This is a genomic window from Roseovarius aquimarinus, assembly GCF_043661195.1.
In the GTDB taxonomy this organism is placed as follows: domain Bacteria; phylum Pseudomonadota; class Alphaproteobacteria; order Rhodobacterales; family Rhodobacteraceae; genus Roseovarius; species Roseovarius aquimarinus.
The window spans coordinates 1-222,040 of sequence record NZ_JBIHMM010000003.1; the positions used below are offsets into that span (position 1 = coordinate 1).

At 65.9% G+C, this 222,040-nt stretch carries 214 protein-coding genes, 5 tRNA genes, 1 pseudogene and 2 riboswitches (1 of these 222 cut by a window edge); of the genes and pseudogenes, 86 read left to right on the forward strand and 134 right to left on the reverse strand.

Going from position 1 to position 222,040, the window contains the following annotated elements; all coding sequences use genetic code 11:
* Positions 1-435 precede the first annotated feature (435 nt).
* The 3 genes from ACGRVM_RS10590 to ACGRVM_RS10600 all read right to left on the reverse strand — a co-directional run bounded on the left by ACGRVM_RS10590 (position 436) and on the right by ACGRVM_RS10600 (position 4,400).
* The gene (locus ACGRVM_RS10590) at positions 436-1,293 is read right to left on the reverse strand and encodes a hypothetical protein (protein ID WP_377171410.1); all 858 of its coding nucleotides are present in this window, start codon (positions 1,291-1,293) and stop codon (positions 436-438) included.
* 76 nt (positions 1,294-1,369) lie between these two features.
* Positions 1,370-2,302 (reverse strand): hypothetical protein, encoded by a 933-nt coding sequence (locus ACGRVM_RS10595; RefSeq protein ID WP_377171412.1) that lies wholly within the window; start codon positions 2,300-2,302, stop codon positions 1,370-1,372.
* 4 nt (positions 2,303-2,306) lie between these two features.
* Positions 2,307-4,400: a glycosyltransferase family 2 protein gene (locus ACGRVM_RS10600; protein ID WP_377171414.1), complete on the reverse strand. Its 2,094-nt coding sequence runs from the start codon at positions 4,398-4,400 to the stop codon at positions 2,307-2,309.
* 263 nt (positions 4,401-4,663) lie between these two features.
* Between ACGRVM_RS10600 and ACGRVM_RS10605 the strand changes: the two genes are divergently transcribed.
* On the forward strand, positions 4,664-6,313 hold the full coding sequence (locus tag ACGRVM_RS10605) for an FMN-binding glutamate synthase family protein (protein ID WP_377171417.1): 1,650 nt from the start codon (positions 4,664-4,666) through the stop codon (positions 6,311-6,313).
* Positions 6,314-6,376: 63 nt separating this feature from the next.
* On the opposite strand, the gene clpB is transcribed toward ACGRVM_RS10605, so the two are convergent.
* Positions 6,377-8,995 carry an ATP-dependent chaperone ClpB gene (gene clpB / locus ACGRVM_RS10610; RefSeq protein WP_377171419.1) on the reverse strand — a complete coding sequence of 873 codons (2,619 nt, stop codon included), beginning with the start codon at positions 8,993-8,995 and terminating at the stop codon, positions 6,377-6,379.
* Positions 8,996-9,251: 256 nt separating this feature from the next.
* Here clpB and ACGRVM_RS10615 point away from each other — a divergent pair, with 256 nt between their 5' ends.
* The 3 genes from ACGRVM_RS10615 to ACGRVM_RS10625 all read left to right on the forward strand — a co-directional run bounded on the left by ACGRVM_RS10615 (position 9,252) and on the right by ACGRVM_RS10625 (position 11,681).
* Positions 9,252-9,551, forward strand: coding sequence for a hypothetical protein (locus ACGRVM_RS10615; RefSeq protein ID WP_377171421.1), 300 nt, complete (start codon positions 9,252-9,254; stop codon positions 9,549-9,551).
* 39 nt (positions 9,552-9,590) lie between these two features.
* Positions 9,591-10,328: an orotidine-5'-phosphate decarboxylase gene (gene pyrF, locus ACGRVM_RS10620; protein WP_394624055.1), complete on the forward strand. Its 738-nt coding sequence runs from the start codon at positions 9,591-9,593 to the stop codon at positions 10,326-10,328.
* Between the two features lie 96 nt (positions 10,329-10,424).
* Complete coding sequence (locus ACGRVM_RS10625; RefSeq protein WP_377171425.1) at positions 10,425-11,681, forward strand: DNA polymerase IV; 1,257 nt, start codon at positions 10,425-10,427, stop codon at positions 11,679-11,681.
* 3 nt (positions 11,682-11,684) lie between these two features.
* On the opposite strand, the gene ACGRVM_RS10630 is transcribed toward ACGRVM_RS10625, so the two are convergent.
* Entirely contained in the window at positions 11,685-12,551 is an 867-nt protein-coding gene (locus tag ACGRVM_RS10630) for an N-formylglutamate amidohydrolase (protein WP_377171427.1), read from the reverse strand.
* 156 nt (positions 12,552-12,707) lie between these two features.
* Between ACGRVM_RS10630 and ACGRVM_RS10635 the strand changes: the two genes are divergently transcribed.
* The 3 genes from ACGRVM_RS10635 to ACGRVM_RS10645 all read left to right on the forward strand — a co-directional run bounded on the left by ACGRVM_RS10635 (position 12,708) and on the right by ACGRVM_RS10645 (position 14,359).
* A tRNA-Val gene (locus ACGRVM_RS10635) sits at positions 12,708-12,782 on the forward strand.
* Positions 12,783-12,858: 76 nt separating this feature from the next.
* A complete protein-coding gene (gene ykgO, locus ACGRVM_RS10640) occupies positions 12,859-12,984 on the forward strand; it encodes a type B 50S ribosomal protein L36 (protein WP_005850168.1) in 126 nt (41 codons plus the stop codon).
* Between the two features lie 136 nt (positions 12,985-13,120).
* On the forward strand, positions 13,121-14,359 hold the full coding sequence (locus ACGRVM_RS10645) for an NAD(P)/FAD-dependent oxidoreductase (protein ID WP_377171429.1): 1,239 nt from the start codon (positions 13,121-13,123) through the stop codon (positions 14,357-14,359).
* 4 nt (positions 14,360-14,363) lie between these two features.
* Here ACGRVM_RS10645 and ACGRVM_RS10650 read toward each other — a convergent pair whose 3' ends face one another.
* The 4 genes from ACGRVM_RS10650 to ACGRVM_RS10665 all read right to left on the reverse strand — a co-directional run bounded on the left by ACGRVM_RS10650 (position 14,364) and on the right by ACGRVM_RS10665 (position 18,307).
* Positions 14,364-14,900: an NADPH-dependent FMN reductase gene (locus tag ACGRVM_RS10650; RefSeq protein ID WP_377171431.1), complete on the reverse strand. Its 537-nt coding sequence runs from the start codon at positions 14,898-14,900 to the stop codon at positions 14,364-14,366.
* Positions 14,901-15,081: 181 nt separating this feature from the next.
* Positions 15,082-15,987: a LysR family transcriptional regulator gene (locus tag ACGRVM_RS10655; protein ID WP_377171433.1), complete on the reverse strand. Its 906-nt coding sequence runs from the start codon at positions 15,985-15,987 to the stop codon at positions 15,082-15,084.
* Between the two features lie 139 nt (positions 15,988-16,126).
* Entirely contained in the window at positions 16,127-17,680 is a 1,554-nt protein-coding gene (xseA, locus tag ACGRVM_RS10660) for an exodeoxyribonuclease VII large subunit (protein ID WP_377171435.1), read from the reverse strand.
* A gap of 66 nt (positions 17,681-17,746) precedes the next feature.
* On the reverse strand, positions 17,747-18,307 hold the full coding sequence (locus ACGRVM_RS10665) for a type 1 glutamine amidotransferase domain-containing protein (protein ID WP_377171437.1): 561 nt from the start codon (positions 18,305-18,307) through the stop codon (positions 17,747-17,749).
* A 145-nt stretch (positions 18,308-18,452) separates the two neighbouring features.
* Here ACGRVM_RS10665 and purD point away from each other — a divergent pair, with 145 nt between their 5' ends.
* Positions 18,453-19,715 (forward strand): phosphoribosylamine--glycine ligase, encoded by a 1,263-nt coding sequence (purD, locus tag ACGRVM_RS10670; protein WP_377171439.1) that lies wholly within the window; start codon positions 18,453-18,455, stop codon positions 19,713-19,715.
* A 7-nt stretch (positions 19,716-19,722) separates the two neighbouring features.
* Here purD and ACGRVM_RS10675 read toward each other — a convergent pair whose 3' ends face one another.
* On the reverse strand, positions 19,723-20,478 hold the full coding sequence (locus ACGRVM_RS10675) for an FG-GAP repeat domain-containing protein (RefSeq protein ID WP_377171441.1): 756 nt from the start codon (positions 20,476-20,478) through the stop codon (positions 19,723-19,725).
* Between the two features lie 35 nt (positions 20,479-20,513).
* Complete coding sequence (locus ACGRVM_RS10680; protein ID WP_377171443.1) at positions 20,514-20,837, reverse strand: 2Fe-2S iron-sulfur cluster-binding protein; 324 nt, start codon at positions 20,835-20,837, stop codon at positions 20,514-20,516.
* A 124-nt stretch (positions 20,838-20,961) separates the two neighbouring features.
* On the opposite strand from ACGRVM_RS10680, the gene ACGRVM_RS10685 reads away from it, so the two are divergent.
* Both ACGRVM_RS10685 and ACGRVM_RS10690 read left to right on the forward strand, forming a co-directional pair.
* Positions 20,962-21,348, forward strand: coding sequence for an OB-fold nucleic acid binding domain-containing protein (locus tag ACGRVM_RS10685; RefSeq protein ID WP_377171445.1), 387 nt, complete (start codon positions 20,962-20,964; stop codon positions 21,346-21,348).
* 121 nt (positions 21,349-21,469) lie between these two features.
* Positions 21,470-21,964, forward strand: a complete 495-nt coding sequence (locus tag ACGRVM_RS10690) for a peptidoglycan-binding domain-containing protein (RefSeq protein ID WP_377171447.1) — start codon at positions 21,470-21,472, stop codon at positions 21,962-21,964.
* Here ACGRVM_RS10690 and ACGRVM_RS10695 read toward each other — a convergent pair.
* A complete protein-coding gene (locus ACGRVM_RS10695) occupies positions 21,961-22,362 on the reverse strand; it encodes a DUF2177 family protein (protein WP_377171449.1) in 402 nt (133 codons plus the stop codon). The two genes, ACGRVM_RS10690 and ACGRVM_RS10695, sit on opposite strands and share 4 nt — an antisense overlap.
* 57 nt (positions 22,363-22,419) lie before the next feature.
* Positions 22,420-23,523, reverse strand: coding sequence for an Mrp/NBP35 family ATP-binding protein (locus ACGRVM_RS10700; protein WP_377171451.1), 1,104 nt, complete (start codon positions 23,521-23,523; stop codon positions 22,420-22,422).
* Positions 23,524-23,794: 271 nt separating this feature from the next.
* Here ACGRVM_RS10700 and ACGRVM_RS10705 point away from each other — a divergent pair, with 271 nt between their 5' ends.
* On the forward strand, positions 23,795-24,022 hold the full coding sequence (locus ACGRVM_RS10705) for a DUF1127 domain-containing protein (protein WP_377171453.1): 228 nt from the start codon (positions 23,795-23,797) through the stop codon (positions 24,020-24,022).
* Between the two features lie 262 nt (positions 24,023-24,284).
* Here ACGRVM_RS10705 and trhO read toward each other — a convergent pair whose 3' ends face one another.
* Positions 24,285-25,199 carry an oxygen-dependent tRNA uridine(34) hydroxylase TrhO gene (gene trhO, locus ACGRVM_RS10710; protein WP_377171455.1) on the reverse strand — a complete coding sequence of 305 codons (915 nt, stop codon included), beginning with the start codon at positions 25,197-25,199 and terminating at the stop codon, positions 24,285-24,287.
* Between the two features lie 95 nt (positions 25,200-25,294).
* Between trhO and pncA the strand changes: the two genes are divergently transcribed.
* Positions 25,295-25,897, forward strand: coding sequence for a bifunctional nicotinamidase/pyrazinamidase (pncA, locus tag ACGRVM_RS10715; RefSeq protein ID WP_377171457.1), 603 nt, complete (start codon positions 25,295-25,297; stop codon positions 25,895-25,897).
* On the opposite strand, the gene ACGRVM_RS10720 is transcribed toward pncA, so the two are convergent.
* The gene (locus ACGRVM_RS10720; protein ID WP_394624056.1) at positions 25,894-26,313 is read right to left on the reverse strand and encodes a VanZ family protein; all 420 of its coding nucleotides are present in this window, start codon (positions 26,311-26,313) and stop codon (positions 25,894-25,896) included. The genes pncA and ACGRVM_RS10720 overlap by 4 nt on opposite strands.
* An 89-nt stretch (positions 26,314-26,402) precedes the next feature.
* Between ACGRVM_RS10720 and glmM the strand changes: the two genes are divergently transcribed.
* Complete coding sequence (gene glmM / locus ACGRVM_RS10725; RefSeq protein WP_377171461.1) at positions 26,403-27,746, forward strand: phosphoglucosamine mutase; 1,344 nt, start codon at positions 26,403-26,405, stop codon at positions 27,744-27,746.
* A gap of 6 nt (positions 27,747-27,752) precedes the next feature.
* Here glmM and ACGRVM_RS10730 read toward each other — a convergent pair whose 3' ends face one another.
* The gene (locus tag ACGRVM_RS10730) at positions 27,753-28,574 is read right to left on the reverse strand and encodes an ABC transporter permease (RefSeq protein ID WP_377171463.1); all 822 of its coding nucleotides are present in this window, start codon (positions 28,572-28,574) and stop codon (positions 27,753-27,755) included.
* Positions 28,575-28,709: 135 nt separating this feature from the next.
* Here ACGRVM_RS10730 and cysQ point away from each other — a divergent pair, with 135 nt between their 5' ends.
* The 6 genes from cysQ to ACGRVM_RS10760 all read left to right on the forward strand — a co-directional run bounded on the left by cysQ (position 28,710) and on the right by ACGRVM_RS10760 (position 35,987).
* Positions 28,710-29,507 (forward strand): 3'(2'),5'-bisphosphate nucleotidase CysQ, encoded by a 798-nt coding sequence (gene cysQ, locus ACGRVM_RS10735; RefSeq protein ID WP_377171465.1) that lies wholly within the window; start codon positions 28,710-28,712, stop codon positions 29,505-29,507.
* Between the two features lie 147 nt (positions 29,508-29,654).
* Positions 29,655-30,545, forward strand: a complete 891-nt coding sequence (locus ACGRVM_RS10740; RefSeq protein WP_377171468.1) for a UTP--glucose-1-phosphate uridylyltransferase — start codon at positions 29,655-29,657, stop codon at positions 30,543-30,545.
* 67 nt (positions 30,546-30,612) lie between these two features.
* Entirely contained in the window at positions 30,613-31,656 is a 1,044-nt protein-coding gene (locus tag ACGRVM_RS10745) for a glycosyltransferase family 2 protein (RefSeq protein WP_377171470.1), read from the forward strand.
* Positions 31,657-31,831: 175 nt separating this feature from the next.
* Positions 31,832-32,818 carry a glycosyltransferase family 2 protein gene (locus ACGRVM_RS10750; RefSeq protein WP_377172451.1) on the forward strand — a complete coding sequence of 329 codons (987 nt, stop codon included), beginning with the start codon at positions 31,832-31,834 and terminating at the stop codon, positions 32,816-32,818.
* Between the two features lie 34 nt (positions 32,819-32,852).
* On the forward strand, positions 32,853-34,553 hold the full coding sequence (locus ACGRVM_RS10755; RefSeq protein WP_377171472.1) for a DUF5927 domain-containing protein: 1,701 nt from the start codon (positions 32,853-32,855) through the stop codon (positions 34,551-34,553).
* 3 nt (positions 34,554-34,556) lie between these two features.
* Entirely contained in the window at positions 34,557-35,987 is a 1,431-nt protein-coding gene (locus tag ACGRVM_RS10760; protein WP_377171474.1) for a sulfotransferase family 2 domain-containing protein, read from the forward strand.
* 15 nt (positions 35,988-36,002) lie between these two features.
* Here the strand turns inward: ACGRVM_RS10760 and ACGRVM_RS10765 are convergent, their stop codons facing one another.
* The 9 genes from ACGRVM_RS10765 to ACGRVM_RS10805 all read right to left on the reverse strand — a co-directional run bounded on the left by ACGRVM_RS10765 (position 36,003) and on the right by ACGRVM_RS10805 (position 42,883).
* Positions 36,003-36,467, reverse strand: coding sequence for a PTS sugar transporter subunit IIA (locus ACGRVM_RS10765; protein WP_377171476.1), 465 nt, complete (start codon positions 36,465-36,467; stop codon positions 36,003-36,005).
* Positions 36,468-36,512: 45 nt separating this feature from the next.
* On the reverse strand, positions 36,513-37,076 hold the full coding sequence (hpf, locus tag ACGRVM_RS10770; RefSeq protein ID WP_377171478.1) for a ribosome hibernation-promoting factor, HPF/YfiA family: 564 nt from the start codon (positions 37,074-37,076) through the stop codon (positions 36,513-36,515).
* A gap of 225 nt (positions 37,077-37,301) precedes the next feature.
* The gene (gene lptB, locus ACGRVM_RS10775) at positions 37,302-38,075 is read right to left on the reverse strand and encodes an LPS export ABC transporter ATP-binding protein (protein ID WP_377171480.1); all 774 of its coding nucleotides are present in this window, start codon (positions 38,073-38,075) and stop codon (positions 37,302-37,304) included.
* Positions 38,072-38,575 carry an LptA/OstA family protein gene (locus tag ACGRVM_RS10780; protein ID WP_377171482.1) on the reverse strand — a complete coding sequence of 168 codons (504 nt, stop codon included), beginning with the start codon at positions 38,573-38,575 and terminating at the stop codon, positions 38,072-38,074. Before ACGRVM_RS10780 ends, lptB begins: the two co-directional genes overlap by 4 nt.
* A complete protein-coding gene (gene lptC, locus ACGRVM_RS10785; RefSeq protein WP_377171484.1) occupies positions 38,572-39,216 on the reverse strand; it encodes an LPS export ABC transporter periplasmic protein LptC in 645 nt (214 codons plus the stop codon). The genes ACGRVM_RS10780 and lptC overlap by 4 nt, the downstream gene beginning before the upstream one ends.
* Entirely contained in the window at positions 39,186-39,797 is a 612-nt protein-coding gene (locus tag ACGRVM_RS10790; protein ID WP_377171486.1) for a ribonuclease D, read from the reverse strand. Before ACGRVM_RS10790 ends, lptC begins: the two co-directional genes overlap by 31 nt.
* Positions 39,798-39,911: 114 nt before the next feature.
* Positions 39,912-40,334: an alternative ribosome rescue aminoacyl-tRNA hydrolase ArfB gene (gene arfB / locus ACGRVM_RS10795; protein WP_377171488.1), complete on the reverse strand. Its 423-nt coding sequence runs from the start codon at positions 40,332-40,334 to the stop codon at positions 39,912-39,914.
* A gap of 318 nt (positions 40,335-40,652) precedes the next feature.
* Entirely contained in the window at positions 40,653-41,549 is an 897-nt protein-coding gene (gene mepA, locus ACGRVM_RS10800) for a penicillin-insensitive murein endopeptidase (protein WP_377171490.1), read from the reverse strand.
* The gene (locus ACGRVM_RS10805; protein ID WP_377171492.1) at positions 41,546-42,883 is read right to left on the reverse strand and encodes an MFS transporter; all 1,338 of its coding nucleotides are present in this window, start codon (positions 42,881-42,883) and stop codon (positions 41,546-41,548) included. The genes mepA and ACGRVM_RS10805 overlap by 4 nt, the downstream gene beginning before the upstream one ends.
* A gap of 138 nt (positions 42,884-43,021) precedes the next feature.
* Between ACGRVM_RS10805 and ACGRVM_RS10810 the strand changes: the two genes are divergently transcribed.
* The 3 genes from ACGRVM_RS10810 to yaaA all read left to right on the forward strand — a co-directional run bounded on the left by ACGRVM_RS10810 (position 43,022) and on the right by yaaA (position 46,211).
* Entirely contained in the window at positions 43,022-43,309 is a 288-nt protein-coding gene (locus tag ACGRVM_RS10810) for a YggT family protein (protein WP_377171494.1), read from the forward strand.
* A gap of 78 nt (positions 43,310-43,387) precedes the next feature.
* Positions 43,388-45,427: a DNA helicase RecQ gene (gene recQ / locus ACGRVM_RS10815; protein WP_377171496.1), complete on the forward strand. Its 2,040-nt coding sequence runs from the start codon at positions 43,388-43,390 to the stop codon at positions 45,425-45,427.
* Between the two features lie 28 nt (positions 45,428-45,455).
* A complete protein-coding gene (gene yaaA / locus ACGRVM_RS10820) occupies positions 45,456-46,211 on the forward strand; it encodes a peroxide stress protein YaaA (RefSeq protein ID WP_377171498.1) in 756 nt (251 codons plus the stop codon).
* Positions 46,212-46,214: 3 nt separating this feature from the next.
* On the opposite strand, the gene ACGRVM_RS10825 is transcribed toward yaaA, so the two are convergent.
* Positions 46,215-48,383 carry a response regulator gene (locus ACGRVM_RS10825; RefSeq protein WP_377171500.1) on the reverse strand — a complete coding sequence of 723 codons (2,169 nt, stop codon included), beginning with the start codon at positions 48,381-48,383 and terminating at the stop codon, positions 46,215-46,217.
* Positions 48,384-48,530: 147 nt separating this feature from the next.
* Here ACGRVM_RS10825 and ACGRVM_RS10830 point away from each other — a divergent pair, with 147 nt between their 5' ends.
* Both ACGRVM_RS10830 and pbpC read left to right on the forward strand, forming a co-directional pair.
* Entirely contained in the window at positions 48,531-53,942 is a 5,412-nt protein-coding gene (locus ACGRVM_RS10830) for an alpha-2-macroglobulin family protein (RefSeq protein WP_377171502.1), read from the forward strand.
* A 3-nt stretch (positions 53,943-53,945) separates the two neighbouring features.
* Positions 53,946-55,979, forward strand: coding sequence for a penicillin-binding protein 1C (gene pbpC / locus ACGRVM_RS10835; RefSeq protein WP_377171504.1), 2,034 nt, complete (start codon positions 53,946-53,948; stop codon positions 55,977-55,979).
* 3 nt (positions 55,980-55,982) lie between these two features.
* Here the strand turns inward: pbpC and rpe are convergent, their stop codons facing one another.
* Entirely contained in the window at positions 55,983-56,675 is a 693-nt protein-coding gene (rpe, locus tag ACGRVM_RS10840; protein ID WP_377171506.1) for a ribulose-phosphate 3-epimerase, read from the reverse strand.
* 136 nt (positions 56,676-56,811) lie between these two features.
* Here rpe and ACGRVM_RS10845 point away from each other — a divergent pair, with 136 nt between their 5' ends.
* From ACGRVM_RS10845 to ACGRVM_RS10855, 3 genes are all read left to right on the forward strand, one after another.
* Positions 56,812-57,237, forward strand: coding sequence for a PaaI family thioesterase (locus ACGRVM_RS10845; RefSeq protein WP_377171508.1), 426 nt, complete (start codon positions 56,812-56,814; stop codon positions 57,235-57,237).
* 67 nt (positions 57,238-57,304) lie between these two features.
* Positions 57,305-58,753, forward strand: a complete 1,449-nt coding sequence (locus ACGRVM_RS10850; protein ID WP_377171510.1) for a TrkH family potassium uptake protein — start codon at positions 57,305-57,307, stop codon at positions 58,751-58,753.
* Positions 58,753-60,345, forward strand: a complete 1,593-nt coding sequence (locus ACGRVM_RS10855) for a thiamine pyrophosphate-binding protein (protein WP_377171512.1) — start codon at positions 58,753-58,755, stop codon at positions 60,343-60,345. The genes ACGRVM_RS10850 and ACGRVM_RS10855 overlap by 1 nt, the downstream gene beginning before the upstream one ends.
* Before the next feature lie 11 nt (positions 60,346-60,356).
* Here the strand turns inward: ACGRVM_RS10855 and aroC are convergent, their stop codons facing one another.
* Positions 60,357-61,463: a chorismate synthase gene (gene aroC / locus ACGRVM_RS10860; protein WP_377171514.1), complete on the reverse strand. Its 1,107-nt coding sequence runs from the start codon at positions 61,461-61,463 to the stop codon at positions 60,357-60,359.
* A gap of 95 nt (positions 61,464-61,558) precedes the next feature.
* Entirely contained in the window at positions 61,559-62,671 is a 1,113-nt protein-coding gene (gene ald, locus ACGRVM_RS10865) for an alanine dehydrogenase (protein ID WP_377171516.1), read from the reverse strand.
* 137 nt (positions 62,672-62,808) lie between these two features.
* Here ald and ACGRVM_RS10870 point away from each other — a divergent pair, with 137 nt between their 5' ends.
* Both ACGRVM_RS10870 and ACGRVM_RS10875 read left to right on the forward strand, forming a co-directional pair.
* Positions 62,809-63,267, forward strand: a complete 459-nt coding sequence (locus ACGRVM_RS10870; protein WP_377171518.1) for an Lrp/AsnC family transcriptional regulator — start codon at positions 62,809-62,811, stop codon at positions 63,265-63,267.
* Between the two features lie 127 nt (positions 63,268-63,394).
* On the forward strand, positions 63,395-64,402 hold the full coding sequence (locus tag ACGRVM_RS10875) for a GIY-YIG nuclease family protein (protein WP_377171520.1): 1,008 nt from the start codon (positions 63,395-63,397) through the stop codon (positions 64,400-64,402).
* 55 nt (positions 64,403-64,457) lie between these two features.
* On the opposite strand, the gene pnp is transcribed toward ACGRVM_RS10875, so the two are convergent.
* From pnp to rbfA, 9 genes are all read right to left on the reverse strand, one after another.
* On the reverse strand, positions 64,458-66,590 hold the full coding sequence (gene pnp, locus ACGRVM_RS10880) for a polyribonucleotide nucleotidyltransferase (protein WP_377171522.1): 2,133 nt from the start codon (positions 66,588-66,590) through the stop codon (positions 64,458-64,460).
* 191 nt (positions 66,591-66,781) lie between these two features.
* Positions 66,782-68,008, reverse strand: coding sequence for a Hint domain-containing protein (locus tag ACGRVM_RS10885; protein WP_377171524.1), 1,227 nt, complete (start codon positions 68,006-68,008; stop codon positions 66,782-66,784).
* 206 nt (positions 68,009-68,214) lie between these two features.
* On the reverse strand, positions 68,215-68,484 hold the full coding sequence (gene rpsO, locus ACGRVM_RS10890) for a 30S ribosomal protein S15 (protein WP_377171526.1): 270 nt from the start codon (positions 68,482-68,484) through the stop codon (positions 68,215-68,217).
* Positions 68,485-68,623: 139 nt separating this feature from the next.
* Complete coding sequence (locus tag ACGRVM_RS10895; RefSeq protein ID WP_377171528.1) at positions 68,624-69,619, reverse strand: calcium-binding protein; 996 nt, start codon at positions 69,617-69,619, stop codon at positions 68,624-68,626.
* Between the two features lie 48 nt (positions 69,620-69,667).
* Positions 69,668-70,189 carry a DUF1643 domain-containing protein gene (locus ACGRVM_RS10900; RefSeq protein ID WP_377171530.1) on the reverse strand — a complete coding sequence of 174 codons (522 nt, stop codon included), beginning with the start codon at positions 70,187-70,189 and terminating at the stop codon, positions 69,668-69,670.
* Positions 70,186-71,097 (reverse strand): tRNA pseudouridine(55) synthase TruB, encoded by a 912-nt coding sequence (gene truB / locus ACGRVM_RS10905; protein ID WP_377171532.1) that lies wholly within the window; start codon positions 71,095-71,097, stop codon positions 70,186-70,188. The genes ACGRVM_RS10900 and truB overlap by 4 nt, the downstream gene beginning before the upstream one ends.
* Positions 71,098-71,149: 52 nt before the next feature.
* On the reverse strand, positions 71,150-72,562 hold the full coding sequence (locus tag ACGRVM_RS10910) for an MATE family efflux transporter (protein WP_377171534.1): 1,413 nt from the start codon (positions 72,560-72,562) through the stop codon (positions 71,150-71,152).
* An 88-nt stretch (positions 72,563-72,650) separates the two neighbouring features.
* The gene (locus ACGRVM_RS10915) at positions 72,651-73,403 is read right to left on the reverse strand and encodes a phosphodiester glycosidase family protein (RefSeq protein WP_377171536.1); all 753 of its coding nucleotides are present in this window, start codon (positions 73,401-73,403) and stop codon (positions 72,651-72,653) included.
* Positions 73,396-73,791 (reverse strand): 30S ribosome-binding factor RbfA, encoded by a 396-nt coding sequence (gene rbfA, locus ACGRVM_RS10920; RefSeq protein WP_377171538.1) that lies wholly within the window; start codon positions 73,789-73,791, stop codon positions 73,396-73,398. Before rbfA ends, ACGRVM_RS10915 begins: the two co-directional genes overlap by 8 nt.
* Positions 73,792-73,877: 86 nt before the next feature.
* Here rbfA and dapB point away from each other — a divergent pair, with 86 nt between their 5' ends.
* Entirely contained in the window at positions 73,878-74,696 is an 819-nt protein-coding gene (gene dapB, locus ACGRVM_RS10925; protein ID WP_377171540.1) for a 4-hydroxy-tetrahydrodipicolinate reductase, read from the forward strand.
* 14 nt (positions 74,697-74,710) lie between these two features.
* Here dapB and ACGRVM_RS10930 read toward each other — a convergent pair whose 3' ends face one another.
* A complete protein-coding gene (locus ACGRVM_RS10930) occupies positions 74,711-75,178 on the reverse strand; it encodes a GNAT family N-acetyltransferase (protein WP_377171542.1) in 468 nt (155 codons plus the stop codon).
* A gap of 214 nt (positions 75,179-75,392) precedes the next feature.
* Between ACGRVM_RS10930 and ACGRVM_RS10935 the strand changes: the two genes are divergently transcribed.
* Positions 75,393-75,755: a dihydrodipicolinate reductase gene (locus ACGRVM_RS10935; protein WP_377171544.1), complete on the forward strand. Its 363-nt coding sequence runs from the start codon at positions 75,393-75,395 to the stop codon at positions 75,753-75,755.
* A gap of 3 nt (positions 75,756-75,758) precedes the next feature.
* Here ACGRVM_RS10935 and thiD read toward each other — a convergent pair whose 3' ends face one another.
* The 4 genes from thiD to ACGRVM_RS10955 all read right to left on the reverse strand — a co-directional run bounded on the left by thiD (position 75,759) and on the right by ACGRVM_RS10955 (position 78,342).
* Entirely contained in the window at positions 75,759-76,553 is a 795-nt protein-coding gene (gene thiD / locus ACGRVM_RS10940) for a bifunctional hydroxymethylpyrimidine kinase/phosphomethylpyrimidine kinase (protein WP_377171546.1), read from the reverse strand.
* Positions 76,550-77,182: a thiamine phosphate synthase gene (thiE, locus tag ACGRVM_RS10945; protein WP_377171548.1), complete on the reverse strand. Its 633-nt coding sequence runs from the start codon at positions 77,180-77,182 to the stop codon at positions 76,550-76,552. Before thiE ends, thiD begins: the two co-directional genes overlap by 4 nt.
* The gene (gene thiM, locus ACGRVM_RS10950) at positions 77,179-77,967 is read right to left on the reverse strand and encodes a hydroxyethylthiazole kinase (RefSeq protein WP_377171550.1); all 789 of its coding nucleotides are present in this window, start codon (positions 77,965-77,967) and stop codon (positions 77,179-77,181) included. Before thiM ends, thiE begins: the two co-directional genes overlap by 4 nt.
* A 55-nt stretch (positions 77,968-78,022) precedes the next feature.
* Positions 78,023-78,118, reverse strand: a riboswitch (TPP riboswitch).
* Positions 78,119-78,153: 35 nt separating this feature from the next.
* Positions 78,154-78,342, reverse strand: coding sequence for a DUF1674 domain-containing protein (locus ACGRVM_RS10955; RefSeq protein WP_377171552.1), 189 nt, complete (start codon positions 78,340-78,342; stop codon positions 78,154-78,156).
* 66 nt (positions 78,343-78,408) lie between these two features.
* Between ACGRVM_RS10955 and ACGRVM_RS10960 the strand changes: the two genes are divergently transcribed.
* The 7 genes from ACGRVM_RS10960 (at position 78,409) to ACGRVM_RS10990 (ending at position 87,097) form a co-directional block, all read left to right on the forward strand.
* Positions 78,409-79,668 (forward strand): RsmB/NOP family class I SAM-dependent RNA methyltransferase, encoded by a 1,260-nt coding sequence (locus ACGRVM_RS10960; protein WP_377171554.1) that lies wholly within the window; start codon positions 78,409-78,411, stop codon positions 79,666-79,668.
* 107 nt (positions 79,669-79,775) lie between these two features.
* Positions 79,776-81,527: a heparinase II/III family protein gene (locus tag ACGRVM_RS10965; protein ID WP_377171556.1), complete on the forward strand. Its 1,752-nt coding sequence runs from the start codon at positions 79,776-79,778 to the stop codon at positions 81,525-81,527.
* Positions 81,528-81,552: 25 nt separating this feature from the next.
* Positions 81,553-83,142, forward strand: a complete 1,590-nt coding sequence (gene purH, locus ACGRVM_RS10970; protein WP_377171558.1) for a bifunctional phosphoribosylaminoimidazolecarboxamide formyltransferase/IMP cyclohydrolase — start codon at positions 81,553-81,555, stop codon at positions 83,140-83,142.
* Between the two features lie 26 nt (positions 83,143-83,168).
* Complete coding sequence (lspA, locus tag ACGRVM_RS10975) at positions 83,169-83,639, forward strand: signal peptidase II (RefSeq protein WP_377171560.1); 471 nt, start codon at positions 83,169-83,171, stop codon at positions 83,637-83,639.
* 91 nt (positions 83,640-83,730) lie between these two features.
* Entirely contained in the window at positions 83,731-84,222 is a 492-nt protein-coding gene (locus ACGRVM_RS10980; RefSeq protein WP_377171562.1) for a DUF3035 domain-containing protein, read from the forward strand.
* Between the two features lie 218 nt (positions 84,223-84,440).
* Positions 84,441-85,775: a M16 family metallopeptidase gene (locus tag ACGRVM_RS10985; RefSeq protein ID WP_377172452.1), complete on the forward strand. Its 1,335-nt coding sequence runs from the start codon at positions 84,441-84,443 to the stop codon at positions 85,773-85,775.
* Positions 85,772-87,097 carry a M16 family metallopeptidase gene (locus tag ACGRVM_RS10990; RefSeq protein WP_377171564.1) on the forward strand — a complete coding sequence of 442 codons (1,326 nt, stop codon included), beginning with the start codon at positions 85,772-85,774 and terminating at the stop codon, positions 87,095-87,097. Before ACGRVM_RS10985 ends, ACGRVM_RS10990 begins: the two co-directional genes overlap by 4 nt.
* A 56-nt stretch (positions 87,098-87,153) precedes the next feature.
* On the opposite strand, the gene ACGRVM_RS10995 is transcribed toward ACGRVM_RS10990, so the two are convergent.
* From ACGRVM_RS10995 to ACGRVM_RS11045, 11 genes are all read right to left on the reverse strand, one after another.
* Positions 87,154-87,849: an ABC transporter ATP-binding protein gene (locus ACGRVM_RS10995; RefSeq protein ID WP_377171566.1), complete on the reverse strand. Its 696-nt coding sequence runs from the start codon at positions 87,847-87,849 to the stop codon at positions 87,154-87,156.
* Positions 87,849-88,556: an ABC transporter ATP-binding protein gene (locus ACGRVM_RS11000; protein ID WP_377171568.1), complete on the reverse strand. Its 708-nt coding sequence runs from the start codon at positions 88,554-88,556 to the stop codon at positions 87,849-87,851. Before ACGRVM_RS11000 ends, ACGRVM_RS10995 begins: the two co-directional genes overlap by 1 nt.
* Positions 88,553-89,497, reverse strand: coding sequence for a branched-chain amino acid ABC transporter permease (locus ACGRVM_RS11005; protein ID WP_377171570.1), 945 nt, complete (start codon positions 89,495-89,497; stop codon positions 88,553-88,555). The genes ACGRVM_RS11000 and ACGRVM_RS11005 overlap by 4 nt, the downstream gene beginning before the upstream one ends.
* The gene (locus ACGRVM_RS11010; protein WP_377171572.1) at positions 89,494-90,420 is read right to left on the reverse strand and encodes a branched-chain amino acid ABC transporter permease; all 927 of its coding nucleotides are present in this window, start codon (positions 90,418-90,420) and stop codon (positions 89,494-89,496) included. The genes ACGRVM_RS11005 and ACGRVM_RS11010 overlap by 4 nt, the downstream gene beginning before the upstream one ends.
* A 6-nt stretch (positions 90,421-90,426) precedes the next feature.
* Positions 90,427-91,143, reverse strand: coding sequence for a haloacid dehalogenase type II (locus ACGRVM_RS11015; protein ID WP_377171574.1), 717 nt, complete (start codon positions 91,141-91,143; stop codon positions 90,427-90,429).
* A gap of 106 nt (positions 91,144-91,249) precedes the next feature.
* Positions 91,250-92,527, reverse strand: coding sequence for an ABC transporter substrate-binding protein (locus tag ACGRVM_RS11020; RefSeq protein WP_377171576.1), 1,278 nt, complete (start codon positions 92,525-92,527; stop codon positions 91,250-91,252).
* A gap of 168 nt (positions 92,528-92,695) precedes the next feature.
* Positions 92,696-93,433 (reverse strand): SDR family NAD(P)-dependent oxidoreductase, encoded by a 738-nt coding sequence (locus ACGRVM_RS11025; RefSeq protein WP_377171578.1) that lies wholly within the window; start codon positions 93,431-93,433, stop codon positions 92,696-92,698.
* Positions 93,430-93,993 (reverse strand): DUF3833 domain-containing protein, encoded by a 564-nt coding sequence (locus tag ACGRVM_RS11030; protein WP_377171580.1) that lies wholly within the window; start codon positions 93,991-93,993, stop codon positions 93,430-93,432. The genes ACGRVM_RS11025 and ACGRVM_RS11030 overlap by 4 nt, the downstream gene beginning before the upstream one ends.
* On the reverse strand, positions 93,990-95,204 hold the full coding sequence (locus tag ACGRVM_RS11035) for an MFS transporter (RefSeq protein ID WP_377171582.1): 1,215 nt from the start codon (positions 95,202-95,204) through the stop codon (positions 93,990-93,992). Before ACGRVM_RS11035 ends, ACGRVM_RS11030 begins: the two co-directional genes overlap by 4 nt.
* On the reverse strand, positions 95,201-95,956 hold the full coding sequence (locus tag ACGRVM_RS11040; RefSeq protein WP_377171584.1) for a DUF1365 domain-containing protein: 756 nt from the start codon (positions 95,954-95,956) through the stop codon (positions 95,201-95,203). The genes ACGRVM_RS11035 and ACGRVM_RS11040 overlap by 4 nt, the downstream gene beginning before the upstream one ends.
* Entirely contained in the window at positions 95,953-97,242 is a 1,290-nt protein-coding gene (locus tag ACGRVM_RS11045) for an NAD(P)/FAD-dependent oxidoreductase (RefSeq protein WP_377171586.1), read from the reverse strand. Before ACGRVM_RS11045 ends, ACGRVM_RS11040 begins: the two co-directional genes overlap by 4 nt.
* Before the next feature lie 263 nt (positions 97,243-97,505).
* Between ACGRVM_RS11045 and ACGRVM_RS11050 the strand changes: the two genes are divergently transcribed.
* On the forward strand, positions 97,506-98,072 hold the full coding sequence (locus ACGRVM_RS11050; protein WP_377171588.1) for a sigma-70 family RNA polymerase sigma factor: 567 nt from the start codon (positions 97,506-97,508) through the stop codon (positions 98,070-98,072).
* Between the two features lie 8 nt (positions 98,073-98,080).
* Entirely contained in the window at positions 98,081-98,737 is a 657-nt protein-coding gene (locus tag ACGRVM_RS11055; RefSeq protein ID WP_377171590.1) for a ChrR family anti-sigma-E factor, read from the forward strand.
* A gap of 6 nt (positions 98,738-98,743) precedes the next feature.
* Here ACGRVM_RS11055 and ACGRVM_RS11060 read toward each other — a convergent pair whose 3' ends face one another.
* Both ACGRVM_RS11060 and ACGRVM_RS11065 read right to left on the reverse strand, forming a co-directional pair.
* Positions 98,744-99,136, reverse strand: coding sequence for a hypothetical protein (locus ACGRVM_RS11060; protein ID WP_377171592.1), 393 nt, complete (start codon positions 99,134-99,136; stop codon positions 98,744-98,746).
* Between the two features lie 50 nt (positions 99,137-99,186).
* The gene (locus ACGRVM_RS11065) at positions 99,187-100,224 is read right to left on the reverse strand and encodes an alkane 1-monooxygenase (protein WP_377171594.1); all 1,038 of its coding nucleotides are present in this window, start codon (positions 100,222-100,224) and stop codon (positions 99,187-99,189) included.
* Between the two features lie 158 nt (positions 100,225-100,382).
* On the opposite strand from ACGRVM_RS11065, the gene ftsY reads away from it, so the two are divergent.
* Positions 100,383-101,573: a signal recognition particle-docking protein FtsY gene (gene ftsY / locus ACGRVM_RS11070; RefSeq protein WP_377171596.1), complete on the forward strand. Its 1,191-nt coding sequence runs from the start codon at positions 100,383-100,385 to the stop codon at positions 101,571-101,573.
* On the opposite strand, the gene ACGRVM_RS11075 is transcribed toward ftsY, so the two are convergent.
* Positions 101,574-102,062: an MgtC/SapB family protein gene (locus tag ACGRVM_RS11075; RefSeq protein WP_377171598.1), complete on the reverse strand. Its 489-nt coding sequence runs from the start codon at positions 102,060-102,062 to the stop codon at positions 101,574-101,576.
* A gap of 66 nt (positions 102,063-102,128) precedes the next feature.
* Between ACGRVM_RS11075 and ACGRVM_RS11080 the strand changes: the two genes are divergently transcribed.
* The 4 genes from ACGRVM_RS11080 to ACGRVM_RS11095 all read left to right on the forward strand — a co-directional run bounded on the left by ACGRVM_RS11080 (position 102,129) and on the right by ACGRVM_RS11095 (position 105,954).
* On the forward strand, positions 102,129-103,031 hold the full coding sequence (locus tag ACGRVM_RS11080) for an EamA family transporter (protein ID WP_377171600.1): 903 nt from the start codon (positions 102,129-102,131) through the stop codon (positions 103,029-103,031).
* 16 nt (positions 103,032-103,047) lie between these two features.
* Complete coding sequence (locus ACGRVM_RS11085) at positions 103,048-103,647, forward strand: inner membrane-spanning protein YciB (RefSeq protein ID WP_377171602.1); 600 nt, start codon at positions 103,048-103,050, stop codon at positions 103,645-103,647.
* A gap of 73 nt (positions 103,648-103,720) precedes the next feature.
* Positions 103,721-103,797, forward strand: a riboswitch (SAM riboswitch).
* Between the two features lie 57 nt (positions 103,798-103,854).
* Positions 103,855-105,033: an O-succinylhomoserine sulfhydrylase gene (gene metZ / locus ACGRVM_RS11090; RefSeq protein WP_377171604.1), complete on the forward strand. Its 1,179-nt coding sequence runs from the start codon at positions 103,855-103,857 to the stop codon at positions 105,031-105,033.
* A gap of 21 nt (positions 105,034-105,054) precedes the next feature.
* Positions 105,055-105,954, forward strand: a complete 900-nt coding sequence (locus ACGRVM_RS11095; protein ID WP_377171607.1) for a dihydrodipicolinate synthase family protein — start codon at positions 105,055-105,057, stop codon at positions 105,952-105,954.
* A gap of 15 nt (positions 105,955-105,969) precedes the next feature.
* Here the strand turns inward: ACGRVM_RS11095 and ACGRVM_RS11100 are convergent, their stop codons facing one another.
* From ACGRVM_RS11100 to ahcY, 5 genes are all read right to left on the reverse strand, one after another.
* Positions 105,970-106,197: a hypothetical protein gene (locus ACGRVM_RS11100; protein WP_377171609.1), complete on the reverse strand. Its 228-nt coding sequence runs from the start codon at positions 106,195-106,197 to the stop codon at positions 105,970-105,972.
* A gap of 128 nt (positions 106,198-106,325) precedes the next feature.
* On the reverse strand, positions 106,326-107,426 hold the full coding sequence (gene folE2 / locus ACGRVM_RS11105; protein WP_377171611.1) for a GTP cyclohydrolase FolE2: 1,101 nt from the start codon (positions 107,424-107,426) through the stop codon (positions 106,326-106,328).
* A 126-nt stretch (positions 107,427-107,552) separates the two neighbouring features.
* The gene (locus ACGRVM_RS11110; RefSeq protein WP_377171613.1) at positions 107,553-107,894 is read right to left on the reverse strand and encodes a DUF2853 family protein; all 342 of its coding nucleotides are present in this window, start codon (positions 107,892-107,894) and stop codon (positions 107,553-107,555) included.
* Between the two features lie 207 nt (positions 107,895-108,101).
* Complete coding sequence (locus ACGRVM_RS11115) at positions 108,102-108,914, reverse strand: PRC-barrel domain-containing protein (RefSeq protein WP_377171615.1); 813 nt, start codon at positions 108,912-108,914, stop codon at positions 108,102-108,104.
* A gap of 157 nt (positions 108,915-109,071) precedes the next feature.
* Positions 109,072-110,463 carry an adenosylhomocysteinase gene (gene ahcY, locus ACGRVM_RS11120; protein ID WP_377171617.1) on the reverse strand — a complete coding sequence of 464 codons (1,392 nt, stop codon included), beginning with the start codon at positions 110,461-110,463 and terminating at the stop codon, positions 109,072-109,074.
* 124 nt (positions 110,464-110,587) lie between these two features.
* On the opposite strand from ahcY, the gene ACGRVM_RS11125 reads away from it, so the two are divergent.
* From ACGRVM_RS11125 to msrA (ACGRVM_RS11135), 3 genes are all read left to right on the forward strand, one after another.
* Positions 110,588-111,181: an HD domain-containing protein gene (locus tag ACGRVM_RS11125; RefSeq protein ID WP_377171619.1), complete on the forward strand. Its 594-nt coding sequence runs from the start codon at positions 110,588-110,590 to the stop codon at positions 111,179-111,181.
* Positions 111,178-111,663: a GNAT family N-acetyltransferase gene (locus tag ACGRVM_RS11130; RefSeq protein WP_377171621.1), complete on the forward strand. Its 486-nt coding sequence runs from the start codon at positions 111,178-111,180 to the stop codon at positions 111,661-111,663. The genes ACGRVM_RS11125 and ACGRVM_RS11130 overlap by 4 nt, the downstream gene beginning before the upstream one ends.
* A gap of 117 nt (positions 111,664-111,780) precedes the next feature.
* Positions 111,781-112,431: a peptide-methionine (S)-S-oxide reductase MsrA gene (msrA, locus tag ACGRVM_RS11135; protein ID WP_377171623.1), complete on the forward strand. Its 651-nt coding sequence runs from the start codon at positions 111,781-111,783 to the stop codon at positions 112,429-112,431.
* An 87-nt stretch (positions 112,432-112,518) separates the two neighbouring features.
* Here msrA (ACGRVM_RS11135) and ACGRVM_RS11140 read toward each other — a convergent pair whose 3' ends face one another.
* Complete coding sequence (locus ACGRVM_RS11140) at positions 112,519-113,253, reverse strand: 2-dehydro-3-deoxygalactonokinase (protein WP_377171625.1); 735 nt, start codon at positions 113,251-113,253, stop codon at positions 112,519-112,521.
* The gene (locus ACGRVM_RS11145) at positions 113,253-113,672 is read right to left on the reverse strand and encodes a TIGR01244 family sulfur transferase (RefSeq protein WP_377171627.1); all 420 of its coding nucleotides are present in this window, start codon (positions 113,670-113,672) and stop codon (positions 113,253-113,255) included. The genes ACGRVM_RS11140 and ACGRVM_RS11145 overlap by 1 nt, the downstream gene beginning before the upstream one ends.
* A gap of 127 nt (positions 113,673-113,799) precedes the next feature.
* Here ACGRVM_RS11145 and ACGRVM_RS11150 point away from each other — a divergent pair, with 127 nt between their 5' ends.
* A complete protein-coding gene (locus ACGRVM_RS11150) occupies positions 113,800-117,369 on the forward strand; it encodes a hydantoinase B/oxoprolinase family protein (protein ID WP_377171629.1) in 3,570 nt (1,189 codons plus the stop codon).
* A 45-nt stretch (positions 117,370-117,414) separates the two neighbouring features.
* Positions 117,415-118,176 (forward strand): RadC family protein, encoded by a 762-nt coding sequence (gene radC / locus ACGRVM_RS11155; RefSeq protein WP_377171631.1) that lies wholly within the window; start codon positions 117,415-117,417, stop codon positions 118,174-118,176.
* Positions 118,177-118,193: 17 nt separating this feature from the next.
* Here radC and ACGRVM_RS11160 read toward each other — a convergent pair.
* Positions 118,194-118,270 (reverse strand) — tRNA-Arg (locus ACGRVM_RS11160).
* A gap of 133 nt (positions 118,271-118,403) precedes the next feature.
* Between ACGRVM_RS11160 and ACGRVM_RS11165 the strand changes: the two genes are divergently transcribed.
* A complete protein-coding gene (locus ACGRVM_RS11165) occupies positions 118,404-119,429 on the forward strand; it encodes a LacI family DNA-binding transcriptional regulator (RefSeq protein ID WP_377171633.1) in 1,026 nt (341 codons plus the stop codon).
* 82 nt (positions 119,430-119,511) lie between these two features.
* On the opposite strand, the gene ACGRVM_RS11170 is transcribed toward ACGRVM_RS11165, so the two are convergent.
* The 3 genes from ACGRVM_RS11170 to petA are packed head-to-tail and all read right to left on the reverse strand — an operon-like array spanning position 119,512 to position 122,322.
* A complete protein-coding gene (locus tag ACGRVM_RS11170) occupies positions 119,512-120,363 on the reverse strand; it encodes a cytochrome c1 (protein ID WP_377171634.1) in 852 nt (283 codons plus the stop codon).
* Positions 120,364-120,382: 19 nt separating this feature from the next.
* Positions 120,383-121,726, reverse strand: coding sequence for a cytochrome b (gene petB, locus ACGRVM_RS11175; RefSeq protein ID WP_377171636.1), 1,344 nt, complete (start codon positions 121,724-121,726; stop codon positions 120,383-120,385).
* A gap of 11 nt (positions 121,727-121,737) precedes the next feature.
* Positions 121,738-122,322, reverse strand: a complete 585-nt coding sequence (petA, locus tag ACGRVM_RS11180; protein WP_377171638.1) for a ubiquinol-cytochrome c reductase iron-sulfur subunit — start codon at positions 122,320-122,322, stop codon at positions 121,738-121,740.
* 282 nt (positions 122,323-122,604) lie between these two features.
* On the opposite strand from petA, the gene ACGRVM_RS11185 reads away from it, so the two are divergent.
* Positions 122,605-123,300, forward strand: coding sequence for an outer membrane protein (locus tag ACGRVM_RS11185; protein WP_377171640.1), 696 nt, complete (start codon positions 122,605-122,607; stop codon positions 123,298-123,300).
* Positions 123,301-123,360: 60 nt separating this feature from the next.
* Here the strand turns inward: ACGRVM_RS11185 and ACGRVM_RS11190 are convergent, their stop codons facing one another.
* Genes ACGRVM_RS11190 through dapF form a run of 4 tightly spaced genes read right to left on the reverse strand, consistent with a single transcriptional unit; the run spans position 123,361 to position 126,713 of the window.
* Complete coding sequence (locus ACGRVM_RS11190; protein WP_377171642.1) at positions 123,361-123,963, reverse strand: glutathione S-transferase; 603 nt, start codon at positions 123,961-123,963, stop codon at positions 123,361-123,363.
* Positions 123,964-124,018: 55 nt separating this feature from the next.
* A complete protein-coding gene (locus ACGRVM_RS11195) occupies positions 124,019-124,633 on the reverse strand; it encodes an FMN-binding negative transcriptional regulator (protein WP_377171644.1) in 615 nt (204 codons plus the stop codon).
* Positions 124,633-125,883 (reverse strand): tRNA (N(6)-L-threonylcarbamoyladenosine(37)-C(2))-methylthiotransferase MtaB, encoded by a 1,251-nt coding sequence (gene mtaB, locus ACGRVM_RS11200; protein WP_377171646.1) that lies wholly within the window; start codon positions 125,881-125,883, stop codon positions 124,633-124,635. Before mtaB ends, ACGRVM_RS11195 begins: the two co-directional genes overlap by 1 nt.
* A complete protein-coding gene (dapF, locus tag ACGRVM_RS11205) occupies positions 125,880-126,713 on the reverse strand; it encodes a diaminopimelate epimerase (protein ID WP_377171648.1) in 834 nt (277 codons plus the stop codon). Before dapF ends, mtaB begins: the two co-directional genes overlap by 4 nt.
* Positions 126,714-126,820: 107 nt before the next feature.
* On the opposite strand from dapF, the gene ACGRVM_RS11210 reads away from it, so the two are divergent.
* Positions 126,821-126,896: transfer RNA gene (locus ACGRVM_RS11210), tRNA-Lys, on the forward strand.
* 47 nt (positions 126,897-126,943) lie between these two features.
* Here ACGRVM_RS11210 and ACGRVM_RS11215 read toward each other — a convergent pair.
* From ACGRVM_RS11215 to ACGRVM_RS11225, 3 genes are all read right to left on the reverse strand, one after another.
* The gene (locus ACGRVM_RS11215; protein WP_377171650.1) at positions 126,944-128,161 is read right to left on the reverse strand and encodes an NAD(P)/FAD-dependent oxidoreductase; all 1,218 of its coding nucleotides are present in this window, start codon (positions 128,159-128,161) and stop codon (positions 126,944-126,946) included.
* Between the two features lie 96 nt (positions 128,162-128,257).
* Positions 128,258-128,857: a metallophosphoesterase family protein gene (locus ACGRVM_RS11220; RefSeq protein WP_377171652.1), complete on the reverse strand. Its 600-nt coding sequence runs from the start codon at positions 128,855-128,857 to the stop codon at positions 128,258-128,260.
* A gap of 116 nt (positions 128,858-128,973) precedes the next feature.
* Positions 128,974-130,512 (reverse strand): trimethylamine methyltransferase family protein, encoded by a 1,539-nt coding sequence (locus tag ACGRVM_RS11225; protein WP_377171654.1) that lies wholly within the window; start codon positions 130,510-130,512, stop codon positions 128,974-128,976.
* Between the two features lie 352 nt (positions 130,513-130,864).
* Here ACGRVM_RS11225 and cysS point away from each other — a divergent pair, with 352 nt between their 5' ends.
* From cysS to ACGRVM_RS11250, 5 genes are all read left to right on the forward strand, one after another.
* Complete coding sequence (gene cysS, locus ACGRVM_RS11230) at positions 130,865-132,286, forward strand: cysteine--tRNA ligase (protein WP_377171656.1); 1,422 nt, start codon at positions 130,865-130,867, stop codon at positions 132,284-132,286.
* Positions 132,287-132,365: 79 nt separating this feature from the next.
* Positions 132,366-133,973 (forward strand): citramalate synthase, encoded by a 1,608-nt coding sequence (cimA, locus tag ACGRVM_RS11235; protein ID WP_377171658.1) that lies wholly within the window; start codon positions 132,366-132,368, stop codon positions 133,971-133,973.
* Positions 133,966-134,745: a squalene/phytoene synthase family protein gene (locus ACGRVM_RS11240; RefSeq protein WP_377171660.1), complete on the forward strand. Its 780-nt coding sequence runs from the start codon at positions 133,966-133,968 to the stop codon at positions 134,743-134,745. The genes cimA and ACGRVM_RS11240 overlap by 8 nt, the downstream gene beginning before the upstream one ends.
* Positions 134,746-134,960: 215 nt before the next feature.
* The gene (cobA, locus tag ACGRVM_RS11245; RefSeq protein WP_377171662.1) at positions 134,961-135,812 is read left to right on the forward strand and encodes a uroporphyrinogen-III C-methyltransferase; all 852 of its coding nucleotides are present in this window, start codon (positions 134,961-134,963) and stop codon (positions 135,810-135,812) included.
* Between the two features lie 43 nt (positions 135,813-135,855).
* A complete protein-coding gene (locus ACGRVM_RS11250; RefSeq protein WP_377171664.1) occupies positions 135,856-137,076 on the forward strand; it encodes an MFS transporter in 1,221 nt (406 codons plus the stop codon).
* A 153-nt stretch (positions 137,077-137,229) separates the two neighbouring features.
* Here the strand turns inward: ACGRVM_RS11250 and ACGRVM_RS11255 are convergent, their stop codons facing one another.
* From ACGRVM_RS11255 to ACGRVM_RS11275, 5 genes are all read right to left on the reverse strand, one after another.
* Complete coding sequence (locus ACGRVM_RS11255; RefSeq protein WP_377171666.1) at positions 137,230-137,556, reverse strand: hypothetical protein; 327 nt, start codon at positions 137,554-137,556, stop codon at positions 137,230-137,232.
* Positions 137,557-137,569: 13 nt separating this feature from the next.
* Positions 137,570-138,415 (reverse strand): GAF domain-containing protein, encoded by an 846-nt coding sequence (locus ACGRVM_RS11260; RefSeq protein ID WP_377171667.1) that lies wholly within the window; start codon positions 138,413-138,415, stop codon positions 137,570-137,572.
* 404 nt (positions 138,416-138,819) lie between these two features.
* The gene (locus ACGRVM_RS11265; RefSeq protein ID WP_377171669.1) at positions 138,820-139,488 is read right to left on the reverse strand and encodes an alpha/beta hydrolase; all 669 of its coding nucleotides are present in this window, start codon (positions 139,486-139,488) and stop codon (positions 138,820-138,822) included.
* Positions 139,485-140,114 carry a DNA-3-methyladenine glycosylase family protein gene (locus tag ACGRVM_RS11270; protein ID WP_377171671.1) on the reverse strand — a complete coding sequence of 210 codons (630 nt, stop codon included), beginning with the start codon at positions 140,112-140,114 and terminating at the stop codon, positions 139,485-139,487. The genes ACGRVM_RS11265 and ACGRVM_RS11270 overlap by 4 nt, the downstream gene beginning before the upstream one ends.
* A complete protein-coding gene (locus ACGRVM_RS11275; RefSeq protein WP_377171673.1) occupies positions 140,111-140,821 on the reverse strand; it encodes a precorrin-6A/cobalt-precorrin-6A reductase in 711 nt (236 codons plus the stop codon). Before ACGRVM_RS11275 ends, ACGRVM_RS11270 begins: the two co-directional genes overlap by 4 nt.
* 175 nt (positions 140,822-140,996) lie before the next feature.
* On the opposite strand from ACGRVM_RS11275, the gene ACGRVM_RS11280 reads away from it, so the two are divergent.
* Positions 140,997-141,281, forward strand: a complete 285-nt coding sequence (locus tag ACGRVM_RS11280) for a TFIIB-type zinc ribbon-containing protein (protein ID WP_377171675.1) — start codon at positions 140,997-140,999, stop codon at positions 141,279-141,281.
* Between the two features lie 62 nt (positions 141,282-141,343).
* Here the strand turns inward: ACGRVM_RS11280 and ACGRVM_RS11285 are convergent, their stop codons facing one another.
* Together ACGRVM_RS11285 and uvrB are read right to left on the reverse strand one after the other, a co-directional pair.
* A complete protein-coding gene (locus ACGRVM_RS11285; RefSeq protein ID WP_377171677.1) occupies positions 141,344-141,529 on the reverse strand; it encodes a PLDc N-terminal domain-containing protein in 186 nt (61 codons plus the stop codon).
* Between the two features lie 64 nt (positions 141,530-141,593).
* A complete protein-coding gene (gene uvrB, locus ACGRVM_RS11290) occupies positions 141,594-143,792 on the reverse strand; it encodes an excinuclease ABC subunit UvrB (RefSeq protein ID WP_377171679.1) in 2,199 nt (732 codons plus the stop codon).
* A gap of 160 nt (positions 143,793-143,952) precedes the next feature.
* On the opposite strand from uvrB, the gene ACGRVM_RS11295 reads away from it, so the two are divergent.
* Both ACGRVM_RS11295 and ACGRVM_RS11300 read left to right on the forward strand, forming a co-directional pair.
* Complete coding sequence (locus tag ACGRVM_RS11295; protein ID WP_377171681.1) at positions 143,953-144,825, forward strand: hypothetical protein; 873 nt, start codon at positions 143,953-143,955, stop codon at positions 144,823-144,825.
* A 45-nt stretch (positions 144,826-144,870) separates the two neighbouring features.
* Positions 144,871-144,946, forward strand: a tRNA-Thr gene (locus ACGRVM_RS11300).
* 3 nt (positions 144,947-144,949) lie between these two features.
* On the opposite strand, the gene ACGRVM_RS11305 is transcribed toward ACGRVM_RS11300, so the two are convergent.
* The 9 genes from ACGRVM_RS11305 to ACGRVM_RS11345 form a co-directional block, all read right to left on the reverse strand.
* Positions 144,950-145,600, reverse strand: coding sequence for a CDP-alcohol phosphatidyltransferase family protein (locus tag ACGRVM_RS11305; protein ID WP_377171683.1), 651 nt, complete (start codon positions 145,598-145,600; stop codon positions 144,950-144,952).
* On the reverse strand, positions 145,593-145,988 hold the full coding sequence (locus ACGRVM_RS11310) for a hypothetical protein (protein WP_377171685.1): 396 nt from the start codon (positions 145,986-145,988) through the stop codon (positions 145,593-145,595). The genes ACGRVM_RS11305 and ACGRVM_RS11310 overlap by 8 nt, the downstream gene beginning before the upstream one ends.
* Positions 145,985-146,920: a phosphatidate cytidylyltransferase gene (locus tag ACGRVM_RS11315; RefSeq protein WP_377171687.1), complete on the reverse strand. Its 936-nt coding sequence runs from the start codon at positions 146,918-146,920 to the stop codon at positions 145,985-145,987. The genes ACGRVM_RS11310 and ACGRVM_RS11315 overlap by 4 nt, the downstream gene beginning before the upstream one ends.
* The gene (locus ACGRVM_RS11320) at positions 146,920-147,567 is read right to left on the reverse strand and encodes a lysophospholipid acyltransferase family protein (protein WP_377172453.1); all 648 of its coding nucleotides are present in this window, start codon (positions 147,565-147,567) and stop codon (positions 146,920-146,922) included. Before ACGRVM_RS11320 ends, ACGRVM_RS11315 begins: the two co-directional genes overlap by 1 nt.
* Before the next feature lie 22 nt (positions 147,568-147,589).
* Positions 147,590-149,212: an ABC transporter ATP-binding protein gene (locus ACGRVM_RS11325; RefSeq protein ID WP_377171689.1), complete on the reverse strand. Its 1,623-nt coding sequence runs from the start codon at positions 149,210-149,212 to the stop codon at positions 147,590-147,592.
* Positions 149,209-150,048 carry an ABC transporter permease gene (locus tag ACGRVM_RS11330; RefSeq protein ID WP_377171691.1) on the reverse strand — a complete coding sequence of 280 codons (840 nt, stop codon included), beginning with the start codon at positions 150,046-150,048 and terminating at the stop codon, positions 149,209-149,211. Before ACGRVM_RS11330 ends, ACGRVM_RS11325 begins: the two co-directional genes overlap by 4 nt.
* A complete protein-coding gene (locus tag ACGRVM_RS11335; protein WP_377171693.1) occupies positions 150,045-151,016 on the reverse strand; it encodes an ABC transporter permease in 972 nt (323 codons plus the stop codon). The genes ACGRVM_RS11330 and ACGRVM_RS11335 overlap by 4 nt, the downstream gene beginning before the upstream one ends.
* Before the next feature lie 82 nt (positions 151,017-151,098).
* Entirely contained in the window at positions 151,099-152,664 is a 1,566-nt protein-coding gene (locus ACGRVM_RS11340; RefSeq protein WP_377171695.1) for an ABC transporter substrate-binding protein, read from the reverse strand.
* A gap of 94 nt (positions 152,665-152,758) precedes the next feature.
* Complete coding sequence (locus tag ACGRVM_RS11345; protein WP_377171697.1) at positions 152,759-153,415, reverse strand: GntR family transcriptional regulator; 657 nt, start codon at positions 153,413-153,415, stop codon at positions 152,759-152,761.
* 155 nt (positions 153,416-153,570) lie between these two features.
* On the opposite strand from ACGRVM_RS11345, the gene ACGRVM_RS11350 reads away from it, so the two are divergent.
* The 5 genes from ACGRVM_RS11350 to ACGRVM_RS11370 are packed head-to-tail and all read left to right on the forward strand — an operon-like array spanning position 153,571 to position 159,870.
* Positions 153,571-154,599 carry a histone deacetylase family protein gene (locus ACGRVM_RS11350; RefSeq protein WP_377171699.1) on the forward strand — a complete coding sequence of 343 codons (1,029 nt, stop codon included), beginning with the start codon at positions 153,571-153,573 and terminating at the stop codon, positions 154,597-154,599.
* A complete protein-coding gene (locus ACGRVM_RS11355; RefSeq protein WP_377171701.1) occupies positions 154,596-156,158 on the forward strand; it encodes an acetolactate synthase large subunit in 1,563 nt (520 codons plus the stop codon). Before ACGRVM_RS11350 ends, ACGRVM_RS11355 begins: the two co-directional genes overlap by 4 nt.
* 18 nt (positions 156,159-156,176) lie before the next feature.
* Positions 156,177-157,466, forward strand: coding sequence for an ArgE/DapE family deacylase (locus ACGRVM_RS11360; RefSeq protein ID WP_377171703.1), 1,290 nt, complete (start codon positions 156,177-156,179; stop codon positions 157,464-157,466).
* The gene (locus ACGRVM_RS11365; protein WP_377171705.1) at positions 157,466-158,563 is read left to right on the forward strand and encodes a phosphotransferase; all 1,098 of its coding nucleotides are present in this window, start codon (positions 157,466-157,468) and stop codon (positions 158,561-158,563) included. Before ACGRVM_RS11360 ends, ACGRVM_RS11365 begins: the two co-directional genes overlap by 1 nt.
* The gene (locus ACGRVM_RS11370; RefSeq protein ID WP_377171707.1) at positions 158,560-159,870 is read left to right on the forward strand and encodes an aspartate aminotransferase family protein; all 1,311 of its coding nucleotides are present in this window, start codon (positions 158,560-158,562) and stop codon (positions 159,868-159,870) included. Before ACGRVM_RS11365 ends, ACGRVM_RS11370 begins: the two co-directional genes overlap by 4 nt.
* Here ACGRVM_RS11370 and ACGRVM_RS11375 read toward each other — a convergent pair.
* The 8 genes from ACGRVM_RS11375 to ACGRVM_RS11410 form a co-directional block, all read right to left on the reverse strand.
* Positions 159,850-161,187, reverse strand: a complete 1,338-nt coding sequence (locus tag ACGRVM_RS11375) for a sigma-54-dependent transcriptional regulator (protein ID WP_377171709.1) — start codon at positions 161,185-161,187, stop codon at positions 159,850-159,852. The two genes, ACGRVM_RS11370 and ACGRVM_RS11375, sit on opposite strands and share 21 nt — an antisense overlap.
* A complete protein-coding gene (locus ACGRVM_RS11380; protein ID WP_377171711.1) occupies positions 161,184-162,863 on the reverse strand; it encodes a sensor histidine kinase in 1,680 nt (559 codons plus the stop codon). Before ACGRVM_RS11380 ends, ACGRVM_RS11375 begins: the two co-directional genes overlap by 4 nt.
* Positions 162,860-163,258, reverse strand: coding sequence for a DUF1850 domain-containing protein (locus tag ACGRVM_RS11385; RefSeq protein WP_377171713.1), 399 nt, complete (start codon positions 163,256-163,258; stop codon positions 162,860-162,862). The genes ACGRVM_RS11380 and ACGRVM_RS11385 overlap by 4 nt, the downstream gene beginning before the upstream one ends.
* On the reverse strand, positions 163,255-165,327 hold the full coding sequence (locus ACGRVM_RS11390; RefSeq protein ID WP_377171715.1) for a TRAP transporter permease: 2,073 nt from the start codon (positions 165,325-165,327) through the stop codon (positions 163,255-163,257). Before ACGRVM_RS11390 ends, ACGRVM_RS11385 begins: the two co-directional genes overlap by 4 nt.
* 73 nt (positions 165,328-165,400) lie before the next feature.
* The gene (locus tag ACGRVM_RS11395) at positions 165,401-166,351 is read right to left on the reverse strand and encodes a TAXI family TRAP transporter solute-binding subunit (RefSeq protein ID WP_377171717.1); all 951 of its coding nucleotides are present in this window, start codon (positions 166,349-166,351) and stop codon (positions 165,401-165,403) included.
* 158 nt (positions 166,352-166,509) lie between these two features.
* Positions 166,510-167,787: an MFS transporter gene (locus ACGRVM_RS11400; RefSeq protein ID WP_377171719.1), complete on the reverse strand. Its 1,278-nt coding sequence runs from the start codon at positions 167,785-167,787 to the stop codon at positions 166,510-166,512.
* A 151-nt stretch (positions 167,788-167,938) separates the two neighbouring features.
* Positions 167,939-168,014 (reverse strand) — tRNA-Ala (locus tag ACGRVM_RS11405).
* An 84-nt stretch (positions 168,015-168,098) separates the two neighbouring features.
* Positions 168,099-168,422, reverse strand: coding sequence for a TIGR02300 family protein (locus ACGRVM_RS11410; RefSeq protein ID WP_377171721.1), 324 nt, complete (start codon positions 168,420-168,422; stop codon positions 168,099-168,101).
* 109 nt (positions 168,423-168,531) lie between these two features.
* Here ACGRVM_RS11410 and ACGRVM_RS11415 point away from each other — a divergent pair, with 109 nt between their 5' ends.
* Together ACGRVM_RS11415 and ACGRVM_RS11420 are read left to right on the forward strand one after the other, a co-directional pair.
* Positions 168,532-169,212: a M48 family metallopeptidase gene (locus tag ACGRVM_RS11415; RefSeq protein ID WP_377172454.1), complete on the forward strand. Its 681-nt coding sequence runs from the start codon at positions 168,532-168,534 to the stop codon at positions 169,210-169,212.
* 31 nt (positions 169,213-169,243) lie between these two features.
* Positions 169,244-169,891 (forward strand): GntR family transcriptional regulator, encoded by a 648-nt coding sequence (locus tag ACGRVM_RS11420; protein WP_377171723.1) that lies wholly within the window; start codon positions 169,244-169,246, stop codon positions 169,889-169,891.
* Here ACGRVM_RS11420 and ACGRVM_RS11425 read toward each other — a convergent pair.
* Positions 169,888-170,850 carry an acetyl-CoA carboxylase carboxyltransferase subunit alpha gene (locus tag ACGRVM_RS11425; protein WP_377171725.1) on the reverse strand — a complete coding sequence of 321 codons (963 nt, stop codon included), beginning with the start codon at positions 170,848-170,850 and terminating at the stop codon, positions 169,888-169,890. The genes ACGRVM_RS11420 and ACGRVM_RS11425 overlap by 4 nt on opposite strands.
* An 80-nt stretch (positions 170,851-170,930) precedes the next feature.
* Entirely contained in the window at positions 170,931-171,533 is a 603-nt protein-coding gene (locus ACGRVM_RS11430) for a LysE family translocator (RefSeq protein ID WP_377171727.1), read from the reverse strand.
* 82 nt (positions 171,534-171,615) lie between these two features.
* On the opposite strand from ACGRVM_RS11430, the gene ACGRVM_RS11435 reads away from it, so the two are divergent.
* The 6 genes from ACGRVM_RS11435 (at position 171,616) to hemF (ending at position 176,348) form a co-directional block, all read left to right on the forward strand.
* Positions 171,616-172,059 carry an Lrp/AsnC family transcriptional regulator gene (locus ACGRVM_RS11435; protein WP_377171729.1) on the forward strand — a complete coding sequence of 148 codons (444 nt, stop codon included), beginning with the start codon at positions 171,616-171,618 and terminating at the stop codon, positions 172,057-172,059.
* 40 nt (positions 172,060-172,099) lie between these two features.
* Entirely contained in the window at positions 172,100-173,158 is a 1,059-nt protein-coding gene (gene zapE, locus ACGRVM_RS11440; RefSeq protein WP_377171731.1) for a cell division protein ZapE, read from the forward strand.
* Positions 173,159-173,268: 110 nt separating this feature from the next.
* Positions 173,269-173,604: an ATP-dependent Clp protease adapter ClpS gene (gene clpS / locus ACGRVM_RS11445; protein ID WP_377172455.1), complete on the forward strand. Its 336-nt coding sequence runs from the start codon at positions 173,269-173,271 to the stop codon at positions 173,602-173,604.
* Between the two features lie 5 nt (positions 173,605-173,609).
* Positions 173,610-174,611, forward strand: coding sequence for a class I SAM-dependent methyltransferase (locus ACGRVM_RS11450; protein WP_377171733.1), 1,002 nt, complete (start codon positions 173,610-173,612; stop codon positions 174,609-174,611).
* Positions 174,612-174,635: 24 nt separating this feature from the next.
* Entirely contained in the window at positions 174,636-175,436 is an 801-nt protein-coding gene (locus ACGRVM_RS11455) for an SDR family NAD(P)-dependent oxidoreductase (RefSeq protein WP_377171735.1), read from the forward strand.
* 21 nt (positions 175,437-175,457) lie between these two features.
* Positions 175,458-176,348 (forward strand): oxygen-dependent coproporphyrinogen oxidase, encoded by an 891-nt coding sequence (hemF, locus tag ACGRVM_RS11460; RefSeq protein WP_377171737.1) that lies wholly within the window; start codon positions 175,458-175,460, stop codon positions 176,346-176,348.
* 6 nt (positions 176,349-176,354) lie between these two features.
* On the opposite strand, the gene ACGRVM_RS11465 is transcribed toward hemF, so the two are convergent.
* The 3 genes from ACGRVM_RS11465 to leuD form a co-directional block, all read right to left on the reverse strand.
* Positions 176,355-177,371, reverse strand: coding sequence for an endonuclease/exonuclease/phosphatase family protein (locus tag ACGRVM_RS11465; RefSeq protein WP_377171739.1), 1,017 nt, complete (start codon positions 177,369-177,371; stop codon positions 176,355-176,357).
* Between the two features lie 20 nt (positions 177,372-177,391).
* On the reverse strand, positions 177,392-178,186 hold the full coding sequence (locus tag ACGRVM_RS11470) for a hypothetical protein (protein WP_377171741.1): 795 nt from the start codon (positions 178,184-178,186) through the stop codon (positions 177,392-177,394).
* A gap of 316 nt (positions 178,187-178,502) precedes the next feature.
* Entirely contained in the window at positions 178,503-179,108 is a 606-nt protein-coding gene (leuD, locus tag ACGRVM_RS11475; protein ID WP_377171743.1) for a 3-isopropylmalate dehydratase small subunit, read from the reverse strand.
* 87 nt (positions 179,109-179,195) lie between these two features.
* Between leuD and ACGRVM_RS11480 the strand changes: the two genes are divergently transcribed.
* The gene (locus ACGRVM_RS11480; protein ID WP_377171745.1) at positions 179,196-179,408 is read left to right on the forward strand and encodes a hypervirulence associated TUDOR domain-containing protein; all 213 of its coding nucleotides are present in this window, start codon (positions 179,196-179,198) and stop codon (positions 179,406-179,408) included.
* 17 nt (positions 179,409-179,425) lie between these two features.
* Here ACGRVM_RS11480 and leuC read toward each other — a convergent pair whose 3' ends face one another.
* The 3 genes from leuC to ACGRVM_RS11495 all read right to left on the reverse strand — a co-directional run bounded on the left by leuC (position 179,426) and on the right by ACGRVM_RS11495 (position 182,339).
* Positions 179,426-180,829, reverse strand: a complete 1,404-nt coding sequence (leuC, locus tag ACGRVM_RS11485) for a 3-isopropylmalate dehydratase large subunit (protein WP_377171747.1) — start codon at positions 180,827-180,829, stop codon at positions 179,426-179,428.
* A gap of 314 nt (positions 180,830-181,143) precedes the next feature.
* Positions 181,144-181,845: a response regulator gene (locus ACGRVM_RS11490; protein ID WP_377171749.1), complete on the reverse strand. Its 702-nt coding sequence runs from the start codon at positions 181,843-181,845 to the stop codon at positions 181,144-181,146.
* Complete coding sequence (locus ACGRVM_RS11495) at positions 181,842-182,339, reverse strand: MarR family winged helix-turn-helix transcriptional regulator (RefSeq protein WP_377171751.1); 498 nt, start codon at positions 182,337-182,339, stop codon at positions 181,842-181,844. Before ACGRVM_RS11495 ends, ACGRVM_RS11490 begins: the two co-directional genes overlap by 4 nt.
* A gap of 156 nt (positions 182,340-182,495) precedes the next feature.
* Here ACGRVM_RS11495 and ACGRVM_RS11500 point away from each other — a divergent pair, with 156 nt between their 5' ends.
* Positions 182,496-183,362, forward strand: a complete 867-nt coding sequence (locus tag ACGRVM_RS11500; RefSeq protein WP_377171753.1) for a branched-chain amino acid aminotransferase — start codon at positions 182,496-182,498, stop codon at positions 183,360-183,362.
* A 54-nt stretch (positions 183,363-183,416) separates the two neighbouring features.
* Here the strand turns inward: ACGRVM_RS11500 and ACGRVM_RS11505 are convergent.
* The 7 genes and pseudogenes from ACGRVM_RS11505 to ACGRVM_RS11535 all read right to left on the reverse strand — a co-directional run.
* A pseudogene (locus ACGRVM_RS11505) lies at positions 183,417-184,292 on the reverse strand (ABC transporter permease); the annotation flags it as partial.
* A gap of 14 nt (positions 184,293-184,306) precedes the next feature.
* Positions 184,307-186,031, reverse strand: coding sequence for an ABC transporter permease (locus ACGRVM_RS11510; RefSeq protein ID WP_377171755.1), 1,725 nt, complete (start codon positions 186,029-186,031; stop codon positions 184,307-184,309).
* 223 nt (positions 186,032-186,254) lie between these two features.
* Complete coding sequence (locus tag ACGRVM_RS11515; protein ID WP_377171757.1) at positions 186,255-187,352, reverse strand: extracellular solute-binding protein; 1,098 nt, start codon at positions 187,350-187,352, stop codon at positions 186,255-186,257.
* A 100-nt stretch (positions 187,353-187,452) separates the two neighbouring features.
* Positions 187,453-188,601: an ABC transporter ATP-binding protein gene (locus tag ACGRVM_RS11520; RefSeq protein ID WP_377171759.1), complete on the reverse strand. Its 1,149-nt coding sequence runs from the start codon at positions 188,599-188,601 to the stop codon at positions 187,453-187,455.
* Positions 188,602-188,776: 175 nt separating this feature from the next.
* Complete coding sequence (locus tag ACGRVM_RS11525) at positions 188,777-189,208, reverse strand: DUF6196 family protein (RefSeq protein WP_377171761.1); 432 nt, start codon at positions 189,206-189,208, stop codon at positions 188,777-188,779.
* Positions 189,209-189,290: 82 nt separating this feature from the next.
* Positions 189,291-190,661, reverse strand: coding sequence for an aspartate aminotransferase family protein (locus tag ACGRVM_RS11530; RefSeq protein ID WP_377171763.1), 1,371 nt, complete (start codon positions 190,659-190,661; stop codon positions 189,291-189,293).
* Between the two features lie 116 nt (positions 190,662-190,777).
* Complete coding sequence (locus tag ACGRVM_RS11535; RefSeq protein WP_377172456.1) at positions 190,778-191,254, reverse strand: Lrp/AsnC family transcriptional regulator; 477 nt, start codon at positions 191,252-191,254, stop codon at positions 190,778-190,780.
* 148 nt (positions 191,255-191,402) lie between these two features.
* Between ACGRVM_RS11535 and ACGRVM_RS11540 the strand changes: the two genes are divergently transcribed.
* Positions 191,403-192,587 carry a M24 family metallopeptidase gene (locus ACGRVM_RS11540; RefSeq protein WP_377171765.1) on the forward strand — a complete coding sequence of 395 codons (1,185 nt, stop codon included), beginning with the start codon at positions 191,403-191,405 and terminating at the stop codon, positions 192,585-192,587.
* Here ACGRVM_RS11540 and ACGRVM_RS11545 read toward each other — a convergent pair.
* Positions 192,584-193,930 carry a TrkH family potassium uptake protein gene (locus ACGRVM_RS11545; RefSeq protein WP_377171767.1) on the reverse strand — a complete coding sequence of 449 codons (1,347 nt, stop codon included), beginning with the start codon at positions 193,928-193,930 and terminating at the stop codon, positions 192,584-192,586. The genes ACGRVM_RS11540 and ACGRVM_RS11545 overlap by 4 nt on opposite strands.
* Positions 193,930-194,607: a potassium channel family protein gene (locus ACGRVM_RS11550; protein ID WP_377171769.1), complete on the reverse strand. Its 678-nt coding sequence runs from the start codon at positions 194,605-194,607 to the stop codon at positions 193,930-193,932. Before ACGRVM_RS11550 ends, ACGRVM_RS11545 begins: the two co-directional genes overlap by 1 nt.
* Positions 194,608-194,789: 182 nt before the next feature.
* On the opposite strand from ACGRVM_RS11550, the gene ACGRVM_RS11555 reads away from it, so the two are divergent.
* On the forward strand, positions 194,790-195,257 hold the full coding sequence (locus tag ACGRVM_RS11555) for a DUF1203 domain-containing protein (RefSeq protein ID WP_377171771.1): 468 nt from the start codon (positions 194,790-194,792) through the stop codon (positions 195,255-195,257).
* Between the two features lie 55 nt (positions 195,258-195,312).
* On the opposite strand, the gene ACGRVM_RS11560 is transcribed toward ACGRVM_RS11555, so the two are convergent.
* Both ACGRVM_RS11560 and ACGRVM_RS11565 read right to left on the reverse strand, forming a co-directional pair.
* Complete coding sequence (locus tag ACGRVM_RS11560) at positions 195,313-196,707, reverse strand: aspartate aminotransferase family protein (protein ID WP_377171773.1); 1,395 nt, start codon at positions 196,705-196,707, stop codon at positions 195,313-195,315.
* A gap of 91 nt (positions 196,708-196,798) precedes the next feature.
* Positions 196,799-197,521: a GntR family transcriptional regulator gene (locus ACGRVM_RS11565; protein ID WP_377171775.1), complete on the reverse strand. Its 723-nt coding sequence runs from the start codon at positions 197,519-197,521 to the stop codon at positions 196,799-196,801.
* A gap of 146 nt (positions 197,522-197,667) precedes the next feature.
* On the opposite strand from ACGRVM_RS11565, the gene ACGRVM_RS11570 reads away from it, so the two are divergent.
* The 5 genes from ACGRVM_RS11570 (at position 197,668) to ACGRVM_RS11590 (ending at position 202,964) form a co-directional block, all read left to right on the forward strand.
* On the forward strand, positions 197,668-198,753 hold the full coding sequence (locus ACGRVM_RS11570; RefSeq protein WP_377171777.1) for a polyamine ABC transporter substrate-binding protein: 1,086 nt from the start codon (positions 197,668-197,670) through the stop codon (positions 198,751-198,753).
* A 64-nt stretch (positions 198,754-198,817) separates the two neighbouring features.
* The gene (locus ACGRVM_RS11575; RefSeq protein ID WP_377171779.1) at positions 198,818-199,939 is read left to right on the forward strand and encodes an ABC transporter ATP-binding protein; all 1,122 of its coding nucleotides are present in this window, start codon (positions 198,818-198,820) and stop codon (positions 199,937-199,939) included.
* Positions 199,940-199,942: 3 nt separating this feature from the next.
* Positions 199,943-200,833, forward strand: a complete 891-nt coding sequence (locus ACGRVM_RS11580; protein WP_377171781.1) for an ABC transporter permease subunit — start codon at positions 199,943-199,945, stop codon at positions 200,831-200,833.
* Positions 200,830-201,642, forward strand: a complete 813-nt coding sequence (locus tag ACGRVM_RS11585; protein WP_377171783.1) for an ABC transporter permease — start codon at positions 200,830-200,832, stop codon at positions 201,640-201,642. The genes ACGRVM_RS11580 and ACGRVM_RS11585 overlap by 4 nt, the downstream gene beginning before the upstream one ends.
* Complete coding sequence (locus tag ACGRVM_RS11590; RefSeq protein ID WP_377171785.1) at positions 201,639-202,964, forward strand: NAD(P)/FAD-dependent oxidoreductase; 1,326 nt, start codon at positions 201,639-201,641, stop codon at positions 202,962-202,964. Before ACGRVM_RS11585 ends, ACGRVM_RS11590 begins: the two co-directional genes overlap by 4 nt.
* A gap of 3 nt (positions 202,965-202,967) precedes the next feature.
* Here ACGRVM_RS11590 and ACGRVM_RS11595 read toward each other — a convergent pair whose 3' ends face one another.
* The 16 genes from ACGRVM_RS11595 to ACGRVM_RS11670 form a co-directional block, all read right to left on the reverse strand.
* Positions 202,968-204,347 carry an NAD-dependent succinate-semialdehyde dehydrogenase gene (locus tag ACGRVM_RS11595; RefSeq protein ID WP_377171787.1) on the reverse strand — a complete coding sequence of 460 codons (1,380 nt, stop codon included), beginning with the start codon at positions 204,345-204,347 and terminating at the stop codon, positions 202,968-202,970.
* Between the two features lie 60 nt (positions 204,348-204,407).
* Entirely contained in the window at positions 204,408-205,331 is a 924-nt protein-coding gene (locus ACGRVM_RS11600) for a DMT family transporter (protein ID WP_377171789.1), read from the reverse strand.
* A gap of 83 nt (positions 205,332-205,414) precedes the next feature.
* Entirely contained in the window at positions 205,415-205,912 is a 498-nt protein-coding gene (msrA, locus tag ACGRVM_RS11605) for a peptide-methionine (S)-S-oxide reductase MsrA (RefSeq protein ID WP_377171791.1), read from the reverse strand.
* Complete coding sequence (msrB, locus tag ACGRVM_RS11610; RefSeq protein WP_377171793.1) at positions 205,909-206,358, reverse strand: peptide-methionine (R)-S-oxide reductase MsrB; 450 nt, start codon at positions 206,356-206,358, stop codon at positions 205,909-205,911. Before msrB ends, msrA (ACGRVM_RS11605) begins: the two co-directional genes overlap by 4 nt.
* Before the next feature lie 145 nt (positions 206,359-206,503).
* Positions 206,504-207,526: an L-threonine 3-dehydrogenase gene (tdh, locus tag ACGRVM_RS11615; protein ID WP_377172457.1), complete on the reverse strand. Its 1,023-nt coding sequence runs from the start codon at positions 207,524-207,526 to the stop codon at positions 206,504-206,506.
* An 8-nt stretch (positions 207,527-207,534) separates the two neighbouring features.
* Positions 207,535-208,743 carry a glycine C-acetyltransferase gene (locus tag ACGRVM_RS11620; RefSeq protein ID WP_377171795.1) on the reverse strand — a complete coding sequence of 403 codons (1,209 nt, stop codon included), beginning with the start codon at positions 208,741-208,743 and terminating at the stop codon, positions 207,535-207,537.
* A 70-nt stretch (positions 208,744-208,813) separates the two neighbouring features.
* Complete coding sequence (locus ACGRVM_RS11625; protein ID WP_377171797.1) at positions 208,814-210,817, reverse strand: hydantoinase/oxoprolinase N-terminal domain-containing protein; 2,004 nt, start codon at positions 210,815-210,817, stop codon at positions 208,814-208,816.
* A gap of 42 nt (positions 210,818-210,859) precedes the next feature.
* Positions 210,860-211,921, reverse strand: a complete 1,062-nt coding sequence (gene queG, locus ACGRVM_RS11630) for a tRNA epoxyqueuosine(34) reductase QueG (protein ID WP_377171799.1) — start codon at positions 211,919-211,921, stop codon at positions 210,860-210,862.
* Positions 211,922-211,959: 38 nt separating this feature from the next.
* Positions 211,960-212,625, reverse strand: coding sequence for an FtsZ-binding protein FzlA (gene fzlA / locus ACGRVM_RS11635; RefSeq protein WP_377171801.1), 666 nt, complete (start codon positions 212,623-212,625; stop codon positions 211,960-211,962).
* A gap of 58 nt (positions 212,626-212,683) precedes the next feature.
* Positions 212,684-213,394, reverse strand: a complete 711-nt coding sequence (gene mtgA, locus ACGRVM_RS11640) for a monofunctional biosynthetic peptidoglycan transglycosylase (protein WP_377171803.1) — start codon at positions 213,392-213,394, stop codon at positions 212,684-212,686.
* Positions 213,395-213,473: 79 nt separating this feature from the next.
* A complete protein-coding gene (locus ACGRVM_RS11645) occupies positions 213,474-214,619 on the reverse strand; it encodes a saccharopine dehydrogenase family protein (protein WP_377171805.1) in 1,146 nt (381 codons plus the stop codon).
* Position 214,620: 1 nt separating this feature from the next.
* The gene (locus ACGRVM_RS11650; RefSeq protein WP_377171807.1) at positions 214,621-215,670 is read right to left on the reverse strand and encodes a saccharopine dehydrogenase; all 1,050 of its coding nucleotides are present in this window, start codon (positions 215,668-215,670) and stop codon (positions 214,621-214,623) included.
* Positions 215,671-215,679: 9 nt separating this feature from the next.
* Positions 215,680-216,294, reverse strand: a complete 615-nt coding sequence (locus ACGRVM_RS11655; protein ID WP_377171809.1) for a glutathione S-transferase family protein — start codon at positions 216,292-216,294, stop codon at positions 215,680-215,682.
* An 18-nt stretch (positions 216,295-216,312) separates the two neighbouring features.
* Positions 216,313-216,963 carry a histidine phosphatase family protein gene (locus ACGRVM_RS11660; RefSeq protein ID WP_377171811.1) on the reverse strand — a complete coding sequence of 217 codons (651 nt, stop codon included), beginning with the start codon at positions 216,961-216,963 and terminating at the stop codon, positions 216,313-216,315.
* Positions 216,964-216,970: 7 nt separating this feature from the next.
* A complete protein-coding gene (gene pncB / locus ACGRVM_RS11665) occupies positions 216,971-218,263 on the reverse strand; it encodes a nicotinate phosphoribosyltransferase (protein ID WP_377171813.1) in 1,293 nt (430 codons plus the stop codon).
* Between the two features lie 66 nt (positions 218,264-218,329).
* On the reverse strand, positions 218,330-219,187 hold the full coding sequence (locus ACGRVM_RS11670; protein ID WP_377171815.1) for an SDR family oxidoreductase: 858 nt from the start codon (positions 219,185-219,187) through the stop codon (positions 218,330-218,332).
* Between the two features lie 119 nt (positions 219,188-219,306).
* Between ACGRVM_RS11670 and ACGRVM_RS11675 the strand changes: the two genes are divergently transcribed.
* The 3 genes from ACGRVM_RS11675 to ACGRVM_RS11685 all read left to right on the forward strand — a co-directional run.
* Positions 219,307-220,785 carry an AMP nucleosidase gene (locus ACGRVM_RS11675; RefSeq protein ID WP_377171817.1) on the forward strand — a complete coding sequence of 493 codons (1,479 nt, stop codon included), beginning with the start codon at positions 219,307-219,309 and terminating at the stop codon, positions 220,783-220,785.
* 120 nt (positions 220,786-220,905) lie between these two features.
* The gene (locus ACGRVM_RS11680) at positions 220,906-221,193 is read left to right on the forward strand and encodes an HU family DNA-binding protein (RefSeq protein ID WP_377171819.1); all 288 of its coding nucleotides are present in this window, start codon (positions 220,906-220,908) and stop codon (positions 221,191-221,193) included.
* An 87-nt stretch (positions 221,194-221,280) separates the two neighbouring features.
* Positions 221,281-222,040 carry the 5' portion of a DMT family transporter gene (locus ACGRVM_RS11685; RefSeq protein WP_377171821.1) on the forward strand. The gene runs 113 nt beyond the window's last position, so only the first 760 of its 873 coding nucleotides appear in the window; the start codon lies at positions 221,281-221,283; the stop codon falls past the right edge of the window.

The window sequence follows — 222,040 nt, forward strand, 5'->3', positions numbered from 1 at the left end:
CGAACGATCCATCGAAGCTCAGCCCCGACTTCCCGTCCAACTCCCCAGAAGCGCCTCAGCGCCGCCGGTGAAGGGGGTTCTACGGATAGTTCCGCAGACCCGCAACCCCTTTTTTCGGCAAAGATTACGTTTTTATGACTTTGCCGGGTTTTTCCATGATTTTAGGAGCTTGCGTGGCTTTTGTTGCTCGGATCGTACCGTTTCGCGCAAGTTTCATCGCGCACTGACGCAAGGGGAGCCGTTACAGAGACCGCGTACCAGGGTTAGCGCCACCGGAATCGCATCCGTTTCGGGGGGTCTCGGCGCGACTCGGCGCAGCTCGATGCTGCTTCCGGCACGAATCTCGCGAGTCGCCCGCGCTATCTCAGAAGGTCTTCAAGGATGATGAGCGCGGCCATGCCTATGCATCGGCCACGCGCTTCGCTTTCGACGCGGTCAGTCCGCGACTTCGGGCTCGAGGTTCTTGGCGACGATGGGCGCCGCCGTGGGATCGATCCCGTGCTTTTCGAGCAGATGCTCGAAAAGTCCGCCCTTGTCCGGCAGCCCGCCAGGCCGCGACAGAAGGAAAGCGCGCATGCGCCGGCCGTAAAGATGGATGGACGTCGTCTTGTCGGTGACGAATTCCATGGCCGCGTCGCGCTTGCCGCCGCGCACGATCATGCGGCGCCGCTTGAACGGCACCGGATAGAGCACCTCGACCGGGAAGGCATGCGCATCTTCACCGGTCTTTTTTAGATAATGTGTTACCGCGGCCGGCCCCCAGATCCCCCAGGGCAGCTCGCTGACATGCACGGGCGTGCCGGCATCGATCTGCGCCTGCAACTTGGCGCGGGCGCCGTCGCTGTACCATTCGGGAATGCCGAACTCGTCATGGCTCATTTCGAGCAAACCGGCGAGCGCCGGGCTGTCCTTGGGAAGACCAAGGACGCCGCCATTGATGTGACTGTCGCTCTCCCACCCGAAATAATGTCCGGTCTGCGTCTCGAAGGGCTTGACGCAATAGGCATCCGTATCGGCCCAGATCGTATCGTCGCATTTCGTCAGGAGATGATAGCGGAACACGTCCGAGAAGAGCGCGAGGCTCCCTGTGCGGCCATGCGAGATGAAATCGTCGCGTTTCAGGATGACGTCGCCATGCACCATCTCGGCGCCCTTGGGCACGTTGGTGACCTCGCCATAGTGATAGAGCGTCACCTCGTGCCCCGCATCGAGGAACGATTTGACGCATAATTGCTCGAGATAGCTGAGCGGGCCTTCGACCCACAGCATAGCGATGCGATGAAGTTTGCTCATTTCAAAGACTGCCCTTCTGACTGGGAATTTCCGGCTCGGCTCATGCCCCGGAGTTTCAAGCAAGGTTCGGCTGCGCTCATGGCTGCAACATTCTCACGCGCTCCTTCGCGGCGATCTCGGCCACGTCCTTCTCGTAAAGGCCGGTCAGGTGCGCGCGCTCCTGTTCGGTCCAGGGATCATAGCCCGGATATTCGGGGCCGCGCGGATAGGCTTCCTGGATTTCGACCCGGCGCGCCAGGGCGGCATCGCCGCCATTGCGCTCGATCTCCATCAATATCTCCTGCACCGCGCGATGACTGGCCGAGGGCCGCCCCCGCGAGCGCTTGGGCTCGGCCAGTTTCGACGCATCGACGCCGGGCCCGCAAAGATTGGCGATGATGCGGTCCGACAGGGCGGAAAAATCCTCGTGCCGCCAGATGACCAACTCCGCCTCCGGGAAGGTCTCGAGCGTCTGGTCGATGAAGCCGGTCCAGCTCGGAAGGTTCGACAGGACCGAGCGTTTCATGCGGGCCTCCGGGATCACCTTCTCCCCCGAGGCTGAGCGCAGGAATTCCACGAAGGTTGAGGCGAAGAAATCGGGGTAGTTGCGGATGGCGAGGTGAACTTCGGTCACCGGATAGGGGATATGCTGCGCGAAGATCGTCATCAGCATCCGGCGCCAGCGATAGATGAAGCCGCGCCGCACGCAATGCCCGCTATGGCCGGCCATGTTCTCGTCCGACAGCACGATGCGCTCGCCGGGGCCGGCGTCGATCTTGGCGAAGAAGAGCCGCGCCTTTTCCTCGAGCTCCTCGTCGGTGACCTTCGGATCGAAATCCATCCCGATCTTCTCGTAACCGTTCAGCTGAACCGGCACGGTGTATTCCTTGCGCGTGTCGCGGTGATGGACGTAATGCACGCCGCTCTTGCGCAATCGGCCCGCGTTGCGCTGGAGAATCGACTGGATATGGCTCGTCGCTGTCTTGTGGACGCCGCCATGAATGACGACTTCGGGCGTCTCGGCGGACATTATGTCAGCTGTCCTGCATCTGCGGCGCGGCGTTGATCTCGATGATGGCGTTGCGGAAGGCGTCCCAGCCTTCGCGCTGACGCAGCTCGGCGATCTTGGCGCGGTGCCATGTGACGGCCTCGCGGTGGAGGCGCGCAAGCTCGGGATCGCGCATCATCGCGGCCAGTTGCTTGCGCAGGGCCGGCACGCGCGCACGCAGCGACGTGTCCGTCTGCGTGTTGAAGTTCATGTTGGACCAGTAGGAAATGCCCTGATCGTCATCGACATGGTTGGTCCGGCCGCGGTCCCGCTTGACAAGGAAGCTGTCGACCGAGCGCACGGCGTAATGATGCAGGCGCACATAATCATGTCCGAACCCGCCCGAGGCCTTCCAGCCGTGATCGAGATAGAGGTCCGGCATCGGCTTGCCCGCGCCGTCGACCCACGCGATATCACCCCGATCGAGATGATAGAGCGGTCGATGCACCCGCAGCTTGGCGAACCGATCGTTGTTGCGCACGAGCGTCTTCATCCCGAGCGAGCGGAAATTGGGATATTCCGTCTCGCCCAGTCCTCGGTCGAACTGGTCGATCACGAGATCTTCGGAATACTCGATGCGCCCGCTATTGCCGAAAAGCTTCCAGCAGACCGAGATGCCGTCGGCATCGCCCACGGCGGCATAAAGATCGTCGAGCCGGCCGCTGCCGACACGGATGTTCAAAAACTCGTCGCAATCCGCGCAAAGCAGCCAATCGGCCTCCTTGACGACTGGCTGGCGCGAGGAGTCGCGGAGCGCGGTGCGCTGCGGGCTGACACCCTCGCGCAGCGGGTTCTGGCGATGCTGTGCCAGTCCCAGCTCCTCCAGCCGCTTCGCGATGAGATCGGTCCCATCGGCGCAATCATTCGTGTAGATCAGAATGTCGGTGAACCCGATCATGCGATTATAGGCCACCCATTCGAGCATGAAGGGGCCTTCGTTCTTCATCGTGGTCACGATCACGTTCTTAAGCCCGAAGCCCTTGGCGGGCACCTTCTTCCCGGCATTCTCGGGCGCGCGGATGCGGGCCATCGTCCCGTCGGTCGGAACCTTCGCGCGCTTGATCTTGGCGTGAGAGCCCTTGCGCGGGCGGCGCGCCTCCTCCTCGGCGACCGGCGGCTCGGGCGCCTTGCCTGCCGCCTTGGCGGCCACGACCTCGGCGGCCTGAACCTCCGCCGCCTGCACCTCCGCGGCCTTGCGCTTGGCGCGGCGCAGGCGCTTGCGGAATGCCTTGTCGAACTCGTCGGCCAGGCCCTCCCGGCCCTTGTCGCGGAAATAGCTCGACACGGCGCCGCGATACCACGGCAGGCTCCGCCGTTCACGATAGAGGCTGTAGAAGTCGGGCGCGGTCAGCTCGTCCATGATGCAATGCGTCATCACCGGCTTCAGCGCGCCGATCTTGCGCAGGAAAACGGCCGTCTTGTGGTTCGAGAACCAGCAGTTGAAAACGCGGATATTGTCCCCCTCGAAGCGCTCCACATGCTTGCGATCGAGCTCGAAATAGGGATCGTAGAAGATGTTGACCCGCCCCGCGCCCTTCGTCAGCGCGGCGGCATCGCCGAGCGGCAATGTCCAATCCTGCCGCTGGCCGTTCTCGTAGCGCGTCTCCCAGGGAACAAGCTCGGGATCGAGCGTGCTTTGCGGGTTGATCGCCACGACATGCGCGCCCGGCACGAGCGACGAAAAGACGAGCGATGCGTAGCCGCCCATCGACACGCCCGCGAAGACCACACGCTCATACCCTTCGAACAGCCCCTGCGCGACGAGGGCCTCGAAGCGCTGGATCAGATCGGCGTCGCGATACCAGTCGCTGACATGAGCCATGACACCGAGATGCGAGAAACCGTTATCGGCGGCGAACTTGTAGGCCCAAGGCTCGCGCAGCACGCTTTCGTCATTGACGTTGGACAGGTTGTCGAAGGTCACCAGAAGACGATCGCTTGGCCGTTTGACGAACATCAGCGAATGTCGAAGGTTCTTCTCGAAAAAGCCCTCGCCCTCCGCACCGGGGCGCAGATCGTCCAGCCACCTGGGCGTTTCGGAGACCTCGTCCAGGCCGTCATTGTCGTCTTGATCTGCCATCTGTCCAACTTTGCGTTGCATGTGTTTATGCGCGCTGTGAGCTTTCGGCCTGCCTCGGACCACCCCAACGCTTTGCGCATGACTGTAACCCGCCAAGCTCAAAACTGGCAACATATCTTAGTTTTTGTGGTTATTGTTTCCCTGCCCGCAACCTATCGGCCACATGTCGGCGCGCAGGCATTTTGCCGCGCCTTCACCGTTTGCCGGGCCGGCCACCCCCGAGTAACACTTGCCTTCATGACCGAAACCGCTCGGAGGGCGCAATGCTGGATACCCTGAAACGCGCGATCGTGCCGGTGACGGCGCTCGTGCTGTCGATCCTCGCCATCGCGCTCAGTGCCTTCAGCGCGGCGTGGCTCATTCTTCTCGTCTTCACCCTGCCGGTGGTCGCGCTCGGCATCTACGATTGGCAGCAGCGCACATGGACCATCACCCGCAACTTTCCCGTGGCGGGCCGCATCCGCTGGCTCTTCTACAAGCTGCGCCCCTATCTTCGCGCCTATATCGTCGAGGATGATCTGAGCGGCACGCCCTATTCCTTCGATGCGCGCAACCTCGTGCACGCCCGCGCGCGCGGTGAAACGGACACGCATCCCTTCGGCACCGAGCGCGACACCGGCGCCGGCGATCATCACTGGCTCATGCACTCGATCGCGCCCGAGGATGACCCCGAGACCAACCCCCGCGTTCATGTCGGCAACGATCAAACGACCAAGCCCTATTCCGCGTCCGTCCTGAACGTCTCCGCGATGAGCTTCGGCTCGCTTTCGGCCAATGCGATCCGCGCGCTCAATATCGGCGCGGCGAAAGGCGGCTATTACCACGACACGGGCGAAGGCGGCGTGAGCGATCACCACACCAGGCATGGCGGCGATCTCGTCTGGGAAATCGGCTCGGGCTATTTCGGCGCGCGCACCAAGGACGGCAATTTCGACCCCGAGATGTTCCGCGACACCGCCCAGACCGATCAGGTCAAGATGACCGAGATCAAGCTGAGCCAGGGCGCGAAGCCGGGGCATGGCGGCATGCTTCCGGGCAGCAAGGTCACCGCCGAGATCGCCCGCGTGCGCGGTATCGAGCAGGGCAAGGATTGCATCTCGCCGCGCGGACACAAGGCGTTCTCGACCCCTATCGAGATGCTCGAATTCGCGGCGAAGTTGCGCGATCTCTCCGGCGGCAAGCCCGTGGGCATCAAGATGTGCATCGGCCAGCCCTACGAGGTCTTCGCCATCATGAAGGCGATCCTCGAGACGGGCATCAAACCCGAGTTCATCGTGATCGACGGCGCCGAGGGCGGCACCGGCGCCGCCCCGCTCGAATTGTCGGACTGGATGGGCACGCCCCTGACCGAAGGGCTGATCCTCATGCGCAACGCTCTTGTGGGCTGCGGTCTGAAGAACGACATCAAGCTGGTCGGCAGCGGCAAGATCTATTCGGGCATGGGCCTTGCGCGGAACATGGCGATCGGCGCCGATTGGTGCAACGCCGCGCGCGCCTTCATGCTCTCGGTGGGCTGCATCCAGTCACAGCGCTGCCACATGGACACCTGCCCCACCGGCGTCGCGACGCAGAACGCCGCCCGCCAGCGCGGCCTCATCCCCGAAGTGCAGGGCCCGCGCTCGGCGCGTTTCCATCACAAGACCGTCGAGGCGCTTGTGGACATGGTGGCCGCCGCCGGCCTCAAACATCCGAGCGAGCTTCAGCCGCATCACATGATGCACCGCGTCGGCCCCGAATCGGCGTTTCCCATGGACGTGATCCACTCTTTCCTGCCCGAAGGCATCCTGCTCGATGCGCCGGAGGACACGCTCTATGCCGATTGGTGGGCCGCCGCGCAGAAGGACAGCTTCAAGCCCGGCACCGATCTCGTGAGGCGCCGCGCAAAGTCCAAGCTGATGAGCGCCATCGTCTGATACCGGCAGCACATGGCAAAAGGGCCGCGCTGCGAGGCGCGGCCCTTTCTCGTGTCATATGGCTCAATGAACCACGGCGTCCTCGGGACGGGGGCGCCCGGTGCTGCCGACGCGGTCCCCGATGATGAGCCCGCCATCGCCCGCCGTGACCCTCACGGTCGAGCCGTCGAGAACGTCACCGGCCAGAAGCATCTCGGCCAGCGGATCCTGAACCGCGCGCTGGAGAACCCGCTTGAGCGGCCGTGCGCCGAAGACCGGATCATACCCCTCGTCGGCCAGCCACTTCTTGGCCGCCTCGTCCAGATCGAGCGTGATCTTGCGGCCCAGGAGACGCTTTTTCAAACGCTCGAGCTGCACCTCGACGATGCCGGTCATGTTCTCGCGGCTGAGCCGGTCGAAAATCACCGTCTCATCGAGGCGGTTGAGGAATTCAGGCCGGAAATGGGCCCGCACCGCCTCCATCACGCCGCGCTTGGCATCGGCCGCATCCGCCCCCTCGGGTAGTTGGCTAAGCGCCTGGGAGCCGAGGTTCGACGTGAGGATGATCAGCGTCTGCTTGAAGTCCACGCGGTGGCCCTGACCATCGGTCAGAACGCCATCATCGAGCACCTGCAAGAGCACGTTGAACACATCCGGATGCGCTTTCTCGACCTCGTCGAAGAGCACCACCTGATAGGGGCGCCGGCGCACGGCCTCGGTCAGAACGCCGCCCTCGTCATAGCCGACATAGCCCGGAGGCGCGCCGATCAGACGGGCGACCGAATGCTTCTCCATGAACTCCGACATGTCGATGCGCACCATCGCGTTGTCGTCGTCGAAGAGGAATTCGGCCACGGCCTTCGTCAGCTCGGTCTTGCCCACACCGGTCGGCCCGAGAAAGAGGAAGCTGCCAAGCGGGCGGTTCTCGTCGTTGAGGCCCGCACGCGCACGGCGCACGGCGTTCGCCACGGCCTTCACGGCCGCATCCTGACCGATGACACGCTTGTGCAGCCCGGCCTCCATGCCCAGGAGCTTTTCGCGCTCGCCCTCCAGCATCTTGGCGACGGGAATGCCCGTCCAGCGCTCGACCACCTGCGCGATCTGCTCGGGGCGCACGGCCTCCTCGACCATGACGCCGTCCTCTTCGGACTGCTCGGCCTCCGCCAGATCCTTCTCGAGCTGCGGGATCACGCCATAGCTGAGCTCACCGGCCTTCGCGAGATCGCCCGCCCGCTTGGCATGATCGAGATCGATCCGGGCGCGGTCCAGCTTCTCCTTGATGTCGCGCGCGCCGGCCAGCTTGTCCCGCTCGGCCTGCCATTTCGCGGTCATCTCGGCGGAGCGTTCCTGCAATTCGGCCAGATCCTTCTCGAGCTTCGACAGACGGTCCTTCGAGGCGGTGTCGTCCTCCTTGCGCAGCGCCTCGGCCTCGATCTGCTTTTGCAGGATATCGCGGTCGAGCGCGTCGAGCTCCTCGGGCTTCGAATCCACCTCCATCCGCAGACGGCTGGCGGCCTCGTCCATGAGGTCGATCGCCTTATCGGGCAGGAAGCGGTCCGTAATGTAGCGATTGCTGAGCGTCGCGGCGGTCACGAGGGCCGAATCCGAAATACGCACACCGTGATGCAGCTCGTATTTCTCCTTGATGCCGCGCAGGATGCTGATCGTGTCCTCGACCGTCGGTTCGCTGATGACAAGCGGCTGGAAACGCCGCGCCAATGCGGCGTCCTTCTCCACATGCTTGCGATACTCGTCGAGCGTGGTGGCACCGATGCAGTGCAATTCGCCGCGCGCCAGAGCGGGCTTGATGAGGTTCGCCGCATCCATCGCACCGTCGCCTTTCCCGGCGCCGATCAGCGTGTGCATCTCGTCGATGAAAAGGATGATCTCGCCCGCCGCATCCGTCACCTCGTTCAGCACGGATTTCAGACGTTCCTCGAACTCGCCGCGATATTTCGCACCGGCGATGAGCGCGCCCATGTCGAGGCTCAAAAGCCGCTTGTTGGCGAGGCTTTCGGGCACGTCCCCATTGACGATGCGCAGCGCCAGACCCTCGGCGATAGCGGTCTTGCCCACGCCCGGCTCACCGATGAGAACGGGGTTGTTCTTGGTCCTGCGGCTCAAGACCTGCATCGCGCGGCGGATCTCGTCGTCGCGGCCGATGATGGGATCGATCTTGCCCTCGGCGGCGGCGGCGGTCAGATCGCGCGCGTATTTCTCAAGCGCCTCATAGGTGTCCTCGGCGCTTGCCGTGTCGGCGGTGCGCCCCTTGCGGATGTCGTTGATCGCCTCGTTCAGCGTCTGCGCCGATACGCCCCCGGCCTCGAGGGCCTCCTTCGCAGGCGACTTCGTCAGCGCCAGCGCTTGCAAGAGCCGCTCGACGGGCACGAAGCTGTCCTTGGCCTTCGTCGCCAGCTTCTCGGCCTCGGCCAGAACCTTGCCGGTCTGCTGATCCATGTAGGTCTGGCCCGCGTCACCCGTCACGCGCGGGATCTTGGCCACGGCGATGTCGTTGGCCTGCGCGACGCGCGCGGGATCGCCGCCGGTACGGCGGATCAGGTTGGCGGCGAGACCTTCGCCGTCATCCATCAGGGCCTTCAGAAGGTGTTCGGGGGCGAGGCGCTGGTGACTTTCGCGCATCGCGATGGTTTGCGCCGCTTGGATGAATCCGCGCGAGCGTTCGGTGAACTTGTTCAAGTCCATGTCTTTCTCTCCTTTTCAAGCGATCCCAATGCGGCACACCCTGCGATAGGCATGTCCCTGCGGAACCCTCGAGTTGTATTTGGGCAACAGCCCAGGCGGCTTCAAGGTCTGGCAACCCCTGAAATGCCGCTTTGGTAAACTTTTCGTCAACCGTGATGAAACCGTAACAACGCCCCCTTAGTTGATTGGGAGAAGGGTCAGTTATCCACAAGCCCTTCACCGGCCGGAGAGGCCGGTTCATCGAAGGAGCAGTCCAATGAAGATCGAGAAAATTCAGTTCGACAGCGTGCGCTACAATCCCGAGATTGGCGCGTTCGAGACACTCGTGAAAATTCATGATCGCGGACAGACGTTTTCCTACCCGGCCCAGGTGGCGGCGCCGCTTCACGCCGAATACGGCCTGATCGTGCGGGGCCTCGCCCAAGCGGCGAGCAAGGCGCACAAGAACGCCGCCGGCAAGACCCGTCTGCATCACGCGGCACCGACCCGTGCGGCCATCGCGGAGGCGAGCCAGAAATCGATGCTCTCGCGCATTCTGGGCACCGCTGCGGCCTGAGACAGCATCCGCGCGGTTGACGCGGGGCCGGTGCGCCGTATGAAGGGCGCACCCGCCACCGACACGAAAGCCGCGCCGATGACCGACAGTTTCGATCCCCGCCTCATCGTCGCGCTCGACGTGCCCGATGCCCTATCGGGCCTTGATCTGGCGGGACGCATCGGCCCGCAGGTCGGCTTCTACAAGATCGGCCTCGGCATGCTGACGGGCGGCGGCCTCGCCCTCGCCAACGAGCTTAAATCCGAGCACGGCAAGCGCATCTTTCTGGACATGAAGCTTTTCGACATCGGCGCCACCGTCGAGGCGGCGGTGCGCGGTCTCGTCCAATTCGATCTTGATCTTCTGACCGTTCACGGCGATCCGCATGTCGTTCGCGCCGCCGCCGAAGGTGCCTCGGGCAAACCCACGAAGATTCTCGCGGTGACCATCCTGACGTCGCTCGACCGCGCCGATCTCGACGCGGGGCTGATCGAAGCGGGCGACATTCCCGACTTGGTCGCCACCCGCGCGGCGCGCGCCTTCGAGGCCGGTGCCGACGGGGTCATCGCCTCGCCGCAGGAGGCCGCGCTCATCCGCGCCCTGCCCGAAGCGGCCGGCAAGCTCATCGTGACGCCCGGCGTGCGCCCGGCGGGCAGCGCGCTCGGCGATCAGAAGCGCGTGGCGACCCCCGCACAGGCCATCGCCGACGGCGCCGATCACATCGTCGTCGGGCGCCCGATCTGGGCGGCAGACGATCCCGCCGCCGCCGCCGCGGAAATTCTCGCCAGCCTGACCTGAGCGGCGGGCCGCCGGAATTTCGCCTTCGGCGAGGATATTTTCGGCAAGAAGAATAGGCGGGATTAACGCCGCCCCTTCCGCTTGGTATGATGGCCCATGCCCGCATTCTGCCGTGATTGCCTGACCGAGAACGAGCCCACGCAGCGCCGATGCGTCGCGTGCGGTCGCCCGCGCGTCATATCCCATCCTGAGCTTTATGATCTGGGCATCGCGCATATGGATTGCGACGCCTTCTACGCCAGCGTCGAGAAGCGCGACGATCCGTCGCTCGAAGGCAAGCCGGTCATCATCGGGGGCGGGCGGCGCGGCGTCGTCTCGACCGCGTGCTATGTCGCGCGTATTCGCGGCGTGCGCTCCGCGATGCCGATGTTCCAGGCGCTCAAGCTCTGTCCCGATGCCGTCATCATCAAACCGCGCATGGAGGTCTATGCCGAGGTCTCGCGCCGAATCCGCGCGATGATGGAGGACCTCACACCCGCCATCGAGCCCTTGTCGCTCGACGAGGCCTTCATGGACCTGCGCGGCACCGCCCGGCTGCACGGCGCGCCACCCGCCGTGATGCTGGCGCGGCTCGTGCGGCGCATGCGCGATGAGCTTGGCGTGACAGGCTCGATCGGGCTGAGCCATAACAAGTTTCTGGCGAAGATCGCCTCGGACCTCGACAAGCCGCGCGGCTTTTCGGTAATCGGCGCGGCGGAGACGGCGGAGTTTCTCAAGGACAAGCACGTGCGCCTCATCTGGGGCGTCGGGCAGGCCGCGCAGGCGTCCCTGGAGGCGGCGGGCATTCGCAGCTTTTCGGATCTGCTGCGCTGGGAGCGGACGGATCTGCATGCCCGTTTCGGCGCGATGGGCGACAGGCTCTGGCATCTCGCGCGGGGGCAGGATCACCGCCGGGTCGATGCGCGCGCGCCGGTCAAGTCGATCTCGAACGAGACGACATTCAACGAGGATACCGGCAATCTCGACATTCTGGACGGACATATCTGGCGTCTGGCCGAGAAGGTTTCGGACCGTGCCAAGGCGCGGCGCCTCGCCGGCAGGGTCGTCACGCTCAAGCTCAAGCGCGCGAACCATACCAGCCTGACGCGGCGCCAGTCGCTGCGCGAGCCGAGCCAGATGGCCGACACGCTCTACCGCACGGCACGCAGCCTGATGGACGGCGCGGCGGGCGAGGCGCCCTTCCGCCTCATCGGTGTCGGGCTGTCCGATCTGGTCGAGGAAAGCGCCGGCGATCTTTCGGGCGATCTGCTCGATCCCGGCGCGCTGCGCCGCAGCGGCGCCGAGCGCGCGCGCGACAAGATCCGCGCGAAATTCGGCGAGCAAGCCATCGTCAAGGGGCGCGCGCTGCGCTGACGCTCATTCGGCGGCGAGGGGCATGCGCGACACCGGGCGTCCGATCTCGGCCAATTCGGCGATCACGCCCTTCATGAGCGTATGGAACGCGTCGAAATCGGCGCTCGGCGTCACCGTCCGCTCGTCCATGTAGAGCGCGCGGTCGATCTCGACCTGAACGGCGTGGCGGCCCCGCGGCGGGCGCCCGTAGGCCTGCGCGATATAGGCGCCCGCGAACGGCGTGTTGCGCGCAACGCTCAGCCCCGCGCGCAGGAACGCGGCCTCGATCTTTTCGGTGACCTCGCGGCTCGCCGAGGCGCCGAACCGGTCGCCTAGCACCACATCGGGGCGCCGCGCGCCGCTGCGCACACTGCAGTCGAGCGCCTCATGCGGCATCGAATGGCAATCTATCAGGATCGCGTTGCCGAAGGCGCGATGGGCCGCGTTCATCTCGGCGGCGAGGGCCGCATGATAGGGCCGCCAGAAAAGGTCGATCCGCTTGCGCGCCTCGGCAACGCCGATCTTGCCGTCGTAGATCGCCCTGCCCCCGGCGACGACGCGGGGAATCACTCCCAGCCCCGACGCGATGCGCGGATTGTGCCCGTGATGCCGCGCGCCCTCGATCAGCGCGGGATCGAGCTCGTCCGCGCTGCGGTTGAGATCGACATAGGCACGCGGCGCGCCGGCGAGGAGCAGGGGCGCGCCATGCAGGGGCGCGGTCTCGAACAAGCGATCGACGAATGCGTCCTCGGAACTGCGGATGGCCAGCGCATCGGGCAACGCGCGCTCGAGAAAGGTCGCCGGATACGCACATGACGAATGCGGCGAGGCGAAAACCACGCTGGTCTCGCGCCGCAACGGGGCATGAAGGTGATAGGCGGCTTGCGACATCGTGGCCTCGGTTGTTATCCCTTTATGATAGACCGAAGTTTCGCGCGATCAAAAGCCCCTTGATCCCCGGTCCGACTCCTTTTATAGACCGGCGGACCGACGCGGACAGCCATGGCGCGAGGGTTTTCGGATCATGGCTCAAGTGCCGGTATTCATGGGCGATTAGCTCAGTGGTAGAGCACTTCGTTGACATCGAAGGGGTCACAAGTTCGAACCTTGTATCGCCCACCATGAATTCACTGGCTCTTTCGGGGGCCGTCCGCAACCCCAGGCGCTGGCCCGCGCCGCGACAGACAGGAGATGAACGATGAAAGTTCGCAACTCGCTCCGCTCGCTCAAGAACCGGCACCGGGACTGCCGCGTCGTGCGCCGCAAAGGCCGCGTCTACGTGATCAACAAGACCCAGCGCCGCTTCAAGGCCCGCCAGGGCTGAGCCGGCACGCGCCGCCTCGGCGGCACGCTTATCAACCCCGTCCTGCCCCGGCAGGGCGGGGTTTTTCGTTGTGCGCGCGGCCTTGCCGACGCGCCGAAATCCGGCTTAGCTGGCCGCGAGCAACGGAGTGCCGGCCATGCGCGCGCAACAGATCATCGTCATCGGCGCAGGCATCTGCGGACTGTCCTCCGCCATCTGGCTGAGGCGCGCGGGGCATGACGTCACCCTGATCGACAAGGACGGCCCCGGCGCGGGCGCGTCCTATGGCAATGCTGGGCTTCTGGCGGAATGGGCGGTCGTGCCGGTCAGCGGGCCGGGCATCGGCTGGACCGGTCTCAAGTACCTTTTGTCCCGCGATGCGCCCCTGTCGATCCAGTGGTCCCAGCTGCCGCGCCTCGTACCCTGGCTTGCGGAGTTCCTGCGCAATTCCTCGGACACGCGCACGCGCGGCATCTCTGCCGCGCTCTCGCAGCTGCTGCACGGTTCCGTCGATCAGCACCGGGCCCTGGCGCGCGGCACGCGGGCCGAGCGCTGGATCGCGTCGAGCGACTTCGGCTGGGCCTATGCCGACCGCGCGGCCTATGACAAGGATGCCTATGGCTGGGCCTTGCGCCGCGCCGCCGGGTATACGCCCGAGGTGATCGAAGGCGCGGCCGTCCGCGAGGTCGAGCCGATGCTGGGCACCGCGACGGGCTGCCTCGTGCGGCTCCGCGGGCATGGGCATGTCACCAATCCGGGCGCCTACATGGCCGATCTGGCGAAGGTGCTGGAGGAAGAAGGCGGAACGTATCGCCGCGCCGAGATGCGTGACGTCACGCTCGAGGACGGGCGCATCACCGAAATCGTGACGGATCAGGGCCCGCTGCCTTGCGATGCCGCCGTGCTGGCGGCGGGGATCTGGTCAGAGGGGCTGGCGCGCAAGCTGGGGCTGAAGGTTCCGCTGGTGGCCGAGCGGGGCTTTCACCTCGAATTCAAGAACCCCTCGCAGATGCCGCGCATGCCGCTCATGATGACGAGCGGCAAATTCGCGGTGAACCCGATGGCGCAGGGGCTGCGCTGCGCGGGCATGGTGGAGCTCGGCGGCACCGCACCCGCCATCTCGCGTGGGCCGATCGAGCTTTTGCGGCGCAACGTGGCCAAGATGTTTCCGGCCCTTGAATATGAGAGCGTCGAGGAGTGGATGGGGTTTCGCCCCTCCACCCCCGACAGCCTGCCGATGATCGGCCAGATCGGCGCGAGCGGCGTCTATGCCGCGTTCGGCCACCAGCATGTCGGGCTGACCGGCGGCCCCAAGACGGGCCGCTGGATCGCCGGGCTTATCGGTGGCGGCGGCAATGCCGAACTCGAGGCCTTCGGCGCGAACCGCTTCGGCTGAGCTTTCAGCCCAGCTCTTCGCGCAGCCGCGCCATGCGGTCGGCGATCTGGCCGCTCAGAAACTCGTTCTTGAGCCGTCCATCCTCGCCGAACTCGTTATGCGCCGCGGCCACGAGGATGAGCGGGCCGTGAATCACGTTGACCTGAAGCTGCGTCAGGATCGAATGCGTCATGAAATGCCCGGTCTCGCCACCCGTGCGGCCAGCAGCGGCGGAAAGGATCACCGCCTTCTTGTCGGCCAGCACGTTGGGCTTGGCACGGCTCAGCCAATCGATCGCGTTCTTCAGCACGCCGGAGATGCCCTTGTTGTATTCGGGCGAGCCTATGACGAGCGCATCGGCGCGGCGGACCTGATCGATCAGCGTCTGGACCGGGGCCGGAACGCCCTCGTCCTCGACATCGCCGTCATAGAGCGGCAGGTTCAGATCGCCCTCGATCACCTCCGCATCGCCATAGGCGCGCGCCGCCTCGGCGACGAGCATGCGGTTGAAGGACGCCTTGCGCAGCGAGCCGGAGAGGGTCAGCAGAACGGGTTTGGTCATGGGGTCATTCCTCGGGGTAAGTTGCGTTGCCCCTTACTTGCGCCGCTCGAGGCGCGAGGCAAGGCACGCCAATGCACAGAAATTGTGCGAAACGGCGCAACAAAAAGTCCCGGACGCGGGAGGGGCGTCCGGGACAGGTGGCCGTTTCCGGCATGCAGGAAGTCGAAAGCCGAGGGCCGCGTCACCAGGCGGTAGGGCCCTTGTCCGCGAAGGAATGGACAAGAAAGTCGATGAAGGCGCGCACCTTGGGCTGCGTGAAGCGGCCCGGCGGATAGACCGCATAGATGCCCTGTGTCTCGACCGGCAGATCGGGAATCACGTCCTCTACAAGGCCCTTCTCCATCGCGCCTGCGTAAAGATAGCTGGGCAGATAGGCGATCCCGAGGCCGGAAATGGCGGCATTGAGGAGCGACTGACCGTCATTGACCGAAAGCCCGCCGGCGGTGCGCACCTGGCGCTTCTCGCCCGAGGGCGCCGTCAGCTTCCACACCGACCCGCCCGCCTGGCTGGAATAATGCAGCAGCTTGTGCTCGTTCAGATCGTCGATCTTGGCGGGCCGCCCGTATTTGGCCAGATAGCCCGGCGAGGCGATCATGCGCTTCGTCGTCTCGGTCAGCTTGCGCGCGCGCAGGGTGCTGTCCTCCAGCTCGCCGATGCGGATGGCCATGTCGAAGCCTTCGGAAATGAGCTCCACATAGCGGTTGTTGAGTACCATGTTCACGGTGATCTCGGGGAATTCGTCGAGGAACGTGCCGAGCACCGGGCTGAGATGGTTCACACCGAAATCGGTGGCGACGCTGATCCGCAGAAGGCCCGAGGGATCGCTCTGCATCGAGCTCACCAGCGCGTCGGCCTCGCCCGCGTCGTTGAGAACGCGGAGGGCGCGGTCGTAATAGGCAAGCCCGATCTCGGTCGGGCTGACCCGGCGCGTCGTGCGGTTGAGCAAGCGCGCGCCCAGCCGCGCCTCGAGGGACGAGACGTGCTTGGACACGGCCGATTTCGAGATTCCCATCTTGCGGGCCGCATCGGTAAAGCCGCCCTGATCCACCACGGTGGCGAAGGCTTCCATTTCGGTGAGGCGATCCATTCGCGCATCCTTCCGTCGATTTCTTGAAGGCAGGTATGCGGGGCAATCTGGGCGCAAACTTGGCGCGCGCTGGACAATATCGGGGTTTTGTCGCGCATCGTTCGCGGCTGCGAAACACGCGGGCGCCAGTTCGTGGATGCTAGAAGAGGCTCCCTTGCCCCGGCGGAGCGGGCTTGTCGGCCTTTTTTCTTGGGGCGGGCGCGGCGTCGCCGAGGCTGATCCGCCCGTCCGCGAACTCGATCTCGAGCGCACTGGCCGCCTTGGCGGCCTTGCGGCTCGTCACGAGCGCGCCATCGCCGCGCACCACCGCATAGCCGCGCGCGAGCGTCGCCTTGTAGCCCAGCGTCTCGCGTAGACGGTCGAGCGACGCGATGCGATCGGCCCAGCCGCTCACTTGCCGCTGCCCGGCCGCCGAGAGGCGCTGACCGAGCCGGTCCATCTGATCGCGCCGCGCCGCCACGCCTTCGTCCGGCGCGCGTGCGGCCAGTCTCTGCGCCAGCGCATCGAAACGCCGCCGGTCGTCACGGGTGCGGCGCTGCAACGCGCCGCCCATCCGCTCACTTGCCGCCGCCAGTCGCCGTGTATCGCTTTCGATCATGCGGCGCAGCACGCCGGGGCGCAGCGCGCCCCCGGCCTCCGACAGCGCAACGCGGCGCAGCTGCACGCCGCGGATCAGCGCCGCAGGCAGTCGGTCGCCCCAGACATCGAGCTTCTGGCGCGGGCTGTCGAGAAGCGTCTCGGGCCGGGGCAGGGCGCGGACCAGATCCCGCAGGCGCTGGCCGCGCTGGGCGACCCCGCTGCCGAGCGAGCGGATGAGCCGCCCTTCCAGCCCGTCGAGCCATGCCAGCAGATCGAGCCGCACCGGCACCGCGAGTTCCGCCGCCGCCGTAGGCGTCGGCGCGCGCTTGTCCGAAGCGAAGTCGATCAGTGTCGTATCGGTCTCGTGCCCCACGGCTGAAATGAGGGGGATCTCGCTCGCCGCCGCCGCACGAACCACCGATTCCTCGTTGAAGCCCCACAGATCCTCGATCGAGCCCCCCCCGCGCGCGACGATGATGAGATCGGGCCGGGGCATCGCGCCACCGGGCGTCATCGCGTTGAACCCCTCGATGGCCCGCACGACCTCGGGCGCGCATCGCTCGCCTTGGACGGCAACGGGCCAGATGAGCACCTTGCGCGGAAAACGGTCGCGCAGACGGTGCAGGATATCGCGGATCACCGCGCCCGAGGGCGAGGTGACGACGCCGATGATGTCGGGAAGATAGGGCAAGGCGCGCTTGCGCCCGGCATCGAAGAGGCCCTCGGCGGCGAGCGCCGCCTTGCGCCGCTCCAGCATCGCCATGAGCGCGCCCGCACCCGCCGGTTTGATGTCCTCTATGATGATCTGATAGCGCGATTGCCCGGGGAAGGTCGTCAAGCGCCCGGTGGCGACCACCTCCATCCCTTCCTCGGGCTGGACCGGCAGACGCCCCGCAACGCCCTTCCAGATGATCCCGTTGATGACCGCGCGGTCATCCTTCAGATCGAGATAGATATGCCCCGATTTCGGCCGCGAGACACGGCCGATCTCGCCCTTGACCCGGACGAAGGAGAACTCGCCTTCAATGAGACGTTTGATCGCGCCCGAAAGGTCCGAGACCGAGAATTCGGGCGCGTTGTCGCCGGGATCGGGATCGTCGATGAGGTCTGACATGCCTCATCAATGCCCGATCCCGGCGCGCTTGAAAAGATGCGCGGCATGTGCGCCGCGCATCATTGGTCAGGCCGCCCGCGAACGGTGCTTGCCCTCGGCGATTTCCTCGATCAGCTTGGCGTTGAACGCGGGCAGATCGTCGGGGCTGCGGCTGGTGACGAGCGCCTGATCGCAGACGACGTCGCTGTCCTCCCACTTGCCGCCGGCATTCTCGACGTCCTTGCGGATCGAATGATACGAGGTCACGCGGCGGCCATCGACGATCCCGGCCTCGATCAGGAGCCAAGGCGCATGGCAGATAGCGCCGATGGGCTTTTTCGCGCACCAGAAGGCATGCACGAATTCGACGGCATCCTTGTTCGCGCGCAGGATATCGGGATTGATCTGCCCGCCCGGCAGCACGAGCGCGTCGTAATCTGCGGATTTGACGGCGTCGAGCGTGTGATCGACAGCCACGTTGGTGCCCCAGTCATCGCCGGACCAGCCACGGATTTCGCCGCCCTCGGGCGCAATGACGTGGACGGTCGCCCCGGCATCCTTCAGGGCCTTGAGCGGCTCTTCCAGCTCCGATTGCTCGAACCCGTTGGTTGCGAGAATTGCGATCTTGCGGTCGGAAATATCGGCCATTTCGTGTTCCTTTCCATGTTCCATGGTGACTGAAGGCACAACGCGCCGCACCCCCCGCTGTTCCATCACATGATGCGCGCCGATCCGCTTGTCTGCGCGCCGCCATGCCCCTATTGAACGGATGGCGCATAAACGGGAGAGCGGCATGAATATCTTGATCCTCGGCAGCGGCGGACGCGAGCACAGCCTGGCCTGGGCCGTTCTGCAAAACCCGAAATGCGACCGCCTGATCGTGGCGCCCGGCAATGCGGGCATCGCCGCCATCGCGGAATGCGCAAGCCTCGACATCATGGATGCGGGCGCGGTGGCGACCTTCGCCGAGGAAGAGGCCATCGACTTCGTCATCATCGGCCCCGAGGCGCCGCTCGCCGCCGGCGTGGCCGACCGGCTGCGCGAGGCGGGCATCCTGACCTTCGGCCCCTCCGCCGCCGCGGCGCAGCTCGAGGCGTCGAAAAGTTTCACCAAGCAGATCTGCGACGCCGCCGAGGCCCCGACCGCCGCCTACGCGCATTTCACCGATGCCGCCGCCGCGCGCGACCATGTCGCGACCCAAGGCGCGCCCATCGTCATCAAGGCCGACGGTCTCGCCGCCGGCAAGGGCGTCATCATCGCCGAGACGGTGGCCGAGGCGCAGGCCGCCATCGACGACATGTTCGGCGGTGCCTTCGGCGGCGCGGGCGCCGAGGTGGTCATCGAGGAGTTCATGACGGGCGAGGAGGCATCGCTCTTCGTGCTCTGCGACGGGACCGAGATCCTCTCCATCGGATCCGCGCAGGATCACAAGCGCGTCGGCGAGGGCGACACCGGACCCAATACCGGCGGCATGGGCGCCTATTCGCCCGCGCCGGTTCTGACGCCCGAGATCGAGGCCCTTGCGATGGACCGCATCGTGCGCCCCTGCGTCGAGGAAATGGCGCGGCGCGGGATGCCGTTTCAGGGCGTTCTCTACGCGGGCCTCATGATCGAAAACGGCCAGCCGCGCCTCGTGGAATACAACGTGCGGTTCGGCGATCCCGAATGCCAGGTTCTGATGATGCGCCTCGGCGCGCAGGCCTTCGATCTGATGCACGCCGCCGCCGAGGGGCGGCTGGCGGGCGCGCAGGTCAACTGGGCCGACGATCACGCGCTGACGGTGGTGATGGCCGCCGAGGGCTATCCAAGCGATTACGCGAAGGGCAGCGTGATCGGCGGGCTGGAGGCCTGCCCCGCCGACAGCTTCAACATGGTCTTTCATGCGGGCACGGCCGCGAAGGACGGCAAGATCACCGCGTCCGGCGGGCGCGTGCTCAACGTCACCGCGCGCGGCGCGTCCCTGCGCGAAGCTGCGGACCGCGCCTATGGGATGGTTGATCGCATTGATTGGCCCGAGGGCTTCTGCCGCCGCGACATCGGCTGGCGCGCGCTCTGACGCGGCCTCAGCCGGGGCAGCGAAGCGCGGGGGCAAGGCCCTCCGGCCCGAGCGGCCCGAGATCCGCGGCCTCGAGCCTGCCGCCGCGCAAGGAAATGGCCCTGATGTGCGTCCAATCGGCGCTCGCGAGGATCATCTCGCCCGAGCAGGCGCGCCAGCCTCCGGCGATGTAATTCCATCCGATGCGGTGGTTCGTGAGCCCGTCCATATCGGCAACATGGCTCAGCCCGCCCTCTTGCCAGCGCCACACGCGCAGCCGCTTGGCGAGATGCGGGCGGTCGATATAGGCCAGCTCCACCGCGCCGTCGCCGTCCATGTCCGCAATCCCGACCACGGCGAGCCAGCGATGACGCTGCCCGATATGGGGCGTTGCCGCCAGAAGACGCAGGGTGCCTCCCTCGGCGGAGAAAACGGCGAGCCGCGCGCCACGCTCGAAGTCGGCTTGCACGGCGATCACCTCGGGAAACCCGTCCCCCGTCACATCCGCAAAGCGCGGCGCGATATCCTCGAAGATATGGCCGGGCTGGCGCAGGCGCACCGGAGGACGGAGAGGATCAGGGGATGTAAGGCTCAGGAAATGCCACTCGGGCACGTCGCCCAGAACATCATGGCCATAGACCGGCCCCGATGGATCACGGACGAGGCAAACCTCGCCGACGGTCTGCCAGTCCGTCACGCAGGCGCGGGGCCCCGACAGGGCGGGCGCCGCTCCGGCCAGCCAGAGGCACAGCAGCGCCCACGCGCGGCGGGCGGCGCGTCGCAAGGGGCGCGAGGCAGGACGCCGCGCCCCCGCCATCTTCAGATCTGCTTTTCGGGCATCTGAACGACGAGGCCGTCAAGCTCGTCCGTCACCTTGATCTGGCAAGTCAGACGCGAGCGGACGGGATCGGGCTCATACGCGAAGTCGAGCATGTCCTCTTCCATGTCGTCCTTGGCCGGCACTTTCTCGACCCACGCGGGATCCACGTAAACATGGCAGGTCGAGCAGGCGCAGGCGCCACCGCAATCGGCCTCGATGCCCGGAATGTTGTTGTCGCGCGCGCCTTCCATCACGGTCAGGCCGTTGGGCACGTCGACCTCGTGCTTGGTCCCGTTATGCTCGATATAGGTGATCTTGGCCATGCTCGCGAACTCCCTTTTCTGGCGCTGCCGATTACCTAGCGGCCTCATGTCGCCCAGACCAGAAGATTCGCGCATTCCTTCGGTAAAGAGTTGCGCCAACTCCCGTTTGTTCTATTTTCGTTCCATGCAGAATCACGCACATTCCCCTGCCCCGGGCAGCGCCCCCGTTGCGGACTGGCCGCGCCCGCCCTCGGCGCTGGTCGCCGCCCGGCTGGGTCAGCCGCCCAGCGGCGCGCGAGTGACGGTGGCAGGCATCGTGATCCTGCGCCAGCGGCCCGGCACGGCGAAAGGCGTGATCTTTCTCACGCTCGAGGACGAGACGGGCGTGGTGAACGTGATCGTCTGGCGCAAGATGTACGAGACCTACAGGCGCGCCGTGATCTCGGGGCGGCTCTTGCGCGTCACGGGACGGGTGCAGCGCGATCATGGCGTCACCCACGTCATCGCCGAAGAGATCGAGGACATATCAGCGATGCTCGACAGCCTTCTGGACCCTGCATCGGCAGTTTGAGACCGCCGCACGCGGCCCGCCTTTCCCGCCCGGGAAAAAGCGTCTATCTTGCGCGAAACCCGGCACAAGACCGTCATTCGAGGCCCGCGCAGTGATCCCCCGCATCCTACCCTTGCTGGCAATGACGGCGCTGGCCGCCTGCACCGCGCCTCTTTCCGGCGCGCGCGAGCCGAACCTCGTGCAGACCCTGGCCGAGGCGCCCCCCGGCGCCTCCCCCGGCACCTGCTGGGGAAAGGTGGTCACGCCCGCCGTGATCGAGACGGTGACCGATCAGGTCCTGATCCAGCCCCCTGAGGTCTTGGCCGACGGCACCGTCACGCAGCCCGCGATCTACCGCACGGAGACGCGCCAGCAAATCGTGACAGAGCGGCAGGTGACTTGGTTCGAAACCCCCTGCCCGGCCGATCTCACGCCCGATTTCGTCTCGTCGCTGCAACGCGCGCTGAAGGCCCGCACGCTCTATCGCGGCGCGATCACGGGCGAGATGGATGCCCGCACCCGCGCCGCCGTGCGCAGCTACCAGGTGCCCGATGGGCTCGACAGCGGCATCCTGTCGATCGCCGCCGCGCGCAAGCTGGGCCTCGTCGCCGTGGAGTTGCCCGAGAGCGAGAGCTAGGTCAGCGCGCGCGTGATCGCGACGCCCGCCGTGGCCGATGTGCCTGTGAGGAACGTGCCCCAGGTAAAATCGGTCGCCACCATGCGCCATGTCCAGTCCTTGAGCGTGGCGAGGTTGGTGAACTCGTAGGTCCCGTAGGCCATGGCGCCGATGAGCGCGCCGGACGCGAACACCCAGAGCAGCGATTTGCCGTCCTGCAAGGCGGGCCAGCTCACGAACCACAAGAGCACACCGACATAGAAGGCATAGAACACCACCGCCGGCCCGATCCGGGGGCTGTCGAGCAAAAGCGGCGCGATATCCTTCTCGAAGGTCGGTTTGATGAGGTAGGTGAGCGCGATGTAGTCGAGGCCGAGAAAGACCACGAAGGACGCGACGTAGAGGATGAGGACGGTCATGAAATGCTCCGTTTGAAAGTCATGCCTCAACGCCGCGACAGGGCCTTTGGTTCGGCCTCAGACGATCCCGCCCTGAATCAGCCGCTCGGCGAGGGCCGCATAGGCCTTGGCCGCCGCGCTGTCCCCGGCGGCGATGGGCGTGCCAGAATCCCCCGCCATCCGGGTGTCGAGATCGATGGGCAGCGAGCCGAGGAAGGGAAGGTCCATCGCCTCGGCCTCCGCCTTGACGCCCCCATGCCCGAAGATCTGTTCTTCATGCCCGCATTTCGGACAGACATAGGTGCTCATGTTCTCGATCATGCCGAGGATCGGCGTCTTGAGCGTCGCGAACATGTCCATCGCCTTGCGCGCGTCGAGAAGCGCCACGTCCTGCGGGGTGGACACGATGATGGCGCCCGAAGGCTCGGCCTTCTGGCAGAGCGTCAACTGCACATCGCCGGTTCCCGGCGGCAGATCGACGATCAGAACATCCAGCTCGCCCCAGTTCACCTGAGAGATCATCTGCTGTAGCGCGCCCATGAGCATCGGCCCGCGCCAAACGACCGCCTTGGCCGGATCGAGCATGAGCCCGATCGACATGAGCGTGACGCCATGCGCGTGCAAAGGCTCGATCGTCTTGCCGTCCGGGCTGGCGGGACGTTTCGACACACCCATCATGCGCGGCTGGCTGGGACCGTAGATATCGGCGTCGAGCAGGCCCACCTTCTTGCCCGCCCGCGCCAGCGCCACGGCGAGGTTCGACGAAACGGTCGACTTGCCCACGCCCCCCTTGCCCGAGCCGACGGCGAGGATGGACTTGACGCTCGCCGGCTTCATCGAGCCTTGCTGCGGCTTGGGATGCCCCCCGATCTTGAGGCTGGGCGGCTCCTGGCCTCCGGCCGGACCCGCGGGTTGCGGCGGCGCCTTGGCGGCGGGCCCATGCGCGGTGAGCGCGGCCGAGACGGTGGTGACGCCCGGCAAGGTCGCAACGGCGCGCTCGGCGGCGGCGCGGACGTTCTCGATCTGGCGGGCGATTTCGGGGCTCGGCGCCTCGATCACGAAACGCACGGCGCCGCCCTCGACGCTCAGCGCGCGCACCCAGTCGCGCGACATCAGATCGCCGCCATCCGGAAGCTGAATGCGGGCCAGCTCTGCTTCGATATCGCTGCGCGTGACGGTCATGAACCCCTCCTGAATTTCCCTTGTCCATAGGTGGCGATTTTCCGGGCCGCGACAAGGGCGATCGGTCAAGCAGCACAAAAACCTGAAAATATCATGACGTTAGGTCACGTTTACTTATGCATTTTCTGCATAGCAGCATTGTGCAAGCTCGGGATTGTGCAGACGCAGCAACGCCGTATGTAAGGCCCAGAAACGAACACCAGAACGAGCGCCGAGGCCGATCCGCAGATCGGACGGCCCGAGCCGCTCGAAACACACGAAGGAACATAACATGAGCTATGCATCGCACGCCCATGCCGGTCGCGCCACCGCAGGTCACAGCCTCGCGGCCGCATTCAACGACATGAAGAACAAGATGGCCCGCCGCCGCGCCTATCGCCAGACCGTCAGCGCACTGTCGGATCTGAACGATCACGAGCTGGCCGATCTGGGCCTGAGCCGCAGCACCATCCCCAGCCACGCTTGGCAGGCAGTCTACGGCACGCGCCACCAGCGCTGAGTTTTCCGCCGCGCGCCAAGCGGCGCCGGCGACACCGGATCCGGATGCCTCACTCCTCCTCCCAAAGGCATCCGGGCATGGCGGCGGCCCCTCTCCTCCTCCCTGGGGGCCGCCGCTAACCTACCGCCCCAACGCGGGGCGGCCTGTCATGATGAGACGACCGAGAACCGGCGCGCCCCGATCAGGGCGGCGCCGGTTCCTTGCATTCGAGGGATGAGTATTTGAGCCAAGATGAAGACAGGGGCGCACGCGCCGCCGTCGGTCAGCCTTCGGGGATGTTGAGCATGTGGCGCTCGCCGCGCGCCTCGGCCAGAGCGATCTGTTTCTGACGCTCGCGAAAGCGCGTCTTGTCCGCCTCGCTCGTCTCGTTCTTGCAATGGTGACAGGAGACGCCCTGCTCGTATTCGAGGCGCTGCATGTCCTCGGGCAGGATCGGGCGGCGGCAGGCATGGCAGAGCAGATGCGGCCCCTCGGCGAGGCCGTGGCCGACCGAGACGCGCCCGTCGAAGACGAAGCATTCGCCCTGCCAGGCACTCTCGGCCTCGGGGATCTCCTCGAGATATTTCAGGATGCCGCCCTTGAGGTGATAGACCTCCTCGACCCCCTGCCCCAGCAGATAGTTCGTCGATTTCTCGCAGCGGATGCCGCCGGTGCAGAACATCGCGATCCGCTTGTTGTGAAAGCGGTGCCTGTTCTCCTCCCACCACGCGGGAAAGTCGCGGAAGCTGGCGGTCTGCGGGTCGATAGCGCCTTGAAACGTGCCGATGGCCACTTCGTAATCGTTGCGGGTGTCGATCACCGCGACATCGGGCGCAGCGATGAGCGCGTTCCAATCGGCGGGCGCGACGTAATGCCCGGCGCGGGCGCGCGGATCGACATCGGGCTGGCCCATCGTCACGATCTCGCGCTTGAGGCGCACCTTAAGCCTGCCGAAGGGCTGAAGCGCGCGCGTGCTTTCCTTGTGCTCGAGCGCCTCGCAGCCCGGCCAGCCGCGCAGATGCGCCAGAACTGCGTCGATGCCCTCACGCGGGCCGGCGATGGTGCCGTTGACACCCTCCTCGGCAAGGATGAGCGATCCGGTGATCCCCTTCGCACGGCAAAGCTCGAGGAGCGGGCCCTGCAAGGCGGCGGGATCGGGCAGGCGGCAGAAGTGATAGAGCGCGGCGATGGTGTACATGCGCCGCGATTTACGCCCTCGTGCGCCGCGCGGCAAGGGCCGCATCGTTGACGCCGCCAGCCCCCGCGCCTACCCATGGGACGGAGGAGACGCCCATGACCCATGCCCTCATCGTGATCGACATGCAGATGGATTTCTGCCCCGGCGGCGCGCTCGCCGTGACGGGCGGCGACGAGATCGTCGAGGGAATCAACGCGCGCACGGCCGATTTCGGCACAGTCGTGCTGACGCAGGACTGGCACCCGGCGGGCCATTCCTCCTTCGCCTCGAGCCATCCCGGCGCGGCGCCGCTCGACGTGATCGACATGCCTTACGGGCGGCAGGTGCTCTGGCCCGATCACTGCGTGCAAGGCAGCGAGGGCGCGCGCTTTCACGCGGGGCTGAGCATCGATCGGGCGGACTTGGTCCTGCGCAAGGGCGCCAATCCCGCGATCGACAGCTATTCGGCCTTCTTCGAGAACGACCGCGAAACACCCACCGGCCTGCACGGCTATCTGACGGAGCGCGGCATCACGCATCTCACGATGGTCGGCCTTGCGCTCGATTTTTGCGTGAACTTTTCGGCCGTGGACGCCGCGCGGCTGGGCTATGACGTGAGCGTCGAGACCGCGCTCTGCCGCGGCATCGATGTCGGCGGCTCGATGGACGCGGCCCTGACCGGAATGCGCGAGGCTGGCGCCCACCTCGTCGGCGCCTAGCCGCGCACGAGCCGCATCGTGATCGCGGCGGCCGCTGCGCCCGCGACATCCGCCACGAGATCGGCCCATTCGGCGCTGCGCCCCACATGCGGCTGCACGAGCTCGATCACCCCGCCGAACGCCCCTGCCCCCGCGATGATCCACAGCCACCAGCCCGGCCGCGCATAGCCGAGCGGGAGCGCCAGCAGGGCGAAGCCCGCGACATGCTGCCATTTGTCGCTGCCGGGTGGGCCGATCTGCGGCACGCCGGGGCTGAGCGTCACGGCCAGAAGCGCCGCCGCGATCAGAAACGTCACCGACCAGGCGATCGGGAGGGACGCGGCAGGCGTACCCGGGCGGGCGTCGTCGGGGGTATGGGGCGTCTTGGTCATGATCGGGCGGTTCTGACGCCAGCGCGCGCGAGTGACAAGAGCCACTCGCCATGTCGGCGCAAGATCGCTATACCGCCACGCAACCCGGCCCGCAGAGGCAGGCGAGGCCGCAAGGCAGGAAACAAGGGACAGCCATGACGCGCAAGATTTTCGGAACGGACGGTATTCGCGGCACCGCCAACACCTTTCCGATGACCGCCGACATGGCGCTGCGAATCGGCGCGTCGGCAGGTCGGCATTTCCGGCGTGACGGATCGAACGGGCACCGCGTCGTGATCGGCAAGGATACGCGCCGATCGGGCTACATGCTCGAGAACGCGCTCACCGCGGGCCTGACCTCGACCGGCATGAATGTGCTGCTGCTCGGCCCCGTGCCCACGCCCGCCGTCGGATTTCTCACCCGCTCGATGCGCGCCGATCTCGGCATCATGATCTCGGCCAGCCATAATCCGCATCACGACAACGGGATCAAGTTCTTCGGGCCAGACGGCTTCAAGCTGAGCGACGAGGCCGAGGGTGAGATCGAGCGGATCCTCGCCGGGGAGATACAGCCCGCCAAGCCGATGAATATCGGCCGCGCCAAGCGCATCGAGGACGGCAAGGGGCGCTATGTCGAATATGCCAAGACAACGATTCCCCGCGCGACCCGGCTGACCGGGCTGAAGGTCGTTCTCGATTGCGCCAACGGCGCCGCCTACAAGGCCGCGCCCGAGGCGCTCTGGGAGCTGGGCGCCGAGGTGATCGAAATCGGCGTCTCGCCCGATGGCTACAACATCAATCTCGGCTGCGGATCGACGGCACCTGACGCGGCCTCGGAAGCCGTGCTGCGCCATGGCGCGGATCTGGGAATCTGCCTCGATGGCGATGCGGACCGGATCGTGCTCATCGACGAGATGGGCCGTGTCGCGGACGGCGATCAGATCATGGCCCTCTTCGCGCGCATCTGGGCCGAGGCGGGAACGCTGGCCGGTGGCGCGCTGGTGGCGACGGTCATGTCCAATCTCGGGCTCGAGCGGTATCTCGAAGGGATCGGCCTCAGGCTCGAGCGCACCAAGGTGGGCGATCGCCATGTCGTCGAGCGGATGCGCAGCGGCGGCTTCAACCTCGGCGGCGAGCAATCGGGCCATATCGTCATGAGCGATCACGCGACGACCGGCGACGGCCTTGTCGCCGCGCTCCAGTTCCTCGCGGCGATGACCAATTGTGGTGCACCCGCAAGCCAGCTTCTCAAGAGTTTCGATCCGGTGCCGCAACTTCTGGAGAATGTGAAGCTGGAGGCCGGCACCGCGCCTCTGGACGATGCCGAGGTCAAATCCGTGATCGCCGAGCAGGAGAAGCGCCTCACCGGCAAGGGCCGCCTTCTGATCCGTGCGTCGGGTACCGAGCCGCTGATCCGCGTGATGGCCGAATGCGAGGACGAGGCGATGCTGCGCGATGTCGTCGCCACAATCGCCGAGGCGGTGCGCCGCTCGGGCTAGGCGGCCTCAGCGCCGGGCATACCAGCTGCTCGAGGCGTGCCTGCGCGTGTAGAATTCGCCCATCAGTCCGATCATGGTCAGCGTGATCGCCACGATGATCGGATATTCGATGTTCGAATTGTTCGGTGAATAATTGACGAAGACGAAGCCGCGCGCCTGATCGATCGTATGAAAGAGCGGGTTCCAATCGAACATGCGCAGCATGTATCCCGGCAGCATGTTCGCGACGAACATCTTGCCCGAGGCGATCATGTTCGCGCGCTGATAGACGGTGGTGAAGGTCGAAACGAAGGTCGGGAACCACGGCTTGAGCGCCAGAAGCACCAGCCCGATCGCCGCACCCGTGAACCATGACAGAAGGAGCATGCCCATCGCGGGGAAGGGATACTCGACCTCGAACGGCGTGACCGCGACGTGATAGGCGAAAAGGATGAGCGCCATCGAGAGCACCTGGATGTAGAGCGATCCGAGCGCCGCCGAGGTGATCGAGATGGCCGTCGTCATCGGCGCGTGCTTCATCATCGGAGAGGACGGCCCTTCCGAGCCGACCACGGCGCCCAGCGCCTTGATATGCGTCAGGAAGAGAAAGATCCCGGACATGATGTAGAGCAGAAAATCCCCGCGCAGCGCGGCGCCCCGAAGGCCGAGGATCGAGAACATCACGTAGAAGGCCGCGAGGAAGACCAGCGCCTGAAGGATGTTCAGCCCGATCGCCATGAGCGCGTTGCCATGCGTCTTACGCACTTCGCGCACCGTCGAATGGTAGATCAGCTCGAGGATGGACACCGCCGAGTGCAGTTTCGATCGGTGATGCATTTGCTGGAACATCGCGCGCCGCCTGTGAGGTCCTGCCGGTGTGTCACGGATTTCTTGTCGTTCCGTTAGCGACGGACCATAAGGGGCGCAGCCCCGTCCCGCAACACCGCGTTACGGCGAGCCGACCCGAGCGAAGGAGACCCCACCTTGGATTACGCGAAACTCACCGATGTCATGCGGCGCCTCGCGCTCGAGGCGGGCGATGCGATCATGGAGATCTACGGTCAGGACGATTTCGACGTGAAGTCCAAATCCGACGACAGCCCCGTGACCGCCGCCGACGAGGCCGCGGATGCCCTCATCTCCGCCGGGCTGCGCGCCGCGTTTCCGGACGTGGCTCTGGTGACCGAAGAGCAGGCGGCCTCGCACACCGTCGAAGCCGAGACCTTCCTGATCGTCGATCCTCTGGACGGAACGAAGGAATTCGTGCATCGGCGCGGCGACTTCACCGTCAATATCGCCCTGGTGGAAAAGGGTGTGCCGACGCGCGGCGTCGTCTATGCCCCCGCCAAGAAGCGCATGTTCTACACCTTGCCCGACGGCAGCAGCGTCGAGGAGACGGGCGCGCTCGCCAAGATTGCGCCGGGGCCGCAGTCGCCGATACGCGTGTCGGATCCCGATAACGGCGCGCTGATGGTCGTCGCGTCGAAATCGCACCGCGACCAGGCGACGGACGACTACATCGCGAAATATGCCGTCAAGGACATGAAAAGCGCGGGAAGCTCTCTCAAGTTCTGCCTCGTCGCCACGGGCGAAGCCGATCTCTATCCGCGCGTCGGGCGCACAATGGAGTGGGATACCGCCGCCGGTCACGCCGTCCTGAACGGCGCTGGTGGACGCGTGGTGCGCTTCGACGATCACGCGCCGCTGACTTATGGCAAGCCCGGCTATGCCAATCCGTTTTTCATCGCGCACGCCCCCGCGGTCCAGCTCGAATTGCCCTGAGGGCGGCCCTGCGGCGTTGTCGCAATGCCGCACTGGGTAAAAATCTTAACCTTTCGGCCCGATATTCGGCATGATCTTGCAGCAAACCGTGCGCGGTGCCGTTTGATGTGAGATAAGGAAGAAAAAAATATAGTTGAGAGGGCATCGATGCGGGCGAAAGTGACGAAGGCGATTTTTCCGGTGGCCGGGCTTGGGACAAGGTTCCTGCCCGCGACGAAATCGGTTCCCAAGGAAATCATGACGCTCGTGGACCGGCCGCTGGTGCAATACGCCATCGACGAGGCGCGCGCCGCCGGCATCAAGGAATTCATCTTCGTGACCTCGCGCGGCAAGGGCGCGCTCGAGGATTATTTCGACAACGCTCCGCAGCTCGAGCGGGAGCTGCGCAAGAAGGGCAAGACCGAGCTTCTCGATATCCTGAAATCGACCAACATGGACTCGGGCGAGATCGCCTACATGCGCCAGCACAAGCCCCTCGGCCTCGGCCACGCGGTCTGGTGCGCGCGCCGTCTCATCGGGAACGAGCCCTTCGCCGTGATCCTTCCCGATGACGTGATCGCCGCGGAAAAGCCTTGCCTGCAACAGATGGTCGAGGCGTTCGACGAAACCCAGAGCAATATCGTAGCCGCGATGGATGTGCCCGATGACCGCGCTTCGGCCTACGGCATCCTCGATATCAAGGAAGACATGGGCGCGCTGGTCTCGACCAAGGGAATGGTCGAGAAGCCCGCCTTCGGCACGCAGCCATCGAACCTCGCGGTGATCGGCCGCTATATCCTCACGCCCACCGTCCTCCAGATGCTGAACAAGAAGACGGTCGGCGCGGGCGGCGAGATTCAACTGACCGATGCGATCGCGGAGGCGCGCAACAGCGGCGAGGAGGTCTATGGCTTCCGCTTCAAGGGGCACCGCTACGATTGCGGCTCGAAGGCGGGGTTCCTCCAGGCGACCGTCGCCTTCGCCCTCGCACGCGACGATCTGCGCGACGATCTGCAAGCGTTTCTGAACGATCTCGCCTTGCAGGCCGTGCCGGCCTAGCCCGGCGATCTGGACTTCGCGCCGCGCAGGCGCGATCCTTCCACCGATGGGGCAAGGCGGAGCGTGGATGAGCCAAGGCGCGCGGATCAGGGATGCGGCGGCGACGCTCGGCATGGCGTACCGCCTGCGCTGGAAACGGCGCCGCCTGCTCTTGCGCAGCTTCCGCAAGCGCCGGCAGCTCTCTGCGGTGGCCGACCGCACCGGACAGATCCGCCCGGGGGCGATCCTCGGCCTTTCGACCGTCAGGAACGAAGCGATCCGGCTGCCCTATTGGCTCGAGCATCACCGCGCGCTCGGGGTCGATCATTTCCTGATCGTGGACAATGCTTCGGATGACGGCACCCGCGACTATCTCGCCGATCAGCCCGATGTCTCGCTCTGGCACACCGCTCATAGCTATCGGCTCTCGCGTTTCGGGGTGGATTGGCTGACCTGGCTGCAAATGCGCCACGCGCATGGCCATTGGTGCCTCACCGCCGACGCTGACGAGCTGCTGATCTACCCGCATCACGACACGCGCCCGCTGCCCGCGCTCACCGAATGGCTCGACCGGCGCAGCGTGCCGTCCTTCGGCGCGCTCATGCTCGACATGTATCCCAAGGGCCCGCTGAGCGCCGCGCCCTATGCGGCCGGTCAGGATCCGTGTGAGGTGCTGACATGGTTCGATGCCGGCAACTACATGATTCAGAAGCAGGAAAGACTTCAGAACCTCTGGATTCAGGGCGGGCCGCGCGCGCGCATGTTCTTCGCCGCCGAGCCGCGCCGCGCCCCCACGATGGGCAAGGTGCCGCTCGTGAAATGGGACCGAAGATACGCCTATGTCAGCTCCGCCCATTCCGCGCTGCCGCGGCGCCTCAACCACGTTTATGACGAGACGGGCGGCGAATTGGCGAGCGGCGTGCTGCTCCACACCAAGTTCCTGCACATGGTCACGGAGCGATCCGCCGAGGAAAAGGCACGCGGCGAGCATTTCGCCAATTCCGCGCTCTACCACAGCTACTACGACCGGCTGACCGAGGATCCGGACCTCTGGTGCCCCGGCTCCACCCGCTATCGCGGCTGGCGGCACCTCGAGGCGCTGGGTCTCATGTCGCGCGGGGCGTGGCTATGAGAGGACCGCACGGCGCAATAAGCGTTTACCCAAGCGCGCCAACAGCTTATCTTGCGCCCAGCATGCGCCGGAAAGGTCGGACAAGAGGCAACAGAACCTTAATCCTCGGCGCCTATGCTGAACCCGAGGCAGGGACAAGGGGAGGGCCGTCGTGAAGTTTCTGCAATCGTACCGCATGCGCCTTCGCCGCAAGCACGCCAAGGCGCGCTCGCTCCGCAAGGGGCTGTCCCTGCGGCCCGTGGTCGATCGGACGGCGAAGATCGCGCCGGGCGATGTGCTTCTGTTCTCGACCCTCCGGGACGAGAATGTGCGCCTGCCCTATTTCCTTGATTACTACCGCAACATGGGTGTCGATCATTTCCTGATCGTGGACAATGACAGCACCGATGGCGGCGGCGACTACCTTGCCGATCAGCCGGACGTGTCGCTTTGGCACACCACCGCGAGCTATCGCAATGCGCGGTTCGGCGTCGATTGGCTGAACCGCCTGCAATCGAAATACGGGCACGGGCACTGGACGCTCGTCGTCGATCCGGACGAGCTTTTCGTCTATCCCTTCTGCGACACCCGCCCCATTCACGCGCTAACCGATTGGCTCGATGGCTCGAACGTGCGCAGCTTCGGCGCGATGCTGCTCGACATGTATCCCAAGGGGCGCCTCGATGCCGTGCCCTATCGGCGCGGGCAGGACCCGCTCGAGATCGCCGCGTGGTTCGATCCGGGCAATTACATGATCGAGAAGAACCACAAATTCGGAAATCTTTGGATCCAGGGCGGCCCGCGCGCCCGCGTCTTCTTCAAGGACAACCCCAAGAAGGCACCGGCGCTCAACAAGATCCCGCTGGTCAAGTGGAACCGCCGCTACGCCTATGTCAGCTCGACCCATATGCTTCTGCCGCGCGGCCTCAATCTCGTTTATGACGAATGGGGCGGCGAGACAGCGAGCGGCGTCCTGCTTCATGCCAAGTTTCTCGACACCTTCACGCAGAAGGCGGAAGAGGAGATGCAGCGCCGGCAGCATTACCGTGCGTCTCTCGAATACAAGGCTTACTTGGAAAACATGGCCGAGCAGCCAGAGCTTTGGTGCAAATGGTCGGAAAAATATATAAACTGGCGCCAATTGGAAATTCTGGGCCTCATGTCCAAGGGCAACTGGGCATGATCCGCGCGGGCCAGTCATCGGGAGCAGTCCGGGGATGAGCGTCGGTATCGTCATGCTGGTCCACACCGCCCTCGGCCGCGCCGAGCAGGTGGCCCGTCACTGGTCGGCCGCGGGTTGCCCGCTCGTGATCCATGCCGATCTCTCGGTCCCTGCCAAGACCTATCGCGCCTTCCGCGAGGCGCTGGCCGATCTGCCCGACATCCACTTTTCCAAGCGTCATCGCTGCGAATGGGGCACATGGGGCCTCGTCGCTGCGTCGCAAAGCGCGTCCGAAATGATGCTCTCCGAATTCCCGCAGGTGCGGCACGTCTATCTCGCCTCCGGCTCCTGCCTTCCGCTCCGTCCGGTGCAGGAGCTGATCGACTACCTCGCCGCCCGCCCCAATACGGATTTCATCGAGAGCGCAACCACCGCCGATGTGCCCTGGACAATCGGCGGCCTCGATGCCGAGCGGTTCACGTTGCGCTTTCCCTTCTCGTGGCGGCGCCATCGCTTTCTCTTCGACCGCTATGTCGCGCTGCAACGCAAGCTCGGGATGAAGCGGCGGATCCCCGGCGGGATCGTCCCGCATATGGGCAGCCAGTGGTGGTGCCTGACGCGCCAGACGCTCTCGGCCATCCTGTCCGATCCCGAGCGCCCCGCGTATGACCGCTATTTCTCGAAGGTCTGGATCCCGGATGAGAGCTATTTTCAGACCCTCGCGCGTCAGTATTCGCGCCAGATCGAGAGCCGGTCGCTCACGCTGTCGAAATTCGACTATCAGGGCAAGCCGCACATCTTCTATGACGATCATCTGCAACTCCTGCGCCGCTCCGACTGCTTTGTCGCGCGCAAGATCTGGCCGCGCGCGAACCGGCTCTACGACGCGTTCCTGACAGACGAGGCCGGCGCGATGAAACGGACCGAGCCGAACCCGGGCAAGATCGACCGCATCTTCTCGAAGGCGGTCGAGCGGCGCACGCGCGGACGGCCCGGCCTCTACATGCAGAGCCGCTTCCCGGTCGAGACGCGCGAGAACGGGCTGACCTCGGCGCAGTATTCCGTCTTTCAGGGCTTCGCCGAGCTTTTCGAGAATTTCGAGCCGTGGCTCGCCCGCGCGACGGGGGCGCGGGTCCACGGACACATCTTCGCGCCCGAACGGGCCGAGTTCAGCGAGGGCGCGAGCGTCGTGAACGGCGCGCTCAGCGACAGCGCGGCGCTGCGCGACTACAACCCTCAGGCCTTCCTCGCCAGCCTGATCTGGAATACGCGCGGCGAGCGGCAATGCTTCCAGTTCAGCCCGCGCGACAATCAGGCGATCGAGTGGTACATCGCCAAGGATCCGAACGCACAGATCTCGATCATCTCGGGCGCCTGGGCGATCCCGCTGTTTCAGGCCAACGGCAATTTCATCGACATCCGGCGCGAGGCGGCCCGCCTCCAGCAGATCGAATCGAAATATCTCGAGATCCTGCGGTCGAGCTGGACGAAAGCGCGCGTGCGCATCTGGAGCATGGCCGAATTCATCGAAGCGCCGATGGAGCCCCTGCAGACCATCATCGACGAGATCGGCCCGCAGCATCAGCAGCGCGGCCTTGCCGAAGTGCCCAGAATGGTCGATCTAGCCGGTTTCGGCCAGTTCCTGCAAAACCTCAAGAACCAGGGGATGCACCCCTATCTCATGGGCAATTTCCCGGTCGCCCACGACATTCACGAGGCGCCGGCAAGCAAGCGCAAACCCTATCTGGTGCGCTGACGCATGGCCGTTTTCGACTATTTCGTGGTGCTGGCGGAAATGCGCACCGGCTCGAACCTGCTGGAATCGCATCTCAACGCGTTCCAGTCCTTCGAATGCCATGGCGAGGCGTTCAACCCGGCCTTCATCGGCTATCCCAACAAGACCGAAATCCTCGGCATCACGCAGGCCATGCGCGAGGGCGATCCCGCGCGCCTGATCGGGACGATTCGGGACAAATCGAACGGAATGGGCGGCTTTCGTCTCTTCCACGATCACGACGCACGCGCGATCGAGATCTGTCTCGCCGATCCGCGCTGCGCCAAGATTGTGCTCACGCGCAATCCGGCCGAGAGCTATGTCAGCTGGAAGATCGCGCAGGAAACCGGCCAGTGGAAGCTGACCAACGTCAAGCGCCGCAAGGGCGCCAAGGCGACGTTCGATGCGGCCGAGTTCGAGCGGCACGTGACCAGCCTACAGGCCTTTCAGCTCGAGGTGCAGCGCGCCTTGCAGATCAGCGGGCAGACGGCCTTCTACATCTCCTACGAGGATCTGAACGAGATCGAGATCATCAACGGCCTCGCGCGGTTTCTCGGCGCGGACGAGGCGCTCGGCGCCCTGGGCGACACGCTCAAGATCCAGAACCCCGAGCCGCTTTCGGACAAGGTGGCGAATTTCGACGAGATGGCCGAGGCGCTCTCGGGGCTCGACCGCTTCAACCTGACCCGCACGCCCGAGTTCGAGCCGCGGCGCGGCCCTGCCGTGCCTGCGCATGTCGTCGCGTATCGCGCGCCGCTCCTCTACATGCCGGTCAAGTCGGGGCCGGAGGACGAGGTGATGGCCTGGATGGCCGCGCTGGACGAGGTTGCGCCCGAGGCGCTGCACACCGGAATGAACCAGAAGGGGCTGCGCCAGTGGATGCGGCAGGCGGCGGGCCACCGCTCCTTCACAGTGATCCGGCACCCGGCGGCGCGCGCCCATGCCGCCTTCTGCCGGCGGATCCTGCATCCCGGCCCGGAGGCACTGGGCGAGATCCGGCGCGTGCTGCGCAATTTCCACAAGCTGCCCATTCCCGGCGGCGGCCCGGACCAGAGCTATGACAGGCGCGCGCATTACCTCGCCTTCATCGCCTTCCTCGAATTTCTGCGCGCCAATCTGCGCGGACAGACCAGCGTGCGCGTCGATGCCAACTGGGCGACGCAAACGGCGGTCCTGCAAGGCATGGCGCAGTTCAGCCTGCCCGACATCATCATCCGCGAGGACGAGATGGCCCATCAGCTCGGCGCGCTGGCCAAGCAGGTCGGGCGCCCGGGCGCCGCCCCCGCACCGAAGCCCGCGCCGGACACGCCCTATGCGCTGGCCGATATCTACGACGACGAGATCGAGACACTCGTCGCCGATATCTATCAGCGCGATTACGTCATGTTCGGTTGGGACCGCTGGGCGCCCGCCTGAGCGGGCGGGGCCGCCTCAGGCGGCGAGGTTCGCCTGCGCCTCGGTGACGATCGTATAGAGCGTCGCTGGATCGGGATTGGCCCGAAGCTTGGCGCAGAGCTGCGGGTCGCGCAGCGTGCGCGAGATCAGCGCCAGCGCCTTGAGATGCTCGACGCCCGCCTCTTTCGGCGCGAAAAGCGCGAAGGCCAAATCGACGGGCTGCCGGTCGATCGCATCGAAATTGATCGGCGTCTCCAGAAGGACAAGCGCCCCGACGACCTGATCCACATCGTCGAGCCGCGCATGCGGCAGCGCGACGCCATGCCCAACGCCGGTGGGCCCGAGCGCTTCGCGCTCGAGCAGGGCTTCGACGGCCGCATGAGCATTCACGCCGTAAACGGCGTGGGCGATATCGCCCAGCTCATGCATCAGCCTTTTCTTGCTGGATGCTGCACCAAGAACGCGCACGGCCCCGGGTTTCAGGATCATGGGTATGTCCATTCACTGCTCCGCCAGCCAAGACCGCGTGTGCCGTCAGGCCTCATTTTACGGATCGATCCACCCTATATTGCCGTCATCGCGGCGGTAGACCACGTTCAACCCGCTTTTCGCCTCATTTCGAAACACCAGAACGGGGGCCCCTGCCAGTTCCATCTGCATCACCGCTTCCCCGACGGAGAGCGACGGAATGCGCGCCTCCATTTCGGCGACGATGATGGGCTGAAGGCTGTCAGGCTCCGATTCCCCTTCCTCGGCTTCCGAGGCGAGGATATACGAGGCCCCGCCCGAGAGTTCAACCGGCTGCGCGCGCTCCTTGTGGTGGTCCTTCAGACGGCGCTTGTAACGGCGCAGCTGCTTTTCCATCTTTTCGCAGGCCGCATCGAAGGCGGCGTAGATCTCGTGCGCCTTGCCGGTGGCCTGGGCCGTCAGGCCGGTGGACAGATGAACGACGGTTTCACAAGCGTATTCGCTGGCACTTTTGGAAAAGACGACATTGGCGCTGGTCGGGCGCTCGGCGTATTTCGCGACCGCCTCGCCCAACTCGGTCCGAACATGGGTCTGCAAGGCTTCGCCGATGTCGATCTGTTTGCCAGAGATTTGATAGCGCATGGTCTCTCCTTCAATAAGGCGTGCCACGTCCGGCCGAATGCGTGAGAACGCCCCTCGGACGGCCGGGAAGGGCAGCTGAAAGCTGATATTTCGTTAACGATTTCAACGCCTACCGGAGGGGCGGCCAGTTCGGAAATCTCGAAACATCATCCCTCAATTGACGCCCTTTCAAGCGCGCTTGTCAATGATGATCGCAGAAGAGGCGGCGGAATCTGCCCGCCGGATTCATGAAATGCGAAAGTTCTCGCCGAGGTAGACGCGGCGCACGTTTTCGTTTGCCACGACCTCGCCGGGCGTGCCCGACATCAGAACCTTCCCGTCATGCAGGATATAGGCGCGGTCCACGATCTCGAGCGTCTCGCGCACGTTGTGATCGGTGATGAGCACGCCGATGCCGCGCTTCTTGAGATCCGCCACAAGATGGCGGATATCGCCCACGCTGATCGGATCGACCCCGGCGAAGGGCTCGTCGAGGAGCAGATATTTCGGGTCCGCCGCAAGACAGCGCGCGATTTCGACGCGCCGCCGCTCACCGCCCGACAGCGCGAGCGCAGGCGCACGGCGCAGATGCTCGACCGAGAATTCGGCCAGAAGCTCTTCGAGACGCTCGCGCCGCGTATGCGCATCGCTCACTGCGATATCGAGGATCGCCATGATGTTGTCCTCGACCGAGAGGCCCCGAAAGATCGACATTTCCTGCGGCAGATAGCCCACGCCCATCTTGGCGCGGCGATACATCGGCAGGTTCGTCACGTCCCGCCCGTCGATGAGCACATGCCCGCCCTCGGGATAGACCAGCCCGGCGATGGCATAGAAGGTCGTCGTCTTGCCCGACCCGTTGGGGCCGAGAAGCGCGGCCACCTCGCCTTGGCGCAGATGCAGCGACACATCGCGGATGACCGTGCGCTTCTTGTAGCTCTTGCGCAGGTTTCGGACCGACAGCCCGCCTTCCGGGCGGTCCGAAGACGGCTCGGCGATGCGCAGGTCCGGCTTCGTCATTGGCGCGCCTCGGATTGCAGCACCGTGTTGACGCGCCCGGTCATTCGGGCCGTCCCCGCGACGGTATCGACGATCATGCGGTCCGAGGTCAGCGCGGCGGGCCCCTGCACCAGAAGAACGTCGCCCGTCATCTCGATCATGCCGGTCTCGACATTGTAATCGGCCTCGGCGGCTTCGGCGGCATCCTCTCCGCTGACCAGCGTGACACCACCCGTCGCCTCGAGCCGCGCGATCCCGCTGCCATCCGCGAGATAGACGACAAGAACGCGCGGCGCGGCGAGCCGCATCTGTCCCTGTCCCACGCGCACGTCACCCGTGAAGACCGCTGTCCCGTCATTCTGGTCCACGTCGAGATTCTGCGCCGTGACCTCGACCGGCAGATCGGATTCCTCGGCGGCGCTCCCAAAGGCGACCTGCATGCCCTGCGCGGTCGCCATTCCGCCTGCGGCGACGAACAGCAGGAATATCGCGGCGAGGGCAAGGCGTGACACGGTCTTCATTCCTTCGGCTTTGCAGGCTTGTATATCAGCTTGACCCCATCCGTGAACTGCAAATTCGCCATCCCGGTTTCAGGGTCGGATGTCAGGATCATGCGCCCGGCGTTCAGCGATCCGGGCGGGCCGGTGCCGCTGACCGGGCCGGGCGTTTCGGCGAAGAGCGTATCGAACCGCGCATTTATGGCGTCGGTGCGAAGCTCGTAGCCGGTGGTCGTCGTCACCTGCACGTCGCCCTCGAGCAGGGCCGTCCTGCGCGATTGGTCCGCCGCGCCCCGCGCCGCGACGATATCGACAACGCCGCCCCCGTTGAGGCGCATGCTCGCGGTGGCGATGTCGGCCAGAATGCGGCTCGCATCCTGCGGATCGGGCCGCACGGACCGGGCGCGGAACGACACTTCCTCGCCGCCGGTGGTCACGCCGGCGAAGCTCGGGTTCGTCGCACCCTGATCATGCGCGCGCTGCACCAGATCGACGTCGGCGAAGGGGATCGTGTCGGTGATCTCGGCCTTTTGCGACAAAAGGAACACGGTCGACAGAAGACCCAGCGCGATGAGCGGCAGGATGATCTTGGCCCAGTTGACCAGACGCGTGTGGAAATTGTCGCCCCGGCGGATCAATGCGAAAAGATATCCTGTTCTGGCCACCCGGCGAGATCGAGCGCGGCGCGGGTCGGCAGGAAATCGAAGCAGGCCTGCGCCATCTCCATACGCCCCTCGCGCACCAGACGCGTGTTCAGCGCCTCGCGCAGCCGGTGAAGGTAAAGAACATCCGAGGCGGCGTATTCGAGCTGCGCGTCGCTCAGCTCGGGGGCGCCCCAATCGCTGCTCTGCTGCTGCTTGGAGATATCCACGTTCAATAGTTCCTGAAGCAGGTATTTCAGGCCATGCCGGTCCGTATAGGTGCGGATCAGCTTGCTCGCGATCTTGGTGCAGTAAACCGGCGCCGTGACGACCCCGAAGGCGTTCTGCATGGCCGCGATATCGAACCTGCCGAAATGGAAGAGCTTGAGCACATCGGGATCGGCCAGCATCCGGCAAAGATTCGGCGCCTCGGTCTGGCCCTTGGCCACCTGCACCAGATGCGCGTTGCCGTCACCGCCCGACATCTGGATCACGCAAAGGCGGTCCCGATGGGGGTTGAGGCCCATCGTCTCGCAATCGATGGCCACCACGGGCCCGAGGTCGAGACCGTCCGGCAGATCGCCCTGATAGAGGGTGTTCGTCATGTCCGCTCCTTCGTTCATTCGCGGAAAGGCATATATAGGAATTGCGGGTGCAGCCACCAGTATCTGGTCGTCGCTCCGCCGCCGAGGCCGCCGCGTCGGCGCCTTGCCGCGCGTCTAGAGGTCTTTTTCCACGCGCCCGCGCAGCGCCTTCTTCTCGCCCTGCACCTTCTTGGCCTTGAGCCGGCGTTTCTTGGAGCCGAGCGTGGGGCGCGTCGGAATGCGGCGCTTGGGCTTCTCGGCGGCCTTCGCGATCAGCTCGGCCAGCCGCTCGCGCGCGATCTCGCGGTTTCGGGCCTGATGGCGCGTCTCGTCGCACTGGATGATGAGCGTGCCCTCGTTCGTCCAGCGCCGACCGGCGAGACGCCGCAGCCGTCGCTTGACCGGATCGGGCAGGTTGGGCGACCGCTCGGCCTCGAAGCGCAGTTCGACCGCGCTCGACACCTTGTTGACGTTCTGCCCGCCCGGCCCGCTCGATCGCACGAACTGCTCGGTCAGCTCCCAATCCTCGATGGCGATAGTGTCGTTGATGCGCAGCATGGCAATCAATCTAGGGCGGGGCGCGGATAATCGAAAGGGCCGCCCCGAATGACGGGACGGCCCTCTAGAGTTGTTAGGAGGCGGGCCGGTTAGGTGGCTCACCAATTCAGGTTCTCAGCTACCCGAGGGCTGCCTCAGGTACGGGTCCCCCGAACTGTTCCGACACCTCTCTCCAATACCTCTGTAGACACTGGATCACCTCCTTTCAGCTGTTGAAAACTAGGCTCAGGTTGCCACAGATTTCGCACTTGTCAAAACAAAATGCAGGGGTGCCCGAAGTTTTCTCAACGTCATGTTGTCGGTGTGTCCACCTGTTGCCTATTGCGCCTGCAAAACGCCTACACATTGCTGCGGCAGATCGGCCATCGTCAGCTCGCGCCGCGGCGCGGGTGCCGGCGCATTCGGATCGCGCGGCTTGGGCGGCGGCGGGTTCAGGATGTTCTGAACCCATTGCTGCGCGTCGGCACACCCGTCGCCCGCCGGGGGCGCGTCCTGATCGACACAGCCCGCCGCACCCGAAGGACAGGCGAGGCGCACGTGGAAATGATAGTGATGCCCCCACCACGGCCTCACCTTCCGAAGCCAGTCGCGATTGCCGGTCTCGTCGTTGCACATCTGCACCTTGGCGCCCGGAAAGATGAAGATGCGCGCAACGCGCGGATCGCTGGCCGCCGCCTTGACCAGCTCGTGCTGGGCGCGGGTCCAGGAGGAATTGACGTAGGCGCCGTTCGCCCGGCGCATGGAAATGGCCGAGATGTTCTCGCGGTCGCGGATGCTGAGATCGAGGCGCGGCGGCTGCATCAGCCAGATATCCGCGTCGAGCCCGAGCTGGTGCGAACGATGCCCGCTCAGCATCGGGCCGCCGCGCGGCTGGCTGAGATCGCCCACATAGATGCCCGGCCACCCCGGCAGCCGCGCCGCCTTGGCCGAAAGGTCGGCGACGAAGTCGATCAGCTGCGGGTGCCCCCAGTTGCGGTTGCGCGACAGGCGCATCGCCTGCCATGTCGGCCCGGTCTGCGGCAGTTGCACGCCGCCCGCCATGCAGCCCTTGGCATAGCTTCCGAAGGGCGCCGCTCCCTGCTGCGAGCCGACCTTGGCCGCCCCGAAGAACTGCTTGGCGTCCTTGCCCTGCATGCTGGCCGGCACGCCCTGGGAGTAGGCCGGCACGCCCGCGAGGCAGAGAAGGGCGGCAAGCGCCTTGATGCATGTCCTCATGTCGGTCGATCTCCTTCCGGTTTCACGAAGGATAGCAGCACCAGCCCCAATGCGAAAAGCCCGATGAGTGGCGTCACGCCGATTTGCTGACTGCCCGAGGCCGCCGTCGCCATCCCGATGAGCATCGGCGCGATGAAGGCGGTCGCCTTGCCGGCAAGGCCGTAGAGACCAAAGGATTCTGCCATGTGCCCCGCCCGCGCCTGCCGAACCATCATCGACCGGCTCGCCGATTGAAGTACCCCGCCCGCCGCGCCGATCAGGATGCCGCAGACGTAGAATAGGATATCCGGCAGGGCCGACCCCTCGGGCAGCGCGATCCCCATGACCGAGCCGCGCGAGATCGTGGCGATCACGATCGCGACGATCAGCAGCACGAGGATCGCCCCCGTGATGACCGCCTTCGGTCCGAAGCGATCGTCCGCATGCCCACCCAGCGCGGCGAAGACCGCCCCCGAAATCAGCGCGAGGATGCCGAAGATGCCGACATCGACCACGCTCCAGCCCAGCACGCCCGAGGCATAGATGCCGCCGAAGAAATAGATCCCGTTCAGCGCATCGCGGTAGAACATCGACGCGCCGAGATAGGAGAACATCGAAGGCGTCTGCGGCAAGGCCCGCACCGTCCCGATCACTTCGGCCAGCGCGCGGCGCACCGCCCCCGCGCCCTGCCGGATCGGGCGCGGATCGCGCACCCAGAGAAAGAAGGGGATCATGAAGACGGCATACCAAAGCCCCGTGAGCGGCCCGACGAACCGTGTGCCCTCGCGCATCTCCGGATCGAGCCCGAACGCGGGAGGCAAGCCGATCAGCGTGCGGCCCGTCTGCGCGCCCTCGGCGAAGAACAGGAGCATGATGAGCAGCGCCACCAGCCCGCCGAGATAGCCGAAAGCCCAGCCATTGCCCGAGATGCGCCCGATTTCGTCCGGGCGGCCCAGATCGGGCAGCATCGAATTGGTGAAGATCGTCGCGAACTCCATCCCGATCATGCCGAGCACGAAAAAGCAGAGGATCAGCAGGACGTTCACATCGCCCGGCACCGCCCACCAGATGCCGAAGGCGCCGAGGACGTACATCGCCGAAAAGCCCCATATCCACCTGAGCCGCGCGCCCGAATGATCCGCCATCGCGCCCAGCACCGGCGCGCCCAGCGCGATGATGACGCCGCCCGCCGCGATACCGAAGGCCCAGACCGTCTGCGCCTGCGCGCCGTCGCCGATCAACTCGTTCATGTAGGGCGCGAAGATGAAGGTGATGAGCAACGTATTGTAGGGCTGGCTCGCCCAGTCGAAGAAGAACCACCCCCAGATGCGCCGACGCTTGCTGATGGCTGTCATGTCGTCCCCGCATCCAGATCCCTGCCGCGATGGTATGGCAGGGCGGCACTGCATCGGGCAAGCCATTCATGGCCGCGCCCTTGCGCTTTGCGGCGCCGCGTCCTAATTCGAAGCAGGATTTATCGAGGAACGCACGACATGCTGGCAATCTACGGACCGCTGCAACTCATTCTCAGCGTCGTCTATTTCGTGATGATCGTGCATATCATCATGAGCTGGCTGATCAATTTCCAGGTGCTCAACCTGCGCCAGCCCATCGTCGCGCAAATCTGGGAAGGCCTCAACCGCCTGCTCGAGCCGATCTATCAGCCGATCCGCAACATCCTGCCCGACACGCGCCCGCTCGACCTCGCGCCGCTCGTCGCGCTGATCATCGTGATCTCGCTGCGCGCCTATGTGCTGCCGGTCATCTTCGGTCTGGCCTGAGACGGCCTCGGGACTTGTTCACCGAATCTTAGTGTGAAAATACTCCTGTAAGAGCAGACGCCACTTGCAGGACAGCCCATGCCCCCCGCTGCCACCCTCCTGAGGGACATCTTCGGATTCGACGCCTTCCGCCCCGGTCAGGAGGACATCGTGACCGCCGTGGCGGGCGGGCGCAACGTGCTGGCCATCATGCCCACGGGCGGCGGCAAATCGCTCTGTTTCCAGCTGCCCGCGCTGATGCGAGAGGGCGTGACGGTGGTCATCTCGCCGCTGATCGCGCTGATGCGCGACCAGGTCCGCGCCCTCCGGGCCGCGGGCGTCGAGGCCGGGACGCTCACCTCAGGCAATACCGAGGAGGAAACGGCCGAGGTCTGGGCCGCGCTGGAGGAGGGCCGGCTCAAGCTTCTCTACATCGCGCCCGAGCGGCTTGCCGCCGGCTCGGCCATGGGCATGCTGCGGCGCATCAATGTGGGTCTCATCGCCGTGGACGAGGCGCATTGCGTCAGCCAGTGGGGCCATGATTTCCGGCCCGACTACCTGCGCATCGGCGAATTGCGCCGCGCCCTCGGTGTGCCGCTGGCCGCCTTCACCGCGACGGCGGATGCCGAGACGCAGGACGAAATCATCGAGAAGCTGTTCGATGGCGCGGCACCCGAGCGGTTCCTGCACGGCTTCGACCGGCCCAATATCCACCTCGCCTTTCAGGCCAAGGACAGCCCGCGCCGCCAGATCATGGATTTCGCCCGCGCGCGCAAAGGGCAATCCGGCATCGTCTATTGCGGCACCCGCGCGCGCACCGAAACGCTCGCGCAGGCGCTGCGCGAGGGCGGGCACAATGCCGTCGCCTATAATGGCGGGATGGAGGCCGATACCCGCCGCGAGGTCGAGGCGCGGTTCAACGCCGAGGACGGGCTGATCGTGGTGGCGACGGTGGCTTTCGGCATGGGCGTCGACAAGCCCGATATCCGCTGGGTCGCGCATGCCGATCTGCCCAAGTCCATCGAGAGCTACTATCAGGAAATCGGCCGCGCGGGCCGCGACGGCGCCCCCGCCGAGACGCTGACCCTCTATGGTCCCGACGATATCCGCCTCCGCCGCTCCCAGATCGACGAGGGGCTCGCGCCGCCCGAGCGGCGTATGGCCGATCATGCGCGGCTGAACGCGCTTCTGGGCCTTGCCGAGGCGCTGGAATGCCGGCGCGTGAAACTGCTCGGCTATTTCGGCGAGACCGCCGAGCCTTGCGGGAATTGCGATCTCTGCGACACGCCTCCCGCCACGTTCGATGGCACCGAGGCGGTGCGCAAGGCGCTCTCGGCCATCCTGCGGACGGGCGAGTATTTCGGCGCGGGGCATCTCATAGACATCCTCACCGGCAAGGCGACCGAGAAGGTGCGCCAGCGCGGCCATGATGATCTGCCGACTTTCGGCGTCGGCAAGGATCTGTCGAAGGGCAGCTGGCAGGCCATCTTTCGGCAGATGATGGGCCATGACCTCGTCCGTCCTGATCCCGAGCGGCACGGCGCGCTGCGCATGACGGATCCGGCCGTTCCCATCCTCAAGGGCGAAGCGGAAATCACCCTGCGCAAGGACATGGTCCACGCGGGGGACCGCCGCCCGGCGGTCAAGGCGCTCGTCTCGGACGAGGACGCGCCGCTCCTCTCGGCGCTCAAGGCCAAGCGCCGCGCCTTCGCCGAGGCGCAAGGCGTGCCCGCCTACATCGTCTTCAACGACCGCACTCTCATCGAGATGGCCGAAGCGCGGCCCGCGAGCCTCGACGAGATGGCCCGCATCGGCGGTGTCGGCGCCAAGAAGCTCGAGCAATATGGCGACGCCTTTCTCGAGGTGATCAACGGCGAGGCAGCGCAGATGCACCCGGCGCGGCGCAAGCTGGCCGGGCGCGCGGCGGGCAGCCTCTTCGACCGGCTGATCGAGGTGCAGCGCAATCTCGAACGCGGCGAAGGCGGGCTGGACAAGCCCTTGAGCTGCGGCACCAGCCTCATCACCCGCGTGGCCGAGCAACGCCCGCGCGATGCGGCGCAAATGGCCCGCATCCTCGGCGACAAGCGGGCCGAGCGTTTCGGCCCTGCCTTTCTGGACGTTCTGCAAGAGGCGGACTAGATCAGGAGCAAGCCGAAAAGGATTGCCCATGCTCGTCACCATCTCGCCCGCCAAGAAGCTCGACATGTCGCCGACCGACACCGCCGCGACGGTGCCCGGCTTCGCCAAGGACGCCAAGGCGCTCGCCCAAGTGGCGAACGGGCTGAGCCAGGACGAGCTGGCCAAGCTCATGCATATCAGCGCCGACCTCGCCAAGCTGAATGCCGAGCGCTTCGCCAGTTTCGGCGAGATGGAGAGCAAGCCCGCCGCGCTCGCCTTCGCAGGCGATACCTATCAGGGCCTCGAGGCCGGCAGCCTCGATGCGGATGAGATGGCCTGGGCGCAGAACCACCTGCGTATCCTGTCGGGCCTCTACGGTGTTCTGCGCCCGCTCGACGCGATCCAGCCCTACCGGCTCGAGATGGGTAGCAAGCTGAAGACAGAGCGGGGCAAGTCGCTCTACGACTATTGGGGCGACAGGATCGCCGAGGCGCTGAACCGGCACGCCGCGGACGTGGGCGCCGAGGTTCTGGTGAATTGCGCCAGTCAGGAGTATTTCGGCGCGGTCGACCTGAACGCGCTCAAGCTGCGGGTCATCACGCCGGTCTTCCTCGAGGACAAGGGCGGCCAGCCCAAGATCGTCAGCTTCTACGCGAAGAAGGCGCGCGGCGCGATGGCGCGGTTCATCATCCAGAACCGCCTGCGCGATCCGGACGCGCTTCTGGAGTTCGACACGGGCGGCTACAAGCACAGCCCCGAGCATTCCGAAGACGGCAAGCCCGCGTTCTTGCGCAGGGCCGCCTGAGCCTCAGCCCGCCTCGGCCTCGCGCGGGACGGGCGGAACGGGCGGGCGCGCCCCCTCCGGACACGCCGCGAGGATATGCTCCACAAGAGCCGCCTTGCGCAGCGGCTTGGTCAGGTAATGATCGAGCCCGGCGGCGAGAATGCCCGCATCGTCGCCGTCCATCGCATGCGCCGTCATCGCCACGATGGGCACATGCCCGCCCCTCTCGCGCTCCAACGCCCGGATATGCCCCGTCGCCTCCTTGCCGTCCATGAGCGGCATCGAGATGTCCATGAACACGATATCGGGCATGAGGCTGCGGAACGCCTCGACCGCCTCGACGCCGTTCTCGGCGAAGGTCAGCTCGATATCGAGACCGGCGAGCATCTTGGAGAAGACGAGCCGGTTCGTCTTGTTGTCCTCCGCCGCCAGAACGCGCAGCGGCCGCGCCGGGACGGGCTGCGCCTCGGGCATCCTCGCCTCCAGTCCCATCAGCGCATCTGACAGATCCTGACGCGATACCGGCTTTTGCAGCACCGCATGCAGGAGCGGGCGCGCCGGATCCTGCGCCGCATAGCCGGTATTGTCGCTCATCAGAATCATGGGCACATCATGCCCCGCCGCGCGCAGCGCCTCGGCCAGTTCCAGCCCGTCGATCCCCGCGAGGGTGTGATCGCTCAGCACCAGCGCGATATCGGGCGCCATGCGCGCCAACGCCTCCTCGCCCGTCTCGCAGCGGATCGTCTCGATCCCCAAGGCGCCGAGACGCTTCTCCAGTATCCGGCGATTGGCCTCCACCCCCTCCACGATCATCGCGCGCCCCAGCCGCCCGAACGTGGCAGGCGCGGGCGGCGCGCGCCCCTCGACCAGAGGCAGCATCAGTTGCACACCGAAGGTCGAGCCGACGCCGAGCGCGCTTTCCACCCAGATCCGCCCGCCCATGAGCCGCACCAGTTGCTGCGAGATCGCAAGACCCAGACCCGTGCCCTCGAAGCGGCGATTATGCTCGTCATCCACCTGATTGAACTCGCCGAAGACGTGATCGACCTTGTCGGCGGGAATGCCGATCCCCGTATCCTCGACCGCGATATGCACCTGCGCCTCGCCGGCCTCGGTCGTGCCGGTGACGCGGATGAGCACGTGGCCCTTCTCGGTGAACTTGACCGCATTGCCCATGAGATTGGTCAGAACCTGACGCATCCGGCCCGGATCGCCGACGAATTCCGTCGGCATGAAGAGATCGTAATCGAGCAGGATCTCGAGGCCCTGATCGCGCGCCTTGGGCTGCATCAGCATGATGAGCTCGTGAATGCAGCGCTCCAGATCGAAGGGTTCGGGCTTGAGCACCAGCTTCTCCGCCTCGATCTTGGAGTAGTCGAGCACATCGTTGATGATGACCAGAAGCGCCTCGCCCGAATTCTTGATCGTGTCCGCATAGAGGCGCTGCTCCTCGGTGAGGTCCGTTTCCTTGAGCAGGTCCGCCATGCCGACGACGCCGTTCATCGGTGTGCGGATTTCATGGCTCATATTGGCGAGGAACGAGGATTTGGCACGGCTCGCCGCCTCAGCGCGGGCGCGGGCCTCCTTCAATCGCTCCTCGTAGCGGATGGTTTCGGTGATGTTGAGCGCGAGGCTCACCACGTCGCCGCCATGGCCGCGCTGGTCGATCAGCTTGATGTATTCGCCGCTCCACAGGCGGATCACGGTCGGCTCGGGGTCGTTGCTCTGCCAGCGATCCAGCATCGTCTCGCGCCATTCGGCGGGCGTCTGCTCGCCGATATCCACGACGCCTTCCTCGGTGGCCAGTTGCAGGATCTCGACATAGCTGATGCCCGGCCCGATCGCCTCGAGCCCGTCGAAGACCGAGATATAGGCCGGATTGGCCGCGATCATCCGCCCGCTGTCATCGAAGAAGGCGAACCCGTCCTGGATCGTCTCGATGGAATGCCAAAGGCGCCGCTCGGCCACCTGCACCTTCTCGTTCGCGACATGAAGGTCCGACTTGACGCGCTGGTTCTCGTCGAGGGCGGTCTGGACCTTGGCGCGCGTCACCACGATCTCGTCCGAGAGGGCGCGGGCATGCTTGCCCAGCTTGCGATTGGCCGCGTGAAGCTCGGCCTGCTTTTGCTCCAGCAGGCGCTCGGCGGCGAGGCGTGCGCGCCTTTCCTGTGCCAGCCTTGCCGCAAGCTCCATGCCGATTCCCTGCCGTCCCCGAGTGCCGCGATTGCCCGTCAGACTGCGCCGAGGGTGGTGAAGATTGCCTTAACGCCGATCGCCAAGCGCATTGCCCAAATCCGGGCCGCGTGCCACCATGCCGCGCGATCGTCACAGGAGGCCGCCATGCTGCGCCACGCTCTTCTCCCGCTTTTTTTCATCGCCGCGAGCATCGGCGCAGAGGCGCAGGACGCGGGCCCCATCCCCGAGAGGCGCGCGATCATCTCGCAGGATATGGATTTCTACGGCGCGGACCTCACCTCGATCTTCGACACGAGCTTCGAGGCCTGCCAGAGGGCATGCCTCTCGACGCCCGAGTGCCGCGCCTTCACCTTCAACAGCAAATCGAATTCCTGTTTCCCCAAAAGCGCGATCAGCGATCAGGTGCCGTTCGAGGGCGCGCAATCGGGCCGCGTGGTCGAGACCGCGCCCGCCATCGTCGCGCAAGGCCCGGACCGCGCGAGCGATCTGAGCTTTCTGGGACAGGTCAGCCTCGATGAGGCGCGCAATCTCGCGGACGGGATCGGGCGCCGCCACCCTGCGGGCGACTGGGCGCGCGAGGCGCTGATGCAGGCCGCGCAGGAAATGGTCTCGAGCGGCAATATCGACAACGCGCTGCGCTGGACCGGCGCCGCCGTCTCGGCCGGGGATGCCGCCGAGACATGGACCGAATACGCGCGTCTCGTTCTGATGCGCGAGGGGGCGGATCAGCGGCAGGTCGAGCCTGCCATCAGCGCCGCCGCCAACGGCTATCTGCGCGCCACATCCGACGGCGCGCGCGTCAATGCGCTGCTCATCATGGCCGAAGCGCTCGAGCGGGTGGACCGCGGCCGCGACATGGTGCAGGCGCTGCGCCTTGCCCAGGGCATCCAGCCGCGCGCGGACGTGACCGCCGCGCTCGATGCCGCGGCGGCGAAATACGGCTTTCGCATCATCGACAATACCGTTGAGGCCGATACCGCGACGCCGCGCATTTGCGCCGAATTTTCGGAAGAGCTGATCGAAGCGGGTACGGATTATGCGCCTTTCGTGCGCCTTCCCGATCCCGGCCTCGTCGTGCAGCCGGGCGCGCGCCAGATCTGCATCGACGGGGTGGAGCACGGCCAGCGCTACACGATCACCTTCCGCGCGGGCCTGCCCGCCGCCGACGGCCAGACGCTGGCGGATGATGTCGAGATCACCGCCTATGTGCGCGACCGGGCGCCGCAGGTCAGCTTTCCGGGCCGCGCCTATGTGCTGCCCCGCGCGGCGGACGCCGCCCTGCCCGTCGAGACGGTCAATCTCGACGAGGTAAATCTGACCCTCCGCCGCGTCAGCGACCGCAACCTTCTGCGCACGATGCAGGACGGCTATTTCGGCCGCCCGCTCGACGGCTACGCGCTCGACGCCTTCTCGCAAAGCATTGCGCAGGAGGTGTGGACCGGCACGGGCGAGGTGCAGAACGAGCTCAACCGCACGATGACGACCCGCCTTCCGCTCGGCGACGTTCTGAGCGATCAGCCGACCGGCATCTATACGCTGACGGCGAGCGTGGAGGGCGTCGATCGCTATGACGATCCGGGCGCGACGCAATGGTTCGTGCTGACCGATCTCGGCCTTACCTCCCTGTCGGGCAATGACGGGCTGCATGTGGTGGCGCGCAGCCTTGCCAGCGCCGAGGCGCTGGAAGGGATCGAAATCGCGCTCGTCTCGCAGGCCAACGCGGTCCTCGCAACGGCCGTCACCGATGCCGAGGGGCATGTCCGCTTCGATCCGGGTCTTGCGCGCGGCACGGAGGGCGCCGCGCCCGCGCTCCTCCTCGCCAGCCGGGGCGAGGAGGATGCCGCCTTCCTGCCGCTCAACGATCCGGCTTTCGATCTGTCGGATCGCGGCGTCGAGGGACGGCCCGCCGCACCGCCCGTGGATGTGTTCCTCGCCACCGATCGCGGGGCCTACCGCGCGGGCGAAGTGATCCACGCGACCGCGCTTGCGCGGGACGACAGGGCGGGCGCGGTCACCGGCCTGCCGCTCACCGCGATCCTGACGCGGCCCGACGGGGTGGAATACACCCGCGCGCTCTCGCCCGAGGGCGCGGCGGGCGGCCATGTCTTCGCGCTCCCCGTGGGCGAGACGGCCCCGCGCGGCACCTGGACGCTCGATATCAAGGCCGAGCTGGACGCGCCCGCCCTCGCCAGCACGCAGATCCTCGTCGAGGATTTCCTGCCCGAGCGCATCGACTTCGACCTGTCGCTGCCCGAAGGCACGCTGAGCGCGGACGAGCTTCCCGCACTCGAGGTCGAGGCGAAATACCTCTTCGGCGCACCCGGCGCGGGCCTCAAATCCGAGGGGATGCTGGTGCTGAGCCCGGCGCGCAGTCTCGAGGCGCATCCCGGCTACCGTTTCGGCCGCCATGACGCGTCCGGCGGGCCGCGCACCGCCGTGCTGGACGCCGGCCTCACCGGCGAGGATGGCCGCCTGAGCGTGCCTTTGACCCTTCCGGACGAGATCGACACGGCCCGCCCCTACAGCGCGACCGCCACCTTGCGCCTGCGCGAGGCATCGGGCCGCCCCGTCGAGCGCCGGATCACCCGGACGCTCGCCCCCGCCGCACCCGTCATCGGGATCAAGCCCGCGAGCGAGGACGTCGTGCCCGAACGCACCACCGCATCCTTCGAAGTGATCGGGGTCGCGCCCGATCTGGCGCGCACCGGCATGGAGGCCGAGTGGACGCTGAACCGGATCGAGACGCGTTATCAGTGGTATCGCCAATATGGCGACTGGAATTGGGAGCCGATCACGACCCGCAGCCGCGTCGCCACGGGCGACATCACCTTGGGCGAGGCCACAGCGAGCATCGAGGCGCCGGTCGAATGGGGCGAATACGAGCTGCTGGTCGAGCGCACGGATGGCCCCTATACGGCCTCGTCGGTGCAATTCTATGCGGGCTGGTACGCGCCCGCCGACACGAGCCGCACCCCCGACACGCTCGACCTGTCGCTCGACGCGGAAAGCTATGCGCCCGGTGACACCGCGCGGCTGCGCATCGATGCGCGTCACGCGGGCACGGCCCTCGTCAGCGTGCTGTCGAACCGCGTCGTCTCGCGCCAGTCGGTCGAGATCGAGGCGGGCGAGACCGTGATTCCGGTGGAGGTGACCGAGGAATGGGGCGCGGGCGCCTATGTCACGGCGCAACTGATCCGGCCGATGGACGTGGATGCGGGGCAGAACCCCGCACGCAGTCTCGGCCTCGCCTATGCAAAGATCGATCCGGGCGCGAAGCGACTGAGCGTCGGCATCGACGCGCCCGACGAGGCCGATCCGCGCGGACCGATGAGCGCGCGCGTCACCGTCGAAGGACTGGGCGACGAGGCGGGTTTCGTCACACTCGCTGCCGTCGATGTGGGCATCCTCAACCTCACCGGCTTCGAAAGCCCCGATCCCTCGGCGCATTATTTCGGCCAGCGCCGCCTCGGCGTCGAGATCCGCGATATCTATGGCCGCCTTATCGACGGGATGAGCGGCGCGGAAGGCGCCGTCCGCTCGGGCGGGGATGCGGGCAACGCCATGCAGCGCCAATCGCCGCCCCCGACCGAGGAGCTGGTCGCCTATTTCACCGGCCCGATCACCGTCGGCCCGGATGGCACCGCCGAGGCGCGCTTCGATCTGCCCGATTTCAACGGCACCGTGCGCCTCATGGCCGTCGCCTGGAGTGCGACCGGCGTGGGCGAGGCCGAGCGCGATGTGCTGGTGCGCGATCCGGTCGTCCTGACGGCATCGCTGCCGCGCTTCCTCGCGCCCGGCGACGCAAGCTCGATGCTGCTCGAGATCGTCCACGCCACCGGCCCGGCCGGGCGCGTCGGCCTCGATGTGAGCGCCGAGGGCGTCATGCTCGCCGGGGACGTGCCTTCGGGCTTCGATCTGGGCGAGGGGGAGAAGCAGAATTTCCGCCTGCCGATCACGGCCGGGGAGGTCGGGGATCATGCGCTGCGCATCGCGCTGACCATGCCGGATGGCCGCCAGCTCACCAAGTCGCTCACCCTGCCGGTGCGCGCCAACGATCCCGCCGTGTCCGAGACGCGCCGGTTCGAGCTTGCGGCGGGCGATACTTTCACCCTCACCGACGATGTGCTGGCGAATTACCGTCCCGGCACGGGCGAGGCCATCGTCTCGGCCGGCCCGATCGCGCGGCTCAACGTGGCGGGCCTGCTGCAATCGCTCGATCGCTATCCCTATGGCTGCACCGAACAGGTGACCTCCCGCGCGCTGCCGCTGCTCTACCTCAATCAAGTGGCGGGCGCGCTCGGCATGGGCGACGACGCCGCCATCGACGCACAGATCGATCAGGCCGTGGCGCGCGTTCTCACGCGCCAGACGGCGGGCGGGGCCTTCGGCCTCTGGCAGGCGCAATCGGGCGATTTCTGGCTCGACGCCTATGTCGCGGACTTCCTCTCGCGCGCCCGCGCCGAGGGACATGACGTGCCCGACCGCGCCTTCGCCATGGCGATGGACAATTTGCGCAACCGCGTGAATTACGCCCCCGATTTCGACAGCGGCGGCGAGGATGTCGCCTATGCGCTGATGGTTCTGGCCCGCGAGGGGGCGGCGGCGATGGGCGATCTGCGCTACTATGCCGACGTCAAGGCGGATGCCTTCGCCACCCCGCTTGCGCAGGCGCAGCTGGGGGCCGCCCTCGCGTCCTACGGCGATCCGACGCGGGCCGACGCGATGTTCCGCGCGGCCCTTGCGCGCGCGGAACAGCAGAGCGAAAGCCCGGCCTGGCGCAGCGATTACGGCACTGCCCTGCGCGACCGCGCCGGGGTTCTGGCGCTGATGCTCGAGGCGGGGAGCGACGCGGGCGATGCATCCGAGCTTGCCCGCACGCTCGAGACGGATGCGCCGCACCTCTCGACCCAGGAAGAAGCGTGGAGCCTTCTGGCCGCCCACGCGCTGATCGACAGCACCGGCGCCGAGGGCGTCACGCTCAACGGCGCGCCCGTGGACGGGCCGTTCATCCGCACGCTCGAGGCGGGGATGGGCGCGCCTCAGGCCATCGCCAACACGGCGGCCAGCGCCACCGACATCACGCTGACCACTTTCGGTGTGCCCGAGGTGCCCGGCCCGGCGGATGGCTATGGCTACCGGATCGAGCGCGAGTATTTCGACATGGACGGCAGGCCCGCCGGCCTCGATGGCGTGGCCTCGGGCACACGGCTCGTAGCGGTGCTGACCGTCACGCCCTTCGAGGCGAGCGAGGCGCGGCTCATTATCGACGATGCGCTGCCCGCCGGGCTCGAGATCGACAATCCGAACCTCGTCACCTCCGGCGATATCGGCGCGCTCGACTGGCTCCAGACGGCCTATGCCCAGCACACGGAGTTCCGCAGCGACCGTTTCATCGCCGCCGTGGACTGGCGCGAGAACCGGCCTTTCCAGCTCGCCTATATCGTCCGCGCCGTGACGCCCGGCAGCTATCATCACCCCGCCGCCATGGTGGAGGACATGTATCGCCCCGAATACCGTGCCCATACCGAGACCGGCGCGATGACGGTCACGGAATAGGCCATGCGGGCGCATCGCTGGCTTCTCGCGCTGGGCCTGTCGCTGGCGATCGGCGCGGGGGCGCGCGACGGGCTGGATGCGTGGGTGGCGGCGACGCCACTGCCGCCGCTTCTGACCGCGACGGGCGCCGAGGTTCTGGACCGCGCGGGGCAGCCCCTGCGCATCTATACCGTCGCCGATGGACGCTGGCGGCTCGAGGCGGGGGCGGTCGATCCCGGCTTCACCCGGATGCTGATCGCCTATGAGGATCGGCGCTTTCGCAGCCATCCCGGCGTCGATCCGCGCGCCGTGATCCGGGCCGCGGCGCAGGCGGTGCGGCATGGCGGCATCGTCTCGGGCGCGTCGACCCTCACGATGCAGGTCGCGCGCCTGCTCGAGGATGGAAGCACCGGCGAATGGGCAGGCAAGCTCCGCCAGATCCGGCTCGCCCTCGCGCTCGAGCGGCGGCTGAGCAAGGACGAGATCCTCGCCATCTATCTCGCCCGCGCGCCCTATGGTGGCAATATCGAAGGCATCCGCGCGGCCAGCCTTGCATGGTTCGGCAAGGAACCTGCCCGCCTCACCCCCGCGGAGGCCGCGCTGCTGGTCGCGCTGCCGCAATCGCCCGAAACGCGCCGGCCCGACCGGCATCCGGGCGCGGCGCGCGCCGCGCGCGACCGCGTGCTCGAGCGCATGGCGCGCGAGGGCATCCTGAGCGCGGAGGAGGCCATCGCCGCCCGGCGCGATCCGGTGCCGAGCGCGCGGCGCCCGTTCCCCGCGCTGGCGCCGCATCTGGCGGACCGCGCGGTGGCGGAGGCGCCGGGCGTACTGCGCCATCGGCTGACCATCGACGCGGTCCTTCAGGCGAAGCTCGAGGCCCTGGCCGCCCGCTCCGTGCGCGGCCTTTCCGGCGCCGTGTCGGTCGCCATCGTGCTGGCCGATCATCGCAGCGGCGAAATCCTCGCCTCGGTCGGCTCGGCGGGCTACGAGAGCGGCGCACGGCAGGGCTTCGTGGACATGACCGCCGCGCTCCGCTCGCCTGGATCCACACTGAAGCCCGTGATCTACGCCATGGCCTTCGATCGAGGACTCGCGCATCCACAAACGCTCATCGACGACGCGCCCGTGCGCTTCGGCGCATATGCACCGCAGAATTTCGACGGGTATTTCCGGGGCGAGGTCACGGCGGCGGATGCGCTGCGCCAATCGCTCAACATCCCGCCCGTGCGCCTTATGGACGCGATGGGCCCCGCGCATCTGATGGATGTGATGCGCCGCGCCGGGATGCGGCCCGACCTGCCCGGGGATCACGCGGGGCTGGCCGTCGCGCTCGGCGGCGTGGGGGTCAGCCTGACCGACATGGTGCAGCTCTACGCGGCCCTCGCGCGGGGCGGCGACGCGATCCCGCTTCATTGGCGCGCGGGCGAGGCGGGCGCGCCGTCCCGTATCCTCGGCCGCGCCGCCGCGTGGCAGGTGGGCGATATTCTCGCGGGCCTCGCGCCGCCCCGGAACGCGCCTGCCCGCGCTCTGGCCTACAAGACCGGCACCTCCTACGGGCACCGCGATGCCTGGGCGCTCGGTTGGGACGGCGCGCATGTGGCCGGTGTCTGGATCGGGCGGCCCGACGGCACGCCGGTGCCCGGCGCCTTCGGCGGCGATCTGGCCGCGCCGATCCTCTTCGAGGCGTTCCAGAGGCTCAAACCCGCCTTCGCGCCTCTGCCCCCGCCTCCGCCCGAGACGCTGCTGCTCGGCACCGCCGAATTGCCGCAACCGCTCCGCCGCTTCGCCACGCGCAACGCCGCCTTCGAGACGGGCCGCGGCGCGCCCGAGTTGATCTTCCCGCCCGATGGCGCGCGATTGGACGACACGGAGGCAGGCCTGCCCGTCAAGGTGCGGGGCGGCACGCCGCCCTATACATGGATGGCCAATGGCGCGCCCGTTCTGACCGGCATCCGGGCCGAAGAGACGAGCCTTCCGAACCTCGGGGAGGGATTCAGCCGAATTTCCGTGATCGATGCCGTCGGGCTGAGCGCGCGGGTGACGGTCCGCCTCGACTGAGGCTCAGCCCTGCGCGGCTTCGGCGGCGGCGCGGATCGCGCGGATGTTCTCGCCATAGACGCCCGGGTTCTGCACGCTGCCGCCCTTGAAGACGCCCGATCCGGCGACCAGTACATCGGCCCCCGCTTCGGCCATCAGCGGCGCGGTCTCGGGCGTCATGCCGCCGTCGATTTCGATATGGATTGGGCGATCGCCGATCATCGCGCGCAAGGAGCGCACCTTCTCGATCTGGCTGTGAATGAATTTCTGCCCGCCGAAGCCGGGATTCACCGTCATCACGCAAATGAGGTCCACCATGTCGAGAAGATGCGGCACCGCGTCGAGCCCGGTGCCGGGGTTGAGCGCGAGACCCGCCTTGCAGCCCGCGGCGCGGATCGCCTGCAAGGTGCGGTGAATATGCGGCCCGGCCTCGAGATGCGCGGTGAGGATGTCGGCGCCCGCGCCCGCATAGGCATCGATATAGGCATCGACCGGCGAGATCATGAGATGCACATCCATCACCGTGCGGATATGCGGACGGATCGCGGCCAGAAGGGGCGGGCCGAAGGTGAGGTTCGGCACGAAATGCCCGTCCATCACATCGACATGCACCCAATCGCAGCCCTCGGCCTCGATCGCGCGAATCTCCTCGCCGAAATTGGCGAAATCGGCAGAAAGGATCGACGGGGCGATCTTGATCTTGCGGTCGAATGTCATGGCGCGCACTCCGGTATCAGGCTGCTTTGCCGCGTAGATGCGGCGGATCGGGCCCGATGGTCAAGGCCGCGCGATTGCGGCGGGCGCGGCTTTGTGCCACCTATCGGGCTCATCGCCCCCGAAAAGGCCCCTTTCGATGTCCGACACGCCCCTTTCGCCCTCCCTGCTCGAGCCGCCTTCGGGCCTCCAGACGCATCTGGGGTTCGAGTTGACCGAATGGTCGCGCGATCATGCCCGGGTGGAGCTGGATTTCGCGCCGCATCTGCACAATCGCCAGGGCCTTCTGCATGGCGGCATCCATGCGCTGATGCTGGACACGGCGATGGGCTATGCGGGCTGCTACACGGGCGATGCCGAGCGCAAGCAGGACGCGCTGACGCTGTCGATGACGGTCAACTATATCGGCCAGCTTCAGGGCAAGCGCATCATCGCCACGGCGCAGCGGACGGGCGGCGGGCGGCGCACCTATTTCGCAGAAGCCACCGTGACCGACGAGACCGGCGCCGTCGCCGCGCGCGCGACCGGCGTCTTCCGCTACCGCAGCGGGCCTCTCACGGTCTGACATGCAAAGCCCGGTCATCCCCCCTTCATCCGCAGCGGAGGAGAGGCTGCGCCGCGAGGCACGGGTGATGCTGGATCTGCGCCCGGTCGGATATGTCATCGGCCTCACGGTGATGGCGCTGGGCCTCGCGATGGTGCTGCCGCTCTTCGTCGATATCGCCGAGGGGCGCGGGCATTGGCACGTCTTCGCGCAATCCGCGATCATGACGATGCTGGTCGGCGGGCTGGTCGCGGGCGCCTGCCGCAACGGGGTGGGCGAGGGCTTGACGATCCGGCAGACCTTCCTTCTGACCACCGGCGTCTGGGTCGTGCTGCCGCTCTTCGGCGCGCTCCCTTTCATGCTGGGCGCCACCGAACTCGGCCTGACCGATGCGGTCTTCGAGGCGATGTCGGGTCTCACGACGACCGGCTCGACCGTCATCACGGGCCTCGACACGCTGCCCAAGGGCATTCTTCTGTGGCGCGGCATCATGCAATGGCTGGGCGGCGTCGGTATCATCGTCGTCGCGATGGTCTTTCTCCCCGAGCTGCGCGTGGGCGGGATGCAGATCTTCCGCGCCGAGGCGTTCGACACGATGGGCAAGATCCTGCCCCGCGCAACCGAGATCGCAAGCCGTATCTCGGTGATCTATCTGGGCATGACCATCGCCTGCATGATGGCCTATATCCTGACCGGCATGACGCCCTTCGATGCGACCGTGCACGCGATGACGACGGTTTCGACCGGCGGCATGGCCAATTATGACGCCTCCTTCGGTGCGCTGCACAAATCGGCCGAATACGTCGCGGTCGTCTTCATGATCCTCGCCGCCCTACCCTTCGTGCGGTTCGTGCAACTGACCGCCGGCACCGCCAAGCCCCTTTTCAGCGACCCGCAGGTGCGCGGCTTCTTCACCACGATCCTCTGCATCGTCGGCATTCTCACCGCATGGCAGTTCTTCCAGCGCGCGCATTTCACAGAGGAGACCTTCCGCGAGGTTCTCTTCAATGTCGTGTCGATCATCACCGGCACGGGCTATGCGAGCGAGGATTACATGCTCTGGGGGCCTTTCGCGGTCTCGATCTTCTTCTTCATCGGCCTGATCGGCGGCTGCGCGGGATCGACCTCCTGCTCGGTCAAGATCTTCCGCTATCAGCTTCTCTTCGCGTCGATCCGCGTGCAGCTTGCGCGTATCCGCGCACCCCACGGGATGTTCACGCCGCGTTATGCGGGCCAGCGCGTCGGTGATGACGTGCTCAATTCGGTCATGTCCTTCTTCGTCTTCTTCACTGTCAGCCTCGGTCTCATCGCCGTGCTTCTGGGTCTGACCGGGCTCGATTTCACCACCTCCATCTCGGGGGCGGCGACGGCGCTCGGCAATATCGGGCCGGGCCTCGGCGACACGATCGGGCCGTCCGGCAATTTCGCGACGCTCAACGACACCGCCAAGTGGATCCTGACCGCGGCCATGCTCATCGGCCGGCTGGAGCTCTTGGCGGTCTATGCAATCTTCACCGTATCATTCTGGAGGATCTGATGGCCGATACATCCCGCACCCGTCCGCTCGGCGCGCAAATCTCGCATATGCTGAAATCGCGCGGCGTCGATACGATTTTCGGCATCCCGGGCGTTCATAACCAGGAGATGTATCGCGGCATCGAGGAGGCGGGTATCCGCCACCTTCTGGCCCGGCACGAGCAGGGCGCGGGCTTCATGGCCGACGGCTATGCCCGCGCGAGCGGCAAGCCGGGCATCGCCTATGTCATCACCGGCCCGGGCCTTTGCAACACCATGACGCCGATGGGCCAGGCCTATTCCGACAGCGTTCCGGTGCTGGTCCTGTCCTCTTGCCTCGACGAGACGGCGGCGACGCGCGGACAGCTTCACCAGATGCTCGATCAAGAGGCGGCGGGCGCAACTGTGGCCGACTGGTCCTATACCGCCCGTTCGGCCAGCGCCGCCTACAGCCTGATCGACCGCGCCCTGACCGAGTTCCAGACCGCGCGCCCGCGCACCAAGCATATCCAGGTGCCAATCGCCCAGCTTGTCGCCGAAGCGGAACCCGCACCGGACCACGCCCCCCGGACGACGCGCACCACGCAGGCCCTGCCGGACGGCATCGCGGACCGCATCAAGGCGGCCCGGCGCCCTCTCTTCATCCTCGGCGGCGGCTCTATCCGCGCGTCCGAGGGCGCGCGGAGCGCTCTCCTGCGCCTCAAGGCCGCGAGCTTTCCGACCTATGCGGGACGCGGCGTCGTTTCGGTCAAGGACGATCCCCTGCATTTCAGCGGCTTCCTAGGCCGCCCAGAAAGCGCGACCGTGGCCGCGAGCGCCGATCTCGTGATAGTCGTCGGCAGCGAACTTTCCGAGATGGACCTTTGGCGCGATACGCTCGGCCACGAGGGCGAAATGATCCGCGTCGATATCGACCCAGAGGTGCTGGGCCAGACCGCCGGCAGCATCGCCGTCCAGATGGACGCGCGCGATTTCTTCGACGGGCTGAATGCCGCGCTCGAGGGGCACGAGGCCGACACCTCCTGGACCGCCGAGGAAATCGCGAAGGCCCGCAAACGCTGGCGCGCCGAGAGCGATTCCGAGCGCACGGGGATCGTGCGCATCTGCGACGCGCTGATCGAGGTGATGCCCGAGGACACGATGTATTTCTCGGACATGACCCAATTCGCCTATACCGGCAAGGAGGTGTGGGACATGCACCGCCCCGGCCATTGGCACCACCCCTACGGCTTCGGAACGCTCGGCTATGCCCTGCCCGCCGGGATCGGCGGCGCCGCCGCGCGCCCCGGGCTGCCGACTGTGGTGATCGCGGGCGATTACGGCTTTCAATACACCGTGCAGGAGCTCGGCACGGCGGTCGAGCTGGGCCAGCCTCTGCCGATCCTTCTGTGGGACAACGGCAAGCTGAAAGAGATCGAGGACAGCATGGTCGCCGCGCAGATCGCGCCCAATTCGGTCATCGCGCACAATCCCGATTTCTGCGCGCTGGCCGGGGCCTATGGCGCGAAATCCGCAGCGCCGAAAACGCTGGGCGAGTTGCAGGCGGCGGTGAAGGCCGCTTTCAAGACCGATGGCCCGACGCTGATCTACATGACCGCCGACATGAAGGACTGACCGCCGAGGGCCTAGCCGATGCGCCCGACGGGGCCCATCGCGCCGGTCTGGCCGCGGTGGAGAAGAAGATGGTCGAGCAGAACGCAGGCCATCATCGCCTCGCCCACCGGCACGGCGCGGATGCCCACGCAGGGGTCGTGCCGGCCCTTGGTCACCACCTCGGTCGGCGTGCCGTCCATACGGATCGACGCGCGCGGGCTGAGGATGGACGAGGTCGGCTTGACCGCGAAACGCACGACGATCTCCTGTCCGGTCGAGATACCGCCCAGGATGCCGCCTGCATGGTTACTGCCATATTCCGGGCCGGTCTCGCCCATGAAGATCTCGTCGGCATTGTCCGTGCCCGTGAGCTCGGCGGCGGCCATGCCCTCGCCGATCTCGACACCCTTGACGGCATTGATCGACATCATCGCGGCCGCGAGGTCCGTATCCAGCTTGCCGTAGATCGGCGCGCCCAGCCCCGCAGGCACGCCGCGCGCCGTCACCTCGATGATCGCGCCGACCGAGTTGTGATCCTTGCGCAGCTTTTGCAGGTAAGCCTCCCACTCAGGCGCGGCAGCTGCATCGGGCAGCCAGAAGTCATTGCCGTCGATCGCGTCCCGGTCGAACCGGCTGCGGTCCAGCGCCATCGCGCCCATGCGCACCATGTAGCCCTTGACCTCGATCCCCGGCACCAGCAGGTCCAGCGCCGCGCGCGCGATGCCGCCCGCCGCGACGCGCGCCGCCGTTTCGCGCGCCGAGCTGCGCCCGCCGCCGCGATAGTCACGATGCCCGTATTTCTGGTGATAGGTGATGTCGGCATGGCCCGGCCGGAACGTGTTGGCGATGTCGCCATAGTCGCGCGACCTCTGATCGGTGTTCTCGATCATGAGCTGGATTGAGGTGCCGGTCGTTTTGCCCTCGAACACGCCCGACAGGATGCGCACCGCGTCCGGCTCGTTGCGCTGGGTCATGTTCTTGTTCTGGCCGGGGCGCCGCTTGTCCAGCCAATGCTGGAGCATCGCCTCATCGACCGCCACGCCCGGAGGGCAGCCATCCACCGTCGCGCCCAAGGCCGGCCCGTGGCTTTCGCCCCAGGTGGTGACACGAAACATATGTCCGAAGGTATTGAGGCTCATGGCGCGGCTCCTTTGGATAGCGGTCTAGCCGCCCGGCCTCAGCGCATCAAGCCATTCAGAGCGAAAGGGGCCGCGCGAGGCGGCCCCTCCGTAAGTTACAGCAGCGACTCGGGATGGACCCAATCGATGCCGAGCGCCTCGCCGACCGCCTTGTAGGTCAGCTGCCCCGCATGGACGTTGAGGCCGGCCAGAAGATGCGCATCCTCCGCGCAGGCCTTTCTCCAGCCCTTGTCGGCCAAAGCCAGCATGAAGGGCATGGTCGCGTTGCCGAGCGCGATGGTCGAGGTGCGCGCGACGGCGCCGGGCATGTTGGCGACGCAGTAATGCATGATCCCGTCGACCTCGTAGATCGGATCGGCGTGGGTGGTGGCCTTCGACGTCTCGAAGCAGCCGCCCTGGTCGATGGCGACATCGACCAGAACCGCGCCGGGCTTCATGTCGGCGAATTGCGCGCGCGTCACCAGCTTGGGCGCCGCGGCGCCGGGGATCAGGACCGCGCCGATGACCATATCGGCCTGCACGAGATGCTCCTGCAGCAGACCGGCCGAGGAATAGCCGGTGCTGAACGTGCCACCGAAGACGTCGTCGAGATAGCGCAGGCGCGGCAGCGAACGGTCGAGCACGGTCACATCCGCGCCCATGCCCGCCGCGATGCGCGCGGCATGCACGCCGACGACGCCGCCGCCGATGACCAGCACCTTGGCGGGGCCGACACCGGGCACGCCGCCCATCAGCACACCGCGCCCGCCATTGGCCTTTTGCAGCGTGTAGGCGCCGACCTGCGGCGCAAGACGCCCCGCGACCTCGGACATGGGCGCAAGGAGCGGCAGGCCGCCGGTGCGGTCCGTCACGGTCTCGTAGGCGATGCAGGTCGCGCCGGAAGCGATCAGGTCGTGCGTCTGGTCGGGATCGGGCGCAAGGTGCAGGTAGGTGAAGAGGATCTGCCCCTCGCGCAGCATCTTGCGCTCGCCCGCCTGCGGCTCCTTGACTTTGACGATCATGTCGGCGGCTTCGAACACCTCCTTGGCGGTGCCGAGGATCTTGGCGCCGGCGGCGGTGTAATCCTCGTCCGAGAAGCCCGCTCCGATACCGGCTCCCGACTGGATGAGAACCTCGTGGCCGTGCTGAACGGCCTCCTGCGCCGCGTTGGGCGTGACGCCGACGCGGAATTCCTGCGGCTTGATTTCTGTCGGGCAACCGATCTTCATGGGGGGATCCTCCTCAAATGATGCCGCCACACATGCGCCAGATCCCGCGCAAGAGGAGCGCGATTTCGCGCGGCAAACCCCTGTTCATCGCAAGGATCTTCGATAGACTGAGGTCAAATCGAAGAAGGTTTGCGCCGATGCCCCTCGACTCACTCGATCGCCGCGTACTGGCCGTGCTGCAGAAGCGCGGGCGCATCTCGAACGCGGACCTTGCCGAGGCCGTGGGCCTTTCGGCCAGCGCCTGCCACCGCCGCGTGCAGCGTCTGGAGGCCGAGGGCGTCATCACCGGCTATGTCGCGCTCTTGGACCCGCAGAAGATGGGCGTTTCGGCGACGGTCTTCGTCGAGATCACGCTCTCCGCGCAGGCCGACGCGGTGCTCGAGGCCTTCGAGAAGGCCGTCGCCCGCGTGCCCGACGTGCTGGAATGCCACCTGACGGCGGGCACGGCGGATTACATCCTGAAGATCGTCGCCGAAAGCACCGAGGACTTCGCGCGCATCCACCGGCAGTATCTGACGCGCCTGCCGGGCGTGGCGAAGATGCAGTCGAGTTTCGCGCTGAGGACGGTGTGCCAGACGACGGCGTTGCCGGTTTAGGGGGGGGGTATAGAGTAAAAAGTATAAACTATCCCTCGAACATTCCTGCTATTCTTCGCAGGTTTACTCATAAGCTGCGATCTAAAACGTCTTTATCGATTTTGGTCAATTAATCACGGTCTGGCACATGTCTCTGCAGAACCTCTCCACTCAAACCATGAACACTAAAGCAGGCTACGTATATGCCCTTGCAAACCCAGCAATGCCTGGTCTCATTAAAGTGGGGCGCACTCAACGCCACCCTCAGGAGCGCGCCCAAGAACTATCGAACGCTACCGGCGTGGCCATGCCTTTTGTGCTTCTCTACTACGTATTTCTTGAAGATTGCGTTCGAGGCGAACAAATCGCCCATGAACAACTGAGTCGAGTAGGCACAAGATTTCGGGAAGGTAGAGAATTTTTTCGCGCGGACAGCAAAACTGTCGTTGATGTCTTGATCCATCTACCAAAAATCAAAGAGCCGCCCCAAACCTCACAACAATCATGTGACATCGAGTGCGAGACAGACTCACATAATCCATTTGCGGGTCATATTTCTCAACTAAGACAAGAAGCTCAGTGTTATCGGTACGGAATTAATGGATTCCCATACGAGCCGGAATTAGCCATAAAGAAATATAATGAAATTGTATCACTTGGTGAAAACTTTTCTCTGACCGATATTGCCGAATGCCACCTTCAGATCGCCTACGATAGAGCAGCGAAGCTTTCCTTGCGATCAGATCGCTCTCATCTTTTTAAAGAAGCCAAAAAGGCTGGTTTAATTGCCGCTGAGTCTGATGAGCGCGCCTATCAAACATTGGCAGAAGTGGCATATGAAGAGCGTAATGCAAAAAGCTTTCAGGTATATATGAACCGCTACTTTTTATCAATAATTGAAGGTTTTGAGAGTTTTTCAGCGTACTTAAGTGAAAATGGTGAATATTATGAAGTTTTAAAAGGATGCAAAGAGGTTCACGCACTGAACATTTATTCCCTTGCATTACGCGAGTATTTACTGACGTCAAAGGTTGAACCAAATGAAATATACTTCATTTTCAAAGATGAAATATTGGAATGCCTATCTTCGGCAGGGAACTCAGCTCTTGACCAAAAAATTATGAGTGAAATAATTTGTTTTTTATCGACCCAATGAAAAAAGCCCCGGCGCTTCCGCCGGGGCTTCTTCATTCCAACCTACGAGCGATCCCTCACCCTTCGGCTTTTTCTTCCGTGATCTCTTCGCCGGTCTCCTGATCGACGACCTTCATCGACAGGCGCACCTTGCCGCGATCGTCAAAGCCGAGCAGCTTGACCTTCACATCCTGGCCTTCTTTCAGAACGTCCGAAGGATGGTTCAGGCGGCGGTTTTCGATCTGGCTGACATGCACGAGACCGTCGCGCTTGCCGAAGAAGTTCACGAAGGCGCCGAAATCGACGATCTTCACGACCTTGCCGTCATAGACCTGGCCCTCTTCGGGCTCGGCCACGATGGACCAGATCATGTCATAGGCCTTCTTGATGGCCTCGCCGTTGGGCGACGCGATCTTGATGATGCCCTCGTCGTTGATGTCGACCTTGGCGCCCGACACTTCGACGATCTCGCGGATGACCTTGCCGCCCGAGCCGATGACTTCGCGGATCTTGTCCGTGGGGATCTGCATCGTCTCGATACGGGGCGCGTGGACGCTGAATTCCTGCGCGCCGGTGATGGCCTTGTTCATCTCGCCGAGGATGTGCATCCGGCCGTCCTTGGCCTGCGCCAATGCCTTCTGCATGATCTCGGGCGTGATGCCCGCGACCTTGATGTCCATCTGCAGCGAGGTGATGCCGTCCTTGGTGCCCGCGACCTTGAAGTCCATGTCGCCGAGGTGATCCTCGTCGCCCAGAATATCGGTCAGGACCGCGTAGGAGCCGTCTTCCTCAAGAATGAGGCCCATGGCCACACCGGCCACGGCGGTCTTGAGCGGCACGCCCGCATCCATCATCGACAGCGAGCCACCGCAGACCGACGCCATCGAGCTGGAGCCGTTCGATTCGGTGATCTCGGAGACCAGACGGATCGTGTAGGGGAAGTCCGTCGCGGCGGGCAGAACCGCCTGCAGCGCACGCCATGCCAGCTTGCCATGGCCGATCTCGCGGCGACCCGGAGGGCCCACGCGCCCAGCTTCGCCCACCGAATAGGGGGGGAAGTTGTAGTGCAGCAGGAAGTTGGATTTGAAGTTGCCATGCAGCGCGTCAATGAACTGCTCATCGTCGCCGGTGCCGAGCGTGGTGACCACAAGGCCCTGTGTCTCGCCGCGGGTAAAGAGCGCCGAGCCATGCGTACGGGGCAGGAGGCCCGTCTCGCAGACGATGGGACGCACGGTGTCGAGCGCGCGTCCGTCGATCCGCTTGCCGGTCTTGACGACATCGCCGCGCAGGACGGCGGCTTCGAGCTTCTTGAGCGCCGAGCCGAGATTCTCGTCGGCGAGCTGCTCCTCGGTGAGGGCGGCCTTGATGGCCTCCTTCGCCTCGGCCACGGCCGTGGTGCGCTCCTGCTTGTCGGTGATGGCGTAGGCGGCGCGGATCTTGTCCTCGCCGGCTTTCTTCACCGCCTCATAAAGCTCCGAGTAATCGGCGGGCTGGAAGTCGAACGGCTCTTTCGCCGACGCTTCGGCCAGATCGATGATAAGGTCGATCACCGGCTGGATCTGCTCATGCGCGAAATTGACCGCGCCCAGCATTTCCTCTTCGGTCAGTTCATAGGCCTCCGACTCGACCATCATCACGGCGTCCTTGGTGCCGGCGACGACCAGATCGAGGCGCTGATCGGGGTTGTTCTTGAGGTCCTGCATGTCGTCGACCGTGGGGTTGAGGACATACTCGCCGCCCTCGTAGCCCACGCGGCAGCCGGCGATCGGGCCACGGAAGGGCGCACCGGAAATGGTCAGCGCGGCGCTGGCGGCGATCATCGCGACCATGTCGGGATCGTTGACCAGATCGTGGCTGAGCACGGTGCACATCACCAGCGTCTCGTTGCGGAAGCCGGGGACGAAAAGCGGGCGGATGGGACGGTCGATCAGACGCGCGGTGAGCGTCTCCTTCTCCGTCGGACGCGCCTCGCGCTTGAAGAAGCCGCCGGGAACCTTGCCCGCAGCATAGTATTTTTCTTGGTAATGCACCGTCAGCGGAAAGAAATCCATTCCGGGCTTGGGCGCTTTCGCGAAAGTCACGTTGGCCATGACGCTGGTCTCGCCCAGAGTGGCGATGACCGAGCCGTCGGCCTGGCGGGCAACCTTGCCCGTTTCCAGTGTCAGCGTTTCCTCGCCCCACTGGATTGATTTTTTCACTTCGTTGAACATCTAACGTTTCCTATCTGGAGGCATGCCGGGCCCCTGCCCGGTCCTCCCTTTTTCAATGGCGGCCCCATTGCCGCCGACCCCAATCATCTTGTCTTTCAGGTGCCGGGGCCGTGGCACGCAGTCTCAGATGGGCGGGCCATACACGAATTGATCGGCTTTTGAAAGGGAATGCGACGATGCGGCGCGGGCGCTCAGGCTGCCGTACGGGCGCGATGCGCGGCGCGCGTCTCGGCCGGCAATTGCAGCACCGGATGGCCGTTCTTGCGATGCCGCGCGATGAGGGCCTGCACCATTCGCCGCGTCGGCGCATAGCGCGCGAGCGGGCCCGTCGAAGATCCCAGATCGCGCCTTGCGAAAAGCGCCGCGATCTCGGCGCGCGCCTCGTCCTCGAGCGACGCGAGCGCGACAGGCCCGAGATGGAGGCTCTCCGCCGGGGTGCCATTGGCGATCAGCACCTCGTGACGGTCGAGCAGGATGTGAAAGTAGTCGACGCCGTCCCGCGCGGGCGCGCGCTCGATCCCCGAAAGGCCGACCAGGCGGATGGCAGGAACGAACACCTCGGCGGCGCCGAACATGCGCTCGGCGATGCGCGAGCGCAGAAGGATGCGGTGCTGCGGCGAGACGGTCAGGTCCTCGGCAGGCAACCCCTGCCCGAGCGCCCCGGCGGCGATCCGAACCGGGCGGAAGCGATCCGAATGCGCGAGTTCCTCGGGTGCGACGGGCTGCCAGCCGATCCAGCGCACCGGCTGCGCGCCGTGATCGAGCGTCATGACAAGATCGCCGAGCGCCAGATCCTCGACGCGCCGCTCTCCCCTGTCGGTCAGGATCATGGTCCCGCGAAGGAAACAGACCGGGCCGGCATTGCCGGGATCGGGCGTACCGCCCTCGACCAGATCGCCATTGGCGTCGCGCTGGATGGGCACCCCGTTCGGCGCGTTAGAACTGACCGTCTCGGAGCCGACATTGGTCGTCCCCGGGAACCCGGCGGGCAAGGGCTGGGTCTGGGCGGGATCGCCATAGGCCAGCGCGATGAATTCGCCCGTGTTCGTGTCGACGAGGTACAGCGTGTCGAACTTGTTCTGCTCGCCATCCTCGAGAAGGCCGGCATTGGTGTTGTTGTCGGGCAGGCCCGCGTCGTAGAACCCGGCGGGCGGCGTTCCGTCATACTGACCCACCACGGTCGCCGTGCCGCCCGCGGCGACGCTGTTGCCCGTTCCGAAATCGTAGAGGAGGCCGCGTTTGGCGGACCAAAGCTCGATCCCGTTGAGGCTGATCGCGGAATTCTTGAAGCCTTGAATCTCGACGAATTCGTCAGCCTTGTTGGCGCCGCCGTCACCATCGGTGTCGAACGCGCTGCCACCGGCGTTATCCGCCAGAAACTCCGAAATGAAGAGCCCGTTTGAGAGACGTGCCGGCATGTATCCCTTCCATCGCGCCTTGCGGCGCAGTGCGTTCCGCCAAAGATAACGTCGAAATCAGGCGAAATCTGAGCACCTCACCCAAAAAGATACGAATTTCGGCGTATTCCCGCCGGTTCATGGCGAAAAAGACACAAAAATGCCCGCCTTTTCGGGGCGGGCATTGCGATGTCTATCCGATGGCCCGGCGATGGGGCCGCGCCGCCTCAGCGGCGGATGCCGAGGCGCTGGATCAGATCCTGGTAGCGCGCTTCGTCCTTGGACTTGGTGTAGTCCAGAAGCTTGCGGCGCTGTGCGACCATCTTGAGAAGGCCACGGCGGCCGTGGTTGTCCTTCTTGTGGGTTTTGAAATGCTCGGTCAGGGTGGTGATGCGCGAGGTGAGAATGGCGACCTGAACCTCGGGCGAGCCGGTGTCGCCTTCCTTGGTCGCGAATTCCTTCATCAAGCGGTGCTTTTCTTCGACGGTGATCGACATCGGGATCTCCTCTTCATCAAGGGTTGCGGGCGCAAGCCGGGATGTCGTCCAGCAAGGTCCATAGAGAATCGCACAGGCCCGAAGCCAGTGCATCGGCGGCGTATAGGCGAATTGGCGGCGCTTGGAAAGGGGGCACTACTCAGGGCGCGCCGAGCTGCGGCAGAAGGCTGCTCCCGATCAGGGTGATGTGACCCGCGTTAAGGCCCGGTGCGTTGTTGACCGCCGCGATCTGAATGCCGTTCAGCATCACATGCGCCACGTCGGGATTGCCGGGATCGGTCTGAAGATCGACCTCGGGCGCGGCGCCGGCCACATCGTCGTAGACCACCATCAGCGTATCCTCCTCGGGCGCGAAATCGAGAATCTCGGCCTGATGCGTCATCGCCAGCCAATCGCCCAGAATGACCGTATCCGCGCCTTCGCCCGTGGTCACGATATCGCCCGCGCCGGCGGTGATGACATCCGCGCCGCCGCCGCCATTGAGGAAATCCGCGTCATCGGGGCCAGGCTCGAGGCCGGTCTCCACGAGGCCCGACAGCGTATCGTTCCCCCAGCCGCCGAAGAGCGTGTCGCTCCCCGCGCCGCCGCGCAGAACGTCGTCGCCAAGCCCGCCATGCAGAGCGTCGCTCCCGTCACCGCCGACGAGCGTGTCGTTCCCGTCACCACCGACGAGGCTGTCGTCTCCCGCGCCGCCATCGAGGCTGTCGGCGCCGGAATGGCCGTAAAGCGTATCGTCGCCGTCGCCCCCGGCGAGCGCATCGGCATCCGCCTCGCCGTGCAGAATATCCTCGCCCGGACCGCCCGACAGCGTGTCTTCGCCCGCCCCGCCGTGAAGTTCGTCGTCGGCAGGTCCGCCTTCCATCGCATCGTCGGACGCGGTGCCATTGGCCTGCACCGCGACGGGCGCGTCGCTCGGACCCTCGGCGCTCGGACCCGCCTGCGCCATGAAATCGAGGATCGTCTGGCCTGTCTCCGCGTCCTCTTCGCCCTCGCCCTCTTCCTCTGGCGCGTCCCAGTCTTCGGGCAGGTCGTCATCCATGCTGGACAGGCCGACGAGCGCACCCGCCCCCAGCGCCACCATTCCCAAAAGACCCGCAAGTATCAGCATCGCACCAGACCCGATCGACCGGTCCATATGATGCGCCCCGCCACCTTCGTTTCCCAGTTCAAACTGCGTGAATGGTTAACGCGGGCCGGGCATGTCCCAGGGCTCGGGCTGATGGGCATAGGCGACGTAGAGCGGGTGCCGGGGATGCCCCTCGCGCGTGAGACCCAGATGGTGGAGCGGTGCGCCCGCCCCCTGCAAGAGCGCCAGCACCTCGGCGCCGCGATCCAGATGCGCGCCATGCGTTCCCCAGGCCGCGACATTGCGCTCGGCCCATGCGCAGCCTTCGAGGATGGCGGCGTCGTTGGCAGGGCCTACCGGATCGGCGGCGGCGCGCATCTTGCGCGGATCGGTGTCGCGCCACGCGAAGATGTTGCTGACCCGAAACGCGCCGTAGCCGAGCGCCCGCGCACGACGCTCGCAGCGCTCGACCGTGGGATCGTTCTGCATCTCGGTCGCGGTCGAGGGGTTGAGCATGATGAAATGAATGCGTCCCAGCGCCTCTTCCCAGATCCGCGTCAACGCATAGCGATACCGCTCGCAATCCGAATAGACGGCGGTGGAGGCTGCGTCGCCCTTGAGATGCGTCCGGACGATCACGCCGGGTCCACGAAAACGCGGGACGGATGCAGCTCGCCCGCCTTGTAGATGCCCACAGCCACCGCGCGACCGTCCAGCGAGGCCCAGCACTCGTCGCCGTAATCGACGTCGCTCGCATAGACCATGCCGGGGTTTCCGTTGCGCAGCTTCGCCGCGCCCTCGGGTGTGCAGCGCAGCTCGGGCAGATCGGCGAGGCCGACTTCCAGTGGCTGCACATGCGCATCGAGCGCCGGGTCATGCGCCAACTCGTCGATCCGCTCGAGGCTGAGACCGTCCTCGGCGTCGAACGGGCCGGACCAGACGCGCCGCAGCCATGTCACATGGCCATGGCAGCCCAGCGCATTGCCCAGATCGCGGGCGATCGCGCGCACATAGCCGCCCTTGCCGCAGACCATTTCCAGCACCGCGCGGTCCGGATCGGGGCGATCGACCAGCACCAGCTCATCGACGAAAAGCGGCCGCGCGGCCAGCGTCACGTCCTCGCCCTCGCGCGCCAGCTTGTAGGCGCGCTCGCCGTCGAGCTTCACGGCCGAGAATTTGGGCGGCACCTGCATGATGTCGCCCGCGAACTGGTGGAGCGCCTCCTTGATCTCGTCATCGCTCGGGCGCGCGTCGCTTTGCGCGATCACCACGCCCTCGGCATCGTCGGTATTGGTCGCGGCGCCCAGCCGCACCTCGAACTTGTAGGCCTTGAGCGCGTCGGTGATGTAGGGAACCGTCTTGGTCGCCTCGCCCAGCGCGACCGCCAGAACACCCGTTGCGTCCGGGTCGAGCGTGCCCGCATGGCCCGCCTTCTTGGCCTGCAGCGCCCAGCGCACCTTGTTGACGACGGAGGTCGATGTGATGCCCGCCGGCTTGTCCACGATCAGCCAGCCCGAAATGTCGCGTCCCTTGCGTTTGCGTGCCATGCGCCTGCCCTCGATTGTGAAAGGCGCGGGCTAGCCCAAGGGTGCTTGCCTGTCAATCGCGCGCCGGGGTTCCCTGCCCGCCGAGCCGCGCCGCCAGCCATTCGGACGGCACGCGCACCGGCGCCCAGCCCGTGACGCCGAGTCCGACCGCCCGCACCGCCACCAGCGCCATCCAGCCGCTGATGAGATTGGCCACGAGCGCGCCGATGATCATGCCCGGATAGCCCGCCAGTTGAACCCCCGCCCATGTCATCGGAACATAGAGCGCGAAGATGCGCGTGCCGCTCAGGCTCATGGACCAGAGCGCGCGGTCGCGAGCGTTCATCGCGGCATTGGCGGTGATGAGGACGCCATAGCCCATGAAGCCCCAGCTCGCGATGCGCAGATAGGTGGCGGTATAGGCCTGCGCCTCGCTTCCCGAAGTCATGAGCGCCGCGAGCGGACCCGCCGTCATCAAGAGCAGCGCGGCCACCGCGATGCCGAAGACGCCGCAGGCGAGGTGGCACAGGCGCAGCCCTTCGCGCGCCCTTGCCGTGTCGCCCGCGCCCCAGGCCTGCCCGACGACCGGCCCGATCCCCGAGGACAGCGCCAGAAGCGGCACTACCACCACGCCCTGCACCCGCGTCGCCGCGCCGAAGCCCGCAACTGCCGTGTCGCCGATGGTAGCGACGAAGCCGGTCACGATGGCCATGCCGAGCGGGTTGATCGCGTTCGACATGGCCGCAGGCGCACCGACGCGCACGATGCGCCGGACCGATGCGATGGCGCCTTGCCACGGCGCCGCGTCGAAGCGCAGAACCCCGGCATGACGCGCGAAGAGCACCAGCCCCGCGAAGGAGGTCATCCGCGCGATCAGCGACGCCATGCCCGCGCCGTCCATGCTGAACGCCGGGATCGGCCCGATGCCGAAGATCAGAACCGGACCCAGCGCGATGTTCAGCAGCGCCTGGAGCAGCATCGTCACCGCCGCGACACCGCTGCGCCCCGCCGCGCGAAAAACCGCGTTGAGCGCCATGCCCGTCACGAGAAACGGAAAGCTGAGGCACCAGAAGCGCATGTAGCCGAGGATCTTGTTCAGAACCTCGCCCTCGGCCCCCATCGCGCCGTAGAGGTAGGGAGACAGAAGGTAGATCAGGAGCGAGACCGAACAGGCGAGCGCCAGCGCCAGCGACATCGCGTGCAGCGTCATGCGTCGGCGGTCCTCGGCGTCTTCGCCGCGCCCGATAGCTTGGCTGATGACGGTGTTCGTGCCCGCCGAGAGGCCGATGGAGAGCGAGGTGAGCGCCGTGATGACCGGAAAGACGTAGCCGATCGCCGCCAGCGAGGTCTCGCCGTCCCGCGCGAGAAAGAACGCATCGGCCAGCCCAACGCTCAGCACCCCGAGAATGCCGATGGTCATGGGCGCGCTGACGGACCAGAGCGCGCGGCCGACCGGGCCGTCATTCAGGGTTTTCTCGGCGCTCATGCAGGCAATCCCGGATCAGACCGGCGGCCCGATGCGCCGCCCTTGGGCGAACCTAAGGCGAATTGGGCAAAAGCCTAGGGAGGCCGGGTCAGTCCTCGGGCGCGCTCAGCACCGTCCCGACGATCGGCCCCATCGGAAACCCGATATCCGACCGGCCCAGTTCGGGCGCGTAGAGCCGCGAGATATTGCCATCGAAATAGAGCGCCTGAGGCAGCCCGAGATGATCGCGGAAAAGGCGCCCGAAGCTGTGGAAATTCACCGCATCCTCGGAAATGGCGAAGACGGCGCGGCTGCCGTCGGCGCTCGTGCCCACCCCGTTGCGGACATACAGGCTGTCGCTGTCCTCGAGAAAGCGCGGATGGAGCGCGCCGTCGATCACCAGCATCGGACCCGACTGGGTGGCATGACGGCAGGCGGGGGCCTCCGCCTCGAAGCGCAGCGTCTCGATCACGTCGGCCCGGCCCTCGCGGATGCAGAAGACGCCGTTCGGCACGAGACCGAAATTGCCCGGCCCGGCTTGCGTGACCAGACCCGCCTGCGCCTCGCCATCCTCGACGTAAAGGCCCACGGGGCGGCGGTTTGAGTGATACATGCCGGCATTCATCGCAAAACCGAGCGCCGCGCCCTCTTCCTCGAGCATGGCACTGACGCGGCTGAAACTGCCGAGCGTCTCGCCCTCGGGCGATCTGAGGAAGAGGCGCAGATCCTCGACGGCCATATCGACGTCGCACAGGACATAATCCGCGCCCTCGAAGCTCTCCTTCCGGCAGTCGGCGGCCAGACCCAGCCCCGGCACCAGCAGCGCGGCGGCGAACGCGGCAGCCCGCGCCGGCCTATTCATCCAGATCCCGCCGCACATCCCCGCGCGAGAAAAGACGCCGCGTCTCGTCCATCTGATCGAAGGTCGTATCGAGGCGAAAGCGCAGGTCCGGCGCGAATTTCAGGCCCAGCTTCTTGCCGACGACGCGGCGCAGCTCGCCCTTGTTGCGGGCCAGAAGCGCGGGCAGATCCTCCTGCCCCGCGCCGCCCAGCGGCATCACGTAGGCGGTGGCGATCTTGAGGTCGGGCGACATGCGCACCTCGCCCACCGTCACCGACATGCGCGCGAGGTCCGGATCGTGGATGTCGCCGCGCGCGAGCACTTCGGCCAGCGTGCGCCGCACCGTCTCGCCCACCTGAAGCTGGCGTTGCGAGGGGCCGGGGCCGTCATGAAACTTGTTCTTTGCCATGGACCCGCATTTAGTCACTCGGCCGCCCTTTGCCAAGCGCCGATGCGGGCGCTATCAAGGGCGGCAATCAGCGAAAGGACGACGCGATGAGTGCAGGACCGGGCATCACAGTGACAGGCGCATCGGGCCGGATGGGCCAGATGCTGATCCGCACCGTCGCCGCCAGCGGGCGCGCCCATCTCGTCGGCGCGGTCGAGCGGCCTGGACATGAATGGATCGGCAAGGATGTCGGCGAGGCGATGGGCGGCGCGCCGATGGGCGTCACCGTGACGGACGACGCGCTCGAGGCTTTCGCCCCCGCGCAGGCCGTGATCGACTTCACCGCGCCCGCCGCCACCATCGCCTTCGCCAAGCTCGCGGCGCAGGCGCGCGCGGTGCATGTGATCGGCACGACCGGCTTCAGCGACGACGAGCTCGAGGCGCTCGTTCCCGCCGCGCGGCATTCGGTTCAGGTGCGGGCAGGCAACATGAGCCTCGGGGTCAACCTGCTGACGATGCTGACCGAGAAGGTCGCGAAGGCGCTGGACGAGGATTTCGACATCGAGATCGTCGAGGCGCATCACAATCAGAAGGTCGATGCACCCTCGGGCACGGCGCTGATGCTGGGCGAGGCGGCAGCCACCGGGCGCGGCGTCGCGCTCGGCCGCGTCGCCGACCGAGGCCGCGACGGCATCACCGGCCCGCGCGAGCGGGGCCATATCGGATTCGCCGCCATCCGCGGCGGCGACGTGGTGGGCGAGCATGACGTGATCTTCGCCGCGGCCGGCGAGCGCATCGTGCTGCGCCACATCGCGACGGACCGGGCGGTGTTCGCGCGGGGCGCGCTCAAGGCCGCGCTCTGGGGCCAAGGCCGTGCGCCGGGGGCCTATGACATGCTGGACGTGCTGGGCCTCGGCGACGGGTAGGAATCGGCGCGCGCCTATCCCGTGTGCCGTCCTTCGAGATCGAGACGCATCGTCGCCATGCCCTGACGGCGGGACAATTCCTCGTATCCCGCCGAGAGATAGGCGTTGAGCGCCGGCGCATTGTCGAGCTCCACCTTGAGGGTCAGCACCAGCGCGCCGAGATCCAGCGCCGCCTCCTCCACCCGCTCGGTCAGTTCGGCCCCGGCGCCGCCGCGCGCCTCTTCGGCAAGATAGACATAGGTCAGATGCCGCACCTCCGGCCCCACGCCCTCGCGCAGGGCGAAGAACCCAACGTCGCGGCCCGCGCCATCGACAAGGTAGAAGGACACGTCCTCGGCGTCGCCCAGCCATTTCTGATGCCACTCCGTCTCGTCGAAAGGCACCTTCGCATTGGGGTTGAGCAGAGGGATGTCCTCATCGCGCAGCATCGCTGCGAGCGGGGCGAGATCGCGGTCGCGATTGCGGCGCAGGGTGAGTGGCATAGGTCCTTCCGTCCGTTCGGTCCGGCGCCAGCGCACCGGATTGCATCATGAAAGCCGCGCGCCTGACATGAAGTTGCGGCCCTCGTCAACCCGAACGGCGCGGGAAAGGTCGATCATCGCGCAGGCGACAAACCGCTCACCCGAGCGCGCGGGATGATCCGCCGTGCCGCGCGGCACGTATTTATGCCGTAACTTGATAAAAAGGAGCTGTCTCATGCGCTCTGTCACTCATACCTTTTGCGCGCTCTCGGTCGCGCTTGTCGCCGCGCCCGCCGCTGCCGAGGCGTTTGAACAGATCACCACGCGCGACGATTTCGTCGCCGCCACGTCCGGGCGCGATCTCACGCGGTTCGGCATCTCCGTCGCCGTTTCGCCCTCGGGCGATATCAAGGGGCGTGCCTTCGGCTATCCCGTCACCGGCGCCTGGAACTGGCAGGACGGCTATTTCTGCCGCGACCTCTATTGGGGCGGCGACCGGCTCGATCCGAATTGCCAAGCCGTGCGCATCAAGGGCGACACGATCCGTTTCATTTCGGACCAGGGCACCGGGCAAAGCGCGGATCTGACGCTGAAATAGAGCCTAATGGAGGGCGTGGAAGTGATGGGTCGGGCCATGACCCTGCCCCACATCCAGCCGCTCGGCGCCCATGATGGCGCCGGTGATGAACGCCTTGGCCGACGCCACAGCCTCGGGCATCGCGCGCCCCGCGCCTAGATGCGCCGCGATGGCAGATGACAGCGTGCAGCCCGTGCCATGCGTGTCGGCGGTGTCGATGCGCGCGCCGTCGAGCCAATCGGCCCCGCCATCATGAAGCAGCACGTCGGGCGTCGTCGCGCCGCCGAGATGCCCTCCCTTCACCAGCACCGCGCGGGCACCGAGCGCGCGCAGGGCCTTTGCCTGGTCCAGCATGCCGGTCCGGTCCCGCGCCTCGGCAACACCCAGAAGATCCGCCGCTTCGGGCAGGTTCGGGGTGACGAGCGCGGCAATCGTCAGCATGATCTCGCGCAGCGCCGTAACAGCCTCGGCAGCCAAGAGTCTATCGCCCCCCTTCGCGACCATCACGGGGTCGAGCACGATGGGCGCATCGAGGCCCGCCAGGGCCTCGGCGACAGCCTCGGTGATCGCCGCATCGCCCAGCATGCCGATCTTGACCGCATCGATGCGGATGTCCGAGCGGATCGCGGCGATCTGCGCCGCGACCATGTCGGGCGCGACCAGTTGCACCGCCGCGACACCTCGTGTGTTCTGAGCGGTCAGCGCGGTGATGACCGCCATGGCATAGCCGCCATTGGCCGAAATCGCCTTGATATCGGCCTGAATGCCCGCGCCGCCCGAGGGGTCGGATCCGGCGATGGAAAGAATGTTGGGAATCATGCCTGCCTCCATGCGTCGATGAGCGCCCGCGCCGCGCCCTCCATGTCGGGCGCGCGCGAGATGGCCGAGACGACGGCGATCCCCGCCGCCCCGGCGCGGCGCAAGGGCGCGGCATCGGCCGCCCCGATCCCGCCGATGGCCACGCACGGAAGCGGCGCCGCCGCGATGAGCCGCGCCATGCCTTTCATTCCGAGGGGCTGCGCCGCGTCCGGCTTCGTCGCCGTCGCGCGCAGGGGACCGGCCCCCAGATAATCGACACTATCGAGCGGAACAGGCTCGATCTGCGCTTCGGTCTCGACCGAGAGACCAAGGATCATGTCCGGGCCGATCGCCGCGCGGATGGCGGCGATATCGCCATCGCCCTGACCCACATGCAGACCATCCACGCCGATGCGCGCCGCGATCTCGACCCGGTCATTGACGACGAGCCGCGCGCCCGCCGCGCGGGTCAGCCGCAAAAGCGCGCGCGCCTCGGTCTCGAACGCCTTGTCGCTCGCATCCTTGTCGCGCAGTTGAATGAGGCGCACACCCGCCCTGAGCGCGGCCGTCACCTGCGCGGGCACCGAAACGGGCGCGGCGGCATCGGTCACGAAATAGACCGGACCGAGTTCCTCGCGGGCGATTCTCACGCCGCCTCGATCCGCGCGCGGGCGCTCACCTCGTCCGGCGTCAGCGCATGAAGCGCGTCGATGAACGCGACCTGAAAGCTGGCCGGACCCTTGGCCTGCCGCCCCGCCTCTTCGCCCGCGACCGCGTAATAGGCCAGCGCCGCGACGGTGGCCGCCAGCGGCGCCTGATCCACCGCGAAGGCGGCGACGAGGCCGGTCAGCGAGCAGCCCATCACCGTGATGCGCGGCATCAGCGCATGGCCGCCCGAAATGCGCCACGCAGATTCCCCATCGGTCACGAAATCGACCTCGCCCGTCACGGCGACGACGCCTTGCGTCTGCAGCGCCAGCGCCCGGGCCGCGTCTTCGGCATCCGCCACCGCATGCGCCGTATCCGCGCCCTTGCCCGCGGCTTCGGCCCCGGCGAGCGCGATGATCTCGGACGCGTTGCCGCGGATGACCGTGGGCCTGAGCGCAAGAAGACGCGCACCCGCATCGCGGCGCAGCGCCGTGGCCCCCACGGCGACCGGATCGAGCACCCAGGGCTTGCCCGCCTCGTTCATGACATGCGCCGCCGCCTCCATCGACCGCAGCCACGCCGGATCGAGCGTGCCGATATTGACGCTGAGCGCATCGGCCAGCCCCGCGAACTCCGCCGCCTCGCCCTCGTCATGCGCCATTGCGGGGCTGCACCCGGCGGCCAGCATGATATTCGCCATGACATTCATGGCGACGTAATTCGTGATGTTCTGCACCAAGGGCGCGCGGGCGCGCATGCGGGCAAGGTGGTCTCCGGCGTCGATCATCTGGACTCCCCTGGTCTGGCGGGCGGGGGCAGGCCACAGGCAGGGCCAGCCGAGGCCCTGCATCAGCGCAACTTCCTCCGCCGGCATGATCCGGTTCAGGTTCGAAGGGTGCATCTCAGCCCGCGCATCGCGGACGCCCCTGTTACACGGAGGAAAATGGTCGGGCCGAAGCCCCGCGTCAAGCGCTCAGAAGTCGATGGCGAGGCCCTTTTTCTCCCAGTCGCCATAGCGCACGGGCTCAAGCCCGTCCTTGCGCCCACCCAGTTCCTTGGGCAGCTCCTCGGTCTCGGCGGCGCGGCGGCGCTCCTCGGCCTCGGCCAGCGCGCGCTGCGCGGCGGGCGGCAGATCGGGGCGGGTGTCGGGACGGTCGGTCATGGCATGGGTTCCTTCGGCGGCATACCCCTGATATACGCCGCCCTCGCCATTCAGCAAGGATCCACCATGTCCCACCCGTCGCCGCGCGCCGCCGCCGCCCATCTGCTGGATCAGGTTCTGGGCGAGCATCGCCTCCTGTCGGATCTTCTGGCCGCTGGCGCCCTCGGCCAGCTCGCGCCGCCCGACCGCGCCCGCGCCCAGCGCCTCGTCACCCAGACGCTCCGCGCGCTCGAGCGGTCGGACAAGATCCTCGCCAAGCATCTGCGCAAGCCGCCGCCCCTCACCGTGCAGAACATCCTGCGCCTCGGCACGGTCGAGCTTTGCATGGGGGGCGATGCGCATGGCATCGTCAACGAATGCGTCGCGCTCACCGGCGCCTCGAAGCGCTTCGCGAAGCTGAAGGGACTGGTCAACGCGGTCCTGCGCAAGGTCGCCGCAGCCGGCCCCGCCGAGTGGGCCATCCTGCGCGTGCCGCATCTGCCGAAATGGCTGCGCGCGCCTCTGAGCGAAGCATATGGGCCCAAGACCGTCGCCGGGTTCGAGGCCGCGCATTTCGCCGGCGCGCCGCTCGACCTCACGCCGCGCGGCGATGCCGCCGCACTGGCCGAAGCCGTGGGCGGGACGGTGCTGCCGACAGGATCGGTGCGACTGGCGGAGGCCGGACAGGTCAGCGCGCTGCCCGGTTTCGAGACGGGCGACTGGTGGGTGCAGGATGCCGCCGCCGCGCTCCCCGCGCGCCTCCTGGCCGCGCAGCCGGGCGAGACGGTGCTCGACATGTGCGCCGCGCCGGGCGGCAAGACGCTGCAACTGGCCTCGGCGGGCGCCGAGGTGACCGCGCTCGACATCTCGGACGCGCGCATGGCGCGGCTGCGCGAAAATCTGGCGCGCACGGGGCTGGGCGCCGCGCTCGTCATCGGGGATGCGCTGACGCATGAGGGTCGGTACGACGCGATCCTGCTCGATGCGCCCTGCTCGGCCACCGGCACGATCCGGCGGCATCCGGACCTGCCGCATGCGCGCGACGGCTCGGAAATCGGCGATCTCATCGGGCTTCAGGCCGCCATGCTCGACCGCGCGCTGGGTCTGCTGAAACCGGGCGGGCGGCTCGTCTACTGCACCTGCTCACTCCTGCCGGACGAGGGCGAATGCCAGATCGAGGAGGCGCTCGCGCGCCATTCGGGCCTTCGGGTCGATGCGGAGGCGACGGCCCTGCCCGGAGTCGACCCGGACTGGCGCACGGAAGAGGGCGGCTTCCGCCTGCGGCCCGATTTCTGGGCCGAGCGCGGCGGCATGGACGGGTTTTACATGGCCCTCCTGCGGATGTGACGAGATTTCGTCAATCCCACGGTGACTTGGCGCCGGGGGCGCGGTAGTCTGCCCGCGACGAGGCGCCGCCAAGAGCGCCCGGGGCAACGACGCGAGCGACGAGGCGCATGGCATCCAAGGGCACTTTCCGCGCGACATGGACACGGCTGCAAAACCGCATCGCGGCGCGCCGGGCGGCGTGGGCACGGCCCGCGACGGCCTTCGTCTCCTCGCCCGAGCCGCGCACCATCGGCAGCTTCGCGCGGGGCCGCCAGCTCACGGCGGGGAATTTCATGTTCGCGGGGCACCTCATCCAGACGCCCGGCACGCCCATCTGGGACATCACCCCGCCCAATGCCGCCTTCGCCGCCGAGCAGCAGGGATTCGGCTGGCTCGACGATCTGGCGGCGGCGGGCGACGCGCCCGCGCGCGATGCCGCGCAAGCCTGGACGCAAGACTGGATCGCGCGCTATGGCGGCGGACGCGGCGAGGGCTGGACGCCCGATCTGACCGGGCGGCGCGTCATCCGCTGGATCAACCACGCGATCTTCCTGCTTGCCGGACAGGATCGCGCGGCCTCGGATGCCTTCTATCGCTCGCTCGCCCAGCAGACCCTCTTTCTGGGCAAGCGCTGGCAGGCCGCCTCGCCGGGCGCGCCACGCTTCGAAGCGCTCACCGGCCTCATCTATGCCGGGATCGCGCTCGAGGGGATGGACGGCTACACCGAGGCCGCCGCCCGCGCGCTGGGGCGCGAATGCGATGCGTTGATCGGTGCTGAGGGGCATCTCGTCACGCGCAATCCCGAGGAATTGCTCGAGGTCTTCACCCTGCTCACCTGGGCCGCCGAGGCGCTGGGCGAGGCGGGTATCGACGCGCCCTCGCTGACGGCCGCGACCGGGCGCATCGCGCCGACGCTGCGCACGCTGCGCCACGCGGATGGCGGGCTCGCCCGGTTTCACGGCGGCGGGCGCGGCCTCGAAGGGCGGCTCGACACGGCGCTCGCCGCCTGCGCCGTCAAGGGACGGCGCACGGACGGTCTGGCGATGGGCTATGCGCGGCTGAGCGGCGGGCGCACGTCGGTCATCATCGATGCGGCGCCGCCGCCCTCGGGCGCGGCCTCGGCGGGCGCGCATGCCTCGACCATGGCGTTCGAGCTGACCTCGGGCCGCCGTCCTCTCATCGTCAATTGCGGCTCGGGCGCGAGTTTCGGCCCCGACTGGCGACGCGCGGGCCGCGCGACGCCGTCGCACAGCACGCTGGTTCTGGACGGCGCGTCGAGCGCGCGGCTGGGCGCGCCGGGGGCTGAGGCCGAGTGGCTCACCCAGGCGCCGCGCGACGTGCCCGTCCAGATGAGCCGCGCCTCGGACGGCGTACGCTTCGAGGGGGGGCATGACGGCTATGTGCGCCGCTACGGGCTGACCCATGCGCGCACCATCGAGATGACCTTCGACGGGCGCGGCGTCGCGGGCGAGGACATGCTCCTTGCGCTGAGCGCCGACGACAAGCGCCGCTTCGACGCTGCGCTCGATGCCTCGGGCATGACGGGCGTGCCCTACCAGATCCATTTCCACCTTCATCCCGAGGTGGACGCCAATCTCGACATGGGCGGCGCCGCCGTCTCGCTCGCGCTGCGCAGCGGCGAAATCTGGGTCTTCCGCACCGATGCGCGCGCGAAAATCACGCTCGAGCCGTCGGTTTACCTTGAAAAATCGCGGATCAAGCCGCGTTCGGCCAAACAGATAGTTTTATCCGGGCGCGCGCTGGAGTATGCGGGCCGCATCAGATGGTCGCTGGCCAAGGCTCAGGACACTCCGATCAGCATTCGCGATCTGGCGCAGGACGCGCCCTATCCCGAAACAGACGGCGACCATTACGAGTGAAACGCACGCAACGCAGGAGCGCCCCATGACCGATATCGCCCACATCCGACGCGCCCTTCTCTCCGTCTCCGACAAGACCGGGCTGATCGATCTGGGACAGGCTCTCGCGGCGCACGGGGTCGAGCTTCTGAGCACCGGGGGCAGCGCCAAGGCGCTGCGCGACGCGGGGCTCGAGGTGCGCGACGTGGCCGATGTGACGGGCTTCCCCGAAATGATGGACGGGCGCGTCAAGACGCTCCACCCCGCCGTGCATGGCGGCCTTCTCGCGCTGCGCGACAATGCCGAGCATGCCCGCGCGATGGAGGAGCACGGCATCGGCGCGATCGATCTGCTGGTCGTCAATCTCTACCCGTTCGAATCCACCGTGGCGGGCGGTGCCGATTACGAGACCTGCATCGAGAATATCGACATCGGCGGCCCCGCCATGATTCGCGCCGCCGCCAAGAACCACGGTTTCGTCAGCGTGGTGGTCGACACCGAGGATTACGCTCCCCTTCTCGAGCAGATGAAGGCCAATCACGGCGGCACGACGCTCGCCTTCCGCAAGAAGCTCGCCATGACGGCCTATGCGCGCACCGCCGCCTATGACAGCGCCGTCAGCACCTGGATGGCCGCGCAGCAAGGCAACGCCGCGCCCCGCCGCCGCAGCGTGTCGGGCAGGCTCGCGCAGGTGCTGCGCTATGGCGAGAACCCACACCAGTCGGCCAGCTTCTACCGCGACGGCAGCGCGCGCCCCGGCGTGGCGACGGCCCGGCAGCTTCAGGGCAAGGAGCTGAGCTACAACAACATCAACGACACCGACGCGGCGTTCGAGTTAGCCAGCGAGTTCGCGCCCGAGGACGGTCCCGCCTGCGCGATCATCAAGCACGCCAACCCCTGCGGCGTGGCGCGCGCGGCGACCCTGAAAGAGGCCTATACACGCGCCTTCGATTGCGACCGCACCAGCGCCTTCGGCGGCATCATCGCGCTCAACCAGCCGCTCGACGGCGCCACCGCCGAGGAGATCGCGCAGATTTTCACCGAGGTCGTCATCGCCCCCGGCGCTGACGAGGACGCGCGCCGCATCTTCGAGGCCAAGAAGAACCTGCGCCTGCTGATCACGGACGGCATGGCCGATCCGCGCGAGGCCGCCCAGACGATCCGCCAGGTCTCGGGCGGGTATCTGATCCAAGACAAGGACAGCGGCCATATCGGCCCGGACGATCTGAAGGTCGTGACGAGGCGCAAGCCGACCGACGCCGAACTGGCCGACATGCTCTTCGCTTGGAAAGTCGCCAAGCACGTCAAGTCGAACGCGATCGTCTACGTCAAGGATGGCGCGACCGTCGGTGTCGGCGCCGGACAGATGAGCCGCGTCGACAGCTGCCGCATCGCCGTGCGCAAGGCCGAGGACATGGCCGAGGCGCTCAGCCTCTCGGCGCCGCTCACGCAAGGCAGCGTCGTGGCCTCGGATGCGTTCTTTCCCTTCGCGGACGGCCTTCTGACCGCCGCCGAAGCGGGCGCGACCGCCGTGATCCATCCCGGCGGCTCGATGCGCGACGACGAGGTGATCGCCGCCGCGGACGAGGCCGGCCTTGCGATGGTGCTGACCGGCATGCGCCACTTCCGCCACTGATGGCCCAGGCCTCGAAAGGGCGCGACATGAGAACAGTCTTCTGGACGGCCTTCTGGATCTTCCTGCTGGATCAGGCCACGAAATATCTGGTGGTGCACTGGATGAACCTGCGCACGCTCGGTGCGATCGACGTCTGGCCGCCTTTCATCAACCTGCGGATGGCGTGGAATTACGGGATCAATTTCGGCCTTCTGGCCGGGGATTCCCCGGTCACGCGCTGGGTGCTGATCGCGGTCGCGCTGGTCATTTCCGGCGCCGTTCTCTGGTGGGTGCATCACGAACCGGGCGGCAAGTGGCAGAAGATCGCCGCCGGGCTTCTGGTGGGCGGCGCCATCGGCAACGTGATCGACAGGCTGCTCTATGGCGCGGTCGCGGATTTTCTCAACATGTCCTGCTGCGGGCTGAACAATCCCTACGCATTCAACGTGGCGGACATCTCGATCTTCATCGGCGCCTTCGGGATGGTCATCCTGACGCCCAGCAAAAAGCCTGCGTGACGCCGCCCCGCGATTGGGTTAGATAGTCGGGCAGACGATCACCGAACGAAGGGCCGATCTCATGCGCCGCAGCCTTTTGGCACTCACCCTGATGTCCCTCGCCATCGCCGCTTGCGGGCGCAGCGATGGGGCGCTCACGCGTATCAAGAACGACGGCAACGGTCCTGACGAATTCACGGTTCTGCCGACGGCGCCGCTTCAGGCGCCCGAAAGCTACGGCACGCTGCCGCCGCCCACACCGGGCGGCGCGAACCTCGTCGATCCCAATCCGCACGCCGCGGGCGTCGCGGCGCTCGGCGGCAATCCGGCGGCGACCGTCGCGGGCGGGCAGATCTCGGCCTCCGATGGCGGCCTCGTCAATCACGCGAACCGCTTCGGCGTGCTTCCGGGCGTGCGCCGCGAGCTTGCGGTCGAGGACGCCGAGGTGCGCCGCCGCCATGGCCGCGTCAATATCTTCAACATCGGCCCGAACGACGATTATACCTCGGCATACAAGAGGCAATGGCTCGACGCGCGCGAGGAGCAGCGCCGCCTGATGCAGCGCGGTGTCGTCACACCCTCGGCCCCGCCGCCCTCGAACTGATCCCGCCCGACATAGAACGCCCCGCATCGCAGGGGCGTTTCTTCGTCAGGGGCCAATGTCAGGGGGCCATTGTTTCAATCCGGCCCGCGATGTTCACGGATGCGGCATCCCGGGTTGCAGACCGCAAGAGCCGCCGTATCTTGCGAGCGATATCCAGCCATAGCCGGAGACTGCCCATGCGCGCCTTCATGATCGCCCTTCTGACCTTCCTGCCCGCCATGGCCCTCGCCGAGGACGCGCCGGAGGTCGGCAACGACGCGGTGACGACCTTCGAGCTCGATAACGGTCTGGAGCTTGTCGTGATCGAGGATCACCGCGCGCCGGTCGTCACGCACATGGTCTGGTATCGCGCGGGTTCCGCGGACGAGCCTCCGGGACGGTCGGGCATCGCGCATTTCCTTGAGCATCTGCTCTTCAAGGGCACCGACACGCTCGCGCCCGGCGAGTTTTCGGCCACCGTGGCCAAGCAGGGCGGCAATGACAACGCCTTCACCAGCTACGATTTCACCGCCTATTTCCAGCGCGTCGCGGCGGACCGGCTCGATCTGATGATGCAGATGGAAGCCGACCGCATGGTCAATCTGAAACTGGACGAAGAGAACGTCGCGACGGAACGCGATGTCATCATCGAGGAGCGCAACAGCCGGGTCGAGAACAACCCCAACGCCCTCTTCCGCGAGCAACTCAATGCCGCGCAATATCTTAATCACCGCTACGGCACGCCGATCATCGGCTGGCAGAACGAGATGAGCCAGCTCACGCTCGAGGATGCGAAGGAATTCTATCGCACCTATTACGCGCCGAACGACGCCATCGTGGTCGTCGCCGGGGATGTGAACCCCGAGGAGGTGTTGGCCCTCGCCGAGAAGCATTACGGCGCCATCCCCGCCAATCCCGACCTGCCCGAACGCGTGCGCACCGAGGAGCCGCGCCAGATGGCGGCGCGGCGCCTGACGATGGAAGATCCGCGCGTTCCCCAGCCCTACGTCATGCGCAGCTATCTCGCCCCCGAGCGCGACAGCGGCGCGCAGGAGGAGGCGGCGGCGCTCAGCATCCTCGCTGAAATCCTCGGCGGCGGCACCACGTCGTTGATGGCCGAGAAGCTGCAATTCGACGAACAGATCGCGGTGCAGTCGGCGGCCTGGTATGACGGCATGTCGCTCGACGAGACGACATTCACGCTTCTCGTCGTGCCCGTGCCGGGCGTGTCGCTTCCCGAGGCCGAGGAGGCGATGGACGGCGTGATCGAGACGTTCATGGAGACCGGCGTCGATGCCGATCAGCTCGAGCGCATCAAGATGCAGGTGCGCGCCGCCGAAATCTATGCGCGCGACGATGTGAACGGACTGGCCAACCGCTATGGCGCCGCGCTCGCCTCGAGCCTGACCGTCGAGGACGTGCAGAACTGGCCGAAAGTGCTTCAGGAGGTGACCGCCGAAGACGTGATGGAAGCGGCGCGGAATGTCTTTCAGCCGCGCAATTCCGTTACCGGCTACCTGACACGTCCCGACGCCACCGCAGACGCAACCGCGACCACGGAGACCGCCCAATGATCCGCCCTCTCGTCACCCGCTTCCTGCTTCCGGCGCTGCTCGCCCTCCTTGCCGCCGTTCCGGCCCGCGCCGAGATCGAAGTGCAGGACCTCGGGACGCCCGGCGGTGTCGATCTTTGGCTGGTCGAGGATCACACCATTCCCTTCGTCGCGCTCGAGATGCGGTTCCGCGGCGGCGCGTCACTCGATCAGCCGGGCAAGCGTGGGGCGACCAATCTCATGACCGGCCTGCTCGAGGAAGGCGCGGGCGATCTCGACAGCCGCGCCTTCGCGCGCGAGACCGAGGCGCTCGCCGCCTCCTTCTCCTACAGCACGAACGACGATGCGATCAGCATATCGGCCCGCTTTCTGAGCGAGAACCGCGACGCGGCGATCGAGTTGCTGCGCAAGAGCCTTGTCGAGCCGGCGTTCGACCAGAAATCCATCGACCGCGTGCGCGGCCAGGTCCGCGCCAATATCGAGGGCGATCTGAAGGATCCGAACGCCATCGCCGCACGCGCCTTCGACGCGCAGACCTTCGGCGATCACCCCTATGCCACCTCCAAGGACGGCACGCTCGACAGCATCGAGGCCCTGACGCGCGACGATATCGTCGCCGCCCATCGCAACGCGCTGGTGCGCGACCGGCTCTATGTGGCGGCCGTGGGCGACATCACGGCCGAGGAATTGACCAGCCTCGTCGCGCGTTTGACCGAAGGCTTGCCGCAATCTTCCGACATACCTCTGCCCGGTCCCGCGGATGTGACGCTTCCCGGCGGCTCCACGGTGGTCGAGTTCGACACGCCGCAATCGGTCGTCACCTTCGCGCAGCCCGGCATGGACCGCGACGATCCCGATTTCTTCGCGGCCTTCCTGCTCAACCAGATCCTCGGCGGCGGCGGGTTCGAGAGCCGTCTGATGGACGAGGTGCGCGAAAAGCGCGGCCTGACCTACGGCGTCTATTCCTATCTCACCGACCGCGACGGAGCGCAGCTCTGGATGGGGCAGGTCGCCTCGGCCAATGACCGCGTCGCCACGGCCATCGAGGTGATCCGTGACGAATGGGCCAAGATGCAGCGCGAGGGCGTCACCGCCGAAGAGCTCGAGGACGCCAAGACCTACATGACCGGCGCCTATCCGCTGCGCTTCGACGGGAACGGCCCGATCGCGAATATCGCGGTCGAGATGCAGGTCGAGGGGCTGGGCCCGGATTACATCCGCGAGCGCAACGACAAGGTGAATGCCGTCACGCTCGAGCAGATCAACCGCGTCGCGGCCGAGCTTCTGGACCCCGAGAAACTCAGCTTCGTCGTCGTGGGCAAGCCCGAGGGCCTCTCCGAATAACGCCCGCGCTTCATCTTGGCGGAAATACTCATGGCCCGGCGGAAGGAAGCCGGGCCTCAGACGCCGAGGTAACGCGTCGCCACGGATCTGTCGGCGCGCAGCTCTGCGGCGCCCAGCACAGCGGCGCCGCGCCCGTTTTCGAGAAACGCCACGCGATCGGCCAGTTCGAGCACCGCATCCACGCGCTGCTCGACCATCAGGATGGCGGTGCCCTGCGCGCGCATCCGCACCACCACCTCCTGGATCGCGCCCACCATGGAGGGCTGAAGCCCCTCCGTCGGCTCGTCGAGCAAAAGCGCCTTCGGCGCGAGGCAAAGCGCGCGGGCGGTCGCCAGCATCTGCTGCTCCCCGCCCGAGAGCGTCTGCGCCGCCTGGCGATAGCGCTCGCGCAGGCGCGGAAAGAGATCGAGCACCTCCTCCAGAACCTCGGGCGGGCTTTGCCGCGCGCGCATCCCGATCTCGAGATTCTGCGCGACACTCAGCCCCGAAAAGAGGCGCCGCCCCTGAGGCACATAGCCGATACCGGCGCGCGGCACGCGGTGCGGCGGCAGCGCGCTGACCTCCTCGCCGTCGAGCGACACACGCCCGCCCATGAGCGGAATGAGACCCATGATCGCGCGCATGGCGGTCGTCTTGCCGGCGCCGTTGCGTCCCATGAGGCAGAGGATTTCGCCCGGGGCGACCTCGAGCGACAGGTCCTGCAACACCCGCCCGCCGCCATATCCCGCGCTGATCCGCTCCAGCGCCAGCATCACGGCGCCCCCAGATAGGCGGCCTGCACACCCGGATCGGCCCGCACGGCATCCGGCGTGCCTTCGAAGAGAAGCGCCCCGGCGGCCAGAACGCTCACCCGGTCGGCCAGTGCCATGACGACGTCCATATTGTGCTCGATCAGAAGGATCGCGCAGCGCCCCGACAGGCTCCGCACCAGATCCTTGAACGCCGCGATCTCGGGCTCGGAGAGGCCCTGCGTCGGCTCGTCGAGGATGAGAAGGCGCGGCGCCGAGGCAAGGCCCATCGCGATCTCGACAAGGCGCTGGTGGCCATAGCTCAGATCGCCCGCCAGAGCGCCGCGATGGCGCTCGAGGCCCACCTGCTCGAGCGCCTGTGCGACGGCGTCCGGAACCTCGCCCGCCATCATGTGCGGGCGCGCAGCCAGCGCCACATTCTCAAAGACCGGCAGGCGCGCATAGATCGAGGTGATCTGGAACGTATAGGCCATGCCCAGCCGCGCGCGCCTGTGCGCGGGAAGCGCGGTGATGTCCTGCCCGTCCAGCACCACCCGCCCCGCATCCGCCGCGATGCGCCCGATGGCGAGGCCGACCAGCGTGGTCTTGCCCGCGCCGTTCGGCCCGATCAGCGCCCGCACCTCGCCGCGTCCCACATCGAGGCTGACATCGTCCACGGCGCGCACGCCGTCATAGCTCTTGGTCAGACCGCGCAGCGACAGAAGGCTCATGGCAGCCACCCCCAGAGGCGGCGGCGCAGCTCGCCCATGATGCCCTGTGGCGCGAAAAGCGTCAGCAGCACCAGCGCCACGCCCGCCAGGAGCATGTAGGCCGTGGTGATGCCCGAGCTGAGGTCGATCAGGTAGAACATGAAGAGCGTGCCGATGAAGGGGCCGAGCACGGTGCCCGCGCCGCCCAGAAGCACCCAGAGAAGCGGCAGGATGGAGTACTCGACGCTGGCGAAACTGGCGCCGACATAACCGAAGAGGAGGCCATAGGCCGCCCCCGCCGCGCCCGATATGGTGCCCGAAAGGACGAGCGCGATCAGCTTGATCCGGAACGTGTCATAGCCCAGCATCCGCGTGCGCGCCTCGTTCTCGCGGGTCGCCACGAGCGTTCGGCCGAAGGGTGCGCGCACCAGCGCGAGGCAGGCGATCATCACCGCCGCGAAGAGCGCCAGCGCCGCGAGATAGCGATTGCCCTCGTCGCTGAGGTCGATCCCCCAGAGCACCCGCGCGCCGCGCGCGATCACGATCCCCTCGTCGCCGCGCGTCCACTCGCCGAGATAGAGCACCGTGAGATAGCCCGCCTGCGCGAACATGAGCGTCACGATCATGAAGGCGACGCCCGCCGTGCGCAGCGCCAGCGCGCCGAGCGCGGCGGCGGTCAGAGCGCCCGCGCCGACGCCGAGGATCAGCGCGGGCGCGGCGCCGAGGCCCGCATGCTGCACCGCCATGCCCATCCCGTACATGCCCGCCCCGAAGAGAAGCGCATGCCCGAGGCTCAGCAGCCCGGTATAGCCGAAAACGAGGTTGTAGCCCATCGCGTAGCTCGCCAGCACCATGATCCGCGCGAGATTGCCGTGATGATAGGCGGGCAGCACGAAATGCCCCAGAAGAAGCAGCGCGAGCACCCCGCCATGCAGGGCGATGATCCGCGCGCCCACGCTCATGCCGTGCGCGTGCCGAAAAGGCCTTGCGGGCGGAAGACGAGCACGCAGGCGACCAGGAGCGTCGCGATGATCTTGGCCAGCGTGGGCGAGAAGAAGACCGAGATGATCCCGTCGCTGAGGCCGATCAGGATGGCCGCGACCACCGTGCCCGGCAGGCTGCCGAGACCGCCGATGATGACCACGGTGAAGGCCAGGAGCAGCGGATCGGCCCCCATCAGGTAATGCGCCTGGCTGATCGGCACGACCAGAACGGCGGCGAGCGCGGCCAGCGCCGCGCCGATCCCGAAGACCATCGCATAGACCCGCTCGACCGGGATGCCGAACGCGGTCGCCATGTCGCGGTCGGCCTGCACCGCGCGCATGACGAGGCCGATGCGCGTGCGCGCCATCATCGCCCAGACGCCCAGAAGCACCGCCGCCCCCGCGCCGATCACGGCCAGCTTGTAACTCGTTGTGGCGAGCCCCCACGGCCAGTAGAGCGCGAGCCGACCATCCGCGATCTCGACCCAGGGCAGCGCCAGCCGCGTGTTGAACGGCGCCTCGACGGGCCGCGCCTCGGGGCCGTAGCCCATCAGCGTCATTTGCTGGATGATGTAGAGAAGCCCGATCGTGGCCACGATGGTGCGCTCGGGATCATAGCTCACCCGCTTGAGAATGGTCATGTCGGCGGCCACGGCGATGGCGCCGACGATTAGCGGCGCCCCGACAAGCGCCACGGCGAAGCCCAGCGCGGGATGCCCGCCCACCGTCTGCGCGATCACCCATGCGAGCACCGCGCCCAGCATGAAAAACTCGCCATGCGCGATGTTGACCACCCGCATCACGCCGAAGACGAGGCTCAGCCCCACCGCAGTCAGCGCCAGCACCGAGGCCATGACCAGCCCCTCGAGCGTGGCGAGCATCAGGTAGGGGCCGAGGTCCATGTCGCGTCAGCCCGCCAGCTCGGCGCGGTGCGCCTCCACCAGGTCGGCCATCGAGTGGAACATCATGCCATAGCGCGGCATGTCGCCGGGGTTCATCGTGGCGCCGAACCCCTCCTTGTCGTGCCGCCGGTAGATCCAGCAATTGGCGAGGCCATGCCGGTTGGCCGGCCCATGATCGTGGAACATGCTCTCGGCGGTGTGCAGGATATCGCCCTTGGTCAGGCCCAGTCGCGCCAATTGCTCGATCATGTAATCGAAATTGCGCGGATCAGGTTTGTAGCTGCCCACATCCTCGGCGACGTAGGCAGCGGTGAAGGGATGCCCGAGCTTCGCATCGCTATGGGCGAAACTGGCATTGTCCACATTCGACAGAACGATCAGCTTGAAGTGATCCTTGAGATAGGCGAGCGCCTCGCGGCTGTCGGGAAAGGCCGGCCAATGCTCGACCGAGCGGCCATAAACCTGCGCCTCCTCCCATGAGGCGACAAGGCCCCATTCCTCGGCCAGCCGCTTGTAGACCGTGGCCAGCACGTCGCGATAATTCTTCGCGGGCGTCACCCGCTGCGTTGTGCTCTCGTGATAGGCATGCGCCTCGAGGATCTGGTCGCGGCTGAGATCGAGCCGGTCCGTCAGCGGCTTCAGACCCGCGATCATGCCCGCTTCCCAGTCGATCAGCGTGCCGTAGACATCGAATGTCAGCGCCTTGTAATCGCTCAGCTTCATGGGGGTCCTCCCTGAGGGCGTGCGCCTCTTTTCTTCTTGCTGGAAATATCCCGGGGGAAGGCTTGAAATCCATCCGGATTTCAAGCCTCGGGGGCAGCGCCCCCGCCTAGAACGGGCGCTGCGTGTAATCCACCTCGTCGGGATACATCCCGGCTTCGATGCCGGCGGTGTGCACGCGCACGAGGCGTCCGTTCTCGATGCGGCTGATATGCTGCTCGCCGAAGACCTGATGCGTACGCCCGTTGAAAACCATATTTCCTTGCGGATAATCGCGCCCATGCGGCAGATCCGTCATCGCCTCGACCGCCTCGATCAACGCGGTCCGGTCCTCGGGTCCGCGATAGCCTGCGGCCTCCATCCCGGCCTTGATTACGCTGAGCGTGGTCCAGCAGCCATACATATGGCCGTAGGCCGACACGTCGCGCGGATCGGCCAGCGACGCGCCGTTCTCGTCGACACCCACGGCGTTGCGATAGAAGACCTGCGCCTCGGTCTCGTCGGGCTGAGCATAGCGCGTCATGCCCTCCCAGAAATGCGAGCCTTCGAGAAACTCGAGCCCCGGGCTGTTGATGTCGATCGTCTCGAGGCTGTCGACGAAGCCGAAAAGCTCGGGACCGGCGCCGCCGAAGAACTCGCCCATCTCCTTGACGAAGGTCAGAACGGACGGGCCGACCATGACGTGATAGACCACCTCGGTCTCGCGCGGGATCTTGGGGAAATAGCGGGTGAAGGACGTCTCGGTCGGCGGGATCGCGATCTTCTCGAGAACCTCTCCGCCCTGTGCCTCGATCGCCTGGGTGAAGAAATCGCGGTGATCATGGCCATAGGCGTAATCGGGGAAGATCATCGTGACCTTCTTCCCAAGGTTCTCGGCCACGAAAGGCGCGATGGCCAGAACCTGGCTTTTGACATCCGTGATGCCGGGCTGGAGCGTGTAGCGGTTGAGCATGCCGCTGGCGACGTGATGGCCTTCGGAGACCACGAAATAGGGCAGCTTGAGCTCGCCCGCGCGTGGGGCCGAGCCGATCACGACATGGCTGAAAAGCGGGCCATAGGCGATGTCGCACCCCTGCTGGTTGGCGAATTTCTCCAAAAGCTCCGCGCCCCGCTTGGGGTTCGTGCCGTCATCCTCGGCCACCAGCTCGACCATGCGGCCGTTGATGCCGCCGTTCTCGTTGATATAGGCGGCCGCCGCGTTCCCGGTCCGCTCGTACCAGCGCCCATAGGCGGCGCCGACGCCGGTGCGGTGCACCTGAAACCCGATCTTGATGGGCGCCGCGGTCTGCGCATGGGTGTAGCGCGCCCAGAGCGGCAGCGCGGCCGCGCCTCCGGCCAGCGTCGTCAGCGCCTTGCGGCGGGTCAGATTGGTTGCGGTCTTGCTCATGGCCATGCCCTCATGCAGCGGCAGGGGCCCCTGCCGGTCCGGCGCGATCCTGCGAATATGACGCGGCAATGTCCAGTGATTAACAGGCTCCGCGCGCCGATCAGCGCAGCGCCCCGTGCTTTTTCTTGGGAAAAATACCCGGCATCCCGTCGGTTCGCCAAAGCGTGCCTACTTGCCGAAGAAGCGGTTGTAGAGCCAGTCGGGCCAGATCCGGCTGAACCGGAAGAGATAGCTGAAAAGACGCGGGAAGTGGCGCACCGTCGCCCCGTCGTCACACATCATCTCGAACATTTCCTGCGCGGCCTCCTCGGGGGTCATGAGGAAGGGCATGTGAAAATCGTTCTTGTCGGTGAGACGCGTCTCGATGAACCCCGGATTGGCGATCTGGACACGCACCCCCGTCTTGTGAAGATCGACCTGCATGCTCTCGCCCAGCGCCATGACACCGGCCTTTGACGCCGCATAGCCGATGGCGCCGGGCAGGCCGCGAAAGCCCGAGAGCGAGCCCGTAAGCACGATATGGCCCGCATCGCGCGCCACCATCTTGGGCACCACCACTCCGCAGGCGCGCAGCGCGCCGGTGAAGTTGATGTCGCCCATCGCCTCGGCCTGCTCGACATCCCAGTCCTGCGCGGGAAAGGGCCAATAGACCCCGGCGGTATAGACCATGCCGTCGATCTCGCCGACTTCCTCGGCGGCCTTGCGCACGCTTTCTAGGTCCGACACGTCGATCGTCACGACATGGGCGCGGCCCGGCAGCGCGCTTGCCACCTCTTTCAGCTTGTCTTCGCTGCGCGACGACAGGATCAATTCCGCGCCTGCGCGGCTCAGCTTGTGCGCCAGCGCCTCGCCCAGCCCGTCGCTCGCCCCGATCATCCAGTAGCGTTTGCCTTCCCAATCGGTCATGCGGTGTCCACCTTTTTCATCGTGGCCACCAGCTCGGCGACCTTGATCCCGTATTTACGAAACTGGCTGCGATTGACGATGGTTCCGCCGGGCGCGAGATACATCCAGTCGGTGACGCTCAGCACATGCCCGCCCGCCTCGGCGGGCAGGCGTATCCGGTAGCGAAGCACGAGCGACGCGCCGCTGAGCTGCCCCCGCCCGACGCCGACCAGATCGTCGGCCTCGGCCTCGAGCGTGCCGTTCGGGCCGAGCCTGAGGCGCCATTCGCGATCCTGCGTGTTGCCGCTGTCATAGGTGAAATGCTCGGCCAGCGTGCCGCTATCGCCGCTCCACCGGCCCTCGAAATCGGCGTCGAAGCGCGAAGAGACGCGCCCGAGCGGGCCGTAGATCACCCCGTGGCAGGCGATGCGCCCCGACAGATGCTCGCGCAGGTCCAGCACAGGCTCGGTGCCCGCGTAATGCGCGGGCGTCTGCCCCATGAAACCCGCAAGGCGCGTGCGCAGAAACGGGATGGCCGCGCCGAGCGCGGCGCCGACGATGATCCAGACAAGCACGTTCATGCGGCTTTCCCTTCGGGCATCGGCGTCGTGGCCAGAAGGCCGATCGCCACCAGTTTGAGCGCGCAAGGCACCGCGCAGTAAAGAAGCGTGAGCAGGCTGAGCGCCGCCGCATCGTTCTGCCCGCCCGCCTCGAAGCCGCCCGCCTCGAGCGCCGGAAGCAGCACCGCCGCCGCCAGCGCGAGCGTGAGCTTAGATACGAAGGACCAAAGGCCGAACCCCTCGCTCGCGCCCGGTGCGATTTCGGACATGCGCCGCGCGAAGATGGCTGGAAGAAGCGTCAGGTCCGCCCCCACCGCCGCGCCCGACACGACGCAGACCGCGGCGAAGGCCCATGTATCGCCCGTGCTGAGAAGCGCCGCCCAGCCGAAGGCGGCGATGGCCAGAACCATGGCCCCGAGAAGCGTGCGCTTGGCGCCCCAGCGCTCGGCCGCGCGGCCCCATGCGGGCGCCGCGAGCGCCGCCGAGAGAAAGAAAAGGAGCAGCAAGGGCCCCTCCCATCCCGGCGCGCCGAGGCGGCTTTCGACGAAAAAGAGAAAGAGGGTCGAGCTGACGGCGACCGGCGCCGCGTTGACGAGCGCGATAAGCAGAAGACGGCGGGACATGGCGTCGCGTAGGATCGGGCCGAAGCCTTCGGACGGAATCGGCGCGCGCCCCCACTGGCCCCACATGACCGCCAGCGCGACCGCGCCGAGAATCGCGAAACCGAGCGCGAAGCCACCATAGCCGCCAACGAGCACCGGCGCGACAGAGGCCGCGCAGATGCCCAGAAGCGCGCCCGTCTCGCGCCAGCGGGCGAGGCGCAGATGGCCCGCCTCGGGCAGGGCGGACGCGCTCGAAACGCCTTGAGCGTAAAAGCAGATGGTCAGGTAGCTGAAACCGGAAAAGACGACGGTCAGCATGATCGCGAACCACCAGACCGGCGCGATGGGCGGCGTCACTGCGAAGAGGCCGAGCATGGCGATCACCATCGCCGCCCCCGCGATCAGAACGCTCGGCGCGCGCCAGCCTTGCGTGCGTGCGGCTAACCGGCCCAGAAGCGGGTCCTGAACCACGTCGATGAGGCGCAGCGCGAAAAGAACCGTGCCCAGAAGGGTCAGGGACACGCCGTATTCATCGACGTAGAATTTCGGGGCGTGGATGTAGATCGGCAGACCGGCCGCCGCCAGAAATGCCGCGAAGACGGAGAAGGCCGGCAAGCGCGGCGCGCTCACCGCGACACCTCGGTCTGGGGCGGCTCGGGCCGGGGGCGATAGGCCGCGCCCTTCCACCAGAGCTTGAGCGCCTGCCAATGGATGAGCGCCAGCACCCGCCGCGAGCCGAAGGGGCGGCGCAGCATCGCGCGCAGGATGCCGGCATTCGTCAGCTTGCGGCGCGGGCCGGTCAGCGTCGCCGTCAGGCCCCCGTCCGAGCCCGTCATGTCGATCCAGATCCCGATCCGGTCCCCGCGCAGATCGAAGCGGAATTCATACCCGCCATCGACTTTCTGGAAGGGCGAGACATGGAATATCTTGTCCGAATGAAGACGGTCCTCGGGCGTGATCGCCGAGCCGTCGGGCTTGTGGCAAAGATAGCTGTGCCTGTCGCCGAACGTGTTGCTCACCTCCGCGATGACCTGCCGCAGCCCACCCTCGTCGTCACGGCAGAGCCAGAAGGACACCGGGTTGAAGACGTGGCCGAGAACGCGCGGCTGCGCTAGAAGCTCGATCTTCGCGGGTTGCGGCAACTGGTAGCTGTCGAGCACCTTGCGCACCCAAGGCGCGCCGATCCCTTCGCGGGGCGGGCCGCCATGATCCGTGTCATGCAGGCTTGCCAGCGCGGCGCGGTTGCGCCCGAAGAGGCGCGGCCCCGAAACCTCGGCCTCTGCGTCCAGAAGCACGTAGTCGATGGAATAGCGGAACGCGTTGCGCACCGCCCCCTTGCGCCCGTGCCAGGTGTGGCCCTCGATATGATCGATGCGGCTCATGCCGCCGCCAATGCCCCGCGCGCCACGATGGCGTCGGCCACATCAACGGCGCTTCCCAGCCCGTCCTCATGAAAGCCGTTCTTCATCCAGGCACCGCAATACCATGTGTTCATCGCGCCGTTCATCCGCGCGATCCGCGCCTGCGCATCGAAAGCGGCGTGATCGTAGACGGGATGGCGCAGCGTCACGCGGTCATGGATGAGCTCCTCGCGGATCTGGCGCGTCGTGTTCAGCGTCACGAAATGCGGATCGTCCATCGGGATCGGCTGGAGACGGTTCATCCAATAGGTCAGATCGATCCGCGCGTCGCTCTTGGCCCGGTCCTCGGTATAGTTCCAGGAGGACCAGACGGCCTTCCGGCGCGGCATGATCGAGCTGTCGGAATGCAGAACGATATCGTTCGGCTGATACCCGATGGCACCGAGATTGCGCCGCTCCTCGGGCGTGGGATCGGCCAGAAGGCGCAGCGAGTCGTCGGAATGCGTGGCCATGACGACCTCGTCGAAATGCTCCCAATCGCCCGCGGCCCTGATCTGAACGCCCGTGGGCGTGCGCTCCACCGCCTCGACGGGGCAGCCGGGCCGCAACGTCGCGCCCATGCGGCGCAGATGCGCCTCCAGCCGGGTCACGTATTGCACCGAGCCGCCTTGAACCGTGTACCACTGGTGCTGGCCGTCGTAGCGCAGCAGCGCGTGATTGTCGAAGAAGCGCATCATCGCCTCGGCCGGGAAATCGAGGATCTTCTCCAGCGGCGTGGACCAGATCGCGCCCGAGAGCGGCAGAAGGTAATAGTCCCGGAACCACGGCCCGGTGCGCAGATGCGCGAGCAGATCGCCGATGCTCATCTGCGTGCCGCGCGCCGCTTCGAGCGCGTTGGCGTTGAAATGGAAGATGTCGCGCAGCATCCGCAAGAAGCCGGGCCGCGCCGCGTTCCGCCGCTGCGCAAAAGTTGCGCCGAGACTGGACGTGCCGTATTCGATCCGGCCGCCATCTATGGAGGCACCGAAACTCATGTCGCTCTTGACCACGGGCACCTCCAGCTCGGCGAAGAGCGCGGCAAGATGCGGGTAATTGGCGTAGTTGAACACGATGAAGCCCGTATCGACGGGCTGGTCCCCCCGCTTGCCCGCCATGATGGTGCGCGCATGACCGCCGAGGCGCGGCTCGGCCTCGTAGAGGGTGACGTCGTGATCGGCGCACAGGCGGTGGGCCGCCCCCATGCCGGAAATACCGGCTCCGACGATGGCGATCTTGCGCCGCGGGGCGGTCTGCAACTCGAATGGCATGTGGTGGAAGTTCCGTTCTATTCAGTGTCGATTAACGAGGCTTACGCGCAGAATGCGCCGCCGGATGCAAATTTGGTCACTCTTTTTGGAAATCGCGGGTATTTTCACGTGGCAGTGATCCATTTGCCCGCTCCTGCCGTAATGGCGATATGGAATGCGTGATTGACACTTCTTGCGATAGCTTGGCATCGTTTCGCGGCCCGATTGCCGTGGACGCGATGCGTTCGCTTGCGCCTACACCGAAGAAGTCAGGACACGTCGAATTGCCCTCAGACCGGCCCGAATCCGACCGGAACACCGAAAACGGCCGATGGATCGCCCTGATCGCCCGCATCCGCGACGACGCGGACGAGGCCGCCTTCGCCGAAATCTTCGGGCATTTCGCGCCCCGCATCAAAGGCTTCCTGATGAAGTCCGGCGCCAGCCCCACGCTGGCCGAGGAATGCGCGCAGGATGTGATGGCGACACTCTGGCAAAAGGCGCATCTTTTCGATCCGACCCGCGCCAGCGCCGCCACCTGGATCTTCACGATCGCGCGCAACCGCCGCATCGACGCGCTGCGCAAGGCCCGCAGGCCCGAACCCGAGGATATTCCCTGGGGCCCGGAGGAAGAACCCGATCAGGCCGATGCCCTTGCGCTCGAACAAGAGAGCGCCCAGTTGACCGAGGCCATCGCGGCGCTTCCGCCCAAACAGAAAACGCTGATCGAGGCCGCCTATTTCGGCGATCTCAGCCATTCCGAAATCGCCGAGAAGACGGGACTACCCCTCGGCACCATCAAATCCCGCATCCGGCTCGCCCTCGACCGGCTGCGCCATACGATGAAATGAAGAACGCCATGACCAACAAGATCGCACATCACCTGACCGACAGCCTGCTGATGGCCTATTCCTCGGGCAACCTTTCCGAAGCGTTCAGCCTCGCCGTCGCCACGCATGTATCGCTCTGCGACGAGTGCCGGGCGCGCCTCGGCGCGTTCGACAGCGTCGGTGGCGCCTTGCTCGAGCAGTCGGAGCTTCCGGAAATGTCCCAAGGCAGCATGGCCGCAGCCCTGGCCGCCGCCAAGGGCAAGCCGGTCGAGCCGCGCGCCGCGCGCTCCGCTCCTCGCCGCGCTGGCGTGCTTCCTCCGCCGCTTCAGGATTACGTCGGCGGCGATCTCGAGGCTGTCAAATGGCGCTCGGTCGGGATGGGCGTGCGCCAGGCGATCCTGCCCATCAAGGGTGAGGCGACGGCCCGTCTTCTGCATATCCGCGCCGGTGCCGCCGTGCCCGATCACGGGCACAAGGGCATGGAACTCACCCTGGTGCTGCAAGGCGCCTTCATGGACGCGGACGATCGCTTCGCGCGCGGCGATATCGAGATCGCGACCGAGGATCTAGAGCATACGCCCATCGCCGATATCGGTGAGGATTGCATCTGCTTGGCCGTCACGGACGCACCGCTGAAATTCAACAGCTGGGTCGCCCGCGCGGCACAACCCTTCCTGCGGATCTGACGCGCGTCAGACGCCCACATCCGGGCCGGGACATTGGAGCGGCGTGTCGCTCTGCCCGACCTCGTAGAGCTCGACCGCGTCCGGATCGTTCTCGAACCGTGCGATGAGTCCCGTCTCGCCCTTCTCGAAAGTCCAGCATTGCGGATCGGGTTCGGTGTCGTAGACGAAGCAGATCATTCCGTCCTGCTCGTACCATTCGCCCTCTTGGCACTCCCCCTCGACGAAGGCCCAGCGCACCTGACGATTGTCGAGATATTGCTCGATCCCGTAGGCCGCGCCGCCCGATCCGTAAACGAAGGTCTTGCCCTTGGTGTAGGCATCGAACTCCTCGGCGGTCATAGCGGCCAGCGCGAGCGTCGGGGCAAGAAGGGCGGCGAGGGTGGCGGCAAGGATACGCATGGAGCCACGATGCCACGGGCCGGACCGCGCCGCCAGCCCCTTCGCAAGGATCAGCGCGGCGCCGCCTGCCGTGCCTCCCAGCGGTCCAGCCGCCGGTCCATCACACGCCGCCAGAGCGGCGGGACCAGCGACAGCGCCGCCATCGCCGGCAGCGGGTAGGGCAGCATCGGCATGTGCCCGCGCTCGAGGCGCAGCGCCGGAAAGTCCGTTCCCGGCGAGACATGATGATGCGAATGGCGCGGCGCGTTCAGCGTGAGCGCCGACGAGAACCGCTGGGGCGCGTTCCACGAATGCCCCGGCCCAACAGGCTCGAGCGCGCCGCCCTCCAGCCGTCGCCGCCTCAGACCGTAATGCTGCACATAATCCGACATCTGGATCTGCATCTGCGCATAGAGACACATGGCGACATAGCCGAGCACACCGCCGATCCCTCCGAGCGCCGCCGCGATGCAACCGCACCCCAGCCCGACCGCGACATAGAGAAGATAGGGATGTCTCCAGAGCGGGCGACCCGCACGGCGGAGCATCGCAGTCTCGGCGTGCCAGCCCGCCCGCGCCCCGCCGAACCCCGCCCGCAGCGCGAAGCGATAGAACCCCTCGCCGCGCCGCGCGCTGCTGGGATCCCTGTCGCTGCCGACATGGGCGTGATGCACCAGAAGATGCGCGCTCGCGTGGTGCCCGATCAGAAGACTGCTATACACCAGCCGCCCCAGAAGGCGCAGCGCGCGGGGCCGCTTGTGGATCAGCTCATGCGCCGCAGGATGCGCGATCTGGCCGAAGATCAGCCCCGCCGCGATCCCGAGGCAGAGGCGGGCGGGCCAGCTCAGCCCCGATTGCCCCGCCACCGCCCAGACCGCAGCCACGAGCACCGCGAAATGCAAAAGCCCCAAGAGCGCCAGAAGGCGCGGCGCCGCGGGAAATTCCGCGCCCTCCTCGGGCGCATCCGGCGCGGCGGCGATCAGGCGGTCCATCACGAAAGAGAGAACCGTCATGTAGGTGAGCGCCGCGTAGGGCCATGGACCGCCCCAGACAGCGCCGGCAAGCACCATCGCCATCGGCAAGAGCGTCGCGCCCGCAAACCAGATCATGCCGCCCCCCGCGCCGAAGTGACCTCTTCCCAAAGTTGATACCTCAACCACCCGCGCACTGCATGGGAAAAGCACATGCGCCGCCCGCGTTGCCGCGTCCCTTCCATCTTCGCGCCAAGGCGATTAGATGGACGCAACCGGCAAAGGGCGGAGGCGACATGGCGTTTTTCAAGAAACTCAAGGAAAAGCTCTTCAGCTCGTCGTCCAAACTGGACGAAGGTCTCGACGCCATCGTCGAGGAAGGCGGCGAGGCGGACACGCGGCCCGAAGCGCCGTCCCGCCCCGAGCCTGTCGCGACACCCACACCGCGCCCCGAGGAAATCCCCCCGCCGGTCAGCGAAACGCCCGCGCCGCCCCCGTCCGAAATCCCGGCCGAAATCCCGACCGAGCCCGCGCGGCCCGCACCCACCCCGACGCCGATCGAGATCCCGGTCGAGGAGACGCGCCCGGCGGACACGGCGAAGCCCGGCCTCCTCGGCCGCCTTCTGGGCCGCGAGTCCACCTCGGCGCCGCGCCGCGCGCTCGACGACGACATGCTCGAGCAGCTCGAGGAGTTGCTCATCACCGCCGACATGGGCGTCGACACCGCGCTCCGGGTGACCGCCAACATGGCCGAGGGCCGCATGGGCAAGCGCCTCTCCGCGCGCGAGATCAAAGAGCTTCTGGCGCAGGAGATCGCCCGCATCATGGAGCCGGTGGCCAAGCCCATGCCGCTCTATCCCAACAAGCCGCAGGTGGTGCTGGTCGTCGGCGTCAACGGATCGGGCAAGACCACGACCATCGGCAAGCTGGCGAGCCAGTTCCGCGCGGCGGGCAAATCGGTCGTGATCGCGGCGGGCGATACGTTCCGCGCCGCCGCCGTGGAGCAGCTTCAGATCTGGGGCGAGCGCGCGGGCGTGCCCGTCATGACCGCGCCCGAGGGCAGCGATCCCGCGTCGCTCGCCTGGGACGCGATGGAGCAGGCCGAACGCGACGGCGCCGATCTTCTGATGATCGACACCGCCGGGCGCCTCCAGAACCGTGCCGATCTGATGGAGGAGCTGGCCAAGATCGTCCGTGTCATCCGCAAGAAGGACCCGAGTGCGCCGCACAACACGCTGCTGGTGCTCGACGCGACCACCGGCCAGAACGCGCTCAGCCAGGTCGAGACGTTCCAGAAGCTCGCGGACGTGTCTGGCCTCGTGATGACCAAGCTCGACGGGACGGCGCGCGGCGGCGTTCTGGTGGCGCTCGCCGACAGGTTCGGCCTGCCCATCCACGCCATCGGCGTGGGCGAGCAGATCGACGACCTCGCCCCCTTCGATCCCGAGGAATTCGCGGCGGCACTTACCGGGCTCGACGCGGGATGATCACTCGGGTCCGGGCCCGATGCTCCGGCCCAGAAGGCGCACGAGGGCGAGCACGGTGACGACGATCCCGGTCGCGAGCGCCGCGAGCGGCATCTGCCCCGACCCGCAGGCGAGCCCGATCCCCCCGGCGAGCCACATCGACGCGCCGGTGGTCGTGTTGCGCACCTTGCCGCCCGACGTGAAGATGATCCCCGCCGCGAGAAAGGCGACGCCCGCCGTCACCGCCTCGATCAGGCGCAAGGGATCGACGCGCAGCGCATCCACATCACCGAAAGGCATGGCGGCCAGCTGCTGGCTCACGATGATGAAAAGGCACGCGGCCATCGACACGAGCATGTGCGTGCGCAGCCCCGCGGGCTTGTCGCGCCATTCGCGCTCGATCCCGATCACGCCGCCGAGGATCAGTGCCGCTGTCAGGCGGATGCCCGCGATCACTGGCGGCACCGCCGCGAAAGTCCCGTTCAATTCGTTCAGAATGATCTCGAGCATCGCACGTCTCCCGGCAATGGGGCGGAAACCCGCGGGCGCGCGCCCCGGTTCCGCAAGGCGCGCGGCATGAGCGCGTGGCTCCTCTCGCTCGAGGGCACCGCGGCGGGCCATCAGCTCGCCCTCGCTCTGGCGGTGATGGCGGCGATCCTGCACGCCGCCTTCGGCGCGCTCCAGAAAGGGCGGCACGATCCCTGGCTCACGCGCGGCGCGATCGATTTCAGCTATTGCGTCATGGCCGCGCCCTTCGCGCTTTTCGTCGTGCCTTGGCCCGAGCCGCATATGTGGCCGATCTTCGCGCTCGCCTGGGTGATCCACACGGGATACAAGCTCTTGCAGGCGATGGCCTATTCGCGGGGCGCCTTCACCGTCGTCTATCCGGTGGTGCGCGGCACCGGCCCGCTCTTCACGGTGATCGGTGCCTATCTGATCTTCGGCGAGACGTTCAACGCGGTGCAATGGATGGGCGTCGCGGTGCTGCTCTCGGGCATCTTCGGCCTTGCGGCCTACAACCTCGCGACGCTCGATGCGGCGCGCGACACGCTGCCCGCGGCGCTTGCGCTGGCCTTCATGACCGGGCTTCTGGTCGCGGCCTACACCACTTTCGACGCCTACGGCATCCGCGCCACGGCCGATCCCTTCACCTTCCTCGCCTGGCTCTTCTTCATCGACGGCTGGGTGATGGCCCTGATCGCGCTCGGGCGCTGGCGGCGCATGGAGGCGCCGCCGGCGCCCGGCCCGCTCATGCTGCGCGGCGTGATCGGCGGGATCGTTGCCTTCTTCTCCTTCGGCGCGATCCTGCTTGCCACGCGGCTCGACAGCGTGGGCGAGGCGGCGGTCCTGCGCGAGACATCGGCGGTTTTCGCCGCGCTGATCGGCTGGCTCTTCCTCGGGGAGACGGTCGGACCCCGTCGAACGGCATTGATGGCATTGATCGCGGCGGGCGCCGTGATAGTTGAGATGGGCGGCTAGGCCCTTTGGAGGATACATGAGCGAGAAACAGATCAATGGCGGGCTCAAGACCGCGCTCGAACTCGGGCCGATCCTCGCCTTCTTCGTGGCGTATCTCTGGCTCAAGGACCGGGTCTTCACCATCGCGGGCAACGAGTATGACGGCTTCATCGTCGTCACCGCCGGCTTCATCCCGGTATTTCTCGTCTCCATCGGCATTCTCTGGGCACTGACGGGTCACCTGTCGCGGATGCAGGTGCTGACGGCGATCCTCATCACCGTATTCGGCGGGCTCAGCGTCTGGTTCAACGATCCCAAGTTCTTCAAGATGAAGCCGACGATCATCTACCTTCTCTTCGGCGGCATCCTCGGCGCCGGGCTGTTGCAGGGCCGCTCCTACCTGCAAAGCCTGATGGATACCGTCCTGCCCCTGACGCGCGAGGGATGGATCATCCTGACGCGCCGGCTCATGCTCTTCTTCTTCGGTCTCGCGCTCCTGAACGAGATCGTCTGGCGCACCCAGTCCGAGGAGACTTGGGTCTATTTCAAGACCTTCGGCCTGACCGCCGCGATCTTCATCTTCTTCATCACGCAGTCGAAACTCTTCGAGGCCTACAAGTCCGAGCCGAAGGAGTGAGGCCGTTTTCTTCTTGCGTCAAATATCCCCGCCGGAGGCTCCGCCAGTTGACGTGAACGCGGCGGCGGGATATTCGCGGATCCGTGGTGATTTGTTACCGGATTGCGAACCACGTTAAAGAATTCGCTAAAAGGTCACGGAAAAGGCCCCCCTTTTCGCATGACCGGCTCGGGGGTTTTCAGGGGCGATGGCCCGGAGGTCGAAGACATGACAAACGAGTGGAAGAAACGCACGGCGCTCGTGCATGGCGGAACCGCGCGCAGCGGATGGGGCGAGGTGAGCGAGGCGATCTTCCTCACCCAGGGCTTCGTCTACGACAGCGCCGAGGCCGCCGAGGCGCGCTTCATCCAGACCGGGCCGGACGAGTTCATCTATGCCCGCTACGGCAACCCGACCGTGTCGATGTTCGAAAAGCGCATCGCGATGCTCGAAGGTGCCGAGGATGCCTTCGCCACCGCCAGCGGCATGGCCGCCGTCTCGGGTGCGCTGACGTCGATGCTCAAGGCGGGCGATCACGTCGTGGCGGCGCGCGCGCTGTTCGGCTCCTGCCTTTATGTCCTCAGCGAGGTTCTGACGCGCTACGGGGTCGAGGTGACCTTCGTGGACGGCACCGATCTCGGCCAGTGGGAGGCCGCGATCCGGCCCGATACCACCGCCGTCTTCTTCGAGACGATCGCCAATCCGACACTCGAGGTGGTCGATCTCGAGGCGGTGGCGAGGCTCGCCCATGCGCATGGCGCGACCGTCGTGGTCGACAACGTCTTCGCCACGCCCGTCTTCTCGCGCGCGATCGAACAGGGCGCCGATGTCGTGGTCTATTCCGCGACCAAGCATATCGACGGGCAGGGGCGCGCGCTCGGCGGCGTGATCCTCGGAACGAAGGAGTTCATCCGCGGCACGGTCGAGCCCTACATGAAACATACCGGCGGCTCGATGTCGCCCTTCACGGCATGGGTCATGCTCAAGGGTCTCGAGACGATCGATCTGCGCGTGCGCGCGCAGGTGGCGGGCGCGACCGCATTGACCGAGGCGTTGCAGGGCCATCCGAAGCTGCGCCGCGTGATCTATCCCGGCCATCCGAGCCATCCGCAGCACGAGCTGACGTCGCGCCTCATGGGCAAGGGCGGCACGGTCGTCGCGCTCGATCTGGGCGGGCAGGCCGAGGCGTTCCGCTTCATCAACGCGCTCGAAATCGTGCTCATCTCGAACAATCTGGGCGATACGAAATCCATCATCACCCATCCGGCGACGACGACGCATCAGCGCCTCCCGGACGATCAGAAAGCCGCGCTCGGCATCACGCCGGGCCTTGTGCGCCTGTCGGTGGGCATAGAGGATGAAGAGGATCTGATCGCCGATATCCGGCAGGCTCTGGATGCGGTGTAACCTATTGCGAAAGTCCCTCACATGACCGAACGCCTCGCCGGTATCGTCACGCCGCTGCTGACGCCCTTCAACGACGATTTCACCGTCGCCGACGATCTCTATGTCGATCACGCGCGGCACTGTCTGGCACAAGGCTCGCATTACCTCTCGCCGTTCGGCACGACGAGCGAGGCGCTCAGCCATTCCGTCGCCGAGCGGATGCGTCTGGTCGAGCTTCTGGTGACGAGCGGTGCCGCCCGCGCCGATCAACTGATGCCCGGCACCGGTCTGTGCAATCTCGAAGAAACGGCGGCGCTCAGCCGCCATGCGGTCGAACTGGGCTGCCGCGCGGTGATGACGCTGCCGCCCTTCTTCTTCGTCACCGCCAGCGAGGAAGGTCTCTACCGCTATTTCAGCCTGCTGATCGAGAATGTGGGCAGCGATGCGCTCACCATCTGCCTCTACCATATCCCGCAATATGCCGGGATCGGCTTCACCCCAGCCCTCGCCGCGCGGCTCAATGAGGCGTTCTCCGAGGTCGTGACGGCGCTCAAGGACAGCTCGGGCAATTGGGACAACACCCGCGCGGTGATCGAGGCGGCGCCGGGCATATCGGTCTTTCCCGGCAGCGAAGGCGCGATGCTGGACGCGATGGCGCTCGGCGGCGGCGGCTGCATCTCGGCAAGCTGCAACTCGAACGCGGCGGGCATCCGCCGACTCTACGATCTGGCCCGCGCAGGCGATGCGGCGGGCGCCGAGGCGTTGAAGCCGCAGATCGACGCGCACCGCGCCGCAGTCTTTTCCGGCGGGCTGATCCCGGGATTGAAGGCGCTCAAGGCGCAAGAGACCGGCGACGCGCGCTGGCTCAATCTGCGCCCGCCTCTTTTGCCCGCGACGCCCGATCTCGCCGGGCCGCTGGCGGAAACCGTCTGGCGCGGCTGACCTAGGGCCCGTCCGTCAGACGGGCATGGACCGGGAATGCTTGACCGCGTCGCGCGCGCCCTCGGCCTTGCAGGGCATGGCCCTTTCCTTGGCGCGCGGGACCGCCGGCCGCATGAAGAACGGATTGCCCGAGAAGGCGGCGGCGCCGAGGATCTGGGCGATTCGCATCTGATGCTCGAAAACCTGCGACATCAGCGTGATACCGGCATCCGAATAATCAGGATTTTTCTTGAAGCGGGGCATGGGCGTCTCCCTTGGCAGAGGGTGGAACTACCTCACTATCGCATGACGTGTGCCGCTTGACCAAGCGGCAAGGCGCCGCGCCTCGCCCTTGAACGCTTTTCCGCCGATCGACGCCGCGGCGGCCACGCTCAGCCGGTGTGGAAAAGCGTCGAGAAAAGCTTGGGATCGAGGCTCTGGGCCGCGAAGGTCTCGCCTTCGGTCAGGACGCTGACCGCGTCATGGCTGTGCAGACTTTCCTGATGGCTCGCCACCACGCGGAAATCCCCGATCCGCTCGTCGGCCAGCAGACGCTCGCAGAAAAGGCGCGCCGCGTCCTCGACGAAAATGGGGTTGGCGGCATTGAGCTCGGCGAAGGCCTGCTCGTCCTCGCGCTTGACCATCACTTGCGTCTCGGTCGGCACGGCGGCGCGGGCAAGCTCGATCAGATCCTCGAACCAGAGGCAATCGTTGCAGCACACCTCGACCGAAATCCGGGCCACCGAGCGCTGCGAATGCGGCGTGGCAAGCTGTCCGCGCGCCTGCCGCGCATGCTCGCTCAACTCGAGCGAGCAGGGGCAGGTGCTGGAATAGACGTAATCGAGATGCATGAACTTGCGCCGCACGCCGCCGCTTTCGACCAGCTCGAGCGCGATGTCGTAATACTGATAACCCTCGAGCCCCGAGCGCAGCGAGCGCACCTTGGCCGGATAGGAGAACCGCATCTGGATGCGCGCATCGACGCTGCCGAGATCCGAGATGTAGTCGTCGAGCGCCGATTCGATCACCTCGAAACTGAACGTCTTCTCGGCATGCTTGTAGAAGCTGCGCATGATCCGGGACATGTTGATGCCCTTCTTGTTCGCCTCGAGGCTGACGGTGCCCGTCACGGAGGTCTCAAGCGTCAGATCGCCGTTGTCGCGCGTGTGGAACCGAATGGGCAGACGGAAGTTGGAAATGCCGACATGCTGAAGCTGCTGATGCGCGCCACGGATCAGCGAGGCGGGACCGTTCTGAAGATCGGGCATCGTCTTGCGATAGGCGGCATCGGCCTCGAACGTGTCGGGATAGATGCGCGAGAGCGCGGGATAGTTCGATACCTCGCCGCGCGGCAAAAGCCGCGCGATCTGCGGGTCGAGATCCGCCACTTCCTCGGGGGTGGCCGCCGCAGCCCAGCGGCGCAGCACTGCGAGCGCGTCCTGCGCATCGTCGCGGTTCGGCGCGACCACCAATTTGCCGGTGTGATGTGTCATGCTGCGGCTCCCTGCCTGCTGCGGTGTCAGGACTTGTATCTAGAGCAGCGGTTTTGGAAAACCATAGAAGGAAAAACGCCCGCCATCGCGGATGGCGGGCGCGGGTCTGCCGAGCGTCTCGCCGGATCAGGCGTAGACGCTCTCCTTGCCGAAATGCTTGGTCAGCATGTAATAGACCACCGCGCGATACTTGTTGCGCTCGGACTGGCCATAGGTGTTCAGCACCGAATGGATGGCGTCCATGAGCTGCGGGCCATCGGCGAGGCCCAGTTTCTTGATGAGGAAATTCTTCTTCACCGTCTCGAGCTCGGCGGGCTGGCTTGCGGCCACCGTGGCCGAGTCCGCGTCATAGATCGACGGGCCGCAGCCGATCGTAACCTTCGTCAGAAGATCCATGTCCGGCGTCATGCCGCATTTCGTCTTCAAATCCTCTGCGTAGCGCGCGATCAGATCGTCACGTTTGCCCATCTCAAATTCCCCCAGTCAATGCGCGGCGGTGCCGCTTTCCAATGTCCCAAGCGGCACGCGCCGCTCGTGGCGAAGACTACCGGGTAAGCGGCATTTCTCAACGAAAAAGTGCAATCGGCCCGCCTTGGGCGGAGTGACGGGCAAAAACCCCCGGCCATTCGCATGGCCGGGGGCGCGGGTCGGAGCAATCGTAAAGCCTGGATAGGCTTAGTTGGACGATCCGCTCGTCGTTTCTTCCTCGGTCGTGCCTTCGGCAGCATCGCCTTCGGCAGCGGCGTCACCTTCCATGGCAGCGTCGCCTTCGGTAGCGGCGTCACCCTCTGCGGCGGCATCGCCTTCCATGGCGGTATCACCTTCCACGGCAGCGTCGCCCTCCGTGGCAGTGTCGCCTTCAGCAGCCGCATCACCTGCGGCAGCAGCATCGCCTTCGGCGGCGGCGTCACCCTCGGCAGCGGCATCGCCTTCCGCAGCGGCGTCGCCTTCCATCGCGGCATCGCCTTCCTTGGGCGCGTCGCCCTCCATCGCGGCGTCGCCCGAAGCGGTGCTGCCGCCCGATGCATCATCGCTCGCGATCATGTCGGCCAGAGGCGTTTCGTCCGGCAGGCTTTCCGCGCCACTCTCGTCGAACTCGGGACGCTCTTTCAGAGCTTCCTTTGTCGTGTCGAGCGTGATCATCTGCTGCGTCGAATCGTAGTCGAGATCACCGAGCGGCACGGCCACGGTATATTCCCCGAGGCCGAGGAACCCGCCGACACCGATCACGGCATCCGCGCTTCGGCCCGCGCTCACGACGTAATCGACATCGCCGATCGTGTCGCCATTGGGGTCGTAGACGCTTTGTCCGATCAGATCGCCCACCGTCATCTCCTCGATCGAGGTGAAGGCCGGCGCCATCGTGGTCGCGTCCGACGACATCTCGGCCGTGGTGCCGGTGTCGGTTGTGGTCGTGTCCTGCGCCATCGCGCCACCGGCGATGAGGGCCGTGGTCGCAGCGGTCAGCATGAGTGTCTTGAGAGCCATTGTCGTATCCTCCTTGGCTGCAATGTGAGCCGATAAGTCGCAACATGGCCTTCCGGTTCCGCGCCTCGCGCAGCCCCGAACGAAAACAGGCAGAACCCTGCCAAGGGTCCTGCCTCTATCGGCGGAAAACCGTTGGTTCCCGCGGGTTTGGACGAAATCAGTAGCGATAATGCTCGGGTTTGAACGGGCCTTCGGGCGTCACGCCGATGTAATCCGCCTGTTCCTTGCTGAGCGGCGTCAGCTTGACGCCGATCCGGTCGAGATGGAGGCGCGCCACCTTCTCGTCGAGATGCTTGGGCAGGATATAGACCTCGTTCTTGTAGTTCGCGCCGTTTTTCCAAAGCTCGATCTGCGCCAGCACCTGGTTGGTGAAGCTGGCGGACATGACGAAACTCGGATGGCCGGTCGCGTTGCCGAGGTTCAGAAGACGCCCCTCGGACAAGAGGATCAGACGATTGCCCGAAGGCATTTCGATCATGTCCACCTGGTCCTTGATGTTGGTCCACTTGTGGTTCTTGAGGCTGGCGACCTGAATCTCGTTGTCGAAATGGCCGATATTGCCGACGATCGCCATGTCCTTCATCTCGCGCATATGCTCGATGCGGATGACGTCCTTGTTGCCGGTCGTGGTGATGAAGATGTCGGCGGTCGACAGCACATCCTCGAGCAGCACGACCTCGTAGCCGTCCATCGCGGCCTGAAGCGCGCAGATGGGATCGACCTCGGTGACCTTCACGCGTGCACCGGCGCCGCGCAGCGATGCGGCGGATCCCTTGCCGACATCGCCGTAGCCCAGCACCACGGCGACCTTGCCGGCCATCATCGTGTCGGTCGCGCGGCGGATACCGTCGACGAGCGATTCCTTGCACCCGTACTTGTTGTCGAATTTCGACTTGGTGACGCTGTCGTTCACGTTGATCGCCGGGAAGGGCAGCAGGCCCCTGCGGTGCAGATCGTAAAGACGGTGAACACCTGTCGTCGTCTCCTCCGAGACACCCTTGATCGCGTCGCGCGTCTTGGTGAACCAGCCGGGGCTTTCCTTCATGCGCTTCTTGATCTGCGCGAAGACGGCCACTTCTTCCTCGGATTGCGGCACCTCGATCAGATCGGTCTCGCCGGCCTCGACGCGCGCGCCGAGAAGAACGTAGAGCGTCGCGTCCCCGCCATCGTCGAGGATCATGTTCGCGCCCTCGGGGAACTGGAAGGAGCGGTCGAGATAATCCCAATGCTCCTCGAGCGTCTGGCCCTTCACCGCGAAGACGGGCGTGCCGCCCTCGGCGATCGCCGCCGCCGCGTGATCCTGCGTCGAGAAGATGTTGCAGGACGCCCAGCGCACATCCGCGCCCAGCGCGTTCAGCGTCTCGATCAGGACGGCGGTCTGGATAGTCATGTGCAGCGAGCCGACGATGCGCGCGCCCTTGAGCGGCTGCGCCTCGCCGAATTCCTCGCGCAGCGCCATCAGACCCGGCATTTCGGTTTCGGCGATGTCCAGTTCCTTGCGGCCATAGGCGGCGAGCGAGATATCCTTGACGACGTAGTCTTTTGCCATTTTGAGCGGCTCCTCGAATAACGGGTTGGAGGGCAGATAGCACCCGCCCGCCCATGCGGCAATGCTGGAATACCCGGGCGGCGGACGCTAGAGAGGACGGAGGGCGACTAGCGAGAGGCGCATCATGGCTCAACCGCGTGCATGGCAAAAGATGCTGTCGGGGCGCAGGCTCGATCTGCTGGACCCGACACCCATGGACATCGAGATCGGCGACATCGCCCACGGCCTTGCGTTCGTCGCGCGCTGGAACGGGCAGACGCTGGGCGATTACGCCTATTCCGTGGCCGAGCATTCGCTGCTGGTCGAGGAGATCTTCGGCCGCATCAGCCCCGCCGCGCCCGCCCGGTGGAAGCTGGCGGCGCTGCTGCACGATGCGCCCGAATACGTGATCGGCGACATGATCTCGCCGGTCAAGAGCGCGGTCGGCCCCGGCTATGACGCGCTGGACGAGCGGCTCATGGCGGCGATCCACATCCGCTTCGGCCTGCCCGCCGCGATCCCCGCGACCGTCAAGAAACAGATCAAGCGCGCCGACAGGATCAGCGCGTGGATGGAGGCCACGCGCATCGCTGGCTTCGAGACCGGCGAGGCCGACCGTTTCTTCGGGCGCCCCGATCCCGCGATGATGGAAGGGCTCGAGATCCGCCTGCGCCCGCCGCTGGAGACACGCGAGGCCTTCACCGCGCGCACCGATGCGCTTTTGGAGCGCATGTCGTGATCACCGTCCGCCGCGCCACGCCGCTCGATGCGCCGCCCATGGCCGAGCTTCTCAACCAGATCATCGAGAAGGGCGGCACGACCGCGCACACACGGCCCGTCACCTCGCGCGACATGGGCGGCATGATGGAGACCGCCCCGGACCGCTCCGCATGGCATGTCGCGCTGAACGCCGAGGGCGCATTGCGCGGCTTTCAGTATATCGAGCCGACAAGCCACCTTCCGCCCGAAGCTTGCGACATCGCGACCTTCGTTCAATTGGGCCGCACCGGCCTCGGCATCGGCTCGGCGCTGTTCAAGGTCACGGCGAAGGCCGCTAAGGCGCTCGGCTATGTCTGGATCAACGCCAGCATCCGCGCCGACAACGAGGGCGGGCTCATCTATTATCAGAGCCGCGGCTTTCGCGATTACGCGCGCCGCGAGAACGTGGAGCTGGCCTCGGGGCAGCGCGTGGACAAGATCCTCAAGCGCTACGAGATCTGAGCGCATCCCATCACCTCTTTCTCACCCTTGCGTGAGGCGGTGTTTCGCAGGCTTGGCGGCACCGGGCGCGTCGGTCATGGTGGCCCCAAAGAGGAGGACATCCCTATGGTCGACATCATGTCGAATATCAAAACCCTTGCCCTCGGCGGCCTCATCGCTCTCGGCTTCGCCGCGAACGGCTCGCGCGCCCACGCGGCCGCGACCGAGACGCTCGTGGTCGCGGGCGGCTGCTTCTGGTGCGTGGAGGCCGATTTCGAGAAGGTGAAGGGCGTGAGCGAAGTCGTCTCCGGCTACACCGGCGGCAAGACGGACAATCCCACCTACAAGGACGTCACGGGCGGCAATACCGGCCATTACGAGGCGGTCGAGATCAAATACGACCCCGATCAGGTCTCGCGGCCGCAGCTTCTGCACATGTTCCTGCGCTCGGTCGACCCGACCGATGCGGGCGGGCAGTTCTGCGATCGGGGCGACAGCTACCGCACCGCGATCTTCGCCGATGGGGCCGCCGCCGAGGACGCGCGCCAGGCGATCACCGCCGCCGAGAAGGATCTGGGCCAGAAGATTGTGACACCCGTTCTGCCCGAAGCGACCTTCTACGAGGCCGAGGATTATCATCAGGACTATTACAAGAGTCAGGAGACGCGCTTCACCCGGTTCGGCATCAAGACCTATGCCGAGGCCTACAAGCTCTACCGCGAGGGCTGCGGACGCGACGCGCGCGTGCGTGCTCTTTGGGGGGACGCCGCGCCTTTCGCGCAGAAGTGATTGGCACCATGCGATGAGAGGGCCGCTTCGCGCGGCCCTTTTTCTCTTTGGGATCAACCGAGACGCGGTGCGCCGAGCCGTTTGCGCTCAGCCGGTGAAACCCGCAGCCGCGCCAAGCGCCCTCAGCCCGGCCCTCCAAGCCCCGGCGCGCGGCACCGCCTCGGCCATCACGCCCTGCGCGGCGAGCGCCGCTGCATAGGGTTCGGCATCGCCGATGATGCGCACGCCCTGCCCCAGCCAATAGGCCCGCGTCGCGGCCAGCTCCGCACCCAGAAGATGCCCCCAAAGCGCAGAATGATCGCCGGTGAGCGCCGCCGCGTTCAGATGCACGGCCAGCCGCTCGGGGCGCGACATGGTATCGTCCAGCGCCCCGGTATCGGCCTCGCCGGCTTTGGCACCGAAGGCGCGAGCGAGCCGTCCGGTCGCGGCGCCCTGAAAGCTGACGACCTCGCGCGCGCTGACATGCACCCAATGCGTCACCTCCGGCTCGGGGATGAGAAGGATCCCGTCCCAATCCGGCGCGGCGGTGAGCGCGCCCGCGATCAGCACCCGCGCTTCAGCTGTCAGGAGCGCGGCTGGCCCGGCCTGCTGGAGCGCTCCGAGGCTGCGCAGGCCCTTGGGCAATATCTCGGCGGGCGGCGCCGCGCGCGCGCTGTTGTCGAGCGTCACGAGGCGCGCCGGATCGATCCCGGCCACGCTTTCGGCATCCGCCGCGCGCGCCAGATCCCGCGTCTCGAGATCATCCCCGCGCAGGGCGAAGAGCGTGACGCGCCCGCCTTCGGGAAGAAGCGCGCCCCAAGGCTCGGACGCGGCGTCCGCCATCAGGCGCGGCCCGACATCTGCGCCACGATCCCACGCACGTCGTAGCCCGCATCGGCGGCGGCCGAGACGATCGCATCGTCGGGCAGGTTTCCGACCTGCACGATGCTCCACAGAGTCGTGCAGCGCGTTCCGCTCCGGCAATAGGCCAGCAGCGGTTTCGGCAGATCCTCGAGCGCGGCACGGAAATCCGCGACGTCGCCCTCGCTCAGATGCCCCGAAACGATCGGGACGGAGCGGAATTCCAGCCCCTCGGCGCGGGCGGCGGCCTCGATCGCCGCGACATCGGGCTGGCCCGCATCCTCGCGGTCGGGGCGGTTGCACATGATGGACTTGAAGCCCGCCTCCTTGATGGCGGGCACATCCGCCGCCGCGATCTGGGGGGAGACGCTGAAATCGTGGGAAATCCTGCGCAGGTCCATCGGGCCGCTCCTTGGTAAGGGTCGCGCGCAATATGGCCGCAAAGCCCGCCCGGTTTCAATGCCCCCGGCGCCCGTTGACATTCGCCGCCCCGGCGCCAAACCTGTCCGCCGCACCAAGGGAGGCCGCATGGACAAGCGTTGGGAATTCTGGATCGACCGGGGCGGCACCTTCACCGATATCGTGGCGCTGGATCCGGGTGGCGCGCTGCACACGCACAAGCTTCTGTCCGAAAATCCCGAGCGCTACGAGGATGCCGCCGTCGAGGGCATCCGGCAACTTATCGGCCAGCGCGATCTGCCCGAAGGCAGCATCGCAGCGGTCAAGATGGGCACGACCGTCGCGACCAACGCCCTACTCGAACGCAAGGGCGCGCCGGTGCTTCTGCTCATCACGCGCGGCTTCCGCGATCTTCTGAAGATCGGCTATCAGACCCGGCCCCGCCTCTTCGATCTGCACATCATGCGGCCCGATCTGCTCTATGACCGCGTCGCCGAACTCGACGAGCGTCTCGATGCGGAAGGCCGCGTCATCCGCCCGCTCGACGAGGATGCGGCCCGCGCCGCCCTGCAGGACGCGCATGACGCCGGCATCCGCGCCGTCGCCATCGCGGGTCTGCATGCCTATCTCAACCCCGAGCACGAGGCGCGCGTGGCCGAAATCGCCCGAGAAACCGGGTTCACCCAGGTGAGCACGAGCCACGAGGTCAGCCGCCTCGCCAAGCTGGTCGGGCGCGGCGACACGACGGTCGTCGATGCCTATCTTTCGCCGATCCTGCGCCGCTACGTGGACCGCGTGGCGGATGCGCTCGATCTCGGCACCGCCTGCGAGCGGCTTCTTTTCATGCAGTCGAATGGCGGCCTGACCGAAGCGCGCCGGTTTCAGGGAAAGGACGCGATCCTGTCGGGTCCGGCAGGCGGCATCGTGGGCATGGTCCATACCGGGCAGGCCGCCGGGTATGACCGTCTGATCGGCTTCGACATGGGCGGCACGTCGACCGATGTCAGTCACTACGCCGGCGACTACGAGCGCAGCTTCGAGACGGAGGTAGCGGGCGTGCGCATGCGCGCGCCGATGATGGACATTCACACCGTCGCGGCGGGCGGCGGCAGCATATGCAAGTTCGAGGACGGGCGCTTTCAGGTCGGCCCCGAAAGCGCGGGGGCCGATCCCGGCCCCGCCTGCTATCGCCGGGGTGGCCCGCTCACCGTCACCGATTGCAACGTCATGCTGGGCAAGCTGAGCCCCGATCATTTCCCGCAAGTCTTCGGCGAGACCGGGGCCGAGCCGCTCGATGCCGAGGTCGTGCGCGCCAAGTTCGAGACCCTGGCCGAAGAGGTTGCCGCGGCCACGGGCGAGGCGCCGCGCAAGCCCGAGGATATCGCGCAGGGATTTCTGCGGATCGCGGTCGAGAACATGGCCAACGCGATCAAGAAGATCAGCGTGCAGCGCGGCCATGACGTCACGCGCTACACGCTGCAGTGTTTCGGCGGCGCAGGCGGGCAACATGCCTGCGGCGTGGCGGACGCCCTGGGCATGACCCGCGTGCTGGTGCATCCCTATGCCGGGGTGCTCTCGGCCTACGGCATGGGCCTTGCGCCGATCACCGCGATGAAGGAGGCGCAGATCGATCTGCCCCTTGGGGAGTACGCGCGCGCAATGGAGACGGTCGAGGCCCTCGCAGAGGAGACTTTGGCCGAGGTCGCGGCGCAGGGCGGCACCGAAGCCGCCGCCGCGCACCGCCTGCATCTGCGCTATGACGGATCGCATCAGGCGATCCCTGTGGAAGGCAGCACCGAGGCCACCGCCCGCGAGTTGTTCGAGACCGCACATAAGAAGCGTTACGGCTTCGTCTCGCCCGGGCGGGACATCATCATCGACATGGTCAGCGTCGAATCGAGCGGCGCCGCGCGCGAGGATATCGCGCTGACGCCGCCCGATGGCGACGGCGCCCCGCTCGCCCATGTGCCGGTCTACGAGAAGGGCGACTGGCGACGCGTCCCGATCCATGACCGCGCGGCGCTGAACGCCGGTGCCGCCATCAAGGGCCCCGCGATCGTCACCGAACCCACGGGCACCAACGTGATCGAGCCGGGCTGGACCGCGCGGCTCGACGCACGCGCCAATCTCGTCATCGAGCGTCACGCACCACTGCGCGGCGAAGTCGCCGGGACCGAGGCCGATCCGATCCTGCTCGAGGTCATGGGCAACCTCTTCATGTCCGTTGCCGATCAGATGGGCGCGACGCTGGCCAATACCTCGTGGTCCGTGAACATCAAGGAACGGCTCGATTTCAGTTGCGCCATCTTCGATGCGAAGGGCGATCTGGTGGCCAATGCGCCCCATGTGCCGGTGCATCTCGGCTCCATGTCCGACAGCGTCAAGACGATCATGCGCCTAAACCCCGACGCGCGGCCCGGCGATGCCTTCATGCTCAACTCGCCCTATAACGGCGGCACTCATCTGCCAGACGTCACCGTCATCACGCCGCTTTTCGACGAGGGCAAGCCCGTCATGTGGCTGGGGAGCCGCGGGCATCATGCCGATATCGGCGGCCGCACCCCCGGAAGCGCGCCGCCCGACAGCACCCATATCGAGGAAGAAGGCGTTCTGATCGACAATGTGCAGCTCGTGCGCGGCGGCGAGTTCCTCGAAGCCGAGGCTGGGGCGGTCCTGCGCGGTGGGCGCTATCCCTGCCGGAACGTCGCGCAGAACATGGCCGATCTCAAGGCGCAGGTGGCCGCGAACGAGACCGGAAAACAGGCTCTAATGGGCGTGATTGAGACCTATGGCCTAGATGTCGTGCGGGCCTATATGGGCCATGTTCAGGACAATGCCGAAGCCGCCGTGCGCCGGGTCATCGACAAGCTCGCCGATGGCGCGTTCCTCTATCCGATGGACCACGGCGCCGAAATCCGTGTCTCAATCCGGGTGGACCACGACGCGCGCGAGGCGGTGATCGACTTCACCGGCACGTCGCCCCAGCATTCGGGCAACTACAACGCGCCGCGCTCGATCTGCGACGCGGTGGTGCTCTACGTCTTCCGAACGCTCGTGGGCGCGGACATTCCGTTGAACCAGGGCTGCCTCAAGCCGCTGCGCATCATCGTGCCCGAGGGCTCGATGCTGAACCCGGTGCATCCGGCGGCGGTCATCTCGGGCAATACCGAGGTGAGCCAGGCGATGTGCAACGCGCTCTACGGCGCGCTCGGCGTCATCGCGGGCAGCCAGGGGACGATGAACAATTTCATCTGGGGCAATGACGCATTCCAGAATTACGAGACGATCGCGGGCGGCACCGGCGCGGGGCCGGGATTCGATGGCTGCGATGCCGTACAGAGCCACATGACCAACACCCGCATGACCGATCCCGAGATCCTCGAGAAACGCTTCCCGGTGCGGCTGGAAGAATTCGGCATAAGGCATGGCACGGGCGGGGCGGGCAGATGGCGGGGCGGCGACGGCGTGCTGCGCCGCATGCGCTTTTTGGAGCCCGTTACCGTCACGACCCTCTGCTCGCATCGCGACGTGCCGCCCTTCGGCGTCGAGGGTGGCCTGCCGGGCGCGGTCGGCCTCAACTGGGCCGAGCTTGCCGACGGGACGCGGCGCGATCTCAAGGGATGCGACGAGATCGAGCTGGAGGCGGGCGCCGTCTTCGGAATGCAGACGCCGGGCGGGGGTGGCTGGGGCGAAGCCTGAGCGCCTTTAACGCCCTGTTAAGCACTTCTGCGGCATCCTGACCGCATGAGCGGATATACCCATTTCAACGAGGCGGCCCTGCCCCTCTTCGGCGGCGACAAGGCGGAGGGGCCTGAGCGCCCCGGTGCAGCGCTTCCGTCCTATATCCGCGATCACCGCGCGCGTCTGCGCGCGCGGTTCATGCAGGGCGGCGCCGATCCCATGCCCGATTACGAACTCCTGGAGCTGGTGCTGTTCCGCGCCATCCCGCGCCGCGACGTGAAGCCGCTGGCGCGCGCCTTGCTCGACATGTTCGGCGATTTCAACGGCGTCGTCTCCGCGCCCCCCTCCCGGCTCGAGGCTGTCAATGGCGTCGGCGAGGCCGTGATCGTCGAGCTCAAGATCGTCGAGGCGGCGAGCCGGCGCCTCAGCCGCGCGCGCGTGATGCGGCGGCAGGTGATCTCGTCATGGGACGCGCTGCTGGACTATTGCCACACCACGATGGCCCATCGCGATACGGAACAGTTCCGGCTCTTCTTTCTCGACACGAAGAATACGCTGATCGCCGACGAGGCGCAGGCGACCGGGACGGTCGATCATGTCCCCGTCTATCCGCGCGAGGTGGTCAAACGCGCGCTCGAACTCAACGCCTCGGCGCTGATCCTCGTGCACAACCACCCCTCGGGCGATCCCACGCCCAGCGAGGCCGATATCGTCATGACACAGAAGATCAAGAGCGCCGCCGAAGTCATGGGCATCACGCTCCACGACCATCTCATCATCGGCAAATCCTGCGAGCTGAGCTTTCGCAGCGAAGGGTATCTCTAGGGCGCTGGCGGTGTGCATGGTGACCCCGGCAGGATTCGAACCTGCAACCTGCCCCTTAGGAGGGGGCTGCTCTATCCAGTTGAGCCACGGGGCCAGCGCGGACTGAATAACGCGGGGGCGCGGGCTTGTCATCGGGGAATGCGCCCTCAGCGCGCGTGGCGGGCAAGCCGCTTGATATGGCGCGTCCGTTCGCGGTAGCCTTCGGCGCATTCATCGGGATTTCCGGATTGACCAAGACACCCAACCGCACCCTTACCCTGCGCGACGTCTCCGAGGCGTCGGGCGTTTCGGAAATGACCGTGAGCCGCGTTCTTCGCAATCGCGGCGACGTCTCGGACGCGACCCGACAGCGCGTTCTGGCCAGTGCCAAGGCGCTCGGCTACGTGCCCAACAAGATCGCGGGCGCGCTCGCCTCGAGCCGGGTCAACCTCGTGGCCGTGATCGTGCCGTCGATGGCCAACATGGTCTTTCCCGAGGTCATGATGGGTATCAATGACGTCCTTGCCGAAACCGAGTTGCAGCCCGTGATGGGCCTGACCGACTACACCCGCGAGAAGGAGGAGAAAGTCCTCTACGAGATGCTCTCGTGGCGGCCCTCGGGCGTCATCATCGCGGGGCTGGAGCATTCCGAAGCCTCGCGCGCGATGCTGCGTGCCTCCGGCATTCCGGTGGTCGAGATCATGGATGTGGACGGCACGCCCGTCGATTCGGTCGTCGGGATCTCGCATCGCCGCGCGGGCGAGCAGATGGGCCGCGCCATCCTCAAGGGCGGATATCGGCGCATCGGCTTCATGGGCACGACGATGCCGCGCGACCACCGCGCGCGCAAACGCTTCGAGGGGCTGACGGACGTTCTGGGCAAGGCGGGCGTGGAGATCGCCGAGCGTGAATTCTACTCGGGCGGCTCGGCGCTTCTGAAAGGGCGCGAGATGACGCAAGCCATGCTCGAACGCGACCCTGAACTCGATTTTCTCTATTACTCCAACGACATGATCGGTGCCGGCGGTCTTCTGTGGCTGCTCGAGCAGGGCTATGACATTCCGCATCAGATCGGCCTCGCCGGCTTCAACGGTCTCGATCTGCTCAAGGGCCTGCCCCGGCAGCTCGCCACGATGGATGCATGCCGGGCCGAGATCGGGCGCCAGGCCGCGCAGATCATCGCGGACCGGGTGAAGCCGGATGCGGACCAATCCCCGCGCCATATCGCGCTCGAGCCGAAGATCAGCTATGGCGACACCCTGCGCCGCGCCTGACAGACCCGGCCTTGCGATACGAAAAAGCCCCGCAGGATGATCCTGCGGGGCTTCGATCTTTCAAGGCTGTGCGCGGTGCGCCTCAGTCCTTCTGCTTGTTCTTGATCGGCGCCCAGATCCGCTTGTTCGTGAGATAAAGCAGAACCGACAGCACGGTCAGGAAGAGAACGCCCGTCAGACCCGCGTATTTGCGCGCCATCAGCTTGGGCTCGGCCGTCCAGGTCAGGAAGGCGGTCACGTCCTTTGCCGCGTTCTCCAGATCGGCAGGGCTGCCGTCGTCGAATTCGACCGAATCGTCATAGAGCGGCTGCGCCATGGCGATCCAGCTTCCCGGAGCGGTGGGATAGCCCTTCTCGTCCTTGCACTCCTCGGGATAGCCACCGGCACCGAAGGCGGTGTTGTAGCTGCCGGGGAAGTCGTCGGGCGCGCATTCGGGCGGCTCTTCATATCCGACGAGCAGGCTGTAGATATACTCCGGTCCGCCGATTCCCTTGAGAAGCTGGTTGATCCCGGTTCCGTAAGGACCGTGAAAACCGGCGCGCTTCTTGGCCATCAGCGACAGGTCGGGCGCATTCTCGAGTGCCGACTCGGGGAAGTGATCGGACGGCTTGGCCGGTCGGAAATCGTCGATCTCCTCGTCGAACACCTCGTATTGCTCGGCATAGGCGCGCACCTGATCCTCGGGGAGGAGCGGGCCGCCCTCATCGCTGAGCGTGCGGATGGGGACGTATTTCAGGCCATGGCAGGCCGCGCAGACCTCGGTATAGACCTTGAGACCGCGCTGAAGCTGCAACGGATCGAAGCTGCCGAACGGGCCTTCGAAGGAGAAATCCACATCCTCGATATGGGTCGCTCCGCCCGCCGCCTGCGCTGCGCCGCCCACGAGGGACAGCGACAGGGCCACGGCGACGGGTGCGCCAAATTTACGGAACATCACGTTCATCATACTGCCCTCACTCGGCCGGTTTGACGATGGTATGGGTGCCACCGGTCTTGGCGTCGTAATGCGCCGCAAAGTCTTCTTCGATCGTGGCGGGCTGCGGCAGCGGTTTCTCGATCACGCCCAGAAGCGGCAGGATGACGAGGAAATACGCGAACCAGTAGGCCGACGCGATCAGCGAGATCACACCGTAGATGCCCTCCGCCGGCATGGCCCCCGCCCACATCAGGACGAAGAAATCCAGAACCAGCAGCGCGAACCACCACTTGAACATCGGGCGATACCGGCCCGAACGCACGCTGGACGTATCCAGCCAGGGCGCCAGAGCCATCACCGCGATCGCGCCGAACATCGCCAGCACGCCGAAGAACTTCGCATCCACGATGCCGCCGGTGATCCAGTTGGCCGCCATCACGATCCAGACATCGGCGGTGAAGGCGCGCAGGATCGCGTAGAACGGCAGGAAGTACCATTCGGGCACGATATGCGCAGGCGTCGCCAGCGGGTTCGCCTCGATGTAGTTGTCGGGGTGACCCAGGTAGTTGGGCATGAAGCCGACGATCGCGAAGAAGACGATCAGGATGATGCCCAGCGCGAAGAGGTCCTTGATCACGAAATAGGGCCAGAAGGGCACCGTGTCCTTGGCCGCTTCGGCCTTGGAGGTGCGGCGCACTTCGACACCGGTCGGGTTGTTGTTGCCCGTGGTGTGGAAGGCCCAGATGTGAACGGCGACCAGCGCCGCGATGACGAAGGGCAGCAGGTAGTGCAGGCTGAAGAAACGGTTCAGCGTCGCGTTGTCCACAGCCGGTCCGCCCAGAAGCCAGGTCTGGATCGGCTCGCCGATGAAGGGAATCGCACCGAAGAGGCCGGTGATCACGGTCGCGCCCCAGAAGGACATCTGCCCCCACGGAAGCACGTAACCCATGAAGGCGGTGCCCATCATCAGAAGATAGATCAGCATGCCGATGATCCACGTGATCTCGCGCGGCGCCTTGTAGGAGCCGTAATAGAGACCGCGGAAGATATGCGCATAAACCGCCACGAAGAACAGCGAGGCGCCGTTCATGTGCAGATAGCGGATGAAATGCCCGCCGTTCACGTTGCGCATGATGTGCTCGACCGACGCGAAGGCGTAATCGACATGCGGTGTGTAGTGCATCACCAGAACGATGCCGGTGATGATCTGCAACGCGAGGCAGAAAGTCAGGACGATGCCCCAGATCCACATCCAGTTGAGGTTCTTGGGCGTCGGAATCATCAATGTGTCATAAAGCAGACCCGCGATCGGCAGGCGCTTGTAGAGCCACTTCTCGCCGCGCGAGGTCGGCTCGTAATGATCGTGCGGAATACCAGCCATAGTTTATGTCCTTATCCCAGAATGATCGTGGAGTCGCCTTCGAAGGCGGCGACGGGCACAGGCAGGTTCGTCGGGGCGGGCCCTTTGCGGATCCGGCCGGCGGTGTCGTAATGCGAGCCGTGGCAGGGGCAGAACCAGCCGCCGAATTCGCCGGCGCCATCGCCCAGCGGAACGCAGCCCAGATGGGTGCAGACGCCCATCATGACCAGCCATTCGCTGTCCGTTCCGGGCTCGGCGCCCTCGGGCAGAAGGCCGCGGTTCGCATCGGTCGCGGGCGCGGTGCCCTCGATATTGGCGTTGCGCGCGATGGGATCGGGGAGCGAGTCCACGTCCACGTCATTCGCGGCGGCCAGCTCGGCCTCGGTGCGGCGACGGATGAAGACGGGCTTGCCCAACCATTTCACGGTGATCTGCGTGCCCGGCTCGACGCCGCCCACATCCACACGGATCGAGCTGAGCGCCTGAACGTCTGCCGAGGGATTCATCTGATTGACCAGCGGCCAAATGGCGGCACCGGCCGCGACGGTGCCAGCACCGGCGGTCGCGTAATAGAGGAAATCCCTCCGGGTGCCTTCGTGATCGTCTGCGTGGGACACGAGGTTTACTCCATTCTCAAGGGCCGTTCATGCAGGCCCCATACGGGTTTGAGGCCGCAGGGCGCCTGCAACCGTTCCGAGGGCGTTTTAGCGGGGCTTGTGCAGGCCGTCCAGTGCGCATTGCGCCGCATTGGGCCGGGGCGCGGATGTGTCGCGCCGCACCATTGCGCCTGTGTCCTTCATGCCCTGCCGGGATGCGGCGGTCGGCGGGACGCTTGAGAGAGCGGCGCCTTGAGTGTATGAGCCAAGAGGCAATCCGCCCAAAACCGAAAGCGCCAGCCGATGACCCATCTCATGACCAAAGCTCTGAAATCAGCCGCGGCCGTCGCCGCTCTGGCCGCCGCCACCCCGGCCGCAGCCGAACTGGAGCTCAGCTTCTATCTCGGCACGCAGACCACGAGCGACAGCGATGCGTCGGGCTTTCTGCCGAATGGCGCGGGCGCGTTCGGCCGCAATGTCGATTGGGACGGCAAACCCTTCGATGCCCCGATCTATTATGGCGGCCGCGCGATGTGGTGGACCTCCAGCAACCTCGGATTCGGCATCGAGGGCACGCATACCAAGGCCTATGCCAGCGGCGCGGACCGCACGGCCATGGGCTTCGACCGGCTCGAGTTCACGGATGGGCACAACATCTTCACCGCCAACGTGATGAAGCGGTTTCCGGGCGTCTTCGGCGGCAGCAAGTTCACGCCCTATGGCGGCGCGGGGATCGGTGTCGCGATCCCGCATGTCGACATCCTCGCCACAGGCGCGACGAACCGTACCTATGATTATGAGATGACCGGCCTCGCCCTGCGGGGAATCGCCGGAATGAAATACGAGCTGACCGAGGATTGGGCGCTTTTCGGCGAGTATCAGATCACATGGTCGGACAATGACGTCACGATCGACGGCGATCCCGGCCAGCCCGATGGCAAACTGCGCACCGAGCTGACAACCCATGCCGTCAATATCGGTATCAGCTACAGCTTCTGAGCGCGTCTCGCTGGAGACGGCCCCAAAGGCCCGGTGCGTGCTGCGCGCCGGGCCTTTCGCTTATTCGGGCCTCGTCGCCTGCATCGAGGGGCGCTGATCGAATTTGCCGTGCCACGCGGCCAGCATTGGCCGCGCATCGCGCCACTCGCGGTGGCCCTGGCGGAAGTCGATATAGCTGAGCGCGCAGGCGACCGCGATCTGACCCATGTCGAGCGGTCCGGCCAGATGCGGGATCCAGCGATCCTCGAGCGCGTCCATCGCGCCGGTGATCTTCGCCCATTGCGCATCGGTCCAGCCGTCCCACTGCTTTTCCTCGGGGCGCATCCGCGCTTCGTAGATCATCAAAACGCCCGCATCCATGATCGCATCGCCCGTCGCCTCGAGCGTCAGCACCTCCCAAAGCCGGCTTTCGGGATAGAGAGCGCCGCCCGCCTTGGCATCGAGATAGCGGCAGATCACGCGGCTGTCGTAGAGCGTGCCGCCCTCGTCCCGGATCAGAGCCGGGATCTTGCCGAGCGGATTGGCGGCGGCGACGGCCGGATCGGTCCGGATCGGCGTGGTCGTGACCACCTGCATCTCGACCTGCTCGGCCATGCCGAGCTCGTGCAGCACGACGGCGACCTTGCGCGCGAAAGGGGATGTGGGGCCGGTCAGAAGTTTCATGAGATGCGCTCCTCGGTGGCAATCGCCGCAGCCTAGGAGCGCGCCTCCGCGCTGTCTATACCGCCCCGCGCATCAGCCCCGCGAGAAGCGCCGTCTCCTGCCCCATGCCATGCGCGTCTACATGCCCGGCGGCGCTGAGGCGCTGCGCCTCGGCCTTGTTCTGGCCGAGCTTCCAGGTGCCGTGGACCTCGGCGATCCGCATGCGGAAGGGCAGGATCTGACGCATCATGCGCTCCATCACGCCATCCGACATCTTGTCCGCCGTCCAGGGCGTCTTCGGCAAAAGGCGCGTCTCGTAGGCCTCGGACTGCCGCTCGAGCAGATCGCGCAGACCGGCCTCGGGACAAGGCTCGATCTCTCCCACCAGATGCACGGCGACGTAATTCCACGTCGGCACCTGATCCTCCGCGCCGTACCAGTCGGGCGAGACATAGGAATGCGGCCCCTGAACTGCGAGCCGCGCGGGCGCGCCCGGCGCCAGCCGCGCGATGGGATTGGAGCGGACGAGGTGAAACTCGGCGAGATCGCCCGCGGCGTTCAGCACGAAAGGAATATGGCTGAGCAAGGGCGCGCCTTCTACGGTGACCGCCAGCATCCCGAAACCTTCCTCGCGCGCATAGTCGAGATTGAACGCGTCGGTCGCCCCTCGAAAGACGGGATTGGGATGCATCAGGCGGCCACGAGCTGCGCGCCACGCGCGCCGGTGATCCGCGCGGGCACGATCTGTCCCTCGGGGCGCGGCGTGTCGAAACTCACTTCGGTGAATTGCTCGGTCCGGCCCATATGCGGATTTTCCATCAGCACCGCATGCGCACGGCCCACCTGCGCCGCGAGATGCCGCGCGACCTGGCGCTCGCCCGCCGCGCGCAGCCGCGCCGCGCGCTCCTTGATCGCGGCGCCATCCACCTGCGGCATCCGCGCGGCGGGGGTGCCGGGACGGGGCGAATAGGGAAAGACGTGCAGCCACGTCAGATCGCACTCGCGCACGAGCGCCAGGGAATTCTCGAAATGCGCTTCGGTCTCGGTCGGAAAGCCCGCGATGATATCGGCGCCGAACGTCATGTCCGGCCGCAGACGGCGCGCCTCCTCGGCGAAGGCGATGGCATCGTCCCGCAGATGCCGCCGCTTCATGCGCTTCAGGATCATGTCGTCGCCATGCTGAAGGCTCAGATGCAGATGCGGCATCAGGCGCGGCTCGGTGGCGATGGCCTGCATGAGGTTCTCGTCCACCTCGATCGAATCGATGGAGGAGATGCGCAGGCGCGGCAGGTCCGGCACCAGCTTGAGGATGCGCATCACCAGATCGCCAAGGCGCGGCGCGCCCGGCAGATCCGCCCCCCAGGAGGTGAGGTCGACGCCCGTCAGCACCACTTCGTTGTAGCCCTTCTGCACCAACCGCTTGATCTGATCCACGACGACGCCCGCTGGCACGCTGCGCGAGTTGCCCCGCCCGTAAGGGATGATGCAGAAAGTGCAGCGGTGATCGCAGCCGTTCTGCACCTGCACATAGGCGCGGCTGCGCGTGCCGAACCCGTCGATCAGGTGACCCGCGGTCTCGGTGACGGACATGATGTCGTCGACCTGCACCGGCTCGGTCCCGAAGTTTCCGGCAAGGCCCGCCCAGGTGCTCGGCTGCATCTTCTCGGTATTGCCGATCACGGCGTCGACCTCGGGCATGGCTGAAAAGGTCGCAGGCTCGGTCTGGGCGGCGCAGCCGGTCACGATGATGCGCGCGTTCGGGTTGTCGCGGCGCAGACGGCGAATGTCCTGCCGCGCCTTGCGCACGGCCTCCGCCGTCACGGCGCAGGTGTTGACCACGACAGCGCCCTCGAGCCCCGCCTCGGCGGCCAGCTCCTTCATCGCCTCGGTCTCATAGGCATTGAGGCGGCAGCCATGGTTGGAGAAGATCGGCGCGCTCATGCGAGGCTCTCGAGGAACTCGGGGGTCAGCGTGCCGCTGGCCACATGCATCGTCGGGCCGGTCATCCAGACACCATCCTCGCGCCACTCGACGCTTAGGGTGCCGCCGTCGAGCTCGATCGTGACCGCCCGCCCGGTCAGCCCCCGGCGCACCGCCGCGACGGCCACCGCGCAGGAGGACGAGCCGGATGCGAGCGTCAGGCCCGCGCCCCGCTCCCAGACGCGCACGCGCAGATGATCGGGCGCGATCACGGAGACGACCTGCACATTCGTGCGCTCGGGAAAGAGTGGATGATGCTCGTAGCGCGGGCCGAACTGCGCGAGCGGGATCGCCTCGGCATTCTCTACGAAGAAGGTGCAATGCGGATTGCCCATGCCCGTGGCCACGGGGCTGCCTTCGATGGGCAATTCCAGCGTGTCCATCTCCTCGGCCAGCGGAATCTCCTGCCACTCGAGCTGCGGCTGCCCCATATTGACCGAGGTCCGGCCGCCGCCAGCATCCCGCGCCTGCAAATCGCCGCGCGCGGTGGTCAAGTGCAGCGCATCTTTGCCCGTCTCGGCCATCAGGTAGCGCGCGATGCAGCGCGTGGCGTTGCCGCAGGCCCCCGACATGCTGCCATCGGCGTTCCAGAAGGTCAGATGCGCGTCGCCCTCACCCGCGCCGATCACGGCGAGCTGATCGAATCCGATCCCGCGGTGGCGATCCGCCAGCGCCCGCGCCAGCGCCTCGGAGACGTGCACGTCGCGCGCACGCGCGTCGAGAACGACAAAGTCGTTCCCCAGCCCGTGCATCTTCATGAAGGGCAAGCCCGTTTGGCGATCCATATCCATGCGGGCGCATATAAACCCCCACCCGAAATGAATCCAGCGATTGCGCCGCATTGTCGTCGGAATTGGGGTTGACCCCCCGCCCCGCTCTTTCTAGATACGCCCGCAGTGGGCCCTTAGCTCAGTTGGTAGAGCAACTGACTTTTAATCAGTGGGTCACAGGTTCGAATCCTGTAGGGCTCACCACTTCTTCTAAAAACACCGCTCAGCGCGTCTCTCGCCGCGTCACCGCGTCAGATCACCGCCTCCTCGAGGAACGGCTCGTTCCGCGCGATGCGGCCGTATGAAAGCTGGCCGAGATCGAGCGTCCGGTAGGCGCCGTGCACCAGCAATTCGGCGACGCCGCGCCCCACGGCGGGCGATTGCTGCAAGCCATGCCCCGAGAAGCCGTTGGCGAAGATGAAATTGCCGACGCGGTCATGCGGGCCGACGATCACGTTGTGATCGAGTGTGTTATAGGCGTAATGCCCGGTCCAGAACCGCCGCACCTTGAGCGCGTCGAAAGACGGGATGCGATGATAGAGCGCGGGCCAGATGCGCTCCTCGAACTCGTCATGCACCATCTCGAAATCGTCCACTGCGGCAGGCCCGTCATCGAGCGGGCGGTTGCCGGTCAGAAAGAGGTCATGCTCGGGCCGCACATAGGTGCCCGTGCCGTCGACCACGAGCGGCATGCGCCCCTCGATCGGATTGGCCGAGGAGAAAACGAAGCTGTAGCGCTTGCGCGGCTCGACGGGGATCGACAGCCCAGCCATCCCCGCGACCACCCCGGCGCGCGGCCCGGCGGCATTGACCAGCGCGCCGCAGCTCACCCGCTCACCGGTGCCGAGGAGGACGGACGTCACCCTGTCGCCATCGAGTTCGAGGCCAGTGACTTCGTTTTCGACATATTCCGCGCCGCCCTGCCGCGCGGCACGGCGAAACCCGGTCATCAGCCCGACCGAATCGAACCACCCCTCGTCCCGCGCGCCCCAGGCACCGCCGCCCAGATCCTCGACATTGAGCCAGGGGAAGCGATCCCTGAGCGGCCCCGGTTCGAGAAAGACGGTCTGCGCGCCGAGGCTGCGCTGCAATTCGACCCGCTCGCGCGCGGCGTCCGCACCCTCCGGCGAGATGCAGTAAAGATAGCCATGCTCGCGAAAACCCAGCCCCGGTGCCGCCTCGCCTTCGAAAAAGGGCGCCATCCGCTCGGCGAAGCCGCGGATGAACGACAGCCCGAACTGGCTGATGCGCACATTGATCGGGTTGGAGTATTGCTGCCGAATGCCGCTGGCAGAGAGCGCGGTGGAGGAGAACTCGTAGGTCGAATCGCGCTCGACGACGAGGATGCTGCCATCGAAATCCGCATCCTGCGTCAGCCAATAGGCGACCGACGAGCCGATGACGGCCCCGCCCACGATGACCACGTCATAGCTGCTCCGCCTTGGTGCCGCATGCTGGTATTTGCGCATTCCTGCCGTCCCGAACTGGCGTCCTCGCCCCATTCGTAGGCCGCCGGGCCGCGCGCCGTCCACCATGAATCGCGGCGCATCGCGGCCGGCCCCACGTCAGATGTCGAACCAGGTGAGGCCCGGCCCGAGATTGCGCACGAGCGCGCGGCCCAGCTGCCCCTGCACGCCCCAAGAGGCGTGGACATGACCGCAAAGGCAGAGCGGCGCGTTGCTGGCGAGGATCGCGTCGCGGATCGCGCGGCTGCCCTCATGCGCGCCGCCGGTCTGCACATCCGCCGTCCCGAGCGGCGGCGTATGCGTGACGAGCACGGCGCGCTCGGGGCAGTCGGCCAGCATCAGCGACGCCTCCACCTCGGAATGCGCGACGTTCCACGCATGGCCCTTGCGCCCCGGCACCTCGCCGCCGAGGCCGAAAAAGGACACGCCGTCCAGATCGACGCCGCTGCCATGCAGATAGGTGAGGCGCGCCGATGCCTCGCAGAACGCCGCGATCTCGGACGGCACATCGTGGTTACCGTGCACGACGAGCACGGGCGCCGCGCAATCGGCGAGGATCTCCAGCGTCTCGGCGGCGCCGATCCCTTTCGAGGCGAAATCGCCGGCGCCGACCACCACATCGGCATCCGCGCTCGCCCGGAGGATGGCGCGCGCAGCCTGCCGGTCCCGGTGCAGATCGGAGAAGGAGAGGATACGCATGACCGCGCTCAGACCGCGCGCGCAAGGCGCAACATGACCGACTCGGTGAACGTGAAGACTGAGGTCAGGCTCATGCGTGGCTCCCTGTCATGGAAGCCACGCTATGCCGGATGATTTCAAACCGGAAGATGTATCCGAAAGGCCGCCCGGATCGCCGCATCGACATCGGGCGCGAAACGCGCGGCCGATCTTTGCGAAAGGATCGCCTCCTTGCGCGCGGTCGCGGCGGCGTTGAGATCGGGCTTGTCCATCTCGACCCATTGCTTGGGGCTCATCCGGTTGGCCGTCTTGGGATATTGATAATCGCTCTCCATCCGGGCGAGCGTCTGCGCGGTGCCGAGGTAATGGCCCGGACCGCCCATGCAGACCTGCCGGATCTGCTCGAGCGCCAGCGTCTCGTCATCCACCTCGATGCCGCGCACGCAGCGCTGCGCATGGCCGATGAGATCATCCCCGAGGATCAGCGATTCGAGGCAGAAGCCCAGAAGAGACGCATGCATGCCCGCCGCCTCATAGACCATGTTGAGCCCTGAAAGGCCCGCCATCACGTTCGAGCACATCTGCTCCCACCCGGCCTGCATGTCGGGCAGTTTCGCATCGGTGATGCCCGCCGCCGCGCCGCCGGGAAGATCGTAGAAGCGATGCATCTGGGCGCAGCCCGCCGTCAGGAGCGCCTGCTCGCCCGAGCCGCCCGTCATCGCGCCTGTGCGCAGATCGAGGCCGAAGGGCCAGGTGCCGAAAATCGCGGGATGCCCGGGCTTCACCGCGTTGACATAGACGAGGCCTGCAAGGCACTCGGCCGTCGCCTGCACGATGGCGCCCGCGATGGTCGAGGGCGCGGTCGCGCCCGCCATCCCGGCACTCAGGAGCAGGATCGGCATGCCGCCCAGAATGCACTCCTCCATCACCTCGCAGGATTCAGTGGCGAATTTCATCGGGGGCACCACGAAACAATTCGAGTTCGACACGAAGGGACGCTCGCGCCATGCCGCTTCGCCGCCCGCGATCAGGTGCAGCATCTCCATCCCCTTGCGGGCGAAGGCGCGCTCGGTGAAGGAGACGCCCACATGCTTGGTCGTGCCCGCGCAGCAAGCGTAGAGCGTGTTGAGGTCCATCTCCATGTTATCGGCGATATCGCGGCACACCATCGGGCGCTGCACGAAATGGATGTTGTCCAGAACATCGCAGATGCGGGCGGCGTCGTGCAGATCCTGCACCGTACAATCGCGGTAGTTGCGCCCGTCCACATCGACGAGGTTCACCGCCGCGCCCGCCGTGCCGTAATGCACGCGCGTGCCCGACAGCTGCATGTCGTGGCGCGGATCGCGGCCCATCAGGGTGACGCTGCGATTTGCCCGCGCGATCGTGTCCTCGATCAGCGCGCGGGGGAAACGGATGCGGCCGTCTTCGCCCTCGATCGCGCCCGCGGCGGTCAGATAGGCGACGCCGCTCGGCGGCGCATCGGCGAGGCCGATCTGCTCGAGCGCGTCGAGCGCGGTCTGGTGAATGCGCTCCACCTCGGCGGGGGTCAGGGGGGTGTAGCGTCCCCCTTCCATGCCGGGGCGGATGGCGCGCATCGCATCGGAGACGGGGGCGGAGCGGACGGCACGCCGCGCGGCGCGGCCTCCGGAACGGCGGGGGGCAATCTGGTTCATCTTCGGGGCCTCATGTGCGAGGGTTGATCTGAAAAGTCCGGAAATCCGTCGAAAGGGTCAGAGGCCCGCGGGCCTGCCGCGCGCAGCACGGCCCCGCGCCGCACCGATGGTGCGGATGACGAGGGCGATCTTGCTGAATGGCGACATGGCCATTTTCCCGCTGTTGACCCCTTGATCCCTGCACACGCGGCGCGCCCTGTCTGTCCTGATTGCGACCCGTGTCGTTTTCAGGCCATCCAAAGGCCCCGATGCGGGACGGATCGCTGGCGCACGGGCCGATCTGCGCTATTCCATACCGGGGCCGGAGTTGCTAAGCCCGCACCACCCCGAGCCAATGCCAGCGAGGCCCGCCATGCCCGAGACCCAGATCAAGCTGCACAACACGCGCACGCGCAAGAAGGAGGTCTTCACGCCTCTCGATCCGAAGAATGTGCGCATGTATGTCTGCGGCCCGACGGTCTATGACCGCGCGCATCTCGGCAACGCGCGGCCCGTCGTGGTCTTCGATGTGCTGAACCGGCTCCTGCGCCATGTCTATGGCGAGGACGCGGTGACCTATGTGCGCAACTTCACCGACGTGGACGACAAGATCAACGCGCGCGCCGCCGAAAGCGGCCGCAAGATCGGCGAGATCACCGAGGAGACGATCCAGTGGTTTCTCGACGACATGGGCGCGCTCGGCGCCCGCGAGCCCGATCACATGCCGCGCGCGACCGGGTTCATCCCGCAGATGGTGGAGATGATCGCGGGTCTGATCGCCAAGGGCCATGCCTACGAGGCCGAAGGGCACGTCCTCTTCGCCGTCGAGAGCTATGCCGCCTATGGCAAGCTCTCGGGGCGCAGCATCGACGACATGATCGCCGGCGCGCGGGTCGAAGTGGCGCCCTACAAGCGCAACCCGATGGATTTCGTCCTGTGGAAGCCGTCCTCCGGCGATCAGCCCGGCTGGGACTCGCCTTGGGGCCATGGCCGCCCCGGCTGGCATATCGAATGCTCGGCGATGGCTGACAAACTTCTATGGGAGGATTTGAAAGACAGCCTTTCAGATATCGCGAGGAAGCACCCGCATACATTCGACATCCACGGCGGCGGCAACGATCTGATGTTTCCCCACCACGAGAACGAGATCGCTCAAAGCTGCTGCGCCCACCCCGAGGGCGGCTTCGCGCAGGTCTGGATGCATAACGAGATGCTGCAGGTCGAGGGCAAGAAGATGTCCAAGAGCCTGGGGAATTTCTTTACGGTGCGGGATCTGCTGGATCAGGGCGTGCCGGGCGAGGTGATCCGCTTCGTGTTTCTGAGCACGCACTACCGCAAGCCGATGGATTGGACGGCGGAGAAGGCGAAGGAGGCGGAGGCCATTTTGCGCAAATGGTATGCACAAGCCGATCGTGCCTCGGATAAACATGAGCCTTGCAACGCTGTGGTCACTGCGTTGGCGGACGATCTGAATACCTCGAAGGCCTTAAGCGAGATTCACCAGCTTTCGCATGCGAACGATGCCCCCACCCTGCGTGCCAGCCTGCGATTTCTCGGGCTGATGACGGACACCGTCCCGACTTGGGCAAACATGCCGCAAGCCGACCTTTCCGAATGGCAAACCAGACTTTCGCACGCCCGCGCCGAGGCCATGGCGACAAAGAACTTCGATCAGGTTGACCGCCTCAAGGCAGGTCTGTTGGCGGCAGGCATCGAGGTTCAGATGCGAAAGGACGGCGTTGAATTGACGCCCGGCGCCGACTTCGACCCCTCAAAACTCGAGGCCCTGAAATGACCTCGCCACTTCGCTCAAGGCGCAGTCAGGCGCTGACATACGTCTTGTTTCCGCACGGGCAGGATGCAGGTGTCTCGATATGAAACAACGCCTCTCCATCTACGACACCACCCTGCGCGACGGGCAGCAGACCCAGGGCGTGCAGTTCTCGACCGCCGAAAAGCAGCGCATCGCCGAGATGCTCGACCAGCTCGGCGTCGACTATATCGAAGGCGGCTGGCCGGGTGCGAACCCGACCGACAGCGCCTTTTTCGACGCGGCCCCGCCGACGCGCGCCAGACTGACCGCTTTCGGCATGACCAAGCGCACGGGCCGCAGCGCCGCGAATGACGACGTGCTCGCCGCCGTGATGAACGCGGGCACCCGGACGGTCTGCCTCGTCGGCAAAGCGCATGACTTTCATGTCGAGCGCGCGCTCGGCATCACGCTCGAGCAGAACACGCAGAACATCGCGCAATCCATCGTGCATCTGGTGGCCGAGGGGCGCGAGGCGATCCTCGACGCCGAGCATTTCTTCGACGGCTACAAGGCCAATCCGGACTACGCTCTCGAAGTGTGCCATGCGGCGCTGACCGCCGGCGCGCGCTGGATCGTGCTGTGCGACACCAACGGCGGCACGCTTCCGACCGAGATCGGGCGCATCACGTCCGAGGTGATCGCGTCTGGCATCCCGGGCGAGCGGCTCGGCATTCACACCCATAACGACACCGAGAACGCCATCGCCGGATCGCTCGCCGCCATCGACGCGGGCGCGCGGCAGGTGCAGGGCACGCTCAACGGCCTGGGCGAGCGCTGCGGAAACGCGAACCTGACGACGCTGATCCCGACGCTGCTGCTCAAGGAGCCCTATGCCAGCACATACGAGACGGGCGTCACGCTCGAGGGTCTGAAAAGTCTCAGCCGCACGGCACGCAAGCTTGACGATATCCTCAACCGCGTGCCGATGCGGCAGGCCGCCTATGTCGGCGCCTCGGCCTTCGCGCACAAGGCGGGGCTGCACGCGAGCGCGATCCTCAAGGATCCCTCGACCTACGAGCATATCGACCCGGCCCTCGTCGGCAATACGCGCATCATTCCGATGTCCAATCAGGCGGGCCAGTCCAACCTGCGCCAAAGGCTTCTCGAGGCGGGGATCGAGGTCGCGCCCGGCGATCCGGCCCTCGCGCTCATCCTCGAGCAGATCAAGGAGCGCGAGGCGATCGGATACACCTATGACAGCGCGCAGGCGAGTTTCGAGCTTCTGGCGCGCCGCGCGCTCGGCACCCTGCCAGATTTCTTCGAGGTGAAGCGCTACAAGGTGACCGTCGAGCGGCGCAAGAACAAGTACGACAGGATGGTGAGCCTTTCCGAGGCAGTCGTCGTGGTCAAGATCGACGGCGAGAAGAAACTCTCGGTCAGCGAGTCGATGGACGAGCTTGGCTGCGATCGCGGCCCGGTCAACGCATTAAGCAAGGCGCTGGCCAAGGATCTGGGCCGCTACCAAAGCCTCATCGAGGACATGCGCCTCGTCGATTTCAAGGTGCGCATCACCCAAGGCGGCACCGAGGCCGTGACCCGCGTCATCATCGACAGCGAAGATGATCAGGGCCGCCGCTGGTCCACCGTGGGCGTCAGCGCCAATATCGTGGACGCCTCCTTCGACGCGCTGCTCGACGCGATCAACTGGAAGCTGCTGCAAGGTGCCTGATCTGGGCCAGGACCTCACCGGCTGCGCCGAGTTGCTGCGCCGGGGCGATCCCGATCGCTTTCGCGCGGCGATGGCGGCGCCGGTCCCTGCGCGCCGCGTGCTCTTCCCGATCTACGCCTTCAACGTCGAAGTCTCGCGCGCGCCCTGGATGACGCAGGAGGCGCTCATCGCCGAGATGCGCCTGCAATGGTGGCGCGACGCGCTGGAAGAAATCGCGGCAGGCGGCAAGGTGCGCCGCCACGAGGTGGTGACACCGCTGGCGGATGTGCTGGACGCGGAAGGCGCCCGGCTCCTCGACGCGCTCATCGTCGCGCGCCAGTGGGATGTCTACCGCGAGCCTTTCGAGGACGACGCCCACTTGACCCGCTATCTGGAAGAGACCAGCGGCCATCTGATGCTGGCCGCAGCGCGCGCGCTGGGGCAGGTGGATGAGGCCACGGTGATGGATGCAGGCTATGCCGCCGGCGTCGCCGCCTGGCTGCGCGCCATTCCCGCCTTGGAAGAGGCCGGGCGCATCCCCCTGTTGGATGGCCGCCCCGAGGGCATCCGCGCGCTGGCCGAAGAGGGGCTGAGGCGCCTGCGCCGCGCCCGCTCGATGCGCGGCAAGGTCAGCCCCGAGGCACGGCCCGCCCTTCTTGCCGCATGGCAGGCGGGCGGCGTTCTGCGCCGCGCGGCGGCGCATCCCGCGCTCGTGGTGAATGGCGGTCTGGAGCCCGCACCGATTCGCTCGGCTCTGGGCCTAATGGCCCGCTCCATGACCGGGCGCTGGTGAGAACAGCGTTCCGGTTCGCTTGAGCCTGCGCGCTGCAAATTAAAATTCTGTTCCATTCAAAAGCCTTACTGTAAAACGAATGGCAGCGCTTGGCCACTCCTGCGAACAAACGCACCGCAGCGGCGCGCCCATGCCGAACCGCGTTTCTCTCTTGTCATTGCGCAGACGGGCCGCCCCTCTTCCCAGAGTGCAACTCGCGCGTCATATCCTTTCCCATGTTCGACGCGCTCCCCCTCCCGGCCCACGAATGGCCCATGATGCAACCCGGCTGGGTCTGGCTCTGCGGTGCCGGTCCGGGCGATCCGGGTCTTCTGACGATCCACGCGCTCAACGCGCTGCGTCAGGCGGATGTGGTGGTCTATGATGCGCTCGTTCAGGAGTGCATTCTCGATTGGGCGCCGCAGGCCGAGAAGATCTATGCCGGCAAGCGGGGTGGCAAGCCCTCCGCCGTGCAGCGCGACATCTCGCTCCGCCTCGTCGATCTCGCCCGCGCGGGCAAGCGCGTGCTGCGCCTCAAGGGCGGCGATCCCTTCGTCTTCGGGCGCGGCGGCGAAGAGGCGCAGACGCTGGTGCAGCACGGCGTGCCCGTCCGCATCATTCCCGGCATCAGCGCGGGCATCGGCGGGCTGGCCTATGCGGGTATCCCTGTCACGCACCGCGATGTGAACCAATCCGTGACCTTCGTCACCGGCCATGACCAGACCGGGAACGCGCCCGCCTCGCTCAACTGGAAGGCGCTGGCCGAGGGGAGCCAGGTGCTCGTGATCTACATGGGCATGAAGCACGCGGCGCAGATTTCAGCCTCGCTGATGGAGCATGGCCGCGACCCGGACGAGCCTTGTGCCGTTGTCTGCAACGCCACCACCCCACAGCAGCAGGTGATCGAGACGACGCTCAGCCGCATGGCCGCCGATATCGAGGCCAGCGGCCTCGAGCCGCCCGCGCTCTTGTGCATCGGGCGCTCCGTGCTGATGCGGCAGGTGCTCGACTGGCAGGGACAGATGGCGGGCGAGCCGGTGCGCGACATGGATCCCTTGGGACGCGGCCTCGCCGCCGAGGTCGCCTGACCGGCCTTGCCTTGCTGAACCAACCGGTCTAGCAGTTTGCGGCATGACAGATGCCGCCCTCCTTCCCGACGACAGCCGCGCGCGGCGCAACGTCACCGTGCTGGTGCTGGCGCAAGCGATCCTCGGCGCGCAGATGCCGATGATCTTCGTCGTGGGCGGCCTTGCGGGCACGGGCCTCGCGGCCAATCCCTGCTTCGCCACGCTGCCCATTTCGCTCATCATCATCGGCTCGATGCTGTCGGCGACGCCCATGTCGGCGATCATGCAGAAATTCGGTCGGCGCGCGGGGTTCTTCGTCGGCACGCTGGGCGGCGCGATCGGCGGCGCGGTGGGGGCCTATGGACTCTACACCGCCTCATTCCCCCTCTTCCTTCTCGGCAGCTTCCTGACCGGCATCTACATGAGCGCGCAGGGCTTCTATCGCTTCGCCGCCGCCGATACGGCCAGCGACGCATTCCGCCCCAAGGCGATCTCATACGTGCTCGCGGGCGGGCTGCTGAGCGCGGTGATCGGCCCTCAGCTCGTCAAGGTGACGGCGGAAGCGATGATCGTGCCGTTCCTCGGCACCTATATCGCGGTGATCGGGCTCAACATCGCCGGCTCCGCGCTTTTCTTCTTCCTCGACATTCCTAAACCGCCCGTCCCGGACGAGGACGCGCCGCGCGGGCGCAGCCGGTTGGAGCTGCTGAAAACACCGCGTATCGCCGTCGCGGTGATCTGCGCGATGGTCTCCTACGCGCTGATGAACCTCGTGATGACTTCGACACCGCTGGCGGTCGTGGGCTGCGGCTTTGGGCCCAGCCGCGCGGCGGATGTGGTCACGGCGCATGTCCTTGCCATGTATGCGCCGTCCTTCTTCACCGGGCATCTCATCGCGCGGTTCGGGGTGGAAAGGATCATGGGCGCGGGCATCGCGATCCTCGCCGCTGCTGGGGCCGTGGCGCTGCAAGGCGTCGAGCTCGAGAATTTCTTCGTCGCGCTCGTCCTTCTGGGCGTCGGCTGGAATTTCGGCTTCATCGGGGCCACCTCGATGCTCGCCGGATCGCACGAGCCGCACGAGCGGGGCCGCATGCAGGGCCTCAACGATCTGCTGGTCTTCGGCGGCGTTACCGTGGCCTCGCTGGCGTCGGGCGGGCTGATGAATTGCTCGGGCGGCGACGCGCAGACCGGCTGGGCCTCGGTCAACCTCGCGATGGCGCCCTTCCTCGCCCTTGCAGGCGGCGCGCTGATCTGGCTGGTGATGCGCAACAGAAGCGCCGCGTGAGCGCGGTCCGGTCCGCCTTGGGCAGAGTGTTTTTTGGAGTATGCGGCCGACAGAATTCTCGTTGACCGAAATGCAAAGGTCGATGTCTTGAGAAAAGACACCGACCTCTTACCGGGTTCATTCAAACCCCGATTGCCCTGAAAAGCTGTCGGATCAGGAACGCATTTCCTCCATTTCCATATTCACGGCTTCGCGTTCGTATCGGAATACGGCGATCGCCTGAAAATGGGTGGTTTCACAGTTGAGATTCTTGCGCAGATTTTCGAACAGCTCGACCTGTGCCGCCTGAAAAGCCTTCATGTCGCTCGCCTCGTCGAAATTCACCGTGACATACAGAACGCCTTCACGGCACAGAAAAACGTTGAGAGCCGTCATGTTGAAATGCGCGATCAATCCTCCGAGCTCTTCCGAGACGTAGGATGCTGCAATCTTTCCGTTGATCAAATTCGCCGTCGCGATTTGGTAAATCTTTGTGTACATCTTTGCCCTTGCCTTAATCGATCATCGCGAAAAGGTTTTCGATGTCGATCGATGTCTTTTGTTCTGCGGTCTGACGACGGAATGTGGCTGCGTGCAAACCATGCTCCGCCTGGATCGTGCGGCCCAGTGCCGTCAGCTCCGGCGTTTTTCCGGCCAGTGTCACGATGTCCCACTGCGCAAGACGGTCGAGCCACTGCTTGTCCAAGGGCTGGCCCGAGCACAAACTCAAGAAGGCCTCGAGCTCGGCCGGACGCAGGTCCGGATGAGTGCGGTGGAAATATGCGGCCAGCTTCGCCATGCGCTCGGTGATCGCATCGCGCTCTTGCATCTGAAGGGTCAGCAGCAGCACCAGGTTGTTCGCCAGGCTCTGCATTCCCTGAACCTGCCGAGGCTCCATGATGCGCGGCGTGTAATCGGCAGTACAAAGGGTTCCGAGAACCAGACCATCCTGAGTGACGAGCGGGTAGGCCCCCCAGAAAACCCAATTCGGCGGCGCCGTGACCAACCGGTTGGTCTTCAATTTCGGGTGTTCGCGCAGATCCGGCACGATCATCGGCTGCGTCGAGCCGAGCGCATATTGGCACAGGGTCAAAGGCCGAGCCAATTCCGTGACATCGAATTGTCCGTCGAAATCCTTGGCGAGGAAAAACTGGCGATCTTCGTCGAGGAGGCCGGTATAGGCGACAGGACAGGCCGTGATCAGCCGCGCCATATCGACGTAAATCTGGTAGCGATCCTCCTGCCGAACGTCCATGACGCCGGAGCGATGCACCCGCTGCGTTCGGGCGGCTTCATTTGCCGGGAGGGGGGCAGCTTCGAAATCAGGGGGCGGCAGCGTCTCATCGCCTCGCATCGACATAATGGCTTCCTAAGTTTTGGGGACTATCAGAAGGCCATTAGAGGGATTGTTCGATCGCAACCAGTGAATGAAACGAATAAAATGTCTATCTTAAGTAGATTTTATTCATCGTTAGGTGAAGTTCAGGAATACGCTGGGTTTTGTTCAGAAAACCTGAAAAATCATATGACGATCATGTCATAAAATTTCCTAAGAATTTGACCACTGAGATTGAGAGCAACCATTTTTAATTGATAACATTCAGCGTTTGAAGTGCTTGGGTTGCATTCGGAAAACGCCGACCCACCGCTCACCGGAAATACTGCACCAAGCCGTCTCTCGAACGCTTTCGCTGACAACCTACAGGTGCAGATTTAGCATTCGATCTCGAATCGCGACAAAATGCACGCCTAAGTTCCGGCAGTTCACCCGAGGCCGAGTTTGTCCGCCATGAAAGCCAGCGCGACTTCGAGCCCGTCGGGCGCGATGCCGTGGCCCGTGCCCTTCATCACATGCGCATAGACGTCCTTCCAGCCCGCCGATTGCAGCGCCTCGGCGGCTTCGGGCAGGGATTGCGGCGTCACCACCTCGTCGGCATCACCATGCACCAGAAGAACGGGCGGACGGCTGACCACCTCGTCAGCCAGAAGCTCGGGGCGCAGCAGACGGCCCGAGAAGGCGACGATGCCCGCGACCTCATCCTCGCGCCGGGGCGCGACATGGAGGGCCATCATCGTGCCTTGGGAGAAGCCGAAGAGCACGACCTGCTCAGGCAGCACGTCCTCGTCCACCATCAATGCGTCGAGAAAGGCGTTGAGATCGTCCGCAGCCGCCAAGAGACCGCGCTCGGCCTCTTCCTCGCTCGAGCCGTCGATCCAGGGGATGGGAAACCACTGAAACCCGTTCGGCATGCCGGGGACGTTCTCGGGCGCGTCCGGCGCGACGAAAAGCGTGTCGGGCAGATGCTCACCCAAGGGATCGGCAAGGCCCAGAAGATCGGGGCCATTGGCGCCATAGCCGTGCAGAAAGACGACGATGGACCTCGTCTCGCCCGAAATCGGCTCGCGCCGGCCTGCGTTCAGAACACGCGTCATCTGATGCCTTCCCTTTGTTTCACCACCCGGTAGTAGGCCCAAAGCAGGCGCGCGGCAACCGACCTGTAGGGACTCCAATCCGCGGCCATGGCGCGCATGGCCCGCTCGTTCGGACGCTCGGGCAAATCGTAGAGAACGCGCGCGGCCTCCTGAAGCGCGAGATCGCCATGGGCGAAGACATCGGCCCGCCCGAGGCTGAACATCGCATAGATCTCGGCAGTCCAGGTGCCGATGCCCGGCACGGCGGTCAGCGTCTCGAGCACCTCGGCATCGGGCGCGGCGCGCAGCGCGCGGTAGTCGATATCGGCCCGCGCCAACTCCTGCGCATAGCGGATCTTCTGACGGCTGAGACCCGCCGCGCGCAGACCGTCCTCACCCGCGATCAGGATCGGCGCAGGCGCGGTGAGGCCCGCCTCCTCCATCCGCGCCCAGATCGCGCGGGCCGAGGCGACGCTGACCTGTTGGCTGACGATGGCGCTCAGAAGCTCGGCAAATCCGTCCGGCTTGCGGCGCAGCGGCAACGCCCCGGTCTCGGCATAGGCCAGCGCCATGCGCGGACAGAGCGCGCAGAGCGCCTCAGCGTCCGCCGCGACATCGGCGTCCGTCTCGATGATCCTGAGGCTCATGCGGCGTCCACCCACGCCAGCGCCGCCGCGACGGTCTGGGCCATCGGCGCATCGGGCGGCGCGGGCCGCGCGATCATCGCGACACGCAGGCCCAGCGTCCGTGCCGCGATCAGCTTGGTCTCGGCACGCGCGCTCCCCGCGTTGCGCAGCACCAGCCAGTCGATGCCGAGCTCGCGGAATAGCGCGATTTCCTCTTCGACCGAAAAGGGCGGCCGCTGGATGAGCCAGTCGCCGTTCGGCAGGGGAAAGGGAACGCCCGGATCGCCGATTTGCCGGCAAAGAATGCGGCAGCGCTCCAGCCTGGCATAGGCCGCCAGCCCCTCGCGCCCCGACGCGACCAGAACCGTGCTGCCGGGCGCAATCAGCCGGGCCGCCTCGGCATCGCTTGCGACACGGTGCCAGTCATCGCCGGGCCCGGCCCGCCATTCGGGACGGCGCAGCAGAAGATAGGGCAGGCCCCGCGCGGCGCAGTGCCGCGCGGCAAGATGCGAGCCTTCGACATCGAAAGGATGGCTCGCATCAAGCACCATGCGGGGAGCCGCCACCTCAAGACACCGTCCCAGAGGACCTCCCTGAGCGGAGCCTCGCCACTCCCGCGTGATCCGCGCGCCTTCGGGCAGCCAGACGGTGAAATCCCTGCCCCGCGCGGCCAGCCCTTCCGCCAGTTCCCGCGCCTCGCCCGTGCCGGCCATCAGCAACAGGGTCATGGACGCGGCTCGCGAGGAAGAAAGAGCGACATGGCATTCATGAACCCGACCTTATCGGCGGCGCAACACCGCGCCAATCGGCAAAAAGCGGCAAGGCGCCGCAGGACGCACCGTTGCAACCGGCAACCTCCACGCCCACATCATCCGTGAATGGGAGAGAGAAAAGGGAAAGCCGATGAAATGTCCGATTGATGGAACGAATCTCGTGATGACCGACCGCTCCGGCGTCGAGATCGATTACTGCCCCGAATGCCGCGGCGTCTGGCTCGACCGGGGAGAGCTGGACAAGATCATCGAGCGCTCGGACGTGGCGCCGCCTCCGCCGCCGCCAGTGGATCGCGGCCGCGATGACTACAGGGACGAGCGCCGCCGCGACGACCGGTATGACGATCGATACGACGATCGCTCCTACAAGAAGAAAAAGCGCAGCAGCATCCTGAGCGAGCTGTTCGACTTCTGATCTCCGACAAGAAAAAGAGCGGGCGTGATGCCCGCTCTTTCCCTGTTCGGCGTCGGCGTCCGTCAAACATGCGCCTTGTTGCCGCGCGGCCCTGCGATTAGCCAGATGATGAAGCCGATGATCGGCAAGATCAGGATGAGCAAGGTCCAAAGGACCTTCTTGCCCGTCGAGGCCGCCGAGGTCAGAACCTGAAAGATCGCGTAGATATCGGCGATCAGGACGACCAGTCCGAAAAGACCATATTCCATGTCGCATCTCCTTTCATTCGATTGAAGATGTAACGACCTTGTGAGCGCTCCGGTTCCTTTTCCCTTATTTCTTGCGCCGTTTCACGTTCCCGCCGCGCTGCCCCGGACGGCCCGCGGTCGAGCGGCCCCGGGACGCGGAGCCGGCGGCGACAGCCTCTTCCACGGCCGACTGCCGGGCGAGCGGATCGTCGGAGATGGCGAGATCCACGGCCTCGAGCCGCTTGACCTCGTCGCGCAGGCGCGCGGCCTCCTCGAATTCGAGATTCTCGGCGGCCTTGCGCATCTCGACCCGGAGCGCATCGAGATGCGCCTGAAGATTGCCGCCATGCATGGGCTTGTCGACCTTGGCGGTGACACGCGCCATGTCCACATCGCCCTTGTAGAGACCGGCGAGGATATCCTCCACATTCTTGCGCACCGTGGCGGGCGTGATGCCGTGCTCCTCGTTATAGGCGATCTGCTTGGCGCGGCGGCGGTCCGTCTCGCCCATCGCGCGCTCCATCGAACCGGTGATGCGGTCGGCATACATGATGACCCGCCCGTCGGCATTGCGGGCGGCGCGGCCGATCGTCTGGATGAGCGACGTCTCCGAGCGCAGAAAGCCTTCCTTGTCCGCATCGAGGATCGCCACAAGCCCGCATTCGGGAATATCGAGGCCTTCGCGCAGTAGGTTGATGCCGATCAGCACGTCGAAGGCGCCGAGGCGCAAATCGCGCAGGATCTCGATCCTCTCGATCGTGTCGATATCGGAATGCATGTAGCGCACCTTGATGCCCTGCTCATGCATGTATTCGGTCAGATCCTCGGCCATCCGCTTGGTCAGCGTCGTGACCAGCGTGCGGTAGCCTGCTTGGCTGACACGCCGCACCTCATCCAGAAGATCGTCCACCTGCGTTTCCACGGGACGGATCTCGATCATCGGATCGAGCAGGCCCGTCGGGCGGATCACCTGCTCGGTGAAAACGCCGCCCGATTGCTCGATCTCCCATTTCGCGGGGGTGGCCGACACGAAGACGGACTGCGGCCGCATCGCATCCCATTCCTCGAACTTGAGGGGACGGTTGTCCATGCAGGAAGGCAGGCGAAAGCCGTGCTCGGCCAGCGTGAACTTGCGCCGATAGTCGCCCTTGTACATCGCCCCGATCTGCGGAACCGAGACGTGGCTTTCGTCCGCGAAGACGATGGCATTGTCCGGAATGAACTCGAAGAGCGTGGGCGGCGGCTCGCCCGGCGCGCGGCCCGTCAGGTAGCGCGAGTAGTTCTCGATGCCGTTGCAGACGCCCGTGGCCTCCAGCATCTCCAGATCGAAATTCGTGCGCTGCTCCAGCCGCTGCGCTTCGAGCAGCTTGCCCTCGCCGACAAGCTGGTCGAGCCGGATGCGAAGCTCCTTCTTGATGCCCAATATGGCTTGCTGCATCGTCGGTTTGGGCGTCACGTAGTGGCTGTTCGCATAGACGCGGATCTGATCGAAACTGCCGGTCTTCTCGCCGGTCAGCGGATCGAACTCGGTGATCGCCTCGAGCTCGTTCCCGAAGAAGCTGAGCCGCCAGGCGCGGTCTTCGAGGTGGGCCGGGAAGATCTCGAGGCTGTCGCCCCGCACGCGGAAGCTGCCCCGCTGGAACGCGGCATCGTTGCGCTTGTATTGCTGGGCGACCAGATCGGCCATCACCTGCCGCTGGTCGTAATCCGTGCCGACCTTCAGATCCTGCGTCATCGCGCCATAGGTCTCGACCGAGCCGATACCGTAGATGCACGACACCGAGGCGACGATGATCACATCGTCCCGCTCCAGAAGCGCCCGCGTCGCCGAGTGGCGCATGCGGTCGATCTGCTCGTTGATCTGGCTTTCCTTCTCGATGAAGGTATCGCTGCGCGGAACGTAGGCCTCGGGCTGATAGTAGTCGTAATAACTGACGAAATACTCGACCGCGTTGTTCGGAAAGAAGCCCTTGAACTCGCCGTAGAGCTGCGCCGCGAGCGTCTTGTTCGGGGCGAGGATTATGGCAGGGCGCTGGGTCTTCTCGATCACCATCGCCATCGTGTAGGTCTTGCCCGTGCCCGTCGCGCCCAGAAGCACCTGGTCGCGCTCGCCATCGACGATCGACTGGCTGAGCTCGGCGATCGCCGTCGGCTGATCGCCCGCGGGCTCGAATTCGCTGACCATCTCGAAGCGCTTGCCTCCTTCCAGCTTGGGCCGCGCGCGCACGTCGGGCGCGGGATTGGCCAGAACGGGGGGCTGACTGTCGGAATGGGCATAGGGCATGGGGCGATCCTTCGGCGGGCGTGGCTCACACTTGATGCTTTTTGCGCGCCGTTCAACCCGGCGGCCCTCTCCGCGCCGCACCGAAAGCGGTTTATCTGAGCCGCGATGCGCCATATAGAGAAGCTGTCCATACCTGACCCAAGCCCGGATAGACCGACAGATGCAGCTCGTCCTTCACGCAGGCGCCCACATCACCGACGAGGACCGCCTGCTGAAATGCCTCACCGCAAATCAGCAGATGCTGTCCGAGCGCGGCACCGAGGTGCCCTTTCCCAAGGACTACCGCCGCCTTCTGCGTGACATCCTGCACGCGGCCTCGAACGGTCTTGCCCCCGATACGCGCGAGGTCCTGATGGATGCGCTCGGCTATGACGCGGCGCCCGAGCGGCTGGTCCTGTCGAACCCCGGCTTCTTCGGAACGCCCAAGATGGCCGCCTCCGGCGGGGAATTTTACACCTCCGCCGCCGGACGCACGCAGATCTTCCGCGAGATCTTCGCCCGCGACGAGATCGAGATGTTCTTCGCCATCTGCAATCCGGCCACCTTCCTGCCCGCCATCATGGCGCAGACGAAATTCGACAGCCTGCCCGCCTATCTGGGCGGCACCGACCCGCGCGAGATGCGCTGGTCGGCGATGATCGAGCGCGTCCGCGCCGCGATCCCCGATATCCCGATCACCGTCTGGTGCAACGAGGACACGCCCCTCATCTGGGGCCAGATCCTGCGCGAGATGGCCGGGCTCGAGCCGGGCGTGCCCCTGACCGGCGAGCATGCGCTCCTGCGCGAGATCATGACGCCCGCCGGAATGACGCGGTTCGAATCCTATCTCGAGCAGCATCCCGGCATGACCGAAATGCAGAAACGCCGGGTCATTTCGGCCTTTCTCGACAAGTTCGCCAATGACGAGGCGATCGAGGAAGAGCTGGACCTGCCCGGCTGGACCGAAGAGATGGTCGACGAATTGAGCGATCTCTACGACGAGGACGTCTTCCGCATCGGCCGCATGCCCGGCATCACGCTCCTGAGCCCCTGACCCCGCTTGCCAAGCCCGCACCCCCCTGCTAAACGCCTCTCCGGCGCCCCTATAGCTCAGCTGGTAGAGCAACTGATTTGTAATCAGTAGGTCCGCGGTTCGAGTCCGTGTGGGGGCACCAGTTTCAATCAGCACCACTCTTCAATCTTGCGCGAATCCGCGCCGCCCGGCGCAGGCTCGTGGCGAGTGCGCCGAGCGCGACGAGCCAGAGCGCGGTGGTGAGCGCCGTGCCGGGCGGCACGATCGCGGTCTCGAAAAGCGCGAGGATCGCGGCGGCGGTCACGAGGGCCATGCGGTGCGGCTTGGCCATCGGGCCGCTGAAATCGGGCGCGAGGCCGATGGAGGCGCCGAGCTCGCGGGTATATGCGGTCAGGACGGCCATGCAGGCGGCGGCCATTCCGAGCGCGGGCTCACCCACGCCCAGACCGAGGCCGAAGAGGATCAGAATGTCTGACACGCGGTCCGGGAACTCGTTCCAGAGCGGCCCATCCGGACCGGCGCGCCCTGCCTCGACGGCGACCATCCCGTCGAAGAGGTTGCAGAGCAGCCGTAGCTGGCACCCGAGCGCGCCGAGGATCAGGAGCGCCGCCGCCCCCGGCCCCGTAGGCACGAAGGCGAGGCCCCAGAAGGCGAGGCCCGCAAGCGCGGCAAAGACCATGCTGGCCTGCGAAATGCCGTTCGGCGTCGCGCCGCGCGCGGCCAGCAAGCGTGTGAGGCGCGCGGCCCATTTCGTGTCCCGGCTGCTGAGCGGGCGGCGGCTTTGGGGATCAGGCATCTCGGCTCCTTTCGGTGCGGCGCTGGCGCAGAATGTTGTAGGCAAAGATGTAGCTGAACGACACCGCCAGCGGCACGGCGACCGTCGCCCAGAGCTCGGGCGTGCCGGCGATCCCATGCGCCGTGATGAGCAGCAGCGCCGAGCATCCTCCGGCGATCAGCGGCGGCGCGAGATAGGCCAGCGGCCCGCGCATGCGCGGGCGCAGCCAATCGACCGACCGCTTGAGGCCGAGGGTGAGCGCGCCCGAAAGGCTGCCCTGCACCAGCCCCGCTAAGAGCGCCGCCCCTGTGCCATGCACCGCATTCGCCCAGACCGCCCAGCCGCCCATCGCGAGGAACCCGATGGCCACATGCACGGGCGTTCTGGCGGCGAGGCGCTCCAAGCTCAATGCGCGTCCCACCAGAAGCGGACGACGTGAAAGAAGATCGGCGCCGAGAAGATCACCGAGTCGAGCCGGTCGATGAAGCCGCCATGCCCGGCGATGAGATGGCCCCAATCCTTGACCCCCCGGTCGCGCTTGATCGCCGACATCACGAGACCGCCGAAAAAGCCCATGAGCGTGATGAGGAGCGAGATGGCGAACGCCTGCATGGGCGTGAACGGAGTGATCCAGAAGAGCGCGGCGCCGAGACAGCTCGCGCTCAGAACGCCGCCCACCAGCCCTTCGAGCGTCTTGGAGGGCGAGAGGCGCGGCGCGATCTTGCGCCGCCCCAGAAGCTTGCCCCAGACATATTGCATGACGTCGCTGAACTGCACGACGACGATCAGGAAGAAGATGAGGAAGAGGCCGCGCCCTTCGTGGCCCGGAATGTCGAGGCTGAGCATGGCGGGCACGTGGCTCACGCAAAAGACCGAGATCATCAGCGCCCATTGCGCCTCGGACACGCGCACCAGAAAGCCCTCGGTGCGGCCGCGCAGGGCCGAGAGGATGGGCATGAAGAGGAAGGCGTAGACCGGGATGAAGATCGAATAGAACCCGTACCAGCCCTGCCCGACCGAAACATATTGCAGCGGCAGCACGATGAAGACGGCGGCGGCAAGCGCCCAATGATCCGCGGCCTTGGTGTTGGTCAGCGTGAGGAACTCGCGCAGCGCCGCGAAGGAGCAGATCGCGAAGAGCACGACGACCCCCGCCGTGCCCAGCGTGAAAGCGAGCGCGATCACCGCCGACATGACCCACCACGCAGCGATGCGCGCGTTGAGGTTTTGCACCGTCAGATCGTCCGGCCCGGCCCTGCGCCTCAGAAGCTGCCCCGCGACGGTCGCCACCGCCAGCACGGCCAGCACGCAGGCGGCGAGGATCGCGAAATGAGCGTCCATCAGGCCCCTCCCTCGGGCGCGAGATCGCGCAGCGCGCGCTCGGCCCGGCCGAGGAACGCGGCCTTGTCCTCGCCCTCCCCCACGCGCAGCGGCGCTCCGAACGTCACGGTGCAGATCAGCGGGATCGGCACCAGTGCGCCTTTCGGCATGACACGGTTGAGATTGGCGATCCAGACCGGCACCAGATCGATATCGGGATGCGCGGCGGCAAGGTGATAAAGGCCCGACTTGAACGGCAGGAGCGTCTCGTCGCCCGTGTTGCGCGTGCCTTCGGGAAAGAGGATCAGGCTGTCGCCCTTCTCGAGCGCCGCGCCCATCTGCGCGACGGGATCGCCCTGCCGGGTGTCAGGGTTTCGGTCGATCAGCACGGCGCGGAAAACCTCGCGCCCGATGAAGCTGCGCAGGCGCGAGGCCAGCCAGTAATCCGAGCCTGCGACGGGCCGCGTGCGCGCCCGAAGGCTGCGCGGCAGAACCGTCCAGATCAGGACGAAATCGCCGTGGCTCGCATGGTTGGCGAAATAGATGCGCTGCGTCGGTTCCGGCTCGATCCCGTCCCAGATGCCTCGCACGGCGGTCACCAGCCGCGCGAACCCGACGATGAGCGCGGCCGACGCCTGGGCGGCGACCTGCAAGGCGCGCCCGTCCATCAGGCGCCCGCCACCGAGGCGTTCACCCAGCGCCCTCCAGCGCCCGCTCATACTCCTGACCCGGAATCGCATCGAGCAGGGATTGCGTATAGTCGGTGTCGGGATTGTGCAGCACCTTGCCCGCCGGCCCCGCCTCCACGATGCGGCCCTTCTGCATCACGATGATCCTGTCGCAGATGCGCGCGGCGACGCGCAGATCGTGGGTGATGAAGAGCATCGACAGGTGCAGCCGCGTCTTGAGGTCGGCCAGCAGATCCAGGACCTGCGCCTGGATCGACACATCGAGTGCCGAGACCGCCTCGTCCGCGATGATGATCTTCGGATCGAGCGCGAGCGCGCGGGCGATGCCGATGCGCTGACGCTGCCCGCCCGAGAATTCATGCGGGAACCGGTTCATCGCCGAGCCGTCGAGACCGACAAGCTCCAGAAGCTCGCGCGCGCGGTCCATCGCCTGCGCCTTGGGTGTGCCGTAGGCGATGAGCCCTTCAGTCAGGATGCGGCTGACCCGTGCGCGCGGATTGAGCGACGAGAAAGGATCCTGAAAGATCATCTGGAGCTTGCGGCGCTGGTCGCGCAGATCGGCGCCCGACATATGCGCGATGTCGGCGCCCTCGACCATCACGCGGCCGCTGTCGGGGGTCAGAAGGCGCACGAGGCAGCGACCGACCGTTGACTTGCCCGAGCCGGATTCGCCCACGATCCCGATCGTCTCGCCCGCGTAGAGTTCGAAATTCACGTCCTGCACGGCCTTCACCACGCGCCGCTTGCCGAAAAGCTTGCCCGAGCCGGTCGAGAAGGTCTTGTTCAGCCCCTCGACCGAGAGGATCGGCTCGGTCGTGTACTCGTCGGCCTCGGCGCGCTGCGTGAGGCGCGGGATCGCGTCGATCAGCGCACGCGTATAGGGATGCTGCGGCTTGAGCAGAACCTCGTTCGCCGGGCCCGCCTCGACGATCCTGCCGGTCTGCATGACGATCACGCGGTCCGCGATATCGGCCACCACGCCGAAATCATGGGTGATGAAGATCACGGCCATGCCGCGTGATTTGCGCAAGTCCTCGATCAGTTTCAGGATCTGCGCCTGCGTGGTCACGTCGAGCGCGGTCGTCGGCTCGTCGGCGATCAGGATGTCCGGCTCGAGCGCGAGCGCCATCGCGATCATCACGCGCTGGCGCTGCCCGCCCGAGAGCTGAAAGGGATAGGCGCGGATCGCCGCTTCGGGGTCGGGGATACCCACCTCGTCCAGCAACTTGAGGGCGCGCGCCTGACGCTCGGCGGGCCTCAGCGCACCATGCGCCTCGAAGACCTCGGCGATCTGCGCGCCGACCCGCATCAGCGGATTGAGCGCGCTCAGCGGCTCCTGAAAGATCATCGAGATGCGGCTGCCGCGCAGCTTCAGCATCTCCTTCTCGCTCAGATCCAGAATCTCGCGGCCATCGAAGGTGATCGAGCCGCCGGCGGGTTCCACCCCCTGCGGCAGAAGGCCCATCACGGCATTGGCCGACATGGACTTGCCCGAGCCGGATTCGCCCACGATGCAGAGAATTTCGCCCGGCGCGAGGTCGAAATTGATGTCCTGCGCCGCATACATCCGGTCGGCCCCGACGGGCAGCGCGATGGCAAGGTCTCGGATTTGAAGAAGGCTCATTCGGATTTCCTCGTCAAGCGCGGATTGAGCGCGTCGTTCAGGCCCTCGCCGATCAGGTTGAGCGCCAGCACGGTCAGCAGGATCGCCATGCCCGGCAGGAACGAGAGCCACCATGCCGTGCGGATGACGGTGCGCGCGGCCCCGATCATGTAGCCCCAGCTCATGATGTTGGGATCGCCCAGCCCGAGGAACGACAGCGAGCTTTCCAGAAGGATCGCCTGCGCCACCATCAGCGAGGCGAGCACGATGATGGGCGGCAGCGCATTGGGCAGAACATGGCGCAAAATGATCTGCGTGTTGCCGAGGCCCGAAAGCGTCGCCGCCTCGACGAATTCACGCGTCCGGAGCGACAGCACCTCGCCCCGCACGAGGCGGGCGACGGGCGGCCAGCTCACCACTGCGATGGCGATGATGACGAAGGTCAGGCTCGGCTGGAAGATGGCCAGAAGGACGATGGCGAGCGCGAAGCTGGGGATCGTCTGGAAGAACTCGGTGAAGCGCATCAGCGCATCGTCGGCCCGTCCGGCGAAATAACCCGCCAGCGCACCGACCGGCACGCCGATCGCAAGCGCCACGATGGTCGACACGAGGCCGACCAGCAGGCTCACATAGGCGCCGTGAAAGAGGCCCGACAGAACGTCGCGGCCGAGCGCATCCGTGCCGAGCGGCAAGCCGTCCTGCGAGAAGGGCGGCAGGAAGGGCCGCTGCACCATCTTCCACGGACTTTGCGGAAAGATGACCGGCGCGAGGATGGCCGCGAGCACGACGAGCGTGAGGATGAACAGGCCGATCACGGCCCCGCGGTTATAGCAAAAGCGTGTCCAGAATTGTCTCATGATGTCAGCCTGATCCGCGGGTCGATGATGACGTAGACGACATCGGTGATGAGGTTGAACAGCAGCACCATCGCCGCCGAGATGTAGAAGACGCCGAGGATCACGTTGTAATCGCGCTGGCTGATCGCCTCGAACATCAGCCGCCCGATGCCCGGCCATGCGAAGACCGTCTCGGTCAGGATCGCCCCGCCGAAGATCTGCCCCGCCTGCAGGCCGGCGAGCGTGATGACCGGCAAGAGCGCGTTGCGCAGAATGTGACGGCGCTGAATGAGGCCGCGCCGCAGACCCTTGGCGCGCGCGGTCTTGACGAAATCGAGGCGCGAGACCTCGAGCATCGAGGCGCGCGTCATCCGCATGTAGATCGCCATGAAGAAAAGGCCGAGCGTCGAGGCGGGCAGCACGAGATGCTTGGCCACGTCGAGCACATGGGCAAGGCCGGTATAGCCCGCGCCCACGGTCGAATAGCCGAAGCCGGGCAGCCAGCCGAGCCAGACCGAAAAGACGAGCGCGGCCATGAGCGCCACCCAAAAGAGCGGCGTGGCGTAGAAGAGAAGCGCCAGCGTGGAAATGATCGTGTCCCCCCAGCTTCCCTGACGGGCCGAGGCGGCGACACCGGCGATGACGCCGAAGACCAGCGACAGCACGAAGGCGACCCCGGTCAGCAGGAGCGTGGCCGGCAGGCGGTCGGCGATCAGATCGGCGACCGGCATCTGCTGGCGGAAGGAATAGCCCAGATCGAACTGGATCGCGCCCTTCAGATAGATCCAGAGCTGGACATAGAGCGGCTGATCGAGCCCGAAGCGCGCGCGCAGCTGCGCGAGATATTCGGCATCGCCCGCACCGGCCTCGCCCGCCATGACGGCGGCCGGATCGCCGGGGGCTGCATGGATCAGAAAGAAGTTGAAGACGAGGATGGCCAGCAGGATGAACACCGCCTTGACCAGCCTGCCCAGAATGAAACGTGTCACGCTGTCTGCCCTGTTGTCGGTCTTGTTTTATCCGTTGGATGCGGGGCGCCCGAAGGCGCCCCGAACCGTCAGGCCGAAGCACTTATTCCTGCGCGATCCACACATCGCGGAAGCCGTCGTTCACGCCGATGGCGGTGCTGACCGGGTTCTTGATGTTGCAGCGATAGATCGTCGGGAAGCCCAGCTCGAGCAGCCAGATGTTCGGCACATCCGAGACGATCTGGTCCTGGATCTGCTTGTAGGCCGCCGTGCGCGCCTCGGGGTCGGCCATCAGCGCCGCCTCGTTGAACATCTTGTCCGTCTCGGCGTTCTGGTAGTTGGCCACGTTGTTCCAGGGCGAGCCGGGTTCGGCATTGTCGCCCATGTAGGTCCGCGACACGCCCAGCGCGGGATCGCCGTACTGGTAGAGATAGGTGAAGGCCAGATCGAAGTCGCGATCACTGATCTTCTGGTTCCAGCCGGCAACGTCGGCGGGGACCAGCTCGGCGTTCATGCCGATCTCGCTCAGGTTCTGCTTGACCGCTTCGGCCCAGCGCGTCCACGTCTCGCCATAGGGCAGGCCAAGGATGCGGATGGTCTCGCCGTCATAGCTCGACTCTTCGAGCAGTTGCTTGGCCTTCTCGGGGTCATACCCGATATCCGGCGTATCGCCCGCATAGAAGCGCGTCGAGGAGGAGACCGGGCCGGTCGCGACCTTGCCCAGATCGTTCCAGAGCGCGGTCTTGGCGAAGTCGCGGTCCATGGCGTGCATGATCGCCTGGCGCACTTTCACGTCGTCCAGCGGCTTGTTGTTGAGATTGACCCACATCCACGAGAGCGGACCGAAGAATTCCCAGCCCTTGTCGGTGACGCAGGTATTGTCCATCTCGGTGATGCGCGGCACCTCGAAATTCTCGATCGAGCCGCCGGGCAGCACGTCGACCTTGCCGGTCTCGTAGGCCACCGCGCGCGACGCCGCGTCAGGAATGACGTGGTAATAGACCTCATCGACGTAGGGCTTGCCCTCCATGTAGTAGTCCTCGTTCTTGACGAGGTGGATGTAGCTGCCCTTGACCCATTCGTTGAACTTGAAGGGTCCGGTGCCGATGGGCGTGTTGTTCATCTCGTTATTGGCGAAATCCGTGCCTTCGTAGATGTGCTGCGGGATCATCGGGGCCGTGCCCGGCTCGAAGATGCCGATGAAGGGGCCGAAAGGCTCCTTGAGGTTGAAGACGACAGTGTGATCGTCCGGCGTGTCGATGCTCTCGACGCGCTTCATGTACTGGCCCATGCGCGAGTGAACCTGCGCGAGGAAGGTGCCCATCGAGAATTTCACGTCTTCAGAGGTGAAGGGCTCGCCATCATGAAAGACAACGCCCTGGCGCAGCTTGAACGTGTAGGTCAGACCGTCCTCGGAGATCTCCCACGACTCGGCCAGCTGGCCCTCGGGCTGCAATTCGTGATCGTAGCGCAGCAGGCTCTCGTAGATGTCGCCCGCGACCATCTGGGTCGGGCCGTTCTGCACGAGGCCGATCATCAGGCTGGGCGGCTCCGGCTGGATCACCACGTTGAGCGTGCCCCCGGACTGCGGCTCGCCGTCCTGCGCGGCAAGCGGGCCGGCGAGGGCCAGCGCCAGCGCGGCGGCAGCGAATTTGATTGGTTTCAGCATTCTTGTCATCCCCTGTTGTTGGTTGAATCGTTGAGTTTTCCGATCAGCTTACCGAAACGAGGCATGATTTCCACCCTCGATTCCGGTCAGGTCGTCAGCCTGGTTCGAAGGACTTGATATACGCCGTGATCCCCTCCTTCCCGTCCGAGATATCGGCGCGCATCGCGGCGCGCGCGGCATCCGCGTCGCGGGCCTCGCAGGCCGCGACGATGGTGTGATGGCGCTGCACCGGACTGATCCGGGCGCTGCCATAGTAACCCGCGATGAGCGGACCCATGCGCAGCCAGAGCCGGTGCAGGATCGTGAGCATCACGGGCATCTGGGCGATCTCCGCGAGCGCGAAATGGAACTGCTGGTTGAGCTCCGCCGCGGCGCTCCAGCGCTGTGCGCGCATCGCTTCCTCGTTGCGCTCGACAAGACGGCGCAGCGCGGCGATCTGCTTGTCCGTCGCCATCTCGGCGGCGCGGGCGGCGGCCAGACCTTCCAGCTCGGCCCGGATGCTGGCGATCTCGGCATATTGCGCAAGCGCCGGCACCGGCACGCGCACATCGCGCATCGAGCGCTGCTCCAGCGCGTCGTCCTGCAGGAGCCGCTGCACCGCGTCCCGCACCGGGGTCGAGCTCGTTCCCAGCGCCTCGGCAAGACCGCGAATCGTCACCTTCTGGTTCGGACGCAGCTTGCCGCGCACCAGTTCCTGGCTGATCCGGTCATAGATGGCGCTGCCGAGCGATTCCTTGCTGAGTTCTTTCATCCGCTTCTCTGATTTTGATGCATCATGCATCATACGGATTGAACCGGCAAACGAAACTTGCAATGCTCCGGCCATATTGACGGCGCGGCCCGCCCGGCTCACTACTGGCGGCGATCCGGCGCAAGGCGCCGCGCAAATCTTCGAAGGACACCCGGATGAAAGCCTATTTCGACGAACGCCAGCTGCGCCACGCGCCCAAGACATATTTCCGCCGCGGCGCCGCGATGCCGCATCAGGAGCAGCCCCAGCGCGCCGAGATCCTGCGCGACATGCTGATCGGCGAAGGCTTCGAGATCACCAAACCCGGCGATCACGGACTGGACCCGGTGCGCGCCGTCCACAATCCCGGCTATGTCGATTTCCTGCCCACCGCCTATGAGCGTTTCGTCGAAAGCGCCGGCACTGAGGCGCTGGCCATCCCGACGATGCATCCCGGCGTGCGCCGCGGGAAGGAGCCGAAGGACATTCACGGCCAGCTCGGCTGGTGGATGACCGACACCTCGACCCCGCTGACCGAAGGCACGTGGGAGGCGGTCTATTGGTCCGCACAAACCGCGATTTCCGCCGCCGAGGACGTGCTGGCCGGATCGCGCAGCGCCTATGCGCTCTGCCGCCCGCCCGGGCACCACGCGATGCGCGATTGCTCGAACGGGTTCTGCTTTTTCAACAATGCCTGCGTGGTGGCCAATCACCTCACCTCGAAGTTCAAACGCGTCGCGCTGATCGACGTCGATGTGCATACCGGCAACGGCTCGCTCGATATTCTCTACGAGCGCGGCGATATCTTCTTCTGTTCGCTGCATCCCGACCCCACCACCTACCCCACCTTCTTCCTCGGCCACGCGGACGAGACGGGCGAGGGCGAGGGCGAGGGCAAGTCGCTCAACATCCTGCTCGAACAGGGCGCGAGCCAAGATGACGTGCTCGCCGCCCTCGACAAGGGCATCGGGGCGATCACGGATTTCGGCGCCGAGGCGCTCGTCGTGTCGCTGGGCTTCGACATGGCCGCCGACGATCCGCTGGCCGCCGTGCAGGTCTATCCCGACGGCTTCGCCGAGATGGCCCGCCGGCTCGCCGCGATGGGCCTTCCCACGGTGCTGGTGCAGGAAGGCGGCTATCTCGGCCCGTCGCTCGCGGACAACGCAAAGGCCTTCATCACCACCTTCCGCGAGGCCACGGCATGAGCGATGCACCCAAGGAGATGAACGGCGCCGAAAGCGTCGTGCGCAGCCTGCACGCAGCGGGCGTCGATACCTGTTTCGCCAATCCCGGCACCTCCGAGATGCAGTTCGTCGACGCGCTCGACCGCACCAAGTTGATGCATTGCGTGCTGGGCCTCTTCGAGGGGGTCGTGACCGGCGCCGCCGATGGCTATGCCCGCATGGCGCGCAAGCCTGCCGTGACGCTTCTGCACCTCGCGCCCGGTTTCGCGAACGCGGCGGCGAACCTGCACAACGCCAAGAAGGCGCGGGTGCCGATGGTCAACCTCGTCGGGGATCACGCGCTGCGGCACCGCCAATATGACGCGCCGCTGTCGGCCGATGTCGAAGCGGCCTGCGCGCCTTTCAGCGACTGGGTCAAATCGGGCGAGGACGCGGGCAGCTTCGCGCGCGACGCGATGGAGGCGCTGCGCATCGCCAAGGGCAAGCCGGGCCGCATCGCAACCCTTGTCGCGCCCGCCGATATCGGCTGGGACGAAGGCGGGCGGATGGCCCCCGAGCTGGCGCCGGACGGCCCGGCGCCGCTCGACGAGGCCCGGCTCGACGAGGCGGTCAAGCTGCTGGGGCCGGGCGGCAAGACCGCCATCCTTGTCGGCAATTCGGTGCTCGAGGATCCCGCGACCCTGAAGCTGCTGCAAGGCATTGGCGAGAAAACGGGCGCAACGATAATCGCTCCCACCTCCTCGCGCCGGACCGAGCGGGGGCAGGGCCGCGCGCCGATCTCCAAGATCCCCTATCCGATCAACGAAGCGATCGCCTGCCTTGCGCCCTATGACCGCGCGATCCTGATCGAGACGCTGCCGCCCGTGGCCTTCTTCGCCTATCCCGGCAAGCCGAGCCTGCTGCTGCCCGAGGACTGCGCGCAGGTGACACTCGTCGGCGTCGATGGCGACGGGCAGGCCACCGTCGCCGCTCTGGCGGAGCGCGTCGGCGCGGCGCCCGGCACCGGGAGCAGCCCCGCCCTCGCCGCGCGGCCGCAATCGGGCGCGATCACGCTCGAAAATCTCGGCGCGGCGCTGGCCAATGCCCTGCCCGAAGATGCCATCGTGATCGACGAGGCCGTCTCTTCGGGCGGCGCCACCTTCCCCGCCGGCGACATGGCACGGCCGAATTCGTGGCTCGCGCTCACCGGCGGCTCCATCGGCATCGGCATCCCGATGTCCGCGGGCGCGGCCATCGCCTGCCCCGACCGGCCCGTTATCACGCTTCAGGCCGATGGCTCGGCCATGTACACCATTCAGGGCCTCTGGACGCAGGCGCGCGAAGGCTCGAACGTGACGACGATCATCCTCGCCAACCGCAGTTACGCGATCCTCAAGACCGAGCTGCACAATGTGGGCGCGCAGCCGGGTCAGGACGCGCTAGACATGCTCAACCTCGACCGCCCGCATCTCGACTTCGTCGCGATGGCCAAGGGGATGGGCGTGCCCGGCCGCCGCGTCGAAGATGTGGCGGATCTCATGCGCGCCATCGAGGACGCGGCGAAGGAGCCCGGCCCCTACCTGATCGAAGCCATGCTGTAATCTGAAAGGCAAATGACAATGACACTGGACGCAGACCTGCGCGAAAAGATCATCAAGGCGGTCGAGGACGGCTTCGAGGCGCAGACCGCCTTCACGCAGAAACTGGTGCAGAACCCCTCCCTGCGCGGGCATGAGCACAGCATTCAGGATCTTCTCTTCCGCGAATTGCAATCACGCGGCTATAAGATGGACCGCTTCGACATGGACCGCGCCGCCATCGAAGCGCATCCCGGCGGATCGAAGTTCAGCGAGGATCACTCCGACGCACCCATCGTGGTCGGCATCCACCGCCCGCGCGAGGAGAAGGGCCGCTCGCTCATCCTGCAATCGCATCTCGACGTGGTGCCCGAGGGGCTGCACGACATGTGGTCCGATCCGCCCTTCTCCGGCAAGATTGAGGGCGACTGGATGTATGGGCGCGGCTCGGGCGACATGAAGGCGGGCGCCGCCGCCAATCTCTTCGCGCTCGACGCCCTGCGCAGCATCGGCCTTCAGCCCGCCGCGACGGTCTATGTCCAATCCGTCGTCGAGGAAGAGTCGACCGGCAACGGCGCGCTTCAGACCTTCCTGCAAGGCTACACCGCCGATGCCGCCTTCATCCCAGAGCCCGAGGAGGAGATGCTCGTGCGCGCCAATACCGGCGTGATCTGGTTTCAGGTGCAAGTGCGCGGCGTGCCCGTCCATGTGCGCGAGATGGGCGAGGGCGCGAACGCCATCGACGCCGCCTATCGCATCATCGGCGCGCTTCGCGAGCTCGAGGAGGATTGGAACGCCGACAAGAGGGGACGCCCACATTTCGAGGACGAGGCGCACCCGATCAACCTCAACATCGGCAAGATCGAGGGGGGCGACTGGGCCTCATCAGTACCGTCCTGGTGCAATATCGACTGCCGCGTGAGCATCTATCCCGGCCAGACCGCCGAGGATATGGCCAAAGAGATCACGGACCGCATCAAAGCCTTCTCGGATGCGGACGCATTCCTCGCCAACAACCCGCCCAAGGTCGTCTTCAACGGTTTTTACGCCGAGGGCTACGTTCTGGAGGAAGGCAGCGAGGCCGAGGCCGTGCTGGGCCGCGCGCATGAGGCGGCCATCGGCGCGCCGATGAAATCCTTCATGACGGCGGGCTATCTCGATAACCGTGTCTATGCGCTCTACAACCAGATCCCATCGCTTTGTTATGGGCCTAAGTCGCGCAACATTCACGGCATCGACGAATGCGTCAGCCTCTCCTCGGTCAAGAAGATCACCACCACGATGGCGCTTTTCATCGCCGAGTGGTGCGGCGTCGAAGCGATCGAGGCGTAATGAGCGTTCCGGCCGGCCTTCCCGCCCTCAGCGCCCCGTCCAAGGCGGCGCCGGCCGTGGTCGATCTTCTGTCGCATGACGCGCCCGAGGTTTCGCTGGATCTCGCAGCCGATCTGGCGCGCGATTTCTATGGCATATCAGGCTCTATAACGCCGCTTAGTGCCGAAAAGGATGCCAATTTCCATATCCGGCTCGAGACGGGCGGCGAGGCCCTTCTGAAGGTCACGAACGCGGTCGAGGATCGCGGCGTGACCGACATGCAGACCGCCGCGCTGCTGCATCTTGCCGCCGTCGATCCCGACCTGCCGGTCCAGCGCATCCACCAGACGCTGGAGGGCGCCCCCGCCGCGATCATCACGGGCCCCACTGGCGACGCGCATGTCGTGCGCCTGATGAGCTTCCTGCGCGGCACGGTCCTCAGCGGCGCCGATCCAGCGCCGGACCTTTATCCGACGCTCGGCGCGCTTCTGGCGCGGCTCACCCTCGGGCTGCGCGGCTTCTTTCACCCGGCAGCGGGCCATGTTCTGCAATGGGACATCAAGCAGGCCCACCGCCTGCGTCCGATGCTGGACGCGATCGAGGACGGCGAGCTGCGCGCGCGCCTCACCGCGCTGCTCGACCGGTTCGATGCCGAGATCGCGCCGCGTCTCGCGGCGCTGCGCGCGCAGGTGGTGCATAACGATTTCAATCCGCATAATCTCCTTGTCGATGGTCCGAACGCGACGATGGCGACCGGCATCATCGATTTCGGAGACATGGTGCACACGCCCGTCGCCTGCGATCTTGCCGTTGCCTGCTCCTACCAAGTTCTCGACGGACCCGATCCAATGGCCCGCGTCGGGCGGCTGCTCGAAGGCTACACGCGCCTCATGCCGCTCGAAGCCGAGGAAATCGCGCTCCTTCCCGACCTCATGCGCCTGCGCCACGCGACGACGCTGACCATCGGCGCATGGCGCGCGCGGCGTTACCCGGCCAATGCGCCCTACATCCTGCGCAACGCCGCAGCCTCCCGCATCGGCCTCGACGCGATCGACCGCATGGGCATTTCCGCCGCGCAGGACGCGCTTCGGGCAGCAATCGAAAGGGCAAATCCATGAGCATGGTCAACGCCTTCGATGCCTCCGCCACGGGCAATCTCGACCCCGCGGATCGCGCGTTGATCGAGCGCCGGGCAAAGGTTCTCGGCCCTGCCTACCGCCTCTTCTACGAAGAGCCGCTGCACCTCGTGCGCGGCGAGGGGGCCTGGGTCTGGGACAAGGCGGGCAAGAAATATCTCGACGCCTACAACAACGTCGCCTCGATGGGCCACTGCCACCCGCATGTCGTGCAGGCCATCAGCGCGCAGCTCGGCGTTCTGAACACCCATACGCGCTATCTGCATGACGGCGTGGTGAGCTACGCCGAGCGGCTTCTGGCCACGATGCCGGACGCGCTGGGGCATGTGATGTTCACCTGCACCGGCTCCGAGGCGAACGATCTCGCGCTGCGGATCGCGCGCAGTTACACGCGCAGGCAGGGCGTCATCGTCACGCGGCTGGCCTATCACGGCCTCAGCGAGTCGATTTCCGAACTTTCGCCCTCACTCGGCGATTTCGTCTCGCGCGGGCCGCGCGTGCGCCTGATCGACGCGCCGAACGCGCTGACCGTGCCGCCCGAGAAACAGGGCGCCAAGCTCGCCGCCGATCTGGCCGAGGCGATCGCCGCGATGCGCAAGGACGGGATCGAGCCCGCCGCCTTCATCGTCGATACTGTCTTTTCCAGCGACGGCCTTTACCCCGATCCGGCGGGCTTTCTCAAACCCGCCGTCGATCTCATTCGCGCCGAGGGCGGCCTCTTCATCGCCGACGAGGTGCAGCCGGGATTCGCCCGCACGGGCGAGGCCTGGTGGGGTTTTCAGCGGCACGGGCTCGTGCCGGACATGGTCACAATGGGCAAGCCGATGGGCAACGGCTTTCCGGTTTCGGGCACCGCGATGCAGCCGCATCTGGTGGCCGAGTTCGGCGAGAAGGCGCGCTATTTCAACACGTTCGGCGGAAACCCCGTGGCCGCCGCCGCCGGCATGGCCGTGATGGATGTGATCGAGACAGAGGGCCTTCTCGAGAATGCGAGCCGCGTCGGCGCCCATCTCAAGGCCGGGCTCGAGGATATCGCAGCCGCGCGCGAGGACATCGCGCAGGTGCGGGGCGCGGGGCTTTTTCTCGCCGTCGAATGCGTGGGCGAAGACAATTCCCCAGATGCCGCCCGGGCGCGGTTCGTCGTCAATCATCTGCGGCGCAACGGCGTGCTCATCAGCGCGACGGGACCGGGCGCCAACATCCTCAAGATCCGCCCGCCTCTGATCCTGAGCGAGGCGGAGGCCGATCATTTCATCGCGGCGACGCGCTCAGCTTTCGCCGCCTCCTGACGCAGCCCCGCGCAGGCCCGCCCGCGCGATCTTGGCATTGAGCGTGCGCTTCGGCAGGCCCAGCTCGCGCGCGGCGCGCGTGCTCGAGCCGTGACACCGCTGCAGGGTGCGGGTGATCTCCTGCGCCTCGAACCGTGCCACCCGCTCTTTCAGCGTGCCCGAGCGCGCCGCCTCCTCGCTGGCGGCGAGCGGCGCGAGGCCGAGCGCGAACCGCTCGGCCACGGCCTTCAGCTCGCGCACATTGCCGGGCCAGTCATGCTGCGCCAGCTTGCGTCTGTCGGAGATGGAGATGGGCACCGGCGGCACACCGTGGCGAAGGGCCGCGTGCTGAACGAAATGCTCGAAGAGCGTGGCGACGTCGCCGCCCATTTCGGCCAGTCGCGGCAAGGCGATCTCGATACCGGCGATGCGATAGAAGAGATCCTCGCGGAAGGTGCCGTCCTGCGCGCGCTGGCGCAAGCCGGGTGCGGCCGAGGAGATCACCCGAAACCGCAGGCTGCGCGAGTCCCGCCCGCCCAGCCGATCGACGCTCCGGCTCTCCAGAACGCGGGCCAGCTTGGGCTGAAGGCCGAGCGGCAGCGCATCGATCCGATCGAGAAAGAGCGTGCCGCCATCCGCCATCTCGATCCGGCCGGGCCGCCCCTCGGGCTGCGCGTCGCTGAAACCAAGCGCGATGCCGAAAAGATCCGCCTCGAACCCCGCCTCGGGCAAGGCGGCGCAGTTGAGCGCGACGAACGGCCCGTCGAGCACAGGACCGGCGCCATGCAGGATGCGCGCGGCCAGCTCCTTGCCGGTGCCGGTCTGCCCGGTGAGCACCACGTCGAGATCGAGAGGCGCGACCCGCATCAGCGCCTCGCGCGCGGCGACGAGCGCCGGGCTGTCGCCCATCAGGCTCTGCCCGCGCGTCATCGCATCGCGCAGCCGCGAAAGCTCGGCCGTCATGCGCGTCACGCGCAGCGCGCGCGAGATCACGGCCAGAAGATGCTCGACATCATAGGGCTTTTCGAGGAAATCCTCGGCCCCCGCGCGCATGGCACGAACCGCATGCTCGACATCCCCGTGCCCGGTCAAGAGGATCACCGGAGCGTCGATCCGGCGCGCCTTCACTTCGTCCAGAAACTCCATCCCGCTCATGCGCGGCATACGCAGGTCGGTCAGGATGATATCGGCGCGCTCCAGATCCTCGAGCGCATCCAGCGCCGAGGCATGCGGCACCGGCGCATGGCCCGCCGCATCCAGCAGATCGCAAAGGCCGATACGGTGATCGTCGTCGTCCTCGACCACCAGAATGCGCGCGCCCGTCATGCCATCCGTCATGCCGCCGCCCGGGCCGATGCGGCGAGCGGAAGGGTGACGGTAGCGATCGTGCCGCCGCCGTCAGCGGGTGCGAGGATCAGGCGGCCCCCGAAACTGTCGAGAAGCGTGGTCGAGATCGAGAGGCCGAGGCCCAGCCCCTCGCCCGTCTTGCGGCGGGTGAAGAACGGCTCGGCGACGCTGCCCATGTCGGCGGGTGCGATCCCGCAGCCATTGTCGCGGATGATATAGTCGATCCGGCCCTCCCGCGCCTCGCGGCGAATGTCGATACGCGGCGCGGCGCTCTCCTCCATCGCATCGAGGGCGTTGAGCAGCAGATTGACGAAGACCTGCTCGAGCCGCACCTGCCCGGCCATCACGACGGGCGACGCGCCCTTGGGCGCGAAGCGGATCTTGGCGCCCATTTCGGCCGCGCGGGCCTGCACGAGGTCGATCGCCCCGGTCATGGCGCTGTCGGCGGCGATGGGCTGCAACTCGGCCGCGTCCTTGCGGCCGAAGCTGCGCAGATGCTTGATGGTGCGCAGGATGCGGCGGATATGGCCGCGCGCCTTGTCGATGCGCCCCGCACTCGGGCCTGCCGGATCGCTCATCGACGCGGCGGCGAGCGTCGCCTCCATCGCCGCGAGCGGCTGGCTGATCTCGTGAACGATGGCGGCGGACATGCGTCCGAGCGCCGCCATCTTCTCGGCATGAACCAAGGCGTCCTGCGTCTGGCGCAGCTCCTCGGTTCGGGCGGCGACACGCGCCTCCAGAATGTCCGATTGCCGGAGCCGCATGGCGACGAGGCGGCGGCGTTGAAGCGCGGTCTGACCCAGCATCACACCGGCGGCGGCGACCAGCGCGGCGATGGCGGCGGCAGAGAGCGCGATCAGGTGAACGCCGCCCCGAGAGCCCGCCGCGACGATGCGCCAGCCATCCGGCGTCACGGGCAGATCGCGCATCAGCATGCCCGCGGGCAGGATCGGCGCGGCGGCCGCCATGTCGATGCCGGGGAATGTGCGCGTCCGCGCCAGCCGGGCGAGCGTGTCCGGCGTCAGCGCCTCGAGCGGGCGATAGAGCCAGTCGCGCCGCCCGGTGAGGATCACCACGCCATCCGCATCGACGATGGAAGTCGCCGCATCCGCCGCGCGCCATGCGTCCTGAAGCGGCAGAAGCTCCACCTTGGCGACGATGACGCCGGTGGCCGCGCCCGAGAAGAGCCGCCGCGAGAGAAAATAGCCGGGCCGCCCTGTCGTGACGCCGATGGCGTAGAAACGGCCCTCGCCCGTCTCCATCGCCCGCGTGAAATAGGGACGGAAGCTGTAGTCGCTGGCAACGAAGCTGCCCGGCTCGTCATGATTGCTCGCCGCGATGGCGATGCCCGCGTCGTTCAAAAGATAAAGCTCCGCGACGCCCGACCGCTCGACCACGGTCGCAAGATAGGCGTTCGCCTCGGCGATCGCACCCGCGTCCTGCGGCGCGGCGAGCGCGGCGCGGATACGTGCATCCTCGGCGGTGACGCCGGGCAGGTAGGCGAAGCGCCCGATTTCGGTCTCGACCGTGTGACGCGTCAGAATGAGCGAGCGGTCGAGCGCGCGCGTGAGGCGTGCATCCGCCGCGAGAAAGGCGCCTCCGCCCACGAGCATGGCCGCGATAAGCGCGGCGAGGAGAAGAACGGTGCGGGAGGTCGGGCGGCTCATTTCTGCAATATGCCAGAACCCTGCGCGGCCGGGGAGGCGGAATCGCAAGGCGCGATGCGCAGCGGCGCGCCCGGCTCGGCCCCGATCTCGCGGCACTCGCCCTCGCCCGTGCAGAGCGTCCAGCCGCCGCCCGTCGCGCCCGATGCGGCCAGTGTGAGCGTAGGCACCGTCACCGCCCCCGGCCATTCCCACCATCCGTTCCTGAGCGTCGCGCCCTCGCCCGGCTCCATCCCCGCGCCCGAGCCGCGCACCCGCGCGGTGGTGAGCGTCAGCATACCCTCGTCGATGCGCCACTCCTCCTGCCAGGCGACACGCTCGACCGAATGCGTCCAGCTCAGCTCGAAGGTCGGCGCGGCCAGCATCAGGCTTGCCGCGCCCACCATGAGACAGCTCATGCCGTCTGCCGCCTCCGGCCCAGCCAGACGCCGAGGCCGAAGAGCGCGGTCAGGGCGAAGCCGATCTCGTCGGTGATGGGCAGCGCCGCGATCAGGGTGAAAGCCGCCACCATCGCAAGCGCCCGCAGCGGCCAGCCGAGCGGACGCCCCGCCCAGCCGATCACCGCCATGCCCCAGAGTCCGATGGAGATGCCGGTCTTGGCGACGACATAAGCCACCGCCGGCCAATAGCCGATCGCCTCGGCGAGCGGCCCGCCGTCCTGGAGCATCAGCGCGGGCGTATAGACCGCCATGAAGGGAATGACGAAGCCCGCCGCCGCCACCTTGATCGCCTCCATCGAGATGCGCAGGCCCGGCGCCTTGGCGATGGGCGCCGCCGCGAAACAGGCGAGCGCTACCGGGGGCGTGAGATCCGCGAGGATGCCGAAATAGAAGACGAACATATGCGAGACGATCAGCGGCACGCCCAGTTCGAGGAGGGCCGGACCGGCGATCGAGGAGGTGATGATGTAGTTGGGGATCGTCGGAATGCCCATGCCCAGAAGGATGCAGGTAAGCATCGTCAGGAGCAGCGACAGAAAGAGGCTCGACTGACCGACAGAGACGATGAATTGCCCGAAGGTGTTCGCCGCGCCCGTCAGGGTCATCGTGCCGATGATGACACCCACCAGCGCGCAGGCGACGCCCACCGGCAGCGCCGTCTTGGCCCCGTCGGCGAGGCTGTCGCGGCAAAGGATCAGGGTCTGCCGCCCGCCCCGTGTCAAGGCGCACCACATCAGAAGCACCGCCAGCGCCGCGAAAAGCACATCGATCCCCCATTGCAGGAAGCCCGCGGCGACAAGGCCCAGCGCGACCCAGAAGATGGTGCGGATGACCCCTTCGGGCAGGTTCATCGCCGCCGAGCCGCCGAGGATCAGAAGCACGGTCAACCCGAGGCCGATCGTGCCCGCGAAAAGCGGCGTGTAGCCCCCGAAGAGAAGGTAGACGAGCACGCCGAGCGGCACGAGCAGCATCCAGTTCTTCTTGAGCGCGTCCAGCGGCGACGGCAGCTCGGACAGGCTCAGCCCGCTGAGCCCGTGCCGTCCGGCCTCGAGATGGACGATCCAGAAGGCCGACAGGAAATAGAGGATCGCCGGAATGAGCGCGGCCTTCACGACCTCTACATAGGCGACGTCCAGCGTCTCGGCCATGATGAAGGCCACGGCGCCCATGACCGGCGGCATGATTTGTCCGCCCATCGACGCGGTCGATTCGACCCCGCCCGCGAAGGCGGGCCGATAGCCGAATTTCTTCATCAGCGGGATCGTGAATTGTCCCGTTGTGACGACATTCGCCACGCCCGATCCCGATATCGTGCCCATGAGGCCCGACGAGACGACGGCGACCTTGGCCGCGCCGCCCTGCCGATGGCCGAAAAGGCCCAGCGACACATCGGTGAAGAGCCGGATCATGCCGGCCTTTTCGAGGAACGCGCCGAAGAGGATGAAGAGGAAGATGAAGGTCGAGGACACGAAGGTCGGGATGCCGTAGATCCCTTCCGTGCCATAGGCCATGTGGTCGATCACCTGCCCGAAGCTGTAGCCGCGATGATTGAGCGGCGCGGGCAGATATTCCCCGAAGAGGCAGTAGGCCAGAAAGCCGCCCGCGATCAGCGGCAGCGCGAGGCCCATCATCGCCCATGCCGCCGCGAAGACGACACCGAGCGCGATCACGCCGATCACGATATCCCGGTCGAGCGGGCGCCCCGCGCGGAGGATCAGCGGCTCGTATTCCCACCACTGGTAGAGCGCGACGGCGACCCCGGCGAGCGCCAGCGCCCAGGCCAGCACCCGCAATGCGCCGCCCGCGTTTCGGGAATAGGCGATGAGCGGGAAAGTCAGCAGCATGAGGAAGCCGACATGGAAGGCGCGGGTGACCTGGCTCGACAGGTCGATCACATGCGCGGCGGTCACGATCTGAAAAACCGAGAAGACGACCGCGATCCAGAAGAGCACGCGTCCGATGGCGGAATGCGGAAAATCGACGCCGTGTCCCTCGGACGGGACAGGCGGGGTGACTGGATTTGTCATGGAGCGCTCCACTGATCTGCGGGTGCGATGGGGATTGCGCGCGCCCTGTCATGGCGCGCGCGATCAGGTCTGCTTATTGCAGGAGGCCCTGCTCGCGATAGTAGCGCTCCGCGCCCGGATGCAGCGGGATCGGCATGCCGTCGAGCGCCTTCTTCATGTCGATCTGCGCCGCCGCCTGATGCGCGGCCTCGAGCGTGTCGAGATTCTCGAAAAGCAGCTTGGTCATGGCATAGGCGGTATCGTCGCTCACGCCCGCATGGCTGACGAGGTAGTTCGACACCGCGACGGTCGGCACGTCTTCGGTCTGCCCGTCATAGGTGTTCGCCGGGATGGTGGCCGCGATATAGGGCGCGCCCAGCGTTTCCGCGACCGACGCCGGGATCGCCACGACGGTGATCGGCAGCGCCGAGGACAGATCGCGGATCGACGCGACACCGAGGCCCGCCGATTGCAGCGTGCCGTCCAGTTGGCGGTTCTTGATGAGTTCGACCGATTCGGCGAAGGGAAGATACTCGGTCTTGCCCAGATCGTCATAGGACATGCCCATCGCGCCGAAGATCGCGCGCGCGTTGAGCTCGGTGCCCGAAGCCGGCGCGCCGACCGACAGGCTGCGGCCCTTCAGGCCTTCGAAATCGGTGATGCCCGATTCTTCGCTGGCGACCACCTGAATGTAGTTCGGATAGATCGCCGCGATGCCGCGCAGCTGGTCCAGCTTGGCCGGAAAGCCCGCCTCCTCGACGCCCTGCCATGCGGCATCTACAGAATCGCCCAGCGCGAAGGCGATCTCGCCCCGGCCTTCCTGGAGCAGGTTCAGGTTCTCGACGCTTGCCTTGGTCGATTGCACCTGCGTGCGCACGCCTTCGATCTTCTCGCCGTAGATATTGGCGAGGCCCGCGCCCAGCGGGTAATAGACGCCCGAGGTGCCGCCGGTCAGCACGTTGATGAATTCCTGCGCCTGGGCGCCGGAGGTGAAGCTGGCGGCCGCGACGATCGCGCCGCTCAGAGCGGTTGTGAATCTGTTCATGGTATCCTCCCATTGCGCCGCACCCTCTCTCCCGGGGCGCGGCGAATGAAGGGAATGCGAAACACGCGCGCCGGGCAAGCCTCCACCGAAGGCCGGGCCGAAATAGCGGGCAGAATTTTGCTCGATTGCGGGCAATATCTTGCTCGCCTGCCGCCGACTTAGTCTTCTTGGACTTCCTTCAGCCGCGTGGCGAGCAGCGCCCCGAGGGCCGCGATCGCGGCGAAGAGCAGAAGGACCGGCGCGGGTCCGAACACGTCCGCCGCCAGCCCGAAGAGGCCGCCCGCAAGCAGTGCGATCCCGATCAGCGTATTCGACAGCGCGGTGTAGCGCGCGCGGAACGCATCCTCCGCCATGTCCGTCAGATGCAGCTTGCGCCCCGCCCGCACGCCCTCGTACGCGATCTGCGCCGCGAAAATCGCTGCAGCAGCACCGAGCGCGCCGCCAAGCCCACCGAGCGCGAGGCCGACACCGCCGACCGCGGCGAAAACAGCGGCCCCGAGCGCCCCGGCGGCCATCAATGTCTGGCGGCTCGAGCGGTCCGAGAGGCGCCCCCAGATGTAGGAGGCGAGCACCGACGCCGCCGTCGAGGCCATCACTAGCGGTCCCAGCTCGTTGAGCGCCGAGCGGCCCGACGCAGCCGTCAACATCACAATGAAGGGCGGTGCCAGCGCGGTCACCGCCAGCGCCGCGCGCGAGGCGACGAAGATCCTGAGCTGGGCGTCCGTCAGGATGGGCTGCACGAGCGCCGCCAGCGTGTCGTCCTCCTCGCCTTCCTCGACCTCCTTCGGCTCGTCGAGGCGCAGAAAGATGAGCGACGCGGCGATGAAAGCGGCCCCGGCGACCGCTATGATCCCGGCCAGGGGCGCGACGGACACCTCGAAAAGCCCCGCCCACATGACGAGGCCGACCAAGAAAACGGAGACCGCCGCGATCGAAGCCGCCAGCCCGGTGATCGCGCCCCTGCGCGTCTTGGTGATCGTCCGCGCGAGCGCGTCCTTGTAGCTGACCGAGGAGGCGGACCGCGCGACCGCCAAAAGCGCGAGGCAAGCCAGGATGGCGCCGCCGGCCCACGCCCCGTCGAGCAGCAGGGCCGAGGCGGCGATCCCGAGCGCGGCGAGCCCCTGAAGCGCGCTCCCCACCGCCCAGAACCGCTTGCGCTGCGGGCTTGCCTCGACGGCGCGCGCCAAGGCGAGCTGCGGCAACAGCGCACCCGATTCGCGCACCGGAACCAATGCGCCGATCATCGCCCCGGGCGCGCCGAGCGCGGTCAGAAGCCACGACAGAACGAGCTTGGGGTCGATCAGCGCATCGGCCGTCTTGGTCAGGACCAGCGAGACGGTATGCACGAGGCCGTTGGCCGCCTCGCCCTTTTCGACATCATCGGGATCGCTGTCCGTGATCCGCCCGAACGCCGCCTTGGTGAAACCGGTTTTCATCACAAGCACCTCTTGCTCTACCGGCAAGGACGTAGGACCGAGGCCCATGGGCGGCAAGCGAGGGGTCGGGGGCGGATGCCCGTGGACGCGACGAGACGCGCTGCCGCGACGGGCAGTAGGGCGGCTGAAAAATCATGTCATGTCGGGAATTTGGTGGAGCCTAGGGGGATCGAACCCCTGACCTCCTGCATGCCATGCAGGCGCTCTCCCAGCTGAGCTAAGGCCCCGATGCGGCCCTCGCGGGCTGCTCGGGCTGATTAAGCAAAGCGCCGGGCGGGATCAAGCGAAAAATCCGGCCCGGCCCCGCGCGATCAGCTGTCGTCGTCGTCCGATGCGACATCGGCGATGTCGTCCAGCGAGACGTCCTCGTCTTCGTCGTCCTCGAGCACATCATCGCCCAGATCGACATCGACGTCGTCGTCATCGTCCAGCACCGCGTCGTCGTCGGTGTTGGCGTCCTTCATCTTCTTCGTTTCCGCATCCTCGGCGTCGGCCTTGATCGACCGGCTCTTGCCGGTGTTCAGCTCGACGACCTCGCCCGTGTAGGGGCTGACGATCGGATTCTTGTTCAGGTCGTAGAAACGCTGGCCCGTCGTCGGGCACAGGCGTTTGACGCCCCATTCTTCCTTGGGCATGATGCGTCCCTTTCAATATGGTGCCTTGCATGCGATCTGCGCCACCTGCCATAACGATGCAAAGGTGTCAAAGCCTTTGAGACAGGCATTCGCAGCGGCAGACACGCATATGGGCGAGCACATCCTTCCCGGCAACCCCCCGATCGCGCTGACGCTGCGCAGATCGGCGCGCGCGCGGCGCATCAGCCTGCGGGTTTCCGCCACCGACGGGCGGGTCACGCTGACCCTGCCGCGCGGGCTGGCCGAGCGCGAGGCGCTCGATTTCGCCCGCTCGAAACAGGACTGGCTCCAGGGTCATCTCGAGGCGCGCAAGGCCGAGGTGCAAGCCATTCCCGGCGCACTGATCCCGGTCGAGGGGCAGATGCTGCGGATCGAGGCCGGCACGGGCAAGCGCGTCACGGCCGAAGGAGACAGGCTGATCGTTCCGGGCGGACAGCCCGCGCGTCTTCAGGCTTGGCTCAAGACGCTGGCGCGCGACCGGCTGGCAACCGCCTCCGACAGATATGCCGCCGCGCTCGGCCGGCCCTATGGCAAGCTCACCTTGCGCGACACGCGCTCGCGCTGGGGGTCCTGCTCATCGAGCGCCGGGCTCAGCTATTCGTGGCGGCTCATCATGGCGCCGCCCGAGGTGTTGGACTATGTGGCCGCGCATGAGGTGGCCCATCTCGATCAGATGAACCACTCGCCCGCCTTCTGGGCCGCCGTCGCGCGGCTGATGCCGGACTATGCCGAGCACCGCCAATGGCTGCGCCGGAACGGGACCGAACTGCATCGCTTTCGCTTCGATTGACGGGCGCGCGATTTGTGATCACAACTGAACCATGCTGCTGAATCCGCGCCCCGATCCCGTGCCCGCCGCCCATGACCGCGTCTATCGCGGGCTGCGCACGCGCATCATGCACGGCCAGATCCCGCCGGGGCAGGCGCTCACGCTGCGCGGCATCGGCAAGGAATTCGACGTGTCGATGACCCCCGCGCGCGAGGCGCTGCGCCGCCTTGTCGCCGAGGGCGCACTGACGCTCAGCCAGTCGGGCCGCGTGTCGACGCCCGAGCTGAGCAACGACCGGATCGAGGAGCTGGCGGCGCTCCGCTCTCTGCTCGAGGTCGAGCTGGCGAGCCGGGCGCTGCCCCGCGCGCATATCGCGCTGATCGACCGGCTGACCACGATCAACGCCGCCATCGCCGAGGATATCGCGCGGCAGGACGCCGTGGCCTATATCCGCCGCAATCTGGAGTTTCATCGCACGCTCTACCTGCGTGCGCAGGCTCCCGCGATGCTGGCGATGGCCGAGACGGTCTGGCTGCAACTCGGGCCGACGATGCGCAAGCTCTATGGCCGCCTGCGCCAGAAGGAGCCTCCGCCCTACCACCGCCTCATCATCGGCGCGCTGAAAGCCGGGGACGAGCCTGCGCTGCGCCTCGCCGTGCGCTCGGACGTGACGCAAGGTTTGCGGATGCTGGCGAGTTAGGCCGCGAGCCCCTTGGAGCCCATGTTGAGGAATTTCTCGCGGCGGTCCTTCACGAGGGCCCTCGCATCCTTGCCGTCCAGCTCCTTGAGCATCTCGCCCAGCGCGGCGCGCACGGCACTGATCGCCTTTTTCGGGTCGCGATGCGCGCCGCCCATCGGCTCGTCGATGATGCGGTCGGCCACGCCCAGCTTGATGAGATCCTGCGCGGTGAGGCGGAGCGCCTCGGCGGCCTCGCGCATCTTCTCGGCGTCCTTCCAGAGGATCGACGCACAGCCCTCGGGCGAAATCACCGAATAGATCGAATGCTCGAGCATGGCGACGCGGTTGGCGCTGGCGAAGGCGACGGCACCGCCCGATCCGCCCTCACCGATCACCACGCTGACCAGCGGCACGCCGATCTGGAGGCACTTTTCAGTGGCGCGGGCGATCGCTTCGGACTGGCCACGCTCCTCGGCGCCCTTGCCGGGATAGGCGCCGGGCGTGTCGACCAGCGTGATGACCGGCAGGCGGAACTTGTGCGCCATCTCCATCAGACGGATCGCCTTGCGATAGCCTTCGGGCCGGGCCATGCCGAAATTGCGCTCGATCCGGGACTTCGTGTCGTTGCCCTTCTCATGGCCGATCACCATCACGGGCCGATCATCGAGCCGCGCGAGGCCGCCCATCACGGCGTGATCGTCTGCGAAGTTGCGATCCCCGGCGAGGGGCGTGTATTCGGTGAAGAGCGCGTCGATGTAATCGCGGCAATGCGGACGCTCGGGATGACGCGCGACCTGGCACTTCCGCCAGGGCGTCAGATCCTTGTAGAGATCGCGGAGCATGTTCGCCGCCTTCTTGTCCAGCGCGGCGGCCTCTTCCTCGACATCGACGCCTTCGCCCGCGCGGGCCATCGCCCGAAGCTCGGCGGCCTTGCCTTCGATTTCGGCAAGGGGCTTTTCAAAGTCGAGATACTGGGTCATTGCGCGGCTCCGCTCTGGTGCCAGCGTTATATGGCCGGGGCGCGCGTCGAATGCAATCAGGTTGCCGGGCACGGCGCGCCCTAATGCGGCATCAGCACCGGGATGAGCGTCGCCACCAGAAGCGCGGCCATCGTCCAGTTGAACGCCCGTAGCCGCCCCCGCGTCGAGAGGAAACGGCGCATTTGCAGGCCGAGCGCGGTCCATGTCGTCGTGCTGATCGACGAGACCGCGCAATAGGCGCCCGCGACCCAGAGGATCGCCGTCGGCTCGCGCCCGCCGGCATAAAGCGTGATGGCCGAGAGCGCCATAAACCACGCCTTGGGGTTCACCCATTGAAACGCCGCCGCTTGGAGGAACGTCAGCGGCTTGCCCGCCGCCTCGACGCCCGCCTCGCGGGGCGGGGCCGCGTTGGCGATCTTCCACGCGAGGAACAGAAGATAGGCCACGCTGATCGCGGTGAGGATGGTCTGCACGACCGGATAGGCCTCGAACACGCGGATCACCCCGATCCCGACGAGCAGCGTCAGCACCGGCATACCGATCCCGATACCGAACATATGCGGCACCGTGCGGCGAAAGCCGAAATTGGCGCCCGATGCCATCAGCATCAGGTTGTTCGGACCGGGGGTGATTACCCCGACGAAGCAGAAGGCGACGAGCGCCATGAGGATATCGAGTGTCATGCGCGCAACATTATTCAGATCATGCCGCAATGAAATTGCGTTGTCTTGTGCAATCGAAAAACATCCGCAACTATCCCGCGCCATGGACAAGATCAACGAGCGAATATTGCAGGAGCTTTCCCGCGACGGCCGGATCAGCAACATCACGCTGGCCGATCGCTGCGGCCTCTCGCCCAGCGCCTGCCTGCGCCGCGTGCAGGATCTCGAGCGGCGCGGGATCATCGCGGGCTATCGCGCGGTCCTCGATCGCGGCGCGATGGGCGTCGGCTTCGTCGCCTATGCCACGGTCGGGCTCAACAGCCACACCAAGGCGAGTCAGGAAGCGTTCGAGCGCGCGATGGCCGCGGCGCCCGAAGTGGTCGAGTGCCACAACATCACCGGCTCGGTCGAATACCTTCTTCGGATCGAGGTGGCGGACCTGCCCAGCTACAAGACCTTCCACACCGACGTGATCGGCGTTCTGCCGCAGGTCAACGCGATCACCTCCTACGTGGTCATGGGCTCGCCCAAGGACGCGCGCGCCTGATGGCTTCCCAAGGCGCCATGTGCAGGATATGCCAGCGCCCATGAAAACGATGCCCGACATCTACGCCGACAAGGTCAATTCCGGCGCGCTCACCGCCGACCCCGCGCAGGAGGCCGTCCTGCCCGAGTTCGAGCGCATCCGCGCCGCCCTCGCCGAGCCGGAGCGCAAGGGCTGGTTCCGCAAGGCACCGGAGCCGCCGAAGGGCCTCTACATGTGGGGCGGCGTCGGGCGCGGCAAATCCATGCTGATGGACATGTTCGCGGCCTCGCTCGACGTGCCGAACCGGCGCGTGCATTTCCATGCCTTCATGCAGGAGATCCACGCCGGCATCCACGCGGCCCGCCAGCAGGGCAAGGAGGACGCCGTCGCCCCCGTCGCCGCCAAGGTGGCCGAAGATGTGCGCCTTCTGGCCTTCGACGAGATGCAGATCACCGACATTACCGACGCGATGATCGTGGGCCGCCTATTTCAGGCGCTTTTCGATGCGGGCGTCGTGGTGGTGACGACATCCAACCGCGTTCCGGACGATCTCTACAAGAACGGCCTGAACCGGCAGCTCTTTCTGCCCTTCATCGAGCTTCTCAAGGAAAAGATGGTGGTGCACGAGCTCGCCTCGCCCACCGACTACCGGCAGGACCGCATCGCCGGCAGCCCCACATACTTCACCCCGAACGATGCCGAGGCCCGCGAGAAGATCGAGGAAGTCTGGCAGAGCCTCACCGAAGGCAAGGCCGAGCCGCATACCTTGACCGTCCAGAAGCGCAAGGTCGAGATTCCCGCCTTTCACAACGGCGTCGCGCGGGCGAGCTTCTATCACCTCTGCGGGCGCATGCTGGGCGCCGCCGATTATCTCGCCCTGGCCGACGCCGCGCGGGTGCTGGTGCTCGAGGATATCCCGCTTCTGAGCCGCCAGAACTTCAACGAGGCGAAACGCTTCGTCACGCTGATCGACGCACTCTACGAGGCCAAGGTCCGCCTGATCTGCTCGGCCGCCGCCACGCCTGAATATCTCTATGTCGAGGGCGAGGGCAGTTTCGAGTTCGAGCGCACCGCAAGCCGCCTGCGCGAGATGCAATCCGAGGGCTGGGGCACCGCCTGATCGCTGCGACGGCACGGCACCTTGCACCCCCTTTCAAAATTCGCTGCAAACGCTATATAGACGGCCTGATCCACAGACGAGCTTGGGCAAGCGAAGCACTTATGGACCGCATGAAACTTCAGGACTGGACACTCGGAACGGGAGACGACGACAGCGACGCGTCGGTCGTCGTCGCGACGCGTCCCAAGACGCAGCGCCCGCCCCTCTACAAGGTTCTTCTGCTCAACGACGATTACACCCCGATGGAATTCGTGGTCGCCGTGCTCGAGCGCTTCTTCGGTCTGAGCAGCGCCCAGAGCTTCGAGATCATGCTGACCGTCCACAAGAAGGGCGTCGCGGTCGTCGGTGTCTTCAGCCACGAAATAGCCGAGACCAAGGTGGCGCAGGTGATGGATTTCGCGCGCAAGCACCAGCACCCGCTGCAATGCACGATGGAACGGGAATAAACTGCATGACAGGCATCCGATTGTCCTTGGCGCTGGAGGGCGGCGGCCTTGTTTTGCCCGATGGCGCCCGCATCGCCGTTTTCGCCCCGACCGTGGACAGCGATCTGTCGGCCCTGCCGCGCGATCTGTGCCACGTCATCACCGGCACCAAACCCGATAGCGACTATTTCGAGGCGCTCGGCTACGCCTGCAACACCGCGCCCGAGGGGCGGTACGGCGCTGCGCTGGTCTGCATGCCCCGTGCCAAGGACCGCGCCCGCGCGCTGATCGCCGAGGCGGCGGACGTGACCGATGGGCCGGTGATCGTCGACGGGCAGAAGACGGACGGGATCGAATCGGCGATGAAGGCCTGTCGCAAGCAGGCCGATGGCGTCTCGGGACCGATTAACAAGGCGCATGGCAAGCTTTTCTGGATGGACCCCGCGCCCGAGCTGCCGGGCTGGCGCGCGGGCGCGCCCGCCGAGATCGAGGGCGGCTTCGTGACCGCGCCGGGCGTCTTTTCCGCCGATGGGATCGATCCGGCCTCGCAGGCCCTCGCCGAAGCATTGCCTGAAACGCTGGGCGCGCATGTGATCGATCTGGGCGCGGGCTGGGGCTATCTGACCCACCGCGCGCTCGAGCGGGAAGCGATCGCACGGATCGACGCGGTCGAGGCCGATCACGTGGCACTCGCCTGCGCGCGGCGGAACGTGGCCGATGCGCGCGCGCAATTCCATTGGGAAGACGCGCTGCGCTGGCGCCCGGACGCGCTTGCCGACGCCGTGCTGATGAACCCGCCCTTTCATACCGCCCGCAAGGCCGACCCCGCACTCGGCCGCGCCTTCATCGCCGCCGCCGCCGAGATGCTGAAGCCCTCGGGCCAGCTCTGGATGGTGGCCAATCGGCACCTGCCCTACGAGCAGACGCTGGCGGGCCTTTTCGCCGATGTCTCGGAACTGCCCGGCGGCGACACCCGCTTCAAGCTGCTTCACGCCCGCCGCCCCATGCGCAAGACGCGCAAGGCGTAATCCCCTCACAAGGACGATCTCACTATGTCATTTTCGGTATCCGGCAAGACGGCCATCGTCACCGGCGGCGCCAACGGCATCGGTCTGGCCATCGGCCGCCACCTCGCGGACAAGGGGGCGAACGTGATGTTCGCCGACATGGAGGAGGACACGCTGGTCGAACAGCTGGGCGACAAGCCCGAGGACGGCCCGATCCGCTATTTCGCCGGCGATCTGCGCGAGAAGCTGACGCTGGCTAACCTCCTTTCCGCCACCATCGACGCGTTCGATTCGATCGACATTCTCGTCAACGCGTCGCGGCAGGTCGTGACGTCCGATCCGCTCAACCCCGATGACGATGCGGTGGAGCTGCTGCTCGAGCAGAACCTGATGACGGCCCTGCGCCTCAGCCAGCTCGTTTCCAAGCGCATGATCAAGCAATCCGAAGGGCAGGACACGCCCCAAGGCGGCACGATCATCAACCTTTCCTCCATCGCGACCGGACGCGCGCATCCCGATCTGCTGGCCTACGGCATATCCTCGGCGGCGATCGACCAGATGACGCGCTCGCTCGCCGTGACGTTGGCGCCGCACCGGATCCGCGTCAACGCGCTTGCCTTCGGTTCGGTCATGAGTCGATCCTTGCAGGAGACGCTGAAGGATCACGATGAATACCGCTCCGATATCGAGCAGCATACGCCGCTGGGCCGGATCGCCGCCTGCAACGAACTGGTCGAGGCGGTGCAGTTTCTGGCGAGCGACGGCGCGGGGTTCATGACCGGCCAGATCATGACGCTGGATGGCGGACGCTCGCTCGTCGATCCGGTGACGGCGCCGGCGCATTAGGCGAAACGGAAAGGGACAGGCATGAGCGACGATTTCACCACCGAGAAGCGCCGCGCCGCCGCGTGGTTCCGCAGCTTGCGAGACGAGATCGTCGCCGCCTTCGAAGAGCTTGAGGACAGCCACGATACCGGGCCCTTGGCCGATGCCGCGCCTGGCCGCTTCGAAGTGAGCGAAACGCGCCGCAGCGCCGAGGATGGCAGCGACGCGGGCGGCGGCCTGATGAGCGTGATGCGCGGCGGGCGCGTTTTCGAGAAGGTCGGCGTCAACGTTTCCGAAGTCTACGGCCAGCTCGGCGAGGCCGCGCAGAAGGCGATGGCCGCGCGCGGCGTGCCGGGCATGGAGAGCGATCCCAGCTTCTGGGCGAGCGGCATCAGCCTTGTCGCGCATATGCAGAACCCGCATTGCCCGGCGGTGCATATGAACACGCGCATGTTCTGGACCCCGCACGCCTGGTGGTTCGGCGGCGGCTCGGACCTCAACCCCTGCATCGAATACGCCGAGGACACGGAGCATTTTCACGGCCAGCAGCGCGCGCATCTCGATCCGCATGGCGGCGATCTCTACCCCCGGCTCAAGGAGTGGGCGGACGAGTATTTCTATATCCCGCATCGCGGCCGTGCGCGCGGTGTTGGCGGCATTTTCATGGACGACCGCAACACCGGCGATTGGGAGGCGGATTTCGCGCTGACGCAGGATATCGGCCGCGCCTTCCTGCCCGCCTTTCTGCCGCTCGTCGAAAAGCGGCGCGTTCAGGACTGGAGCGAGGCCGACAAGGAAGCGCAGCTCGTGCATCGCGGCCTCTATGCGGAATACAACCTCGTCTATGACCGCGGCACGAAATTCGGCCTCGCCACCGGGCACGATGCGAATGCGGTGCTCATGTCTCTGCCGCCTCTGGCCAAGTGGATCTGACGCCGCTCAGGGCATGACGAGATCGACCCAGACGATGCGGTGCCGGCTCGCCGCCGCGACGAGCGCGGCCAACTCTCCCTCCTCGGGCCAAACGACGCCCGATCCGGTCACCCGCCAATCCCGCGAGGGCAGAACGTAGCTGACCCGCATCTTGGGCGGCTCCACATTCGGCCAATGCACCGTCGCCTCGCGCGGCAACCCGCTCGGGCGCAGGGGACGCACGTCGCGCAGGCGTGGATCGGCCAGCAGCGCGCGGATGCCGTCCTTGATCCCCTCGCTGCGGTTCGGATCCTGATTGGCATGCCCCATCAGCACGAAGCGCCGCTCGGGCGCGGCACCGAAGCGCCTGTCGAGGAAGTGGGACCAGAAGCGAAGCTGATCGTGGTTGCGTCGCCCGTTCCGATCCTCCGGGCCATCGAAGACCGGAGGGCTTGCATGAAACGCCAGCACCGTCACCGCCCCTTCGGGATGGAGAACCGGGACCGCCCATTGCCCGACATCCGCGAGCGGCAGGAGCGCGAGCGTCTCGGCATCGAAATAGGGCGCGCCCTCCAACTCGGGCAAGAGCGCGCCGGGAAGATCGCGCCAGAGCAGATCGCTCATGTCGCGCGCGCCGTCGCTGTCGATCGGCCAGCGCGACAGGAGGGCCATGCCGCCCTGTCCCAGAAAGGCGCCGTGCCCCAGCGCATCCTCCGGCTCGCCCAAGCGCCCGTCGCGGTCGAGATCGCGGCCAGACTGCCGCCCCGAATTCGGCGCGCGCGCGAAGATGTGCGGATAGACCAGCCCCGCCGCCGCGATGCGCCCCCGCAGCGCATCGAGGGCCAGCAGGTCCAGATCGAAATCGACATTCTGCAAAAGGATCACATCAGCCCGCGTTTGCGCGATCACGCGCGCCGCGGCCTCCACCTGATCGTCGCCGCGCAGGATGTCGCGCAAGAGAAGGCCAGGGCCATCGCGGGCAAGATCCGCGTTGAACGTGGCGAAGCGCATCGTCGCGCCCCAAGCGGGCGCGGTGCCGATCATCCACAGGATGCCGAGCAGGATCAGACCGCCTGCAACGACTCCTCGGCCTGCGCATAAGCGCGCCGCCGCTTGGCCGAAATGAGCTCGGCCACGCGATGCATCGCGATGCCGCGCATCACCAGACTGGCAGGAAGAAAGGCCCATCCCGAAATCACCCAGATCATCGTCTGGTCGGGCAACACCGAATGCGTGTTGAGCGCACCTTGCATGATCGCCACGACCACCGGGAGCAAGAATGGCAGAACGAAACCTAAGGAAATGTTAATGACAGCTTCCTTCTGGAGCTTCTGCACCACGTCGCTGCCGCGCGTCGGATCGAAAAGCGGCAGGTTCATCCAGACGTTGAACGCGCCGCGCCGCACCGGCCAGCCGAGAAACCGCACGATCAGGAGAAAGAGCACGATGATGAAAAGCGAGCCGCCATAGGCCAGCCCTGCCGCGATCCGCACGAAATCGACCGTGCGCTCGGAGGCATCGAGCGGCAGCAGCAGCATGATCTGCCGCACCGGCGAATAGGGGAAGTCCAGCAGATTGCCCACGCCGCGCCCCAGATCGGCAAGCAGGATGGCGAGCGAGCCGGGATCCGAGCCGCCGCGCGCGATGAGCGACAGCACGACGATCACGATCGCCAGCGAGATGAACTTGATGCGGTTGTAGGGCGCGGCATAACGGAATTCGAGAATGCTGGGCGAATGGGCGACATACTCGGCGAAGACGAGAATGCCCGCCACGAAGGCGATCAGCAGAATGATCTGATTGCCTTCCTGCGCGCCGTGATCCGCCATCAGCGATGGTAGGGCGATCAGAACAGCCACCGATAAGGCGCGCAAGGCGGCGCCTGCGACATGTGATACCACAACCCGTTCCCTTCAACTTGGCCTGCCGCGATACGATGCCGCGACGTTGTCCCAACTTGATCCCGCTCATTATGGCGGTTTGCCTCAATAACGCCTTGGTCTTGCCTCATTTTAGGTTGGCGCTCAAGAATTCATGCCGCCTTTCCGTATGCTTGGCGACATGAGTTAAAGTAGTGATGCGCGATTGCATCAATTTTGAGGGCGGAAAACGGCAGGAAATGTGCGCGCCACAAAATATTGTGGCGCGCGTATCTGATCGTCTAGGAGCGGTCGGTCAGACCCAGGGGCGCTGGGCGCTCGCCTTGGCCTCGAAGCTGTCGATCGCCGCGGCCTTCTCCATGGTCAAGCCGATATCGTCCAGTCCTTCGAGCAGGCAATGCTTCTTGAAGGCGTCGATTTCGAAGGCGATGGACTCGCCTTCGGAGGTGGTCACGGTCTGCGCCTCGAGATCGACCTCGATCCGCGCATTCGCGCCTTTCTGCGCCTCGGCCATCAGCACATCCACCTGCTCTTGCGGCAGGGCGATGGGCAGGATGCCGTTCTTGAAGCAGTTGTTGTAGAAGATATCGGCGAAGCTGGGCGCAATGACGCAGCGGATGCCGAAATCCTTGATCGCCCAGGGCGCATGCTCGCGGCTGGAGCCGCAGCCGAAATTGTCGCCCGCGATCAGGATCTCTGCCTCGCGATAGGCGGGCTTGTTCAGCACGAAATCGGGGATCTCCCTGCCGTCATCGTCATAGCGCATCTCGTCGAAGAGATTGACGCCGAGGCCCGAGCGCTTGATCGTCTTGAGGAACTGCTTGGGGATGATCATGTCGGTGTCGATATTGATCATCGGCATGGGCGCCGCGATCCCGCTGATCTTGGTGAATTTTTCCATCGGTCTATCCTTTTGTCGGGTGCCGCCTGCCGGAACCGGCACTCGGCGGCGGGCGTTCATCTGCGAAGCACCCAGAGAGGAAACATCATGTCATATAGCGAAGGCACGAAAGTGGAGTGGGACTGGGGCAACGGCACCGGGACCGGCGAGGTGACCAAGGTCTATACCCAGAAGATCACGCTCAAGATCGACGGCACCGAAGTGACGCGCGACGCGTCCGAGGACGAGCCCGCCTACCGCATCGAGCAGGATGACGGTGACGAGGTTCTCAAATCGCACAGCGAGCTGCGCAAGTCCTGAGGGCGCGCCGCGGCCCATCACATCATCTCGCGCACATCGGTGAGGCGGCCGGTGATCGCCGCCGCCGCCGCCATCGCGGGGCTCATCAGATGCGTGCGTCCGCCGCGCCCCTGACGGCCCTCGAAATTGCGGTTCGACGTGGCGGCGCAGCGCTCGCCCGGCGAAAGCTGATCGGGGTTCATCGCAAGGCACATCGAACAGCCCGCGAGGCGCCACTCGAAACCGGCCTCCTTGAAGATGTCCGCAAGGCCCTCTTCCTCGGCCTGCGCCCGCACGAGGCCCGAGCCGGGCACGATCATGGCGCGCAGACCGTCCTTGATCTTCTTGCCCTTTAGGATCGCGGCAGCGGCCCGCAGATCCTCGATCCGGCCATTGGTGCAGGAGCCGATGAAAACGGTGTCGATCTCGACCTCGTTCAGCGGCGTTCCGGCCGTGAGGCCCATGTATTCCAACGCGCGCTTGGCCGCATCGACCTTGCCGCCCGCGAAATCCTCGGGGCTGGGCACCTTGGCCGTGATCGGCAGAACATCCTCGGGGCTGGTGCCCCAAGTCACGACCGGCGCGATATCCTCGCCCTTTAGCGTGACGACCTTGTCCCAATGCGCGTCGTCGTCCGAATAGAGCGTCTTCCACCAGGCGAGCGCGGCTTCCCACTGCGCGCCCTTCGGCGCATGGGGGCGGCCCATGCAATACTCGAACGTCTTTTCGTCCGGCGCGATCAGGCCCGCCCGCGCGCCGCCCTCGATGGCCATGTTGCAGACTGTCATGCGCCCTTCCATGGAAAGATCGCGAATGGCCTCGCCGCAATATTCGATGACATAGCCGGTGCCGCCCGCCGTGCCGGTCTCGCCGATGACGCTGAGGGTGATATCCTTGGCGGTCACGCCGGGGCTGAGCTTGCCGGTGATCTCGACCTTCATGTTCTTGCCCTTGCGCTGGATCAGCGTCTGCGTTGCAAGGACGTGCTCGACCTCGGAGGTGCCGATGCCATGCGCCAGCGCCCCGAAAGCGCCATGCGTCGCGGTATGGCTGTCGCCGCAGACCACGGTCATGCCGGGGAGGGTCCAGCCCTGCTCGGGGCCGACGATATGCACGATGCCCTGCCGCACGTCCGAGACGGGATAGTAATGGATGCCGAAATCCGCGGCGTTCTTGTCGAGCGCCTCGACCTGGATCTTGCTCTCGGGATTCTCGATCCCCTTGGCACGGTCGAGCGTCGTCGGCACGTTGTGATCCGGCACGGCGATCGTCTTGTCCGGCGCGCGCACGGTGCGCCCTGTCATGCGCAGACCCTCGAAGGCCTGCGGGCTCGTCACCTCGTGAACGAGGTGGCGGTCGATATAAAGAAGGCAGGTGCCATCCTCGGCTTCGTGCACGAGATGCGCATCCCAGATCTTGTCATAAAGCGTCTTGGGGGACATCGGTCCTCTCCCATATGTTTCGAAATGTGTAGGTCGCGGGCAGGCAGATGCCTGTCATAGGTGCGCAAGCACGGACAGGGACGCGCCGAAGAACCGCCAGGGCAGGCGCGAGCGATCGTCCATGTCGATAATCTTTTTCATGCCGCCGGAATACTACCTGCGCCTGCGTCTCGCAAGAGCGCCGATCTCAGGGCGGCCCGCCCGCCGCCGGCGGATGATGCCTTCGGCGAGGATATTTTCAGCAAGAAGAACGGGGGGGGGGGGCGCTGTGCGTCGGCTTTGTCCCGGTGGCAGATGCCCAACCCCCGGGCGGCTCAATCGGGCGCCAGCATGTACCCTTCGCCGCGCACGGTTTGCAGGTAACGGGGCTGTTTCGGGTCCGCCTCGATCTTGCGCCGAAGCCGGGTGATCTGCACGTCGATGGCGCGCTCCTGCGCCTGCCCCCGGTCGCGCCCCAGATCCTCGACCAGTTTCGAGCGCGTGACGGGCTGGCGCAGGCTTTGGGAAAAGATGCGCATGAGCTGGGTTTCGGTAGCTGTCAGGCGGATCGGCTCGCCGCCCTTCGTCAGCTCGGCGCGCTCCATGTCGTAGCGCACGGGGCCGAGCGAGAGCACCTTGGGCGCCGCGCCATCGACCTCGGGTTCGGGCATGCGGCGCAGGATCGCGTTGATGCGCAAGAGCAGCTCCTTCGGCTCGAACGGCTTGGGAAGGTAATCGTCCGCCCCCGCCTCGAGCCCGCTGATGCGGTCCTCGGTCTCGCCGCGGGCGGTGAGCAGCAGGATCGGGGTGGCGAGCGTCTTGCGCAGGGCACGGGTGAGCGCGACGCCGTCCTCGCCGGGCATCATGACGTCCATGACGATGAGGTCGAACTCCAGCCCGCCGAGCACGCGGCGCGCATGTGCGGCATCGCGCGCGACCGAGACCAGAAAGCCGTACCGCGCGAGGAATTTGCGCAAAAGGCCGCGAATGCGCTCGTCATCGTCGACGATCAGGAGGTGGGGGGCCGGATCGCTCATGACTGCGTGCCTTTCAGTGTTTGGTAGCGGCGGCGCATCTCGGGATCCATCATGGCTTCGAGCACCTGCCGAAAGCCCGCCACGGCGCCCGGACCCGCCGCACGGTAGGCCGCGCGCATCCGGGCGCGCTGTGCATCGCTCAGCTTCCGCTCGAGCGCGGCGCCCTCGGCGGTCAGATAGAGATTGCGCTCGCGCTTGTCGGACTTGCCGACGCGGCTGGCTACCAGCCCGTCCTCGACCAAGGTGCGCAGCACGCGGTTCAGCGATTGCTTGGTCACGCCCAGGATGCCGAGCAGGTTCGTCACGGTCGTGCCGGGCTTGCGCGCGATGAAATGGATCGCGCGGTGATGGGCGCGCCCATAGGCCATGGTTCCGAGGATGCGGTCGGGATCGGCGGTGAAGCCTTGATAGGCGAAGAACATCGCCTCGATCCCCTGCTGGAGCTGTTCGTCGGTCAGAAAGAGCAGCGCTTCGCCGCCTTGCGCCTCTGCCATGTGGTCCGTCCCCCGCTTCTTGAAATTAACTTACGTCAGCTTTGTTGACTTTCCAAGTTTCAACTGGTAGCGAATCTCAGTTTTTGCGCAATATTACGTCCGTTTCGGTCGCATCTGGCGCAACTAATGCAAAGATCGCACCTTGGAGGGCATGAGATGGCTGGATATGACGACCGCGACGGCAAGATCTGGATGGACGGCAGAATGGTCGATTGGCGCGAGGCCAATGTCCATATCCTGACCCATGCGATGCATTACGCAAGCTCGGTCTTCGAGGGCGAGCGCGCCTATAACGGCAAGATCTTCAAGAGCCGCGCGCATTCCGAGCGTCTGCATTTCTCCGCGGGCGAGCTCGATTTCGAGATCCCCTTTACGGTCGATCAGATCGAGGCCGCCAAGGCCGATGTGCTGAAGGAAGCGGGCCTAAAGGACGCCTATGTGCGCGCGATCGCGTGGCGCGGCGCGGGCCCCGACATGGGCGTCGCCAGCGCGCGCAACCCCGTCCATCTGGCGATCGCGGCGTGGGAATGGGGCGCCTATTACGGCGATGCCAAGATGAAGGGCGCCAAGCTCGACATCTCCAAGTGGAAGCGCCCCAGCCCCGAGACGATCCCCGTTCATGCCAAGGCCGCCGGTCTTTACATGATCTGCACCACGTCGAAGCATGCCGCCGAGGCAAAAGGCTGCTCGGATGCGCTCTTCATGGATTATCGCGGCTATGTCGCCGAGGCGACGGGGGCCAACATCTTCTTCGTGAAAGATGGCGAGGTGCACACGCCGCTGGCCGATTGCTTCCTCAACGGCCTGACGCGCCAGACGGTGATCGGTCTTCTCAAGGAGAAGGGCATCGCGGTGCACGAGCGGCACATCATGCCGGACGAAATGGAAGGCTTCGAGCAATGCTGGCTGACCGGCACCGCCGCCGAGGTGACGCCCGTCGGCCAGATCGGCGACTTCCGCTTCGAGGTGGGCGCGCTCACGCGGGACATCGCGGAGACCTATGAGAAGCTGGTGCGCAGCTGAGGCTGCGCGACCGACACGAATGACAAAGGGCGCTCCGAGGAGCGCCCTTTTTTGTTACCCCGGCGACATGCCTCGCAATCTCTCCGAGCGCCGCCTGAGCAGCTCGACCGTTGTCAGCAGCAGGATCGAGATGCAGACGAGGATCGTCGCCACGGCGAGGATGGTGGGCGAGATCTGCTCGCGCAGGCCGGTGAACATCTGCCACGGCAGGGTCTTCTGCGAGGCGGAGCCGACGAAGAGCACGACGACCACCTCGTCGAAAGACGTGATGAAGGCGAAAAGGCCCCCCGAGATGACGCCCGGCAGGATCAGCGGCATCTGCACGCGGAAGAAGGTCGTCACCGGGTTCGCGCCCATATTCGCCGCCGCGCGGGTCAGCGAGCGGTCGAAGCCCACGAGCGTCGCCGTCACGGTGATGATGACGAAGGGAATGCCCAGCACCGCATGCGCGAGGATGACCTTGATGTAGCCGACGAGGTTCTTGTCGAGGCCCATCGTGCCTTCCATGAAGTTGCCGATCTTCGAGTAGAAGAAGAACATGCCCGTGGCCGAGATGATGAGCGGCACGATCATCGGCGAGATCAGGATGGCCATGATGGCGCGGCGGAAAGGCACGTGGGACTGCGAAAGTCCGATCGCGGCCAGTGTGCCGAGGCTGACCGAGATGATCGTCGCGATGGGCGCGATGATCAGCGAGTTCTTGAAGCTCCGCTGCCACTCGTTGTTGGTGAAGAAGTCGCGGTAATGCTTGAGCGAATATCCCTCGGGATCGAAGCTGAGCATCTCGGGCGTGAAGGTGAAGAAGTTCTCGGCGTTAAACGACAGCGGAATCACCACGAGGATCGGCGTGATGAGGAAGATGAAGATCAGCGCACAGATCACGCGGAAACTGTAGTACCAGACGCGCTGGCCGAACGTGGCGTAGATAGGAAGGCTCATGTCGGTTACCCCAGTTTCACGTTGTCGATGCCGACGATCTTGTCATAGCACCAGTAGAGCAGCAGCACGACGGCGAGCAGGATGGTGCCCAGCGCTGCCGCGAGACCCCAGTTCAGGCTCGACGAGATGTGATAGGCGATCCGGTTCGAGATGAAGACGCCCTTGGTGCCGCCGACGATCTCGGGCGTGATGTAATATCCGATGGCGAGGATGAAGACGAGGATCGAGCCCGCGCCGATGCCCGGCACGGATTGCGGGAAATAGACCCGCCAGAAGGCCGTCCAGTTGGTCGCGCCCAATGATTTCGCGGCGCGCAGGTAGCTGGGGTTGATCGTCTGCATCACCGAATACATCGGCAGGATCATGAAGGGCAGCAGGATATGCGTCATCGCGATGATCGTACCGAACTGGTTGTTGATCATGATGAGGCGGTTTTCATCCGCGACGAGACCGGCCCAGACCAGCACGTCGTTGATGACGCCCTGTTGTTGCAGCATCACCTTCCAGGCCGAGGTCCGCACCAGAAGCGATGTCCAGAAGGGCAGCAGGACGAGGATCATCAGCACGTTCGCCTGACGCATCGGCAGGTTCGACAGAAGCCACGCGACGGGATAGCCGAGCAGGATGCACGCGCCCATGATCGTCAGCGACATGAAGAGCGTGCGGATGAAAAGCTGGATCAGCACGCGGGTGTTCTCGGGCTGGACCGTGATCCCCTCGGGCGTCTTCTGCATGTCGATCGCGTTGAGGAAATAGCCTGCCGTATAGGCACCGCTATGCGTTTGGATCACGCGCCATGTCTCGAGCGTCGTCCAATCCTCGTCGATATCGGCAAAGATCGCGCGGTAATCGGGCGGAGTGAGGCCCGCATTAGCAAGCGTGGCGAGCGCATCCTTGTGCGGGCCGTTATAGGCGGCAAGGCGGTCGGCGAAGCCGGGGCTCGTGACGTCGTCGAGAAGGGCGATATAGACCGTCTCGACCGGCTTCGTCTCGGCCACGATCTTGTCGTCGATGAGGCCCGTGATCACGCCGAAGGCTGTGTAGGCGCGCGTCGCGGTCGGCAGAAGCTCGGACGCGGCGAGCGACGGGCTGAAATTCATCTCGCCCTTGGGCTGCTCGTCCGCCATGTAGCGGATGCGCTTTTGCTGGGTGTAGAGCAAATCGTCGTCTACGGCGACGCCCTCGGACGCGTTGAAGATCTCGTAATAGATCTCGCGCTCGCCCCAGCGGGGATCGACCTCCTCGAGCAGGTCCTGAGCGTCCTTGCCGGGATCGTCCATCTTGCGGCCCGCCTGGCGGAAGAGCGACGACATCCCGCTGGCCTCGTAATTGAGGCGCGAGCCGAGGCGGGTGTGGCGCTTCATCTCATCGGCGAGAAAGAGATCGTAATACATCGCGCGGAAGACGTTCTCGCCGGGAAGCTCGTCACCGGCGCCGTCCCATTCGGACAGCTCCTCGACGGTATAGGGCAGAGTATCCTCGACGATCTGGTTCTCGACCGACCGGAAGAGCATGTCGCCGATGGGCAGGATGAAGGAAATGAGCACGAAGACGAGAAGCGGCGCGATCAGTGCCAGCGCGCGCATCTTCTGCACACGGAGGGCCTTGGCGAGGCTGCGCTTGAGCGGCGTTCCATCTGCGGCCAGCATCGGGCCGCTCTTCTCGCTGCGCGCGATCTTCATCCCGTCATCGGGCGTCGGACCGGTCTTGGCTGTGGTTGCGTCGCTCATTTAAGGCCCCTTCGACCCGGGCAGTCGTCGTCGCGGCGTGCCTCGGAAAATTCTCGGACGATGAAGGCCTTGGGCGGCTGCGCATCCTCGGATGCGCCCTCTGCAAAAGGGTGGCCCAGTGGCATGGTCGTGTCGTCCCTGTCAGGTGGTGCGGCCCGTACTTTGCGGGCCGCACTGAAATTGGGCGGTGAGGCGGGGCGGACCCCACCTCGAGCCGTCGGACTTATTGCGCCAGCCACGCCTGGAACTTGGCGTCGATGTCGTCGCGGTAGTCGGCCCAGAACTCGTAGTTGTAGAGGAACGTGTTCTTGGCGTTCTCCGGATCGGTCGGCATGTGCGGCGCCATGTCGATACCCAGCTCGGCATGCTTGCCGACCAGCGGAGCCGACGACTTGCGTGCCGGGCCGTAGCTGATGTAGGCGGCCTGATCGGCCAGACGCTGCGTGTCGGTCGCGAACCTGAGGTAATCAAGCGCGGCGGCCTGACGCTCTTCGCTCAGACCGGTCGGGATGATCCAGCCGTCGATGTCGAAGACCTGCGCGTCCCACAGCATGGCGACGGGCTGATCCTGCTCTTCGATCAGGCTGAAGAGACGGCCGTTATATGTCGAACCCATGACGACTTCGCCGTCCGCCAGAAGCTGGGGCGTGTCCGCACCGGCAGACCACCAGACGACGCTGTCGCGGATCGTGGCCAACTTGTCGAGCGCCTGCTGCTGACCTTCGTCGGTCTCGAGAACGTCATAGACGTCTTCCTTGGCGACACCGTCGCAAAGCAGAGCCCATTCCATGTTGTTGATCGGACGCTTTTCCAGCGAACGCTTGCCGGGATAGGCTTCGAGATCGAAGACGTCGCAGACGTCATCGGGAGGCGTGTCGCCCACGAGGTCGGTGCGATAGCCGAAGGTCGTCGAATAGACGATGCTCGGGACATAGCAGTCGGAGACCAGCAGATCGCCGAAATCCTCTTCGGGGGTCGAGCCGTCATCGCCCGGCGCCAGCATGGTGTTGAAGTCGATCTCGAGCGCGAGGCCTTCGTCGCAAAGACGGATGGCATCGGCCGCGACCACGTCGACCACGTCCCAGGTGATGTTGCCCGCTTCGTTCATCGCGCGCAGCTTGGCCACGGCCTCGTTCGAGCTGTCGTCGTTGATGATCTGGATACCGGTCTTTTCGGTATAGGGCTCGTGATACGCCTTGGTCTGCGAGTTGGTGTAGGCGCCGCCCCAGCTGACGATGGTCAGCTCTTTGACTTCGGCGGACGCGATGCCGGCGACGGCGGTCAGCGCGGTCGAGGCAAGAAGTGTCTTTGTCAGTTTCATTGTTTTCTCCCTAGAAAGGCCCGTGTTTGTTGTGCTGGGGCGGCGGCGCGAGCCAGTCCACCATGCCCCTGACGATCGTGGCGCAACGGCCACGATATTCCTATTCCGCCGCCGCCGCGTCCAGTGCGCGGCAGTCCTGCGGAAGCCAACCGATCTCGAGCTGTTCGCCCGGTTGCAGACGGCGTTGATCCGGTGCGTTGCGGGTCTTGACGATGAAATCGTCGCTGCCCGCGACCCGCAGACGGGTGCGGAAGATGTCGCCCATATAGACGAATTCCAGCACCTCGGCCTTGAGCGTGTGCACGCCCTTCTGCAGCCGCTTCTGGTCGAACTCCACGCGCTCGGGGCGGATGGACACCTGCGTGCGCTCGCCCACCTTGCTGACGTTGATCGGCTTGCAATCGATCAGCTCGCCGCCGTCGAGCTGCACCAGCGCGACCTCGCCCTTGATCTCCTTGACCACGCCCTGAAGCGTGTTGTTCTCGCCGATGAACTGCGCGACGAAACTGTTCTCGGGCTGCTCGTAGAGCACGTCCGGCGCCGCGATCTGCTGAATGCGGCCATCGTCGAACACGGCGACGCGGTCGGACATGGTCAGCGCCTCGGTCTGATCGTGCGTGACGTAGACCGTGGTGATCCCGAGGTTATGTGCCAGATCCGTGATCTCGAACTGCATCTTCTCGCGCAGCTGCTTGTCGAGCGCGCCGAGCGGCTCGTCCATGAGCACCAGCTCGGGCTCGAAAACCAGCGCGCGCGCCAGCGCGACACGCTGCTGCTGACCGCCCGAAAGCTGGGCCGGGCGGCGGCCGCCGAACTTGCCCATCTCGACCATGTCGAGCGCGCGCTTCACCTTCTTTTCACGCTCATCCTTGCCGATCTTGCGCACCTCGAGCGGAAAGCTGAGGTTCTCGGCGATCGTCATGTGAGGGAAGAGCGCGTAATTCTGGAACACCATGCCGATGCCGCGCTTGTGCGGCGGGATGTTGTTGATCGAGGTGCCGCCGAGGCGGATATCGCCATGCGTCGCGGTCTCGAAACCCGCCAGCATCATCAGGCAGGTCGTCTTGCCCGAGCCCGACGGCCCCAGCATCGTCAGAAATTCACCCTTGGGTATCGACAGGTTCAGGTCCTTGACGACCAGCGTTTCCCCGTCATAGCTCTTTTGCACGCGCTCGAATTCGACGAACGCGTCGCTGGTCTGCGACTCGGCCAAATGAGTCTCCCCGTTGTTTAGTTCCTTCGCGATCATTGCCGCGTTGAAGGCAGACTAAACCGCCATTCACGCGCCATTGCAACCGTGATGCGTCACTTTTTCCACGAATTGCGCCACTTGCCGGTCGAAGCTGTCATTTGTTGAGCATTCGAAAGATGCAGGACTTGGCGCGTGGCAAGACCTTCCGAAACCAGCTAAAAATCAGGCGACTCTACTGGCCTGTGAGGACCCGAATCTCGCCCAGGACTTCCTCACGGAGTTCCCAGGGACAGCCCCAGTAATCGAAGATCCCGCCATCCGCGCTGTTCTGCCCGCAAACCACGAAAACGCCGGTGCCGAACCTCGCCTTGAGGTGCAGCGCAAGCCATCCGACGAAACCGGAATTGTCGGCGCCTTGCGGAAAATGGAAGCGCCAGATCGCGAACGGCTCGGTCGCGTTTGCATCCGCTAGCACAAGCTGGCTCCAGACCGCGTCGTCGCGCACAAGCGCGAGCGCCGCGGGATCGGCACGCTCGGCGAACGCCGCGCGCGCGAACTCCTCGAAGGCGAATGGGCCCTCATAGACGCGCAGTCGCGACTGGCGGATCACCCGCTTCAGACGGGCTTCGACCGCCTCGGGCGTCTCTTGCGAGATGTTGACCATGTCTTTGCCTCCTCGATGTCATGAAAAAGGGGGCCTGCACGATGCACGCCCCCTTGGAGTGTCTCCTGCGAACGGGCCGCGATCAGCCCAGCACGGCCTTGACCGCCTCGGCCGTCTTGCTGACGATCTCGTCAGCCTCGGCGCGCGTGAGGCAGAAGGGCGGCGCAAAGCCGAGGATATCACCCTGCGGCATGGCGCGCCCGATCACACCGCGCGCCATCAGCGCCGCCGTCACCTGCGGCCCGATCTTCTGGGACGCGTCGTAGAAGACGCGGCCGTCACGCTCCTTCACGAATTCGACGGCGCACATCATGCCCTCGCCACGAATGTCGCCGACATGGGGATGATCGCCCAGCGCGTCTTTCATCGCCGCGTTCAGATAGGCGCCCGTCTCGCGGTTGTTCTCGATCAGGTTCAGCTCGTCCAGCAGCGTGAGATTGGCCACGCCCGCCGCCGCGCCGATGGGATGCGCGGAATAGGTCCAGCCGTGGCCGATGGGGCCGTTCTCGTCCGTGCCCTGCTCGAGCACTTTCCACATGCGGTCCGACACGATGCTGCCCGAGAGGGGCGCATAGGCACTGGTCAGGCCCTTGGCGATCGTCATCAGGTCAGGCTTCATGCCGTAATGGTCCGAGCCCATCATGCTGCCGGTGCGGCCGAAACCGGTGACGACCTCATCGGCGATCAGCAGGATGTCATGCTTGTCCAGAACCTTCTGGATCGCCTCCCAATAGCCCGCGGGCGGCGGCACGAGGCCGCCGGTGCCCAGCACCGGCTCGCCGATGAAGCCCGCGATAGTGTCCGCGCCATGCTCGGCGATCAGCTCCTCGAGCTTGTCCGCGCAATGCTGGACGAACTGGGCCTCATTCATGTCGAGATCGGCACGGCGGAAATAATACGGCGCCTCGGTGTGGATCACCTGCTCCAAGGGCAGATCGAACTTCTTGTGGAACAGCTCGAGCCCCGTCAGAGAGCCGGTCATCAGCCCCGAGCCGTGATAGCCGCGCCAGCGCGAGATGATCTTCTTCTTTTGCGGGCGGCCAAGGATGTTGTTGTAATACCAAAGCAGCTTGATGTTCGTCTCGTTCGCGTCCGATCCGCTCAGCCCGAAATAGACCTTGGACATATGCGACGGCGCACGGTCCAGCACCATCTTGGCGAGCGTGATGCTCGCCTCCGTGCCGTGCCCGACATAGGCGTGGTAATAGGCCAGCTCATGCGCCTGTCTCGCGATCGCCTCGGAAATCTCGGTGCGGCCATAGCCCACGTTCACGCAGTATAGACCGGCGAAGGCGTCGAGGTGCTTGTTCCCCTCGCGGTCCTCGATGTGACAGCCCTTTGCGCCGGTGATGATGCGGCTCTGCATCTCGCCGCGCGCGAATTGCGCCAGATGCGTCGAGGGGTGGAAAAAATTGTCGCGGTCCCATTCGGCCAGTTGATCGTTGCGAAGCATCGGGGTGTCTCCTGTCATGTGATGCGCGGAATCGGCGCGCGCTCTTGCGCGGAAAATGCCGCAAGGCGCGCAGCGTGTGTAACTGAAATCGCGCCGGCGCGCAGAAGATTCTTCTGCTAGCGATCCAGCAGCGCGGCGAAGGGCGGCACGGGGCTGTCCTTGACGGTCTTGGTCACGACATAGGTGAAATACCGCGCCAGCCCGATCCCCGCGTCCAGCATGTCGTCCAAGAGCGCCTGATACCCCTCGATATCGCGCGCGACGATCTGCAGGAGATAGTCGTATCCGCCGCCCAGCGCCCAGCATCCCGTCACCTGCTCATAGCCCGCCATCGCGGCCTCGAAGCGGCGGAAGTCGGCGGCGGTGTGACCGCTCAGCTCGGCGGTGACGAAGACCGAGACATGCGGGCCGAGCTTTTTCAGCGAGATGCGCGCGTGGATGCCCTCGATCACGCCCGCCTCCTGCAACTTGCGCACCCTCTCCCAACAGGGGCTGGCCGAGAGGCCTACTTCACCGGCAAGCTGCGCATTCGTCATGCGCCCGTTCCGCGCAAGCGCGCGCAGGATATCGAGGTCGCGGGCATCGAGGCGGATCATGGGCAGGCTCGGTGATGGCGGATCATGTCACAGCTTTGGGCGCTCGGGCGCGCGCCGTCAACGCGCGCCGCGAAAGCGGGCCTTGCGCAATCCGGCTTTTCGGCATGAGATGCGCGGCGAAACGATCGAACGAAAGGCCCTTTGCATGATCGAAAAGGATATCCCCTTCAGCACCGCCGAGTATCAGCGGCGCCTCGTGAAGACCCGCAAGGCGATGGAGGGAGCAGGCATCGACGTGCTCTTCTGCACCGATCCCAGCAACCAGAACTGGCTGACCGCCTATGACGGCTGGTCATTCTACGTGCATCAGGGCGTGCTGGTGACGCACGACGGCCCGCCCATCTGGTGGGGTCGCTACATGGACATGCTGGGTGGGCGGCGTACCTGCTGGATGGAGGACAGCCATATCCTCGGCTACGAGGATCACTATATCCAGAGCACCGTGCGCCACCCGATGCAGGATCTGGCCGCACGGCTGCGCGACATGGGACTGGGCCGCGCCCGTATCGGCGTCGAGATGGAGAATTACTACTATTCCGCCAAGGCCCACGCGGTTCTGACCGCCGAGCTGCCGGAGGCCGAGTTCGTGGACGCGACCGCGCTGGTCAACTGGCAGCGGCTGGTCAAGTCGGACGAGGAGATCGCCTTCATGCGGCGGGCCGCGCGCATCACCGACAAGGTGATCGAGACGGCGATCGACCGCGCCGCGCCGGGCGTGCGCAAGAACGAGCTCGTGGCCGACATCCTCCATGCCGGCATCACCGGGCTGGGCGAGGATTGGGGCGACTATCCGGCGATCCTGCCGCTTACTCCCTCGGGCGAGGACGCGACCGCCGCGCATCTGACCTGGGACGGCAAGCCGATGAAGGCGGGCGAGGCGACTTTCTTCGAGCTGTCGGGCGTCTACCGCCGCTATCATGCGCCTCTCTGCCGGACCGTGTTCCTCGGGACGCCGCCCGACGATATGCTGCGCGCGGAGGCTGCGCAGGTCGAGGGGATTGAAGCCGGGCTCGAGGCGGCCCGCGCCGGAGCGCGCACCCGCGACATCGCCGAGGCCTTCATGGGCGTTCTCGCCCGCCACGGGATCGAGCGGAAGGGGCGCATGGGGTATCCCGTCGGCGTCAGCTACCCCCCCGACTGGGGCGAGCGCACCGCGTCGATCCGCAGCGAGGACGATACCGTGCTCGAGCCGGGGATGGTCTTCCACTTCATGCCCGCGCTCTGGATGGACACATGGGGCCTCGAGACCACCGAGACCATCCTGATCCGCGAGGACGGCCCGGCCGAGCCGCTCTGCAATCAGCCGCGCAAGCTCTTCGTCAAGAACTAGCCGAGGTAAATCTGGCCCTTGGGATAGCGCACGCGCGGCTGGCTGCGCGTGGCAAGGAAGAACCCGAGGGTCAGAGGTCCGACACGGCCGAGGAACATCAGCAGCATGATCGTGATGCGCCCGGCCGTGTCGAGCTCGCCCGTCGCGCCGCGCGAGAGGCCCACCGTGCCGAAGGCCGATGTCACCTCGAAGGCGAGGTCCAGAAAATCGCCGTCATGCGTGATCGAGGTGACGAAGATGCCGGTCAGCACGAGGATCATGCTGACCATCGTCAGGGCCAGGACCTTCAGCACTTCCTCCGAGCCGAGACTGCGCCCGAATACATGAAGCTGCGTCTGGCGCTTGAAGAAGGCGATGGTCGCGATCACCAGAACGATCAGCGTGGTCACCTTGATGCCGCCGGCGGTCGAGGTGCTGCCGCCGCCGACCAGCATCAGCGCCATGGTCATCAGCGATGTGCTGTCATGCATCGCGCCCGTGTCCAGCGTGTTGAACCCCGCCGTGCGCGTCGTCACCGCCTGGAACCAGCTGGCCCAGAGGCGCGACGCGGTATCGGGCAGCCCGCCCAGCGTGCCGGGATTTGTCCATTCGAGCGCCGCGAATGTCGGCCATGAAAACCCGATCAGCACCAGCGTTCCGACGATCATCAGCTTGCTGTGAAGCGTCAGCCGCCGCCAGCCGCGCACCTCATAGAGATCCGCCAGCACGATGAAGCCGAGGCCCCCGAGGATGAAGAGCGCGGGGATCACGATGTTGATGATCGGATTGCCGACCCAGCCCATCAGGCTGTCCGGATAGAGTGCGAAACCTGCGTTGTTGAATGCCGATATCGAATGAAAGAGCGCGTGGCCGATCCCCTTGGTCCAGCCGAATTCCGGCACGAAGACGAAGCAGAGCAGCGCCGCGCCGATCAACTCGCAGACCAGCGCGACGACGATGATGACCCGGGCGATGTCAGTGAGGTTGTGCAGCGCCTTCTGGTTGACCTCCTCGCGCAGCACGACGCGGTAGGGCAGCCCGATGGGAATGCCGAGGAGGCTGAGCAGCATGACCGCAAAGGCCATGAGCCCCAGCCCGCCGAGCTGGATCAGAAGCGCGATGACGATCTGACCGAAGGGCGTGAAGGCCGAGCCGGTATCGACCACGACCAGCCCCGTCACCGTCACCGCCGATGTCGAGGTGAAGATCGCGTCCCATGCGCTGACCTCGCCGTAGTTCGATATGGGCAACCACAGGACGAACCCGCCCAGCAGCGTGAAGACGAGGTAGATCAGCGCAAGTGTCGCGGGCGGCGTCAAGCGCCCACCCAGCCACGACAGTGCGCGCGTCGGAGCGCGGGGCATCAGAGACTGGCCGCGAAACTGCGCAGGTTGGATCGCTGTCCCAGCAAGAGCAGCAAATCGTCCTTCTGGAGCGTGCAATCGTCCCCATCGCAGCCGAGCCACTCGGTACCGCGCATGGCACCCACGCAGCGCAGGTCATGCTCGGTATCATAGGGGATATCGGTGAGCTTCTTGCCCTCGAGGGATTCGGGAATACGGAAATTCACCACGTTGAACCCGTTGCCGAGGCTCACATAGTCGCGCACCAGCGGATTGTGCAGCACCTGCGCGATGTGCTGGCCGACTTCCACTTCGGGATGGATGATCCGGTCGACCTTCATCTTGCTGAGGATGCGGTGATGCGTCTTGCTCATCGCCTTGGCCCAGACCGTTTCGACCCCGATGGTCTTTAGGTTGATCGCGGCGAGGATGCTGGATTCCAGATCGTCGCCGATCGCAACCAGCGCGACATTGCAGTCGCCCACGCCCGCCTCGCGCAGCGCGCCCTCGTCTCGCGCATCGACGATCAGCGCCTGGCTCAGAACTTCGGCCTGCTTGTTCACCGCTTTCTCGTCATGGTCCATGCCGATAACGTAATTGCCGAACCTCATAAGCTCGCTCGCCACCGTGGCGCCGAAATTGCCGAGACCCACTACGGCGAAGGCGCCGTGCCGATCCGTCTTCTTGCGTCTTTGCATGATCGTCCCGTCCCCATGGCCCAGCGCTTGGGCAGTTGGCTGAACACCTGTGCGGCACCGCTGGTTCCCTGGCCGACGCGAAACTTATCCACGCTTTGCGCAAGAACCGGGTCGCTTCCCGGCATTCAATGCGGCGAGATCGGACGGCATTCATAGCCCATACCCGAAGCCACGAGGTTCTCATGACGTTTCAGATCCATGCCCTGCCGGCCGAGCCTTTCGAACCACTCTTCCGCCTTTCCGATGGCGAACTGGCCGCGCGGAAGGCCCGGCGCATGATCGTGTCCGAGCATCCCGGAACGCCCTGCCGCGTGAGCCTCGCCGATGCCGAGATCGGGGACACGGTCATCTTGCTGAACCATCAGTATCTGCCCACACAAAGCCCCTATGCCGCCAGTCACGCGATCTATGTGCGCGAAGGCGTGCCCTCCGCCGAGCCAGCCCCCGGCGAAGTGCCCGCAGTCCTTCGGACGCGTCTGATCTCGGTACGCGCCTTCGACGTTACCGACATGATGATCCACGCCGATGCCGTTCCGGGCACGGCACTGGAAGAGATGCTGGAAGAGGGCCTGAGCCTTCGCGGCGCGGCCTATATCCATCTGCATTACGCAAAGGCCGGCTGCTATGCGGCCAAGGTGACGAAGGCTTGAAACGACAACGGGCGCAGCCGATGGCCGCGCCCGCTCGATTGGGTCCGTCCGCCGGTCAGGCAGCTTTCATCTTGCCCTCAGCCTCGAGCTGCTTGTGCGCCAGATCGAGCGCGATCCACGCCCGCTCGACCAGCGTGTCGATCTCGGCGTCCGTGATGACGAGGGGCGGCGAAATGATCATGCGGTCGCCCACATGGCGCATCACCAGGCCGTTCTGGAAGCAATGTTCGCGGCAGATGAGGCCCGCATCGCCCTCGTTCCCGGCGAATTTCGCGCGCTTTTCGGCATCGGGCGTGAGCACGATCGCGCCCATCATGCCGATGCTCGACGCCTCGCCGACCAGCGGATGATCGGCCAGCGTCGCCCACTTCTTGGCGAGATAGCCCGCCGTATGCGCGCCGACGTGATCGACGATCTTCTCCTCCTCGAGAATGCGCAGGTTCTCGAGCGCGACCGCGCAGGTCATGGGATGGCCCGAATAGGTGTAGCCATGCGCGAATTCGCAATTGTTGATGACCTCGGCCACCTCGTCGCAGACGATCGAGCCGCCGATGGGCGCATAGCCGCTGCTGAGGCCCTTGGCGATGGTCATGATATGCGGACGGATGCCCATCGTTTCGGAGCCGAACCACTTGCCGGTGCGGCCGAAGGCGCAGATCACCTCATCGGCGATCAGAAGGATGCCGTGCTTGTCGCAGATGCGCTGGATCTCGGGCCAGTAGGTGCTGGGCGGAATGATGACGCCGCCTGCGCCCTGAATGGGCTCGCCGATGAAGGCCGCGACGCGGTCGGCGCCCAGCTCTTCGATCTTCTTCTCGAGTTGGCGCGCGCGCTCGAGGCCGAACTCCTCGGGGGTCATGTCGCCGCCCTCGGCCCACCAATGCGGCTGGTCGATATGGTGGATGTCGGGAATGGGCAGACCGCCCTGCTCATGCATGAAGGACATGCCGCCGAGGCTGCCGCTGCCCATGGACGAGCCGTGATAGGCGTTCTTGCGGCTGATGATGATGTTCTTCTCGGGATGACCCTTCTGCGCCCAATAGGTGCGCACCATGCGGATGTTCGTGTCGTTCGCCTCCGAGCCGGAACCCGCGAAGAAGACATGGTTCAGATCGCCCGGCGCAAGCTCGGCCAGCTTGTTGGCGAGGGCGATGGCGGGCACATGGCTCGTCTGGAAGAACGTGTTGTAATAGGGCAGCTCGCGCATCTGGCGGGCGGCGGCTTCGGCCATCTCCTCGCGGCCATAGCCGATATTGACGCACCAGAGGCCGGCCATCGCGTCGAGATAGTCGTTCCCGTCGGTGTCGGTCAGCGTCACGCCGTTGGCCCGCGCGATCACGCGCACGCCCTTGTCCTTCAGCTCGCCCGCGTGGGTGAAGGGGTGCATGTGGTGCGCGGCATCCAGCGCCTGAAGCTCGGAAGTGGGCGGATGGTTGGCGATCATGTTCATGTGCTGGCCTTTCACTGACAGGGAAGGGGATGTCGCGGCGCGGCGCGAAATTGCCTCCAGAATATGATCAAATTCTCCATTGTCAATCGAATCACTTGGCCTGCGCGCCGCCCTGCCGCCCCTCCTTGGCGGCCTCTTCGAGCGAGGCGCGCAACTGGTCCATACCCTGCCTCACATCGGCGGCAATCGCGGCGGCTGCGGCATCCGCGTTCCCGGCGCGCATCGCGGCCAGAAGATCCTTGTGATTATCGCGCAGACTTTGCGTTCCGAGGCGCCCGCACAGCACCCGCATGGCGGGCCCGAACCTCAGCCATAGACCCTCGGCCAGATCGCCGAGAATGGGTGAGGACGCCAATTCATAGAGGCTGCGGTGAAACTGGTGATTGAGATGCAGGTAGGCGCGCAGATCGCCCTGACGGATCGCCCCGTCGAGCGCGCCGTCGATCCGCTCGAGCGCCGCGATGTCGGCGGCGGTCGCATGCTCCAGCGCGCGGCGCGCGAGAAACGGGTCGAGCCACTCGCGCGCGACGATGATTTCGTCGATATCCGCCGCACCGAGTTGCGGCACGCTCACCCTGCGGTTGCCCTGAAATTCCAGCGCGCCTTGCGAAATAAGCCGCCGAATCGCCTCGCGGACAGGCGTCATTCCGGCGCCGAGCCGCGTGGTGAGACCCTGGATCGTCACCGCCTGACCCGGCGTCAGATCGCCGTAGAGAACCATGTCCCTGAGGCGCAGATAGGTCTGCGCATGCGCGGGCAGACCGGCGTCATCCGTGCTGAATTTCCGGGCGGTAAGCCGGGCAGAAGGCTGCATCGCGGATCAAGCTCCGATCATTTGCAATGTCCAAGGTTGCGAGTTTAACGGCCCCGTGAAAACATTACCATATTGCCATGCGCAGAAAACTTGATCAAATTCGGGGGAGCGGTGGCAGCGATCACCGGATCCACAGGGAGAAGACCATGAGAAATACCATAGTGACCACCACGGCCACCCTCGCGCTGCTGGCCGGAGCCGCGGGCGCCGAAGAGGTACGCGTCTACAACTGGTCCGATTACATCGACGAGGCACTGCTGGAGAAGTTCGAGCAGGAAACCGGCATCGACCTGATCTATGACGTCTTCGACAGCAACGAGGTTCTCGAGACCAAGATGCTCGCCGGCGGGTCGGGCTATGATGTCGTGGTCCCCTCGGGCACCTTCCTGCAACGCCAGATCAGCGCCGGCGCCTTCCAGAAGCTCGATCCGTCCAAGCTGCCGAACCTCGAGAACATGTGGGACGTGGTCGAGAAGCGCACCGAGCAGTACGATCCGAACAACGAATACTCGATCAACTACATGTGGGGCACCACCGGCCTCGGCGTGAATGTCGGCAAGGTGACCGAGATCCTCGGCGAGGACGCACCGATCGGCTCGCTCGAGCTGATCTTCGATCCGGCCAACATGGAGAAACTCGCGGAATGCGGCGTGCACTTCCTCGACGCGCCGACCGAGATGATCCCCGCCGCGCTGAAATTCCTGGGCGAAGATCCCGACAGCCACGACCCCGAAGTGATCGCCAAGACCGAGCCGGTTCTGACCGCCGTTGCGCCCTACGTGCAGAAATTCCACAGCTCGGAATACATCAACGCGCTGGCGAACGGCGATATCTGCGTCGCCTTCGGCTGGTCCGGCGATATCCTCCAGGCGCGCGACCGTGCCGCCGAGGCCGATAACGGCGTCGAGATCGCCTACAACGCACCGAGCGAAGGTGCGCTGATGTGGTTCGACCAGATGGCGATCCCCGTGGACGCCCCGAACCCCGATGCCGCGCATGCGTTCCTGAACTTCATCATGGATGCCGAGAACATGGCGGCTGCGTCGAACTATGTCTATTACGCCAACGGCAACAAGGCGAGCCAGGAGTTTCTCGTCGAGGACGTGATCGGCGATCCGGCGATCTATCCCGATGAAGCCACGCTCGAGAACCTCTACACCACGACGCCCTACCCGGCGAAGGTGCAGCGTGTCGTGACGCGCCTTTGGACCGCGGTGAAATCCGGCACCTGATGCGTCCCTGCCCGCGCGCGTCACTCCGCGCGCGGGCATCTTCAACACCCATCCGGGAGCCACGATGAGCCAGACCGTTTTCGAGCCGTGGAACGATCCGCAGGCCAAGCCTCTGATCCAGTTCAAGAACGTCACCAAGCGTTTCGGTGACTTCACCGCCATCGACAACCAGACATTCGACATCTACGAGCGCGAATTCTTTGCCCTTCTGGGCCCGTCCGGCTGCGGCAAGACAACGATGATGCGCATGCTGGCCGGCTTCGAGAAGCCGACCGAGGGCAAGATCCTTCTGGGCGGTCAGGACATGGCCCCGATCCCGCCGAACAAGCGCGCCGTGAACATGATGTTCCAGTCCTACGCGCTCTTCCCGCATCTTTCGGTCTGGGACAACATCGCCTTCGGTCTCAAGCGCGACAAGAAGCCCAAGGACGAGATCGCTGAACGCGTGGCCCAGATGCTCAAGCTGACGCGGCTCGAGAAATTCGCCAAGCGCAAGCCGCACCAGATTTCCGGCGGCCAGCGCCAGCGCGTCGCCCTAGCGCGCAGCCTCGCCAAGGCCCCGAAGCTGCTTCTGCTCGACGAGCCTCTGGGGGCGCTCGACGCCAAGCTGCGGCAGGACACGCAGTTCGAGCTGGTCGATATCCAGGAAAAGACCGGCACCACCTTCGTCATCGTGACCCACGACCAGGAAGAGGCGATGACCGTGGCGAGCCGCGTCGCCGTGATGGACGAGGGCCGCATCATGCAGGCCGACACGCCCGCCAATATCTACGAGCGGCCCAACTCGGTCTATGTCGCCGATTTCATCGGTGACGTCACCATCATCGAGGGCCGCGCGACGAAGAACGGCAACGGCTACGACATCGCCTTCGCCGAAGGCCAGCCGACGCTGCACGCGGAATCCGAAACGCAGCTCGAGAATGGGCAGACCTGCCATCTCGCCATCCGCCCCGAGAAGGTCGTCATCACCGCCGAAAAGCCCGAGGCGCGCAACGCGCTCAAGGGCAAGATCCTCGACATCGCCTATCTGGGCAATCTCTCGACCTACCATGTCGAGCTGGAGAACGGGCAGATCATCAAGGCGCAGGCGGCCAACACGCGGCGCCTGTCGCGGCGCAGCTTCACCTGGGAGGATACCGTCTGGCTGAGCTGGACCGACACTGCCGGTGTCCTTCTGGAGGGCTAGGATATGCGCCGCACCTTCCTGATCGTCGTGCCCTATCTGTGGCTGCTGGCGCTGTTCCTCGTGCCCTTCCTGATCGTGCTCAAGATCAGTCTCAGCGACATCGCCCTGTCGATCCCGCCCTATACGCCGACTTTGGACCTGAAAGAGGGCTGGGACGGGCTCAAGGAATTCTTTGCCGCGCTCGATTTCGAGAATTTCGAGTTCCTGACGACGGACGATCTCTATTGGAAGGCGTATCTGTCGTCGCTTCAGATCGCGTTCATCGCCACCTTCCTCACGCTTCTCGTCGGCTATCCCATCGCCTACGGCATGGCGAGCGCGCCCGATCACTGGCGCCCCACGCTGATGATGCTCGTGATCCTGCCCTTCTGGACCAGCTTTCTGATCCGCGTCTATTCCTGGGTCGGCATCCTCTCGAGCGAGGGATATCTCAATCAGCTTCTGCTGGGGCTCGGCATCATCTCGACGCCGCTGACGATCCTCAACACGAATGTCGCCGTCTATATCGGCATCGTCTATACCTACCTGCCCTTCATGATCCTGCCGATCTACGCTGCGCTCGAGCGGATGGACGGCTCGCTGCTCGAGGCGGCCGAGGATCTGGGGTGCAGCCGCACCACCGCCTTCTGGCTGGTCACCTTTCCGCTGTCGCGCAACGGCATCATCGCGGGCTGTTTCCTCGTCTTCATCCCCACCATCGGTGAGTTCGTGATCCCGTCCCTCCTCGGCGGATCGCAGACGCTGATGATCGGCAAGGTGCTCTGGGAGGAGTTCTTCAACAACCGCGACTGGCCGGTGGCGAGCGCGGTGGCGGTGATCCTGCTGATGATCCTCATCATCCCGATCATCCTCTTCCAGCGCAACGAGCAGAAGCAGCGGGAGGCCGAAGGATGAGGCGCGTCACCTGGTTCAACGCCACGTCCCTGACGCTCGGCTTCGCGTTCCTCTACCTGCCGATGCTGATCCTCATCATCTACAGCTTCAACGAATCTAAGCTTGTGACGGTCTGGGCGGGCTTCTCGACCAAATGGTATGGCGAGCTGATCCGCAACGAGGCGTTTCTCGATGCGGCCTGGGTGACGATCAAGGTCGCGGTCATGTCCTCGTCAATCGCCACGGTGCTGGGCACGATGGCGGCCATCGTGCTGGTGCGCGCTGGGCGTTTCTCGGGACGCACGCTCTTTTCGGGGATGATCTACGCGCCGCTCGTCATGCCCGAGGTCATCACCGGCCTGTCGCTTCTGCTTCTTTTCATCGGGCTCAACATCGACCGGGGCGTGCTGACCATCGTTCTCGCGCATACGACCTTCTCGATGTGCTACGTGTCGGTCGTCGTCTCCTCGCGACTCGTCAGTTTCGACCGCTCGCTCGAAGAGGCGGCGCTGGACCTGGGATGTTCGCAACTGCAGGCCTTCTTCCTCGTCACGCTGCCCATCATCGCGCCCGCCGTGATCTCGGGCTGGCTCCTGGCGTTCACGCTCAGCCTCGATGATCTGGTGATCGCCAGCTTCACCGCCGGTCCGTCCTCGACGACGCTGCCGATCAAGATCTGGTCGTCGATTCGCCTCGGCCTCAGCCCCGAGATCAACGCGCTTTCGACGCTGATGATCTCGATCGTCGCCGTCGGCGTCATCACGGCGTCGCTCATCTCCAAACGCACAAGCCTCCAGAGGCAGGCGGACGAGCGCGCCGCAGGCACATGAAGCGCATCTATCCGGCCCATGCCTATGGTGAGGCGCCGCGCGCCGCCTGCTATTGGCCGGTGACCACCGAAGGCGCCGCGAACCCACCCGCTCGCGGCACGCTGACGGCCGATGTCGCCATCATCGGCGCGGGATTCACCGGGCTTTCGGCCGCGCTCCACCTCGCCCAGGACGGCGTCGATGTGATCGTGCTCGAGGCGCAGGATGTGGGCTGGGGCGCATCGGGGCGCAATGGCGGTTTTTGCTGCCTCGGCGGATCGGCGGCCAGCGACAAGGCGCTGACCCGCATGTTCGGCGAGAAGGCCCGCCGCGAGTTCCGCATGACCGAGTGCCGCGCGGTCGAGCTCGCGGCGGATCTGATCGAGCGTCACGGCATGCAGGTGGACCGCCATTCGCAAGGCGAGACGGTGATGGCCCACACGCCCGCCGCGTTCGGCGGCTTCGAGACGCGCGCCCGTGTGATCGAGCGCGATTACGAGGTGACGCCCACCATCACCCCGGCGCATGAACAGGCACAGAACGGCATGTCCGGGCCGTTTCACGGAGCCATGACCACGCCCATCGGCTTCGCGCTGAACCCGATGAAATACCTTCAGGGACTCGCCACCGCCTGCCGCGCCGCCGGCGTGCGCATCCGCGCGCACAGCCCGGTACACCAGATCGACCAAGGCGCGAGTTTCAGCCTCCAGACGCCCGAGGCCCGGATTCAGGCCCGCCGCCTGATCGTCGCCACCAATGGCTACAGCTCGGACGATCTGCCGGACTGGATGAAAGGGCGCTACCTGCCCACGCAATCGAACGTTCTGGTCACCCGTCCGATGACCGACGAAGAGCTGACCGCGCAGGGCTGGACCACGCGCCAGGCCTGCTATGACGACCGCTTCTTTCTGCATTACTTCCGGCTCATGCCGAACAACCGCATGCTCTTCGGTATGCGTGGCGGGCTCTTCAGCGCGCCCTGGGCCGACAGGCGGATGCACGGCAATATCCGCCAGCATTTCGAGACCATGTTTCCCGCCTGGGCGCATGTGGAGACGCCGCATAGCTGGCACGGCCTGCTCAGCATCGCGCGCGACCTGACGCCCTATGCCGGGCCGATCGACACGATGCCGGGAGCCTTCACGGCGATTTCCTATCACGGAAACGGTGTCGCGATGGGCACCTATGCCGGCGCGCTTCTCGCCGATCTCGCGCAGGACCGCGCGCCGCGCAATACCTATCCCGAGATCATGAAAAGCCCGCCCAAACGCTGGCCTTTGGGCCGGTTCAGGCGGGCTTGGTTCTGGCCGGTCTACGGCGCGATGTGGGCGACGGGCGCCTGAGGCTCAGCTCATCACCATGATCGCCTTGGCATTGGTGAATTCCTTCATGCCGAAACCGCCATGCTCGCGCCCGTACCCGGCATCCTTCACACCGCCGAAGGGCATGTTGGGCGTCGCCATGCCGAAACCGTTGATGAAGACCATGCCGGTATCGAACTCTTCGGCCGCAAGCTTGACGGCGGTCTCGGTATCCTGCGACAGAATCCCGCCGCCCAGGCCATAACGGCTGTCATTGGCGATGCGCATCGCATCCTTGTCGTCCTTGGCGCGGATCAGCGACGCGACGGGGCCGAAAAGCTCGTCGTCATAGGCAGGTTGGCCGGGGGCGACATCGGCGAGAACCGTCGCGGGATAGTAGTAACCCTCTCCCTCGGGCTTCTCGCCTCCGCAGAGGATGGTGGCGCCGTTCTTGACGCTTTGCTCCACCTGCTCGTGCAGATCTTCGCGCAGGTCCTCGCGCGCCATCGGGCCGATATCGCTGCCCTCCTTCGTGGGATCGCCCGCCTTGAGCGCCTTCATCTGCGCGACGAAAGCGTCGCGGAACGCGTCATAATGTTGCTCCACGACGATGAAGCGCTTGGCCGCCACGCATGTCTGGCCGTTGTTGTAGACCCGGCCCGTCACGCATGTCTCGACGGCCTTTTCGATATCGGCGTCCGACAGCACGAGATAGGCGTCGTTCGAGCCGAGCTCCAGCACCGTCTTCTTGAGCGCCTTGCCCGCTTTCTCGCCGACATGGCTGCCCGCGCCGGGGCTGCCGGTAAGCGTCACGCCGCGCACCTTGTCGTGCGCGATCACGGCGTCGGACTGATCATGACTGATGACGAGCACGGTGAAGAGGTTTTCGGGCAGGCCCGCGTCGCGGTAAATCTCCTCGAGCATCAGGCCCGAGCCGGTGACATTGGCCGCATGCTTGAGCAGAACGCCATTGCCCGCCATCAGATTGGCGATGGAATAGCGCACGACCTGATAGGCCGGAAAATTCCACGGCTGGATGCCATAGATGACGCCGAGCGGCGAATGGACGACTTTCCCGCGCTCGCCATTAGCGATCTCGCGGTCCTCGGGCGCAAGAACGTCAGGGCCGTTTTCAGCGGTATAGTCGCAGATCGCGGCGCACAGATCGATTTCCTGCCGCGACTGTTCGAGAAGCTTGCCCATCTCTTCGGTCATCAGCTTGGCCAGCTCTTCCTTGCGGTCGCGCAACCCTTGACCGATGGCCTTGATGATCTCGCCGCGTTCGGCATGGCTCTTCTTGCGCCAGCCGTCGAAGGCCTTGTGACAGGCTTCGATCTTGCCCTCCATCTCGGCATTCGAAATGTGGCTGTAGCTCTTGATGGTCTCGCCCGTGGCTGGATTGATGGTTTGGAAGGTATCGGTCATGTCGGCCTCGCATTGAGTTGCATTTGCAGACCGAACGCCGGGCTGCGGGCCGACGTTCCATCACCCTTGGGGCGTGCGCAGCGCGCGAGCGCGACCCCGCTTGAGGCCGAGATGATGCTCGCGCAGGATGATCGCGATCCCCGCCGCCGCGATCAGCGCGGCCCCGATCAGCATCGGTCCGGTCGGCACCTCGTCGAAAACGAAGTACCCGATCAGGAGCGCGAAGATCATCGACGCGTAATCAAAAGGTGCGACGATGCTCGCGTCGGCATAGCGATAGGAGAGCGTCAGAAAGATCTGCGCGGCCCCGCCCAGAATGCCCGCGAGGACAAGCTGCCCCATCAGCCAGCCCGACGGCATGACCCACCCGAAGGGCATCGTCAGCGCCGAAAGAACGGTCGCCGTGACCGAGAAATAAAAGGCGATGGCCGCCGGATGCTCGGTCTGGACCATCGAGCGGATGGTAATCTGCGCGATCGCGGCGCAGGTGGCGCCGATCAACACGACAGCCGCGCCCAGCGCCTCGCTCGCCGCGACCGGCGCGCCACCGAAGACGGTCAGTTTCGGCGCGAGAATGATCACGACGCCGACGAGGCCGATGCAGACGGCCGCGATACGGAAGATGCCGACCTTTTCACCCAGAAAGAGCGCGGCGAAGACCACGATCAGGAGAGACGAGGTATAGCCGAGCGCCGTGACCTCGGGCAGCGGCAGCAGCGCGAGACCCGCGAACATCATGGCCATCGCCGCCGTGCCCGCGACGCCCCGCCGCACATGTCCCCAGACGGAAGTGACGCGCAGCCCGGTCGAAAGCTGGCCCAGCATCATGAGCCAGATCACCGTGATCGGCATGGCGAAGAAGGATCGGAAAAACACCGCCTGCCCCGGCGGCACTTCCTCCGACGCAGCCTTGATGAGGGACGACATCACGATGAAGAGAACGACCGCGCAGAGTTTGAGCGTGATCGCCTTGACCGGCTGCATGGGCATGGCTCCTTTGGACGCCATGAATGCGCCCGCCTCCGGACAAGGTCAAGGGGCGGGCGCGGCCCTGGAGCGGGCGTGGGTCAGCTGCGCGGCAGAACCCAGTCGGCGCGCGGAAAATGGCAGGTATAGCCGTTCGGCACGCGCTGGAGATAGTCCTGATGCTCGGGCTCGGCCTCCCAGAAATCGCTGACCGGCTCGACTTCGGTGACGACCTTGCCGGGCCAATTGCCGCTGGCCTCGACATCGGCGATGGTGCGCATCGCCTCTTCGCGCTGCGCCTCGTCGACATAGTAGATCGCCGAGCGATAGCTGAGACCGATATCGTTGCCCTGCCGATTGAGCGTCGTCGGATCATGGATTTGGAAGAACAGCTCGAGGATCTCGCGATAGCTGATCTTGGCCGGATCGAAGATGATCTCGATCGCCTCGGCATGGGTGCCGTGATTGCGATAGGTCGCGTTGGGCACGTCGCCCCCGGTATAGCCAACCCGCGTCTTCAGCACGCCCTCGCGCTTGCGGATCAGCTCTTCCATTCCCCAGAAACATCCGCCCGCCAGAACGGCGCGTTCTTCACTCATGCCACATCCTCCACTTGATCCAGGTAGTCACCATATCCCTCGGCCTCCATCTCGTCCTTGGGAACGAAGCGCAGCGAGGCCGAATTGATGCAATAGCGCAGCCCGCCCCGGTCGCGCGGCCCGTCGGGAAAGACATGGCCCAGATGGCTGTCGCCATGGGCGCTGCGCACCTCAACGCGGCGCATTCCGAGACTGTCGTCCTGCACTTCGGTCACATGCGCGGGCTCGATCGGCTTGGTGAAACTGGGCCAGCCGCAGCCGCTTTCGTATTTGTCAGACGACGCGAAAAGAGGCTCGCCCGAGACGACATCGACATAGATCCCCGGCTCCTTGTTGCCGAGATACTTGCCCGTGCCGGGCCGCTCGGTGCCGCTTTGCTGCGTCACGTGGTATTCCTCGGGGCTCAGCCGCGCGATCGCGTCGGGATCCTTGGTATAGCGGGTCATGTCTCATCCCTCCAATTGATACTCTTGGGCACATAGATGGCCGCGTGGCGCCGATTTCCAACAGATATTTCACGCCCCTCGCGCGGGATTGAGCATGACCCCGGCTTTTTCCCGGGCAAACCCGGCCCGCTTCACGCGCGCCGGCTCACCAATCCATCACGACCTTGCCGGAATTGCCCGAAATCATCGCCGCGAACCCCTCTTCGAAATCGTCGATCCCGATGCGATGCGTGATGAGACCGGACACATCGAGGCCCGACTGCACGAGCGCGATCATCTTGTACCACGTCTCGAACATCTCGCGGCCATAGATGCCTTTCACATGCAGCATCTTGAAGATGATCGCGTTCCAATCGACGGCGAACTCGGTCGGCGCGATGCCCAGAAGCGCGATCTTGCCGCCATTGTTCATGCGGCTGATCATCTGCTGCATCGCGGCCGCCGCGCCCGACATCTCAAGCCCCACGTCGAAGCCTTCATGCATGTCGATGCGCGTCATCACGTCGCTGAGCTCTTCCTTCGAGACATCGACAACGTGCTGAACGCCCATCTCGCGGGCGAGCTTGAGGCGGTAGGGGTTGATATCGGTGATGACCACCTTCCGCGCGCCCACCTTCTGCGCGACGAGCGCGCCCATGATCCCGATCGGCCCCGCGCCCGTCACCAGCACGTCCTCGCCCACCAGATCGAAGCTGAGCGCGGTATGCACCGCATTGCCGAACGGATCGAAAATGGCGGCGATCTCGTCGGGAACATCCTCGGGGATGGGCACCACGTTCATCTCGGGAATGCAGACATATTCGGCGAAGCTGCCCGGCCGGTTGACGCCCACGCCCTTGGTGTTGCGGCAAAGCTGCCCGCGTCCCGCGCGGCAGTTGCGGCAGATGCCGCAGACGATATGCCCCTCGCCGCTCACGCGCTGGCCCACCTTGTAGCGCGTGACCGCACTGCCGGTATCGGCGATCTCGCCCACAAACTCGTGGCCCACGACCATCGGGACAGGCACGGTCCTGGCGCTGAACTCGTCCCATTTCCAGATATGCACATCCGTGCCGCAGATCGCGGATTTGCGCACCTTGATGAGCACATCCTTCGGCCCCGGCTCCGGCACGGGCACATATTCCATCCAAAGCCCCGGCTCGGGCCGCGCCTTCACCAGCGCCTTCATCTCGTTCTTCATGAAATCACCCCGAACTCGCGGCCGACCGCCGCAAAGGCGTCGATCGCCTCATCCAGCATCTCGCGGCTATGCGCTGCGCTCATCTGCGTGCGGATGCGGTCCTGATCCTTCGGCACGACCGGAAAGCTGAAGGCGGTCACAAAAACGCCCCGCTCGCCCAGCTTTTGCGCCATCTGCTGCGCCAGCTTCGGATCGCGCAGCATCACGGGAATGATCGCGTGCTCGCCGGGCAGCAACTCGAAGCCGAGATCGGTCATGCGGGTGCGGAAATGCGCCGCATTCTCCCAAAGCCGCGCGCGCAAGTCGCCGCCCTCCTCGATCAGATCGAACATCCTGAGCGACGCGCCCGCGATTACCGGCGCCAACGTGTTTGAGAAAAGATAGGGCCGCGAGCGTTGGCGCAGCCAGTCCACGACCTTGGCCGAGGCGGCGGTATAGCCCCCCGATGCGCCGCCCAGCGCCTTGCCGAGCGTGCCGGTCAGAATGTCCACCCGGCCCATGACACCGCAATGCTCGATGCTGCCGCGCCCCGTCGCACCGACAAAGCCGGTGGCATGGCAATCGTCCACCATCACCAGCGCATCGTATTGCTCGGCCAGATCGCAGATCTCGGCCAGCTTGGCGTAATAGCCATCCATCGAAAACACGCCGTCCGTCGCGATCAGCCGATGCCGCGCGCCCCGAGCCTCCTTCAGGCAGCGCTCGAGATCGTCCATGTCGCTGTTGGCATAGCGATAGCGCTGCGCCTTGCACAGGCGCACCCCGTCGATGATGCTGGCGTGGTTCAGCGCATCGCTGATGATCGCATCCTCGGGGCCCAGAATGGTCTCGAACAAACCGGCATTCGCGTCGAAACAGCTCGGGTAGAGGATGCAATCCTCGGTCCCGAGAAAGCCCGCGATGCGGGCCTCGAGCGCCTTGTGCTCCTCCTGCGTGCCGCAGATGAAGCGCACCGAGGCCATGCCGAACCCGTAGCGATCCAGCGCCTCATGCGCCGCCTCGATGATGCGCGCATCATCGGCCAGCCCGAGATAATTGTTGGCGCAAAGGTTGATGACCTCCGCGCCGCTCGCGAGCGACACGCGCCCGGCCTGCGGAGAGGTGATGACCCGCTCGGTCTTGTAGAGCCCCTCGTCCTTCAGGCCGTCGAGGCGGGCGGACATGTCGGCTTCGAAGTTCCGTGCGGCTTTGCGTGCGGCGCTCATCTCATGATCCTTTCTGTGACTCGGCTTGCGCCGAAGCTAACGCATCCGCGCGCAAGGCGACACCGGCGGCCTACGCCGCGATGCGCGGCCGTCCCGAGGCTTCGACGGTGATCTCGCCTTCCAGAAACACCTGCCGCGCTTCGGCTTCGGCGGTGCGCAGATCGCGCGTCGCGGTGACGTGGATATCCTCCGCGCCCGCCGCCACGGCCTCGGCCCGCGCGGCGCTTTCGAGCGCGGCTTGCAGCGCATCGAGCGCGGCCTCCGCATCCCGGTGATCCTCGGGCCCGGTCTCGAGGTGCACGCGGAAAATCCCTTCGCTGGGCGACGTCACAGTCCCGCTGCGCCGGATCGTCACCCGCCCGACGACAGCGCCGATGGCATTGGCGACGCCTGCATGTTCGGGCAGGATCATCTCGCAGCCGAGCCGTTCGCCGACAGCCGGATAATACGTCGCCGCAGAAGCACCGAGACCCACCACCGGAACATTCAGACCCGAATTAAGCCGAACTAGACCCTCATGCCGATCGAGGCCCCGCTGCATCAGCACATGCCGCGCCAGCTCAGCAGGATCGAGGCCGAAGGGCTCGGCCTCCTCGGCGAAGCCCGTCTCGAGGATCGCGAGGACCGTCTGGCGCGTCAGTTGATCGACGATCATCCGGGCCATCTCCTCGGCGTCCGTGGCAATGAGATTGCCCGACCCCGTGCGCTTGCGCGCCATGAGCGTCAGCGCCTTCTGCGCCGCGTCGCCGTCCCAGGCATCCGCTTGGCCCAGAACATGGCTCGCATCGGACGGCGTCACTCCCGCGACCTGCACGAGACCGCGCGAGACCAAGCGGCGCAGCGCCTGCGCCTCCATCCGCGTGCGCAGAACCGCACCCACGGGCTGCACGCCACCTTCGGTGATCCGCGCAAGAAGGCCCTCGTCGCGCTCGGGCAGTCCGCCCGCGTCGATCCCCGGCACGGCGCGCACAAAAGCCGCGTCCTGCTCGCCAGGCACAGTCGCGCGCAGCTGCGCGTCGAGCGTACGGTGGACGATCTCGGGCGCCTCATGCGCGATGAGACTGACCGGCAACACGCGGCGCGGCCCGAGCAGGAGGCCCCCGGCAAGCCCGTCACTCAGAACCTGCACCTCGCTGTCGCCGCCAAGCCCGGTCGTGCGCATGCCCACCGCCTCCACCATGGTGCGCCACGGACCCACCTGCGCGCCCGCCGGGTCGATCATGGGCTTGCCGCCGCGCAGCACCGCGACATCCGTAGTGGTGCCTCCGATATCCGAGACGAGCGCCGTATCCACACCCGTGAGCCAGCGCGCGCCAACGATCGATGCGGCAGGACCGCTCAGAATCGTCTCTATCGGGCGGTCTCGAGCCTGATCCGCGCTGATCAGCGCGCCATCGCCGCGCACCACCATCAAGGGCGCGTCGATGCCCAGATCGGCCAGCTTGCCCTCGGCCTTGTCGATCAGCCGCGCGATCATCCCGATCAGCCGCGCGTTGAGAAGCGCGGTCAGCGCCCGCTTCGGCCCGTTCAGCTTGGCCGACAGATGATGCGAGCAGGAGACGGGCCGCCCGGTCAATTCGTGGATCATCCGCTGCGCCGCCAGCTCATGCTCGGGATTGCGCGTGGCGAATTGCGAGGCGACGGCGAAGGCGCCGATGCCGCGATCTTCGGCCAGCCATGCCTCGAGCGCCGCCAGATCGAGCGGACGCGCCTCGTATCCCGCATGGTTGTGACCCCCGGAAAGGATCAGCGCCGGATCGCCGCCCAGCGCCGCCCTCAGGCCATGCCCGTCGAGATCCTGCTCGCGAAAGCCGATATAGACGAGGCCGGCGCGCCCGCCCTGCCCCTCGACCAGCGCATTCGTGGCCAGGGTGGTCGAAAGCGAGGCAAGCGCGATCCGCTCGGGCGCGGTGCCGCTTTCGGCCAGGACACGCGCCACCGCCTCGCCGATGCCGATGGCCAGATCATGCCGCGTCGTCAGAGCCTTGGCGCTCGCGATGACCTCGCGCTCGCCCTCGATCAGCACGGCGTCGGTATAGGTGCCGCCCGTGTCCACGCCCAACAAGATCGCCATGCCAATCCTCCCAGCAGATGCCTGCATCGCATAAGCCGGAAATCAGGGCTGTTCCATCCCTTTTGCGGCACGGTCCAGTCGCTCCAGCGCCCATCGCGCCGCATCGACGACCGTGGCGTCGGGATCGTCGAGATGCGGGCGCACCGCACCTGCAAGGTCGGGCCGCCCCGAATTGCCGATGGCGTAGAGAACATTACGGATGAACCTGTCGCGCCCGATCCGCTTGATCGGACTGCCCGAGAATTTCGCGCGGAACGCGGCATCATCGAGCGCCGCGAGTTCGGCCAGCGGCGGCGCCACGAGATCACCGCGCGCGTGGTAGCGCGTCTCGCGCGCCTCTTGTGCGAACTTGTTCCACGGGCAGGCAGCGAGACAATCGTCGCAGCCATAGATGCGGTTGCCCATGAGCGGCCGCAACTCGGGATCGACCGGGCCGTGATGCTCGATCGTCAGATACGAGATGCAGCGCCGCGCATCGAGCTGGTAGGGCGCCGGAAAGGCATCCGTCGGACAGATGTCGAGGCAGGCGCGGCAAGACCCGCAATGATCGGATTCGCCTATATCAGGCTCTATGTCGAGGGTCGTGAAGATAGACCCGATGAAGAACCAGCTGCCCAGATCGCGGCTCACCAGATTGGTATGCTTGCCCTGCCAACCCAGACCCGCCGCCTCGCCCAGTGGCTTTTCCGGCACGGGCGCGGTATCGACGAAGACCTTGACCTCCGTCTCCGGCGCCGTCTCGGCGATGAGCCAGCGCGCGAGCCGCTTCAGCCGCTTCTTGACGAGATCGTGGTAATCCTTGTTCTGCGCATAGACGCTGATCGCGCCGCGTTCGGGCCGCCCCAGCACCTCGAGCGGATCATGCTCCGGCGTATAGCTCTCGCCCAGCATGATGACCGAACGCGCCTCGGGCCAGAGCGCGGCGGGATCGCCCCGCCAATGGCTGCGCTCGGCCAGCCAGCCCATCTGGCCGTGGCGGCCCTCTGCGAGAAACGCGGCGAGCCTATCGGGCACCTGCGGCACATCGGTGGGGCGGCAGATGCGGGCGAGATCGAACCCCTCGGCATGGGCCTGTCGAACGAGACGGTCCTTCAGATCATCCATGCTTCATCTTGGCGGAAATACTCATGAAGCCTCCGCCATCAGAAATCGAGGTTCGAATAATGGCGCGGCGGCGGGAAGCCCGGCACCTGATCGGCGAGGATGTTGCGGAAAGCGGGGCGCGATTTGATCTTGGCGTACCAGTCCTTGACCACATCGCTGCGATTCCAGTCCACGTCCGAGATATAGTCGAGCGCGCTCAGATGCGCGGCGGCGGCGAAATCGGCCAGCGTCATCACGTCCCCGGCAAGCCAGCGACGCTGTTCCAGAAGGAACGCCATGTAGTCGAGGTGATACTTGATCGCCTTGGCGCCCGACTTGACGTTGCCGCTATCAGGAAAGCCCGCGCCCATCATCTTCTTGTTCACCCGCTCATAGAGCAGTTTCGACGTGACCTCGTGATGGAACTTGTCGTCGAACCACGCGACCAGCCGGCGCACTTCGTAACGGCCATCGGCGCCGCGGGGCAGCAGGGGCGGCTCGGGGTATTTCTCTTCGAGATATTCGCAGATCGCCGTGCTTTCCGGCAGCGTCTTGCCGTCGATGCGCAGCACGGGCACCTTGCGGGCAGGGTTGCGCCGATGGAAATCTGAGTTCTCTTCCCAGTATCGCTCCTCCACCAGCTCGCACTCGATCTTCTTCTCGGCGAGGCTCAGGCGAACCTTGCGGCAGAAGGGTGACAGTGGAACGTGATAGAGCTTGGCCATGACGCGGTGGACCTTTGTTGAACGGCTCGCCCTTCCATGCCCTCTCGGCGGGTGGTTTTCAATCCTCGAAACACGCGGCGCGCCCGTCGCGGCGGATCGTGGCCGCGCCGTCCATGATCGAAGCGGCCCGTTTGCGCACCCAATCCGAGGGACGACTGGCCGAGCGATCCTTGGGATCGGGCAGGATCGCGGCAAGGCGCGCGGCCTGCCGCGCGCTCAGATCCTTGGCCTCGACGCCGAAGTAATGCCGCGCGGCGGCCCCGACGCCGAAGACGCCCTCGTCGAATTCGGCGACGTTGAGATAGACCTCGATGATGCGCCGCTTGGGCCACGTGGCCTCGACGACCGGCGTCATCACCGCCTCGAGCGCCTTGCGTGGCCAGGAGCGGCCTTGCCACAGATAGACGTTCTTGACCGTCTGCTGGCTGATCGTCGAGGCGCCGCGCGTGCCGCCCGCCTCGAGCACTTGGCGGATCGCGCGCATGTCGAAGCCCCAGTGATTGCAGAAATCGGCGTCCTCGGCCGCCACGGCTGCGCGGGCCATTTCGGGGGCGATGGCGCCGATGGGGGTCCAGTCATAGGAAATGGCGCCGAGCCGCCGCGCCTCCTGCTTCATGTAGAAGGTCGGGCCCGCCGGTGCCCAGCGATGCCAGAGCGCCGCGGCGAGGATCACCAGCGCGCCCGCCACGAGCGCCCAGAGCGCCCAGCGCCGAAGCCACGCCTTCGGCGCGCGGATCGCTGCGGGCTCCTTGGTGGATTTGCGTGGCATGGCGGGGCCTTGTGCTGCGCGGCCCAGACCTTGCGGGCCGCGCGATGGGAGTATTCGCGGACAGGCGAGACGGCGCGCGTCAGCCCTTCAGATGATCGACCACATCCAGATGCTGGGCAAGGCGGCGGACCTCGCCCAGATAGCGTTCGACCAGTTCGGGATCATGCGGCGCGGGGCTGACGCCGGCGGGGATCTCGCCCGCAAGAACCGACACGATCGCCATCGAGAGCGGGATCGACACGAGCCGCGCCATCGCCGTGCCGCGTGCATCGCCCCAGGCGTCCATCACGAAAGTCTTGTGCCAGACCGGCGCACCTTCACGCTCGGCCTTGAGCGAGACGCACATCACGACGCGGTCGGGCTCGCCCTCGTCATAGGCATGCTCTGCCCAGAACGTGTCGGACATCTCGCGCAGGCGTGCATCGCCCTCGGGGCCTTTCAGCGTTTCGACCTCGCGGAAGACATCCGCCCAGGCCTCTGACCAGCCGTTGAGCCGCAGCGTGCCGCGCACGAATTCCTTGATGCGCCAATCGGGATCGAAGCGGTAATCCTCGATGAAGGGCAGGCTGTCGCGGTTGGGATAGACCTCGAAACTCTCGGGCGTGGGCAGTGGTGCGGTATAGCTGCTGATCGCGTCCCAGGGCCGCTCGACCCGCAGCTCGGCATGATCGCGGATCGAGCGCGAGGGCGAGCGCAGCGCCTTGAGCACGCCGAGGGGCGACCAGCTGAACTTGTAGCGGAAGGCGTTGGGATGCTTGGGAATGCCGCCGCAATAGCTGAGGAAGGTCAGATCGTTCGCCGCATTCACCGCACCGCTCGCGCGGTAATCGGCGACGAGCGCATGCGCCATGAGGTGGTCGATGCCGGGATCGAGCCCGATCTCGTTGACGAAGCACAGTCCCGCCGTCTCGGCCCGCGCATGCAGCGCGCGCATCTCGGGGGCGATGTAGGAAGAGCTGGCGAAATGCGCGCCCTTGGCAAGGCAAAGTTCGGCCAGCGGGACGTGCCAGTCGCCCGGCAACATCGAGACCACGACATCGCCCGCCTGCACCTCGGCCCCGAGCGCGTCCATGTCGAAGGCCTGGATGCGCTGCGTGAGATCGCCCACGGCATCCTGCGCCTTGCCCGTGCTGCGGTTCCAGACAGTGACTTCGTGCCCCGCCTCGATCAGCCTCCGCAGGCCGGGAATGGCCGAAAGGCCCGTGCCGCACCAGTGTATCGTCATGTCAAAGGCCTTTCATCGCGTCGGTGAATGTCGCATGCGCCCGTCCCCAGACGCCCCGGTCAAGATGGCCCAGACCGCGCAGCGAGGGCAAGAGCAGCGCGGAGAAGTCCTCGCTCGACTCGACGGGCAGAAGCGAGGGCAGGTTGTCGATCGCCATCACGTCCATCGGGGGCGCGTCATGCACCCGGCGCACCGGCGCGGCCCAATCCGTCGCCGCGTCATAGATCGGGACCGGGTTGTAATCGCTGTCGGGATCGCAGGCGACATCACCGATCACCGTCAGATCGCGCGGCGCATCCAGCGCGTCGGCGGGAACGAAGACGGGCGTTCCGGGCCGCGCGAAGATGCAATTGAGGAACATGTCATGCGCGAGGATCTCGGGGAAAGGCCCGCCGCCTTCCGTTTCGGCCATGTCCCAGCGGGTAGGGGCGAGGCCCAGCGCATCGCAGAGATCCGCGGCCCCGGTGCCGACGCGGCCCAGCGCGCCGATGATGATGGCCGAGGGCGCGCGCAGCCCGTCCAGATCGCGCGCCAGATCGTCCAGAAGCGCCTCCTTGCCCGCATAGGTCGCAACGGCGGGACAGATCCCGCCGCGCTGCTGCGCGGCCCAGGATTTCACCGTGACGGCGGCGCCCGCATACCCGGCCCAATAGCCGAAGGCGGCGACGCGGCGCCCATCCTCGTCCACGAGATATTCGAGATCGTAGAGCGTGCCGCCGCCCTCCCTGAACCGCTCCAGAAGCGCGCGGCCCGAATGCTGGCCCTTGAAGGCATGGCCGAACATGATGTGGCGGTGGATGAGCGGGCTGCCATCCTCGGGCAACTCCTTCAGCCCGAAGATGATCGCATCCTCGGGGGCGCCTGGCCAGGTGCTCTCTTCGGCGATCGTGCAGCCCGCGTCGCGATAGCCGTCGATGGGAATGGCCCGCTGACGGCTTTCCTCGACCGTCACGCGCATCCCGGCATCGATCAGTGCGCGCGCGCCCTCGGGGGTGAGGCCCACGCGCTCTTCATTCGGCCGCTGCTCGGCCCTGACCCACAGATGTGTCATGCGTCCTCCTCAGAGCATACCGGCGGCACGCGCCGCCTTGACCGATGCGCGCTCTTCCATCGCCTGAAGGAAGGCGGAGATGCGCGGGAAATCCTCGGGATCGACGCCGTCGCCCTTGAGCCAGAGGCACATCACGAAAAGATGCGGATCGGCGGCGGTGACATGATCGCCCATCACGAAGGGGCTGCGCAGGCAGTGATCCTCGACATAGGCGGCGCTGGCGCGCATCGTCTTGGGGACCTGCGCGCGCATGTCCGCGTGGCTCTCTTCCTTCTCGGCCCAGCGATAGGCGCGCGGGCCATGCGCGTGGTTGGGCTGCATCGTGCTCGCGAGGTAATGGATCACGCCGCGCACGCGGGCCGCATCCACGGGATCTTCGGGCATCAGGCCCGCCTCGGGGGCGATCGCGGCGATATAGTCGAGGATCGCGCCGGTCTCGGTCAGAATGCCGCCCTCGATCTCGAGCGCGGGCACCCGGCCCTTGGGGTTGATCGCGTGATATTCGGGCTTGGTCTGCTCGGCGTCCTTGAAGCTCACCTTGTGCGAATCGAAGTCGAGCCCAGCCTCGTGAAGGGCAATGGCGATGGACACCGAAACGGTGCCGGGCGCGTAATAGAGTTTCATGAGAGTCTCCTGCCGGATCTAGATGAACGTGCGGGCATGAGCCCGATCCCTCGCGTCAAGGTGAGGGGTGGCGTTGAAGCTGTCCAGCACCAACTGCCCGTGAACATGGCGCAGTCGGTGCACCGAGGCGTTATGGGTGCGCAGCATCATCCGCGTCATGGACCCGGTGTCGAGCCCCAGCACATGCCGCATCACCATGCCGATGACCCCGCCGGACGTGACGAGAAGGCTGCGCCCATGCTGCGCCGCGATCTCGTCGATCAGCGTGATGATGCGCGTGTGAAAGCTGCCGAAGGTCTCGGGCACGCCGTTCAGACGATCCTCGGCCCAATGGGCGATGACCTGCGGCATGTAATGGTGGAAATCATGCGCGGTGTCCGGCGCGGCGATACCGTGCTGCGCCTCCATCGCCTCGGCCAGCGCGAAATAGGTCAGCTCGTTCAGGCGCGCGTCCTCGCCCGTGGCCGCATAGCCCATCGCCGCCGCAGTCTGGCGCTGGCGCGTGAGCGTGCCGGTCAGCACGCGGTCGAAATGCGGATCGGTCGCGCGCAGCCAGTCGCCCAGCCACTCGGCTTGCCGCCGGCCCAGATCGGACAGGCGGTCATATCCGGCCTCGTCGGACGCGCCCGAATTGGCCTGACCGTGGCGTACCAGGATAATTTCGGTCATGCGCGGCTCAGACCTCGACCGGCTGCGCGGCCTGCGTTTCCACGCCGAAGACGCGCTTGTAGCGGGCGACCTCCTCAACCGGGCCCATCGCCTTGTTCGGATTGTCCGACAGCTTGACCGTCGGACGCCCGTCCGCCGCGACCGCCTTGCAGACCATCGAGAACGGCGCCAGCGCATCGCCGGGGACAAGCCCCCGGAAATCGTTGGTCAGATACGTCCCCCAGCCGAACGAAACCCGCACCCTGCCCGAGAATTGCGCATGAAGCGCCGCGATCTTGGCTTCGTCGAGCCCGTCCGAGAAGATCACCAGCTTGTTCGACGGATCCTCGCCACGCGCTTTCCACCAATCGATCGCCATCTCGGCGCCCTTCGCGGGATCGCCTGAATCCACGCGGATACCGGTCCAGCCCGCGAGCCAGTCGGGCGCGTTCTCCAGAAACCCCTTGGTGCCGTAGGTGTCGGGCAGGATGATGCGCAGATTGCCCTCGTGCTCTTCGTGCCAATCGCTCAGCACGTCGTAGGGCGCGCGTGCCAGCTCCTCGTCAGACTGCGCGAGGGCCGCGTAGACCATCGGCAACTCGTGCGCATTCGTGCCGATCGCTTCGAGATCGCGGTTCTTCGCGATGAGGCAATTCGACGTGCCGACGAATTTGTCACCCAGCCCCTCGTGCATGGCGCGCACGCACCAATCCTGCCAAAGGAACGAGTGGCGTCGCCGCGTGCCGAAATCGGCAAGGCGCAGCCCGTCGATCTCGCGCAGCGTCTCGACCTTCTCCCAAAGCTTGGTCATGGCGCGGGCATAAAGCACCTGAAGCTCGAATTTCTCCATCCCGTGCAGAACCGTGCGGCTGCGCAGCTCCATGAGCACGGCCAGCGCCGGGATTTCCCAAAGCATGACTTCGGGCCAGCTTCCTTCGAAGGTCAGCTCGTACTGATCGCCGACGCGCTCGAGATGATAGGGCGGCAGGCGCAGCTTCTCGAACCAGTCCATGAATTCGGGCGTGAACATCTGCCGCTTGCCATAGAACATGTTGCCGCGCATCCACGTGCTCTCTCCGCGCGACAGCGAAAGCGAGCGGATATGGTCGAGCTGCTCGCGCAGCTCGCCCTCGTCCACCAGATCGGCCAGAGGGATGTGCGTTGCACGATTGATGAGGCTGAAGGTCACCTGCGTCTCGGGCCGGTTGCGGAACACCGATTGGCACATCAGAAGCTTGTAGAAATCGGTATCGATCAGGGACCGGACGATGGGGTCGATCTTCCATTTGTGGTTATGCACGCGTGTGGCGATGTCGACCATGTCAGGCTCCGGGATTGCTTCGGCAGGGTTAAAGCAGGGCCGGGGCCGGATTGGCAAGGCTCGGCGCTAGTCCTCGCCCTCCATCATCGCGCGCAATCCGTCCCGATAGGTGGGATATGCGAGCGTGATCCCGAGATCGCGCTTGATGCGCTCGTTGCTCACGCGTTTCGACTCCGCGTAAAAGCTGCGCGCCATCTCGGACATCTCGGCCTCCTCTATGGGCACCGCCTCGGGCAATGGCAGCCCGAGGAGTTCGGCGGCATAAGCGATCACATCCTGCGGCGGCGCCGGGTCGTCGTCGCACAGGTTATAGATGGCGCCGGGATCGGGCGCGTGCATCGAGGCGGCGACGATCCGCGCGATATCCTCGACATGGATGCGGCTGAAGACCTGGCCTTCCTTGATGATGCGCCGCGCCTTGCCCGAGCGCACCTTGGCGAAAGGTCCGCGCCCCGGCCCATAGATGCCCGCAAGGCGGAAGATGTGCAGCGGCAGTTCCGGCACCGCGCGCCACGCCGCCTCGGCCTGCTGCCGGAGCAGGCCGCGCCGCGTGCCGGGGGTGAGGGGCGTCTCCTCGTCCACCCAGTCGCCCGCGTGATCGCCGTAGACCCCTGTGGTCGAGAGATACCCGGCCCACGCGAGGCGGGGCGCGATTCGCGCCATTCCATCCGAAAGCGCGGCCAGCACCGGATCGCCCTCCTCGCCCGGCCCCGCGGAGATCAGCAGATGCGTGGCGGCGGTCAGCTCGGCCTCGATGTCGGATCCGGGCCAGATCACGGGCTCCACGCCTTCGGCCCTCAGCGCCTCGGCCTTCTGCGGATCGCGGGTGGTGCCGATGATGCGCCAGCCGCCCTCGCGCAAGAGCAGCGCACCCAGCGCGCGGGCGGAATAACCATAGCCGAAACAGAAAAGCGTTCTTGTCATGGGGATGATATGCGCCGCCGTTACGCCCGCGGCAAGGGCGCCAGCGCGCTTGCGCCTCTGTCGCGCCCGGTGCACCTTTGCCACACGGATGTAGGAACCATTCCAGAAAAGCCGCGCGCATGACCGCACAAGACCAGATCGTCCGAAGCCCCGAAGCCCGCCCCGCGCGGGACTTCACCGATGCGGTGGCCGCGGTCGATCATCTTTGCGCGCTCTATGACGAGGCGGTGTCCTTCCTGCGCAAGGGCTTCACCGAGGCGCTTTCCGGCCCGCAACCGGCGCATCGCATCCGCGCCTTCTATCCCGAGATCCGCCTGACCACCTCAAGCTTCGCCGGGATCGACACGCGGCTCTCCTTCGGCCATGTCGCGTCGCCCGGCACCCACGCCACGACGATCACACGGCCCGATCTCTTTCGAAACTACCTGATCCAGCAGATCCGCCTCCTGATCGAAAATCACGACGTTCCGGTCGGCATCGGCGTCTCGCAGACCCCTATGCCCGTCCATTTCGCCGTGGCGCAGGATGCGCGGATGAACGTGCCGCATGAGGGCGCGGCGGGGTTCACGCTGCGCGACGTGTTCGACGTGCCGGATCTCGGCACGATGGACGACGACATCATCAACGGCCTGAAAGGCGCCGACGCCGACGGCACCGCGCCGCTCGCGCCCTTCACCGCGCAGCGCGTCGATTACTCTCTGGCCCGGCTCGCGCATTACACGGCGACCTCGCCCGCGCATTTCCAGAACCACGTTCTTTTTACGAACTACCAGTTCTACGTCTCGGAATTCGAGGCCTATGCCCGCCGCGTTCTTGCCGATCCCGAAAGCGGCTACGCGAGCTTCGTCGCCACCGGAGATACCGAGATCACCGATGCCGCGGCGGCGCTCGATATCCCGCGCCAGATGCCGCAGATGCCGACCTATCATCTCAAGAAGCCGGACGGCTCGGGGATCACGCTCGTCAATATCGGCGTCGGTCCGTCCAACGCCAAGACGGCGACGGACCATATCGCCGTGCTGCGCCCGCATGCCTGGATCATGGTCGGCCACTGCGCCGGGCTGCGCAACACGCAGCGCCTCGGCGATTACGTCCTCGCCCATGCCTATCTGCGCGAGGACGGCGTTCTGGATGCCGATCTGCCCACCTGGGTGCCGATCCCCGCGCTCGCCGAAATCCAGATCGCGCTCGAGGAAGCCGTCGAGGAGGTCACCCAGCTCGAAGGCTACGAGCTCAAGCGGATCATGCGCACCGGCACCGTCGCCAGCGTCGACAACCGCAATTGGGAGCTGCGCGATCATTCCGGCCCGGTGCGCCGCCTCAGCCAGAGCCGCGCCATCGCGCTCGATATGGAAAGCGCGACGATCGCGGCCAACGGATTTCGCTTCCGCGTGCCCTACGGCACGCTTCTCTGCGTCTCCGACAAGCCGCTCCACGGCGAGCTGAAACTGCCGGGCATGGCCAGCGCCTTCTACACCGATCAGGTCGCGCGCCATCTGATGATCGGCATCCGGGCGATGGAGACGCTGGCGCGAATGCCGCTCGACCGTCTCCACAGCCGGAAATTGCGCGCTTTCGACGAAACCGCCTTCCTTTGACGGCGCATTTCTGCGCAAAATTCGCGCGGCCGAACGCAGTATGCGTTGTAATGCCCAATGAAATAGCGTTACACCTGATCGTGAGGCCCAGTTTTCGGGCAGATAAAAGGAGACCACCCGATGGCAAAACCGATGACCAAGACACAGCTCGTGGCCGCACTGGCCGATGAAATGGGCAGCGACAAGAAAACCGCCGGCAACGCACTCGACAGCATCATTGCCGTCATCACGCGCGAAGTTTCGAGCGGCGGCGCCGTGACCCTTCCCGGCGTCGGCAAGATCTACTGCCGCGAGCGTCCCGAGCGTATGGTCCGCAACCCCGCCACGGGCGAGCAGATCAAGAAAGACGCGGACAAGGTCGTCAAGATGACCATCGCGAAGGCGCTGAAGGACAGCGTGAACGGCTGATCTTGCATCTTCCACCGGAATTCTTAAGGGTCGCCCGAAAAGGCGGCCCTTTTGCTTTGGGCGGGAAAGAAGAGGCAAGGGCCGGGCATGGATTTGCGCAGTATCATGATGGGTGTCGGCTTTGCCGTGATGTGGTCGAGCGCCTTCACCTCGGCCCGGATCATCGTCGAGGCCGCGCCGCCCCTCAGCGCCCTCGCGCTGCGCTTTCTCATCTCGGGGGGTCTCGGCGTCGCCATCGCGCTGGCGCTCGGACAATCCTGGCGCCTGAGCCGCGCCCAGTGGCGCGCCTGCATCATCCTCGGCATCTGCCAGAACGCGCTCTATCTTGGACTGAACTTCGTCGCGATGCAGACGGTCGAGGCGTCACTCGCCGCCATCATCGCCTCCACGATGCCGCTTCTCGTCGCGCTGATCTCGTGGCTCTTTCTCGGCCAGCGCCTCCCGAGGCTGGCCTTCGCGGGCCTTGTCGCGGGCTTCGCCGGTGTCGCGATGATCATGGGAACGCGCTTTTCCGGCGGCGTCGATCCCTATGGCCTGACGCTCTGCATCCTCGGCGCCATCGCGCTCGCCATAGCGACGCTCAGCGTGCGCGGCGCCACGTCGGGCGGGAACTTCCTGATGATCGTCGGCCTTCAGATGCTGGTCGGCGGCGCGGTTCTGTCCGTCGTCGCATCGCTCACCGAAACGCTCGTCGTCGATTGGAGCTGGAAGCTCGGCGCAGCCTTCGCCTGGACGACACTCATCCCCGGCCTCGCCGCCACGCTCGTCTGGTTCAAGCTGGTGCAGCGCATCAGTGCGACCCGTGCCGCGACCTTCCACTTTCTCAATCCGTTTCTCGGCGTCGCCA

What these genes read in the sequence shown, in the direction of transcription:
- ACGRVM_RS10895 (WP_377171528.1), bottom strand. Translation starts at nt 69,619, where the DNA reads ATGGACCGGTCGATCGGGTCTGGTGCGATGCTGATACTTGCGGGTCTT.
- ACGRVM_RS11275 (WP_377171673.1), bottom strand. Translation starts at nt 140,821, where the DNA reads ATGACCCTGTTGCTGATGGCCGGCACGGGCGAGGCGCGGGAACTGGCG.
- ACGRVM_RS10680 (WP_377171443.1), bottom strand. Translation starts at nt 20,837, where the DNA reads ATGGCCAAGATCACCTATATCGAGCATAACGGGACCAAGCACGAGGTC.
- glmM (WP_377171461.1), top strand. Translation starts at nt 26,403, where the DNA reads ATGACGCGCAAGATTTTCGGAACGGACGGTATTCGCGGCACCGCCAAC.
- ACGRVM_RS10965 (WP_377171556.1), top strand. Translation starts at nt 79,776, where the DNA reads ATGGCATCCAAGGGCACTTTCCGCGCGACATGGACACGGCTGCAAAAC.
- recQ (WP_377171496.1), top strand. Translation starts at nt 43,388, where the DNA reads ATGCCCCCCGCTGCCACCCTCCTGAGGGACATCTTCGGATTCGACGCC.
- thiM (WP_377171550.1), bottom strand. Translation starts at nt 77,967, where the DNA reads ATGATCGACGCCGGAGACCACCTTGCCCGCATGCGCGCCCGCGCGCCC.
- ACGRVM_RS11100 (WP_377171609.1), bottom strand. Translation starts at nt 106,197, where the DNA reads ATGCCCCGCTTCAAGAAAAATCCTGATTATTCGGATGCCGGTATCACG.
- ACGRVM_RS11330 (WP_377171691.1), bottom strand. Translation starts at nt 150,048, where the DNA reads ATGAGACAATTCTGGACACGCTTTTGCTATAACCGCGGGGCCGTGATC.
- ACGRVM_RS10935 (WP_377171544.1), top strand. Translation starts at nt 75,393, where the DNA reads ATGCGCTCTGTCACTCATACCTTTTGCGCGCTCTCGGTCGCGCTTGTC.
- ACGRVM_RS11430 (WP_377171727.1), bottom strand. Translation starts at nt 171,533, where the DNA reads ATGACACTCGATATCCTCATGGCGCTCGTCGCCTTCTGCTTCGTCGGG.
- lspA (WP_377171560.1), top strand. Translation starts at nt 83,169, where the DNA reads ATGAGAACAGTCTTCTGGACGGCCTTCTGGATCTTCCTGCTGGATCAG.
- ACGRVM_RS11040 (WP_377171584.1), bottom strand. Translation starts at nt 95,956, where the DNA reads ATGAGCCGCATCGATCATATCGAGGGCCACACCTGGCACGGGCGCAAG.
- ACGRVM_RS11150 (WP_377171629.1), top strand. Translation starts at nt 113,800, where the DNA reads ATGGACAAGCGTTGGGAATTCTGGATCGACCGGGGCGGCACCTTCACC.
- ACGRVM_RS10730 (WP_377171463.1), bottom strand. Translation starts at nt 28,574, where the DNA reads ATGTTCCAGCAAATGCATCACCGATCGAAACTGCACTCGGCGGTGTCC.
- msrA (WP_377171623.1), top strand. Translation starts at nt 111,781, where the DNA reads ATGTCGAATATCAAAACCCTTGCCCTCGGCGGCCTCATCGCTCTCGGC.
- ACGRVM_RS11000 (WP_377171568.1), bottom strand. Translation starts at nt 88,556, where the DNA reads ATGAGCCTTCTGTCGCTGCGCGGTCTGACCAAGAGCTATGACGGCGTG.
- uvrB (WP_377171679.1), bottom strand. Translation starts at nt 143,792, where the DNA reads ATGCCCTATGCCCATTCCGACAGTCAGCCCCCCGTTCTGGCCAATCCC.
- ACGRVM_RS11125 (WP_377171619.1), top strand. Translation starts at nt 110,588, where the DNA reads ATGGCTCAACCGCGTGCATGGCAAAAGATGCTGTCGGGGCGCAGGCTC.
- mtgA (WP_377171803.1), bottom strand. Translation starts at nt 213,394, where the DNA reads ATGCCACGCAAATCCACCAAGGAGCCCGCAGCGATCCGCGCGCCGAAG.
- ACGRVM_RS11525 (WP_377171761.1), bottom strand. Translation starts at nt 189,208, where the DNA reads ATGGTCAACATCTCGCAAGAGACGCCCGAGGCGGTCGAAGCCCGTCTG.
- ACGRVM_RS11320 (WP_377172453.1), bottom strand. Translation starts at nt 147,567, where the DNA reads ATGGACGGGCGCGCCTTGCAGGTCGCCGCCCAGGCGTCGGCCGCGCTC.
- ACGRVM_RS10885 (WP_377171524.1), bottom strand. Translation starts at nt 68,008, where the DNA reads ATGCCGGCACGTCTCTCAAACGGGCTCTTCATTTCGGAGTTTCTGGCG.
- ACGRVM_RS11565 (WP_377171775.1), bottom strand. Translation starts at nt 197,521, where the DNA reads ATGCAGCCTTCTGCCCGGCTTACCGCCCGGAAATTCAGCACGGATGAC.
- ACGRVM_RS10750 (WP_377172451.1), top strand. Translation starts at nt 31,832, where the DNA reads ATGCGCCTTCGCCGCAAGCACGCCAAGGCGCGCTCGCTCCGCAAGGGG.
- dapB (WP_377171540.1), top strand. Translation starts at nt 73,878, where the DNA reads ATGAGTGCAGGACCGGGCATCACAGTGACAGGCGCATCGGGCCGGATG.
- ACGRVM_RS11055 (WP_377171590.1), top strand. Translation starts at nt 98,081, where the DNA reads ATGACCAACAAGATCGCACATCACCTGACCGACAGCCTGCTGATGGCC.
- ACGRVM_RS11110 (WP_377171613.1), bottom strand. Translation starts at nt 107,894, where the DNA reads ATGGGCAAACGTGACGATCTGATCGCGCGCTACGCAGAGGATTTGAAG.
- ACGRVM_RS11190 (WP_377171642.1), bottom strand. Translation starts at nt 123,963, where the DNA reads ATGAAACTTCTGACCGGCCCCACATCCCCTTTCGCGCGCAAGGTCGCC.
- ACGRVM_RS11270 (WP_377171671.1), bottom strand. Translation starts at nt 140,114, where the DNA reads ATGAGCCTCAGGATCATCGAGACGGACGCCGATGTCGCGGCGGACGCT.
- ACGRVM_RS10765 (WP_377171476.1), bottom strand. Translation starts at nt 36,467, where the DNA reads ATGGACATACCCATGATCCTGAAACCCGGGGCCGTGCGCGTTCTTGGT.
- ACGRVM_RS11560 (WP_377171773.1), bottom strand. Translation starts at nt 196,707, where the DNA reads ATGAACATGATCGCCAACCATCCGCCCACTTCCGAGCTTCAGGCGCTG.
- ACGRVM_RS11425 (WP_377171725.1), bottom strand. Translation starts at nt 170,850, where the DNA reads ATGACCCAGTATCTCGACTTTGAAAAGCCCCTTGCCGAAATCGAAGGC.
- ACGRVM_RS10615 (WP_377171421.1), top strand. Translation starts at nt 9,252, where the DNA reads ATGAAGATCGAGAAAATTCAGTTCGACAGCGTGCGCTACAATCCCGAG.
- ACGRVM_RS11305 (WP_377171683.1), bottom strand. Translation starts at nt 145,600, where the DNA reads ATGCCTGATCCCCAAAGCCGCCGCCCGCTCAGCAGCCGGGACACGAAA.
- ACGRVM_RS10790 (WP_377171486.1), bottom strand. Translation starts at nt 39,797, where the DNA reads ATGACGAACACCCTCTATCAGGGCGATCTGCCGGACGGTCTCGACCTC.
- metZ (WP_377171604.1), top strand. Translation starts at nt 103,855, where the DNA reads ATGACAAACGAGTGGAAGAAACGCACGGCGCTCGTGCATGGCGGAACC.
- ACGRVM_RS10845 (WP_377171508.1), top strand. Translation starts at nt 56,812, where the DNA reads ATGTCCGACACGCCCCTTTCGCCCTCCCTGCTCGAGCCGCCTTCGGGC.
- pbpC (WP_377171504.1), top strand. Translation starts at nt 53,946, where the DNA reads ATGCGGGCGCATCGCTGGCTTCTCGCGCTGGGCCTGTCGCTGGCGATC.
- ACGRVM_RS11185 (WP_377171640.1), top strand. Translation starts at nt 122,605, where the DNA reads ATGACCCATCTCATGACCAAAGCTCTGAAATCAGCCGCGGCCGTCGCC.
- ACGRVM_RS11455 (WP_377171735.1), top strand. Translation starts at nt 174,636, where the DNA reads ATGTCATTTTCGGTATCCGGCAAGACGGCCATCGTCACCGGCGGCGCC.
- ACGRVM_RS11030 (WP_377171580.1), bottom strand. Translation starts at nt 93,993, where the DNA reads ATGAACGTGCTTGTCTGGATCATCGTCGGCGCCGCGCTCGGCGCGGCC.
- pncA (WP_377171457.1), top strand. Translation starts at nt 25,295, where the DNA reads ATGACCCATGCCCTCATCGTGATCGACATGCAGATGGATTTCTGCCCC.
- ACGRVM_RS11365 (WP_377171705.1), top strand. Translation starts at nt 157,466, where the DNA reads ATGAGCGTTCCGGCCGGCCTTCCCGCCCTCAGCGCCCCGTCCAAGGCG.
- ACGRVM_RS11390 (WP_377171715.1), bottom strand. Translation starts at nt 165,327, where the DNA reads ATGACAAATCCAGTCACCCCGCCTGTCCCGTCCGAGGGACACGGCGTC.
- fzlA (WP_377171801.1), bottom strand. Translation starts at nt 212,625, where the DNA reads ATGGCCAAGCTCTATCACGTTCCACTGTCACCCTTCTGCCGCAAGGTT.
- ACGRVM_RS10985 (WP_377172452.1), top strand. Translation starts at nt 84,441, where the DNA reads ATGGCCCTCGCCGAGGACGCGCCGGAGGTCGGCAACGACGCGGTGACG.
- ACGRVM_RS11350 (WP_377171699.1), top strand. Translation starts at nt 153,571, where the DNA reads ATGAAAGCCTATTTCGACGAACGCCAGCTGCGCCACGCGCCCAAGACA.
- ACGRVM_RS10930 (WP_377171542.1), bottom strand. Translation starts at nt 75,178, where the DNA reads ATGCCACTCACCCTGCGCCGCAATCGCGACCGCGATCTCGCCCCGCTC.
- ACGRVM_RS10830 (WP_377171502.1), top strand. Translation starts at nt 48,531, where the DNA reads ATGCTGCGCCACGCTCTTCTCCCGCTTTTTTTCATCGCCGCGAGCATC.
- ACGRVM_RS10870 (WP_377171518.1), top strand. Translation starts at nt 62,809, where the DNA reads ATGCCCCTCGACTCACTCGATCGCCGCGTACTGGCCGTGCTGCAGAAG.
- ACGRVM_RS11385 (WP_377171713.1), bottom strand. Translation starts at nt 163,258, where the DNA reads ATGAGCTGTCTCATGGTGGGCGCGGCAAGCCTGATGCTGGCCGCGCCG.
- cysS (WP_377171656.1), top strand. Translation starts at nt 130,865, where the DNA reads ATGCCCGAGACCCAGATCAAGCTGCACAACACGCGCACGCGCAAGAAG.
- ACGRVM_RS11490 (WP_377171749.1), bottom strand. Translation starts at nt 181,845, where the DNA reads ATGAGCGATCCGGCCCCCCACCTCCTGATCGTCGACGATGACGAGCGC.
- ACGRVM_RS11375 (WP_377171709.1), bottom strand. Translation starts at nt 161,187, where the DNA reads ATGACGGATGGCATGACGGGCGCGCGCATTCTGGTGGTCGAGGACGAC.
- ACGRVM_RS11420 (WP_377171723.1), top strand. Translation starts at nt 169,244, where the DNA reads ATGCTGCTGAATCCGCGCCCCGATCCCGTGCCCGCCGCCCATGACCGC.
- ACGRVM_RS11450 (WP_377171733.1), top strand. Translation starts at nt 173,610, where the DNA reads ATGACAGGCATCCGATTGTCCTTGGCGCTGGAGGGCGGCGGCCTTGTT.
- ACGRVM_RS11435 (WP_377171729.1), top strand. Translation starts at nt 171,616, where the DNA reads ATGGACAAGATCAACGAGCGAATATTGCAGGAGCTTTCCCGCGACGGC.
- ACGRVM_RS11625 (WP_377171797.1), bottom strand. Translation starts at nt 210,817, where the DNA reads ATGGCGATCTTGTTGGGCGTGGACACGGGCGGCACCTATACCGACGCC.
- ACGRVM_RS10645 (WP_377171429.1), top strand. Translation starts at nt 13,121, where the DNA reads ATGCGCGCGCAACAGATCATCGTCATCGGCGCAGGCATCTGCGGACTG.
- ACGRVM_RS11295 (WP_377171681.1), top strand. Translation starts at nt 143,953, where the DNA reads ATGCAGCTCGTCCTTCACGCAGGCGCCCACATCACCGACGAGGACCGC.
- ACGRVM_RS10780 (WP_377171482.1), bottom strand. Translation starts at nt 38,575, where the DNA reads ATGAAGACCGTGTCACGCCTTGCCCTCGCCGCGATATTCCTGCTGTTC.
- ACGRVM_RS11075 (WP_377171598.1), bottom strand. Translation starts at nt 102,062, where the DNA reads ATGCTCGAGATCATTCTGAACGAATTGAACGGGACTTTCGCGGCGGTG.
- cobA (WP_377171662.1), top strand. Translation starts at nt 134,961, where the DNA reads ATGTTCGACGCGCTCCCCCTCCCGGCCCACGAATGGCCCATGATGCAA.
- ACGRVM_RS10810 (WP_377171494.1), top strand. Translation starts at nt 43,022, where the DNA reads ATGCTGGCAATCTACGGACCGCTGCAACTCATTCTCAGCGTCGTCTAT.
- ACGRVM_RS10600 (WP_377171414.1), bottom strand. Translation starts at nt 4,400, where the DNA reads ATGGCAGATCAAGACGACAATGACGGCCTGGACGAGGTCTCCGAAACG.
- ACGRVM_RS10805 (WP_377171492.1), bottom strand. Translation starts at nt 42,883, where the DNA reads ATGACAGCCATCAGCAAGCGTCGGCGCATCTGGGGGTGGTTCTTCTTC.
- ACGRVM_RS11215 (WP_377171650.1), bottom strand. Translation starts at nt 128,161, where the DNA reads ATGCGCAAATACCAGCATGCGGCACCAAGGCGGAGCAGCTATGACGTG.
- ACGRVM_RS11580 (WP_377171781.1), top strand. Translation starts at nt 199,943, where the DNA reads ATGCGCCGCACCTTCCTGATCGTCGTGCCCTATCTGTGGCTGCTGGCG.
- folE2 (WP_377171611.1), bottom strand. Translation starts at nt 107,426, where the DNA reads ATGACACATCACACCGGCAAATTGGTGGTCGCGCCGAACCGCGACGAT.
- ACGRVM_RS10825 (WP_377171500.1), bottom strand. Translation starts at nt 48,383, where the DNA reads ATGGAGCTTGCGGCAAGGCTGGCACAGGAAAGGCGCGCACGCCTCGCC.
- ACGRVM_RS11380 (WP_377171711.1), bottom strand. Translation starts at nt 162,863, where the DNA reads ATGAGCCGCCCGACCTCCCGCACCGTTCTTCTCCTCGCCGCGCTTATC.
- ACGRVM_RS10875 (WP_377171520.1), top strand. Translation starts at nt 63,395, where the DNA reads ATGTCTCTGCAGAACCTCTCCACTCAAACCATGAACACTAAAGCAGGC.
- ACGRVM_RS11340 (WP_377171695.1), bottom strand. Translation starts at nt 152,664, where the DNA reads ATGCTGAAACCAATCAAATTCGCTGCCGCCGCGCTGGCGCTGGCCCTC.
- pnp (WP_377171522.1), bottom strand. Translation starts at nt 66,590, where the DNA reads ATGTTCAACGAAGTGAAAAAATCAATCCAGTGGGGCGAGGAAACGCTG.
- ahcY (WP_377171617.1), bottom strand. Translation starts at nt 110,463, where the DNA reads ATGGCAAAAGACTACGTCGTCAAGGATATCTCGCTCGCCGCCTATGGC.
- msrB (WP_377171793.1), bottom strand. Translation starts at nt 206,358, where the DNA reads ATGACCCGCTATACCAAGGATCCCGACGCGATCGCGCGGCTGAGCCCC.
- rpsO (WP_377171526.1), bottom strand. Translation starts at nt 68,484, where the DNA reads ATGTCGATCACCGTCGAAGAAAAGCACCGCTTGATGAAGGAATTCGCG.
- ACGRVM_RS11370 (WP_377171707.1), top strand. Translation starts at nt 158,560, where the DNA reads ATGAGCATGGTCAACGCCTTCGATGCCTCCGCCACGGGCAATCTCGAC.
- ACGRVM_RS11140 (WP_377171625.1), bottom strand. Translation starts at nt 113,253, where the DNA reads ATGGCGGACGCCGCGTCCGAGCCTTGGGGCGCGCTTCTTCCCGAAGGC.
- ACGRVM_RS11495 (WP_377171751.1), bottom strand. Translation starts at nt 182,339, where the DNA reads ATGGCAGAGGCGCAAGGCGGCGAAGCGCTGCTCTTTCTGACCGACGAA.
- ACGRVM_RS10605 (WP_377171417.1), top strand. Translation starts at nt 4,664, where the DNA reads ATGCTGGATACCCTGAAACGCGCGATCGTGCCGGTGACGGCGCTCGTG.
- aroC (WP_377171514.1), bottom strand. Translation starts at nt 61,463, where the DNA reads ATGAGCCTCAATACCTTCGGACATATGTTTCGTGTCACCACCTGGGGC.
- ACGRVM_RS11115 (WP_377171615.1), bottom strand. Translation starts at nt 108,914, where the DNA reads ATGGCTCTCAAGACACTCATGCTGACCGCTGCGACCACGGCCCTCATC.
- yaaA (WP_377171498.1), top strand. Translation starts at nt 45,456, where the DNA reads ATGCTCGTCACCATCTCGCCCGCCAAGAAGCTCGACATGTCGCCGACC.
- leuD (WP_377171743.1), bottom strand. Translation starts at nt 179,108, where the DNA reads ATGGAAAAATTCACCAAGATCAGCGGGATCGCGGCGCCCATGCCGATG.
- ACGRVM_RS11005 (WP_377171570.1), bottom strand. Translation starts at nt 89,497, where the DNA reads ATGAGCGTGGGCGCGCGGATCATCGCCCTGCATGGCGGGGTGCTCGCG.
- ACGRVM_RS10650 (WP_377171431.1), bottom strand. Translation starts at nt 14,900, where the DNA reads ATGACCAAACCCGTTCTGCTGACCCTCTCCGGCTCGCTGCGCAAGGCG.
- tdh (WP_377172457.1), bottom strand. Translation starts at nt 207,526, where the DNA reads ATGAAGGCGCTGGTGAAGGCGCGGCCCGAGCCGGGGCTTTGGATGGAA.
- ald (WP_377171516.1), bottom strand. Translation starts at nt 62,671, where the DNA reads ATGAAGATCGGTTGCCCGACAGAAATCAAGCCGCAGGAATTCCGCGTC.
- ACGRVM_RS11670 (WP_377171815.1), bottom strand. Translation starts at nt 219,187, where the DNA reads ATGACAAGAACGCTTTTCTGTTTCGGCTATGGTTATTCCGCCCGCGCG.
- ACGRVM_RS11355 (WP_377171701.1), top strand. Translation starts at nt 154,596, where the DNA reads ATGAGCGATGCACCCAAGGAGATGAACGGCGCCGAAAGCGTCGTGCGC.
- petB (WP_377171636.1), bottom strand. Translation starts at nt 121,726, where the DNA reads ATGGCTGGTATTCCGCACGATCATTACGAGCCGACCTCGCGCGGCGAG.
- ACGRVM_RS11095 (WP_377171607.1), top strand. Translation starts at nt 105,055, where the DNA reads ATGACCGAACGCCTCGCCGGTATCGTCACGCCGCTGCTGACGCCCTTC.
- radC (WP_377171631.1), top strand. Translation starts at nt 117,415, where the DNA reads ATGAGCGGATATACCCATTTCAACGAGGCGGCCCTGCCCCTCTTCGGC.
- clpS (WP_377172455.1), top strand. Translation starts at nt 173,269, where the DNA reads ATGAAACTTCAGGACTGGACACTCGGAACGGGAGACGACGACAGCGAC.
- ACGRVM_RS11360 (WP_377171703.1), top strand. Translation starts at nt 156,177, where the DNA reads ATGACACTGGACGCAGACCTGCGCGAAAAGATCATCAAGGCGGTCGAG.
- ACGRVM_RS11465 (WP_377171739.1), bottom strand. Translation starts at nt 177,371, where the DNA reads ATGATCGGCACCGCGCCCGCTTGGGGCGCGACGATGCGCTTCGCCACG.
- zapE (WP_377171731.1), top strand. Translation starts at nt 172,100, where the DNA reads ATGAAAACGATGCCCGACATCTACGCCGACAAGGTCAATTCCGGCGCG.
- ACGRVM_RS11540 (WP_377171765.1), top strand. Translation starts at nt 191,403, where the DNA reads ATGATCGAAAAGGATATCCCCTTCAGCACCGCCGAGTATCAGCGGCGC.
- ACGRVM_RS11285 (WP_377171677.1), bottom strand. Translation starts at nt 141,529, where the DNA reads ATGGAATATGGTCTTTTCGGACTGGTCGTCCTGATCGCCGATATCTAC.
- ACGRVM_RS11555 (WP_377171771.1), top strand. Translation starts at nt 194,790, where the DNA reads ATGACGTTTCAGATCCATGCCCTGCCGGCCGAGCCTTTCGAACCACTC.
- ACGRVM_RS11025 (WP_377171578.1), bottom strand. Translation starts at nt 93,433, where the DNA reads ATGACCGATTGGGAAGGCAAACGCTACTGGATGATCGGGGCGAGCGAC.
- ACGRVM_RS10910 (WP_377171534.1), bottom strand. Translation starts at nt 72,562, where the DNA reads ATGAGCGCCGAGAAAACCCTGAATGACGGCCCGGTCGGCCGCGCGCTC.
- ACGRVM_RS11650 (WP_377171807.1), bottom strand. Translation starts at nt 215,670, where the DNA reads ATGACACATCTGTGGGTCAGGGCCGAGCAGCGGCCGAATGAAGAGCGC.
- ACGRVM_RS10690 (WP_377171447.1), top strand. Translation starts at nt 21,470, where the DNA reads ATGACGGCGCTGGCCGCCTGCACCGCGCCTCTTTCCGGCGCGCGCGAG.
- hemF (WP_377171737.1), top strand. Translation starts at nt 175,458, where the DNA reads ATGAGCGACGATTTCACCACCGAGAAGCGCCGCGCCGCCGCGTGGTTC.
- ACGRVM_RS11600 (WP_377171789.1), bottom strand. Translation starts at nt 205,331, where the DNA reads ATGCAGCCGGTCAAGGCGATCACGCTCAAACTCTGCGCGGTCGTTCTC.
- ACGRVM_RS10685 (WP_377171445.1), top strand. Translation starts at nt 20,962, where the DNA reads ATGCAGAATCACGCACATTCCCCTGCCCCGGGCAGCGCCCCCGTTGCG.
- ACGRVM_RS11015 (WP_377171574.1), bottom strand. Translation starts at nt 91,143, where the DNA reads ATGAAGCTGAGCGATTACAAGGCGCTGACATTCGATGTCTACGGCACG.
- ACGRVM_RS11680 (WP_377171819.1), top strand. Translation starts at nt 220,906, where the DNA reads ATGGCAAAACCGATGACCAAGACACAGCTCGTGGCCGCACTGGCCGAT.
- ACGRVM_RS11415 (WP_377172454.1), top strand. Translation starts at nt 168,532, where the DNA reads ATGGGCGAGCACATCCTTCCCGGCAACCCCCCGATCGCGCTGACGCTG.
- ACGRVM_RS10740 (WP_377171468.1), top strand. Translation starts at nt 29,655, where the DNA reads ATGCGGGCGAAAGTGACGAAGGCGATTTTTCCGGTGGCCGGGCTTGGG.
- ACGRVM_RS11145 (WP_377171627.1), bottom strand. Translation starts at nt 113,672, where the DNA reads ATGGACCTGCGCAGGATTTCCCACGATTTCAGCGTCTCCCCCCAGATC.
- ACGRVM_RS10625 (WP_377171425.1), top strand. Translation starts at nt 10,425, where the DNA reads ATGCCCGCATTCTGCCGTGATTGCCTGACCGAGAACGAGCCCACGCAG.
- ACGRVM_RS10590 (WP_377171410.1), bottom strand. Translation starts at nt 1,293, where the DNA reads ATGAGCAAACTTCATCGCATCGCTATGCTGTGGGTCGAAGGCCCGCTC.
- ACGRVM_RS11060 (WP_377171592.1), bottom strand. Translation starts at nt 99,136, where the DNA reads ATGCGTATCCTTGCCGCCACCCTCGCCGCCCTTCTTGCCCCGACGCTC.
- ACGRVM_RS11250 (WP_377171664.1), top strand. Translation starts at nt 135,856, where the DNA reads ATGACAGATGCCGCCCTCCTTCCCGACGACAGCCGCGCGCGGCGCAAC.
- ACGRVM_RS10855 (WP_377171512.1), top strand. Translation starts at nt 58,753, where the DNA reads ATGGCCGATACATCCCGCACCCGTCCGCTCGGCGCGCAAATCTCGCAT.
- msrA (WP_377171791.1), bottom strand. Translation starts at nt 205,912, where the DNA reads ATGAGTGAAGAACGCGCCGTTCTGGCGGGCGGATGTTTCTGGGGAATG.
- cimA (WP_377171658.1), top strand. Translation starts at nt 132,366, where the DNA reads ATGAAACAACGCCTCTCCATCTACGACACCACCCTGCGCGACGGGCAG.
- pyrF (WP_394624055.1), top strand. Translation starts at nt 9,591, where the DNA reads ATGAAGGGCGCACCCGCCACCGACACGAAAGCCGCGCCGATGACCGAC.
- ACGRVM_RS11590 (WP_377171785.1), top strand. Translation starts at nt 201,639, where the DNA reads ATGAAGCGCATCTATCCGGCCCATGCCTATGGTGAGGCGCCGCGCGCC.
- clpB (WP_377171419.1), bottom strand. Translation starts at nt 8,995, where the DNA reads ATGGACTTGAACAAGTTCACCGAACGCTCGCGCGGATTCATCCAAGCG.
- purH (WP_377171558.1), top strand. Translation starts at nt 81,553, where the DNA reads ATGACCGATATCGCCCACATCCGACGCGCCCTTCTCTCCGTCTCCGAC.
- mepA (WP_377171490.1), bottom strand. Translation starts at nt 41,549, where the DNA reads ATGAGGACATGCATCAAGGCGCTTGCCGCCCTTCTCTGCCTCGCGGGC.
- ACGRVM_RS11530 (WP_377171763.1), bottom strand. Translation starts at nt 190,661, where the DNA reads ATGCTTCGCAACGATCAACTGGCCGAATGGGACCGCGACAATTTTTTC.
- ACGRVM_RS11315 (WP_377171687.1), bottom strand. Translation starts at nt 146,920, where the DNA reads ATGGACGCTCATTTCGCGATCCTCGCCGCCTGCGTGCTGGCCGTGCTG.
- ACGRVM_RS11045 (WP_377171586.1), bottom strand. Translation starts at nt 97,242, where the DNA reads ATGCCATTCGAGTTGCAGACCGCCCCGCGGCGCAAGATCGCCATCGTC.
- ACGRVM_RS11170 (WP_377171634.1), bottom strand. Translation starts at nt 120,363, where the DNA reads ATGTTCCGTAAATTTGGCGCACCCGTCGCCGTGGCCCTGTCGCTGTCC.
- ACGRVM_RS10960 (WP_377171554.1), top strand. Translation starts at nt 78,409, where the DNA reads ATGTCCCACCCGTCGCCGCGCGCCGCCGCCGCCCATCTGCTGGATCAG.
- ACGRVM_RS11520 (WP_377171759.1), bottom strand. Translation starts at nt 188,601, where the DNA reads ATGATCGCGAAGGAACTAAACAACGGGGAGACTCATTTGGCCGAGTCG.
- ACGRVM_RS11280 (WP_377171675.1), top strand. Translation starts at nt 140,997, where the DNA reads ATGAAATGTCCGATTGATGGAACGAATCTCGTGATGACCGACCGCTCC.
- rbfA (WP_377171538.1), bottom strand. Translation starts at nt 73,791, where the DNA reads ATGGCAAAGAACAAGTTTCATGACGGCCCCGGCCCCTCGCAACGCCAG.
- ACGRVM_RS10655 (WP_377171433.1), bottom strand. Translation starts at nt 15,987, where the DNA reads ATGGATCGCCTCACCGAAATGGAAGCCTTCGCCACCGTGGTGGATCAG.
- ACGRVM_RS11655 (WP_377171809.1), bottom strand. Translation starts at nt 216,294, where the DNA reads ATGAAACTCTATTACGCGCCCGGCACCGTTTCGGTGTCCATCGCCATT.
- ACGRVM_RS11500 (WP_377171753.1), top strand. Translation starts at nt 182,496, where the DNA reads ATGGCTGGATATGACGACCGCGACGGCAAGATCTGGATGGACGGCAGA.
- thiD (WP_377171546.1), bottom strand. Translation starts at nt 76,553, where the DNA reads ATGATTCCCAACATTCTTTCCATCGCCGGATCCGACCCCTCGGGCGGC.
- ACGRVM_RS10980 (WP_377171562.1), top strand. Translation starts at nt 83,731, where the DNA reads ATGTCCCTCGCCATCGCCGCTTGCGGGCGCAGCGATGGGGCGCTCACG.
- xseA (WP_377171435.1), bottom strand. Translation starts at nt 17,680, where the DNA reads ATGTCAGACCTCATCGACGATCCCGATCCCGGCGACAACGCGCCCGAA.
- ACGRVM_RS11085 (WP_377171602.1), top strand. Translation starts at nt 103,048, where the DNA reads ATGAGCGAGAAACAGATCAATGGCGGGCTCAAGACCGCGCTCGAACTC.
- trhO (WP_377171455.1), bottom strand. Translation starts at nt 25,199, where the DNA reads ATGTACACCATCGCCGCGCTCTATCACTTCTGCCGCCTGCCCGATCCC.
- ACGRVM_RS11545 (WP_377171767.1), bottom strand. Translation starts at nt 193,930, where the DNA reads ATGCCCCGCGCTCCGACGCGCGCACTGTCGTGGCTGGGTGGGCGCTTG.
- ACGRVM_RS11510 (WP_377171755.1), bottom strand. Translation starts at nt 186,031, where the DNA reads ATGAGCGACGCAACCACAGCCAAGACCGGTCCGACGCCCGATGACGGG.
- hpf (WP_377171478.1), bottom strand. Translation starts at nt 37,076, where the DNA reads ATGCGCTATCAAATCTCTGGCAAACAGATCGACATCGGCGAAGCCTTG.
- ACGRVM_RS11395 (WP_377171717.1), bottom strand. Translation starts at nt 166,351, where the DNA reads ATGAACAGATTCACAACCGCTCTGAGCGGCGCGATCGTCGCGGCCGCC.
- ACGRVM_RS11575 (WP_377171779.1), top strand. Translation starts at nt 198,818, where the DNA reads ATGAGCCAGACCGTTTTCGAGCCGTGGAACGATCCGCAGGCCAAGCCT.
- ACGRVM_RS11570 (WP_377171777.1), top strand. Translation starts at nt 197,668, where the DNA reads ATGAGAAATACCATAGTGACCACCACGGCCACCCTCGCGCTGCTGGCC.
- ACGRVM_RS11020 (WP_377171576.1), bottom strand. Translation starts at nt 92,527, where the DNA reads ATGAGCAAGACCGCAACCAATCTGACCCGCCGCAAGGCGCTGACGACG.
- ACGRVM_RS11585 (WP_377171783.1), top strand. Translation starts at nt 200,830, where the DNA reads ATGAGGCGCGTCACCTGGTTCAACGCCACGTCCCTGACGCTCGGCTTC.
- ACGRVM_RS11595 (WP_377171787.1), bottom strand. Translation starts at nt 204,347, where the DNA reads ATGACCGATACCTTCCAAACCATCAATCCAGCCACGGGCGAGACCATC.
- lptB (WP_377171480.1), bottom strand. Translation starts at nt 38,075, where the DNA reads ATGACGAAGCCGGACCTGCGCATCGCCGAGCCGTCTTCGGACCGCCCG.
- mtaB (WP_377171646.1), bottom strand. Translation starts at nt 125,883, where the DNA reads ATGAGCGCGCCGATCTTCTCCAACCATGGCTGCCGCCTCAATGCCTAT.
- ACGRVM_RS10955 (WP_377171552.1), bottom strand. Translation starts at nt 78,342, where the DNA reads ATGACCGACCGTCCCGACACCCGCCCCGATCTGCCGCCCGCCGCGCAG.
- pncB (WP_377171813.1), bottom strand. Translation starts at nt 218,263, where the DNA reads ATGGTCGACATCGCCACACGCGTGCATAACCACAAATGGAAGATCGAC.
- dapF (WP_377171648.1), bottom strand. Translation starts at nt 126,713, where the DNA reads ATGGATATGGATCGCCAAACGGGCTTGCCCTTCATGAAGATGCACGGG.
- ACGRVM_RS10990 (WP_377171564.1), top strand. Translation starts at nt 85,772, where the DNA reads ATGATCCGCCCTCTCGTCACCCGCTTCCTGCTTCCGGCGCTGCTCGCC.
- ACGRVM_RS10695 (WP_377171449.1), bottom strand. Translation starts at nt 22,362, where the DNA reads ATGACCGTCCTCATCCTCTACGTCGCGTCCTTCGTGGTCTTTCTCGGC.
- ACGRVM_RS11325 (WP_377171689.1), bottom strand. Translation starts at nt 149,212, where the DNA reads ATGAGCCTTCTTCAAATCCGAGACCTTGCCATCGCGCTGCCCGTCGGG.
- ACGRVM_RS11675 (WP_377171817.1), top strand. Translation starts at nt 219,307, where the DNA reads ATGACCGCACAAGACCAGATCGTCCGAAGCCCCGAAGCCCGCCCCGCG.
- queG (WP_377171799.1), bottom strand. Translation starts at nt 211,921, where the DNA reads ATGGATGATCTGAAGGACCGTCTCGTTCGACAGGCCCATGCCGAGGGG.
- ACGRVM_RS11660 (WP_377171811.1), bottom strand. Translation starts at nt 216,963, where the DNA reads ATGACCGAAATTATCCTGGTACGCCACGGTCAGGCCAATTCGGGCGCG.
- ykgO (WP_005850168.1), top strand. Translation starts at nt 12,859, where the DNA reads ATGAAAGTTCGCAACTCGCTCCGCTCGCTCAAGAACCGGCACCGGGAC.
- ACGRVM_RS11220 (WP_377171652.1), bottom strand. Translation starts at nt 128,857, where the DNA reads ATGCGTATCCTCTCCTTCTCCGATCTGCACCGGGACCGGCAGGCTGCG.
- ACGRVM_RS11410 (WP_377171721.1), bottom strand. Translation starts at nt 168,422, where the DNA reads ATGCCCAAGGAAGAATGGGGCGTCAAACGCCTGTGCCCGACGACGGGC.
- leuC (WP_377171747.1), bottom strand. Translation starts at nt 180,829, where the DNA reads ATGTCCCCCAAGACGCTTTATGACAAGATCTGGGATGCGCATCTCGTG.
- ACGRVM_RS10665 (WP_377171437.1), bottom strand. Translation starts at nt 18,307, where the DNA reads ATGGCCGATATTTCCGACCGCAAGATCGCAATTCTCGCAACCAACGGG.
- ACGRVM_RS11260 (WP_377171667.1), bottom strand. Translation starts at nt 138,415, where the DNA reads ATGTCGATGCGAGGCGATGAGACGCTGCCGCCCCCTGATTTCGAAGCT.
- truB (WP_377171532.1), bottom strand. Translation starts at nt 71,097, where the DNA reads ATGGCACGCAAACGCAAGGGACGCGACATTTCGGGCTGGCTGATCGTG.
- ACGRVM_RS10915 (WP_377171536.1), bottom strand. Translation starts at nt 73,403, where the DNA reads ATGAATAGGCCGGCGCGGGCTGCCGCGTTCGCCGCCGCGCTGCTGGTG.
- ACGRVM_RS11195 (WP_377171644.1), bottom strand. Translation starts at nt 124,633, where the DNA reads ATGCATCCCAATCCCGTCTTTCGAGGGGCGACCGACGCGTTCAATCTC.
- ACGRVM_RS11010 (WP_377171572.1), bottom strand. Translation starts at nt 90,420, where the DNA reads ATGGACCTCGGCCCCTACCTGATGCTCGCCACGCTCGAGGGGCTGGTC.
- ACGRVM_RS11550 (WP_377171769.1), bottom strand. Translation starts at nt 194,607, where the DNA reads ATGCAAAGACGCAAGAAGACGGATCGGCACGGCGCCTTCGCCGTAGTG.
- ACGRVM_RS11480 (WP_377171745.1), top strand. Translation starts at nt 179,196, where the DNA reads ATGTCATATAGCGAAGGCACGAAAGTGGAGTGGGACTGGGGCAACGGC.
- ACGRVM_RS11620 (WP_377171795.1), bottom strand. Translation starts at nt 208,743, where the DNA reads ATGAGCGCCGCACGCAAAGCCGCACGGAACTTCGAAGCCGACATGTCC.
- ACGRVM_RS11345 (WP_377171697.1), bottom strand. Translation starts at nt 153,415, where the DNA reads ATGAAAGAACTCAGCAAGGAATCGCTCGGCAGCGCCATCTATGACCGG.
- ACGRVM_RS11265 (WP_377171669.1), bottom strand. Translation starts at nt 139,488, where the DNA reads ATGACGCGTGTTCTGAACGCAGGCCGGCGCGAGCCGATTTCGGGCGAG.
- rpe (WP_377171506.1), bottom strand. Translation starts at nt 56,675, where the DNA reads ATGACATTCGACCGCAAGATCAAGATCGCCCCGTCGATCCTTTCTGCC.
- ftsY (WP_377171596.1), top strand. Translation starts at nt 100,383, where the DNA reads ATGGCGTTTTTCAAGAAACTCAAGGAAAAGCTCTTCAGCTCGTCGTCC.
- ACGRVM_RS10995 (WP_377171566.1), bottom strand. Translation starts at nt 87,849, where the DNA reads ATGCTGGCGCTGGAGCGGATCAGCGCGGGATATGGCGGCGGGCGGGTG.
- ACGRVM_RS10595 (WP_377171412.1), bottom strand. Translation starts at nt 2,302, where the DNA reads ATGTCCGCCGAGACGCCCGAAGTCGTCATTCATGGCGGCGTCCACAAG.
- ACGRVM_RS11255 (WP_377171666.1), bottom strand. Translation starts at nt 137,556, where the DNA reads ATGTACACAAAGATTTACCAAATCGCGACGGCGAATTTGATCAACGGA.
- ACGRVM_RS11515 (WP_377171757.1), bottom strand. Translation starts at nt 187,352, where the DNA reads ATGAAACTGACAAAGACACTTCTTGCCTCGACCGCGCTGACCGCCGTC.
- ACGRVM_RS11225 (WP_377171654.1), bottom strand. Translation starts at nt 130,512, where the DNA reads ATGAACCAGATTGCCCCCCGCCGTTCCGGAGGCCGCGCCGCGCGGCGT.
- ACGRVM_RS11645 (WP_377171805.1), bottom strand. Translation starts at nt 214,619, where the DNA reads ATGACGATACACTGGTGCGGCACGGGCCTTTCGGCCATTCCCGGCCTG.
- ACGRVM_RS10705 (WP_377171453.1), top strand. Translation starts at nt 23,795, where the DNA reads ATGAGCTATGCATCGCACGCCCATGCCGGTCGCGCCACCGCAGGTCAC.
- ACGRVM_RS10850 (WP_377171510.1), top strand. Translation starts at nt 57,305, where the DNA reads ATGCTGGATCTGCGCCCGGTCGGATATGTCATCGGCCTCACGGTGATG.
- ACGRVM_RS10700 (WP_377171451.1), bottom strand. Translation starts at nt 23,523, where the DNA reads ATGACCGTCACGCGCAGCGATATCGAAGCAGAGCTGGCCCGCATTCAG.
- ACGRVM_RS11080 (WP_377171600.1), top strand. Translation starts at nt 102,129, where the DNA reads ATGAGCGCGTGGCTCCTCTCGCTCGAGGGCACCGCGGCGGGCCATCAG.
- ACGRVM_RS11400 (WP_377171719.1), bottom strand. Translation starts at nt 167,787, where the DNA reads ATGAAAACCGGTTTCACCAAGGCGGCGTTCGGGCGGATCACGGACAGC.
- ACGRVM_RS10630 (WP_377171427.1), bottom strand. Translation starts at nt 12,551, where the DNA reads ATGTCGCAAGCCGCCTATCACCTTCATGCCCCGTTGCGGCGCGAGACC.
- ACGRVM_RS11065 (WP_377171594.1), bottom strand. Translation starts at nt 100,224, where the DNA reads ATGATCTGGTTTGCGGGCGCGACGCTCTTGCCGATGGCGATGGTGCTT.
- ACGRVM_RS10745 (WP_377171470.1), top strand. Translation starts at nt 30,613, where the DNA reads ATGAGCCAAGGCGCGCGGATCAGGGATGCGGCGGCGACGCTCGGCATG.
- arfB (WP_377171488.1), bottom strand. Translation starts at nt 40,334, where the DNA reads ATGCTGCGCATCAACGACACTATCGCCATCGAGGATTGGGAGCTGACC.
- purD (WP_377171439.1), top strand. Translation starts at nt 18,453, where the DNA reads ATGAATATCTTGATCCTCGGCAGCGGCGGACGCGAGCACAGCCTGGCC.
- ACGRVM_RS10760 (WP_377171474.1), top strand. Translation starts at nt 34,557, where the DNA reads ATGGCCGTTTTCGACTATTTCGTGGTGCTGGCGGAAATGCGCACCGGC.
- ACGRVM_RS10755 (WP_377171472.1), top strand. Translation starts at nt 32,853, where the DNA reads ATGAGCGTCGGTATCGTCATGCTGGTCCACACCGCCCTCGGCCGCGCC.